This window comes from Nitrosomonas sp. GH22 (assembly GCF_009833115.1).
Classification (GTDB): Bacteria; Pseudomonadota; Gammaproteobacteria; order Burkholderiales; family Nitrosomonadaceae; genus Nitrosomonas; species Nitrosomonas eutropha.
Genome location: NZ_QRCA01000010.1, coordinates 1 through 198,757, shown reverse-complemented (window position 1 = coordinate 198,757; position 198,757 = coordinate 1). Strand labels below are relative to the sequence as shown.

At 47.4% G+C, this 198,757-nt stretch carries 174 protein-coding genes, 4 tRNA genes and 6 pseudogenes; 84 read left to right on the top strand and 100 right to left on the bottom strand.

Annotated elements, in window-relative coordinates; genetic code table 11:
• Positions 1–193, top strand: a pseudogene (locus ABF86_RS04500) (IS5/IS1182 family transposase); the annotation flags it as partial.
• 8 nt (positions 194–201) lie between these two features.
• Here ABF86_RS04500 and ubiB read toward each other — a convergent pair.
• From ubiB to ABF86_RS04485, 3 genes are all read right to left on the bottom strand, one after another.
• Complete coding sequence (ubiB, locus tag ABF86_RS04495) at positions 202–1,716, bottom strand: ubiquinone biosynthesis regulatory protein kinase UbiB (protein WP_074455597.1); 1,515 nt, start codon at positions 1,714–1,716, stop codon at positions 202–204.
• Positions 1,717–1,805: 89 nt separating this feature from the next.
• On the bottom strand, positions 1,806–2,438 hold the full coding sequence (locus ABF86_RS04490) for a hypothetical protein (protein WP_074684501.1): 633 nt from the start codon (positions 2,436–2,438) through the stop codon (positions 1,806–1,808).
• A gap of 88 nt (positions 2,439–2,526) precedes the next feature.
• Positions 2,527–2,958, bottom strand: coding sequence for a hypothetical protein (locus ABF86_RS04485; RefSeq protein WP_074455595.1), 432 nt, complete (start codon positions 2,956–2,958; stop codon positions 2,527–2,529).
• Between the two features lie 225 nt (positions 2,959–3,183).
• Here ABF86_RS04485 and cheA point away from each other — a divergent pair, with 225 nt between their 5' ends.
• From cheA to ABF86_RS04445, 8 genes are all read left to right on the top strand, one after another.
• Positions 3,184–5,322: a chemotaxis protein CheA gene (cheA, locus tag ABF86_RS04480; RefSeq protein ID WP_074684502.1), complete on the top strand. Its 2,139-nt coding sequence runs from the start codon at positions 3,184–3,186 to the stop codon at positions 5,320–5,322.
• Between the two features lie 71 nt (positions 5,323–5,393).
• The gene (locus tag ABF86_RS04475) at positions 5,394–5,915 is read left to right on the top strand and encodes a chemotaxis protein CheW (RefSeq protein WP_074455593.1); all 522 of its coding nucleotides are present in this window, start codon (positions 5,394–5,396) and stop codon (positions 5,913–5,915) included.
• Positions 5,916–6,001: 86 nt separating this feature from the next.
• Positions 6,002–8,257, top strand: a complete 2,256-nt coding sequence (locus ABF86_RS04470; RefSeq protein ID WP_160803470.1) for a methyl-accepting chemotaxis protein — start codon at positions 6,002–6,004, stop codon at positions 8,255–8,257.
• A 214-nt stretch (positions 8,258–8,471) separates the two neighbouring features.
• Positions 8,472–10,817 (top strand): methyl-accepting chemotaxis protein, encoded by a 2,346-nt coding sequence (locus ABF86_RS13075; protein WP_074684504.1) that lies wholly within the window; start codon positions 8,472–8,474, stop codon positions 10,815–10,817.
• Between the two features lie 187 nt (positions 10,818–11,004).
• Positions 11,005–11,880, top strand: a complete 876-nt coding sequence (locus ABF86_RS04460; protein WP_074684505.1) for a CheR family methyltransferase — start codon at positions 11,005–11,007, stop codon at positions 11,878–11,880.
• Between the two features lie 79 nt (positions 11,881–11,959).
• Positions 11,960–12,544 carry a chemoreceptor glutamine deamidase CheD gene (gene cheD / locus ABF86_RS04455; RefSeq protein WP_011634247.1) on the top strand — a complete coding sequence of 195 codons (585 nt, stop codon included), beginning with the start codon at positions 11,960–11,962 and terminating at the stop codon, positions 12,542–12,544.
• Between the two features lie 30 nt (positions 12,545–12,574).
• Positions 12,575–13,642 (top strand): chemotaxis response regulator protein-glutamate methylesterase, encoded by a 1,068-nt coding sequence (locus tag ABF86_RS04450; protein WP_074684506.1) that lies wholly within the window; start codon positions 12,575–12,577, stop codon positions 13,640–13,642.
• A gap of 165 nt (positions 13,643–13,807) precedes the next feature.
• Positions 13,808–14,218 carry an MAPEG family protein gene (locus ABF86_RS04445; protein WP_074684507.1) on the top strand — a complete coding sequence of 137 codons (411 nt, stop codon included), beginning with the start codon at positions 13,808–13,810 and terminating at the stop codon, positions 14,216–14,218.
• Between the two features lie 190 nt (positions 14,219–14,408).
• On the opposite strand, the gene ABF86_RS04440 is transcribed toward ABF86_RS04445, so the two are convergent.
• The gene (locus ABF86_RS04440) at positions 14,409–15,929 is read right to left on the bottom strand and encodes an FAD-dependent oxidoreductase (RefSeq protein ID WP_074684508.1); all 1,521 of its coding nucleotides are present in this window, start codon (positions 15,927–15,929) and stop codon (positions 14,409–14,411) included.
• 261 nt (positions 15,930–16,190) lie between these two features.
• Between ABF86_RS04440 and ABF86_RS04435 the strand changes: the two genes are divergently transcribed.
• Positions 16,191–17,195, top strand: coding sequence for a class 1 fructose-bisphosphatase (locus ABF86_RS04435; RefSeq protein WP_011634251.1), 1,005 nt, complete (start codon positions 16,191–16,193; stop codon positions 17,193–17,195).
• Between the two features lie 37 nt (positions 17,196–17,232).
• On the opposite strand, the gene ABF86_RS04430 is transcribed toward ABF86_RS04435, so the two are convergent.
• From ABF86_RS04430 to ABF86_RS04405, 6 genes are all read right to left on the bottom strand, one after another.
• Complete coding sequence (locus ABF86_RS04430; protein ID WP_074684509.1) at positions 17,233–18,192, bottom strand: glutathione S-transferase family protein; 960 nt, start codon at positions 18,190–18,192, stop codon at positions 17,233–17,235.
• A 3-nt stretch (positions 18,193–18,195) separates the two neighbouring features.
• On the bottom strand, positions 18,196–18,654 hold the full coding sequence (locus ABF86_RS04425) for a DoxX family protein (RefSeq protein WP_074455589.1): 459 nt from the start codon (positions 18,652–18,654) through the stop codon (positions 18,196–18,198).
• Positions 18,655–19,186: 532 nt separating this feature from the next.
• Positions 19,187–20,137 (bottom strand): polysaccharide deacetylase family protein, encoded by a 951-nt coding sequence (locus ABF86_RS04420; RefSeq protein ID WP_011634254.1) that lies wholly within the window; start codon positions 20,135–20,137, stop codon positions 19,187–19,189.
• A gap of 123 nt (positions 20,138–20,260) precedes the next feature.
• Positions 20,261–20,713 carry a histidine phosphatase family protein gene (locus ABF86_RS04415; RefSeq protein ID WP_011634255.1) on the bottom strand — a complete coding sequence of 151 codons (453 nt, stop codon included), beginning with the start codon at positions 20,711–20,713 and terminating at the stop codon, positions 20,261–20,263.
• Positions 20,714–20,801: 88 nt separating this feature from the next.
• A complete protein-coding gene (locus ABF86_RS04410) occupies positions 20,802–21,491 on the bottom strand; it encodes a VIT family protein (protein ID WP_074455587.1) in 690 nt (229 codons plus the stop codon).
• A gap of 2 nt (positions 21,492–21,493) precedes the next feature.
• Complete coding sequence (locus ABF86_RS04405; RefSeq protein ID WP_011634257.1) at positions 21,494–22,198, bottom strand: alpha/beta hydrolase; 705 nt, start codon at positions 22,196–22,198, stop codon at positions 21,494–21,496.
• A 78-nt stretch (positions 22,199–22,276) separates the two neighbouring features.
• Between ABF86_RS04405 and ABF86_RS04400 the strand changes: the two genes are divergently transcribed.
• Positions 22,277–23,383, top strand: a complete 1,107-nt coding sequence (locus ABF86_RS04400) for a transglutaminase domain-containing protein (protein WP_011634258.1) — start codon at positions 22,277–22,279, stop codon at positions 23,381–23,383.
• Positions 23,384–23,589: 206 nt separating this feature from the next.
• Here ABF86_RS04400 and ABF86_RS04395 read toward each other — a convergent pair whose 3' ends face one another.
• The 3 genes from ABF86_RS04395 to cysB all read right to left on the bottom strand — a co-directional run bounded on the left by ABF86_RS04395 (position 23,590) and on the right by cysB (position 28,629).
• Positions 23,590–25,311 carry an NADPH-dependent assimilatory sulfite reductase hemoprotein subunit gene (locus tag ABF86_RS04395; protein ID WP_074684511.1) on the bottom strand — a complete coding sequence of 574 codons (1,722 nt, stop codon included), beginning with the start codon at positions 25,309–25,311 and terminating at the stop codon, positions 23,590–23,592.
• 8 nt (positions 25,312–25,319) lie between these two features.
• The gene (locus ABF86_RS04390) at positions 25,320–27,155 is read right to left on the bottom strand and encodes an assimilatory sulfite reductase (NADPH) flavoprotein subunit (RefSeq protein WP_074684512.1); all 1,836 of its coding nucleotides are present in this window, start codon (positions 27,153–27,155) and stop codon (positions 25,320–25,322) included.
• Positions 27,156–27,699: 544 nt separating this feature from the next.
• Positions 27,700–28,629, bottom strand: coding sequence for an HTH-type transcriptional regulator CysB (cysB, locus tag ABF86_RS04385; protein ID WP_011634261.1), 930 nt, complete (start codon positions 28,627–28,629; stop codon positions 27,700–27,702).
• Between the two features lie 232 nt (positions 28,630–28,861).
• On the opposite strand from cysB, the gene ABF86_RS04380 reads away from it, so the two are divergent.
• The 7 genes from ABF86_RS04380 (at position 28,862) to ABF86_RS04350 (ending at position 38,513) form a co-directional block, all read left to right on the top strand.
• Positions 28,862–29,560, top strand: a complete 699-nt coding sequence (locus ABF86_RS04380; RefSeq protein ID WP_074455582.1) for a phosphoadenylyl-sulfate reductase — start codon at positions 28,862–28,864, stop codon at positions 29,558–29,560.
• Positions 29,561–29,585: 25 nt separating this feature from the next.
• Positions 29,586–30,494, top strand: coding sequence for a sulfate adenylyltransferase subunit CysD (gene cysD / locus ABF86_RS04375; RefSeq protein ID WP_074455625.1), 909 nt, complete (start codon positions 29,586–29,588; stop codon positions 30,492–30,494).
• 60 nt (positions 30,495–30,554) lie between these two features.
• Complete coding sequence (gene cysN, locus ABF86_RS04370) at positions 30,555–31,838, top strand: sulfate adenylyltransferase subunit CysN (protein ID WP_074455581.1); 1,284 nt, start codon at positions 30,555–30,557, stop codon at positions 31,836–31,838.
• Between the two features lie 103 nt (positions 31,839–31,941).
• The gene (locus tag ABF86_RS04365) at positions 31,942–35,493 is read left to right on the top strand and encodes an FAD-dependent oxidoreductase (protein ID WP_074455580.1); all 3,552 of its coding nucleotides are present in this window, start codon (positions 31,942–31,944) and stop codon (positions 35,491–35,493) included.
• A 149-nt stretch (positions 35,494–35,642) separates the two neighbouring features.
• Positions 35,643–36,770: a Re/Si-specific NAD(P)(+) transhydrogenase subunit alpha gene (locus ABF86_RS04360; RefSeq protein ID WP_074684513.1), complete on the top strand. Its 1,128-nt coding sequence runs from the start codon at positions 35,643–35,645 to the stop codon at positions 36,768–36,770.
• A gap of 54 nt (positions 36,771–36,824) precedes the next feature.
• A complete protein-coding gene (locus tag ABF86_RS04355; protein ID WP_011634267.1) occupies positions 36,825–37,133 on the top strand; it encodes an NAD(P) transhydrogenase subunit alpha in 309 nt (102 codons plus the stop codon).
• Positions 37,134–38,513 carry an NAD(P)(+) transhydrogenase (Re/Si-specific) subunit beta gene (locus ABF86_RS04350; protein WP_011634268.1) on the top strand — a complete coding sequence of 460 codons (1,380 nt, stop codon included), beginning with the start codon at positions 37,134–37,136 and terminating at the stop codon, positions 38,511–38,513.
• 21 nt (positions 38,514–38,534) lie between these two features.
• Here ABF86_RS04350 and ABF86_RS04345 read toward each other — a convergent pair whose 3' ends face one another.
• The 3 genes from ABF86_RS04345 to ABF86_RS04335 form a co-directional block, all read right to left on the bottom strand.
• Entirely contained in the window at positions 38,535–39,164 is a 630-nt protein-coding gene (locus tag ABF86_RS04345; protein WP_240142217.1) for a tetratricopeptide repeat protein, read from the bottom strand.
• Positions 39,165–39,626: 462 nt separating this feature from the next.
• Complete coding sequence (gene bfr, locus ABF86_RS04340; RefSeq protein ID WP_011634270.1) at positions 39,627–40,091, bottom strand: bacterioferritin; 465 nt, start codon at positions 40,089–40,091, stop codon at positions 39,627–39,629.
• Positions 40,092–40,144: 53 nt separating this feature from the next.
• Positions 40,145–40,345 (bottom strand): (2Fe-2S)-binding protein, encoded by a 201-nt coding sequence (locus tag ABF86_RS04335; protein WP_011634271.1) that lies wholly within the window; start codon positions 40,343–40,345, stop codon positions 40,145–40,147.
• A 734-nt stretch (positions 40,346–41,079) separates the two neighbouring features.
• On the opposite strand from ABF86_RS04335, the pseudogene ABF86_RS12755 reads away from it, so the two are divergent.
• Positions 41,080–41,280, top strand: a pseudogene (locus ABF86_RS12755) (transposase); the annotation flags it as partial.
• Between the two features lie 28 nt (positions 41,281–41,308).
• Here ABF86_RS12755 and ABF86_RS12750 read toward each other — a convergent pair.
• Positions 41,309–41,464: a hypothetical protein gene (locus ABF86_RS12750; protein ID WP_240142223.1), complete on the bottom strand. Its 156-nt coding sequence runs from the start codon at positions 41,462–41,464 to the stop codon at positions 41,309–41,311.
• Here ABF86_RS12750 and ABF86_RS04325 point away from each other — a divergent pair.
• The 3 genes from ABF86_RS04325 (at position 41,399) to ABF86_RS04315 (ending at position 44,476) form a co-directional block, all read left to right on the top strand.
• Positions 41,399–41,563, top strand: coding sequence for a hypothetical protein (locus tag ABF86_RS04325; protein WP_305728536.1), 165 nt, complete (start codon positions 41,399–41,401; stop codon positions 41,561–41,563). The two genes, ABF86_RS12750 and ABF86_RS04325, sit on opposite strands and share 66 nt — an antisense overlap.
• A gap of 304 nt (positions 41,564–41,867) precedes the next feature.
• Complete coding sequence (locus ABF86_RS04320; RefSeq protein WP_074684514.1) at positions 41,868–42,899, top strand: hypothetical protein; 1,032 nt, start codon at positions 41,868–41,870, stop codon at positions 42,897–42,899.
• 53 nt (positions 42,900–42,952) lie between these two features.
• Positions 42,953–44,476, top strand: coding sequence for an EAL domain-containing protein (locus ABF86_RS04315; RefSeq protein WP_074684515.1), 1,524 nt, complete (start codon positions 42,953–42,955; stop codon positions 44,474–44,476).
• A 16-nt stretch (positions 44,477–44,492) separates the two neighbouring features.
• On the opposite strand, the gene ABF86_RS04310 is transcribed toward ABF86_RS04315, so the two are convergent.
• The 3 genes from ABF86_RS04310 to purE are packed head-to-tail and all read right to left on the bottom strand — an operon-like array spanning position 44,493 to position 47,039.
• On the bottom strand, positions 44,493–45,383 hold the full coding sequence (locus ABF86_RS04310; RefSeq protein ID WP_074684516.1) for a phosphoribosylaminoimidazolesuccinocarboxamide synthase: 891 nt from the start codon (positions 45,381–45,383) through the stop codon (positions 44,493–44,495).
• 37 nt (positions 45,384–45,420) lie between these two features.
• Positions 45,421–46,551: a 5-(carboxyamino)imidazole ribonucleotide synthase gene (locus ABF86_RS04305; protein WP_083341395.1), complete on the bottom strand. Its 1,131-nt coding sequence runs from the start codon at positions 46,549–46,551 to the stop codon at positions 45,421–45,423.
• Positions 46,542–47,039, bottom strand: a complete 498-nt coding sequence (gene purE, locus ABF86_RS04300) for a 5-(carboxyamino)imidazole ribonucleotide mutase (RefSeq protein WP_218138405.1) — start codon at positions 47,037–47,039, stop codon at positions 46,542–46,544. Before purE ends, ABF86_RS04305 begins: the two co-directional genes overlap by 10 nt.
• Positions 47,040–47,215: 176 nt before the next feature.
• On the opposite strand from purE, the gene ABF86_RS04295 reads away from it, so the two are divergent.
• From ABF86_RS04295 to ABF86_RS04250, 10 genes are all read left to right on the top strand, one after another.
• Positions 47,216–47,650 carry a biopolymer transporter ExbD gene (locus ABF86_RS04295; protein ID WP_074684519.1) on the top strand — a complete coding sequence of 145 codons (435 nt, stop codon included), beginning with the start codon at positions 47,216–47,218 and terminating at the stop codon, positions 47,648–47,650.
• 70 nt (positions 47,651–47,720) lie between these two features.
• Positions 47,721–48,359, top strand: a complete 639-nt coding sequence (locus ABF86_RS04290) for a superoxide dismutase (RefSeq protein WP_074684566.1) — start codon at positions 47,721–47,723, stop codon at positions 48,357–48,359.
• Positions 48,360–48,368: 9 nt separating this feature from the next.
• A complete protein-coding gene (gene hisG, locus ABF86_RS04285) occupies positions 48,369–49,019 on the top strand; it encodes an ATP phosphoribosyltransferase (protein ID WP_074684520.1) in 651 nt (216 codons plus the stop codon).
• 21 nt (positions 49,020–49,040) lie between these two features.
• Complete coding sequence (gene hisD / locus ABF86_RS04280) at positions 49,041–50,339, top strand: histidinol dehydrogenase (protein ID WP_074684521.1); 1,299 nt, start codon at positions 49,041–49,043, stop codon at positions 50,337–50,339.
• A gap of 68 nt (positions 50,340–50,407) precedes the next feature.
• Positions 50,408–51,583, top strand: a complete 1,176-nt coding sequence (locus ABF86_RS04275; protein ID WP_074455574.1) for an FAD-dependent monooxygenase — start codon at positions 50,408–50,410, stop codon at positions 51,581–51,583.
• Positions 51,584–51,746: 163 nt separating this feature from the next.
• Entirely contained in the window at positions 51,747–52,760 is a 1,014-nt protein-coding gene (dusB, locus tag ABF86_RS04270; RefSeq protein WP_074684522.1) for a tRNA dihydrouridine synthase DusB, read from the top strand.
• Positions 52,757–52,999 (top strand): helix-turn-helix domain-containing protein, encoded by a 243-nt coding sequence (locus ABF86_RS04265; RefSeq protein ID WP_011634284.1) that lies wholly within the window; start codon positions 52,757–52,759, stop codon positions 52,997–52,999. Before dusB ends, ABF86_RS04265 begins: the two co-directional genes overlap by 4 nt.
• 9 nt (positions 53,000–53,008) lie before the next feature.
• Complete coding sequence (gene purH / locus ABF86_RS04260; protein ID WP_074684523.1) at positions 53,009–54,571, top strand: bifunctional phosphoribosylaminoimidazolecarboxamide formyltransferase/IMP cyclohydrolase; 1,563 nt, start codon at positions 53,009–53,011, stop codon at positions 54,569–54,571.
• Positions 54,572–54,634: 63 nt separating this feature from the next.
• The gene (gene purD / locus ABF86_RS04255; protein WP_074684524.1) at positions 54,635–55,933 is read left to right on the top strand and encodes a phosphoribosylamine--glycine ligase; all 1,299 of its coding nucleotides are present in this window, start codon (positions 54,635–54,637) and stop codon (positions 55,931–55,933) included.
• On the top strand, positions 55,926–57,200 hold the full coding sequence (locus ABF86_RS04250; RefSeq protein WP_074684525.1) for an esterase: 1,275 nt from the start codon (positions 55,926–55,928) through the stop codon (positions 57,198–57,200). The genes purD and ABF86_RS04250 overlap by 8 nt, the downstream gene beginning before the upstream one ends.
• Positions 57,201–57,284: 84 nt before the next feature.
• On the opposite strand, the gene ABF86_RS04245 is transcribed toward ABF86_RS04250, so the two are convergent.
• Positions 57,285–58,850, bottom strand: coding sequence for a hypothetical protein (locus ABF86_RS04245; protein ID WP_074684526.1), 1,566 nt, complete (start codon positions 58,848–58,850; stop codon positions 57,285–57,287).
• A gap of 58 nt (positions 58,851–58,908) precedes the next feature.
• Entirely contained in the window at positions 58,909–60,843 is a 1,935-nt protein-coding gene (locus ABF86_RS04240) for an ATP-dependent DNA helicase (RefSeq protein ID WP_074684567.1), read from the bottom strand.
• A gap of 231 nt (positions 60,844–61,074) precedes the next feature.
• Between ABF86_RS04240 and ABF86_RS04235 the strand changes: the two genes are divergently transcribed.
• The 4 genes from ABF86_RS04235 (at position 61,075) to rsmA (ending at position 66,471) form a co-directional block, all read left to right on the top strand.
• Positions 61,075–63,252, top strand: coding sequence for an LPS-assembly protein LptD (locus ABF86_RS04235; RefSeq protein WP_074684527.1), 2,178 nt, complete (start codon positions 61,075–61,077; stop codon positions 63,250–63,252).
• Positions 63,249–64,592, top strand: a complete 1,344-nt coding sequence (locus ABF86_RS04230) for a peptidylprolyl isomerase (protein ID WP_074684528.1) — start codon at positions 63,249–63,251, stop codon at positions 64,590–64,592. Before ABF86_RS04235 ends, ABF86_RS04230 begins: the two co-directional genes overlap by 4 nt.
• Before the next feature lie 69 nt (positions 64,593–64,661).
• Positions 64,662–65,684: a 4-hydroxythreonine-4-phosphate dehydrogenase PdxA gene (gene pdxA / locus ABF86_RS04225; protein ID WP_074684529.1), complete on the top strand. Its 1,023-nt coding sequence runs from the start codon at positions 64,662–64,664 to the stop codon at positions 65,682–65,684.
• Positions 65,685–65,700: 16 nt separating this feature from the next.
• On the top strand, positions 65,701–66,471 hold the full coding sequence (gene rsmA / locus ABF86_RS04220) for a 16S rRNA (adenine(1518)-N(6)/adenine(1519)-N(6))-dimethyltransferase RsmA (protein WP_074684530.1): 771 nt from the start codon (positions 65,701–65,703) through the stop codon (positions 66,469–66,471).
• Here rsmA and ABF86_RS04215 read toward each other — a convergent pair.
• The 3 genes from ABF86_RS04215 to ABF86_RS12525 form a co-directional block, all read right to left on the bottom strand.
• The gene (locus tag ABF86_RS04215) at positions 66,464–66,967 is read right to left on the bottom strand and encodes a methylated-DNA--[protein]-cysteine S-methyltransferase (RefSeq protein WP_011634295.1); all 504 of its coding nucleotides are present in this window, start codon (positions 66,965–66,967) and stop codon (positions 66,464–66,466) included. The two genes, rsmA and ABF86_RS04215, sit on opposite strands and share 8 nt — an antisense overlap.
• Before the next feature lie 59 nt (positions 66,968–67,026).
• On the bottom strand, positions 67,027–68,475 hold the full coding sequence (locus ABF86_RS04210; protein WP_083341396.1) for a DNA-3-methyladenine glycosylase 2: 1,449 nt from the start codon (positions 68,473–68,475) through the stop codon (positions 67,027–67,029).
• 208 nt (positions 68,476–68,683) lie between these two features.
• Positions 68,684–68,965, bottom strand: coding sequence for a hypothetical protein (locus ABF86_RS12525; RefSeq protein WP_204987556.1), 282 nt, complete (start codon positions 68,963–68,965; stop codon positions 68,684–68,686).
• Between the two features lie 120 nt (positions 68,966–69,085).
• Here ABF86_RS12525 and ABF86_RS04200 point away from each other — a divergent pair, with 120 nt between their 5' ends.
• The 3 genes from ABF86_RS04200 to ABF86_RS04190 are packed head-to-tail and all read left to right on the top strand — an operon-like array spanning position 69,086 to position 69,997.
• On the top strand, positions 69,086–69,295 hold the full coding sequence (locus tag ABF86_RS04200; protein WP_074684533.1) for a helix-turn-helix domain-containing protein: 210 nt from the start codon (positions 69,086–69,088) through the stop codon (positions 69,293–69,295).
• Positions 69,292–69,447, top strand: coding sequence for a hypothetical protein (locus ABF86_RS04195; RefSeq protein ID WP_160803469.1), 156 nt, complete (start codon positions 69,292–69,294; stop codon positions 69,445–69,447). Before ABF86_RS04200 ends, ABF86_RS04195 begins: the two co-directional genes overlap by 4 nt.
• A complete protein-coding gene (locus ABF86_RS04190; protein ID WP_074684534.1) occupies positions 69,437–69,997 on the top strand; it encodes a VC1465 family Xer recombination activation factor in 561 nt (186 codons plus the stop codon). The genes ABF86_RS04195 and ABF86_RS04190 overlap by 11 nt, the downstream gene beginning before the upstream one ends.
• A 759-nt stretch (positions 69,998–70,756) precedes the next feature.
• Here ABF86_RS04190 and ABF86_RS04185 read toward each other — a convergent pair.
• The 4 genes from ABF86_RS04185 to ABF86_RS04170 all read right to left on the bottom strand — a co-directional run bounded on the left by ABF86_RS04185 (position 70,757) and on the right by ABF86_RS04170 (position 74,634).
• Positions 70,757–72,316 (bottom strand): amino acid permease, encoded by a 1,560-nt coding sequence (locus ABF86_RS04185; RefSeq protein WP_074684535.1) that lies wholly within the window; start codon positions 72,314–72,316, stop codon positions 70,757–70,759.
• Positions 72,317–72,703: 387 nt separating this feature from the next.
• Complete coding sequence (locus tag ABF86_RS04180; protein WP_074684536.1) at positions 72,704–73,588, bottom strand: recombination-associated protein RdgC; 885 nt, start codon at positions 73,586–73,588, stop codon at positions 72,704–72,706.
• A 91-nt stretch (positions 73,589–73,679) separates the two neighbouring features.
• Positions 73,680–73,755, bottom strand: a tRNA-Arg gene (locus ABF86_RS04175).
• A gap of 75 nt (positions 73,756–73,830) precedes the next feature.
• Positions 73,831–74,634 carry an outer membrane protein assembly factor BamD gene (locus ABF86_RS04170; RefSeq protein ID WP_164502677.1) on the bottom strand — a complete coding sequence of 268 codons (804 nt, stop codon included), beginning with the start codon at positions 74,632–74,634 and terminating at the stop codon, positions 73,831–73,833.
• Position 74,635: 1 nt separating this feature from the next.
• Between ABF86_RS04170 and rluD the strand changes: the two genes are divergently transcribed.
• From rluD to ABF86_RS04145, 5 genes are all read left to right on the top strand, one after another.
• Positions 74,636–75,664, top strand: coding sequence for a 23S rRNA pseudouridine(1911/1915/1917) synthase RluD (rluD, locus tag ABF86_RS04165; RefSeq protein WP_083341397.1), 1,029 nt, complete (start codon positions 74,636–74,638; stop codon positions 75,662–75,664).
• Between the two features lie 244 nt (positions 75,665–75,908).
• Complete coding sequence (gene glnA / locus ABF86_RS04160) at positions 75,909–77,294, top strand: type I glutamate--ammonia ligase (protein ID WP_074684570.1); 1,386 nt, start codon at positions 75,909–75,911, stop codon at positions 77,292–77,294.
• A 154-nt stretch (positions 77,295–77,448) separates the two neighbouring features.
• On the top strand, positions 77,449–77,919 hold the full coding sequence (locus ABF86_RS04155) for a hypothetical protein (protein WP_074684537.1): 471 nt from the start codon (positions 77,449–77,451) through the stop codon (positions 77,917–77,919).
• Positions 77,920–78,352: 433 nt separating this feature from the next.
• A complete protein-coding gene (locus ABF86_RS04150; RefSeq protein WP_160803468.1) occupies positions 78,353–78,508 on the top strand; it encodes a hypothetical protein in 156 nt (51 codons plus the stop codon).
• Positions 78,505–79,284, top strand: coding sequence for a sulfite exporter TauE/SafE family protein (locus ABF86_RS04145; protein WP_074456402.1), 780 nt, complete (start codon positions 78,505–78,507; stop codon positions 79,282–79,284). Before ABF86_RS04150 ends, ABF86_RS04145 begins: the two co-directional genes overlap by 4 nt.
• A gap of 75 nt (positions 79,285–79,359) precedes the next feature.
• Here ABF86_RS04145 and ABF86_RS04140 read toward each other — a convergent pair whose 3' ends face one another.
• The 8 genes from ABF86_RS04140 to ABF86_RS04105 are packed head-to-tail and all read right to left on the bottom strand — an operon-like array spanning position 79,360 to position 86,051.
• Entirely contained in the window at positions 79,360–79,920 is a 561-nt protein-coding gene (locus ABF86_RS04140; protein ID WP_011634308.1) for a NifU family protein, read from the bottom strand.
• A gap of 9 nt (positions 79,921–79,929) precedes the next feature.
• A complete protein-coding gene (sufU, locus tag ABF86_RS04135; RefSeq protein WP_074456401.1) occupies positions 79,930–80,412 on the bottom strand; it encodes a Fe-S cluster assembly sulfur transfer protein SufU in 483 nt (160 codons plus the stop codon).
• Complete coding sequence (locus tag ABF86_RS04130) at positions 80,409–81,677, bottom strand: cysteine desulfurase (protein WP_074456400.1); 1,269 nt, start codon at positions 81,675–81,677, stop codon at positions 80,409–80,411. Before ABF86_RS04130 ends, sufU begins: the two co-directional genes overlap by 4 nt.
• Positions 81,678–81,680: 3 nt before the next feature.
• Entirely contained in the window at positions 81,681–82,988 is a 1,308-nt protein-coding gene (gene sufD, locus ABF86_RS04125; protein WP_074456399.1) for a Fe-S cluster assembly protein SufD, read from the bottom strand.
• Positions 82,985–83,776: a Fe-S cluster assembly ATPase SufC gene (gene sufC, locus ABF86_RS04120; protein WP_011634312.1), complete on the bottom strand. Its 792-nt coding sequence runs from the start codon at positions 83,774–83,776 to the stop codon at positions 82,985–82,987. Before sufC ends, sufD begins: the two co-directional genes overlap by 4 nt.
• Complete coding sequence (sufB, locus tag ABF86_RS04115) at positions 83,773–85,209, bottom strand: Fe-S cluster assembly protein SufB (protein ID WP_011634313.1); 1,437 nt, start codon at positions 85,207–85,209, stop codon at positions 83,773–83,775. The genes sufC and sufB overlap by 4 nt, the downstream gene beginning before the upstream one ends.
• A 19-nt stretch (positions 85,210–85,228) precedes the next feature.
• The gene (locus ABF86_RS04110) at positions 85,229–85,558 is read right to left on the bottom strand and encodes an iron-sulfur cluster assembly accessory protein (protein WP_074456398.1); all 330 of its coding nucleotides are present in this window, start codon (positions 85,556–85,558) and stop codon (positions 85,229–85,231) included.
• A 25-nt stretch (positions 85,559–85,583) separates the two neighbouring features.
• Positions 85,584–86,051: an Rrf2 family transcriptional regulator gene (locus ABF86_RS04105; RefSeq protein WP_011634315.1), complete on the bottom strand. Its 468-nt coding sequence runs from the start codon at positions 86,049–86,051 to the stop codon at positions 85,584–85,586.
• Positions 86,052–86,398: 347 nt separating this feature from the next.
• Here ABF86_RS04105 and ABF86_RS04100 point away from each other — a divergent pair, with 347 nt between their 5' ends.
• Positions 86,399–87,931: a 2-isopropylmalate synthase gene (locus ABF86_RS04100; RefSeq protein WP_074456434.1), complete on the top strand. Its 1,533-nt coding sequence runs from the start codon at positions 86,399–86,401 to the stop codon at positions 87,929–87,931.
• Positions 87,932–88,094: 163 nt separating this feature from the next.
• Positions 88,095–88,559 carry a TlpA disulfide reductase family protein gene (locus tag ABF86_RS04095; protein ID WP_074456435.1) on the top strand — a complete coding sequence of 155 codons (465 nt, stop codon included), beginning with the start codon at positions 88,095–88,097 and terminating at the stop codon, positions 88,557–88,559.
• Between the two features lie 20 nt (positions 88,560–88,579).
• Here ABF86_RS04095 and ABF86_RS04090 read toward each other — a convergent pair whose 3' ends face one another.
• Together ABF86_RS04090 and ABF86_RS04085 are read right to left on the bottom strand one after the other, a co-directional pair.
• Positions 88,580–89,173 (bottom strand): lytic transglycosylase domain-containing protein, encoded by a 594-nt coding sequence (locus ABF86_RS04090; RefSeq protein ID WP_074456436.1) that lies wholly within the window; start codon positions 89,171–89,173, stop codon positions 88,580–88,582.
• A complete protein-coding gene (locus ABF86_RS04085; RefSeq protein ID WP_011634319.1) occupies positions 89,161–90,867 on the bottom strand; it encodes a proline--tRNA ligase in 1,707 nt (568 codons plus the stop codon). The genes ABF86_RS04090 and ABF86_RS04085 overlap by 13 nt, the downstream gene beginning before the upstream one ends.
• Positions 90,868–91,095: 228 nt before the next feature.
• Here ABF86_RS04085 and ABF86_RS04080 point away from each other — a divergent pair, with 228 nt between their 5' ends.
• The 4 genes from ABF86_RS04080 (at position 91,096) to ABF86_RS04065 (ending at position 94,842) form a co-directional block, all read left to right on the top strand.
• Positions 91,096–91,659, top strand: coding sequence for an RNA pyrophosphohydrolase (locus ABF86_RS04080; RefSeq protein ID WP_011634320.1), 564 nt, complete (start codon positions 91,096–91,098; stop codon positions 91,657–91,659).
• Between the two features lie 105 nt (positions 91,660–91,764).
• Positions 91,765–92,769: a cytochrome-c peroxidase gene (locus ABF86_RS04075; protein ID WP_011634321.1), complete on the top strand. Its 1,005-nt coding sequence runs from the start codon at positions 91,765–91,767 to the stop codon at positions 92,767–92,769.
• A 214-nt stretch (positions 92,770–92,983) separates the two neighbouring features.
• Positions 92,984–94,282 (top strand): ATP-binding protein, encoded by a 1,299-nt coding sequence (locus ABF86_RS04070; RefSeq protein WP_011634322.1) that lies wholly within the window; start codon positions 92,984–92,986, stop codon positions 94,280–94,282.
• 26 nt (positions 94,283–94,308) lie between these two features.
• A complete protein-coding gene (locus ABF86_RS04065; RefSeq protein WP_011634323.1) occupies positions 94,309–94,842 on the top strand; it encodes a response regulator transcription factor in 534 nt (177 codons plus the stop codon).
• 102 nt (positions 94,843–94,944) lie between these two features.
• Here the strand turns inward: ABF86_RS04065 and ABF86_RS04060 are convergent, their stop codons facing one another.
• On the bottom strand, positions 94,945–97,104 hold the full coding sequence (locus tag ABF86_RS04060; protein WP_011634324.1) for a TonB-dependent siderophore receptor: 2,160 nt from the start codon (positions 97,102–97,104) through the stop codon (positions 94,945–94,947).
• A gap of 85 nt (positions 97,105–97,189) precedes the next feature.
• Positions 97,190–97,347: pseudogene (locus tag ABF86_RS04055) on the bottom strand (IS5/IS1182 family transposase); the annotation flags it as partial.
• A gap of 90 nt (positions 97,348–97,437) precedes the next feature.
• On the opposite strand from ABF86_RS04055, the gene ABF86_RS12745 reads away from it, so the two are divergent.
• Positions 97,438–97,641: a hypothetical protein gene (locus ABF86_RS12745; RefSeq protein ID WP_240142214.1), complete on the top strand. Its 204-nt coding sequence runs from the start codon at positions 97,438–97,440 to the stop codon at positions 97,639–97,641.
• A gap of 50 nt (positions 97,642–97,691) precedes the next feature.
• On the top strand, positions 97,692–97,859 hold the full coding sequence (locus ABF86_RS04045) for a hypothetical protein (protein WP_160803467.1): 168 nt from the start codon (positions 97,692–97,694) through the stop codon (positions 97,857–97,859).
• Between the two features lie 221 nt (positions 97,860–98,080).
• On the opposite strand, the gene ABF86_RS04040 is transcribed toward ABF86_RS04045, so the two are convergent.
• The 10 genes from ABF86_RS04040 to ABF86_RS03995 form a co-directional block, all read right to left on the bottom strand.
• Positions 98,081–98,227: a hypothetical protein gene (locus ABF86_RS04040; protein ID WP_160803466.1), complete on the bottom strand. Its 147-nt coding sequence runs from the start codon at positions 98,225–98,227 to the stop codon at positions 98,081–98,083.
• 256 nt (positions 98,228–98,483) lie between these two features.
• Positions 98,484–98,897: a hypothetical protein gene (locus ABF86_RS04035; protein WP_011634325.1), complete on the bottom strand. Its 414-nt coding sequence runs from the start codon at positions 98,895–98,897 to the stop codon at positions 98,484–98,486.
• 749 nt (positions 98,898–99,646) lie between these two features.
• Positions 99,647–100,426 carry a CDP-diacylglycerol--serine O-phosphatidyltransferase gene (gene pssA, locus ABF86_RS04030; RefSeq protein WP_011634329.1) on the bottom strand — a complete coding sequence of 260 codons (780 nt, stop codon included), beginning with the start codon at positions 100,424–100,426 and terminating at the stop codon, positions 99,647–99,649.
• Positions 100,427–100,455: 29 nt separating this feature from the next.
• The gene (locus ABF86_RS04025) at positions 100,456–101,106 is read right to left on the bottom strand and encodes a phosphatidylserine decarboxylase (protein WP_011634330.1); all 651 of its coding nucleotides are present in this window, start codon (positions 101,104–101,106) and stop codon (positions 100,456–100,458) included.
• 4 nt (positions 101,107–101,110) lie between these two features.
• A complete protein-coding gene (ilvC, locus tag ABF86_RS04020; RefSeq protein ID WP_074455669.1) occupies positions 101,111–102,127 on the bottom strand; it encodes a ketol-acid reductoisomerase in 1,017 nt (338 codons plus the stop codon).
• 88 nt (positions 102,128–102,215) lie between these two features.
• Positions 102,216–102,707 carry an acetolactate synthase small subunit gene (gene ilvN, locus ABF86_RS04015; RefSeq protein ID WP_011634332.1) on the bottom strand — a complete coding sequence of 164 codons (492 nt, stop codon included), beginning with the start codon at positions 102,705–102,707 and terminating at the stop codon, positions 102,216–102,218.
• Between the two features lie 4 nt (positions 102,708–102,711).
• Positions 102,712–104,415, bottom strand: a complete 1,704-nt coding sequence (locus tag ABF86_RS04010; RefSeq protein ID WP_074684540.1) for an acetolactate synthase 3 catalytic subunit — start codon at positions 104,413–104,415, stop codon at positions 102,712–102,714.
• Between the two features lie 325 nt (positions 104,416–104,740).
• Positions 104,741–106,192 carry a metalloprotease TldD gene (gene tldD / locus ABF86_RS04005; RefSeq protein ID WP_074684541.1) on the bottom strand — a complete coding sequence of 484 codons (1,452 nt, stop codon included), beginning with the start codon at positions 106,190–106,192 and terminating at the stop codon, positions 104,741–104,743.
• 123 nt (positions 106,193–106,315) lie between these two features.
• Entirely contained in the window at positions 106,316–107,179 is an 864-nt protein-coding gene (locus ABF86_RS04000; RefSeq protein WP_074684542.1) for a carbon-nitrogen hydrolase family protein, read from the bottom strand.
• Positions 107,180–107,380: 201 nt separating this feature from the next.
• Positions 107,381–111,271: a YhdP family protein gene (locus ABF86_RS03995; RefSeq protein ID WP_074684543.1), complete on the bottom strand. Its 3,891-nt coding sequence runs from the start codon at positions 111,269–111,271 to the stop codon at positions 107,381–107,383.
• A 227-nt stretch (positions 111,272–111,498) separates the two neighbouring features.
• Between ABF86_RS03995 and glnE the strand changes: the two genes are divergently transcribed.
• Positions 111,499–114,288: a bifunctional [glutamate--ammonia ligase]-adenylyl-L-tyrosine phosphorylase/[glutamate--ammonia-ligase] adenylyltransferase gene (gene glnE, locus ABF86_RS03990; protein ID WP_074684544.1), complete on the top strand. Its 2,790-nt coding sequence runs from the start codon at positions 111,499–111,501 to the stop codon at positions 114,286–114,288.
• Positions 114,289–114,327: 39 nt separating this feature from the next.
• Here the strand turns inward: glnE and ABF86_RS03985 are convergent.
• From ABF86_RS03985 to ABF86_RS03975, 3 genes are all read right to left on the bottom strand, one after another.
• Positions 114,328–114,403 (bottom strand) — tRNA-His (locus ABF86_RS03985).
• Positions 114,404–114,453: 50 nt separating this feature from the next.
• Positions 114,454–114,530, bottom strand: a tRNA-Arg gene (locus ABF86_RS03980).
• A gap of 44 nt (positions 114,531–114,574) precedes the next feature.
• A tRNA-Pro gene (locus ABF86_RS03975) sits at positions 114,575–114,651 on the bottom strand.
• A gap of 102 nt (positions 114,652–114,753) precedes the next feature.
• On the opposite strand from ABF86_RS03975, the gene ABF86_RS03970 reads away from it, so the two are divergent.
• Positions 114,754–115,068, top strand: a complete 315-nt coding sequence (locus ABF86_RS03970) for a hypothetical protein (RefSeq protein ID WP_143032827.1) — start codon at positions 114,754–114,756, stop codon at positions 115,066–115,068.
• A 55-nt stretch (positions 115,069–115,123) separates the two neighbouring features.
• On the opposite strand, the gene ABF86_RS03965 is transcribed toward ABF86_RS03970, so the two are convergent.
• Positions 115,124–115,786 carry a hypothetical protein gene (locus tag ABF86_RS03965; RefSeq protein ID WP_011634339.1) on the bottom strand — a complete coding sequence of 221 codons (663 nt, stop codon included), beginning with the start codon at positions 115,784–115,786 and terminating at the stop codon, positions 115,124–115,126.
• Positions 115,787–115,986: 200 nt separating this feature from the next.
• Here ABF86_RS03965 and argH point away from each other — a divergent pair, with 200 nt between their 5' ends.
• The 4 genes from argH to ABF86_RS12435 all read left to right on the top strand — a co-directional run bounded on the left by argH (position 115,987) and on the right by ABF86_RS12435 (position 120,325).
• The gene (gene argH / locus ABF86_RS03960; protein WP_074684546.1) at positions 115,987–117,372 is read left to right on the top strand and encodes an argininosuccinate lyase; all 1,386 of its coding nucleotides are present in this window, start codon (positions 115,987–115,989) and stop codon (positions 117,370–117,372) included.
• Positions 117,373–117,390: 18 nt separating this feature from the next.
• Positions 117,391–118,296 carry a fructosamine kinase family protein gene (locus tag ABF86_RS03955; protein WP_011634341.1) on the top strand — a complete coding sequence of 302 codons (906 nt, stop codon included), beginning with the start codon at positions 117,391–117,393 and terminating at the stop codon, positions 118,294–118,296.
• Between the two features lie 143 nt (positions 118,297–118,439).
• Entirely contained in the window at positions 118,440–119,930 is a 1,491-nt protein-coding gene (locus tag ABF86_RS03950) for a dynamin family protein (protein WP_074684547.1), read from the top strand.
• 182 nt (positions 119,931–120,112) lie between these two features.
• Entirely contained in the window at positions 120,113–120,325 is a 213-nt protein-coding gene (locus tag ABF86_RS12435; RefSeq protein ID WP_164502676.1) for a hypothetical protein, read from the top strand.
• A 144-nt stretch (positions 120,326–120,469) separates the two neighbouring features.
• On the opposite strand, the gene ABF86_RS03945 is transcribed toward ABF86_RS12435, so the two are convergent.
• From ABF86_RS03945 to ABF86_RS12430, 7 genes and pseudogenes are all read right to left on the bottom strand, one after another.
• Complete coding sequence (locus tag ABF86_RS03945) at positions 120,470–120,901, bottom strand: EamA family transporter (protein ID WP_011634343.1); 432 nt, start codon at positions 120,899–120,901, stop codon at positions 120,470–120,472.
• A 2-nt stretch (positions 120,902–120,903) separates the two neighbouring features.
• Positions 120,904–121,230 carry a DUF190 domain-containing protein gene (locus ABF86_RS03940; RefSeq protein ID WP_011634344.1) on the bottom strand — a complete coding sequence of 109 codons (327 nt, stop codon included), beginning with the start codon at positions 121,228–121,230 and terminating at the stop codon, positions 120,904–120,906.
• A gap of 15 nt (positions 121,231–121,245) precedes the next feature.
• Entirely contained in the window at positions 121,246–121,644 is a 399-nt protein-coding gene (gene crcB / locus ABF86_RS03935) for a fluoride efflux transporter CrcB (RefSeq protein WP_011634345.1), read from the bottom strand.
• Positions 121,645–121,861: 217 nt separating this feature from the next.
• Positions 121,862–122,503, bottom strand: a complete 642-nt coding sequence (locus ABF86_RS03930; protein WP_011634346.1) for a protein phosphatase CheZ — start codon at positions 122,501–122,503, stop codon at positions 121,862–121,864.
• A 48-nt stretch (positions 122,504–122,551) separates the two neighbouring features.
• Complete coding sequence (gene cheY / locus ABF86_RS03925) at positions 122,552–122,947, bottom strand: chemotaxis response regulator CheY (protein ID WP_011634347.1); 396 nt, start codon at positions 122,945–122,947, stop codon at positions 122,552–122,554.
• Positions 122,948–123,178: 231 nt separating this feature from the next.
• Positions 123,179–124,020 (bottom strand): annotated as a pseudogene (locus ABF86_RS03920) (IS1595 family transposase); the annotation flags it as partial.
• A 589-nt stretch (positions 124,021–124,609) separates the two neighbouring features.
• The gene (locus ABF86_RS12430; protein ID WP_074684549.1) at positions 124,610–124,798 is read right to left on the bottom strand and encodes a hypothetical protein; all 189 of its coding nucleotides are present in this window, start codon (positions 124,796–124,798) and stop codon (positions 124,610–124,612) included.
• A 308-nt stretch (positions 124,799–125,106) separates the two neighbouring features.
• Here ABF86_RS12430 and ABF86_RS12740 point away from each other — a divergent pair, with 308 nt between their 5' ends.
• Both ABF86_RS12740 and ABF86_RS03910 read left to right on the top strand, forming a co-directional pair.
• A complete protein-coding gene (locus ABF86_RS12740) occupies positions 125,107–125,376 on the top strand; it encodes an AAA family ATPase (RefSeq protein WP_083341398.1) in 270 nt (89 codons plus the stop codon).
• A 123-nt stretch (positions 125,377–125,499) separates the two neighbouring features.
• On the top strand, positions 125,500–125,772 hold the full coding sequence (locus ABF86_RS03910; protein WP_074684550.1) for a hypothetical protein: 273 nt from the start codon (positions 125,500–125,502) through the stop codon (positions 125,770–125,772).
• On the opposite strand, the gene ABF86_RS03905 is transcribed toward ABF86_RS03910, so the two are convergent.
• Together ABF86_RS03905 and ABF86_RS03900 are read right to left on the bottom strand one after the other, a co-directional pair.
• Entirely contained in the window at positions 125,742–127,667 is a 1,926-nt protein-coding gene (locus tag ABF86_RS03905; RefSeq protein WP_074684551.1) for an FTR1 family protein, read from the bottom strand. The two genes, ABF86_RS03910 and ABF86_RS03905, sit on opposite strands and share 31 nt — an antisense overlap.
• A gap of 346 nt (positions 127,668–128,013) precedes the next feature.
• The gene (locus ABF86_RS03900; RefSeq protein ID WP_160803465.1) at positions 128,014–128,493 is read right to left on the bottom strand and encodes a protein YgfX; all 480 of its coding nucleotides are present in this window, start codon (positions 128,491–128,493) and stop codon (positions 128,014–128,016) included.
• A gap of 20 nt (positions 128,494–128,513) precedes the next feature.
• On the opposite strand from ABF86_RS03900, the gene ABF86_RS03895 reads away from it, so the two are divergent.
• Positions 128,514–129,578 carry a folate-binding protein YgfZ gene (locus ABF86_RS03895; RefSeq protein ID WP_074455655.1) on the top strand — a complete coding sequence of 355 codons (1,065 nt, stop codon included), beginning with the start codon at positions 128,514–128,516 and terminating at the stop codon, positions 129,576–129,578.
• A gap of 22 nt (positions 129,579–129,600) precedes the next feature.
• Here the strand turns inward: ABF86_RS03895 and ABF86_RS03890 are convergent, their stop codons facing one another.
• The 3 genes from ABF86_RS03890 to queD all read right to left on the bottom strand — a co-directional run bounded on the left by ABF86_RS03890 (position 129,601) and on the right by queD (position 131,577).
• Complete coding sequence (locus ABF86_RS03890) at positions 129,601–130,260, bottom strand: ankyrin repeat domain-containing protein (protein ID WP_074684553.1); 660 nt, start codon at positions 130,258–130,260, stop codon at positions 129,601–129,603.
• 1 nt (position 130,261) lies between these two features.
• Positions 130,262–131,026: a TatD family hydrolase gene (locus tag ABF86_RS03885; RefSeq protein WP_074455653.1), complete on the bottom strand. Its 765-nt coding sequence runs from the start codon at positions 131,024–131,026 to the stop codon at positions 130,262–130,264.
• A gap of 68 nt (positions 131,027–131,094) precedes the next feature.
• Positions 131,095–131,577: a 6-carboxytetrahydropterin synthase QueD gene (gene queD / locus ABF86_RS03880; protein WP_074455652.1), complete on the bottom strand. Its 483-nt coding sequence runs from the start codon at positions 131,575–131,577 to the stop codon at positions 131,095–131,097.
• A gap of 16 nt (positions 131,578–131,593) precedes the next feature.
• Here queD and ABF86_RS03875 point away from each other — a divergent pair, with 16 nt between their 5' ends.
• Positions 131,594–132,454 (top strand): radical SAM protein, encoded by an 861-nt coding sequence (locus ABF86_RS03875; RefSeq protein ID WP_074455651.1) that lies wholly within the window; start codon positions 131,594–131,596, stop codon positions 132,452–132,454.
• Between the two features lie 29 nt (positions 132,455–132,483).
• On the opposite strand, the gene ABF86_RS03870 is transcribed toward ABF86_RS03875, so the two are convergent.
• From ABF86_RS03870 to glgB, 4 genes are all read right to left on the bottom strand, one after another.
• Entirely contained in the window at positions 132,484–132,771 is a 288-nt protein-coding gene (locus tag ABF86_RS03870; protein ID WP_011634358.1) for a helix-turn-helix domain-containing protein, read from the bottom strand.
• 412 nt (positions 132,772–133,183) lie between these two features.
• Positions 133,184–134,140 carry a cation diffusion facilitator family transporter gene (locus ABF86_RS03865; protein ID WP_011634359.1) on the bottom strand — a complete coding sequence of 319 codons (957 nt, stop codon included), beginning with the start codon at positions 134,138–134,140 and terminating at the stop codon, positions 133,184–133,186.
• A gap of 24 nt (positions 134,141–134,164) precedes the next feature.
• Entirely contained in the window at positions 134,165–136,654 is a 2,490-nt protein-coding gene (locus ABF86_RS03860) for a heavy metal translocating P-type ATPase (RefSeq protein WP_074684571.1), read from the bottom strand.
• 112 nt (positions 136,655–136,766) lie between these two features.
• The gene (gene glgB / locus ABF86_RS03855; protein ID WP_242500148.1) at positions 136,767–138,812 is read right to left on the bottom strand and encodes a 1,4-alpha-glucan branching protein GlgB; all 2,046 of its coding nucleotides are present in this window, start codon (positions 138,810–138,812) and stop codon (positions 136,767–136,769) included.
• Here glgB and ABF86_RS13170 point away from each other — a divergent pair.
• The 5 genes from ABF86_RS13170 (at position 138,806) to ABF86_RS03835 (ending at position 146,985) form a co-directional block, all read left to right on the top strand.
• Complete coding sequence (locus tag ABF86_RS13170) at positions 138,806–139,024, top strand: hypothetical protein (RefSeq protein ID WP_242500149.1); 219 nt, start codon at positions 138,806–138,808, stop codon at positions 139,022–139,024. The two genes, glgB and ABF86_RS13170, sit on opposite strands and share 7 nt — an antisense overlap.
• A gap of 86 nt (positions 139,025–139,110) precedes the next feature.
• Positions 139,111–140,388 carry a glucose-1-phosphate adenylyltransferase gene (gene glgC / locus ABF86_RS03850; RefSeq protein WP_011634362.1) on the top strand — a complete coding sequence of 426 codons (1,278 nt, stop codon included), beginning with the start codon at positions 139,111–139,113 and terminating at the stop codon, positions 140,386–140,388.
• Positions 140,389–140,453: 65 nt separating this feature from the next.
• On the top strand, positions 140,454–142,172 hold the full coding sequence (locus tag ABF86_RS03845; RefSeq protein ID WP_011634363.1) for a glycoside hydrolase family 57 protein: 1,719 nt from the start codon (positions 140,454–140,456) through the stop codon (positions 142,170–142,172).
• Between the two features lie 66 nt (positions 142,173–142,238).
• Entirely contained in the window at positions 142,239–144,263 is a 2,025-nt protein-coding gene (locus tag ABF86_RS03840; protein ID WP_011634364.1) for an alpha-amylase/4-alpha-glucanotransferase domain-containing protein, read from the top strand.
• A 31-nt stretch (positions 144,264–144,294) separates the two neighbouring features.
• On the top strand, positions 144,295–146,985 hold the full coding sequence (locus ABF86_RS03835) for a glucosidase (RefSeq protein ID WP_074684554.1): 2,691 nt from the start codon (positions 144,295–144,297) through the stop codon (positions 146,983–146,985).
• A 224-nt stretch (positions 146,986–147,209) separates the two neighbouring features.
• Here ABF86_RS03835 and ABF86_RS03830 read toward each other — a convergent pair whose 3' ends face one another.
• The 6 genes and pseudogenes from ABF86_RS03830 to ABF86_RS12735 form a co-directional block, all read right to left on the bottom strand.
• Positions 147,210–147,947, bottom strand: a complete 738-nt coding sequence (locus tag ABF86_RS03830) for a uracil-DNA glycosylase (protein ID WP_011634366.1) — start codon at positions 147,945–147,947, stop codon at positions 147,210–147,212.
• A gap of 58 nt (positions 147,948–148,005) precedes the next feature.
• Complete coding sequence (rimI, locus tag ABF86_RS03825) at positions 148,006–148,494, bottom strand: ribosomal protein S18-alanine N-acetyltransferase (RefSeq protein WP_074455648.1); 489 nt, start codon at positions 148,492–148,494, stop codon at positions 148,006–148,008.
• A 2-nt stretch (positions 148,495–148,496) separates the two neighbouring features.
• The gene (gene tsaB, locus ABF86_RS03820) at positions 148,497–149,168 is read right to left on the bottom strand and encodes a tRNA (adenosine(37)-N6)-threonylcarbamoyltransferase complex dimerization subunit type 1 TsaB (RefSeq protein ID WP_011634368.1); all 672 of its coding nucleotides are present in this window, start codon (positions 149,166–149,168) and stop codon (positions 148,497–148,499) included.
• Positions 149,169–149,182: 14 nt separating this feature from the next.
• Positions 149,183–149,716, bottom strand: coding sequence for an RNA 2',3'-cyclic phosphodiesterase (gene thpR, locus ABF86_RS03815; protein WP_011634369.1), 534 nt, complete (start codon positions 149,714–149,716; stop codon positions 149,183–149,185).
• Positions 149,716–150,219: a 2-C-methyl-D-erythritol 2,4-cyclodiphosphate synthase gene (gene ispF, locus ABF86_RS03810; RefSeq protein ID WP_011634370.1), complete on the bottom strand. Its 504-nt coding sequence runs from the start codon at positions 150,217–150,219 to the stop codon at positions 149,716–149,718. Before ispF ends, thpR begins: the two co-directional genes overlap by 1 nt.
• A 188-nt stretch (positions 150,220–150,407) precedes the next feature.
• Positions 150,408–150,635, bottom strand: a pseudogene (locus tag ABF86_RS12735) (IS5/IS1182 family transposase); the annotation flags it as partial.
• Between ABF86_RS12735 and ABF86_RS03800 the strand changes: the two are divergent.
• Complete coding sequence (locus ABF86_RS03800) at positions 150,552–150,797, top strand: hypothetical protein (protein WP_143000371.1); 246 nt, start codon at positions 150,552–150,554, stop codon at positions 150,795–150,797. The pseudogene ABF86_RS12735 and the gene ABF86_RS03800 sit on opposite strands and share 84 nt — an antisense overlap.
• A gap of 184 nt (positions 150,798–150,981) precedes the next feature.
• Here ABF86_RS03800 and efp read toward each other — a convergent pair whose 3' ends face one another.
• Together efp and earP are read right to left on the bottom strand one after the other, a co-directional pair.
• Complete coding sequence (gene efp, locus ABF86_RS03795) at positions 150,982–151,539, bottom strand: elongation factor P (RefSeq protein ID WP_011634371.1); 558 nt, start codon at positions 151,537–151,539, stop codon at positions 150,982–150,984.
• A 74-nt stretch (positions 151,540–151,613) separates the two neighbouring features.
• Entirely contained in the window at positions 151,614–152,768 is a 1,155-nt protein-coding gene (gene earP / locus ABF86_RS03790) for an elongation factor P maturation arginine rhamnosyltransferase EarP (RefSeq protein WP_074684555.1), read from the bottom strand.
• 132 nt (positions 152,769–152,900) lie between these two features.
• On the opposite strand from earP, the gene ABF86_RS03785 reads away from it, so the two are divergent.
• On the top strand, positions 152,901–153,902 hold the full coding sequence (locus ABF86_RS03785; RefSeq protein ID WP_074684556.1) for a 2-hydroxyacid dehydrogenase: 1,002 nt from the start codon (positions 152,901–152,903) through the stop codon (positions 153,900–153,902).
• Between the two features lie 108 nt (positions 153,903–154,010).
• Here ABF86_RS03785 and ABF86_RS03780 read toward each other — a convergent pair whose 3' ends face one another.
• The 7 genes from ABF86_RS03780 to ABF86_RS03750 all read right to left on the bottom strand — a co-directional run bounded on the left by ABF86_RS03780 (position 154,011) and on the right by ABF86_RS03750 (position 163,012).
• On the bottom strand, positions 154,011–155,267 hold the full coding sequence (locus ABF86_RS03780) for a putative Na+/H+ antiporter (RefSeq protein WP_074684572.1): 1,257 nt from the start codon (positions 155,265–155,267) through the stop codon (positions 154,011–154,013).
• 19 nt (positions 155,268–155,286) lie between these two features.
• Positions 155,287–156,391 (bottom strand): peptide chain release factor 2 gene (prfB, locus tag ABF86_RS03775; RefSeq protein WP_143032828.1). Its coding sequence is split into 2 segments (ribosomal slippage): positions 155,287–156,309 and positions 156,311–156,391, totalling 1,104 coding nucleotides; the frame shifts between segments, so codons are not numbered across the junction.
• A 118-nt stretch (positions 156,392–156,509) separates the two neighbouring features.
• Positions 156,510–158,312 (bottom strand): patatin-like phospholipase family protein, encoded by a 1,803-nt coding sequence (locus tag ABF86_RS03770; RefSeq protein ID WP_074684558.1) that lies wholly within the window; start codon positions 158,310–158,312, stop codon positions 156,510–156,512.
• Between the two features lie 152 nt (positions 158,313–158,464).
• Positions 158,465–159,676, bottom strand: coding sequence for a catalase family protein (locus ABF86_RS03765; protein WP_083341400.1), 1,212 nt, complete (start codon positions 159,674–159,676; stop codon positions 158,465–158,467).
• Positions 159,673–161,202 carry a peroxidase gene (locus ABF86_RS03760; protein WP_074684560.1) on the bottom strand — a complete coding sequence of 510 codons (1,530 nt, stop codon included), beginning with the start codon at positions 161,200–161,202 and terminating at the stop codon, positions 159,673–159,675. The genes ABF86_RS03765 and ABF86_RS03760 overlap by 4 nt, the downstream gene beginning before the upstream one ends.
• A 12-nt stretch (positions 161,203–161,214) precedes the next feature.
• Entirely contained in the window at positions 161,215–162,519 is a 1,305-nt protein-coding gene (locus ABF86_RS03755; protein ID WP_074684561.1) for a hypothetical protein, read from the bottom strand.
• A 37-nt stretch (positions 162,520–162,556) separates the two neighbouring features.
• Entirely contained in the window at positions 162,557–163,012 is a 456-nt protein-coding gene (locus ABF86_RS03750; protein ID WP_074455640.1) for a hypothetical protein, read from the bottom strand.
• Between the two features lie 375 nt (positions 163,013–163,387).
• On the opposite strand from ABF86_RS03750, the gene ABF86_RS03745 reads away from it, so the two are divergent.
• Together ABF86_RS03745 and ABF86_RS03740 are read left to right on the top strand one after the other, a co-directional pair.
• The gene (locus ABF86_RS03745; RefSeq protein WP_074684562.1) at positions 163,388–166,057 is read left to right on the top strand and encodes a hypothetical protein; all 2,670 of its coding nucleotides are present in this window, start codon (positions 163,388–163,390) and stop codon (positions 166,055–166,057) included.
• 100 nt (positions 166,058–166,157) lie between these two features.
• Entirely contained in the window at positions 166,158–168,095 is a 1,938-nt protein-coding gene (locus ABF86_RS03740) for a GMC oxidoreductase (RefSeq protein ID WP_218138406.1), read from the top strand.
• A gap of 108 nt (positions 168,096–168,203) precedes the next feature.
• On the opposite strand, the gene ABF86_RS03735 is transcribed toward ABF86_RS03740, so the two are convergent.
• Together ABF86_RS03735 and ABF86_RS03730 are read right to left on the bottom strand one after the other, a co-directional pair.
• Complete coding sequence (locus ABF86_RS03735) at positions 168,204–169,076, bottom strand: alpha/beta hydrolase (protein WP_240142213.1); 873 nt, start codon at positions 169,074–169,076, stop codon at positions 168,204–168,206.
• A gap of 62 nt (positions 169,077–169,138) precedes the next feature.
• Positions 169,139–169,531, bottom strand: a complete 393-nt coding sequence (locus tag ABF86_RS03730) for a hypothetical protein (RefSeq protein ID WP_074455637.1) — start codon at positions 169,529–169,531, stop codon at positions 169,139–169,141.
• Between the two features lie 413 nt (positions 169,532–169,944).
• Between ABF86_RS03730 and ABF86_RS03725 the strand changes: the two genes are divergently transcribed.
• The 5 genes from ABF86_RS03725 to ABF86_RS03705 are packed head-to-tail and all read left to right on the top strand — an operon-like array spanning position 169,945 to position 174,159.
• On the top strand, positions 169,945–171,036 hold the full coding sequence (locus ABF86_RS03725; protein WP_011634386.1) for an ABC transporter ATP-binding protein: 1,092 nt from the start codon (positions 169,945–169,947) through the stop codon (positions 171,034–171,036).
• On the top strand, positions 171,033–171,935 hold the full coding sequence (locus ABF86_RS03720; RefSeq protein WP_011634387.1) for an ABC transporter permease: 903 nt from the start codon (positions 171,033–171,035) through the stop codon (positions 171,933–171,935). The genes ABF86_RS03725 and ABF86_RS03720 overlap by 4 nt, the downstream gene beginning before the upstream one ends.
• A 19-nt stretch (positions 171,936–171,954) precedes the next feature.
• Entirely contained in the window at positions 171,955–172,740 is a 786-nt protein-coding gene (locus tag ABF86_RS03715; protein WP_011634388.1) for an ABC transporter permease subunit, read from the top strand.
• The gene (locus tag ABF86_RS03710) at positions 172,737–173,846 is read left to right on the top strand and encodes a spermidine/putrescine ABC transporter substrate-binding protein (protein WP_143032829.1); all 1,110 of its coding nucleotides are present in this window, start codon (positions 172,737–172,739) and stop codon (positions 173,844–173,846) included. Before ABF86_RS03715 ends, ABF86_RS03710 begins: the two co-directional genes overlap by 4 nt.
• 4 nt (positions 173,847–173,850) lie before the next feature.
• Complete coding sequence (locus ABF86_RS03705; RefSeq protein WP_074684563.1) at positions 173,851–174,159, top strand: NAD(P)H-dependent oxidoreductase subunit E; 309 nt, start codon at positions 173,851–173,853, stop codon at positions 174,157–174,159.
• A 48-nt stretch (positions 174,160–174,207) separates the two neighbouring features.
• Here ABF86_RS03705 and ABF86_RS03700 read toward each other — a convergent pair whose 3' ends face one another.
• From ABF86_RS03700 to ABF86_RS03665, 8 genes are all read right to left on the bottom strand, one after another.
• A complete protein-coding gene (locus ABF86_RS03700; protein WP_074684564.1) occupies positions 174,208–175,815 on the bottom strand; it encodes a type I restriction-modification system subunit M in 1,608 nt (535 codons plus the stop codon).
• Entirely contained in the window at positions 175,812–176,816 is a 1,005-nt protein-coding gene (locus ABF86_RS03695; protein WP_074684565.1) for a virulence RhuM family protein, read from the bottom strand. Before ABF86_RS03695 ends, ABF86_RS03700 begins: the two co-directional genes overlap by 4 nt.
• Complete coding sequence (locus ABF86_RS03690; protein WP_204987555.1) at positions 176,813–178,057, bottom strand: restriction endonuclease subunit S; 1,245 nt, start codon at positions 178,055–178,057, stop codon at positions 176,813–176,815. The genes ABF86_RS03695 and ABF86_RS03690 overlap by 4 nt, the downstream gene beginning before the upstream one ends.
• 13 nt (positions 178,058–178,070) lie before the next feature.
• Positions 178,071–181,070, bottom strand: a complete 3,000-nt coding sequence (locus tag ABF86_RS03685) for a type I restriction endonuclease subunit R (RefSeq protein WP_160803464.1) — start codon at positions 181,068–181,070, stop codon at positions 178,071–178,073.
• Between the two features lie 308 nt (positions 181,071–181,378).
• On the bottom strand, positions 181,379–185,140 hold the full coding sequence (hrpA, locus tag ABF86_RS03680) for an ATP-dependent RNA helicase HrpA (protein ID WP_074685439.1): 3,762 nt from the start codon (positions 185,138–185,140) through the stop codon (positions 181,379–181,381).
• Positions 185,141–185,146: 6 nt separating this feature from the next.
• Positions 185,147–185,626 (bottom strand): hotdog fold thioesterase, encoded by a 480-nt coding sequence (locus ABF86_RS03675; RefSeq protein WP_011634395.1) that lies wholly within the window; start codon positions 185,624–185,626, stop codon positions 185,147–185,149.
• 30 nt (positions 185,627–185,656) lie between these two features.
• Positions 185,657–186,766, bottom strand: coding sequence for a 3-deoxy-7-phosphoheptulonate synthase (locus ABF86_RS03670; protein WP_011634396.1), 1,110 nt, complete (start codon positions 186,764–186,766; stop codon positions 185,657–185,659).
• Positions 186,767–186,910: 144 nt separating this feature from the next.
• Positions 186,911–188,566 carry a DNA mismatch repair protein MutS gene (locus tag ABF86_RS03665; protein WP_011634397.1) on the bottom strand — a complete coding sequence of 552 codons (1,656 nt, stop codon included), beginning with the start codon at positions 188,564–188,566 and terminating at the stop codon, positions 186,911–186,913.
• A gap of 147 nt (positions 188,567–188,713) precedes the next feature.
• On the opposite strand from ABF86_RS03665, the gene ABF86_RS03660 reads away from it, so the two are divergent.
• The 5 genes from ABF86_RS03660 to ABF86_RS03640 are packed head-to-tail and all read left to right on the top strand — an operon-like array spanning position 188,714 to position 193,531.
• Positions 188,714–189,292, top strand: a complete 579-nt coding sequence (locus tag ABF86_RS03660; RefSeq protein ID WP_011634398.1) for a DUF2062 domain-containing protein — start codon at positions 188,714–188,716, stop codon at positions 189,290–189,292.
• A 12-nt stretch (positions 189,293–189,304) separates the two neighbouring features.
• The gene (locus ABF86_RS03655; RefSeq protein ID WP_074685437.1) at positions 189,305–190,459 is read left to right on the top strand and encodes an efflux RND transporter periplasmic adaptor subunit; all 1,155 of its coding nucleotides are present in this window, start codon (positions 189,305–189,307) and stop codon (positions 190,457–190,459) included.
• Complete coding sequence (locus ABF86_RS03650; protein ID WP_011634400.1) at positions 190,456–191,127, top strand: ABC transporter ATP-binding protein; 672 nt, start codon at positions 190,456–190,458, stop codon at positions 191,125–191,127. The genes ABF86_RS03655 and ABF86_RS03650 overlap by 4 nt, the downstream gene beginning before the upstream one ends.
• Positions 191,124–192,326: an ABC transporter permease gene (locus ABF86_RS03645; protein WP_011634401.1), complete on the top strand. Its 1,203-nt coding sequence runs from the start codon at positions 191,124–191,126 to the stop codon at positions 192,324–192,326. Before ABF86_RS03650 ends, ABF86_RS03645 begins: the two co-directional genes overlap by 4 nt.
• Positions 192,327–192,331: 5 nt before the next feature.
• The gene (locus tag ABF86_RS03640; protein ID WP_074685435.1) at positions 192,332–193,531 is read left to right on the top strand and encodes an ABC transporter permease; all 1,200 of its coding nucleotides are present in this window, start codon (positions 192,332–192,334) and stop codon (positions 193,529–193,531) included.
• A 9-nt stretch (positions 193,532–193,540) separates the two neighbouring features.
• Here the strand turns inward: ABF86_RS03640 and ABF86_RS03635 are convergent, their stop codons facing one another.
• Positions 193,541–194,065 carry a cytochrome P460 family protein gene (locus ABF86_RS03635; protein ID WP_041353488.1) on the bottom strand — a complete coding sequence of 175 codons (525 nt, stop codon included), beginning with the start codon at positions 194,063–194,065 and terminating at the stop codon, positions 193,541–193,543.
• Between the two features lie 595 nt (positions 194,066–194,660).
• Here ABF86_RS03635 and ABF86_RS03630 point away from each other — a divergent pair.
• The 3 genes from ABF86_RS03630 to ABF86_RS03615 all read left to right on the top strand — a co-directional run bounded on the left by ABF86_RS03630 (position 194,661) and on the right by ABF86_RS03615 (position 197,258).
• Positions 194,661–195,506: a methylated-DNA--[protein]-cysteine S-methyltransferase gene (locus ABF86_RS03630; RefSeq protein WP_011634404.1), complete on the top strand. Its 846-nt coding sequence runs from the start codon at positions 194,661–194,663 to the stop codon at positions 195,504–195,506.
• A 2-nt stretch (positions 195,507–195,508) separates the two neighbouring features.
• On the top strand, positions 195,509–196,222 hold the full coding sequence (locus ABF86_RS03625) for a 2OG-Fe(II) oxygenase (RefSeq protein ID WP_011634405.1): 714 nt from the start codon (positions 195,509–195,511) through the stop codon (positions 196,220–196,222).
• A 409-nt stretch (positions 196,223–196,631) separates the two neighbouring features.
• Positions 196,632–197,258 carry an alpha-ketoglutarate-dependent dioxygenase AlkB gene (locus tag ABF86_RS03615; protein WP_011634406.1) on the top strand — a complete coding sequence of 209 codons (627 nt, stop codon included), beginning with the start codon at positions 196,632–196,634 and terminating at the stop codon, positions 197,256–197,258.
• Positions 197,259–197,387: 129 nt separating this feature from the next.
• Here ABF86_RS03615 and ABF86_RS03610 read toward each other — a convergent pair whose 3' ends face one another.
• From ABF86_RS03610 to ABF86_RS12730, 3 genes and pseudogenes are all read right to left on the bottom strand, one after another.
• Complete coding sequence (locus ABF86_RS03610) at positions 197,388–197,975, bottom strand: DUF938 domain-containing protein (protein ID WP_074685433.1); 588 nt, start codon at positions 197,973–197,975, stop codon at positions 197,388–197,390.
• A gap of 20 nt (positions 197,976–197,995) precedes the next feature.
• Entirely contained in the window at positions 197,996–198,415 is a 420-nt protein-coding gene (locus ABF86_RS03605) for a glutathione S-transferase N-terminal domain-containing protein (protein ID WP_242500151.1), read from the bottom strand.
• Between the two features lie 31 nt (positions 198,416–198,446).
• Positions 198,447–198,757: pseudogene (locus ABF86_RS12730) on the bottom strand (transposase); the annotation flags it as partial.

Genomic DNA, 198,757 nt, shown 5'->3' with positions numbered 1-198,757 from the left:
TGCTGAGCGAGACTGTCGCGGTTCAGATCGCCAGGCGCAGTGAGTTGCATACCTTCGCCGTTATCCCCAAGCGTTGGGTGGTGCCTGGCTGGATAAGAATCGGCGGCTGTGGAAAAACTGTGAGCGTAAACTCAATACCAGCTTACAGTTTATTCACTTGGCATTTCTGGTAGTCCTGCTAAAAAGAGTTTGAATAGGTTATTAGAGATATACCCGGGCAAGTAGTAATCCAGCCAGCAGCACTGCAACCAGTGTCAGTATCAGGCTTTGACGTTTTTGCTGCGCGACCAGTTCGGCCAGTCTGTCTTCCAGATTTCGGGCACGTTGCTGATCAAGGTTGTAGTGCATCAGGCGGGGAAACTGCGGTAGCATCACCGCCCAGTTGGTTGCTTCCTTCTGCAGGTGAGTAATAAGTCCGCGCAGCCCGATTTGCTCGGCCATCCAGTTTTCCAGGAATGGCTTGGCAGTTTTCCAGAGATCAAGATCCGGATCCAGATCACGTCCCAGACCTTCAATATTAAGCAGTGTTTTCTGAAGCAGAACCAGTTGTGGCTGAATTTCCACGTTGAACTGACGGGAAGCCTGAAATAGGCGCAGCAGGACACGTCCAAAGTAGATTTCCTTCAAAGGTCGATCAAAAATCGGTTCACACACGGCCCGGATAGCGGCTTCGAAATCATCTACGCGCGTATTTCTCGGCGCCCAGCCGGCCTCGATGTGCGTCTCTGCCACGCGGCGATAGTCCCGGCGAAAGAAAGCCAGGAAGTTTTGCGCCAGATAATTTTTATCCTGTTCACTCAGCGTACCCATAATGCCAAAATCCACGGCGATATAGCGGCCATCGCTCCCGACAAAGATATTGCCGGGATGCATATCAGCATGGAAATAACCATCCCTGAACACCTGGGTAAAAAAGATCTCCACTCCCATGCGGGCAAGTTGTGGAACATCGATTCCCTGTGTACGTAATATCTCTACACGGCTGATGGGAGTACCAATCATCCGCTCCATCACCATGACTTCTGGATGACAGTAATCCCAATACACTTCTGGCACCTGTAGCAAGGGGGAATTGAGGAAATTACGCCGTAACTGGCTACAGTTAGCGGCTTCCCGGATAAGATCAAGTTCATCGTCCAGATGTCGGGCAAACTCCGCCACTACCTCGCGCAATTTTAGTCGCTTGCCATCCGGCCAGATGGATTCAAGCAGCCATGCACCGGTTTCCATCAACGCCACATCATGTGCAATGACAGGGGCGATGGTTGGTCGCAAGATCTTGACAGCCGCTTGTGTGCCATCCTGCAGTACGGCAAAGTGCACCTGGGCAACTGATGCGCTGGCAACTGGCTTGATATCAAATTCGAGAAAGACCTCATTTACCGGCTTTCTATAGACGGTTTCCAGTATTTTTACCGCCTGTTCTGAAGGAAAAGGCGGCACCCGATCCTGGAGAAAAGCCAGTTCATCGGCAAAATCCTGAGCAAGCAAATCCCTGCGGGTGGATAGCATCTGCCCAAACTTGATGGAAATGGGCCCCAGTGCTTCCAGTGCCAGGCGCAATCTGACTGCGCGTGGCTGTTTGAGTTGAGTGCGAAACGGCAATAGCTGTGAAAATACCTTGAGTGCGCGCAGGTGAATCTGCTCGAGTAGGATTTCATCTAGCCCGAAGCGATAAGCAATCAGGATAATTTTAAATAGACGGAAAAAGCGCATGAAGTGATTGGTGGTTCAATAAAGTTACCAGCAAGCAGGGCCGGTGGTATCTGCACGGATTGCAGAGGCGAGTTGTGAGCGGCTTCCGATCATTGGTCGGTCCGGGACGAATTTTCTACAGCCTGTAAGAGCGGTGAAATCAGCGTATCAATTCGTTCTTCAAGTTGCGCAACCCGTTGTTGCAGTAATGCAACCTCGGAGCCGGTCTGGCAAAATCGTGAGTGGCTTGCCGTTATCGGCCGTTCCTCAGTAATGAATTCTCCCAGCGCCCGCGACAGATTACGAATGCTTCCCAGCTGCCAGCGTACCAGTTCCTGTCCGGTCAAAGTCACGCGGCGGGCAAACACATCTCCAATGGCAGAGCTCAGATTTTCCTCAATTTCAGCCTGAAAAATCTTGCCCATGTACAGCAAAATATTTGCCAGCGCCGGATCGCCACAGACAGTAATCTTACGGAACGCATCAATATCACCGGAAGCAAGGCGGGGCGTAAGTTCGACTGGTACGTTGAGGATCACTTTGGCGTGCCCATCTTCGGTTGCCATCCTGAAATGACCATCCTGTGTAATCGTAACATACAGACAAATCAGGGATCCGATACGGAAACATACAGTTTCATTTACATGAGATTGTAATTGCTGCCGTACCTGGTTCGATTTATCAGCCAGGCGATTCAGGCAGATAATCAGGGGGGTGGTCAGTATCGAAGATTGTGTGATCATTACCGGGAACAGGTTGTCAACATGCTAACTGCCCGCGCAAGGTGGGCTCGCATGTCACCGCATGCTCAGGAACGCATCCGGCGATTCGTCAATTACCCAGATTATAGCGTGATTCCGTAGGTGAGCAGTCGGTTGCATGATTATTACCCAACCGGTTGACGATGACCTCGGACAGGGAGAGCTGATCTTGCAGGGCAAGTTCGGAAAGAATCTCCCATGCATGATGCGTCACACTGATGGTTTTATGCGGCTCTGTATATCTCTGTCTTTTTTCTTTGTGATCTTTGTGCATGCTGATCACTTTCCTAATTTCCATCCACTGGGCTTCATTCAACCATTTCTGACACCACGTATTGAAATGGATCGGATCAGCCCTGGCTGCAAGGTATTCCTGTTTTGCTGCGCTGTGCTGAGGTTTTGTTGTGCCGAACCACTCAGAATCTTTACTTAACTGACTGTCAATAAAAGTAGTGGCTACTTTTCTGTCTTGTTGTCGGATTATGTAGGGGTAATCTGCCATTTTTACTTTTGATTATCTTGTTGCGTGAATTTCAGAAATATGAGTAATGCTTTACAGATGAGGATATTACAAGGGAATAAAGCCTGATTCAATGCTGTTGTTGTATGCAATTGCTGCTTATCAATCTGCAGAACAGGTGGAAATGAAAGCAGTTTATACGTTTGTTCAAAACTACTGGCTTGTTTTGCTGCGGTAAGCTGTTGCAAATTTCAGACAGGAGTCCTCATGAGTACTGATCTCGAACAGTTTTATCAGATATTTTTTGAAGAAGCGGGTGAGTTGCTGGCAGAGATGGAAACACGTCTGCTTAAACTGGATATTTTGTCGCCCGATCCGGAAGATTTGAACGCGATATTTCGTGTGGCGCATTCCATCAAGGGCGGAGCGGGAACATTCGGGTTTACCGATATGACAGAACTTACGCATGTGCTTGAATCGCTACTCGACAAATTGCGTAAGGATGAACTCAAGTTACGCGCTGAAATGGTGGATACCTTTCTGCGTGCTGGGGATGTATTAAAAAATCAACTGGATGGGCACCGGGGCACTGGTTCCGCCGATCCGGCAGAAGTGGATGCCGTCAACCGCAAACTGAAAGAGTTAGTAGCAGATACGGTTGGCAATAGCGCAACGTCCACACCCGAATCGGTAGAGGAATCAGCCCCCCATACAGTGAACACTTCCGAACAGGCCCCAGTGTCTACTGAATCAGCATCCGTTGCAGAAAATGTCACCACTTACCGGATTGAATTTGGTTGTGCTGATCTTGGCAAGTCAGTAATGGAGAAGCTGTTAATTGATCTGGCGCGGCAGGGGCAGCTGAAAAACCTGAGCGATCCGGATAACGAAGCAATATGCATATTGCAGCTTGCCACGACTGACAGTGAGGAAGATGTCTGGGAGGCACTGGCGTTTCTGGTTGATCCCGCCAATTTATCTATCAAAATAGATGAAAGTGCATTACCTGCTGCAGATATTCCCGGAGCAACACTGGAATGCCGACAGGAGCAGCAGCAGACGGTTGAGACTATATCAGAACAACAAGATATGCAGCTTAGTGAAGCTGTATCCTCTCCAACTGCTGCTAATTCAGCCACTCAGAAAACCCAACTGCCTGCCAAAAAAGCAGTAGCCCCACCGCAACATAAGCCATCCGCTGATCACGCTGTATCCGCTAGCGGTGAATCTTCTTCCATCCGCGTTGGTGTTGAGAAAGTGGATCAAATGATCAATCTGGTGGGAGAGTTGGTTATCACCCAGGCCATGCTGGCGCAAACTGCGAGCCAGATCGATCCGGTTATTTTTGAAAAACTGCTCAATGGCTTGAATCAGCTCGAACGAAATACCCGTGATCTGCAGGAGGCCGTCATGTCGATTCGCATGATGCCCATCAGTTTTGTATTCAGTCGTTTTCCCCGGGTGGTAAGAGATGTAGCCTCCAAGCTTGGCAAGCAGGTCGATCTCAAAACCTTGGGTGAAGGCACCGAGCTGGATAAAGGATTGATTGAAAAAATCACTGATCCGTTGACCCATCTGATCCGTAACAGCCTGGATCACGGCATCGAAACACCAGAAAAAAGAAAAGCGCTGGGTAAACCTGCTCACGGCACGATCACACTGCGTGCATCGCACCAGGGTGGCAGTGTTGTTATAGAGGTGATGGATGATGGCGCAGGGCTTAACCGGGAAAAAATTCTGGATAAGGCTCGCAGCCGGGGGCTGGCGATCAGTGAGAACATGACCGATCAGGATGTCTGGATGCTGATTTTTGAAGCTGGTTTTTCCACGGCGGAAGTTGTGACGGATGTTTCCGGTCGGGGTGTGGGTATGGATGTCGTCAAACGCAATATCGAGGGGCTTGGTGGCCGGGTTGAAATTGACTCGATAACCGGGCAAAGAACGAAGATTTCAATTCGTTTGCCGCTGACGCTCGCTATCCTGGACGGATTGTCGGTATCGGTAGGGGATCAGCTGTTTATTATCCCGCTGACCTATATCACCGAATCACTCAAACCGGCTGCAGAAGATATTCGCACCATACGAGGCCAGGGTCGGGTGGTGGAGGTGCGCGGCGAGTACCTGCCGGTGATTGCTCTGCATGAAATTTTTGGCCTGGAACCGGAAGTTCATGAGATCCATGAAGGCATTCTGGTCATCCTTGATGCTGAAGGAAACAAGGCCGCCATGTTTGTCGATACGCTGGTTGGGCAACACCAGGTGGTGATCAAAAGTCTGGAAAGCAATTATCGTCGCGTACAGGGCGTTTCAGGCGCAACCATCATGGGTGATGGTAGTGTCGCTCTGATACTGGATGCTGTGGGGCTGGTCAATGTCACGAAGCAGAGAATGATCCATGCAGCGTAATAAATTGATCAAACCTCTGTGGGAGAAGCCGTTAGAGCCGATACCTATTGCACATTACTGAGGAGCAAACCATGTTGTTGACACAAGCCACGGCTACTGCCACTGCTGCAGGCGAATCACCTGACTCGATCCGGGATCTTTCATGCAGTGAATTTCTGATATTCCGGCTGGGAAAAGAGGAATACGGTATCGAGATTCTGAAAGTCCAGGAAATTCGCGGGTATGACGCCATTACCCGTATCGCCAACGCACCCGAATTTATCAAGGGCGTTATCAATCTGCGCGGCGTGATCGTACCGATCGTTGATATGCGCATCAAATTTAATTTGGGTGCAGCCCATTATGACCAGTTCACTGTGGTGATTATCCTGAATTTGTCCGGGCGAATTATCGGCATCGTGGTGGATGGCGTATCCGATGTGATCAACCTGGATACAGAGAATTTGCGCCCTACCCCAGAATTCGGCGGAGTAATCGATACCGAATACATCATCGGACTTGGCACTATGGAAGAGCGCATGTTGATTCTGGTGGATATCGAAAAATTAATGAGCAGTTCGGAAATGGGTCTGCTGGAACCGGCAGGCAAATAGCTTTGTGAATAGTCGCGGGTATTAGTGGCTATGGCGATGAGCACAGTATTTTAAAAGTTAAGTTACTTTATTTATCGGGAGCAAAAATGTTGCAGAACATGACGATTAAATCACGGCTTATTTTTGTGATTGGCCTGCTGTCTCTGTTGCTGATCAGTGTGGGGGCAGTTGGGCTGTATGGCTTAAATCAATCCAAAGCACAGCTGGAAACGATTTATCAGGACCGGGTGGTGGTGCTTGGTCATTTTTCAGAAATCCTGGACAAACTGCAACAAGTACGTATGCATGCGTTACTGGCTGGCAACTCGCGTGATACTGCTGTTGCCAGGCAACGAGCAGGACAGGTGATTGAAGAAGATTCCGGCATCAGTGATCTCTGGCAAAAATTCAGCCAGACCTATCTGATTCCGGAAGAACAATCGCTGGCCAATCGCTTCACCGAGCAATGGAGGGCTTATCAGGCTGCACGCAATCAGACGCTTAATCATGCTGTTAATGGTAATTTTGATGCGGCAATGGAGACTACCCTTCAGGACGCCGGCCCCAAATATGAATCAGTGCACGATACACTGATGCAGTTAATCGAGCTGCAGGAAAATGTCACCGCACAGGAGTATGAACAGCTGCAGGCGAATTCTTCCAAAATGATTATGACCATGTTCCTGCTGGCGGCACTGGGAATCCTGTTAGCCGGCGTAATCGGTTTTGTACTGATTCGTACTATCAGCCGCTCAATCGATCAGGCCGTGCAAGTAGCAGATGGTATTGCCAACGGTCATCTGGATCAGCATATCGAAGTGACCGGCCATGATGAAATTTCCGTGTTGCTGAAATCGATGCGCAAGATGGTGGAAGTACTGAATAGCTTTGTAGCTGCTCAGCAAAAAATGCAACAACAGCATGAAGCTGGTGCAATTAGCTACCGGATTCCTGCCGGTAAATTTCCAGGCAGCTACGGTGAAATCGCCAGTGCAGTCAATGATCTGGCGGCAGCACATATTGCCGTCAAGATGCGAGTGGTGGAAGTTGTTTCACATTACGCGCAGGGTGATCTGTCAGTAGATATGGATCGATTACCTGGTGAAAAAGCAAAAGTGACTGAAGCAGTAGACAAGGTCAAAAACAGCCTGCAGTCGGTCAATACCGAAATCAGGAATCTGGTGGAAGGTGCGGTAGCAGGTGATTTCTCCCGTCGTGGCAATGCAGATAAGTATCAATATGAGTTCCAGAGCATGGTGAACAATCTGAACCGGTTGATGCAGACTTGTGAAACCAGCCTGGAGGACGTTATCCGCATTATGGATGCCCTGGCAGATGGTGATCTGACCCAGAAAATTACCCGTGAATACCAGGGTATGTTCGCTCGCATGAAGGATGATTCGAATGTCACCGTGGGACAGTTGGCAAGCATCGTCAGGCAGATCAAGGAAGCCGCTGGGCTGATCACCACCGCTTCGAAAGAGATTGCTGACGGCAACACGGATCTTTCGCAGCGTACTGAAGAGCAGGCCGCCAATCTGGAAGAAACTGCCGCCAGCATGGAAGAGTTGACCTCAACCGTCAGGCAGAATGCGGACAATGCTCGCCAGGCTAACCAGCTCGCCGCTTCTGCATCTGATGTGGCAATGAAGGGAGGCAAAGTTGTCGGTGAAGTGGTGCAGACCATGAGTGCGATTAACGATAGTTCCAAGAAGATTGTCGACATTATTAGCGTGATTGACGGCATTGCTTTTCAGACTAATATTCTGGCGCTGAATGCAGCGGTGGAAGCCGCCCGTGCCGGCGAACAGGGACGCGGATTTGCGGTAGTCGCGACCGAAGTGCGCACACTGGCACAGCGCTCAGCAGCGGCTGCCAGGGAAATCAAGGATCTGATCAGTAATTCGGTGCACAAGGTTGAGGATGGTACCCAACTGGTGGATCAGGCTGGTAAAACAATGGAAGAAGTGGTGCTGTCAGTTAAGCGTGTAACTGACATCATGGGTGAAATCTCGGCTGCCTCTCAGGAACAGAGCCAGGGGATCGAACAGGTGAATCAGGCGATTACGCAGATGGATGAAATCACCCAGCAAAATGCCGCACTGGTAGAACAGGCGGCAGCGGCTTCCGAATCGATGCGTGAGCAGGCAGAGCAATTGTCACGTGCTGTGGCTGTATTCAAACTGGAACAGGGATTTTCATCCAGTCATGCAGGTAATGCCCCATTGACTGAGCGACGCAGCCCGAACCGGGCAACTAACGTTGAGCGGTTACCACAAGCCAAAAATCAGCGAAAAACGGCTGCTGCAAGTCCTGCCGCCCCAGCTCCAACCGGCACGGATGGTGATTGGGAAGAGTTTTGAAATGGAGAACAAAACACCTGTCTTTGCGAATGTCCCTGCCTCGTCATTGCGACTGCAAGCGCAGTGAAGCAGGAAGCAATTCAGAAGCAAGGTGTTAAGGGCACTGGGTTGCTACGGCCCAGAGGGCCTCACAATGACGATCCTCCATGCAATGGCAGGGGTGATGGATCTGTAATGCCGCATGGATAAAACAAACTTTTAAGGAAGCATGATCATGAGAGTCAATCTGCCGGTTACCAACGTGGAACATGAAATGCGGGATGGTGAATTCCTTGTTTCCAGGACTACACCCAAAGGGGTGATTACCTATATCAATGAACCGTTCGTCAGGATGAGCGGCTTTACTGAGCAGGAGCTGATTGGGCAGGCGCACAATATTATTCGCCATCCGGATATGCCGCCGGAGGCGTTTGTCGATTTCTGGGACATGCTCAAACAGGGCAGGCCATGGAGTGGTATGGTCAAGAACCGGAATCAAGATGGCGGTTATTACTGGGTCTTTGCCAACGCCACGCCTGTCAAAGAGCATGGCAAGGTGACCGGCCATATGTCGGTACGCAGTAAGCCCTCACGTGATCAGATTCAGGCCGCCGAGACAGTGTATCGTCAAATGCGTGAAGGCACAGCAAAAGTACGGATTGTTGCTGGAAAAGTCATTGCCGATACTCCCCTGGGATGGCTACGTGAAAAATTTCGCCATCTCAGCCTGAAGACCCGGATTATCGGAGCCGGTATCGTGCCACTGCTAGTGATGGCAGGATCGGCCTGGTTGATGATGCAAGATCAATTCAGTCTGGCTTTTGCCGGAATGGGGCTGAGCGCCTGCCTGGCGGTCGGGATGGGGATGTGGTTGTATCACTGCATTCGCCAGCCGCTGGATACCATGATTCATCATCTGGAAAAGATGGCGCAGGGGGATTACACCACCCAAATCACGATTGAGCGGGATGATGAAATCGGGAAGCTGACTGAAGCGCTTAAATCCATGCAAATTCGTGCAGGAATCGATTTCACCGAAACCAAGCGGATGAATGTTGAAAATTTGCGCGTACGTAATGCGCTGGATATTGCTACTTCTGCAATCATGATTGCCAATAACAGTGGGATGATCATTTTCATGAACCGGATGGTGCGGGAAATCCTTGCCAAAGAGGAGGATGAAGCGGAAGTGCGCAAATCCCTGCAAAGCCGATTGAAAGCTCTGGCCAGTCAGCAGCAGATTGATAACGTCAGGATCGGAGAGCGGACGTATTCACTGGTATTGATGCCAGTTACCAGTGAATCCGGAGAACGAGTGGGTTCAGTAGTTGAGTGGCGTGATCGTACTCAGGAGTTAACGATTGAAAGGGAGATTATGGATATCGTTCAGGCAGGTGTGGCAGGGGATTTCAGCAAACGCCTGACCTTGATCGGCAAGGAGGGATTCTTCAGGCAACTGGCCGAAGGTATCAACCGGCTGATGGAAAGTACCTCCCAGGGATTGGATGAATTGGCATCTATACTGGAAGCCATGGCGGAAGGCGATTTGACCCAGAAAATTACCCGTGATTATCAGGGAATGCTGGGCAGATTGAAGGATGATTCGAATTCAACCGTCACTCAACTGACCGGCATTGTCGCCCAGATCAAGGAGGCGGTCGGTCTGATTGGCACCGCATCGAAAGAAATTGCCGATGGCAACACGGATCTTTCGCAGCGAACCGAGCAACAAGCCGCCAATCTGGAGAAGACAGCCGCCAGCATGGATGAATTGACTTCAACCGTGAAGCAGAATGCGAGCAATGCACACCAGGCCAACCAGCTTGCTGCCTCTGCTTCCAGTGTGGCGGTGAAGGGAGGACAGGTTGTCAGTGAAGTGGTGCAGACCATGAGCGAGATCAACGACAGTTCGAAGAAGATTGTTGACATCATCAGTGTGATCGATGGTATCGCTTTCCAGACCAATATTCTGGCGCTGAATGCAGCGGTGGAAGCCGCTCGTGCTGGCGAGCAGGGACGGGGGTTTGCGGTAGTTGCGACTGAAGTGCGCACGCTGGCGCAACGTTCAGCGGCTGCAGCCAAGGAAATCAAGGAGCTGATCAATAACTCGGTACTTAAGGTAGAAGATGGTACTCAGCAGGTGGATCAGGCTGGCAAGACGATGGAAGAAATCGTGCAATCGGTCAAACACGTGACTGACATCATGGGCGAGATTTCAGCCGCTTCTCAGGAGCAGAGTCAGGGTATCGAACAAGTGAATCAGGCAATTTCACAGATGGATGAAATCACGCAACAGAATGCGGCGCTGGTGGAACAGGCGGCGGCAGCTTCCGAATCGATGCGTGAGCAGGCGGAACAGTTATCGCGCGCTGTGGCTGTATTCAAACTAGAACAGAGCTCTTTATCCAGTCAGGCAAGTAATCAGCCATTCGTTGAACGACGTGGCCCTAACCGTGCAACCAACGTTGAGCGGCTATCTCGGATCAAAAAACCTCAGGCCGGAAACCAGAAAAAAGTGGCTGCCCAGGGCCATATTGCATCGATACCCACCGGCACGGGCGGGGAATGGGAAGAGTTCTGAAATAGAACACAACGCCCGTCTTGGCGAATATGAAGGTGAGGAAGCAATCTCCCTCCCGCTGTCTTTGCGAGGCGAATGGCTGAAACAATCTAGTAGCAAGGGGATAAGGGCACTGGAACACTACTGGCCGCATTGTATTCGCAGTCGCGATGACAAAATCACTTCGCAATGATAAGGGAAGAAAGAAATGATGCATGAACACAAAGCACCGTCTTTGCGAGCGCCGCAGCCCAGTGAACATAATTCACGCGAATATGCATTCTCTGCACGCGATTTCGAATGTATAAAGAAAATGATTTATGCGCGTGCTGGCATTGCGCTGGCCGAGAATCGTCAGGAGATGGTCTATACCCGTTTGTCGCGACGTTTGCGTGCAACCGGCCTGAAAAACTTCAGTGATTACCTGGAACAACTGGAAAGAGACAGCGAGGACGTGGAATGGGAATCCTTCGTTAATGCGCTGACAACCAATCTGACTGCTTTTTTTCGGGAAACACATCATTTTCCAATATTGGCTGAGCATGTCAAAACGCGGCAACCCGGACAGACCGTAAAGCTCTGGTGCAGTGCAGCTTCCACTGGGGAGGAGGCTTATTCGATGGCCATGACGATGGTGGAAACCTTTGGTTCCCTGAAGCCCCCCGTGCGTATCCTCGCCACCGATATTGATACCGAGGTGCTGGCTGCCGCACGTGAAGGTGTTTATTCTCTGGACAGACTGGAATCCATGTCACCTGAAAGAATCAGGCGGTTCTTTCTCAAAGGCAAGAACCATACTTCTGGATATGCCCGGGTCAGGCAGGAATTGCGCGACATGATTACTTTCAGACAGCTCAATCTGCTGGATGCCAGGTGGCCCATGCGCGGGCCATTCAATGCAATTTTCTGTCGTAATGTCATGATTTATTTCGACAAGCCGACGCAATACCAGATTTTGCAGAAATTTGTGCCTTTACTGAATCGTGATGGATTGCTGTTCATGGGCCATTCGGAGGTATTTCAACACGCTTCTGATCTGATCAAACTCATTGATAGAACTGTCTACAAGCCGGTTATCAAATAACAACAGAGCGGAGCTAGGGGTATGCATATCTTTGCAGCAAAAACAGATCCGATGAATTGCCACGCAACCCTATCCTGCCATGGTTGATCCTCAGTTTGCTTCAAATTTCTATTTTGATCAGCGTTTAAATATTGATGCGGTCAAGCTGTTACCCGGGGAGTACTTTGTAACCACCCGAGAGATGGTGTTGAGTACAGTACTGGGTTCCTGTGTTTCTGCTTGTATCTATGACCAGCAGAGCAGGATAGGTGGCATGAATCATTTTATGCTGCCAAGCAGTGAAAATAGCAGCGGATTCCCAATTGAATGTGCACGTTTTGGCGGTTATGCAATGGGTATCCTGATTCGGGAATTGCTTAAGAATGGTGCGCGCAAACAAAATCTGGTTGCCAAGGTATTTGGGGGTGGCAATGTTCAACCGGCCATGGTTACTTCGGCGATTGGCTCACAAAATGCCAGATTTGTAAAAAAATATCTGGCCGAGTACGAGATTCCCATTCTGGCGGGAGATCTGGAGGGGTTTTATCCACGCAAACTGCATTTTTTTCCCAAAAGTGGCCGGGTATTACTAAAGAAACTGCACGTATCGCATAACGATACCATTGCCAAGCGTGAGAAACATTACAGCCGGTTACTGCTATCCACAGTAAAACCGGGAATATAGACGAATTCTCCTGAATATTGAGGGGTACCCATGAAAAAAATCAGTGTGCTTGTTATCGATGATTCTGCCTTGATTCGTAAATTACTGGCCGAGATCATCAATAGCCAATCGGATATGGAAGTAATCGGGGCAGCACCGGATCCACTGGTAGCGCGTGAAATGATCCGGACATTGAATCCGGATGTGCTGACATTGGATGTGGAAATGCCCAAAATGGACGGGCTGGAATTTCTGGAAAAACTGATGCGGTTGCGGCCCATGCCGGTAGTGATGGTTTCTACGTTGACCGAATGTGGCTCGGAAACGACTTTCCGCGCACTTGAACTAGGCGCAATCGATTTTGTTGCCAAGCCCAAAATGGATATTCGCCATGGCCTCGAAGCTTATGGTAGCGAGATTGCCAGCAAAATTCGCATTGCCAGCACAGCACGTATCCGTCGCCTGGAGCCTGGCGCTGCTGCGAGTGGTAGAGCTTTACAGATTCCGCGCCATCATAGTATCTCAACCGAAAAGCTGATTATTATCGGTGCATCTACGGGCGGTACCGAAGCCATCAAGGATGTGCTGATTCATTTTCCGCCGGATTGTCCAGGTATTCTGATTGCCCAGCACATGCCGGAAGGATTTACCCGTTCTTTCGCTGAACGGCTGGATCGGCTCTGCAGAATCCGGGTAACGGAATCCGAAGGAGGGGAGCGTGTTTTACCGGGCCATGCCTATATTGCGCCGGGCCATTCTCATCTCCTGCTGAAAAAGAGTGGAGCCAATTATATTACCGAGCTGAGTCAGGCAGATCCGGTCAACCGCCATCGCCCATCCGTGGATGTACTGTTTCAGTCTGCTGCACAGTGCGCTGGGAAGAATGCGGTTGGTGTGATTCTGACAGGCATGGGCAAGGATGGTGCAGTAGGGATGCTGGCAATGCATCATGCAGGTGCCTATAACCTGGCACAGGATGAAGCCAGTTGCGTGGTGTTCGGTATGCCCCGGGAAGCAATTGCTGTTGGTGCGGCTGATGAAGTGGTGCCCTTGCAGGATATGGCCTCACACATCCTGGCAAAACTGACTGGTACAGTCAGGCAAGCTGTTCGTATCTGATGTTATTCAAGGTGTTTAGCTAAAAGAAAGTTTTTTATCTGTTTATACTAGCTCACCGAAACGTACATACAAGATAATCAATGGTAAGCCAATTATACTGCGCTCCGGCCCCTTACTAACGAGCGTTAGGCCACTTCTTACAACACGCCGAAACTGGGACCATACATGCTTCAAACCCTGATAGCCCCCATGGCAGCACACGTCGCACTCGCAGCCACCCTCTACTTTCTTCTTACTATTGCGCGGGCTCCGGTCGTATGGGGAATCGGCCGTGGTGCTGATGGCAGCAACCCTTGGGCAGCCTTGGAGCCTCGTATCAGCGCCAATTTGTCCAGCCAGTTTGAGTGGCCTGTTTTCTTTCATGTTGCTTGCTTGATATTTTTTCAAATACAGCCGGACCTTATTGCTGTTGTACTTGCATGGATCTTTGTTGGTGGCAGAGTGCTACACAGTGCTGTCCAAATCTTCACCCGCAATATTCGGCTCAGAGGCATCGTATTTACGGTCAACTTCATTGCCGTTCTCGGCCTCTGGCTCGTTGCCGTTCTGACTGTTGGCAACGGGTCGGTGATCTAACAACTCATTCCAGCCATGATGATCAGCGTAGTATTCCTTATACTTATTTTCAATAAATTCAGTGAACCCTTGCTCCAGTGACCAGTGGGAAAAATGCATCCCCATGACTACCAGCTGAGTAGTGAGCAGAAAAGACAGAAATAATTTAACTCTGACTAACATGGAATGGTACAGTGGCCGAAGTATCTGGCTATGCGTTTGCTGCTGCAAATTCCAGAACCTGTTTATCACGCCCGATACCGGCAACGGCAATGGTTACTCCATTTTTCTGATAACGCACCAGACAGTCACGAGCGGCTATATCACCGTCGATTTCAATCGCATCCCATGATTGGGCATGGCCAGCGTAATTGATAGTCAGGTCGTAATGTACGCTCCAGAAAAATGGCACGTCCTGAAATTTTTTGTTGGCACCCAGTAGATTTTCAGCCGTCACTTGTCCTTGTCGTTCTGCCACCACCCAATGTTCGATACGTAACGCCTGACCGCTTGCTTTATCGCGCCAGCGGGCCACATCACCTGCGGCATAAATTCCCGGCACGTTGGTTTGCAGATACTCGTCCACCAGGATACCTTTGTCAACGTTGAGGCCGGCTGATTCAGCTAGTGTGGTACGTGGTCGCACACCCACACCAAGAATAACGAGATCGGCAGTCAGCTTGTCGCCATTACTTAATGCCACTGATTCAGGTTCAATGGTCGTCAGAGATGTTTCCGTGTGAAATGTCACACCGTGTGCTTCATGCAGGCTGCGGATGAAATTACCCAGCTCGGAACCCAGTACATTTTGCAGCGGACTCTGATCGCGTGACACGACATGCACGGCGAGCCCGCGTGCGCGCAAAGCGGCGGCCACTTCCAGACCAATGAATCCTGAGCCAAGTACTACGACTGTCCTGGCGTTTTTTGCATATTCAATGATGCGACGGCTATCGGAAAAAGAACGCAGGGTAAATACATGTGCGCCGTCCTGACCGGGAATGGGTAGCCGGATGGGCTCCGCTCCGGTGGCCAGGACAAGACGATCGAATGAAATACTGCGATCATCTTTTGTAGTTATCTGATGGTTGGCGGTATCAATATGTTGCACTACGGTACCGAGTTGCAGATCAATGTGATTGTCTTTATAGAAGCCATCAGGTCGCAAAGGCATCCATTCTTCAGGCGCCGTACCGGCCAAATAATCTTTGGACAAATTAGGACGGTCACAAGGTGCATCGGTATCCTCACTTAGTATAGTGAGGTGCCCCTGATAGCCGCGTCGTCGCAACATTTCAGCACAGGCAAATCCTGCTGCACCACCTCCCACAATGACAATGTTTTTAGGTTGATCAGCTGCTGCAATTATCGGTTCGGGTTGTGGTGCAGGAGAGATTATATTACGAACAAAAATACGCTCCCCATCGCGCTCGACTTTCCAGCAAGGCAGTGGATCAAAAGCAGGTGCACCGAGTGCCTCGCCGCTACGCAGTGAAAAACAAGCGTGATGCCAAGGGCAACGTATTGTTGCACCGACAACCAGACCTTCTTCCAAAGGGCCACCGTAATGCGTGCAATGGGCGCCAATTGCCATGATTTCATTACCAGTACGTACCAGTATTATGGATTCATCTCCGACCTGACCGCGCAATAGCTGTTGATCACCAAAATCAGCCAAGGTAATCCCTTGGGTCAGATCGAATCCCATGTTTTCTGTTGTATCTGAAGACATCACAAGCCTCCTTTTAAAAGTGTGGATGTAAAACAACTCAGACAAGTATGGCACATGAGATCTAACAGGTAAAAAGGCGGATCGGAAAAAATCGAAGAGTAGGGCTGAATATTACTGGTAATTTAGGATTCCAGATCCCAGATCTTTACTGGTAGACAGTAATTTTAAAGAACGAGGATTGGTAACCATTTTTTCACACACTCGTCCATGTTGCCAAACCAGTATAATTAATGCTTTTTTAATTGCTCAAGAGGAATTCCGATGCATACCGGTACTACCCTTACCCAATTTATCATTGAAGATCAGCGCCACATTGCGGGTGCAAGCGGTGATTTCACCGCGCTACTGAACGATATCGTGACCGCCATCAAGACCATTTCCAACGCGGTAAACAAAGGTGCACTGATTGGTGTCATGGGGGCGCTGGATACGGAAAATGTCCAGGGTGAAACACAAAAGAAGCTGGATGTGATCACCAACGAAATTATGATTCGCCATAATGAATGGGCCGGTCATCTGGCAGGTATGGCTTCGGAAGAAATGGATGATGTTTATTTGATCCCGAACCGGTATCCACTTGGCAAGTATCTGCTGGTATTCGATCCGTTGGATGGCTCTAGCAACGTTGATATCAATATTTCGGTTGGGACCATTTTCTCGATTCTGCGCGCACCGGTACCCGGACAGGCTGCCAGTATGGAAGATTTTTTACAGCCTGGCACCAAGCAAGTCTGTGCCGGCTATGCCTTGTATGGTTCTTCCACCATGCTGGTGCTGACTACGGGTCATGGTGTCAACGGCTTTACACTGGATCGCGATATCGGTGAATTTGTACTGACCCATCCAGGCATGAAGATTCCTGCTGACACCAGGGAATTTGCTATTAACGCATCTAATCAGCGCTTCTGGGAGGAACCGGTGCAGCGGTACGTATCAGAATGCCTGGCAGGCAGTACTGGCCCGCGCAATCGTGATTTTAATATGCGTTGGGTGGCTTCGATGGTGGCGGAAGTGCATCGTATTCTTACCCGTGGTGGCATTTTTATGTATCCGCGCGACACCAAGGATCCAAGCAAACCTGGCCGATTACGCCTGATGTATGAAGCCAGCCCAATGAGTTTTATCGTTGAGCAGGCAGGTGGTTTGTCTACAACCGGCTACGAACGCATTCTGGATATCTCGCCAGAGAATTTGCACCAGCGCGTGCCCGTGATTCTGGGATCAAAGAACGAAGTTGAGGTGGTGCTGGGATATCACAAAGCCTGACAATACCTGATCGCCCGGGGGAAGCCTATATCTCGTCTTATCCCCGGTTGTGCGGCCGGGTATAATCGATCTCCGGCCCTTTCGGGACGATCCGGGTTGGATTGATCATCGAGTGACTGTAATAGTAGTGAGTTTTGATATGCTCGAAATTTGTGGTACTGGCGATACCTGGCATTTGGTATAACGCACGCAGGTAGTTGGATAAATTCGGATAATCCTCGATTCGCTGTTTGTTGAGTTTAAAATGGCTGTAATACACGCTGTCAAAGCGGATAAGGGTAGTGAATAGCCGCCAGTCGGCTTCGGTCAGCTGATCACCCGCGAGGTAGCGACATTTACTTAGTATGTTATCAATTTTATCCAGTCTGGCGAAAACCTGGTTGTAAGCCTTTTCATAAGCTGACTGCTCGGTGGCAAAACCGGCTCTGTAAACACCATTGTTGAAATCCCGGTACACCACTTCATTAATTGCATCAATTTCATTGCGTAACACCTCAGGATAAAAATCCAGATCATTGCCAGTTATTGCATCAAATGCGCTATTGAACATGCGGATGATTTCAGACGATTCATTGCTGACGATCATGTTGCGTTGCTTGTCCCATAATACCGGTACAGTAACCCGGCCAGTGTAATCCGGTTTGACGTGAATATAGAGCTGGTACAGATATTGAATATTTGCTATGGGATTGTCCTGGGAGACTTCACTGAATGTCCACCCATGTTTCAGCATCTTGGGGTCAACAACGGTAACGCCGATATGTTTTTCCAGATCTTTCAGGAGACGAAAAATCAGGGTGCGGTGCGCCCACGGGCAGGCCAACGATACGAATAAATGATAGCGTCCTGATTCAGCAGCAAAACCACCGTCTCCGGATAGGCCGGGTTGTCCATCTGCCGTGACCCAGTTGCGATATTGAGCATGCTCGCGCACAAATTCTCCATTTTCAGAGGTGTACCACTGGTCATGCCATGTGCCATCAATTAAAAGTCCCACTAATTATTTCTCCGGTTTGTTAGGAAACATTGCTTGCAGAGTGTGATCAAGTGAATACTTGCCTGCACCGTGCAGCAGGATACAAATGCTTATTACCATTAAGATAAGGGAGTATTCGTAGCCACTGTTTGTGATGAAGAAACCGTTTGTCCAATGTACAACAACCATCGCAACCAGCATGATCAGTGCGGTTCCCAACGCTGCCGGGCGAGTCAGCATACCCAGCAACAGTGCCAAGCCTCCAAAAAACTCGCCCGAACCTGCCAGCAATGCCATCAAATAACCCGGGCTGAGGCCGATTGAATCCATCCATTGGCCCGTGGCTTCCAGACCGGAACCACCAAACCAGCCAAACAGTTTCTGCACACCGTGTGCCATAAACGTTCCGCCCGTTGTTACACGCAGCAGCAGTATTGCCAAATCAGTTTTATCATGTGTTTTCAAGATGGCTGAAATCTTCATTTGCGATCTCCTGTTAGTTGTCTTGCTGTTAACTACTTCGATGCATTGCGATGGGCCTTTTGCCATGTGCTGGGAGTATTGTTATCGGGGCTGAGATTTAGCGCAGTGATTTGTAATGATAACAAGATAAGTCTTTTCAAGCGAATTGGTTATTAAGTGGCTGGTATGACTGCAATATAGCCGGTTTATTCATGCATCTTCTGGAAAATGCTGGAACGGTATTCGTTGTAGCATGGGTTTATGGTCATTTTCAGTAGCAGGCTTGATTGGATGTTGAGAATTCAAGATCTAACACAATTCAGCTGTTACCGAACGATTTTGCAGATTCAGCGACGTATACAATAATTTTGTACGCGGATTTTTCTTAACCATAAACTCTAATGGCCAATCTCATCCGGCCGCCCTTCGAGCCTGTACGGAGTTTCCGTACAGGCCTTTTTCATGCGGTACCCTACCGGACACAGCCACTGATTGCGCTGCTATTCATAGTGAGGGGTATTTACCATGGTATTCCTGCGGGTCTAGCTTTGCATCACACGACCTGAATTTCCTGCTTCATGTTGCGAGTCATGCGTAGTACATAGAACAATTCACTTTTATCCCAGGGGGTGAAGCGTGGCAGCTGAAAGAGGTCGCTATTCTGCCGGGCAGCTCCCCATGCTGTTGAAACGGCAGCTTCAAACCCGGCTTCTTTAATCATTTTTATGTGTGCAGGTAGATAGTCTTTTCCCGGCTTGCCATTTGGGTAGGCAAACAGGCGTACTGGCGCGCCAATGATTGCTTCAAGCCTTACCTTGCCTTCCGTTATTTCCATACGAGCAGTCGTATCATCAATGCTCGCAAGTATCGGATGGGTGACGGTGTGGCCGCCTATTTCCATTCCTGCATCGTGTAACCGTTTGACTTGTGCCGAAGTCATCATGAGATTATCTGGTAATTCGGCTGAAATAATGGTGCTAAGTTTTTCTACCTGAGAAGCCCTTGTTTCATGAGACAGATATTTCAGCTTGCCTATCAGAAAAGTTAAAGCTTTCCTCTTTTGTTCAAGCGTGGTAATTACATGAATACCCAGATTGATTGAACTTAGGTCAAGTTTATCCCCTTTGGCAAGGCGTACTGATTCGATGACAGTATCGTTCCACATTCTTCCGCCATCAAGAAAACCAGAAGCAACGAAAAAAGTGGCGGATACTCCATATTGCTGGAGAAGAGGGAGTGCTATTTCAGCATTATCTGCGTAGCCGTCGTCAAATGTGATACAGGCGGCACAACTGGGCAGGGTGCCGCTGCGCAACCTGTTTACTGCCTCGGATAAGGGCAGAACATTGAAGTTATTAACCAGGTAGTTCAAGCCTGTTTCAAACGTCTTTATCCCGCCGCTGCCAAGCAGAAGATCAGGTTCGGGTAAAACACGATGATGAATAACAATAGATAACTTTGCGTTTTTGCCGGCAGGTGAAAACAGTGAGGGCAGTATTTTCATGGGAAACGTATTTGTATTTTGGTCCAACCTCTTTGATAAGGGATCTCGGAATAAGCAAGGATACAGGCAATTCTGCTGTATGAGGTCAGTGTCAGCAGTCATTTTCCATGCTATTTAAGGGATTTACAGTATCTCGGGGGTCATTACGGCTCGCAGGATAATACTTTCTCGCTCATCTTTTTGCTTGCAACTGAACCACCAGACAGAGCCCTTTCGTACACTAAAACCCGTTTCATCCCCTTTTAACAGGAGAGAGGCTATTTCTCCCAGCGTTGGTTGATGCCCCACTACCAGTACAGTGCCTTCTGCCTCAGGCCAGGCAATTGCATTAAGCACTTTGTACGGAGTGGCACCAGTTCCTACTTGATCGCTAGTTTCAAAACGGGTAGTCAGTGCCGAGGCGGTTTGCTGGGTGCGTTTGGCCGGGCTGACTATGATGTGTGTATCTGGTGGCAATTTAGATTTCAGCCATCCAGCCATTTTTTGTGCCTGTTTCAAACCTTTTTCAGTTAATTCACGTGCTGCATCAGGAATACGATCTTCTGCTTCAGCATGGCGCCATAAAATCAGATCCAAGGTTACACTCCTTTTGAATAAACCAGCTCGGGTATTGTGTTGATTGAAATGATGTAAAGCCGACGGTATTGTCGTTATTTAATCGCATTCAGGTGATTTTTTCAAAAAGTGTGCCAGTGAGTGCGGTAAATCCCATGGCAAGTGCCCCCCAGAAAACCACGCGTGTAGCACCTTTCAATATACTTGCTCTTCCAAGATAAGCAGCCAGTGTGCCCAGGGCAGTCAAGGAAAGAAGGGAGGTGGCTGTCACAACAGGGATAATCTGTGATGCAGGAGCAATGATGGTTGCCAGGAGCGGCATGGATGCCCCGAGAGTAAACATGCCTGCCGAGGTGAGAGCGGCGAGAATAGGATTTGCATTGATGTGCTCATGCAGGCCCAATTCATCTCTGAGGTGAGCGCCCAGCGCATCATGTGCCATCAGCTGTCTGGCCACCTCCTTAGCCAGCTCGGGCTTAACACCTCTCCCGATGTAAATATCTGTCAGCTCCTGGATCTCATAATTGATATCCCGGATAAGATGATACTGTTCAAGTGCGATATCTGCTTTTTCTGTGTCTGCCTGGGAGCTTACAGAAACGTATTCTCCTGCAGCCATGGACATGGCGCCGGCAACGAGACCTGCTACGCCTGCCAGCAGAATATCCTCAGTACCCGCATGCGCAGATGCCACACCAATAATCAGGCTAGCTGTGGAAACGATACCATCGTTGGCGCCCAGTACCGCCGCCCGTAGCCAGCCGGTTCGATGCGAGTAGTGAGTGTTATCGTACGTCATAGCTATCTGTTTTGGTGATCTGAAATTAAAGCTTCCTTCAGAATGTTTTTTAGCCAGCGGGAGATATCAATCAGTTCCTGGTCACATACAGCGTGCGCCATCGGATATTCATGCCAGTCAACAGAGTAATGGTAATCGCGCAGCAACTGTAGCGAAGATCGAGCTAATTTAACAGGGACAACAGGATCATAACTGCCATGAGCCATGAATATGGGAGTCAATTGATTGGCTACATGTGCCTCCTGTCTGATCTCGTGAACAAGAGGAAGATATCCTGACAGAACCATAATGCCAGCCAGCTTGTCGGGGTGGCGCAAACCTACGTGCAGCGCCATAGCAGCGCCCTGCGAGAACCCGGCAAGGATAATGTGACTGGACGGAATACCTCTCTGGTTTTCATGTTCGATCAATGCTACGATTGCGCGTTGTGATCTGTACAACCCGGCTTTATCTTCCTGCTTAATAAAATCAGTGTGCTGGATGTCATACCACGCTCTCATTGTATGGCCACCATTGATGGTGACGGGTTGTAGAGGAGCATGCGGGAATAAAAAACGAATTGGGGTCGCTGGTAAATCAAGTGTTTGTACAACAGGTACAAAGTCATTGCCATCGGCCCCCAATCCGTGCATCCACAAGACGGTATATAAAGGATTCGATCCGGTTGCAATATCGATTGCGGAAAGCTGAAGCAGGCTGTCAGACATAGGGGTACGTGAAATTGACGTGGTTGGCTGGTAGCGATAAATTTATCGGGTTCAATATTATCATTGATGAGGAGGCGTATGAAACGCAGAGATTTTTTCAAGTTGGTTGGTACAGGCGCTGCAGCAGCTGTTTTGGCTCCGTCTGTTTCGCGAGCTTCCGCGTTACCGTTGAATCAGGCGAAATGGCGCGGCTATCAATTAACGTACCAGATTACTCTGCCCGCCGCAGGCAAGGTTGCAAAGCTATGGCTGCCGTTGCCGGATACAAATGATACGATTTATCAGTTTACACAAGGAAGTAATTGGAGCGGAAAAGCGACTGCTTCTGCATTTTATATGTTACCCGGTACCTCTTCCCCGGTATTTTTTGCAACCTGGCAAAAGGGTGAAGAACGGGCGGTCAAGGTGAGCAGTATTGTCAAAACAGCCTATCGCACTGCTGATCTGAGCTTTTACCAGGCTCCTGCCAAAGTTTCAATTCCCCAGAATATCAAACGCTATCTGCAGCCTACCAGCCAGATTCCATTGGATAATGCTGTAAAAAAAATGGCACATTCCGTGACTAGCCAGGCTAATGCCCATACTCCTTTGCAACAGGCGCGCGCCATTTATGACTGGATAATTAATAATGTTACCTATGACAACAGTGTGCGCGGGCAGGGCAGAGGGGATATACGGAGCATGCTATCCAGAGCAAGTCTTAGTGGAAAATGCGCGGACATCCATTCACTTTTTGTCGGGCTTGCACGCGCTTCCGGCATTCCAGCGAGAATCCAGTACGGGATCCGCATCGGTGAATCCTCTCTTAACAAAAATCTTGGGAAATCCGGTGATATCAGTACTTCCCAGCATTGTCAGGCAGAGTTTTATCTTTCCGGGTTTGGTTGGGTTCCAGTGGATCCGTCTGATGTGGCGAAAGTCATGGCACTGGAATCTCTACCGAACAACCATGACTCGATCAGTCAGCTAAGAGAAAAATTGTTTGGATCCTGGGAAATGAACTGGGTGGCGTTCAACGATGGTGAAAATGTGGATCTGGGCAAGGCATGTGCAGCCGGCAAGCTGCCATTCTTCCTCTATCCACATGCTGAAATTGACGGGCGACAACAAGATAGCCTGGAGCCGGAATCCTTTTCCTACAAAATTACTTCGGCAACGCTGGTGGGTACCGGCGCCAAACTGTAACTCGGTTATAGCCTGATAATTACCCTGCAAGGAGGGCGTTTATCAGGCATCGGTAAGCAATGGCTGTGCTACTGAACTTGGAAAAAGAACATGGCTGGCAGCTGTTTATACAGCAAGAGTAGCTTCTTCTGAGTCACTGCTGTACGCATAACCTCACTTTTGTGAGATTTTTACGCAATATGTAGAGTATCGCCGCATAGCATCAGTTAGTCATTTGAAAAACGTCCTTCTGTTACTTCACGAATAATTCCTGCGCGAATCGTAAAATCACCAAAATGCTCGTCAGGCAATCGTTCTGTCGCATAGTGACGAAGTACTTCATCAAGCGCTTCAAGAATTGCGGCCTCGCCGATATTTTCACGATAAAGGCGATTGAGGCGCTGGCCGTGAAAACCGCCACCCAGATAAAGATTGTATTTACCCGGTGCGCGGCCGGTAAGTCCAATTTCCGCAATGAAAGGGCGGCTGCACCCGTTAGGACATCCTGTCATTCTGAGCGTAATTGGCTCATCTTGCAGATTGTACCGAGTGAGAATTCCTTCAATCTTCGTAATCAAAGTAGGCAGATAACGTTCACTGTCTGCCATTGCCAAGCCACAGGTTGGAAAAGCGACACACGCCATCGAATTCAGACGCAGCACGCTGTGTTCATTAAAAGCAATCAGTCCCGATCCCACCAGTAATGCATCTATCTTCGGTTTGTCGGCAGTGGCAACGTTGGCAATCATGAGATTTTGATTGGGAGTCAGGCGAAAGTGCCCTTTGTGAACATGTGCAATCCGTGCAATTTTGTCGAGCGTATCGCGGTTGAGCCGGCCGTTCTCAACAAACAACGTGAAATGATGATAGCCATCATCCGATTCTACCCAACCATAGATATCTGCATTGGATGTGAAGTGGTAAGGGCGGGCGGGTTCGAGCAATCCGGCACGATCTTCAATTGCCAGTTTGATCCAGTCCAGTCCTTTATCATCGATTGTGTATTTAAAGCGTGCACGTGACCGGTCAGCGCGATTGCCATAGTCGCGCTGAACTCCCATGACAGCTTCGGTAACAGAAATAAGTCTGTCTGGCGTAATGAAGCCAATAACTGATGCGGTGCGCGGATAGGTATGCGGTACCTTGTCGGTACGCCCCATTCCACCGCCGATTGCTATATTGAATCCCGCTATTTTTCCATCTTTACCCGCGATTGCGATATAACCCAGATCCTGAGCATAAATATCAATATCATTATTGGGCGGGATCACAAATCCAATCTTGAACTTACGGGGCATATAGGTTCGCCCGTAGAATGGTTCTTCCGGTTCAGATGAAGCAATACGTTCTTCACCATACCAGATTTCATGATAGCCCTTGGTCTTGGGAATGACATGATCACTTACTGTTTTTGCCAGTGCTGCCAGTTCTGCCTGCAGAGCCGGAAATTGAGGATTAACCGTAGCCATTACACCGCGTGAATCATCTCCGCATGCAGCAACTGTATCGAGCAATACTTCATGAAGACCACGAATAACCGGAACAATATTGTGCTTGAGCACCCAATGAAACTGGAAAGTCTGTCTGGTGGTCATGCGTAACGTTTCATTACCGTGCGCACAGGCAAGCTCTGAAATCTTCAGCCAGCGTTCGGTTGTGCAGATACCCCCCGGCAAACGCACACGGATCATGAACTGAAAAGCGGGTTCCAGTTTTTGGCGACGGCGTTCATCACGAACATCCCGGTCATCTTGTTGATAAATACCGTGAAACTTCATCAGTTTGATATCGTCGCCTGGTACAGCAGATGTAATACGGTCAAGTAGTCCAAGTGCGATTGTGCCACGCAGGTATTCACTTCCAGCCTTCAGTGCCTCATCCGGGCTTAGGCGCTCAAGTGGTTGGGAAATATCGCAGCTGCGATCAGTGGGAGGGAGTGTGTCTGCCATTTCTATTCTCAATAAACGTCGCGCTGATAGCGCCCATCGCGTTGCAGGTTGCGAAGATACTCTTCTGCTTCTTCGCGCTGAACGCTTGCTTGTTCTTCGATTACGGTGACCAATGTATTGTGGACATCAGGCGCTAGGCGTAACGCATCTCCACATATATAAATATGTGCACCTTCTTCCAACCAGGCATAGACATCGTGTGCATGTTCATGAATGCGGTGCTGAACATAAGTTTTCTCTGCGTTATCTCGTGAGAAAGCGACATCCATTTTTGTCAGAATGCTATTTTTTAACCAGTCCTGCCACTCGGTCTGATAAAGAAAATCCACACGGAAATTGCGTTCTCCAAAAAATAACCATGAACGGCCACCGCCATTTGCTTCGCGTTCTTGCATAAAGGCACGGTAAGGTGCCACACCGGTACCAGCGCCGATCATGATGATGGGTTCGCCATTGGGTGGCAGGCGAAAGTATGGATTGCTCTGAATGTAGACCGGTAATATGGAATCAGCGTTTGCACGATCAGCAAGGTGGCTGGATGCAACACCTGAACGAATTTCTCCATGCAGCTTATAACGTACTGGTGCGACAGTGATATGTGCCTCATCAGGGCAAATCGCCAGGCTGGAGGAAATAGAGTAGAGGCGCGGTTGCAGAGGGCGCAACCCGTCGATAAAACGCTGTGGATCAAGACCTTTGAGCGGAAAAGCGCGAATAATATCAATAATATGATGCTCATGAAGGAATGCCGCACGTTCGACATTATCCATTGCAGTAAAAATATCGGTTGTGCCAGTCAATTCCCCCCAGTGATCAAGAAAACGCAGTGTTGCTGTGGTAATTTCGAATAATTTGCTAAGCGCTTCAAAGAGTGTTGTTACCTGACCCTTTACGGTCAGCGATGTGCCTGGATTCATGTCGAGCGTGGTCAGTAGTGCCTCAACCATCACAGGATCGTTGTTCGCCACGATGCCCAACGCATCGCCCGGCTCATAGGTTAAAGCGGAATCAGCAAGTGATATTTCGATGTGGTGTGTTTCCCGGGTAGAGCCGCGACCCGAGAGAACAATGTTGTCAATGACAGTTGCAGGGAAGGGGTTTCGTTTACCGTAAGCTGAATTATCAGCTTGCTGAGTACTTCCTGTTGTCTCTAGTTGTGATGCGGCGGATGATGTCGCCGCTCTTTTCTCGGCGGTGAGTAGCGCCAGTATATTGCTACTCCATGCAGCAGCCAGTTCTTCATAATCCACATCACAGTCAATGCGTGGCTGCAGCCGTTTTGCGCCCAGTTCCTCGAAACGCTCATCAAGACGTTTGCCGGCGCCACAAAAATGTTCATAGCTCATGTCGCCCAGCGCAAGTATGGCGTAACGTAGTTCAGGTAGTGCTGGCGCCTTGCGGCTTTCGATTAATTCAAAAAACTCCATTCCAGACTGAGGTGGGTCTCCTTCTCCATGGGTGGAGGTGATGATCAGAAGATCCTGCTCTTCTTTGAGTTTGCGAACTTTGTAATCAGCTATGTCAACCAATGTCGGGTTGAGTCCTTGTTCAATAGCCAGTGCTGCCAAACGGATTGCCAGTTCGGTGCTGTTACCGGTTTCACTGATATGAAGGATTGTAAGTGAACGAGCTGCAACTGGTTCTGCTTGTACTACTGCTGCGGAAATACGTGTATCTGGAGATTGAGCCGCAGTAGTACCCTTGTGTAACAAGGCTGACCCAATGCCAGCAAAGTAACCGCTGATCCAATACGCATGTTCAGGTGTAAGAGAAGAGCTTAGTGCTTCGACAAGACGCCACTGTTCTGCAGTCAGAGCGGCTCCTGAGAATTGTGATACCGTCATTTTATTTTATATTTTGGAAGTTTTTCACACGTAGAAATACGTAGAAATGAGATATCCAGCTGGTGGTTGAAATTTTGTAGATATGGCAAATCAATTAAAAACCCGTTTACGCCTGTTTCAGCTTTGCTGTTACAGCACTCTTTAAATAAAGAGTGCAAGCATAGCAACTATTTTTATAATTCAAAAGAATATTAAATTAATTATATATCGTATTTTGTTATATGAAGTATATCTGGATGGCCAAAGAAATTAATAATACTAATTAATTATAAAATAATAGGGAGCGTGAGCTATCCTGGCTCCCGGTCGGAAATTTATTCTTTTATGGTGCTAGTGCTCGCTTATTCAGCTTTATTGTTGCGGGTGTTGCAGGCTGTCAGGCGGAACGTGTATTTCAGCAATATTTATGTTGTGGTGCCGCCTCTAATTTCCGAAGAATATACTGAAATTTTAAGGGGCGGAGTCTACCAGAAAGCGTTCTAGTCATCAATCCGGACAGGGTGGGAGCCTTTTTGTCTATGCCAATTGTTACTACCAATAGCAGTTAGTTTTCAGGATTTCTGAGCAGCCTATTGATCGTTTCTGTATCAAGATGTGTCGCAAACATCTCAATAAAATCGTAAATGTAGTGGCGGATGTAGCTGTTGCGACAGATACCGATGCGAGTAGTACTGGGTTCAAACAGATGTGCGGCATCAATGGCCCGCAACTTTTTATCGCGAGCCGGATCAAAGGCCATCTTTGCCAGAATGCCTACGCCCAAACCGATTTCTACATAGGTTTTGATTACATCCGCGTCAAGTGCTGTCAGTACCACGTTGGGCTTTAGTCCTCTGGATTCAAATGCCTGATTGATTTTGGATCGACCGGTAAAAGCAAAATCGTAGGTAATGATTGTGTATTGAGCGATGGATTCAAGCGTTAACTCCTTAAGTTGGAGTAGTGGATGCCGAGGTGGAACGACGACACAACGATTCCATTCATAACAAGGCAACATAACGAGTTCGTCGAATAATTCGATGGCTTCGGTTGCGATAGCCAAATCGGCTTCACCAGATGAAACCCAGGTGGATATTTCTATAGGGCTTCCCTGTCGCAAGGATAATCTGATTTTTGGGTGGCGTTCGATAAAGCGCTTGATTACAGGAGGGAGCACATACCGTGCTTGTGTGTGAGTAGTCGCAATAACAAATGTACCGCTCTCCTTATCATTAAATTCATTTCCAATTTTTTTCAGGTTATCTGCGTCCTGCAGCATTCGTTGGGCAGTTTCCAGGATCGCAAGCCCTGGCTGAGTGATACTGGTAAGACGTTTACCGTGGCGTGTAAAAATCTCGACCCCCAACTCTTGTTCCAATAGCTGGATTTGTCGACTGACCCCAGGTTGTGAAGTATGCAGAGCATTCGCAGCCTTGGATAAATTCAGCTTTTGTTTTGCAATTTCACGAAGGTATCTCAATTGCTGGAGTTTCATTTATATAACAAACTATAATATATAATTAATTTAATATTCTTTTATATTATAAATATTATTGTTATGCTTGCATATATGTTTAAAGTGCAATGTAAAAATGAGGTCATTTGTGTTGTGTATCATTCGAAGCTATGACAAGTGTAGCGTAGCGTAAGGATTCACATCGGGTTGGCGTGCTTATATAGATTTTTTATGGATATGTATTTGTCAGGTAAAATAACGCTTTATTAATATGGATGAGCAAACATTGCAACAGAAGGTTGAGCAGTTACACAGTTTGTTAGGTAATATCCAGCGGGATTATTCTCCCGCTGTATTTGCCAACAGTTTTGGTGCTGAAGATATGGTATTGACTGATGTAATCGCTCGCCATCATCCGGAAATTGGCATATTTACGCTTGATACCGGACGTCTTCCACAGGAAACTTATGATCTGATACAAAAGACGAAGGAGCGTTATGGTGTTTCCATCCATGCTTATTTTCCTGATTCATCGTCTGTTGAGAACTATGTGACGCAATATGGCCCAAATGGGTTTTATGAAAGTATCGATCTGCGAAAACGTTGTTGCTATATACGAAAAGTTGAACCGCTAAAGCGTGCTTTGGCTGGAAAGCGTGCCTGGATTACAGGAATGCGTCGCGAGCAATCAACCACTCGGGAGGAGCTGAAGTTATCAGTATTTGATAACATTCACGGTATACATAAATTTAATCCCTTGTGCGACTGGACTGAGAAGGATGTATGGAACTATATAAAGCAGCACAATATTCCCTACAATGCGTTGCATGACCAATTTTATCCCAGCATCGGCTGTGCTCCATGTACTCGGGCAATAACTCCCGGGGAAGATATTCGATCCGGGCGTTGGTGGTGGGAAAACCCAGACTCTAAAGAATGTGGTTTACATACTACAAAAGCAGAAACATAAGTTAATGTTCTTAAATCAAAATAAAATGAATCAACAGTCATATTTTACACATTTGGATGCCTTGGAAAGCGAGGCTATCCATATCATGCGAGAAGTTGCGGCAGAGTGTGCCAATCCGGTACTGTTGTTTTCAGGGGGCAAGGATTCGGTTGTTTTGCTGAGACTGGCTGAAAAAGCCTTTCGCCCGAGCCATTTTCCTTTTCCGTTGATGCATATCGATACGGGCCATAATTTTCCGGAAGTAATTGAATTTCGGGATTATCGGGCCAAACAATTGGGAGAACGCCTGATTGTACGCAGCATGGAGGATTCTATTCAGCGTGGCAGGGTCATATTGCGATCCAAAAACCAAAGCCGCAATCCTTTTCAGGCAGTTACTTTACTGGACGCCATTTCAGAATTCGGGTTTGATGCCTGCATTGGCGGTGCTCGCAGAGATGAGGAAAAAGCACGTGCGAAAGAACGTATTTTTTCGTTTCGGGATGAGTTCGGTCAATGGGATCCAAAGAATCAGCGCCCAGAATTATGGAGTCTCTATAATGCGCGAACTCACCCTGGAGAAAACATCAGGGTTTTCCCTATCAGTAACTGGACAGAATTGGATATATGGCAATATATCGGCCGGGAACAGCTGGAAATTCCATCTATCTACTATGCTCATGAGAGAGATGTAATTGTGCGGAATAGTAGTCTGCTGCCGGTGTCGTACCTGGTTCAGCCCGAGGCGGGGGAAAGTGTACAACATATGATGGTGCGATTCCGTACGGTTGGTGATATGAGCTGTACCTGTCCGGTCGCTTCTCAGGCCAGGGGTGTCGAGGAAATCATCGTGGAAACAGCATTAACACGAATTACTGAGCGCGGGGCAACACGTATGGATGATCGCACTTCTGAGGCATCAATGGAGTTGCGTAAACGGGAAGGTTATTTCTAGGACAGTGTTCTGAAATAACACCCGGTTTTAATTTTTTATCTTCATAGGTTTTTCTAGGACATGGCTGCTGTTGAAAATATTGAACCCGATCATGCCGAGCTGCTGCGATTTATTAGTGCAGGCAGTGTAGATGATGGTAAAAGCACGCTGATAGGTCGTTTGCTGCATGATTCAAAATCCATCTTCGAAGATCAGTTGAGTGCTGTTACCAAAACCTCTAACAAACGCGGGATGGAAAAAATTGATCTCTCGCTTTTTACTGACGGATTGCAAGCAGAGCGGGAGCAGGGAATCACTATTGATGTGGCGTATCGTTATTTCAATACACCCAGGCGCAAGTTTATTATTGCGGACACACCAGGCCATGAGCAATATACGCGTAATATGGTAACGGGTGCTTCTACTGCCAATCTTGCAATTGTTCTTATCGATGCGCGCAAGGGAGTTTTGACACAATCCCGGCGGCACGCCTACCTTGCCAGTCTGGTTGGCATTCCTCATCTGGTTGTGGCAATTAATAAAATGGATCTGGTTGGCTATTCCCAGGAAATCTTCAAGCAGATTTGTGCTGAATTTGCTGTGTTTTTACAAGGGCTGGGGTTTCGTTCCATTGAATATATACCAATATCTGCGCTACTTGGAGATATGGTCGTGGAACGTGGTGACAACCTTGACTGGTATTCGGGCAAGCCATTATTGGATTATCTGGAATCCATTAATATAGAACACGATATCAACGTACTGGATTTTCGCTTTCCGGTACAGTGGGTATGTCGTCCGCAAACGGAAGAAATGCATGATTTCCGTGGGTATACGGGTCGAATCGAATCCGGAACAATACGCGTGGGGGATGCAGTAACAGTATTACCATCCGGATTAACATCCCGCATCAAAGAAATTCTTTTATATAACGACAGCTTTGAAACCGCTTTTGCGCCACAATCCGTCATCTTGACCATTGAAGATCATCTGGATATCTCGCGTGGAGATATGCTAATCAATGGTGGAGAGCCGCCTCAAGTTACCAGGGAGTTTGATGCCATGCTCTGCTGGTTATCCGAACAAGCATTTGACCCCGATCGTAAATATATTATCAAGCATACCACTCGTATCGTTAAAGGATTAATCACCCGAATTGACTATCGAGTTGATATAAATACAATGCATCAAGAGCCAGTTAACATTTTGACAATGAATGATATTGCTAGAATTGGAATGAAGGTACAGCAACCACTCGTCATTGATGCATATGCCAAAAATCGGGGAACCGGTTGTTTTATTCTGATTGATGAAGTCAGCAATAATACTGTGGCAGCCGGCATGATTTGTATCCGAGAAAGCTGATTACATTTTCTAAACCGAAAATTATTCCAGTCAATAAATACCTGCCATCTGTTTATTCCTATTTTTGTATTAGAAAAATATCCTGGATATTTGACTAAAATATATGATTGATTCTCAATCAATGCACAATTATTCCTCAATAATATCTGACCCCAGGCTTGTCCTTGAATTTGGCATGTCCTTTCCGGAACTGTATGAACGAGTTGGCCTGGTTAAACTGGATCAGATATTCCTGAGTTTTCTTGGAGAAGGTGATCCCAGATTATGTGATCGGCTGATTCAGGCACGAAAGCATCCAGGGCAACTGTCACCCAAGGATGAATCCGCTTTGCTGATTGAAGTGGCTCCCTGGCTGGAAGACTTTGTTGCGATATTGTTTGGCATTAAAAGTGAGGTTAACACCTTAGCTGCGCGACATCATGAACTGGCCCCCCTTTATTTCTGTAAACGTCAGTTTGTACAGCGGCGTGCCAAAACCAAGGTGAGTGATGAGATATTGCAAACACTGAATGGCCTGGAGCTGGAACGAAAGTTGGTGGAAGAATTTGGCCAGCCTTTTTCGGAGCTTATTTTTGCATCTCATGTTGCTCACTGGATGACGGATGAAGCAAATTATTCGGTACAGCTTGAGCTTGCGTTGCATTATGCCGCTTGGGCGTTGCGTACATCTGCAGGGCAAGTGCATACTCATCAGGGTATTTTATTCAAATCTCCACGTAAACTGGATCCGAAACATCTGCTGTCATTGGAGAGTGATGATTGCAATGGATATATGATGCACCGTCTTGATCATGTTCGGTATCGTGAAGGTTTTTCACTGACAGATCATGGAACCGATTTGACAGGCGCTCTGGATGAGGCGAACTATTGTATCTGGTGTCACGAACAAGGCAAGGATTCCTGTTCAAAAGGATTCTTGCAAAAATCAAAAGAAATTCCAGAAGTAAAAACCTTTAAAAGAAATGATCTGGGGGTGTTACTTGCCGGCTGTCCGCTGGAAGAGCGTATTTCAGAATTTCACAAGCTTAAAACCCAGGGGGTTGCGATTGGCAGTTTGGCCATGATCGTGCTGGACAATCCGATGTGTGCAGGAACCGGGCACCGTATCTGTAACGATTGCATGAAATCATGCATTTATCAGAAACAGGATCCCGTCAATATTCCCCAGGCTGAAACACGCACACTTAAGGATGTACTCGAATTACCTTGGGGATTTGAGATTTACAGCTTGCTAACGCGCTGGAATCCGCTTAATTTGCACAGACCCTATCCCAAAGCGGCAACAGGCAAGAAAGTGCTGGTGGTTGGTATGGGGCCGGCAGGCTACACATTGTCACATCATCTTATGAATGATGGCCATACCGTAGTGGGTGTGGATGGATTAAAAATAGAGCCTTTATCAGCCAATATCTCTGGAATAGATATAAAAGGCGAGCGTAATTCTTTTATGCCGATTTACGATGTCAAGCAGTTAAGCGAAGATCTAGATGAACGATTGCCTGCCGGGTTTGGTGGTGTAGCTGAATATGGTATTACAGTACGTTGGGATAAGAATTTCCTTAAACTGATCCGTTTATTACTGGAACGTCGTTCGGAATTTGCTCTTTTCGGTGGTGTGCGCTTTGGAGGCACGCTGACTGTCGATGATGCATGGCAGCTAGGATTTGATCATATTGCACTAGCAGCAGGCGCTGGACGTCCAACTATTTTGAATATACCCAACGGATTAGCTCGAGGCGTGCGAGCTGCATCTGACTTCCTGATGGCGCTTCAGCTAACGGGAGCTGCCCAGAGCAATTCTATCGCCAACATGCAGTTGCGTTTACCGGTGGTCGTGATAGGGGGTGGATTGACAGCAATCGATGCTGCAACAGAAGCGCTGGCTTATTACCCCATTCAGGTAGAAAAATTCCTGAAGCGCTATGAAATATTGGCAGCAGTACAAGGAGAGGCTGTAATACGCGCTAGTTGGGACATTGAAGAGTGTGAAATTGCTGAAGAATTTATGAGTCACGCACGAGCTATCCGTAATGAGAAAGCTCAGGCGGGACAGGAAAATCGCGAACCTCGTGTTGCGGCATTGCTGCAATCCTGGGGTGGCGCTATAGTTGCTTATCGAAAACGATTGATCGACAGTCCTTCCTATACGCTGAATCATGAAGAAGTAGAGAAAGCGTTGGAGGAGGGTATCTATTTTGCCGAAGGCCTGACTCCATTGAGGATTGATATTGATCAATGGGAGCATGTTCAATCTATCTGTTTTGTTGTTCAGGCAGTGGATGAGGAGGGTAATTGGTATAAAGTGAGGGAGGTAGTTCAACCTGCTCGAACAATATTGGTGGCAGCTGGAACCCAGCCGAATACTGTTCTGGCACGTGAAGACTCACAGTATTTCAAACTGAATGGACACTATTTTGCTTCTTATGATGAACAAGGTCAGCCTGTAGATGTCATTAAAGGTAATCCCAAGCCTGAGACGCCCGCGGTATTATTGAGCCACTCTAGTGATGGACGTTTCATCAGTTTCTTTGGTGACCTGCATCCATCTTATTCAGGTAATGTGGTTAAAGCAATGTCCAGTGCCAAACAAGGTTATCCAGTGGTCAGCCGAGTGCTTGCTCAGATTGATCCCGTATCAGTACAAACCGCTTCTCAATTTTTCATTGAAATTGGAGATGAGTTGCGCGCTACCGTGCATAAGGTGGAACGCCTGACACCAAACATCATAGAAGTTGTCGTTCATGCACCTTTGGCTGCTCGTCATTTTCGCCCTGGGCAATTTTATCGTTTTCAAAATTATGCTTCATTTGCAAGAAGTTCTGAGCACACTCGTTTGGCTATGGAAGGAATTGCCCTTACAGGCGCTTCAGTTGATACCTCGAAAGGTTTGGTATCATTGATCGCACTGGAAATGGGTGGATCTGCAAATTTGTGCTCGTTACTTCAACCTGGTGAGCCGGTTATTTTGATGGGGCCAACCGGAACACCAACGGAAATTGAATCCAATGAAACTGTTATATTGGTTGGTGGCGGGCTAGGTAATGCAGTATTGTTCTCGATTGGTGCTGCTGCCCGGGTTGCTGGTTGTAAAGTATTGTATTTTGCGGGCTACAAAAAATTGGCTGACCGCTACAAAGTGGCAGAAATAGAAGCGGCAGCCGATACCATTGTTTGGTGCAGTGACGAATCACCAGGATTCCAACCTTCTCGTCCAGGCGATTTGAGTTATGTGGGTAATATTGTGCAGGCAATGGTTGCTTATGCCAATGGTGAGCTGGGTCATACACCGATTTCCATGCAGGCTGCCGACCGTATTATAGCAATCGGCTCCGATCGCATGATGGCAGCAGTTGCTGCTGCACGGCATCAGCAACTGGCACCTTATCTTAAAGCCGGACACTTTGCAGTGGGATCGATTAATTCCCCGATGCAGTGCATGATGAAGGAAATCTGCGCGCAATGCCTGCAACCTCAAAAGAATCCCGAGACAGGCGAGATTTCATACGTTTTTTCCTGCTTTAATCAAGATCAGCCATTGGATCTGGTCGATTTCGGTGGATTAGCTTCACGTTTGCGCCTGAATAGTGTGCAGGAAAAACTGACAAGTCACTGGATTGGACATTGTTTGCAACACAGTAATAATCATGCATCTTAGTCAGATATCATGAATGCTGCCAAAATCAATCTGTTTTAAATTGATTTAGAATTTGGTATTAAATTGAATGAGTGTGATGGATTTTGCTGTGGTTGTCAGTACGACAATTTTTGATTAATGAATTAATAAAATAACAAGGGAGAACATCCATGCACATAGGCATACCTGCCGAAACGCGTGCAGGAGAAACACGCGTGGCGGCTACGCCAGAAACCGTCAAGAAATTGGTTGCCAAGGGACTGCATACTGTTCTGGTGCAGGCAGGAGCGGGCATAAACGCCAGCATCCCTGATTCCGCATACCAGGAAGCAGGTGCAGTAATCGTCTCCGGTGCTTCGCAGTTATATGAGCAATCCCAGATCATACTGAAGGTTCGGGGCCCTGAAGCCAGCGAACTGGTTCATATGAAAAAAGATGCGATACTGATTGGTTTGCTTGCACCTCATCTTGCAGAAGAAATTGAGATAGTAGCCCGGCATGGTGTCACTGCATTCGCGATGGAAAAACTACCCCGTATATCACGGGCCCAAAGTATGGATGTGCTGTCTTCTCAGGCCAATATTGGTGGTTACAAAGCAGTTATTCTGGCTGCTAATGTATACCAGAGATTTTTTCCCATGCTGATGACGGCAGCCGGTACGGTTAAAGCCGCACGTATGTTGATTCTAGGAGCTGGTGTGGCTGGGTTGCAGGCGATTGCAACAGCCAAACGCTTGGGTGCAGTGATTGAAGCATTTGATGTGAGGCCAGCAGTCAAAGAGCAGGTAGAAAGCTTGGGAGCTAAGTTTGTGGAAGTTCCATTGACGGATGAGGAAAAAGCTAAAGCAGAGACTGCTGGCGGATACGCGGCTGAAATGTCGGAGGATTACAAGCGTCGGCAGAGCAATCTGATTCATGAACGTGCCGCTGCTGCAGATATTATCATTACAACTGCTTTGATTCCGGGTCGCCCGGCTCCCATCCTGATTAGTGAAGAAACAGTCAAGGCGATGAAGCCCGGCTCGGTAATAGTGGATATGGCCGTTGAAGCAGGTGGAAATTGTTCGTTATCAGAGCTTGGCAAAACTGTAGTTAAACACGGCGTGCATTTGGTTGGCATAGCAAATCTCCCAGGATTGGTGGCGACAGACGCCAGTGCGTTATATGCACGTAATCTGTTAAATTTCCTAAATCTAATATTGGATACACAGACTGGCGAGCTTAAAATAGATCGCGAAGACGAGATTGTCAAAGGAAGCCTGGTCTGTACGGCTGGAGAAATTATAGGTAAATCATAAAAGTCGGTTGTATTGTTTACACATAAAATTTATGAATCTCTATGAGGAAAACACATGATTGGAGAAATTGATCCAACGATCATTAACCTGACAGTATTTGTCCTGGCAGTTTTTGTTGGCTACCATGTGGTGTGGAATGTGACACCTGCTCTTCATACCCCCTTGATGTCAGTAACAAATGCAATTTCCAGTATCATTCTGGTCGGAGCAATGTTGGCAGCGGGCTCAGCTGAAGCGGACTGGGGGGCGTGGTTAGGGGCTGCAGCCGTGGTCTTGGCATCCATCAATGTATTCGGTGGATTTCTCGTTACCCAGCGTATGCTGGAAATGTTTAAGAAAAAAGATAAAAAAGGACAAGCCTAAATGTCTGTTAACTTCATCGCGCTGGCCTATCTGGTAGCGGCTGTATTTTTTATTCTTTCACTCAAGGGATTAAGTTCGCCCACTGCTGCACGTCGTGGCAATCTACTTGGTATGTTGGGGATGGGTATTGCTGTAAGTACAACCCTGACCATTACTGGAAACTGGGTGCTGATTTTAAGCTGTATTGCTGTGGGTGCAATCATCGGTTCAATTGTGGCGCAGCGTATTCAGATGACTGCAATGCCTGAACTCATTGCGTTCATGCATTCGCTTGTTGGACTTGCTGCGGTATTTATTGCAATTGCCGCTGTCAATAATCCGGTTTCATTCGGTTTGCCGGAAATATTACCTGCTGGTAATAAACTTGAGCTTTTTCTGGGGACTTTCATCGGTGCCATGACATGGTCTGGATCCGTTATTGCTTTCCTTAAGTTATCCGGGCGCATGAGTGGCGCACCGATTATCTTTAGTGGCCAGCATATGGTTAATTTGTTGCTGGCAATTGTCATGATCAGTTTTGGCTTATGGTTTTTCTTTAGCGAAACAACGAACTGGACTGCATTTTCTACAATGACAGCGGTTGCCTTCCTGTTGGGTTTTCTCATTATTATTCCAATCGGTGGTGCAGACATGCCGGTTGTGATTTCCATGTTGAACTCATATTCGGGATGGGCTGCAGCAGGAATTGGTTTTTCGCTTGGGAATCCGATGTTGATTATCGCCGGATCTCTGGTAGGTAGCTCTGGCGCAATTCTCTCTTACATTATGTGTAAGGCCATGAACCGACCATTTCTTTCTGTGATTCTTGGTGGTTTTGGCAGTGATGGAGGAAGCCAGAGTACTAGCGATGGGGCACAGAAAACCTACCGTAGCGGTAGTGCAGATGATGCTGCATTTTTGTTGGGGAATTCGGACAGTGTTATTATCATTCCCGGATATGGACTGGCCGTGGCACGTGCTCAGCATGCCGTTAAAGAATTAGCATTGGCACTGCATAAAAAAGGAATCAATATTCGTTTTGCCATTCATCCTGTCGCAGGTCGTATGCCTGGCCATATGAATGTACTGCTTGCAGAGGCTGAGATTCCCTATGAGATGGTTCAGGAAATGGAAGAGATCAACAGTGATTTTCCGAATACCGATGTCGTACTGGTATTAGGCGCAAATGATGTAGTCAATCCGGCAGCAAATGTTCCAGGAAGTCCTATTTACGGAATGCCAATCCTGGAGGCATATAAGGCACGTACAGTAATGGTTGTCAAACGCAGTATGGCTGCTGGCTATGCGGGCTTGGACAATGATCTCTTTTATATGGATAAGACCATGATGGTATTTGGTGATGCCAAGAAAGTCGTGGAAGATATGGTTAAAGCACTTTAATTAAGTCGTAGTGTTATTACTCTAATAGCCCGATAGCTGTTTCTCAGATTTATTTCTGGAATCCAGCCACTCTCGGGCTGTTTTTTGTGCTGATGTAAGTTGTACTCTACTGAGTGAACGCATGGCTTTATCGCGTGCCAATGCTGCCTGCTCTATACCAGCTGCAGCAGCCAGATTGAACCATACATAACTTTTTTCACTATCCATTTCTACGCCTTGGCCAATTTGATAAAGCAGGCCGAGTTCATACTGCGCAAGAGGATGATTTTGTTCGGCAGCCAATATGAACCATTTTGAAGCTTCAGAGAAGTCTTGAAGTGTTCCTTTACCAGTCAGATATAGTAAACCTAGTTGATATTGGGCGTCAGCGCTGCCTTTTCTGGCTTTTTCAAGGAAAAGGCTAATCGTATAGAATCGATTGTCACTGAGGTTTGGTACAGAATGAGATTCTTCACTTCTGATCGATTCAAGATTAATTTTCTCTCCGCGCGCAATTGCCTCAGATAGCGTTGGTTTCGTTGATGCAATAACTGATGGAGATTGAGGAGAACTTCGAAGTAATTCTGCAGAAGACGCTTGTGGTTGAGATTGCAGGTCATTTCTTATGGATTCGTCAGTAGAAAACCCAATCCAGATTAATGTTCCCAGCAAAAATATACTACCGACACTTATTGCAGCCACAAAACAAGTATCATTATTTCGACCCCAGAAGCGTGCCTTGCAGTCACGACAGCGATAGGGAGAAAGTAACAAGTTTGAAGGAGTACGCTCACCTGGCCTGAAACGGGATTTATGCGTCCGGTTACTACCACACTGAGTACAATTAATAGTCATAATACTAAGTACTAAGTTAGAAATACAGATATTAATAAAATAGCAAGTTAGACTTGTATTCTATCAGCACATTTCTAATTTTGATCAGTAATAGACAATATGCAGACGATTGCATACAGAAGCAGCACTGGCTGAATCTAACTGGTTAGATTGGATCCAGCCACATATTCTTACCCTGATACAGGAGGTGTGTTGCTTCCGACTCTCGATGCCTTGTTGTTCTCAGTTATAAAACAACCCTGCAGACGCATATTTGACGGCAGGCCAGATGACAAGCTATTAAATCTGGCTCTGCAGCCAGTTCTGAAGGCCAATATTTTGAATTACGTCTTGCTGTGTTTCCAGCCAGTCGATATGCTCTTCTGTATCTTCCAGAATTTCTTTAAAAATTTCACGTGAGACATAATCCTGTGCTGTTTCACAAGCGGCTATCGCACTTATGAGAGTTTCCCGACCTGCACGCTCCAGCTCAAGATCACAAGTGATACATTCTTGTGCATTTTCACCGATCATTAATTTCCCAAGTTCTTGTAAATTAGGCAAGCCCTCAAGAAAAAGAATGCGCTCAATTAATTGATCTGCATGCTTCATTTCTTCAATAGATTCTTGGTATTCATACTCACCGAGCTTGTTAAATCCCCAGTTTTTATACATGCGAGCATGAAGAAAATATTGATTGATAGCAGTCAATTCGAGCTGTAGCTGACGATTTAACCAGCGAATTATATCGGCATTACCTTTCATGATTTTCTCTCTCCGGATGATTAGCCTGCAAGCTTCAGTAAGTCAGAAGGACTTCAGGAGGGTCTTGCAGTAGTTTGTTGAGAAAGCTCCTGGTTCAATACCTTATCCAAGGTTACCTTGGCGTGGCAAGCACAAATACCACATTGACCGGTAACGCCCAAGCAGCTCCTTAGATCACGCATCCTTACGGCACCTTGTTTTACGGCCTCGTGAATGTCGCGTTCAGTTATTCCCTTACATACGCAAATATACATGAAAGATAACTTTTGTCGAATAATTTTCAGAAAACACGGGGTATACTCAATTGATTACAGCTGCAACAACCCTAATCAGTAATGAGAATAATTCTTAAAATTATATTCATCTTTGAAAATTTTGCAACTGGTAATTTTTAATCCCCCTGCATAACTGTTCCTATTGGTCAAAGAACCCTTAAAATGGAGAGATATAAATATCTGATCAAATTTGCAAGATGTGGATGAGTTTTGAATTGATCGAGTTGGCACGTCGTTTGAAGCAAGATAGAGCATTGATGAAGATTGATAGGTTGGTTGACTGAAAACAGCTACGGTCGGGTTTAGGTGGTTTATATAAATGTAAATGGGATCAATCACCGCCAGTAGCGGGCAAGAATCATTTGATACCCTGATGATGCTTAAATATTAGGCATGAGAAAAAGTTATCCAGGCGCGCACTGTTGATCTTTTCGACTGTGGTGTACATGCTTAAAATGGGCTACCAATGGTGAGTGTTTCCCGGTGACTACCCGAAATAGGAAGCGGTTTACGCGTATTCTCCAAATGGAAAAAACCTGACGTCGATGGCATCTGTGACAACCACGGACATTACCGACCGCAAGGGCGTTATTGCTACATTGACGCCAGGCACACACCGACTGTCCAGCGTATTGAGCATCTTTGCGGATTCTGGCTACACAGCTCAACCACCTATCGAGGTAGTCAGGTTGTGTTTAGGTGAGGTGATCACGGTGCAGATTGCCAGGAGAAGTGAACCGCACACTTTTGTGGTCATTCTCAGGCGCTGGATTGTGGAATAAACTTTTTCATGGCTGGAAAAATACCGGCGATTATGGAAGAACTGCGAGCGCAAACTCAGTACCAGCTTGCAATTTATCCACCTGGCACTTTTAGCACTATTGCCCCAGAAGAGCATAAACAGGTTCTCATGACGTTTCCATAACCACTGGTTGCTCAGGCTTACAAAAACAAATCACTTTCAGCCCGACAAAAGCTGGCGAACAAACGCATCAGCAAAAAATACCAAATATCGTTGAGCGGTGTTTTAGCATCGCCAAACGCTTGTCCGGAATGAAACATGCCAGCTACTTCAGCACGATAAAAATCAACGCCCATATCATCATGAAATGTATTGGTATGAATCTGAAAAAAGTAGCTAACAAAATTTTTATTAATGATCCATCAGCAGGAGAAACCTGTCCTGTTACAGCATAAAGGGGATCCCCTGAAAAATGAGGAAAACTTCTCTTTTCCCCAGAATCAATCGGCAAAAACTACTTCAGCCAAATCTCTTTCCCCGCTCTTCTGTAGAATTTCAGGGGTATGCAGGGATCTTTTATATATTTGTGTAAAAATGTTGGCTATTCTGTAATGGGGATAGTAAAACTGTACTGCCAGGAGTGTGCGAGCAGCAAATAAAACATAGGGCGATGTGATTTTTATGATTTTTCATCGATAAATTGCTTTTGCTCAGTGAGCATAGCTTCAATGATGCTTTTATATTTATTTCTAATTTTGTATGAATCTACATTTATGTATTCCCGCCTTATTCTGGCCAGATAATTCGCAAGTAGATATTTACCGTCACCTGGAATTACCGGCATTGGAAACGATGCTTGCAAAAAGCTTCTGTACTGAAGATCCAGGACACACCGTAGAATCTTGGCTATGTGAGGTTTTTAATGTACAAAAACAGCATGACTGGCCCGTTGCTCCCATAGTGCTGCAGTTGGATAGAGGGTGCGCTGAATTTAGAGATAATTATTGGTTACGCGTTGACCCAGTTCATCTCCGGATTAAAAACAACCATATACTTTTGGGCGATAACCACATTTTGAATATTTCCCTAAAGGAGGCAATTTCATTTACCGATAGTATTAATGAGTTAATTTCAGATGATGGTTTGACCCTGCTGCCCCTTCATTCTGACCGCTGGTATCTGCAGTGTAGTGAAATACCTGAGCTGCAAACATTTCTCTTGAGTGAGGTGGTTGGTCAAAATATAAATAATCTTCTACCTCACGGGAATGATAATTCGATCTGGAACAGCAGAATCAATGAAATACAAATGCTTTTATATGAGCATCCGTTAAATCAGATAAGAGAAGCCCAGGGAGATCTGGTGGTCAATAGTGTATGGGCATGGGGAGGAGGCGTTATGCCCCAAAAAGTGCATACACCCTATACCAGAATTTGGAGCAATCACATCCTTGCTTTTGCTCTGGCAGAAATGGGAAAAATTGCGTGTCATAATTTGCCGGAAGATACCGGCGAGTTACTGCGATACTCTGATGATTCAGGTGAACAATTGGTATTTCTGGATAATCTCCATAAATACGCCAATTACAGGGATGCATTCAATTGGAGAAATGAATTGATGAAAATTGAGCAGAGCTGGTTCGCTCCATTACTTCAGGCATTGAAGAAAAAGCAAATAACACAGTTAAAGCTTACAGCTATCAGTGAACATTCGACCAGAAGTTTCACGTTGACACCTGGTAGCTTTTGGAAATTTTGGGCTTCAGTACGTCCGTTTGGATCTTATAGTTAGTTGTGGTCAGTTTGGGGAAATTAAATTTTTTTAACGAGACTTTCCTCATAGCTATGCATATCCACTCAAAAATCAATACGATTAAACCTTTTTTGCCGACGGCTGTAACAATGGTTGTTGCCGGTTTATTGATCACGCTGGATTATTCCATGCTCTCTATCGAGCCACATATCATTGTAGGGCTATGGGTAATTCTGGTAACAGCAATCCTAATTACAATTATTCAGATTGTGCATGCTGAAAAAATATTTTTAATACAATTTGCACAGTTGACTGCTCAAAAAGAACGTCTTGCCAATGAAATAAAATATCGAATCTGGGCCGAAAAAACTTCTTCGGAGAATAAAGCCAAGCTACAAATTGTAGATGAGAATTTTCCGGTCATGCTAGCTTACTTTAATCCGGAGCAGCAATGCCGCTATCACAATCGGGCTTTTCGTCAATGGTTTGGATTAAGGTCTGAACAAATAGAAAATCGATTTTTGCATGAGTTTCTCAGTGGATCATTTTATACCCATATCAAGCATGAAGTCGGACGCGTATTATCTGGCGAAACAGTACAAAGTCAACAAGTTCAGCTACTTATAAATCAATCTACCTGTTTGGTTACCGCCCATTTAATACCGCATTTCGATTCTGGCGGAAAGGTAATCGGGTTTTATACTCTTTATACACCTCGGTTTATGAAGAAAGATGAGCTGTCTCTGGAGGGTCTTAAAGAAAAATCTGTATCTGAGAATGAGCAATCGTGGAAAAGAAAGCTTACCCTCCACTCAGGTGGAGATGCAACACATCAACCGGCACAAGTATCTATAGACTCATCCAGCCGTATTATCCTGGCTATTGAGCAAGAGGAGTTCCGTCTTTTTTGTCAGAGAATACTGCCGGTTAAACCTAGTCAGAATGCTACAACCTACTACGAAATCCTTATTCGTATGGCAGAGGAAGAGTCTAATCTTATTCCCCCGGGCGCGTTTCTCCCGCTTGTCGAAAAACACAACCTGATGCCGCGTCTGGACGGATGGGTCGTGAAGAAAATTATCCAATACCTTTCAAAAAAGAATGTTAGTACTGAAATTTCATTTTGTATAAATTTATCTAACAGCACACTTAATGATCCGGCGTTTGCTGATCACGTTCAAGATCTCCTGAAGAACGCCAAAGTACCGCCTGATAAATTATGTTTTGAAATAGAAGCATTTGATGTTATAGCTAATTTGCAAAATACAGTATTATTCGTAAAGAAAATGCAGCAATTAGGGTGCCTGGTTTCATTATGCAGCTTCAATCATGACCGTACATCATTTGATTTGCTGAAGTACATCAGGGCAGATTTTTTGAAGATAGATGGCAGCATAGTTTGCAACATTTTACGTGATGCGGAAGATCTGAAAAAAATTGAAAATATCAACAAATTTGCGCGTGCTTTGAAGATCGGGACAATAGGAGAGCTGGTAGAAACACAAGCTATTCTGGAAAAACTCGCAGAAATTGGGATCGATTATGCTCAAGGATTTGCTGTTGGGCAGCCGCATCCGATTGAAACCATCAGTCGCTCCGCTATCAACTTACCATGAGTTGTAAGTATATTAATTACTGTGCCAACACTTGATATGCTTCCTGATATTTTTCTACTGTTTGTATGAGAATTTCAGCCGGGATAGCAGGAGCAGGTGGAGTTTTGTTCCAGCCAGTTTGTTCCAGCCAGTCGCGAATAAACTGTTTGTCATAACTTGGTGGGGTTTTACCAGGTTGATAGCCTTCAGCAGGCCAGAAACGAGAGGAGTCCGGGGTTAGTGCTTCATCGATCAGGTAAAGCTGATCGTTATCATCCAGGCCAAATTCAAACTTGGTATCAGCGATAATGATATTTCGTGTCAATGCATAGTCAGCTGCAGCACTGTAAAGCGCAATTGCATATTTGCTGACAACTGAAGCAAGCGGTGCTCCCAATATTTGTTCACAAGAAGCATATGAAATATTCTCATCATGTGATCCTGCTTCTGCCTTAGTTGATGGTGTAAAAATTGCACCATCAGGAATTTTGTCAGCCTCTCGTAACCCCTCAGGCAGGGTAACGCCACAAATGGTGCCGCTGTGCTGATAATCTCTCCAGCCAGAACCAGAAATATAACCGCGTACAATTGCCTCGACAGGGAGTGGCTTCAATTTTTTAACAACAAAAGCGCGGTCTGTAACCTGATCTCGCTCTCCAGGCAGAATAACGGATTCAGGTGGTATGTCGGTAAGGTGGTTGGGGATAATGTGAGCTAGTTTCTCGAACCAGAAACGGGAAATTTTTGTCAGAATCTTACCTTTTCCCGGGATCGGGGTCGGTAATATTACATCAAAAGCAGAAATGCGATCTGTCTGTATAATCAGTAGGTTATTTTCATCTACCACATAAATATCCCGTACCTTTCCCCGGTGTAGCAGGGGGAGGCTTGTTATATTGGTTTCAAACAGCGTCGCAGTTGTTGTCATAGTTGATTGATGGGGAGCTTATTTCTGGTGTGTTGTATTAGGATTGAAGATTATGCCTGATATGCTGAGCTTGCAGAAAAGCTTCTTCAGTTGAGTCTGCTAGTACAGTGAAATGCCCCATTTTCCTGCCTGGTTTTGCTTCACGTTTACCGTACAAATGCAGCTTGGCTTGTGAGTGACGTAATATCTGGTTCCAGGCAGGTTCATCATTTTGCCATAGGTCCCCGAGTATATTAATCATTACAGCAGCCTGTACCTGTTTTGTGCTGCCGTGTGGAAGCCCACACAATACGCGAACTTGTTGCTCAAATTGTGAGGTGATACAGGCATCAAGCGAATAATGTCCGCTGTTGTGCGGACGTGGTGCAATTTCATTAACCAGAACCTGATCATTATTCAGAACAAAGAATTCTACACACAGAACGCCAATATAATTCAGCCTTATAGCCACTTGTCTGGCAATTTCACAAGCTTCTTCAATAATCTTGTCAGATAACCCGGCTGGTACAATGCTTGTATCAAGGATACCTTTCACATGCCTGTTTTCCGGGACGGGAAAGAAAGTAATGCGATTGTGATTATCGCGAGCAAGGATAACGGAAATTTCATGGGCAAGCGGTAATCGTTTTTCCAGTACGCAGGGCCTGCTTCCCAAATCAGCAAATCGTTCCGGCAAAATATCCGTGTTTTCAATTTGAATTTGTCCCTTACCATCATAACCAAATTGACTGATTTTAAGTATACAGGGGAATAAGGATGCATCAATTTTCCGGGATATATCTTTTTCGCTACGAATAGCGACGAAAGGCACAACTGGAAAACCGTTTTCCATAAGAAATTGTTTCTCAAGGATACGGTTCTGTGCGATTGAGACACTTTCGGCATTAGGGCTGACTATGCAGCGTTGCGCCAGATAGCATAGTGCCTGAGCGGGGACATTTTCAAATTCGATAGTGACCGCGGCACAAGTCGATCCTAATTCATCCAGCGCCCGATAATCCAGATAATCTGCTTGCAGATGGCGTTCGGCAATGTTCGCGGCAGGACTTTCTGCGGCCGGATCAAGTACAGTTACCCGGTAACCCATTTGTTGTGCTGCCATGGTGAACATTCTTCCCAGTTGACCGCCACCCAGCATGCCCAGCATGGTGCCTGGTCTTATATACATGATTCAGGGAGAGTCATTGCAGCAACGGAATCCGCCTGATCCTTGCGAAACTGATCAAGTTTCTCGGCCAACACGGTATCTTTCCCGGCCAGCATGGCAACAGCAAACAGCGCAGCATTCACCGCCCCGGCTTCGCCGATAGCGAAAGTGGCAACCGGTACCCCTTTGGGCATTTGTACAATGGATAGGAGTGAATCAATACCCTGTAAGTGTTTTGAAGTGACTGGAACACCAAGAACGGGCAGCGTGGTTTTGGCAGCAATCATCCCTGGCAGGTGAGCTGCACCACCTGCACCGGCGATAATACATTTGATTCCACGGTCACGAGCCGTCTCGGCATAATCAAACATCCTGTCGGGTGTGCGGTGCGCTGAGACAATTATGGTTTCGTGCGGGATAGAGAATTTCTTCAAAATATTTGCAGCATGCTGCATGATATGCCAATCGCTGCTGCTGCCCATTACTACACTGACTACTGGACGATCCACTTGAAAGACCTTTACAAAAATCCGGAATAACTCGAAATACACCTAGGCATGGTGAAAGTGGCAATAATAAACTAGAATAGCTTGTCAGCCTGCAAGTTTTAAGAGCAAATCCCGTTTGCTGTATAAGCCCAGCAGGGCAGATTCAGCAGTTTTACTGGCCTAATACTCAAAGTCTAATGAATTTTCAGCGAGGACAGAAAAGAGAAGAACCTGAGATCAATCTCGTTCCTATGATTGATGTGCTAGTGGTAATCCTCATTTTTCTGGTAATTACTACTACCTATTCAAAATTTTCGGAGCTGGAAATAACGTTGCCACAAGCGGCTGTTATTGAAGAAGATCACGTATCGGATGCTCCAAGGACGATAGATATATCGGTCAGTGTTGCGGGAGACTATACGATTAACCATAGTCCAATAAAATTTACCAGCATTGAAAGTTTGCGAGATGCTTTGCGATCAGCTGCCCATAACCAGGACAACCCGATCATCGTAATCAGTGCGGATGCAAAAGCTACCCATCAGTCAGTTATCACGATTATGGAGGCTGCAAGAACAGCTGGATACAACCAGGTGACTTTCGCTACAGAGGTTACAGGTGCCAGCCAATAATATTTTTATTAACAATATCAATCGTATGATTTCATTATTCAAATTTTTATTCAGAAATAAAGGAGAGAAAATGAGTACCAGTCTGGATAATTTTTCAAAAGCAGCACAATCGGGTGATACATATGTGTTGCCCCCTCTTCCTTATGCAGATAATGCGCTTGAACCAGTTATTTCTGCACATACATTAAATTTTCATTACGGCAAGCACCATAAAGGCTATGTAGATAATCTGAATAAACTCGTTATGGGCACTCCATTTGCCGGACAATCACTGGAACAGATTATTATGGCCACAGCTGGCCATGCTGATAAAATCGGGATTTTCAATAATGCAGCTCAGGTCTGGAACCACATGTTTTACTGGAACAGTCTCAGCCCTAATGGAGGCGGTGAACCACCGGCGGCATTAAAACAAAAAATTGAAGAAGCGTTTGGCAGTGTGGAAGCCTTTAAACAGGAATTTGCCACTGCCGCAATTACACAATTTGGTAGTGGCTGGGCCTGGCTCGCGCAAGAGGGAACAAAGTTAACTATTATTAAGACAAGTAACGCTGACTCGCCTTTGACGCGTAGCATTCGCCCTCTGTTGACGATTGATGTATGGGAGCATGCTTACTATTTGGATTTCCAGAATCGTCGACCTGATTATGTCAATACAGTAATTGATAAATTGATTAATTGGGAATTTGCTGCGGCGAATCTCGCATAACGACTATTGATGCCGGATATCACCATAGCTCTTTCCAAGGGGCGAATCTTTGAGGATACTATTCCGTTTCTGGAAGCTGCCGGCATTATCCCGCAGGATGATCCGGATACTTCCCGTAAACTGATCATTGAGACCAACCGTCCCGATGTCAGACTCGTTATGGTGCGGGCTACAGATGTGCCAACCTATGTACAGTATGGCGCTGCTGATTTGGGCGTGGCCGGGAAAGATGTGCTGCTGGAGCATGATGGAGTCGGGTTGTATCAGCCCCTGGATCTAAAAATCGCCCGCTGTCATATGATGGTTGCAGTGCGAGACGGCTATGATTATGCTTCGGCAGTTTTTCAGGGCGCGCGCTTGCGTGTGGCTACCAAATATGTAAAAACCGCGCGCAGCCATTTTGCTGCAAAAGGGATGCATGTCGATCTGATCAAATTATATGGTTCAATGGAGCTTGCTCCGCTTGTTGACTTGGCGGATGCAATTGTTGATCTGGTTTCGACTGGTGGAACACTCAAAGCAAATCGTTTGCAAGCCGTCGAGGAAATTATGCCAATCTCAGCTCGCCTGATCGTAAATCAGGCGGCGCTGAAGCTGAAAAATTCCACAATACAACCTTTGTTAGAAGCGTTTAATGCAGCAATCCCTGCAAATGTGTAGTCCTCTCAACTCTTAATTACTATGATTCAAATCAGGCGGCTGTCGTCCTCAGATATTGATTTCCAAGAAGAACTTAGATCACTATTGAGTTTTGAGATATCTCTTGATGACGAGATTGATCGGATAGTGATTCATATCCTGAATCAGATCAGGAAATACGGAGATGAAGCGTTACTTGAGCTGACACGCCGGTTCGATAATCTAGATATAACTCGGATTGATCAGGTTGAATTACCTCGGAATCAATGGAAATCTGCTCTGGAAGCCTTGAGTAGTGATCAACGCGAGGCCCTGGAACAGGCTGCTTCCCGTATACGTCTCTACCATGAAAAACAGCTAGCCCAGTCATGGGATTATGTTGAGCCAGACGGCACACGACTGGGACAGAAAATTACTGCGCTGGATCGTGTCGGGCTCTATGTGCCCGGTGGCAAGGCAGCCTACCCATCATCAGTGCTGATGAATGCAATTCCTGCCCGGGTAGCCGGTGTCAATGAACTGATTATGGTAACCCCAACACCAGGAGGAGAAAAAAATCCGCTGGTACTGGCGGCAGCTGCAATCTGCGAAGTAGATCGTATTTTTACTATTGGGGGGGCACAGGCAATTGCTGCCTTGGCTTATGGCACGGCAACCATTCCGAAAGTAGATAAAATTGTTGGCCCGGGCAATGCCTACGTGGCAACGGCAAAGCGGCATGTATTCGGGGAGGTTGGAATTGATATGCTGGCAGGGCCATCGGAAATTCTGGTTATTTGCGACGGAAAGACCGACCCTGACTGGATTGCGATGGATCTGTTTTCGCAGGCAGAACATGACGAGCAGGCACAATCAATTCTGCTTTGCCCAGATGAAACTTTTTTGGATGCAGTAGCAAAAAGTATGGCCAGATTAATCAATACACTGCCACGCCGGGAGGTTATTCGTACCTCATTGGAAAATCGTGGTGCATTGATCAAAGTGCGTGATCTGGAGGAAGCCTGTCTGATTGCAAACCGGATTGCTCCTGAACATTTGGAGTTATCCGTTGATCAGCCAGAACAATGGGTAGACAGTATTCGGCACGCTGGCGCAATTTTCCTTGGGCGATATACCTGTGAGGCACTGGGAGATTATTGTGCTGGCCCCAACCATGTACTTCCCACTTCCGGTACGGCTCGTTTTTCCTCTCCACTGGGTGTTTATGATTTCCAGAAGCGTACCAGCCTGATTCAAGTTTCGGCCGAGGGAGCATCCAGGTTAGGCAAGATCGCATCTATTCTGGCAAAGGGGGAAGGGCTTGAGGCACACGCCAGATCTGCTGAGTTCCGTTATCGATAGATCACAACACAAGTCCAAATGTCTGTGATCAATCTGTCTGCATGATTCTATTGCTTATATGAACAGTCATGATTGATCAACAATTCGATATTGTCATTGTTGGAGGCGGTCCGGTTGGAATGGCCCTGGCATTAGCATTGCGTGAACACAAGCTCTCGATTTTGCTGCTTGAAGCACGTGAGTTACCAGAAGAAGTGGATGATCCGCGACCGCTAGCTCTTTCATATGGTAGCCGTTTAATCCTGCAACACTTGGGTATTTGGAAAAATCTGACACAACCTACGCCAATTACCACAATTCATATTTCGAATTTCGGTCATTTTGGCCATACCGTGCTTACGCCTGATGATGCAGGAGTTCCAGCACTGGGCTATGTGATCAATTATCATAACCTTTACCATACCATGGGTCGATCCGTGCGAGATTATGGTGTCGTATACCGAACAAATGCGCTGGTTACGACCATACAGACAGGTCAACAACAAGCCCGGATAACATACCGGCAAAATGAGACAGAAAAACAGGTTCAAGCCAAATTACTGGTGCTGGCGGATGGTGGAAAACTTGCGGAGCAGATTGATGGCATCCGTTATCGCGTTCATGATTACCGGCATACGGCGATTGTGGCTAACATCAAAACCGAATCGTCCCGACCAGGAACAGCTTTTGAACGTTTTACCCTGAACGGGCCATTGGCTCTGCTGCCATCTGGCGATAAATATGCGTTGGTATGGACAATGCCGACTGCCGAAGCAAAAAAAATACTGAGGCTTGATGACAGACTGTTTCTGCTGCATTTACACGAACAATTTGGAGATCGTCTGGGTAATTTTATTCACGCAGGTAAGCGATCAAGTTTCCCACTGATACTCAAACATGCGTCAACAATTATCGGCCATCGGTCAGTAATAATAGGCAATGCTGCACAAACACTCCATCCGGTTGCCGGGCAGGGTTTTAATCTTGGATTGAGAGACGCATGGGAGCTGGCCAGTGAAATTAGTCACATCCCTTCTGGTGCGCCTGGTGAGCCAGGATCAAGCAGAATGCTGTCTGTCTATAGCAAACGGCGCCAGCGTGACAAGCATATGGGCAGAGTGTTTACGGATTCCCTGATAAAACTGTTTACAGCCGATTTGCCGCTGATACAAACTTGCAACGGAATAGGATTGACTGTTCTGGATTGTCTGCCGCCCGCAAAACGCCTGGTTGCACGGCAAATGATATTCGGTACAAAAAACTGATTACTAGAATAAGCGAAACACGCTGGTGTGCTATAAAAATCTGATAATCCAGTTCCGGATTAAAATTTGGATCTGATTTTTCAATAATTTTCATTAACAGCCAAAACCAGCTAGCAGCTATGGAATTTTTCTTCTGACGTTTTTAACCTGATTTTACCTGTTTATGCAAATTGGCTCCTATACGCTTAAAAATAAATTGATTGTTGCCCCCATGGCAGGAGTGACAGATCGACCTTTCCGACAATTGTGCAAGCGGATGGGCGCTGCGATGGCGGTGTCTGAAATGATTTCCAGTAACTCCCTGTTATATGGCTCTGAAAAAACCCTGCGCCGTGCTTGTCATGAGGGAGAGATGAAACCTGTTTCGGTACAGATTGCAGGCGCTGATCCAGCCATGATGGCACAAGCTGCGCGCCACAACGCGGATCATGGTGCCGAAATCATTGATATCAACATGGGGTGTCCAGCCAAAAAAATATGCAATGTCATGGCAGGATCAGCTTTGCTGAAAGATGAAGATCTGGTCAGCAAAATTCTTGGGGCAGTCGTGCAGGCTGTGGATATTCCAGTCACCCTGAAAATCAGAACCGGCTGGGATACGCAGCATAAAAATGCAGTTGCAGTTGCCCGAATTGCTGAAAGTGCAGGTATCCAGGCACTGACTATACACGGGCGTACACGTGCTTGTGCCTATCGGGGGCAGGCTGAGTATGACACCATCGCGACCGTCAAAGCAGCCATCAATATTCCTGTGATTGCCAATGGCGATATCAATACACCGGAGAAAGCTAGAGAAGTACTTGAATACACGGGAGTGGATGCTGTCATGATAGGTCGTGCTGCCCAGGGTAGACCTTGGATTTTTCGGGAAATCAATCATTATCTGGCAACAGGCAATTTTTTACCTTTACCTGAAGTAGCTGAAATTCATCGTGTTTTGATTGACCATCTGCAAGAGCTTTATCAGTTCTACGGTGAATATTCAGGCGTGCGAATCGCCCGCAAACATATCTCCTGGTATACCCGTGGGTTGGCAGGTTCTGCTGTTTTTCGCCATGCCATGAACCGGCTTGCATCGGTTGAGGAACAATTGGCAGCCACCCATCAGTTTTTCCATGAGCAGGCTGATCGGAGCCAAACACTTACCTATATTGACGAAGAGATCCTTGAGGCATGACTGTTATTAATGAAAATGAAATTGCACTCTGTGTTCGTAAAGCAGTAGAGGCTTACTTTCGCGATCTGGAGGGTGAAAAACCATGCCCTATTTATGAAATAGTGATACGTAGTGTGGAAAAACCATTAATAGAAGTTGCCATGCATCATGCACAAGGCAATCAAAGTAAGGCGGCTGAACTACTTGGCATCAATCGTAATACTTTGCGTAACCGGCTAACCAAACATCAGATCGGATAATTTTTTCAAATGAGTATTAAACAAGCACTCATCAGTGTTTCAGACAAAACAGGCGTGGTTGAGCTGGCCTCGGCTCTGCATCAACTCGATATTATGATTCTTTCAACCGGCGGGACTGCAAAATTGCTGCAGGAAGCGAGTATTCCCGTCGTAGAAGTGAGCGACTATACTGGCTTCCCCGAAATGCTGGATGGACGGGTTAAGACGCTGCATCCCAAGGTACACGCAGGGATCCTTGCCAGGATGGATTTGCCTGCACATCAGCAGGCAATGGCACAGGCACAAATTCCAGCGATTGATCTGGTAGTGGTTAATCTGTATCCGTTTACCAGTACAATCGCCCGGCAAGACTGTACAGTTGAAGAGGCAATCGAGAACATTGATATCGGTGGGCCTACTATGATCCGGGCAGCTGCCAAGAATTTTCAGCGTGTTACCGTTGTAACCGACCCGCAGGATTATGAACCACTGCTGGAACAAATACGATCAAACAATGGATCAGTTGATCATGATTATCGTTTCAAGTTAGCGCAAAAGGCTTTTTCGCATACTGCACGCTACGATGGGGCAATCAGCAATTATCTGACGGCACTGGAACCCTCAACCGGCCAGTGCAAACCATTTCCGGATCAATTCAATCTCAGTTTCACATTAACTCAGTCTTTGCGTTATGGAGAAAATCCTCATCAGCAGGCAGCGTTTTATCGTGATGCAGCAGATATAACAGGCAGCCTGGCAGACTATAACCAGCTCCAGGGGAAGGCACTGTCCTATAACAATATTGCTGATACCGATGCGGCATTAGCATGTGTCAGAACTTTCGATAAACCCGCCTGCGTTATCATTAAGCATGCCAATCCTTGTGGCGTCGCCATTGCTGATAATCCGCTTGCTGCTTACAAGAAAGCATTTACTACCGACCCGGTATCAGCCTTTGGCGGCATTATCGCGATTAATCGTGCAGTCGAAGCTGATCTGGCTAAAGCAATGTTGCAACAATTTGTGGAAGTGATTATTGCACCGGAATTCAGCATGGAAGCCAGACAACTTCTGGCAGGAAAATCCAATATTCGGGTACTGACCGTTCCATTGGGCGCGCATGGCAATCTGTATGATCTGAAGCGTGTGGATGGTGGTTTACTGGTTCAAACACCGGACGATCTTAATCTCACGGCTAATCAGTTACGAGTGGTGACACAAGTAAAGCCAACGGATGCACAAATTGAGGATTGCCTATTTGCATGGCGAGTGGCAAAGTTTGTCAAATCCAACACCATTGTATTTTGTAGCAATGGCCAAACACTTGGCATTGGTGCCGGACAGATGAGTCGAGTGGACAGTGCCCGTATTGCTTCAATTAAGGCAGAACAGGTTCATCTTGATTTGCATGGATCTGTCGTTGCATCGGATGCATTTTTTCCATTTCGGGATGGCCTGGATGTGCTCGCCCAGGCAGGTGCCAAGGCTGTCATCCAACCAGGTGGCAGTATTCGCGATGAAGAGGTCATTGCTGCCGCCAACGAACAAGGGATAGCCATGATCTTTACTGGTATCAGACATTTCAGACATTAGCAGATTACGTTTCTTTTTTGCTTCCCGTCAACTTGTACCCTTAAATTCTATTCAGATAGTCAGATGAAATTACTTGTGGTCGGCAGTGGCGGCAGAGAGCATGCTCTGGCATGGAAACTGGCTCAATCTCCATTGGTCAAGAAGGTTTTTGTCGCACCTGGCAATGCCGGAACAGCACTGGAAGCCAGATTGGAAAATGTTCCGGTAACTTCTATTTCTGATTTGCTGGCATTTGCCCGGCAGGAAAAAATTGATTTGACTGTAGTAGGTCCGGAAGCGCCATTGACGGATGGTATCGTTGATATCTTTCAGGCTGCGGGGCTGAAAATATTCGGCCCAACCCAAAATACCGCAAAGCTAGAAGGCTCCAAAAGCTTTGCCAAAGCATTCATGCTTGGCCATGGTATTCCAACCGCTGCCGGTGAAACATTTAGCGATGCTGCTGCTGCCCATCACTATCTCGATCAGCATATTTTGCCTGTTGTCATCAAGGCTGACGGGTTGGCAGCCGGCAAGGGTGTGATTGTCGCGCAGACATGGGATGAAGCACATGCAGCTGTCGATTCCATGCTGGTAGATAATAAATTAGGGGCTGCAGGGGCACATATCTTGATCGAAGAATATCTGGAAGGGGAGGAAGCCAGCTTTATTGTCTTGTCGGATGGACAGAATGTTGTGCCTCTGGCTACCAGTCAGGACCACAAACGTTTGTTGGATAATGATAAAGGGCCAAACACGGGTGGCATGGGTGCCTATTCTCCGGCATCGGTTATTACTCCTGGCCTGCATGAAAAAATAATGCGGGAAGTCATTATGCCCGTGATCGAAGGGATGGCACAACAATCACAACCTTATACCGGATTTCTTTATGCGGGATTGATGATTTCATCTCGGGGTGATATCAGGGTGCTAGAATTTAACTGTCGCTTAGGCGATCCGGAAACCCAGGCCATCATGCTGCGACTGAAAACTGATTTATTTTCTTTGCTGGATTATGCGATCAATGGCACACTGGATAAAGTCAATGTTGAGTGGGATCCTAGAGTTGCATTATGTGTCGTGATGGCGGCACAAGGCTATCCTGATAGCCCACGGAAAAATGATGTTATTCACGGCTTGGATGTAATGATGGCGAATCAGGATGCGGATGATAAATTTCATATTTTTCATGCCGGAACTACTGCAAGTAGCGAAAATCCAGAGAAAATCCTGACTGCCGGTGGACGGGTGTTGGGAGTGACTGCTTTAGGTGAAGACATCCAGCAGGCACGGTCGCGCGCTTATGCCATTGCAAAGAGCATTCATTTCGATGGCTGTCAGATGCGCCGGGATATTGGGCATAGGGGATTAAGAAATGAATGATACAACAAAAAAATTGTTGCTGGCCGCATCGTTTGCGTTGCTGCTATCTGCTTGTTCCTCTAATGAAATCTACCACAACAACTTCAGCAGTTGTGTGGTGACAGCTCAAAAATCATGTGAATCTTATTCTATTCAGCAGCACAACAAGGAAACAAATCAGGAATATTTGCTCGGTTTTGTCGAAATTGATGATCAGGGGCAACTTCGTAACCGTGCACAAATGCAGGCACTGCTGAATGTGTTGTACGCACTAGCTTCAAAAGAAAGCCTGTTAATCAATGTTTTTGTTCATGGCTGGCATCATAATGCCAGTCCAGGTGATACCAATGTAGAAAGTTTCAAACACAGTCTGGCCGAGCTAAGTAAGGTTGAGAATCAACTGCAGCATTCTGGCAGAACGCCGCGCAAAGTCGTGGGTGTTTATGTCGGCTGGCGCGGGGAATCAATTGATGTGCCGTTGGCAAAAGATGCTACTTTCTGGGATCGCAAGAATACGGCCCATGAAGTGGGATATCTTGGCATGACTGAACTGTTATTGCGATTGGAAGAGATCCGTAATGTCAAGAATACTCAGGAGCCACCGGTAAAAAGTCGTCTTGTGGTCATAGGCCATAGCCTTGGTGGAGCAGCAGTTTATAGTGCCACCGCCCAGATTCTCGCCGATCGCTTTGTCAACAGCGCTGGCAACAAGAACTATGTCGGTAATGCGGAAGGGTTTGGAGATCTTGTGGTCTTGCTCAATCCAGCCTTTGAAGCGCTCAAATATGCACCTCTTTATGATCTGGCACAGGCACGCTGCAGCTATTTCCAGAATCAACCGCCACGGTTGGTTGTTTTGACTTCTGAAGCTGATTATGCGACCAAATATGCTTTTCCCGCTGGCCGGATTTTCTCAACCCTCTTTGAAACTCACGGCACAATCAATCGTAATGATTGCAACCTGCCACTCTCCTATTATAGCGAAGGCGCTGCAGATCGCCAGACAGTTGGCCATTTCGAACCTCTGCAAAGCCATGAATTACATCCCATCAGCGCAAGCATGGAGCCGGCTTATGATCAAGCCAAAACGATCTGGGAGAGTCAGCTACCAGAAGGATCAATACAATTTGGCAGAACAGAATTGACAAGTCTGAGGCGCACAGTAATTCACAATCCCTACCTGAATGTAAAAGTCGATAAGCAACTGATTGCGGGCCATAACGATGTGTTTCGCCCCGAGATCATGGAATTCATTCGCATGTTGATTGTTGTGTCTACTGCAGAATAAAACGCTCCCCGGAAGCCTGCATGCAGCAAGTATCGTACGCAGCTTTATCCATCAGAATCCAGAAAATATCAGAAAGAGCCTCTGCTACAGTGCCTGAAATTGCTGTTCGTACTGGTCGGCTTTGGATAGATCGCCTGCTTTCCTGGCTGCTTGCGCTGCAAGTGAGATCCCATTACGACGATTGGGTGTGCGTTGCAATGAGGTTTCCAGTTCCTTTAGTGCTGCTTCCGGTTGATTTATTGTCAGCAATAACTCTCCGAGTAACTCACGAGCTGGAATAATAGAGCCGGGTGTGACATTATCTTTTTCAGTTGAATCTTCCAGATCAGCTGACGCACGCATCAGTTGCAATGCTTCTTCAGATCGATTTTTTGCAGCTGCAATCCAGGCAGCAACAGCCAGTCGCTGAATTTCAATTTGACCAGCAGTGTAATCCTGATGTGCTGCATGATCGTGATCACGCAATGTCTCCAATCGTTTCAGGCTTTTTTCTGCCTCAATTATATTGCCAATTCTGGCGGCACCCATTCCTTTAGTAAAGTGGGTAAGCGCTTCACACCAGCCGAATTGCTGCCACGGAAAATCCGTTGGATGAACACTTAGTTTGGTCGCTGCATGCCAATCACCGCGTTCAGCAACAAAACGTGCTGGAATAGCGGCAAAGGCATAGGCGATTGTGGTGTTATGCGGATGCGCCTGATCAGTTGCCAATATCTCCTGCATAATTGCACGTGCTTTTTCTGTTTCACCCAATTGTAAATAAGCGTACAACAGAAAATCCTTAGCGTGAATGTCGTCCCCGTAATTGCCAGACGCGTGTTCCTGTGAAGCTCGGTGCGCTGCCAGATTGGATTGCACCACATCCGACCATAGACCCAGGCGAACAAAGATATGGGATGACATGTGTAGAGCATGCGGTACGGTGGGTGCAATATCCATATATGCCCGCGCAGCATCGAGTCCGAATTCTGCCAGCTCAGGGTAATCGCTACTGTGGATGATGTAGTGAGCGACACCAGGGTGTTGCGGTTCATCCTTCAAGACACGTTGCAGTAACTGTAACGCCTGTTTTTGCCTGACGAAAGTTTTATCGTCTGGCGAGACATTTGAAATCAGTGCTAATGCGTAAAATAATGTAGCTTCATTATCGTCTGGAAATTGTTCAGTAATACGCTTCATGGCCTGCTCATACGCCAGTTTTCGCGAGCTGTAATCACGATCATCATCCTTTGCTGGATAGATGGTAGCAATCGCATCCAGATAGGCTTTTTCCCGATCCGTTTTGATTGGTAATGACTGTGCTTGTGCAAGGGCGTTACGTGCCCGTTGTACTTCTTCTGTTGTGGGGGTGGTCGCCCATAATTGCTGATAAAGACTCATTGCGATACCCCAGTACCCCATGGTGCAGTTTGGGTCAATAGAGATGGCTCTCTGAAAAGCTTTTTCGGCTTCGTCATACCAAAATGAGTGCAGCATCGCTAAAGCTTTATCAAACTGATTTTGTGCAGTAGGTGTGCAGGATACCGGGAAATGTACCTTTCCGAGTTTTTCCTGATCAATGTTATTGGCAGGGTGATGATCACCATCAGCGATCGCTGATCCGATCCACAGCAAAATTGCAAAGGTAAAAACACGCCTAAATGTTGTCATCGCATATCTCCAAAAATAGTGCTGTCCGACAAAGATAAACAATTGGAATGGAATGACATTAAACAGCAGCCAGAAAATGTGTTACTTCATCCAGATCACGAGTGCGTTTCATTGGTGGCAGACTTTGCCAGATTCGTTTGCCATAGGGTTTGGATATCAGACGCGGATCACAAATCATCAATACTCCCCGATCATACTCATCCCGTATCAACCGACCAGCACCCTGTTTTAAATTGATAATAGTATGTGGCAGCTGGTATTCCATAAACGCATTACGACCTTCCTGCGTATATTTTTCGATGCGGGCAGATAATACCGGATCATCTGGTGAGGCAAAAGGTAGCCGGTCAATGATTACCAGTGAAAGTGCGCGGCCGCGTACATCCACACCTTCCCAGAAAGATTGGCTGCCCACCAGGACGGCATTGCCCAGTTTACGAAATTGATTCAGGAGGGCAGAGCGGGTTTCTTCTCCTTGCAGTAATAACGGATATTCGAGTTGCTCCTGCTCGAACGCATCCTGCAGTAACTCATGGATCTGCTGCATGTTGCGCAAACTGGTGCATAAAATGAATGCTCGCCCACGGCTGGCCTTAATCACCGGCAACACTGCCTGGATGATGCTCTCGGTGTAATTCGGTGTATTTGGATCAGGCAACTGAGTCGGCACATAAAGCAGTGCCTGATTAGGGAAATCAAACGGGCTATCCCAGCTGGCGGTTTTGGCTTCAGCCAGCCCCATCATTCGATTGTAATGGGAAAAATCCTTTTTGACTGATAGCGTAGCAGAGGTAAAGATCCATGCACGTGCTGTGGTATTGAGCTGCCTGCTGAATGTTTCTGCGATAGACAAAGGCGTGGTATTGAATTGCAGGCTTTGGCTGTAGGTCTCAATCCAGCTGATAATTTTGCCGGATTCGGATTGCTCGTGCCATTGTCTGATTTTGTTCAGAATAGCTTGCGCTCGCAGCCAGCAGTTTTGTAATTCTTGAGAACGAACAGCCTGGGTTTCAAGCAAATCAGCCAGTTGTACCAGTTTTTCCTGTAGTACTTGCCGCGCCTCACTGAATCCAGGCCGCTGTGCGGCGGTTGCGAAGGAGAGGCGCGCATGCTTTTCAGTGATTGTCGGTAGGATATCCAGTGCAGCTTTTTCTGCCGCAGCCAGCGCATCAAACAATGGTGTAAATTCCCGCGCAACGAGTAGAGCCTCGGTATGGATATCACGCACCAGAGTCACTATCTGGCCAGTGCTGATTGATTCACCAAAAAACAGGCTGGCCACTTCCGGTAACTGATGTGCTTCATCAAATATCACGGTATTACAAGCGGGCAGTAACTCGGACAATCCTTCATCACGCAGCATGACATCCGCAAAGAACAGGTGATGATTAACGACAATCATATCTGCCAACAATGCATGTTTGCGCGCTTCCATAACAAAGCATTGTCGGTAATGCGGACAATCTGATCCCAGACAGTTTTCCCGCGTGGAAGTAACATGCTGCCAGATGGCCGCCTGTTCTGGTACCTTATCCAGCCCGCTTTTATCACCGTGGCTGCTGGTATTGGCATACCGTTTAATCAGATTGAGATATTTTACTTCAGTACGGTTAGCAAAGTGAGCGTGATCCGAATTCAATGTGCGTTCAAGATGATAATGGCAGATATAATTGGCACGTCCCTTTAATAGTGCAACCGTTACCGGGACTTTCAGCGCAGCACGTATAGTTGGGATATCACGCTGGAAAAGCTGATCCTGTAATGTCTTGGTACCGGTGGATAAAATAACTTTTCCTCCCGACAATAACGCCGGCACCAGGTAGGCAAAGGTTTTTCCTGTGCCTGTACCCGCTTCGGCAACCAGAATTTCCTGGTTCTCTATTGCGTGTGCGATAGCTTGTGCCATCTCCAGCTGCTGGGTGCGTGAGCGATAGTCTGGTATATTGCGGGCGAGCAAGCCATTAGATGAAAAAATGGTGCTCAATTCAGGCATCAAATCGGACATTGGAACAATCGAGTTATACAAAGAATTAATCAAAATATGTGGAAATGTCCTTCTTTGACGTATTTCCTGCTTTAAAGTGTAACTGTGTTTTTACCTGGATATATCCAAAATCACCAGCAACCAGACCTTTGTTCCGATTATCCACCCGGGATAATTACCGGATAATGGTGCCTTTATTAAAAGACATCCAGAAAAAATCCATTTAAGTCCTGGTCCTGAATGAGTCTTCTGTCAAAATTACATTTAATACTGTACATCTGCTTGTTGCTGCTGCCGCTTCGATTCGTGAATGCGGAGCAATTATCCGGATCAGGCGAATCTCAACCGGTTCATATTGAAGCAGATCGGATCGATGGGCATTATCAGCAGGAAATTGAGGCAACCGGCAATGTGCGGATGCGTCGTGGTGATCAGACATTATCAGCCGATCACGTTAAATATTATCAGGATACAGAAGATGTAGATGTGAAAGGTAATGCGCTGCTTGAGCGCCCTGACGATACGCTATGGGGTACCTTCCTGCAGATGAATCTACAGACCGATATTGGCGAGTTGCGTGATCCTCGCTACGCTCTCAAGGGTGGAAATGGGCGGGGCAGCGGGAGCCTGCTGCTACTAGAAGGAGAAAATCAGTACAGAATCAAGAAAGCGCGTTATACCACTTGTCCGGAAGATAATCATGACTGGTACATTTTGGCGGATGATCTGGAAATAGATAATGAAAAAAAAGTAGGAACTGCACGCCATGCTTCAATCCGGTTCAAGGATGTGCCGATTCTTTACCTACCGTGGATGAACTTTTCCTTCAGCAAGGAACGAAAAACCGGCTTTCTGTCGCCTATTATGGGTAACACAAGTAGAAGCGGAGTCGAAGTATCAGTTCCTTTTTACTGGAATATTGCACCCAATTATGATGCCACGATTACGCCGCGCCTCATGAGCAGGCGTGGTGTCATGCTGGATAACGAGTTTCGCTACATCGGACAGGGACTCGGTGGCCGTTTACAGTTTGATTATTTGCCGAATGATCTGGTAACCGATACAACGCGCTATGGCTTACAGTTTAATCACTCCCAATTTCTTGGATCTGGGTGGTTTGGGGCGTTGAACTACAACCGGGTATCTGATCACAATTATTTCCGGGATCTGGGTAACAATATTCTGTTTACTTCTCAAGTCAACCTGCTGCAACAGGCAACGGCAAGTTATTTCAGTGAACTGGGCCGCAATGGCATGCTCATATTCAGTACACTTATGCAACAATTTCAGACAGTTCAGGACCCCAGGGCGCCTATTATTTCACCCTTCAAAATCCTGCCACGATTCACACTGAACGCGGTGAAAAGTAATGTCTATGGTCTGGATTTCGACCTTGCCAGCAGTTTTACGCACTTTTCTCACCCGACATTACCGCATGGTTTACGTTTTACAGCATTTCCCAGTGTTGCTTTGCCACTAGAAAACTCCTTTGGTTTCATTCGGCCACGGGTGGGGCTGCACTACACAAAATATGATTTGAATACACCAGCCTTTCCAGGCACAAATGATAAGCATCTTGACCGATCTGTGCCGATATTCAGCCTGGATAGCGGCGTGGTACTGGAGCGTGATATGACATTAGGGGGTGGAAATTTTATTCAAACCCTGGAGCCACGCGTTTTTTATACCTATATTCCATACAGAGAACAGCGGCTGTTACCCAACTTTGATTCGGCAGAAATGGACTTTAGTTTTGCCCAGCTGTTCATGGAAAAAAGGTTTAGTGGTGAAGATCGAATCAATGATGCCAATGAAATTACGCTGGCAATGAGTTCACGCCTGATTCATTCAGCGACCGGTAATGAACGCCTGCGCTTTTCTGTAGGGCAAAGAATTCGTTTCAGCGATCGCCGGGTCTTGCTAACCTCACCCCAGGTCACAAGGGCAGGATCCGATTTTATTGCAGAACTTTCCGGTAGTCTTGCACAGCATGTCAAGACTGACGCAGGGATACAGCTTAACCAGAATAACCTGCTGATAGAAAAAATTCGTACCGGCATCAGCTATAACCCGGCCCCAGGTCAGGTTATAAACGCTGGCTATCGTTTTACCAGGGATGTTCTGGAACAGGTTGACTTGTCTACTCAGTGGCCTTTCCTGAAAAGATGGCAGGGCTTTGCCGCTATCAATTATTCTTTGAAAAATGACAAGCTGCTTGCCGGCCTGCTAGGCCTTGAATATAACGCTTGCTGCTGGTCACTGCGCCTGGTAGCCAGCCGCTTTACGACGGCAACACAAAAAACCTCAACCAATATTTTCGTTCAACTGGAATTGAACGATTTAATGAGAATCGGTACCAATCCGATACGTGTGCTGCAACAGAGTATTCCAGGTTATGTAAGGACAGATTTACAATGATCCGATTAAGCCAGTTTATACAGTCAAAGTTTGGAAAGTTCGCATTGATCGGAGCTTTTACCACTATGTGGGTGGTAAATATTTCTGCACAAAATTTCCATCCCGGGAACGACATCAAGCCAATTGATCGTATTGTGGCTGTGGTTAATGAGGAAGTGATCACCCAGCAGGAAACTAATGAGCTGCTGCAAAATACAATTCAGCAATTGCAGAAACAGAATATACAGTTGCCTAGCATGGAGGTTCTGGAGAAACAGTTATTGGAACGCCTGATCATCAAACGAATACAGCTGCAACGCGCCAAGGAAGTCGGGTTATCTGTCAGTGACAACGATCTTGATCAAACCTTGCGCCGGATTGTTCAAGATAACCACCTCACCATGGATGAGTTCCGGCAAGTGCTTTTGCAGGAAGGAACTAATTTAAGCCTATTCCGGGATGAAATTCGCGATGAAATTTTGATGTCCCGACTGAAAGAACAGGAAATAAACAGCCGTGTCAATGTAACCGAGAGTGAAATCGATAACTTTCTGGAAAATCAGGCTAACTCACCGGCGGCTAACGAAGAGTATCGCATCGCGCATATCTTGGTGCAGACTTCAGAACAGATGGATGAGGCACAGATCGATACACGCCACAAACGTGCCGAGGCAGCCTATGAAGATCTTAGGCAGGGCATCAGTTTTGCACAGGTATCTGCTGAATATTCCGATGCAACGGATGCGATGCAGGGAGGTGAGCTGGGCTGGCGCCCACTTGGCCAGATAGGTTCACCCTTTGCTGAATTGCTGTTGCAAATGCAACCGGGAGAGATTACTCCTGTGGTACGCAGCCCGATTGGGTTTCATATTCTTAAGTTGCTCGAACGCCGACAACAGGAAAAGTCGGTAACAATCATTGAACAGACGCATGCACAGCATATTTTAATCAAGGTCAGTGAAATAATTTCTGAAGAAGATGCGCACCAGCTAATTGATCAAATCATGGAACGCATTCATAACGGGGCGGATTTTATGGAGATGGCCAAGGCGCATTCGGAAGATGCCAGTGCATCTGCCGGGGGAGATCTGGGTTGGGTTTCTCCAGGAGATACCGTGCCCGAATTTGAACAAGCGATGAATGCATTGCTGCCAGGGCAAATCAGCCAACCCGTGCGTACATCTTTTGGCTGGCATCTGATCAAGGTCATTGAGCGGCGCTCACAAGATGTAAGCGAGCAGAAACAGCGTGAAACAGCGCGCAAGACTATCCATGCACGCAAAGCAGATGCCGTTACGCAGGAATGGTTGCAGCAGCTCAGAGATCAGGCCTATGTGGAATATAAAGTTGAAGGCATCTGAGCGAATGTACAACAATGATGAAGTGATCTTTTTTACAGATAGGCTTGATTTACTGGCTGGATCTTCAATATGACAATTGCTTCCATCCCAAGATTGGTGGTAACTGCCGGTGAACCCGCTGGTATCGGCCCGGATTTAAGTGTACAAGTTGCACAACAGGATCTGCCTTATCAACTGACAGTTATCGCTGATCGCAACGTATTGGAACAGCGTGCAGAAAAACTGAGATTACCTTTGCAGGTATTGGAAGTTGATTCAATAGACGATTTTCCTTGCCTGCCGCCACATAAAGCGGGGTGCGTACATGTACTGCATGTACCCGTCAAAAACCCGGTGGTAACAGGTCAGCTGGATGTTGGCAATGCAGCTTATGTACTGACAACGTTACAGTTGGCGGTAGCAGCCTGCAGCACCCACAAGACCGATGCCATAGTCACGGCGCCGGTACATAAAGGTATTATCAGTGAATCAGGCATTCCATTCTCCGGGCATACTGAATATCTGTCAGAGCTGACAAACAGCCATGCCGTTATGATGCTGGCCGGTGGCGGTATGCGCGTTACCCTTGCCACAACCCATTTGCCGCTTAAAGATGTTCCTGCTGCGATTACGCCTGAGCGACTGGAACAAAAGTTGCGTATTATTCATCATGATCTGGTCACACGGTTTGTAATTAAAAATCCGTGCATTGCCGTGGCAGGACTGAATCCTCACGCTGGAGAATCCGGACATCTTGGTCGTGAGGAAATCGACATTATTATTCCAGTACTGACAAAACTGCGTAACGAAGGGATGAATCTGTTGGGTCCGCTACCGGCAGATACTCTGTTTAATCCTCCCAAACTCAAGAAATATGACTGCATCTTTGCCATGTATCACGATCAGGGATTGCCGACACTCAAACATGCCAGTTTTGGCCATGGTGTGAATATCAGCCTTGGAATGCCCATTATTCGCACATCAGTGGATCACGGTACGGCGTTGGAGCTGGCCGGAACTGGACAGGCCGATCCTGGCAGCATACATGCTGCCATTGAAATGGCGTTGACGCTCGTCAGGAACACCAGAAACAACTCTCTGCAGGCAAACTAACAATCTGAGAATTAACATGCGGCATATTCCCCGCAGGCGTTTTGGCCAGCATTTTCTGGTTGATCATCACATCATTGCCGAGATCATTCACATCATTTGTCCACTACCAGGCGACCGAATGATTGAAATCGGGCCCGGATTGGGTGCATTAACCCAGCCTTTGCTGAATAATCTGGACACGCTGCAAGCCATTGAGCTCGACCGGGATATCGTTGATTATCTGTCCCGAAATTATGCTGAGAAGCTGGTCATTCATAATGTCGATGCTCTGAAATTTGATTTTTCTGCGCTGGGAGAGGGGCTGCGAATTGTTGGGAATCTGCCTTACAATATTTCCACGCCACTATTGTTTCATCTGTCCCGATTCAGCAATCTGATTATCGATATGCACTTCATGTTGCAGCTTGAAGTGGTGGAGCGCATGGTGGCACAGCCTTCCACGCCGGATTACGGGCGTTTGTCGCTGATGCTGCAAAACAGGTTCGAAATGGAACAAATGCTAATCGTCCCCGCAGAAGCGTTTAATCCACCTCCGCGAGTCCAGTCTGCCATTGTATGTATGCGCCCAAGAGTGGTACCAGTTATTCCATTTGAGCTGGAAAAACTGTTTAGTGAGATGGTCTTGGCTGCATTTTCTCAACGGCGTAAAACACTGCGTAATACACTGCGTCATTATCTGACTATCAAGGATTTTGACCAGCTGAGGATTGATCCGGGGCTGCGGGCAGAAAATTTATCGCTTGAGCAATATTCAGCAATTATCCGCCACATCCATAAAATCAGATAAGAGTAGTTTGCTTATCTTTATGTTCATGTTCAAGCAGCCACTCCTTGCGGTGGATACCGCCTCCGTACCCCGTTAGTTTGCCGTTGGCGCCAATGACGCGATGACAGGGAATAATAATGGAAATAGGGTTACGACCGTTTGCCATTCCTACCGCACGTGCAGCTCTGGGCAGATGAACGTGCTCGGCAATATCTTTGTAACTAACTGTCTTGCCATAAGGAATAGAGGTTAATGCCTGCCAGACCATTTCCTGAAAAGGGGTGCCAGTTGCTTTGAGTGGCAAATCAAATTCATGCAGTTCCCCGGAAAAATAAGCATTTAACTGGGCAATAGCTTCTTTGAAAGGGATAGCATCTGTATTCTGTAGCCAGCCATCTTTCATGCCGGATAACAGTTTCTGAGCTTCCTTTTCCATATATAACCCAGTAAGAAATTCACCATCACTCGTGAGCAACAACGGATCAATGGGACTTTCCATAATGATGTAATAATTCATTGCTTGCTCTCCTTGTAGGATTATCATGTAATCAGACTATACTTAATAGCGCTATTTTCTCATTCTCCTGCACACTGATGCCATAAGTGAATCGCACCATATGCACGCCAAGGTTGCCATTTTTCAGTACGACGCAACAGTTCGGCCGGTTTTTCCATCCGCAATCCGCGTAACAGACCGAGATCTGAAGCTGGAAATGCATTGGAGTCCCCCAGTGCCCGTATTGCAATGTATTGAGCAGTCCAGGGGCCAATCCCCGGCAGTTCCAGTAGTTGTTCGATTATTTTGTTTCGATCGATTGACTCAGGTTTCAGTGCGCCATTCACGATAGTTTGTGCAAATCGCTGAATAGTCAGAGCTCGCCGCCCAGTCAGACCAATATCGATGAGGGCTTGCAGAGAAGTGTCGGCGATGAGCTCTGCAGGCGGACTAGTACGATCCAGCCCCGGGAAAGGGGTGTCCACTGGCTTACCAAAGGTTGCAACAAAGCGGCCAAACAATGTAGTGGCTGCCTTGACGGTTATCTGTTGCCCCAGTATTGCGCGTAGACCCAGTTCAAAAATATCCAATGTTCCGGGGATACGCAGACCGGGATGATTGGCAATCAGCGGCTTTAATATGTCGTCATTTCCCAGATGAGCTTCGATTATTGCCGGATTAGCGTCCAAATCAAATAGACGGCGTAGATACATTTGCAACCGGATAAGACAAGGTAATAAAGACCGTGAGGCTTGCACATATATCTGATGGCGCTTTGTGTCCTGTTTTGCAGTAACCCAGCCCTGACATCCATCAAGATTTACTGTTTGCAGATAGTTGCCATTCTGTATCTGACTCAAGCGTATATTACTGCGACTACAGAGAAAACGGATTAAGGCATTCCATGCCAGCGGTGGGCGATAACTCAGCCGTAACAAAATAGTAGTTTCCTCGTTGACCGGATATTTCTTGCGTAGGGATAATGGATTTAACCGGTATCTGGATGTAAAGGTATCGCTAAAATGGGGAACACTTGGAAAACCACAGGTGTGCGCTATATCATTTATTTCCAGAGTTGTATCCGTGAGTAATTGTTTAGCCAGCAACAGACGCTGGGTTGTTTCCAGCTCAGTCGCGTTTACGCCATATTCACGTTCAACGATCTGGTGGAATTGATATGACTGCAGCCCAAGCTCATCCATCAATGTTTCGATATTATTGTGCATCAATAATCCCATCCGGATTCGTTCTGCTGTCGACTGAACCTCGTATCCGATTCCACTTGTTCTGAGATTGCCCGGTGCAAGTTCAGGCCGACAACGCAAACAAGGACGGTAACCATCCTGCTCCGCACGTGCTGCGCTAGAATAAAATGTACACCAATCTACTTGTGGCAAACGTGCTCGACAAACGGGACGGCAATAAATCCGTGTAGTGGATACACCTACAAAAAACAAACCATCAGAATTAGTGTCGCGCGCCTGAAGTACCGCATAACAACGTACAGAATCCAAAGGACGAATGTTCACGAGAGGGCTGCCATGAAGAAAGTTGCGGGAGCAAGAAACGTATTATTATTCCCTTTTTCCAGATTTATTTCTTTAATTTAACATAATGCAAATTATACGAAATAAGATGCTCATGCTCGCAGCATGAAAACACACAAGGAAACGCGTTATGTCAAATCAAAAAACCCGCTACGGCGGTCTGTTCTGTGTGCTTATCAACAGTTCCTTTTCAAGCTGGCTCGTCAAGGCTATGGAACGACTTGGTTTCAGCAGTTTTTGGGTCAATTTTTTTCTGTGGTTGCCGTGTCGGCTGGCCATGCTTGAAATCAAACTTGAGTATGGTTCTCTGGAGAATTTCTTCAATCAGGATCGGGATCGATAACAGCGGGTTGATTTTGGGTAATGAGGGCAGACGAGCGACGAGCGCAGCGAGGAACGAGGAATGCCTGAATGGACATAGTAACACTAGTCCATTCATTCCCATTTTGGGAAAGATTGAGTTAACCGGCATTAGTCCATTAATTCACCATTTGGCGCGGGTTTCCGTGGATTTTTTCACCCTTGAAACACCCTTAAAAACTGTTCCGCACACATTCAATGGGTTTGATGCCTTTTTTGAGGGGGAATTCTGATGATTTATTTGACCGTTTCTGAGGTTGCTGATTTTCTCCGGATATCTCCCAGGCGTGTCCGTACCTTACTGCAGCAGGGTCGTATTCGTGGAAGCAAAGATTCCCGGAATATCTGGCGTATTTCGATTCCTTTCTGCTTGTCTGTTAACTTGCGCGGCCCGCGTTCTAAAGCAGCTTATCGGGTTCATCTTGCCGGGAGGCAATCATGATCTCTGATGAAGCACTCGCAAAACGTTACGGCGTAACGCTTGGAGATATTCTTGAATGGTGTGTCGAAGGTCGCTTTGAAGGCGCTTTTTACCATCGCAGGGATCGACGCTGGTATATCCCGCTGCCCGTGAGGTATCACCATGCCCCGTAAACGTCGCTACAAACGCAAGCCGTACAAGCCTGTGAACTATGACACCATCCGTGAAACAAGGCTGCTGGCGGGTCTTACCCGGCAACAGGTTGCCGATATGCTTCGGGTTTCACTGCGTTCTGTTCAGTACTGGGAACGCGGCCTGGTTCACATGCCTTATGCCGCGTTCCGGTTTCTTCGCATCATGACGGGCTATGAGTTGCCCGGTGACTGGAAAGGCTGGATGTTACTGCGTAACAAACTGATTTCTCCTGAAGGCAAAACCTTTACTCCCGGTGATCTCTACCCTCTCAACTGGATGATCGACAAGGCTCGCATGTGGGACAAGGAATACCGTCGTCGTGTCAGTTCTGGATCAACTGCGCTGGTACCGTTTGCGTTACCCGGTAATGCGTGGCGCGGCTGGACGTGTCATGACGGCCGTTTGCTCTCTCCCGATGGTATGGCGTTTACGCCTGTTCACCTCAATTTCCTTGCGTCCATGGTTGACCGGATCTGCGGGGAGATCTCTTCAGTTCCGGTCACGGTCATCCAGGATGACGCACCATGAACGATTTGTGCCGCTGTATGCCGCGAAGAGCGATGAGCGCAGCGATAGAGCGATTGAGCAGTGCCAGAAGGTGTTGGAGTGATGAAAATCGCTTAAATCGCGTTTTAAGCCCTTTCTGTGGCCAGCAGAAAATATCGAGACCTTCGGCGACATCCGAGCTTGCGAGGAAGAGACCGAAGCAGCGTAGATTTTTCGTCGCGGGTTACGCCGTAACGCTTTCGGGATTGCTACCGCTCGCCCCCCATCCACCCCCTTACAAAACAGGGTTTCGGGGTTTGCGTGAAAATCTTTCTACCTCTTTTTATGGATATCTTTTCAACCATCAACTATTCTTTAAATCATGAATGCAAATTTTTCACACGCTATTTTTCCTCTGAATTTTTCTCCCGGAAATTTTGTAATTGTGCAAGCCATTGATTTTATTGCTTGCAAATTATACGAAATTAAATAAGCTTTTTGCGGATAAAGACAATTAGATACGGTTGGGCTTGGCTGAACAATCTAATCAGGAAATCTTTTCCAGCAGGCGGCAATAAGGGCAATCCGATGCAGACCAGATGATCGCCACAGGAGACGTGGATCGTTTTCAATGAGAATAAGGTGATCCAGCGGCACATCTTGCTTAAGCTGCTGTCACAACCAGGAACGTTTCCCCTCAGGGCTATTTTCAGCAGGTGATTGAATCGATCATCCCGGACCGCACGGCATAAGTTTCTCATGCCTTATGTTCCGATTGAGCATCAGAATTATGGCAGGAGGTTACTTTTCCTTGTCTCGTTCTCCTTCTTCGTGATTCACGAGAGACCGGATTGGTTCAATCAAATTTTCGCCACCAGAGGGAGTACTAATACCCAGCAGAACATGACTTCTGCGATAGCCATACAGAAAATAAAAAATCAGCCCAACTCCTGTCCAGATTGGAAATACCAGTTGAGCATCTGTTGGCAGAAACAAAAAAAGTGTTATGCAGCCGCCGATAGCAAGTGGTCCTACCAGCCAGATTACAGGTGCTTTAAAAGGTCTTGCACGATTCTTATCCTTGATCCGAAGAATCATGACGGATAGCGCTACCACTAGAAAAGCAAACAGCGTTCCGGAATTGGAGATATTCGCTAGCTTGCCTACTGGCAGGAAAGCGGCTGATGCCGTAACGACGAGCCCGGTAACCAGTGTTACAATATACGGGGTTTTGAAACGCGGATGAATATGGCTTAATACTTCCGGGAGCAGGCCATCACGCGACATGACGAAGAAAATACGCGTCTGCCCAAACAGCATCATGAGGATGACTGAAGGAAGCGCCAGGAAAGCTGCCAGACCGATCAGGTTGCCAACTTTCTCCCATCCGATCTGGCGTAGCACATGTGCCAGCGCTTCATGCGAACAGACAACCGGTTGTTGTCCCGCTGTTGCGAGCAATTTGCATTGCGCTGCCATTTCCCTGGAACCGGGCATAAGACCTTCCCCTGTGGCATCAATTAATGGCTGCGCACCTACCGCACCGACCACACCAGCGGAAATCAGTAAATAAAATAATGTACAAATCAACAATGAGCTGATCAGGGCAATCGGAAGATTTCGTTGTGGATCTTTGGTTTCTTCCGCCGCAGTCGATACCGCATCGAAACCGACATACGCAAAAAAAATGGATGCCGCTGCAGTGGCAACACCTGATGTTCCTAATGGCAGAAAAGGATCAAAGTGATTCATATCAGCAACCGGCAAAGCAAGTGCTATAAATGCTGTCAGAGCGACAATTTTGACCGCAACAAGAGTAGCATTGAATGTAGCGCTTTCCCGTGTGCCGATGATTAACAAACTGACAACCAGGATGCAAATGATTACTGCAGGCAGATTGATGATTCCCCCGGCAAAGGGGCCATTTACCAGAGCAAAGGGAATTTTAATCCCCAGCGAGGAATTCAATAATCCGACGAAATAGCCTGACCAACCTACGGCCACCGCACCAGCAGCAACAGAATATTCCAGGATCAATGCCCAACCCACCATCCAGGCGATTAATTCACCCAGTACTGCGTAGGAATAGGTATAGGCAGATCCGGATATCGGTACCATCGAAGAGAGCTCAGAATAGCAAAGCGCAGCCACTGCACAGACAAAACCGGCAATGACGAAAGCGATCATCATTCCGGGGCCGGCTTTCTGGGCGGCTTCGGCAGTTAGTACAAAAATACCGGTTCCTATAATTGCGCCGATTCCCAGCAAGGTCAGCTGCCACACGCCCAGGGAACGATGAAGACTTTTCTTGGCAGCCGTGGCCAGCATAGAGTCCAGCGATTTTATACGCCAGAAGATCATGAGCTTCCTCCTTCAATAAAAACAGGTAGTTGCAACATTTCTGAATTCAATGCGAGGTAGTGTACAAGAAATGCCATGACCAAAAACCCGAAATCGAGATACATTTCTATATACTTCTACATTTTTCACAATCTCTGCGAAATATTTGTAAACTGACAAGCTAAGGCGGTCTATGAAGAAACTCATTCCCAATTGAAAGTGACCCTGACACCTAAGAGCCTGTTCAATATCACGAGCTAAAACAGCACCGGCAAGAACAGCGGCGCAAAAAATATCTGGAAAAACAGTAGAATATCACAACAGGAAAAATGCAGGACTCAGCAGCAACAACCCCGCAACACATACTTTATCCGCAACGACGCACCTTTATCAGCCGTTGTAGGCGGTTTATTCGTCGACCATTCCCCCTAATGCATCCATCAATTCGGGCAGTAGCTGCCGCAATTCAGCCGTCATTAGGAAAAAATCGCTATCAAACTGTTCTTCAGCTGTTTCTGTCGATTCCCGGTCGATATCAAGTAAGGTTATTCGCTTTAACTGCAGATTTTCATCGAGAATAAATGAGATCCTGTCTCGCCAGGTTATTGCCAGTTTGATGACTTCCTTGCCAGTCCGGACATGCCGGGTAATTTCCTGTAGATCAGGCAATTGCTGCACATAGCTCACTGAAATCTTTTTATCCTCGCGGCTGCGGAAAATACTGTCGCTGTCAACAGAGAAAATTACAGGTGGTTCATCGCCTGATAGCCAGGCCGTCATGGCGGATATTGGTGCAATATTAGTTCTGACGCGCTTTAGCCCAATACCAGTCGATTTAATGAATGCCTCAATCAGGGTATCTGCTCTGGAAGCGCTCGCACCTTCAACAACAAACCAGCCATCCACTGGGTCGATCCACACATGATTCCGTTGCCGGACAGAAAACGCACGCGCCAGCAGCTCACGATAAGCTGCTTCCTTGATATCTTTCATCTGTTTGCGACCAGGTGGGTATCCCTGGTGTGATTCCATTTCCTGTGCACGAACTTTGGCAAGCTGATTGACAACTGACACAGGTAACAGCTTTTTTTCTACCCCCAGCGAGATCAGCATCTGCTGCCCATAGCTGTAGACCAGGCCAGCTTCCTCGGCTCCCGGGGAAACCCAGCCCTTGCTCTGCGCTTCCAGCCCTAGGCAGCCCTGCAATGTTTGCTTCGCTAACCGCTCTTCCAGCTCGTCAAAAGTAATCACTGCGTCGGCAAGACGGTAAATCTGTAAATTTTTAAACCACATGAATTTGTATTGAGATAGAAATGCGCGATTAACTACAACAAATCTGAGGATTCTAGTAATCCGGATAGGATCTGTTAACAGGTTGGCAAGTTGGCGCCCTGGAGACGAATCGAACGTCCGACCTACCCCTTAGGAGGGGGTTGCTCTATCCCCTGAGCTACCAGGGCGTGGGCTGCATTTTACGCCAAAATTCCGGATGAACGAAATTGGTATGCGCTCCTGATGTAGAAAAATTCAATTTATTACCAGATTTTCCACCAGGGTTTTTCTACCAGCGAACCGGAATCTGTAAGGTAAGCACTTTCCGGGAAATTTTTTTTGATGACTTTTTCTGTATCTTCGCGCAAATCGATCAGGCCCAACTCATTGTAGGCGCTTGCCATGATGTACAGCGCTTCTTCTGTCGCAGGCGTTTGCGGGTATTCTTCCAGTACAAACTGCGCACGCCTGAGAGCTGCTATGTAAGCTTTCCGTTTCATATAATACCGGGCGACATGAATTTCACCTCTTGCCAGCGCATTGACCAGATAAGCCATGCGCTGCAGTGCATCAGGCGTATATTTACTATCCGGATAACGGGTTACCAGCAGCTTGAAATCTTCAAATGATTCTCTTGAAGCCTTTGCATCCCGTTCGCTCAAATCCTGCTTAATGATTTTGGTGGTTATATACCCCAATAGACCTTGATCATCGTTAAAGCTAGCGAGTCCCTTGATATAATAAGCATAATCAATATTATGATGATGTGGGTAGAGCTGGATAAACCGGTCTGCCGCTGCAATGGCTGAGGCCTGTTCCTGATCCTTATAGTAGGCGTAAGCTATTTCAAGCTGTGCCTGTTGAGCAAACCGTCCATAGGGATAACGGGCTTCCAGTGCTTCGAACAATTTGACTGCAGCTGAATAATTACCCTCGTTAAGCTCATTTTTGGCTTCGATATAAAATTTACTCGCAGACCACTGGCTGTTATCAACCGTTTTTTCGGACAGAATGCCACATGCGGCCAACAATACCATCAACCACCCTGCCAAAAATTGTCGCAACATAATGAATAATCTCAATAACGGGCAAGATGGACGCAATTATAGCGCAAAGCCTGATTCATCCACAGCCAGCGGCCAGAAAAATGAAGATATTATCGAATTGATCGCGCCAGATAATCTTGCAGGATTGCGGCTGGATCAAGTGCTGGCTCAGTTGCTTCCTCAATGGTCGCGCAGCCGGTTACAGCGATGGATTGGAGAAGACCGTGTCAGTGTGGATGGCTCAGCAGGATCAACCAGGCAAAAAATATGGGGAGGAGAAATAATCCATGTTACAGCTGGTCTGGTTGAAAGTGATCAAAGCCATCAGGCTGAGGCGATTCCACTCAGTATTATCTACGAAGATGATCATTTGATTGTCATCGATAAACCCGCTGGTCTAGTCGTTCATCCAGGAAACGGTAACTGGCATGGAACATTATTAAATGCTTTGCTTAACCATGCTCCACAACTCAGCCAGGTGCCACGTGCCGGTATCGTTCACCGACTGGATAAAGACACTACAGGCCTACTGGTTGTTGCTAAGACAATCGAGGCACAACTTGATCTGGTCAGGCAATTACAGCAGCGTACTGTCAAACGTCACTATTTCGCGCTCGCGCTGGGTGGGATCGAGAAAGATGGCCTGGTAGACGCACCCATTGGCCGACACCCTGTGCATCGCACCCGCATGGCCGTGGTGAAAAATGGCAAACCTGCCCGCACATATTATCGGGTTCTGGAAAAATTTGTTGCCTGCACATTGCTGCAATGTAGTCTGGAAACTGGACGTACGCACCAGATTCGTGTTCATCTGATGTCTATTGGTCATCCGTTGGCGGGAGATCCAGTGTATGGCAAAATTTCATCTGATCCACCAACAGCTGATGCGATCGTACACCTGCCAAGACAAGCATTGCACGCCCGGCAGCTCGAACTGACGCATCCTAACAGTGGACAGATTATGCACTGGGAATCTTCGCTGCCGGATGATATGAGCAGACTCTTACAGATAATGCGGAAGACCCCACGACCCATCCTGGCATTTTCATGAATCCGTATTTCTGGATGTAATCGGTGTAATTATTTCCGGGTTTCTATCCAAAACACAGATAAGCTATAGTTTTCTACCTGAAATAAAATGACTGACCTATTTATTCGGTGTCTGCCCAACGGTACAATACCGGCCAACGTACCTTCCTTGCATTTTCTCTGCCAAGCTCGTGTACCTTACAAACCGTTTCACAAGTAAATGTTATTTTTCTGGAGAAAAAACTGTGGCAGCTGATGTTTTAAAGATGATTCAGGACCATGAAGTCAAGTTCATTGATCTGCGCTTCACCGATACCAACGGCAAGGAACATCATGTCACAGTTCCCGCACATGTCTTGGATGCCGATAAATTCGAGGATGGTCATCCGTTCGATGGATCCTCAATTGCCGGCTGGAAAAACATTCACGCATCCGATATGTTGCTTATACCTGATCCAGAAACTGCTTCGCTGGATCCTTTTATGGAAGAAACCACATTGCTGCTAACTTGCGATGTGATTGATCCTGCTGATGGGCAGGGATACAACCGCGACCCGCGATCACTGGCCAGACGGGGAGAAACTTATCTGAAATCCACCGGCATTGGTGACGTTGCCTACTTTGGCCCGGAACTGGAATTTTTTATTTTTGACTCGGTACGCTGGCACACCGACATGTCTGGGTGTTTTGTCAAGATTGAATCAGAAGAAGCTTCCTGGAGCTCCAAAAAACGCTATGAAGGCAGTAATAATGGTTATCGTCCCGCAATCAAAGGCGGATATATGCCGGTGCCACCAGTAGATTCTCTGCACGATATTCGCTCAGCCATGTGTATGGTGCTTGATGAACTGGGAATCCCTGTAGAAGTTCATCACCACGAAGTTGCCAATGCCGGACAATGTGAAATTGGTACCCGCTTCAACAGCCTGGTGAAACGCGCCGATTGGAATCAACTGATGAAGTACGTCATTCATAATATTGCTGTTTCCTACGGCAAAACAGCAACATTCATGCCCAAGCCAATTGTTGGTGACAATGGTTCGGGTATGCACGTCCATCAGTCAATCTGGAAGGACGGTAAAAACCTGTTTGCAGGGAACGGTTATGCCGGTATGTCTGAAATCGCGCTGTATTACATCGGGGGCATTATCCGACATGCCAAAGCACTGAATGCTTTTGCCAATCCAGGCACCAATTCGTATAAAAGGCTGGTTGCCGGTTTTGAAGCCCCTGTCAATATTGCTTATTCTTCCAGCAACCGGTCAGCCGCTGTGCGTATCCCCTATGCTAGCAGCCCAAAACAGCGCCGTATTGAAATACGCTTTCCCGATCCCAGTGCCAACCCTTATCTGACCTTTACCGCCCTACTGATGGCAGGGCTAGATGGTATACAAAACAAAATCCATCCAGGCGATCCGATGGATAAAAATCTGTATGATCTGCCCCCGGAAGAAGCCTCGATGGTACCCAATACCTGCACATCACTGGAAGAAGCTCTGGAAAGCCTGGATCAGGATCGTGAATTTTTGACACGCGGTAACGTATTTTCCAACGATATGATTGACGCCTTTATCAAGCTTAAATCGGAAGAGGCAACATTGTTACGTACCACTACACATCCTGTTGAGTTTGCCTTGTACTACAGCCTATAAAAAGACGGTATTAATCAACGCTTATTCACAGATCACCAACAACACCACCCGACTTAAAATCTGATATTTCCCGGGCAGAACTTCGTATTTCGCTAATTCGTTAAATATGGGGTTCCGGTTCAAACTCATCTATTTTAGAAATCGGGGGGTATCCATGAAAAAAACTTACTGCACGATCATACTGTCTGGAGTCATATCACTCGTATTTTCCACTGTTAGTGCAGCTTCCGGTATTCACAAGTTAGTGGATGAGCATGGGCGCATCATCTTTACCAATAATGCAGCCAAAGATTCCATAAGAATTCAACCCGAAAAATCCAGATCAACGATTTCCTCCCGCCAAATAAATGGCGTTGCCGGAAATCATCCCAGAGTCAGCAAACTGCAGCAGGATCAGCGAGATACCAAACGTCGGAGAATTCTTTCTCAGGAACTCGCTAATGAAACCAGGTTACTGGAAGACACCCTGAAAACAATTGATCTGACTCTCCGGAAAACGGAAAATTATTTACCAAATCACCCTTACTTCACGTCAAATTATTTTGATATTCTCCAACTGCGTAACCAGGCAGCTTCACACGAACGTAACATCAAGGCACTTAATGCAGAGCTCAATAATCTCTGAAACAAACCTGATTACGGTTAGAGTCTGCCGTTTGATTGGCTGCCTCAGATTTATTATCTTGAATTTTGCAGCCACCTACAACTATCTGAATAATATTCATCGTTTTTCCTCATTACAAGATAACTAATGTGATATTCCTGAAGGTTGGCAGTCTCCGTTATAATCAAGTTTAACATCTGCATATTCTATATTTGTAGGCGACAAGCAAGGCCACCGGTCAGCTCCGTATTTGAAGAACACGCCCTCTCACTCCACTTGAAAACAATCAGATGTCTTCCGTATCTGATTTGTTGTATCAACCAGTAATCTGGAAAGAAAATTTCATCATGAGAAATAAAATCACGATAAACTGCCATCCTTTTGTGCGTGCGAGATTTATTATCAGCAACTCTCCGGATAAATATTATCAATCCCGGACGAAAACTAAACAAATATGAAACAACCTGAATGTCTTGCCTTGGCAGATCTGATTACAAAAAAAATATCAGCCCTGCTCCATACCCAATTAAGCACCAATCCCGGCATAACAAGCCAGATCTTTGGAACGCCACTTATAGTGGTACAACAGAGTAAGGATATTTTTGCATGATTGACTGGTCCTATACGGCGGCCGGTACCTTCACAGGCTTTATTATCGGATTGACTGGTGTTGGTGGCGGTGCTCTGATGACACCCATCTTGTTACTGTTTTTCGGGATATCGCCAACAACCGCTGTCGCTACTGATTTATGGTTTGCCGCCATCACCAAAATAGCCGGTGCACGAATACATCATACCAATGGCAATGTGGATTGGCAGGTAGTCAAGCGTCTGTGGGCAGGCAGTCTTCCGATGGCTTCACTGATCGTACTACTGATAAGTATGGGGACACATATCGTAAAGGTAGACTGGCTTACAAAATGTATTGGTATAGTAGTGCTGGTTACAGCTATCGGGTTACTGGTAGCTCCCAGACTGATCGCTTTTGCTAAAAGAAAGCAGATTGGACAGCCGGAACGATTTAAGACAATGCAAGCAGTGCTTACAATCTTCGCAGGCGCAATTCTTGGAGTATGCGTTGCACTGACATCAGTAGGTGCCGGAGTCTTGGGAAGCGTAATGCTTCTGTACCTGTATCCACTACGCATAACCCCACATCGCCTAGTTGCTACAGAAATTGTGCACGCTATACCACTAGCGATTATTGCTGGCTTGGGTTATTTGTTCGCAGGTATGGTGGACGGAGAGATGCTTATTAGCCTGTTAGCAGGCTCAATACCGGCGGTCATTGCAGGAAGTAAGCTTGCCAGCAGGATTACAGGACAATGGATCCGGTTCGCTTTAGCAATTGTGCTTGCTGCAGCAGGGTTGAAAGTTCTTTTATAAAGAACCATTTCAATGCGCCGTCTGAAAAACAGTTGACACTTATATTTCAAGGAATATGTTACAGGATAAAATCCTTTAACTAGATACCACCCGAATATCTGGCTCAATCGTTCTCAGAAGCTGCTCAATTCCACGCAATGTTCCAGATATGGAACTTGGGCAAGTTCCACATGCCCCCTGATAATGAATACGCAGAAGGCTGCCTTCCAGAGCCAGTACATGAAGATCACCACCATCATGCTGCAAATAAGGTCTCACCTCTTCTTCCAGTAAAATATTGATTCGCTCCAATCGTTGCTGATCCTCCTCGCTAAGATTTGCCAGCGCCTCACTAGCAGCAGCAACCACGGTGGCTGATTGATCCGTCGCAGCCGGCGCAGCCCGAATTGGATCTGCCACCTCTCGCGCCAGATCCTGCCAATCCGCACCTCCATCCTGTGTAATCGTGATCCAGCGATCCACATAAAAGACATTGATAACATGATCAATATCAAACAACGCGGCAGCAAGCGGATCATCAGCCGCCTGTTCGGCGTTATTGTAAGATTTGGTAACCCCCCAAGTCAGTGGCTCCTTCAGGATGAACTTCAATGCATTAGGGTTTGGAGTTCCCTCAATTTCTGCAATCTTCGGCATGGCTATATATCAGTAATTATTTGCTACGGGATTGTTGTTTAGGTGACTATCTGCTTCAGTTGTGGCATCTCCTGTTGAATTCATGGCCGCATGCAGGGTATGCCACGGCAGAATCGCACACTTGACTCTGGTCGGTAAATCACGTACCCCTGCAAGCACCTTGAGCCGACCAAGATGATCAAAATCCTTGTTTTCTCTACTTACCAGCATATCCCGAAATTCCTGAATCAAAGCTTCTGCTTCCTGACGAGATCTTCCCTTAACGGCATTGGTCATCATTGAAGAGGAAGCCTTACAAATTGCACAGGATTCACCTCGAAATACAATTTCTTCAATACGTTCATTCAGCATATTGACATCCAGGTCAATCCGATCGCCGCACAGCGGATTATGTCCTGTCGCATGGTGGGTAGGATGGCTAAGAGAACCATAGTTACGCGGCTTGCGATTATGATCAAGAATAACTTCTTGATAAATTGATTTCAGACTCATTGTGCGAAAACCTTTTGTACAGACCGAATACCTGCCACCAGAGCATCGATCTCTTTTTTAGTATTATAAAAAGAAAATGAGGCACGCGACGTTGCCGCCACATTAAAACGCTGCATAATCGGTTGTGCACAATGATGCCCTGTGCGCACAGCTATACCTTCCTGGTTCAGTAAAGTACCAACATCATGCGGATGAATACCATCAATAACAAACGATATCACCGCAACCTTATTCGGGCAATCACCTATGATTTTCACGTCTGGGATCATTCTGATTTGCTCAGAAGCATAAAGCAGCAGCTCATGTTCATAATCAGCAATAGCATCAAGGCCGATCTGTTCCAGATAATCAATTGCCGCACCAAAACCTATGGCCGCCGCAATAGGAGGAGTACCTGCCTCAAATTTATATGGTATCTCGTTATATGTTGTTTTTTCAAAGGAAACCGAAGCAATCATGTCCCCTCCTCCCTTGAATGGTTGCATAGATTCAAGCAAATGCGCCTTTCCGTACAAAATACCAATCCCGGTGGGACCGCACATTTTGTGCGCCGAGAAAGCATAAAAATCGCAATCGAGATCCTGCACATCTATTTTCAAATGAGGCGCTGCCTGGGCGCCATCAATCAAAACAGGAACATCATGCTGATGTGCTATGGCAATCATGCGTTTGATCGGATTGATGCTACCAAGTGCATTGGAAACATGCGACAAAGCTACAAATCGGGTCTTGGAATTAAAAAGTTTTTCATATTCCTCCACCAGAAGCTCACCTGCATCATTAATTGGGGCTACCCGGATATGCGCACCTCTTTCCTCGGCCAACATCTGCCAAGGCACAATATTGGAATGATGTTCGAGCTCGGACAAAATAATTTCATCGCCACGCTGAATGAATTTACGTCCATACCCATGCATCACTAGATTGATACTGTCAGTTGTACCACTAGTGAATATCACCTCTCTATCTTCACGCGCACCGATAAAATTTTGCAGTTTGTACCGTGCCGCTTCATATTCCTGTGTAGCCAGGTTGGATAAATAATGTACCGCACGATGAATATTTGCATGCTGAGTTTTCTGGTAACGAACCAGACAATCAATGACTGCCTGCGGCATTTGGCTAGAAGCAGCGTTGTCAAGATAAATCAGCGGTTTGTCATCTACCTTGATATCAAGAATCGGAAAATCTGCACGAAATTTCCCTATTCCAGGTACAGTTGTTTGCGGTGCAGATGAAGTCACTAATGTGTCAACAATTTTCATGATTTAGCTAATGCGTGTTCTTACAAGAATATATTCTTCAAGCCGTTGCCTGAGTGAAGCCACTATAACGCGGTTAATAATTTCGCCTCCGAATGCGTATGTCAGCAGATTGCGGGCTACTTCTTCTGCGAATCCCCTGCTTTGTAGATAAAAAAGGGATTCCTTATCAAGCTGGCCTACCGTGGCGCCATGCGCGCATTTAACATCATCGGCAAATATCTCAAGCTGAGGTTTGGTATCCATACGTGCTTTTTCTGACAGCAACAAATTATGGTTCAACTGCCTGGCATCAGTCTGTTGCGAATGTGGACGAACCATAATTTCTCCACTGAAAACACCATGTGCGCTCTCGTCCACAATGCATTTGTGAAGTTGTCTGCTCCTGCCATGCGGACTGGCATGATCGATGAATGTATGTGTATCTGCGAGCTGACGATCAGCTATCAGCGCTAATCCATCTATTTGACACTCAGCACCCTCACCCGCCAGCGTAATTTTCTGGTCAAAACGTGAAATACGCGCGCCAAGCGCAAGACTGACCGAATCATAATGTGCTGTCTTTGCAACAAACGTAGAGTTATTAGCAATATGAAAAGCTTGCGAAGCTTCGCGTTGTACTCGGATATGATTCACACGGGCTGATTCCCCGACGTATATTTCTGTTACTGCATTTGTCAGGGATACGCCTTCCTGCCACGCCACATATTCTTCGACAATTGTTACTTCAGCTCCGGATTCAGCAACAAGCAAGCAGCGCGGATAGGCAGCCACTTCCTTTCCGGAAGTAATATATAAAATATGAACCGGCACTGTTATGGAAACATTGGCCGGTATAACAATACAAATACCGTCATGCATGAGCGCAGTATTCAGTGCCACAAATACATCATCCTGAAAATCAGCAAGCTGGCCGAGATACTGTTCTGTTTTGGAAGCACATATACCAGTCAATTCGGATAAACTACAAACAATGATAGAACCATCATCTGTCAAGCCGGATAGCCCCGGCATATACTGGCCATCAACAAATACCAGTCTACAAGTAGGCTCATCCAGAAAAGTACTTTTCTGGCTATCCAAGCCTGGTAATGAAGCCGTTGAAGCTCTCGGAAACAGTGTATTCCTGAGTGAGGAAATATCAGTAAAGCGCCATTCCTCATCACGGATCGTAGGTAGCCTGAGTGACTCGATACGACTTAACGCATTTGCCCGAAGCCGATTTAGATAAGATACAGTACGAGAAGGCTCACCTTCTTTCCTCCAGGATTCAATCAATTTCTCAAGATAATCATCCCAGATAACCGTGCTCATGGCAGCGCCCCGGTAATTTGTTCATTTGTATGAATCCAGTCATAACCGTGCGTTTCCAGAGCCTGCGCGAGTTCTTTGCCACTTGTTCTGATGATACGTCCTGCCTCCATTACATGCACATAATCAGGAACAATATAATCCAGCAAACGCTGATAATGTGTTACCAAAATCAGGGCATTATCTTTATTGGATAACTGGTTAACCCCATTGGCAACTATTCTGAGCGCATCAATATCCAATCCTGAATCCGTTTCATCCAGCAAAGCAAGACGGGGTTCAAGTAAAGCCATCTGCAATATTTCGTTGCGTTTCTTTTCGCCTCCTGAGAATCCTTCATTAACGCTGCGATCAAGAAAATCCGGATTCATCTTGAGCAGTTTCATTTTCTCCCGCACGAAATCATCGAACTCAAGAGGATCTAGCTCTTCCTCACCGCGTTGCCCCTGGACAGTGTTATAAGCCAACCGTAGAAATTGGTTATTAGCAACGCCCGGTATTTCTACCGGATATTGAAAAGCGAGAAATATCCCTGCACGCGCACGCTCTTCTGGTGCCAATGCTGACAGATCCTGACCATCAAACAACAGCGTTCCCCGGGTAACTTCATAGCTCGGATGACCAGCCAGCACCTTAGCAAAGGTACTCTTTCCCGAGCCATTTAATCCCATAATGGCATGGATCTCGCCACTCCTTACCGTGATATCCACTCCTTTGAGAATCTCGGCTCCGCTAACTGTTGCATGTAAATCATGGACTTCAAGCAGAATCTTGCTATTTGCATTTATCATCCGACACTCCCTTCCAGTTTGAAGCTGAGTAATTTAGTGGCCTCTACTGCAAATTCCAAAGGTAATTGCTGAAAAACCTCTTTACAAAAACCATTAATAATCATTGAGACCGCTTCTTCCGCATCGATGCCACGTTGTGCGAAATAAAACAGCTGATCTTCTCCAATTTTGGAAGTTGAAGCTTCATGTTCAACTTGTGCACTATTATTTTGTACTTGAATATAAGGGAAAGTATGAGCCCCGCATTGGCTGCCAATCAACATCGAATCACATTGCGAATAGTTGCGGGCATTCCGTGCTGTTGGGGTAATTCTCACCAAACCGCGATAGCTGCTGTTAGATTGGCCTGCCGAAATTCCTTTACTCACGATGGTGCTGCGCGTATTCGGACCGATATGAATCATTTTGGTACCGGTGTCAGCCTGTTGATGGTGATTAGTGACAGCAACGGAATAGAATTCTCCAACAGAGTTTTCTCCACGCAAGATACATGAAGGATATTTCCAGGTAATAGCCGAACCAGTTTCCACCTGTGTCCAGGAAATACGTGAATTCCTGCCTTTGGCCAGTCCACGCTTGGTAACAAAATTATAAATGCCCCCGACGCCATTCTCATCCCCGGCATACCAGTTCTGTACAGTTGAATACTTGATATCCGCATCATCCAGAGCAATCAATTCGACTACGGCCGCATGAAGTTGATTCGTATCAAAACGGGGAGCAGTACATCCTTCCAGATAGGAAACGGACGCGCCCTCCTCTGCAATAATCAGCGTACGTTCAAATTGCCCGGATTCTTCCGTGTTGATACGGAAGTAGGTGGATAAATCCATAGGGCATTTAACCCCTTTCGGAATAAAACAGAAAGAACCATCCGTAAATACAGCGGAATTCAGTGCTGCATAGTAGTTGTCCCCTGGCGGCACAACTGTACCCAGGTACTGTCTGATTAACTCGGGATACCGCTGAACGGCCTCCGAAATCGAACAGAAAATAATACCAACCTCAGCCAGTTTTTCTTTATAAGTTGTTGCAACCGATACGCTGTCAAAAATAACGTCAACAGCAACTCCTGCCAGTGCCGCCCGCTCATGCATGGGGATACCCAGCTTTTCAAATGTACGCAACAGCTCAGGATCAACTTCATCCATGCTGGCAAGCTTTTTCTTTGGCTTGGGCGCCGAATAATAGCTGATATTCTGAAAATTAATTTTGGGATATTTAACATTTTGCCAAGTGGGCTCAATCATATTGAGCCACCTCCGATAAGCCTCCAATCTGAACGTAAGCAGCCATTCAGGTTCATTTTTCTTGGAAGAAATCAGCCGGATAATATCCTCATTGAGCCCTTTAGGCGCAATATCGGATTCTATATTCGTAACGAAGCCGTGCTTATATGGTTGATTCACCAAATTTTGTAATGCAGCACTCATTTTTATAATTCCTGAATTTCTAAGTTTTAAGGCTGAAACTCTCTCCACAGCCACAAGTATTGTCTATATTTGGATTGCTAAATTTAAAAGAGCTGTTTAGACCTTCCTGGACAAAATCAATCTCAGAACCATCAATAAAAGACAATTGATCGCGTTTAACGATAACCTTGGCATCATTTGATTCAAACAATTGATCATCTTCCAGCACATCGTCAGCATAATCAAAACTGTACGCGAATCCCGAACAACCTGATTTCTTGATTCCAAGTCGTAACGCCACCCCTCTACCTCGCTTGCCCAGTTGATGCTGAATCTGTCTGGCCGCACGCTCAGTTAATGTAATCGCCATAATTCACTCTATTGCAAACAAATAATCAGAATGCAGCTTCCCGCATGTCATATAATTTAACTACTGCCTGTTCACGCTGTAGTTCGCGCTGACTCTGCTCCTCCACCAGCCGTTCCAGGGTGACATTGCCAAGATAATCAAATATGATCTCATTCAGCTTTGTCCATAAATCATGGGTCATGCATTTACTGTCGCCCAGACAGTTTTCCTTACCACCACATTGCGTGCTATCGATGGGCTCATCCACAGCCAAAATAATGTCGGCCACCGATACCTCATCCAATCCTTTAGCCAGACAATACCCTCCGCCGGGCCCGCGCACGCTGTCAACTAACTTCCGCTGACGCAACTTGGAAAACAGCTGTTCCAGATAAGACAGCGAAATTCTTTGTCGTTCACTGATATCTGCCAATGCAACTGGTCCACCCCCATGCCGTATCGCGATATCCAGAAGTGCTGTTACCGCAAACCGCCCCTTTGTTGTTAATCTCATTTCAACCTCTTAGCATGTAATTTTAAAGCGATTAGAACCACTTACCGCTGATTTTCCCCAAAAACGAAACTATATAATACCTGACTATATTAGTCAACTATAGTCGGAGGTAAATATCTGTTGTTGCGAAACGTAAGTAAACTCTTTATATTTGCCAACATGATACAGCCCGTCAGAATCAACTTCTTCTATCATCCTTCTTACCCGACGACTCTGTTATGTCTGCTCGGACGACTGCTGCGCCTTGGGCGCTAATTATTCCAACCATTTTCCCATCTGTTTGAAGTGTAAAGGCTGGCATACCAGCCAACCGTCCGGTTTGAGCCAGAATAATATGGAGTAGAACAATGAAAGAGCGTTTGGTTATTTTTGATACAACGTTGCGTGATGGTGAACAAAGTCCCGGTGCATCCATGACCATGGAAGAGAAAGTGCGTATCGCTAGACAGTTGGAGCGCATGGGTGTGGATGTAATCGAAGCAGGTTTTCCAGCAGCATCAAAAGGTGACTTTGAGGCTGTCAAGGCAGTTGCGGAGGCCGTGAGCAACAGCACGGTATGCGGTCTTTCCCGTGCGATAGAAGCTGATATCAATCGTGCCGGTGAAGCTCTGCAGGCAAATCAGAATATGCGCATCCACACCTTCATCGCCACCTCACCAATTCACATGAAGAACAAACTGCGCATGTCGCCTGATCGGGTCATCGAACAAGCGATCAAGGCAGTAAAGTGGGCTCGCCAATATACGGATAACGTTGAATTTTCTCCTGAAGATGCCGGACGATCCGAAATAGATTTTCTTTGCCGGATTCTGGAAGCTGTAATTGATGCAGGTGCCCGGACGTTGAATATTCCGGATACAGTGGGATACACCATGCCGGATCAGTTTGGCGGTCTAATCCGCACGTTACGTGAACGAATTCCGAATTCTGACAAAGCTGTTTTCTCCGTTCATTGTCATAATGATCTCGGCCTGGCGGTAGCCAACTCGCTGTCTGCAGTCATGAATGGCGCGCGCCAGGTTGAATGCACCATCAATGGCTTGGGTGAACGCGCTGGCAATGCTGCTCTTGAAGAAGTAGTGATGGCCGTGCGTACACGGCAAGATTACTTTCCATGCGACACACGCATTGATACAACCCAGATCGTATCTACTAGCAAGCTGGTTTCTGGAATTACCGGATTTCCGGTGCAACCCAACAAAGCTATTGTCGGTGCTAATGCTTTTGCCCATGAATCAGGTATTCATCAGGATGGTGTACTCAAACATCGTGAGACCTATGAAATCATGCGCGCAGAAGATGTCGGCTGGGGAGCGAACAAATTGTTGTTGGGCAAGCATTCCGGTCGTAATGCGTTTCGCAGTCGCTTGAAAGAACTGGGAATCGAATTGGAATCAGAAGAGAAACTGAATACCATATTTATCCGTTTCAAGGACCTTGCGGACAAAAAACACGAGATTTTTGATGAAGATCTGCACGCGCTTGTTTCGGATGAAGCACAGATACCCGAAGAGCATTACCGTTTACTCTCACTAGTCGCACACAGTGAAACCGGAGAAATACCTTTTGCACAGGTCGTTATTGCTACAGGAAATAACGAGCAACAGGCCGAATCAGAAGGAAGCGGGCCAGTAGATGCGACGTTTCGTGCTATTGAAAAAATATTGAACAGTAAGGCAGAATTGCAATTGTTTTCTGTAAATAACATCACCAGCGGAACAGATGCCCTGGGTGAAGTAACTGTTCGATTGCAAAAAGTCGGACGAATCGTCAATGGCCATGGAGCAGATACAGACATCATTGCAGCTTCTGCCAAAGCTTACCTGAATGCCTGTAATAAACTGCACACCAGCCTGGAGCGCACACACCCACAGGTTTAGATCCGAAAATAATTAGAAATTGTCTAGCATAAAGTTGATTTTATAAAAATAACCAGGGGAAATTCCAATTCCGGTACAGATACAATTGCTGTATCGGAATTTTACAAAAAGCTCAATAGAGCTTGTGAAACGCATTGTCTTGGTCAGCCTATCGGAATACGTGATGAAACAACAATGGGGAACTATAGCATTACTCACCTTGATTTTATGCCTGTCTGTCAAAGGAGTTGAAGCATACGGCTTCCATTTCGAGGATAGCGCAGGTAAAACTCATACTTTATCGGATTACAAAGGGAAGTGGGTGCTGGTTAATTTCTGGGCAACATGGTGTCCACCTTGCCTAAAAGAAATTCCGGATCTTTCGAGGCTATCACAGGAAAGAAACGATATCGTAATCATCGGAATCGCTATGGAATACGACAATACTAAAGACGTTATGCAATTCGTAAAGAAAATGGCGATTTCCTACCCGATTGTACTGGGTGACAGGGCAGCGGCAGCTCAGATCGGGGATGACATCTCGATGTTGCCGAGCACATATCTGTTTGATCCTGATGGAAAGCCTGCAGCACGTAAAATCGGACTGATTACTCGTGCCGAAATTGAAACCTTCATTGATGCCCGCTAAGAAGGCAATATAAATTCTAGTTATTGTGAAACTGTGGAGTAAGTCCAATGGCGATGCCAGGCATTAAACACAAGATTAGGGTAATCGGCCTTGCCCAGACTGCCGTTATATCTTCCCAGCGCCCTGAAATAATCACCTTTCTCCAGATCGAGGTAGTGGCGCAGGATTGTGCAGCCGTAACGTAGGTTGACACGCAGATGAAACAAGTTGTGTTCCTGGCTGCCTATCAGATCTACCCAGAACGGCATGACCTGCATATACCCGCGCGCTCCGGCAGAAGATACAGCATATTTTCTGAAATTACTCTCAACCTGGATAATGCTAAGTACTAACTCAGGATCAAGACCAGCGCGAGTAGCTTCATAATGAACGGTCATCAGAAATGCTTTGCGCTCTTCAATTTCCGAGATCCGTTTCTCCAGGCGCTTCATCATGCTGTCTAGCCAGTTTCTTGCCTCGAGATCGGAAAGTGTAACAAACATGGGTACAGCCCTGTCACTAACGGTACGCTGTAATACTGTCCGGGTGCTGACCGACAAGGATTCATAAGCCTGAGACCCTGCCATAGCCGTACTTGCAATGAAAAATGATAGAAAATTTATCAGCCGCCACATATTTCCCTGATAACAGGGATAACCTCCTGTAGAGAAAGTAAACGGGATGTTTTATCCAGCCTCCCCTGGTATTCCACCATCCCATCCCGCAAATTTCGCTCACCAATAACAATACGGTGCGGAATCCCAATCAGCTCCTGATCTGCAAACATAACACCTGGTCGCTCCTCCCGGTCATCCAGCAATACTTCGATGCCTGCTGCACGACATGCTCGATACAGTTTTTCCACTTCAGCCTGGATCTGAAGGTTTTTATGATAACCAATCGGGATAATCGACAACTGAAACGGAGCAATTGCTACTGGAAATATGATGCCGCGCTCATCACAGTTTTGCTCAATAGCCGCAGCAACGATGCGTGAAACACCGATACCATAACAACCCATTTCCAGAATTTGAGTCTGGCCAGATTCATCCAGATAGGTTGCTTTCATTTTTTCAGAATATTTGGTGCGCAACTGGAAAATATGACCAACCTCAATACCACGGCAAATTTCGAGCATTCCTTTTCCATCAGGCGAAGGATCACCTGTAACCACATTGCGGATATCGAATACCTGGACTGGCAATGGCAGATCACGTTCAAAATTAACTTGAGTCAGGTGATAGCCTTCTTCATTTGCCCCGCAGACGAAATTGCTCATTTCCAGAACTGCCCGATCAGCGATAATTTCAGTTTTCACACCGATCGGACCAAGATATCCTGGAAGGCAACCAGTTTTAGCAATAATTCTGCTTTCATCAGCAAACTCGAAGTTACTCAGAAACGGGATTTTTCTGGTTTTTGTTTCATTGAGCTGATGATCGCCTCGCAGCAGCAGTAGATAAAATCGGCCATCGGCTATCACTGCCAGTGTTTTAAGAGTCTGTTCTATTGGAACGCTCAGAAATTCAGCAACATCCGAACAGGATTTACGATCAGGGGTAGCAATTTTTTTCATCACACCCGCCGGATCCTTACGCAGAATTCCATGTGATATTGCTTCAGCAAGTTCAATATTGGCGGCATAATCGGAATCAGGGCAAAATGCGATAGCATCCTCACCTGAATCAGCCAGCACGTGAAATTCATGTGATCCGCTACCCCCTATCGCCCCAGTATCAGCAGCCACTGCGCGAAATTTCAATCCGATCCGGGTAAAAATTCTGCTGTATGTTTCATGCATAAGCTGGTAGGTTTGTTCCAGACTGCCCAGATCAGCATGAAAGGAGTAGGCATCCTTCATGATAAATTCCCTGGCGCGCATCACACCAAAACGTGGGCGGATTTCATCACGAAACTTGGTCTGAATCTGATAGAAATTAATAGGCAGTTGCCGATAGCTTTTAATTTCACGACGAGCAATATCAACAATAACTTCTTCATGTGTCGGCCCAAAGCAGAAATCATGCTGATGCCTATCTTGAATTTTCAGCATTTGCGGACCAAATACATCCCAGCGACCTGATTCCTGCCAAAGTTCAGCTGGATGAACAGCGGGCATCAGAAGCTCTAGCGCACCACTGCTGTTCATTTCCTCACGGATGATATGTTCAATCTTGTGTAGAATTCTCAGACCAAGCGGCATCCAGGTATACAATCCGCTGCCCAGACGCTTAATCAGCCCGGCCCGCAACATCAACCGGTGACTGGCCAGCTCGGCTTCAGCAGGAGCTTCTTTGAGCGTCGAAAGGAAGAATTGGGAAACACGCATGATGAGGTTCCATTTATCATAGTAGGTAATAAGATAATTTTACCTTGAAACTGTTTTGATCCGGTACGCTTTAGCGGGAATTGACTACAGCATTGCAAGTCAAATTTAGCATGCTGTAAAGATGTTGATGATGCTCCTACTGAGAGTAGCAGCTGTAAATCACACTCAAAATATGGAAAAATTATCGGAAATTCACTGTAAATCAAGCTAAATTGACAGATAAATTGTATGATCGACCGTAATGGATATAGAGCAAATGTCGGTATTATCCTTCTGAACTCAAAAAGCCAGGTGTTCTGGGGAAAACGTGCCCGACAGAATTCATGGCAATTTCCGCAAGGCGGAATTAAATCAGGCGAAACACCAACGCAGGCAATGTACCGGGAACTGGCTGAAGAAACAGGCTTGCAGCCTGTTCATGTGGAAATTTTGGGCCGGACACGAGAATGGTTACGTTACGATGTACCCGCCTGCTGGACTCGCCGCGACTGGCGCAAGAACTATCGTGGCCAGAAACAAATCTGGTTTCTGTTGCGTATGCTGGGAAGAGATTGTGATGTATCACTCAAAACTTGTGCGCATCCCGAATTTGATGCCTGGCGCTGGAACCAGTATTGGGTTGAACTGGAATCTGTGGTTGAATTCAAGCGACAGGTCTATCGCCTGGCGCTGACAGAACTTTCACGATTACTGGATCATGAGACCTGCCTGGGTAATGATCAAGCCTACAGGGAGCCACTGGAACCAGTTAAAGAACTTGAGGAGAAATCTTCTGATGCCAGACAGGGTTGATTCAGTATCTTGGAGTCCTGACTCCGGTCCGGCAACAAAAAATTCAAGGCGTAAGCGGCTGCGCCACGTTAGCCGTTACTATTTTCAAACCTTAAGGAGAATGCAATGATCAAGCGTACATTGACTGTTTCGCTGTTATCGTTAAGTCTGGGAGCGATATTTGGATCTGTTAGCGCAATGGCCGCCAACGAACCAATCCAACCGATTAAGGCAGTCACCCCCGAAAATGCCGAAGTAGCCGAGCTGGGGAAAATGCTTTTTTTTGATCCCAGGCTTTCCAAATCAGGATTTATTTCCTGCAATTCCTGCCACAACCTGAGCATGGGCGGCACTGATAATATTAAAACCTCGATTGGCCACAAATGGCAGCAAGGTCCAATTAATGCGCCAACTGTACTGAATTCCGGTATGAATCTGGCACAATTCTGGGATGGCAGAGCTAAAGATTTGAAAGAGCAGGCTGCAGGCCCGATTGCCAACCCGAAGGAAATGGCCTTTACTCACGAAATGGCAGAAAAGGTTATTGCTTCGATACCACAATACCGCGAATATTTCAAAAAAGCCTTTGGATCCGATGAAGTGACGATTGATCGCATCACAACGGCAATTGCCCAGTTTGAAGAAACACTGGTAACACCGGGCTCAAAATTTGATCAATGGCTGGAAGGTGATAAAAACGCCCTGAGCCAGAATGAGTTGGAAGGTTACAACCTGTTCAAGAGCAATGGGTGTGTTCAGTGTCACAATGGACCGGCAGTAGGAGGAACCTCCTACCAGAAAATGGGAGTTTTCAAACCCTACGAGACCAAAAACCCTGCTACAGGACGGATGGGGGTAACAGGCAAGGAAGAGGATCGCAACGTATTTAAAGTACCGGTCTTGCGAAATATTGAACTGACCTACCCCTACTTCCACGATGGAGAGGCAGCAACACTTGAACAGGCTGTAGAAACCATGGGAAGAATTCAGTTGAATCACGAATTTAACAAGGATGAAATCTCCAAGATTGTCGCTTTTCTGAAAACATTGACTGGTAATCAGCCAGACTTCAAAATACCAGTTCTGCCACCTTCCAACAACGATACTCCACATCCTCAGCCATTTGAGTGATGTTGAAAAGAAAATTCTGATTCTATCCGGATTTTCATGAACTGCTCAGCCACTTCATGTTAAATGAGGGCGGTTGGGCAGTATCAATCAAGATTAACACTACAAAAATATGCTTTAATCTACCCGGCAAAAATCGACAATCTGTTATTTAACAGACTAATCCTGATACCTGCCATAGCAAACCAGTAGACTTAACAGAGCAAACCAACGGGTCATGGGTATTTTCAGTATTCTGAACCAGTCACCTTCTGGCAAAAATCTACAGCGTTTATTCCAGCTCAGGATTATTGCCATCGTTTTCCAAATCATTGTTTTTGGGGCTGTCCACAGTCTTATCGAACTTGAACTGCCATGGACAGCAATTATTCTGACTGTTTTCATGCTTGCGGTTCTAAATTTCTTCACCTGGGTTCGTCTGCGTTATCCTTGGCCAGTAACTTACCCCGAATTTTTCACTCAGTTGCTGATTGATGTTGCCGGATTGACTGCATTACTATATTTTAGCGGTGGATCAACCAATCCTTTTATCTCACTCTATCTGCTTCCGCTTACAATCGCTGCGACTGTGCTGCCATGGCACTATACCTGGGGTATGGCAGTGATCACAATTTCCTGCTATACTCTCCTGTTATTTAAATACATCCCCTTCCCGCATGATCATCTCGATGATCACAGCCGGCATATGTTTGAATTCAATTTGCACGTCTCAGGAATGTGGCTGACATTTGTATTGAGCACCTTACTCATTACCTCGTTTGTTGTCAGAATGAATGCTTCTATTCGTGACCGAGACAAGGAGTTGTCCAGATCGCGTGAACGAGCACTACAAAATGAGCAGATTATTGCCCTGGGCACCCTTGCCGCCGGAGCAGCACATGAGCTGAGCACCCCTTTATCAACCATGGCTATTATTACGGGTGAATTACAGCAGGAATCTCTCGAAAATACTGAATTTCAGCATAATATTCGCATCCTGCGCGACCAGATTTCTCATTGCAAACAAACGCTGACTCATCTGCTGGCAGATGCCGGACAAACCAGAGTAGAAGAAGGCAATGGACAACCTGTCGATCTTTTTTTACAACAGGTAATTGATAAATGGCAGCTGATCCGTCCATCTGTCAAATTCACCCATCAATGTGAAGGCACAAAGCCAGCACCGATTATCATGAATACTCGCCTGCTGAGCCAATCTATCCTGAACTTGTTGAACAACGCAGCGGATGCCTCAACCAGACTGGTAACCATCACCAGTCGCTGGGATGAAAAACAGTTGCACCTCGAAATACTCGATGATGGGACAGGGTTAAACACAGAAGCTGTCGAACATGCAGGGGAGCCTTTTTTTACCAGTAAGGGGCCAGGACAAGGTTTTGGTATCGGATTATTTCTCGCCAATACTAATATTGAACGCTTTGGCGGGAATGTACGTTTATTTAATCGACCCGAAGGAGGGGCATGTACTCATGTCACCATTCCGGTTTCGCACAGAACAACCAGTACTTCACTATGAAAGGAGAATGCCCTGTGAATGATTCCATGGATCGCCCAAGCCTGTTAATTGTAGATGATGATGAAGTTTTTTGTGATGTACTGGCAAGGGCGATGACAAAGCGCGGGTTTGACACCACTTGTACACATAACATTAAAACTGCGATCGAACAGGCGGAATCACTCATACCGGAATATGCCATCATTGACCTCAAATTGAATAATGAATCCGGTTTATCACTTGTTGAAAAAATCAGGGAACTGGATCCTGGAACCCGCATTATCGTCCTAACCGGCTACGCCAGTATTGCGACTGCAGTCGAAGCCATCAAATTGGGAGCAACCCATTATCTGGCAAAACCGGTAGACGCGGATGATATCATGGCAGCGTTTGAGCGCACGGCAGGAAATACTGATATACCGATTAGCCCTCACCCTCTATCAGTAGAGCGCTTGGAATGGGAATATATTCATCGTATTCTTGCAGAGAACGATGATAATATTTCTGCCACCGCCAAGGCACTAAACATGCATCGCAGAACCTTGCAGCGTAAACTCTCAAAAAAACCGGTGCAGCTTTAGTTTCTGCTCCGCTTAACAGATATACACCCGCGCGTTGCGAGTGTATATCTGTCAGCAACTGATTCTGATCAAATGCAAGTTAGAGTTCTGGCCATCGGGAACCTAGAAATTAACCATTGCCGTCAAACGGAAAATACGCGGAGCGCCCGGCATAATGTTGTTATTGTTATGTGCGGAGGTAGCGTATTCGATATTAGCCAAATTTTCGACATTCGCCTGAATGCGAATATTTTTATGCGGTTGTACAAATACTGCCGCATCAAGACGTGTATAGCTTGGCAGTAATACCGTATTATCAACCGCAGCATAGATGCTGCCACGGTGAATCACTCCCAGTCCCAAACCAAGGTAAGACGTAAAATCATACCGGTTCCACACGGCTACCGTATGTTTTGGAACTTGTGCCACAGCTGCCCCTTTATCTGCGCCTGCAATATTCTTGGTAATTTCGGCATCAGTATAACCATACCCCCCCATCACACTCCAATGCGGAGTGATTCTCCCCATCAACCCAATTTCCGCTCCGCGCGTACGTTGACCATCGACCAGTATCGTTCTAGAGAGGTCATTTGGGTCTGCTGCAATAACGTTACTGCGATCAAGCTGATACAGTGCTGCAGTTAGTGCTAGATCTGGGCGGATATCCCACTTGGCGCCAAGTTCCAGATTCATAAACTTTTCAGGCTTTAATGCTTCATTGGTCACCGAAAGTGAGCTTAACTGATCACCAGCACGCGGCACATAGGCTAAACTATAATTGCCGTAAATGGAAAGAGGCTCTATCGGTTTATAGATCAACCCTACCCGTGGCGAGATCAGCCCATCATTGGAATGAACCTTATCACCATTGCGATTATTATGAACAGTCGTATCAAAATTATCGTAGCGTATTCCTAGTACTGCTTTTAGCTGAGGAATAATAGTAATCTGATCTTGCGCATATACACCTACCGCTTCGACCACACCGTGGTTATCTGCATCAGTAACACTTTGCTCGAAAGTGACAGGCACAAATGACATTGGATTGAGAAAAGATACTTTAGAAACGTTATTGAAGAGTCCGGTATTACGGAAATTATCTGTTACTTGATGGCCATATTCCACACCTGTCATGAACTCATGATCCACCCCCCAAGTATTCAGCTTGAATAGCAAGTCTGTCTGGGTAAACAGATTTTTGCGCCGAGTTGCATTGTTATAGGCAGATAAATTTACCGTTCCAGTTGCGTCTTCAGCCGTTGCCTGACCACCAGCATATACGTTCTGATAAAATTTATCGTAGTCAGCATAACGAGTGCGATTGCGTAACTTGATATTGTTATTAAAGGAATGTTCAATCAGTGAGTTGAATGACCAGGCATCGACTCTTGCATGGCTATCATCCGGATTTCCAAAAAAAGTGGAACGGTCGATATCTGCCGGTCGGCCGGAATTGATAACATTGGCCATGGTTCCGAATGAGGGAATGCCGCGATCAACAACCCGGCGATCATAAAAATACTCTCCGCTCAGGACGATTTTGGTCTTATCGGTTGGTAACAATGTAACCGTTGGATTTATTCCCCAGCGCTTCAGATCAACGTTATCACGAAAGCTGTCTGAATGCTCAAATACGCCATTGAGCCGGGCTGCAGCAATTTCATTGATCGGTTGACCTATATCCGCAGTAAAACGCTTGTGGTTGTAAGAACCAAATTCTGCGGTAGCTGCCCTGACCGGTTGCCAGTCAGCTTCCTTAGTGACGCGATTGATGACCCCCCCTGCCCCGCCACGGCCAAATATCATTCCATTGGAGCCTTTCAAGACTTCAACACGGTCAATATTATAAAGATCACGATAATATTGAACATCATCACGCAATCCATCAACAAAGAAATCTCCGGTAGTACTGCTGCCACGTATGATTACGGCATCCCGGTGGCCTTCTCCTTGAGACGGGACAATCCCCGGAACATACCGTACAGCCTCGGTAATGCTTTGTATGGATTGATCACGAATCATATCCTGGGTGATAACTGTAATAGACTGAGGTACATCACGCAAAGGTGTATCGGTTCTGGTTGCGCTGAAACTTTCTTTGGTCACATATCCATCAGTCGGTTTGATCGAGTCCGTGGAAACGTTGATGGCGGGCAGCACCGCCGAATTATCGCTGGCTGACTGGCCTGTTGATGATTGTGCCCATACTGTTTGCATCCCGCTTGAGATTGCAAGAATAGTAACCGCAATGTATACGCCACCCGTCCCGGCTATAAACTTCATTCAAAAATCCCTCATGTATATATTATTGATAAGCATTCTCGTTTTTATATTATATTATATTAATAAATGAGAAAAGAGCAGAAATCTAATATTTGCCCAGGGCAATGCATCTAATTTGCGCGGCTGCGAGAAAAGAAGAGGCGTTTTTAGCATGTCTGTGGTAATTCCATGCCATCTTCTGAGATAAAGGAAAGCATTTTCGACAAGCTGCCTCAATTCATACAGCGCTTTATCATAAAATCTTTCCTGATTAGAAAGATTGTTCAGCTAGGCCCGATTTTTTCTATGATAAGGCCATACTGGTCCAGACAAACCCATTAAAGAGGAACTGTCATGGCCATGAACCGTATCCAATTTCAAGAAGGCTTGTCTTTACCTGCATTTCTTGGGATGAGTAATGTGCGGATGCATTGGAAACGTCACGTTGGCCGCAAGGATTCAGCTGCCCGGGCTGCGGCAACGCAAATTACTACTTACTTCAGGCAGGAAAATACAAGAACTTCCAATGTAAGTGCTACCAGCTACAGACATCTCTGATTGCAGGCACCTTGTTCTAAAGCATCCACTTGTCGCTAAGCATCTGGTTCTTGGCAATTTATCTGATCAGCCAAGCCAAAATCGGCCTGTCGGCGCTCGACCTCAAACGGCAGCTGGACGTGAACCCCACGGCCTGGCTGATTCAGCAGAAGCTGATACAGGCGATGGTCGAACGGGATACCAAATACAATGCTATGTGGCAATGTCCAGGCGGATGATGCTTACCTTGGGGGGAATTGGGGGAATTGGGGGAATTGGCTGGCAGCAAGGCAAACCAGGTATCCGAGAACAAAGTGCCTTTTGTGGCGGCCATTTTGCTCAATGCTGAAGGCCGTCCCCTATATATTGGAATGGTACTACTCCCTGGTTTTACGTGCAAAGCGGTTTTTAACTGGGCTACTGCGGGAACAGTAACTGATCTTGCCATCTAGGGTGTCACCTACGGTGTCAGGGTAATCCCCCAGGGCAGAGCATCCGCGCACATCGGGTAGATCGTACCGAACAGGCGACTCAGCTTGTCGTGAGAGGGGATAACATGGGCATAGCGGGAAATTGCCATGATAATATCTGATCTGATTTTATGCATCTATCAGAGCTTCGTGTGATTGCTCCGCTCACAAAGCCGACTACTGTTGTAGATAATCTGGTAAAAATAGATACACACTCTTGTTACGATGTGTAATGGTCTGCAAATAGCTATGCACAGGGCGAGGTAATTGAGTTTTATAGAGCCCATCAAGAAATTCTTGATCGTGAGCAGCCAAACAGACGAAAAGGAATTTCAAGATGGATTAATTTTTAACTTTGAACTTTGAACTATTTGAAGTGAGAGCACAAATAATTTATTTCAGTATCTCGATGGCTAATCGATGGTATCCGTGTGCAAATTCAAATGGAACACGCCTAACAACGTTCATTGCGCGATCAGATGAAAGTTTGTCTGGCGCATAGATTACGAGGAAGGAGCTACCCTCTTGTGCCGAGTCCAGGTGAATCTGGATAGCTTCATCAGCCCAGCCGTACCGCGCAAGAAATCCCTGGTTCTGATCGAGATTCTCCTGAGCAGCCATCTTTACTTCCTTACTTGAGAAAAATACGCAATCGTCGCGCTCATATCCGCCCGCTATCAGATCCTGTTGTACACGTAGGGCATCTTCCTTATTTGAAAATGCAACCACCACATAGCCGATAGGATAAAAAAGACCGAAACTTGTGGGATATTTTTGTTTTTCTATCGCTTTATCTTTATCTACCATAAAACACCTCCTGATTGTTAGAATACTCTGCCTATTGCGTGACAAGCTTGGCGGCTATTGCGAATATAAAAATATGTTTAGCACCATCTGATCCGATTTGAAGGGCTGTTGCTGGCCACGGACCAGGAAATAGCAAGACAATTTACCCGAAAACTGGAGCCTTCGCTACTAATTCGATCTGCGAGTCCCGCTAGTGAGATCTGGAAACGTTACCCGTGCCGTAGTTCATGTAGCTGCATACAAAGAACCCGGAGCTCAAGTGCCGCGGATAAAAGTGTTGCTACTCTCGTATGCGGATGCACAATTAAAATAGTCATTCGCCATCCGCACAACTACTCTCGTAGCATAGCACGATTTCTAGCGAATGTTCGCGTAATATCTCTTTCTTCAGCGATTGCGCTTAAGGTGTGGACGAGTCGAGGTTTTTCGAGACGTCCAAAAGAAGAATAGCTCATACTAAAAACACTAGAATCAAGTTAATTTATCTGAACAAAGCTTGAAAATAAGCTCCCAAACGTTGTCACCAGATTATTTTGAGCAAAAAAGAAAAGTGTAGGGAAGGTTGATGCAAGGATCGAAAATATATTAGCTTTAGCAGAGAACCAGCAGTCAGGAATACGAGAATAATCCGGGATGCAACTTTACCAACTCCCAAACTGGCTAAATATGCTTCATTCGCACACAGCAAGGACTGATCTGGATGGTAGATTGTGCAGAATGTTGGTCGATATGAAACAGGGCTGGATCACTTAGGTATCCTTACGTAACTCGCTGCGTCTCCTGTTTTTGTATAACCGCCAAAGCTTCATGCCATATCCGGATAATGCATAAGCCAGGAACAATCCAAATAATACAAGCGGCGGATGACTTGGAATCAAGACGAAGAAGAACAGGAGCAGCAGCAATACTACGAAAAATGAAACTTTTCTGTGCAGATTAATTTCTTTACCACTGTAGTAAGGAATATTAGTTACCATGGTTAACCCTGCAAATAGAGTCATGGCCCAGGCTAACCATTTGATATCATCTGCAGCGATCTGAAAGCCCAGTGCTACCCACATCATGCCGGCAATCAATGCAGCAGCGGCCGGGCTTGGTAATCCCTGAAAGAATTTCTTATCTACAATTTCGATTGACACATTAAATCGGGCGAGACGCAACGCTGCACAGGCACAATAGATAAAGGCAGCAATCCAGCCCAGCTTTCCCATGTCTTTCAGGGCCCATTCATACACAATCAATGCGGGAGCAGCACCAAACGAAACCATATCAGATAGGCTATCGTACTCTGCACCAAATTCACTTTGTGTATGCGTCAGGCGTGCCACCCGGCCATCCAGTCCATCAAACACCATGGCCACGAATATAGCCACAGCAGAATGCTCATAATGGCCATTCATTGCTTGCACAATCGCATAAAAACCGGAAAACAACGCTGCCGTTGTGAAGAGGTTAGGTAACAGGTAAATACCCCTCCTTCGCCACCGGACGCTTGCAACAGGCAATTTTTCCGAATCAGATTCCTGCATAAATAGATATGGATATCAGTCGGAAATAATCAGCGAAATTCAGCCAGCACTGTTTGGGTAGCTTGAACCTTATCGCCAATTCCAACATTGACTTTCATTCCTGGTGGAAGATAGACGTCAACACGCGAGCCAAAGCGAATAAAGCCAAAACGTTGTCCACGAGCAAGATGCTCTCCGGGATGTACATGACAGACAATTCGTTTTGCGATCAGGCCGGCTATCTGTACGCAAGTTACATCTCGCCCTTCTTTGGTTCTAATCCACAAGGCATTACGCTCATTTTCCAAAGAGGCCTTAGGTAGACTTGCATTCAGAAAACTTCCGGGAAAATACCATTGATCACGTATTTCACCATCTACCGGACTACGATTCGAATGCACATTGAAAACATTCATGAAAACACTGATTTTTAGCGCTTCGCGCGAAAGATAAGGATCTTGAACCTTATCCACCGCAACAATTCTCCCATCTGCCGGGGCGAGTACTGCTCCGGCAAGAGTAGGTATAACCCGTGGAGGATCACGGAAGAATTGTAAAACGAGCAGAGCAACCAGCCACAATGGTAGCGCCCATACCCAACCAGCAAAAAATTGTACTACTAATGCAACAACAAATGCTCCAGCGATAAAAGGCCAGCCTTCGCGTGCAATAATCGGGTGTGGATAGTAAGAAGTCGACATATACTCAGTTCTTCGCCTGGTCAACCAGTTTGTTTTTCTTGATCCATGGCATCATGTCACGCAATCTGGAACCGACTGTTTCAATCGGGTGTTCGGAAGCAAGGCGACGACTCGATTTAAGTACAGGTGCACCAGCACGGTGTTCCAGAATAAATTCACGAGCATATTCACCCGTCTGAATTTCGCGCAGAATCTTGCGCATTTCATTGCGGGTTGCTTCAGTGATAATACGGGGGCCTCTGGATACATCACCATATTCTGCATTATTTGATACGGAATAACGCATATTGGCGATACCGCCTTCATAGATCAAATCCACTATCAGCTTGACTTCATGCAGACATTCAAAATAGGCCATTTCTGGTGCGTAACCGGCTTCCACCAGGGTTTCAAACCCCGCCTGAATCAGTGACGTTAATCCACCGCACAGCACCACCTGTTCACCAAATAGGTCCGTTTCTGTCTCTTCCTTGAAAGTGGTTTCAATCACGCCACCACGGGTACCACCATTTGCGGCAGCATAAGAAAGTGCTAAATCACGCGCCCTGCCAGACTTATCCTGATGAACAGCGATGAGAGATGGAACCCCTCCCCCCTGGGTATAAGTAGAACGTACCAGATGGCCAGGCCCCTTGGGCGCAATCATGATGATATCCAAATCTTCACGGGGGATGATCTGTCCATAATGAATGTTGAAACCATGAGCAAAAGCCAGTGTAGCGTTTTTCTTCAGCGCCGGCTCAACTTCAGTCTGATAGATCGATGCCATCTGCTCATCCGGTAACAACAGCATGACAACGTCGGCATCCTTGACCGCTTCACTTACTTCCTTTACAGTCAAACCAGCTTTCTTTGCTTTATCCCATGACGCTCCATCTTTACGCAGACCAATGATAACTTCGACTCCCGAATCATTTAGATTGTTAGCGTGCGCATGTCCTTGTGAGCCATAACCGATGATGGCAATTTTCTTTTTCTTGATAAGGGACAGATCCGCATCTTTATCGTAATAGACTTTCATTATTTTCCTTCCTGAGTGTTTATGCAGCCACATCGACAGATGAGCTATCGATGAAATCAGAATCTACCGACAGATCCCGGTAAAAAATTTATAGTTCTAAAATCCGTTCTCCACGGCCGAGACCGGACACACCTGTTCTGGCTATCTCCAGAATCAGATTGCGATCTATTGCCTGCAAGAAACCATCCAGTTTTGCTCTGGTACCCGTAAGTTCTATGGTGTAGATTTTATTTGTAACATCAATGATATTACCCCGAAATATATCAACGAGTCGCTTCATCTCCTCACGATCCTTATCCACCGCCCTTACCTTTATCAACATGAGTTCTCGCTCAACATAACCTTCATCGCTCAAATCAATCAGCTTGACAACTTCAATCAACTTATTGAGCTGCTTAGTAATCTGTTCGACAATTTCTTCAGGGCCATTCGTGACCAGAGTCATACGAGACAACGTCGGATCCTCAGTAGGAGCAACAGATAGGGATTCAATATTGTAACCACGAGCAGAAAACAAACCGGCTACTCGCGATAGTGCGCCAGCCTCATTTTCCATTAACAAAGAAATAATATGTCGCATACTGTTATACCAAAATCATTTCGGATAGACCTTTTCCACCAGGCACCATAGGAAAAACGTTCTCGGTCTGGTCTGTAATAAAGTCTATGAATACAAGCTGCTCATCCAGCTTGAAGGCTTCTTTGAGCGCACCTTCAATATCTTCCGGTTTATCAATTCGCATGCCGACATGCCCATAACTTTCAGCAAGCTTAACAAAATCAGGTAATGCATCCACATAGGATTCAGCATAGCGGTTGCCGTGGAAAAACTCCTGCCACTGCCGCACCATTCCCATGTAGCGATTGTTAAGGTTGATGATTTTGATGGGCAGATGATATTGTTTACAAGTGGATAATTCTTGTATACACATCTGAATACTTGCTTCCCCGGTAATACAGGCCACCTTGCTTCCCGGGTTGGCCATTTGCACACCCATTGCAGCAGGCAAGCCAAATCCCATCGTACCCAGACCTCCTGAATTGATCCAGCGGCGTGGCTTATCAAATTTATAAAACTGTGCTGCCCACATTTGATGTTGCCCAACATCGGATGTAATAAAGGCATCCCCACTGGTTATTTCATATAACTTTTCAACCACCATTTGAGGTTTAATAATATTAGCCGTCCTATCATATTTCAGACAGTCACGTGCACGCCACAGCTCAATCTGTTCCCACCATTTAAGTAGCGCATTAATATCCGTTGTTTCCCTGCCAGCCTTGAGCAACATGTTCAGCTCTTTTAATACTGCCGATACGCCGCCCACAATAGGAACATCTACTTTGACACGTTTGGAAATTGATGATGGGTCGATATCAATATGGATAATTTTCCTTTCTTCATTACAGAAATGTTTGGGATTTCCGATAACCCGATCATCAAAGCGGGCACCTACCGCGATCAGCACATCGCAATATTGCATAGCCATGTTCGCCTCGTAGGTACCATGCATACCCAGCATTCCGACAAACTGCTGATCAGTTGATGGATAACCACCCAGCCCCATGAGTGTACCAGTACACGGAAAATTCAGCATCCGTACGAATTCCGTTAATTCTACTGCAGCATTATCCAGAATCACACCACCCCCAAAATAGACCATGGGGCGTTTTGCTTCCAAAATCATCTGGATGGCTCTTTTAATCTGCTGAACATCTCCGGTAACTACTGGAGTGTAGGAGCGCAGTGAAATACTGGCAGGATAATTAAATTCGGCCTTTTGCTGCGTAACATCCTTGGGTATATCCACTAAAACGGGCCCAGGACGTCCTGTTGATGCAATATAAAAAGCTTTTTTGATCGTTGTGGCCAGCTCTGCCACGTCTTTCACCAGAAAGTTATGTTTAACGCAAGGGCGCGTAATCCCTACTGTGTCCACTTCCTGGAACGCATCCTGACCAATGGCAGCCGTTGGCACCTGTCCGCTGATAATCACCATTGGAATCGAATCCATGAAGGCGGTAGCAATGCCCGTTACAGCATTCGTAACACCCGGGCCAGATGTAACCAAAGCCACGCCTACTTTATTGCTGGAACGTGCATAGCCATCCGCTGCGTGGAGCGCAGCCTGCTCATGGCGAACCAGAATATGCTTGATTTTATCTTGTTTGAACAATTCATCGTACAGGAACAACACGGCACCACCAGGATAACCAAAAATATGACTTACCCCTTCCTCCTGCAGACAGCGTATTGTGATCTCAGCACCTGTCAATTCAGTACTCATACCAGGAAATTCCCAGATTTAAAATAATTTTTTTCATCTTGTAATTAAAACCAATGCCAATTCTTTCTTTATATCGTTTGCTGCTTACATAGCAATAAAGCATTATTGAATAATCCGCGCTCAAGGCTCGAAATTAAACAGTAATGCAGGAAAAAGCGCCGTTGCCCTTATCGATCAGAGATAACAAGCTTTCCAGATTTCCCTTGTCGGCTGCAAAATACACAAGACGTGAGATAAACAATATCCGAGCTATATTACTTGGATTATATATTTACTTCTCGTAAATATCCCCAGTAAAACATGCAGATAATACCAGCACGTATAACTATCCGTTTGTTCCCCCAACTGTTAAGCCATCTACCCTCAAAGTTGGCTGCCCAACACCGACCGGAACACTTTGCCCTTCCTTGCCACACGTGCCGACTCCAGGGTCCAGAGCCATATCATTGCCAATCATGGAAACGCGAGTTAGTACATCAGGGCCGTTGCCAATCAGAGTAGCTCCTTTCACCGGATAGGTGATTTTACCATTTTCAATCATGTAGGCTTCCGCAGCGGAAAATACAAACTTGCCACTGGTGATATCAACCTGCCCACCTCCAAAATTAGCGGCGTACAAACCATGTTTGACAGAAGCAATGATCTCTTCCGGCTCTTTGTCTCCATTCAACATGCAGGTGTTAGTCATGCGCGGCATAGGGATATGAGCGAATGATTCACGCCGGCCGTTGCCGGTAACGGGCTGATTCATCAACCTGGCATTTAAATTATCCTGAAGGTAGCCTTTGAGAATACCATCTTCGATTAAGACAGTGCATTGTGTCGGATTGCCTTCATCATCAATATTCAGCGACCCGCGACGATCACGTATCGTGCCATCATCGACCACCGTCACTCCCGGCGCAGCAACTCGTTCCCCGATACGCCCGGAGAAAGCCGAACTTCCTTTGCGGTTAAAATCTGCCTCAAGACCATGGCCAATTGCTTCATGCAGCAAAATACCCGGCCACCCATTACCTAGCACCACCGTCATACTTCCTGCCGGCGCCGGTTTTGAAACCAGATTTGTTATCGCCTGATGAACAGCCTTGTGCGCATAATCCTGTAACACTGTATCGGTAAAATAACCATAGTCAAAACGTCCACCACCTCCAGCAACACCCTGCTCCCGCTGACCGCTTTCTTCGACTATAACCTGTAAGGATACCCTCACCAGAGGCCGTACATCAGCAGCGAGCAAACCATCGCTGCGTGCAACCATGATTACTTCGTACTCTCCTGCCAGCGATGCCATGACCTGAATAACCCGTTTATCCAATGCGCGCGCAAATTCTTCCAAGCGTTCGAGTAACCTGATTTTGTCAGCATCCTGACAAAGTGCGATGGGATCCAGAGACGGATAATACAACGCCTGTCGAGTAATATTTCCTGACAAACCCATTATACGTGTCTGTTTTTCACTGCCTTGAGCAGCAATTGCGCGTGTTGCACGAGCTGCAGAAATCAGAGCCTGACCGCTGATATCGTCCGAATAGGCGAAAGCAGTCTTCTCGCCACTAATTGCTCGCACCCCTACTCCTTGGTCGATGCTAAAGCTGCCTGATTTGACGATGCCCTCTTCCAGCACCCAGCCCTCCGACCGGCTATACTGAAAATAAATGTCAGCATAATCAATTCGATGGGAAAGAATCTGACCAAATACATCCTGCAACCTGGTTGGATTCAACTCATACGGGGCCAGCAGGTACTGATCAGCTATCGCAAATGAATCCATCATTCCAGAAATAAATTCTCTTTAGTAAAGTGGGCAAATAAATAAACTGTGGCTATGAGGCATGCAATGAAGGCAGCCTGTAGAAAAATTAGGGTAACGTATAAGTCAGATCAAATCTATATTTTCTCAGCAGGCAAGCAAGCACCGATGTTCCAGTGCAGGCAGGCTCGCTCGTACACTTGACTGATATACGCGATCGATTTCTGCGAGCACTACTCCGGCCCCGCGCGGAAGACGATCAATGATTACTCCCCATGGATCAACAATCATACTGTCACCATTGGTTTCACGTCCGTTCACATGGAATCCTCCCTGCGCTGGCGCGATCAGATAAGCCTGGTTCTCAATCGCACGAGCTCGAATAAGCGTCTCCCAGTGAGCTTTTCCGGTAATGGCGGTAAACGCAGCAGGCGCCAAAATGATATCCACTTTACCCATCATGCGGTATAGCTCGGGAAAACGCAGATCGTAGCAAATAGACAGCCCCATACGGCCAAAGGGCGAATCAATTGCAACTACCCGATTACCTGCGTCGATCGTTCTTTCCTCAGCGAAATTCTCGTTACCCAGTGACAGTCCAAACAAGTGGATCTTATCGTATCGTGCCACCTGCCGACCTTGTTCATCGTATACCAGACAGCTGTTGTATACTTTATTGGAAAGAGGTGAAACTAAAGGTACTGACCCCCCCGCCAACCAGATACCAAACCGCTTGGCAGTTTCACTCAGAAAATTCTGGACTTCCCCTTCTCCAGGATTCTCACGTACCGCCAGCTTGTCGGTATCCTTCATTCCCATGATACAGAAATATTCCGGTAATGCCACTAGTTGCGCACCCTTTGTAGCAGCCTCTTCAATCAGACGAAAAGCTTCCTCAAGATTGGCTGTTACACTGGGACCAGAGGCCATCTGTACGGCTGCCACCCGTACTTTGGAATCAATACCTGAACTGGGAGAAGTAGTCAATTCAACATTTATACTAGTCGACATAGTTCTTCCCTCTCTTGTATTCAATCAATATTGTCAAGCTGCCTATACTCAGCTTTCCTTTCCCTTCAAGTTTATTTTGCCCCGGATTTATATTTTCAATTTAATGACAAGAGCGTAAATATCAGGTCTCTTCGTAATTGTTATTGTACCTGACCTGCTTAAATCCGAATAATCGTACTTTGTTTCAGATTGAAAATAACATTATGGCTTATGATTACGCTGCCTAACCTGATTCTCTTCCTCATCCAGCCTGATTACAACCGGGTCATTCCAGCTTCCGGTTATGGCATATTCATTCAGCAGCACCCGGCTAAAAGGATCTTGTAGCGTTCCCGAAGCGATCATGGCAGCAATTCCAGCAATAGGGGTTACTAATCCAAATGAGGGAAATACTTTCAAATTCAAGGCCTGAGTCTCATTTACCAGATCCCATTCTCCGCTCAGAACAAGTTCGGCTGAACTCCCCATAATATATAAACCATCAGTCGAAGCGATACCGTTCTGGATAGCAACATGGCCGCCAAGTTTATCAAAGCCAAATCCTTTACCAAATACATCATAAAAGTCCAACGTCAATCGGCGAGGTAAAGATTTCAGGTCAAAAACCCCCAATAATCTGCCGATACCAGGCTTCAATTCTGTGAATTGCCCGTGCCGGGCATCAAATTGCAGTTTACCGGATAGTGTTGGAAAATTGATAGAGAATGGCTTGCCTGCCCATTCCAGATCGCCTGTCATCGCCCCTTCCCCACGAGCGATACGGCCTGGATAGCCATGGCGCTTCAGAAATTTACCGATATTACCTGATTGCAACTGAATATGGCTAAACACCCGGTAAGGTGACCTGTGATTTTCCCACAATCCACTGGCCTGCAATGTACTATCTGGATGTCTGATATCCAGATTCTCCACCTGCCAGCCATTCTGCTTTTGTACAGCACTCAATTTCATCTGACCTAGCAACACACCATCCACGATCAGTTCATCGGCCTCAATATCCACATTCGGCCAATCTCCAGGGATATCAAGACTGTGCTGTAACAATGCGGGTTCAGGTGCGTCCTTCGGCATAATTAATCTGCTCAGACGCGCTGCCACTTTCTGTGGGGATGTTGCATGCCAGTCTATTTTACCGGCGACCTCACGACTGGAAACCTGCATTTGCCAAACATCATCCTGCCTGTCGATAACAAGGTGGGCATCATTGAAATAGCTGGACAGAAATTCAAGCTGCCCAATTCGCACATCAAACTGTACCGGCCCGGTTAAAATATTATCCAGTCCACGTGCTGTATGATCAATCGAAACATCCGCTTCTGCATGTCTTCGGAACAACTCTCGCCACTGATCCCATTCCAATTTGGCAACAGCGCCTTCAATCCGGGTAATCTGATTCTGTGGCAGCACACCTCTTCCACCAAAGCGGATGATGCCGCGTACCGGGTGGTAATGATGCACAGCCTCATGAACACGCTGAAATTCCGCAGTAATAATATCTCCGTAGCGCAAGCGGGTATGATCGTCATGTGGCCAGGTAAAATATTTTTCCAGACGCAACGGAACAACCTCCGCAGCTGTTTTAGACAAAGGAGCCGGCAACGTGAGTCCCACGCCCTTCAGGGAGGATTCGATCACAATACTGGCTTTATTGTGCTCGATATCCATTCCAAACCGCCAATCGGTACTACCTCGCATAAATTGTGTCCACAAATGTGACAAATTCACGGGTTCAGTTGTGATCCTGTCCGACTGAAAGCGATCAAAATCAGCTCGTCCGCTTGCAGTAATATGCATACCTCCTTCAGGAGTAGAGACAGAGGATATTTCGACTGGCCCACCTAGTACTTTGGCACGAACCCCCTCCAACGCCATGCTAGCTTCAGTAAAAACCAGTGATCCATTAACCTGATAAAAATCAGGAATATAGCGGTCAAAGTTGATCTGGTTATCCATAAACTGATAACGCCCTTGCATTCTGGCAATGGAAAATTCTTTCTGGGTAACTGACAAAGAAACATCTGCCTGCAATCGTCCTTTTCCAGAAAATTCAGCCTGATTTAATAACTCACCAATATGCTGATTTACATCTGCCTTACGCAACAAAGCGGCTATTTCACCACTTTCACCCTCCGCCAGACCTTTTATCCTGATCTTTGGTTGTTCTGCATGCAGATCACCGGATTGCAGCGTGAATTTTTGCAACTTGATACCAGAAATGTTGGCAGAAGAAAGTGACATATCCAAAACGCTATCCTGTAGCGAGACATATCCTGCCATGCCAGAAATTTCCGGCCAGTCACCGGGAGTTTTGATAGCAGCATTGCCAATATCTGTTTCTGCACGAATGGATAACCTGTTCTTTTTATCAGCTGATTGGCTATTCAATATACCCTTAACATGAAACCTTGTATCATGCAGCTGCCCTGAGATGATAGCTTTGTTGATCTCGTTCACCACAGTTTCATCGGTCACCCAGGCGATATATTGACCCAAAAGAGGTATATCGGCCTGTGACAAATGCCCGGCCAAATCTATCTGTCCGGGTAAATTGCCATTAAAAGCATAACTCCCCTGAAGTGCTCCATTCCCCGCATCGCTCGTGAAAACAATATTATTGAATTTCAGCTGGGCCGTTTCATGACCATGCGCAATTTTCCAATCTACTCGCCCGATCAAAGTATCCAATCGTAATTTTTCTTCGGGCTGCTGCGTCTTACGGAGTTCCATATTCCTTGAGGACAGAAACAGGGAGCCATCTGTTTCTGTCATGTTGACGATCCCACTAGCACCGCTGAATGCAGGGTATTTATCAAGTGACTGCACGGCAAGATCACTGAAGACAGCATTTGCTTTGAAGGATGATTTTTCAGACCAATTGCCCTGCCATTCGAGATTTACATGTTTTACTGTGCCGCGAGGAGACACTTCAGACAAGAATTTATATAACCTATTTTCTAGTGGCAGGTTGGCGGCAAGTCTGGTCAGTACATTCAAGTCAAACTTTTCCACCTGCAATCTGTATTCAGGCGGACCACCATCCTTATGATTGCGCACATGCCATAACGCTGCAACTGGCTCAGCAAGGGGAAAATCCTTCAATTCAACACTTAAATCACGTACAAACCACTGTTCATTTGTAGCCTGTGCATCTTCTGTCTTACTCCACCCGCTACGACCATACAAGTGATCGATTTCCAACAGGGATAAATGCTGCGCAAAACGAATAGCTGCTTTTCGCAGATTGATATCAGCCACCCAACGTGAGAGATTGCCAGCACCAACATCCATCCAGGCACGCACACTGCCTTGCCCGCGCTTAAGCGTCAGATCAGCCGGCAATGTCATCCATTCTTGCCAGTTTTCCAGATCAAAATCCTGTAACTGGACGAACAGACGCCCTTGCCACGCTGATAGCATCTGTACAGAATCACCAATCAGATCTCCACGAATATCCACCTTGGAAAACAGTGGGCCAGATGATTGTGCCCGTAACCCGAATTGATGACGCTTTCCCCCTTGCCTGTTCTGCAGAAGCAGATTGACAGATTCAAAATAATGTACAGTGCCCAATCGCAAATCATCCTGCCAGTAGATGATCGCCTGCTTAACCACCAAGCGCCGCTGACGCAGCAGCCAGTCAAAGAACCCACTTTCCTGCCGATCTCCTCCCAAGGTGATGCCTGCAATATGTAATAAGCCCTCTGTATCCCGGCGTGTTACCAAAGCAGGTCGATCAATTACAATTTCGTGAAAATTAAGCTCGCCACGCAGCATTGATCGCCATGAAACTGTACCTTCAATTCCTGGAAAAATTAATACCAGATGACCCTGCTGATCGTGCACACTGACGCCTTGCATCGATAAATGCGGGCGCAGCCCATCCCAATTAGCCTGGATGACATCAATCCGCACTGGCTGCCCGGCGACACGGGTGATTGCTGCGGCAATATCAGAACGGTAATTGCCGATATCTGGCAAAATCCAGTAACGTAATGCAAGCAGCGCCAGGCAAAGAAATAGTACGCCGACCAGAAGACATCTGCCCGCCCAGCTCAAGCAGACCACACAATAGCGCAAGAAGTAACGCGACATAAACCGACTCAATACAAAGCTGGCTCCCGGAATATCTCATCCGTTACCTGAAATTTAGTTTCCATTTAAGAAATAACAGTCTTTACACCCTTCAACGGGATATCATTTCCGTAGAATCATGCACTACAGTAAAAACAAAGCATTTTATGCGAAGCTATCACTAAATCCGTAATACATCGAAGCAATAAAATCAGCAGCAATAACTTGTCGCGTAACTACTATCTTATATGACGACACCGATCAGCACATCCCGTGCAGCTTCCATTGTCAGCAGTATTCTGCCTTACAGTCGGTACTTGAAACGGGTACTAGAAAATGAATCCGAGCTTCAACAAGAACTTCTGGAGCAATTACACAGTCCCTTTACGCGGGAAGAAATGCTTGGTTTTCTCCAAGATTCCACGGCGCACCTGATAGATGAGGCAGATTTACACCGTTTATTGCGTCAACTACGCAAGCGCGTCATTCTTCGGCTGGCTGCACGCGATCTGGCCGGGCTGGCTGATCTGAACGAAGTCATGGCAACCATGACAGCTCTAGCCGATGTAACGATCCAGTTTTCACTCGAATTTCTCCATACAGCAATGGTGCAACCCGGGCACTTTGGTAAACCAAAAGGAGAAAAAACTGGTACAGAGCAACAATTGCTGATTGTAGCTATGGGAAAACTGGGCGGGGGCGAACTCAATGTATCCTCTGATGTGGATTTAGTTTTTATCTATCCCGAAGATGGCGAAACAGATGGCAGTAAATCCATTACCAATCATGAATTTTTTCTCAGACTCGGGCGAAAGTTGATTGCCAGCCTCAATGATTATACCGTGGACGGTTATGTATTTCGTGTCGATATGCGATTGCGCCCGTACGGCGAAAACAGCCCGCTCGCCATCAGCCTGCCCATGCTTGAAGACTATTTTGTTACACAAGGCCGTGAATGGGAGCGCCACGCCTGGATCAAAAGTCGCGTAATCACCGGCTCATCAATCGCTGAAGCAGCGTTGATGGAACTGATCGTACGCCCCTTTGTATTTCGCAAATATCTGGATTTTGAGGCCTATGAGGCGATGCGTAGTCTGCACACTCAACTGCGCAAAGAAGTAGATCGGCGCGAGTTGCACGATAATATCAAGCTGGGCCCCGGTGGTATCCGTGAGATTGAATTTATCACCCAGGTGTTTCAGCTAATCCGAGGAGGACGGGATGCCGATTTGTGTATTCGCCCTACACTTGGCGTCTTGCAGCGATTAAAGCAGAAACAGCCTCTCCCCGAACAGACAGTAGAAGAGCTGATTGAAGCCTATTACTTTCTGCGCAAACTTGAACACCGCCTGCAATATCTGGATGATCAACAAACTCAGAATCTGCCACAACATTCGGATGATCAGATATTGATAGCAAAAAGTATGGGATTTACCGACTATACCGGTTTTCTCAAACACCTTGATCTACATCGCCAGAATGTTACCCGTCATTTTGAGCAAATTTTTGCAGTACGCCGCAAAGCCATAAAGCTTGGTACATTCGCCCGGATCAGGCCAGAACAAACCAACGACAACGAAATAGTTAAGGTCTTCAGTAATCAACTAAAAACACTAGGATATATTGACCCTGACAAAATTACTGCACGCGTTCAGCAATTTTACGATGGCACTACGTTTCGGCAGCTAAGCCACCCTAATCAGGAACGTATCCTGGAATTAATGCCCACATTAATGGAAGTGGTAACTCGATTTCCTCCTGTGGAAATTACGCTGGAACGTATGCTGCGACTACTCGAAAAAATCGGACAATATTCAGCCTACCTTGCTTTATTACAGGAGTATCCACAAACCCTGCCACGAGTAGCCAAATTGGTCAGTATCAGCCAATGGGCCAGTGATTATCTTGGCAGCCACCCGATTCTGCTGGATGAATTACTTGCCCCATCCGGCCTGCACACCCTGCCAGACTGGCCAACGCTTAAAACAGAGCTTATCCATCAGCTGCATCACGGCAATATACCCAAGGCACAGATAATAGAATGGCAAATGGATGTACTACGACATTTTCAGCATGCACAGGTGTTTCGTTTGCTTGCTGTTGATCTTGAAGGAAATTTGTTGCTGGAAACACTCAGCGACCATTTAACCGCACTTGCTGATCTTATTCTTGACAATGTTTTACAACTCGCCTGGCAGGGATTAAAAAAGAAACACCGGAAATCTCCTGCTTTTGCCATTATAGGCTACGGCAAACTGGGGGGGAAAGAATTGGGTTACGTATCCGATCTCGATATCGTCTATCTCTACCAGGACAATCACCCTGATGCCATGGAGATTTATACTAAACTTGCCCAGAATATTAATCTATGGCTAACCAGCCATACCTCCGCCGGCGTACTTTACGAGACAGATCTAAGATTACGCCCTAATGGCACCAGCGGATTGCTGGTCAATTCCATTGAGGCTTTTTCCCTGTATCAGCATGAGCAGGCCTGGGTGTGGGAACATCAGGCATTGACACGTGCGCGCTTTGTCATTGGTGATAGTGAAGTGGGCGAAAAATTTGAACAGATACGTAAAAATATCCTTTGCCAACCGCGTGATATGGAAAATCTCAAACGGGAAATTCTGATGATGCGTACAAAAATGCTGGAAGCGCACCCAAATTCCACACCGTTATTCGATGTCAAGCATGATCACGGTGGCATTATTGACGTGGAATTTATTGTGCAATATCTGGTTCTGGGTTACGCCCACCGCTATCCACAATTAACCGGCAACATTGGTAACATTGCTTTACTCAAGCTTGCCGGAGAACTTGGGCTGACATCCGCTGAGAAAGCAAATGCAGCGTTTATCGCCTATCGTGAACTTCGGCGTACACAACATCAACTCCGGCTGAGCGGCATACCTGAAGCCACCGGTACTGCTTTACCAAAAGATGTATCCCAGAAATTTGCTCGTGTAACGAGCGATTACTTAAGTAGTGCCAGACGGGCAGTCTTTCAACTGTGGGAAGATGTTTTCGGAACGTAAGAAAACATTGAAATTGCGGGCAACAAAAGCAGGTTTTTTTGGGGTGGCTGATGGGACTCGAACCCACGACAACCGGAATCACAATCCGGGACTCTACCAACTGAGCTACAGCCACCATGGATCTGAAAACCAATTTATCTGATCAAGACAAGATCAGATCTAACTTGGCGTGCCCGACAGGAATCGAACCTGTAACCCCCAGCTTAGAAGGCTGGTGCTCTATCCGGTTGAGCTACGGGCACCTTTACTCAAGCCGGGCTCTGGCCCGTATCAACGACACGAAAATTGGTCGGGGTGGAGAGATTTGAACTCCCGACATCCTGGTCCCAAACCAGGCGCGCTACCAGGCTACGCTACACCCCGGAAAAGTCGGTCACTATACCGATTAACCGGGCAAGCGTCAATCGCCCCTGGCATTTATGTAAAAATAAACTGTCTGAATAGCTCACCAGATCAAATCTGGCATTGCGCGTAGATCAATATAAAACAGACAATTCTTCAAAACACGCTATTGCGGCTTCCACTTGTCGGCACATTGTTATCATAGCCGGAAATCACGATTCACCTTCCTTCCTGAGTGTGCCGGGGGAATTACTGAAAATGCTGGATATGCATGTCGTCGGCAACATATCGGGCAATCCTGCCAATGAAGTGCTTGTTCTCCGTGGTACCGAAGGTAATACAGAACTCAGTTTGTGCCGTTCCCCATTTGCGGGATCAGGATGCGACAGTCGTACGGTACTGGAGCATGAACACCTTGCGGCCAACCGGGGTGGGTAATCTTACATAAAAAACCCCCGTATAACGGGGGGTTGCAGGCAGCAGTCTGTGTGTATCAGTTCAACAAGGGGGGGGGGTTGTAGCTGATGATGATGGTGGCCATGCGTTTGTTCAACCCCATGACGGGTACAACCAGCAGTTTTTTACCGGCCACATCTGATTTGACGGTAATGGTTTGCAAATCAAGAATTTCTTTCGGATAAAGATTCGATGCGTCTTCAGTGATCAGCCTTTTATCAGTAGATACCAGCAATTTTCCTTCGTCACTGATCAGCACGACACGTTCCGTATCTTTTGTTCTGACGAGTTCAGACAGATACTGGTCAATCTGGTCAAGGTTATTACGGATCAATTCACCACGCACTGCCCATGCCAGTACCTGGCCGAAGCGTTCTTCTTCCTTGTTATATTGGCTGTCCGCATATTCGCGTGCCTTTTTGACCAGTGCTGTGCTTTCCTGTTCGAGCTTCAGGGCCAATTCAGCCTGACCTTTTTCCAGCCGTGATTCCGCTTGGTTGACAGCAATCTGCTTCCAGACGAATACCAGCAGCAGTACACCCAGAAAAACCAGTATTGACCACGAAGGCAGCTGTTTATGCTGGAGATCGGAAATCGGCGCAAATTTTTTGCACAAAATATTGAATAATGAAGCGGGTTTGGTCCATTCAACCTTATCTTTGGACTGATCGCCCCCGTTCTGCGTGTTTTGATCCGACATGAATTGCTCCTTCGTTAATAAGTGACTCAAATGAAAGGTGCTAATTATCCACCATTCCCTTTCTCAGGGAAAGCAGCGCTGCCAACAACTTGCGCATATTATGCATATGTGTTGTGAAATCTGCCAGTCTTGTACAGATTCTTTCCGGGTTACGGGTAAAATGCAGGCTTTCAACCAACAAACAGTAAGTAGATATTCCCGTGGAAAAAGATAAAAAGACCTGGTCAGGTCGTTTCAGTGAACCTGTTGCACTACTGGTACAACGCTATACCGCATCAGTCGGATTCGATTATCGACTGGCCGAGTACGATATTCAGGGATCGCTTGCGCATGCACGTATGCTGGCAGCCACAAATATCATCCCGCAAACTGATCTGGAAGCTATTGAAAAAGGGCTGACGCAGATCTGGGAAGAAATCAAAAATGGCCAGTTTGAGTGGCAGCTTGAGCAGGAAGATGTACATCTGAACATTGAACGGCGTTTGACGGCGCTGACAGGGGATGCCGGAAAAAGACTGCATACCGCCCGCTCACGCAATGACCAGGTGGCCACCGATATTCGGCTCTACCTGCGCGCTGCCATAGATGAGATTATCGACCTCATCTATGGCCTGCAATATGTATTACTGGATCTGGCGGAACAGCACGCTGCCACCATCATGCCTGGCTTTACCCATTTGCAGGTGGCGCAACCAGTTTCATTCGGGCATCATCTGCTCGCCTACTATGAAATGCTGCTGCGCGATGGACAACGTCTGCAGGATTGCAGAAAACGTGTCAATCAGCTACCGCTGGGAGCTGCCGCGCTGGCGGGCACCAGTTATCCGATCGATCGCGAACAGGTGGCACGCGAACTGGGGTTTGATGATATCTGTCATAACTCATTGGATGCTGTATCTGATCGTGATTTTGCGATTGAATTCTGTGCCAGTGCCGCGCTTATCATGATGCACCTCTCCCGCCTGTCAGAAGAGCTGATCCTATGGATGAGTCCGGCATTTGGCTTCATCCGCATTGCAGACCGGTTCTGCACAGGTTCATCCATCATGCCACAAAAGAAAAATCCTGATGTGCCTGAGCTGGTGCGTGGAAAAACCGGCCGCATCAACGGCCATCTGGTTGCACTGTTAACACTGATGAAATCACAGCCTCTGGCCTATAACAAGGACAACCAGGAAGACAAAGAGCCCTTGTTTGATACTGTGGATACCTTGAAAGATACGCTGACTATCTACGCCGACATGCTGGCCGGGCTGCAAGTTAATCCACAAGCCATGCGCCAGGCGGCATTGCGCGGCTACGCCACGGCGACTGATCTGGCTGATTATCTGGTCAAAAAAGGAACTCCCTTTCGTGATGCGCACGAAACAGTTGCCCAGGCAGTCCGTTTCGCAGAAAACAAAAGATGTGACCTGGGTGAGCTCTCGCTTGCGGATCTGCAGCAATTCTCCGCAATTATCGAACAGGACGTATTTGAGGTGCTGACACTGGAAGGTTCGCTGCAAAGCCGAAATCACCCCGGCGGCACCGCACCGGAGCAGGTACGCGCGGCTATCTGCCGGGCACGTTCTCAATTGCCGGACTGAAGTAGAAATGAAGCAGCAATGAAACGGAATATACAACAAGCTACTTCCCTTCCATGGACAGCCATTGCTGCGCAAATCTCACAGCTTACCCGGCAGGCGTTCACCCTGGAAAACCTCACCTCGATTGGAGGAGGCTGCATCAATCAGACCTTCTGCATTCGCAATCAGGATCAGCAATTCTTTATCAAACTGAATAAGGCCGAGTATCTGGCCATGTTTGAAGCCGAAACAGCCGGGTTGGAGGAAATCCTCGATTCCGCCAGCCTGCGTGCTCCACGGCCGTTTTGCAGTGGTAGCGGGCATGGCTATGCCTGGCTGGTGCTGGAATACATTGACTTGCAGAATCAGGGTAATGCAGCCACACTGGGTATCGGGCTGGCTAATATGCATCGGCATACTGCTGAAAAATTTGGTTGGATACGTGACAACACGATTGGCTCAACGCCACAAAGAAATACAGTCGATAGTGACTGGATTGCATTCTGGCGCCAGCAGCGATTGGGTTATCAACTGAATCTCGCCAGGGAAAACGGTTACACCGGTTCGCTGCAATCGCTCGGTGAACGCCTGCTATCCGGTTTTCAATATTTTTTTATGGGCTACACACCGCAGCCATCGCTGTTGCATGGCGATCTGTGGGGAGGAAATTACGCTTTCGATACAGATGGACAACCCGTTATCTTCGATCCAGCCGTCTATTACGGCGACAGAGAAGCTGATCTGGCCATGACGGAACTGTTTGGCAGGTTTCCACCAGACTTTTATGCTGCCTACCGCGATATCTGGCCGGCGGATACCGGGTATGCCACCCGCAAGCAGCTCTATAAGCTTTACCACATCCTTAATCATCTCAATCTATTCGGATCACAATACTGGAATCAGGCGGAAACGATTATGAAAAAACTACTGTCCGAATTTGATTAACATGAACAGATACAGATGTGCCAGTGTATCCATTTGTAAAGCGACTGCTACCACAATAAAATTGACCCGGATAATAAAAAAGCCCTCTACAAACCTATATTTTTCAACGCCAACATTCACTAATTAAACAAGGATCATCAAATATGAGTACGACCAATATCCTCAAGCACCTCGCCAATCTGGAAAAACATCTCGCAGAAGAACACCCGGATAACCCGGTTCTGACCAAAGCTGTACACAGTTTCAGAAAACTGGACAGCGTCGCCCAGGCACTCGGGTTGCTGGAGCGGAACGAGTCATATGCCACCTATGTCACTTGGTGGCCAATGATTGCGGTGCTGGGCACTTTTTCATCAGGCAAGTCAACGTTCATCAATTCCTACCTGAATCTACCCCTGCAGCGCACCGGCAATCAGGCGGTCGATGACAAATTCACAGTCATCTGTTACAGCCGTCACGATGAAGTCAAGACGCTGCCAGGCGTGGCGCTTGATGCTGATCCGCGTTTCCCGTTCTACCAGATCAGCCATAACATCGAGGAAATTGCAGAAACCGGACCGCAACGCATTGATGCCTATGTTCAACTTAAAACCTGTCCATCAGAAAAAATCCGTGGCAAGATCCTGATTGACTCTCCCGGATTTGATGCAGACAGCCAGCGTACCTCCACCCTGCGCCTTACCCAGCACATCATTGATCTGTCCGACCTGGTACTGGTTTTTTTCGACGCGCGCCACCCGGAACCCGGCGCCATGAAAGATACCCTTGAATATCTGGTTGCCGCTACTATTAACCGCCCGGATGCCAATAAGTTTCTGTACATCCTCAATCAGATTGATGTGACCGCAAAGGAAGATAATCCCGAGGAAGTTATTTCCGCCTGGCAGCGTTCACTGGCACAGGCCGGATTGCTGGCCGGGCGTTTCTATCGGATTTATGACAAGGATGCCGCTGTCCCCATTCACGATCCACAAGTTCGGGAACGTTTTGAACAAAAGCGTGAAGAAGATTTGGCAGACATCAGTGCACGCATGCAGCAGATCGAAATCGAACGCTCCTACCGGATTGCCGCCATGCTCGAACAAACGGCCAACACCATTGAAACACAGGTTATCAGCAAACTTGAAGCCGCGCTGGATCAATGGAGAAGCCGGGTATTTACGCTGGATAGCATCTTGCTCGGTTTGCTGGTGGTATTGACGGGTGCGGCGCTGACTGCCACCGAAAGCTGGCACCTAGTTGAGCGTTGTATCGCCGGCATTTCTGCCGGAGGCGTATTGCCGATTCTTTTGGGTGCTTTTTTAGTGGGCGCACTTGGCTACGTCCATCTTACCGTTCGCAAAAGTGTCTCCCACAGTATTCTGAAACAGCTTGCGACTGAATACAGCCACGATCACACTGCCTCCAAGCAAATCATTCGCGCTTTCAGTAAAAGTACTGCTGGTTACCGCCCCATGTTCCTGAAAAGCCCGGCTGGCTGGAATACAACAAATCAGCGCATCCTGGCTGAAGTCAAGGAAGATGCTAATGATTACATCCAGATGCTGAATGATCAATTCACCGATCCATCCGGTCATCAGGAACCGAAACAGCAATCGGAACATACCGAACAACCGGCAGCAGAACAGACTTAAATAGAATCAACTAATAGCTACCTGTTTGTAGTAATACAGCAGGTGGCATTTTTATTTCAGGATGGCTCCAGCATCGCACTTCGCTGGGCTACGCCATAGCTCTATACAGTACATTTATCAAAATCTTAGATATGTCGGTACTTTCTGAAACTTGACCAGACTTCCCTTGTTCCCAGCTTCCTGTGCAAGACTACGCCGGCCGGTCGCAAGGTATTCATGCTTCCAGTATCGAACGAACTCTGGCGAGCGATGAATCTCTGCTGGAGCAACTGCGCGGAGACGCCGTCGAACAGCGCCTTCGCCCCTGCTTCACCGATCCGGTTCTAGAAGGTCCATACAGTGGCGTGGTCGGGCACTCTTGCGATGGTGTTCGTCGGCGAACAGGTCGGGCTTGAAGGCGCTATGTGGTTTCATCGGCAGGAGAAGAACGGGTTTCAGGACCGCGTAATTTTACCAAGTCTACCAGGAGGGGCGAGTCAAGCTTTTTCGAGGCGCCCATTGGTGATTTCTGGGTATTCGACGATTTTTGTCTGTATGTATTACCGCTTGAGTGCAAGGAGAAGCACACCGCCTGCAATCATCGTGATTCCAAACCATTCCTGAGATGATGGACGCTCCTCCAGAAAAGTGAAAGCAAATACAGCCGCCAAGACAAGACTGAATTTATCCACGGGGGCAACCTTGGAAACATCACCGATTTTAAGGGCTCGGAAGTAGCACACCCAGGAAGCCCCTGTGGCCAAACCAGATAGACCAAGAAATAGCCATGTCTTGGGTAATAGCTTGAAGGGGTTGGCCCATTTACCAGTGGAGATCACAAACACAGATAGAACGACGATGATGATAGCTGTCCGGATTAAGGTGGCCAAATCAGCATCCACATCCTGAACACCTACCTTAACAAAGATAGCGGTTAATGCCGCAAAAATAGCGGATAACAATGCCCAATAAAACCAGTCGTTTGAAGTCATCTTCAATCTCCCTGTGGATCGTCGGTCATCCCAAATTCAATCGGTGTCTTGATATAGAACACACTGATCTTTTCATCGCGCAGCCGCTGGAACAGACGTTTATTGTCCGCTTCGCTGAGTGCCATCGTTACCTCGATAGGCTGATCAGCCAGTTCAAAGAAACATGCAGCGTGTAACTTGCGATCGCGCCCGAAACCTTTGGTTGCTGCGATCAAAGTTGCGCCACCTACTCCAAGTTTACGCGCTTCTTCAATCAACCAGTTGCCCAAGGGCTGATATCCGTGCTTGCGGTCTTGCTGGGTGAAAAATGTCAATTGATAGCCTTGCATGGTGCCTCCCCTATATCAAAGGTGCTTGCAAATATTATAGGTGGCCAACCCCAAAAACGTCATCAATAATGAGCCAATCACATGCGCTGATATCGCCATACCAGCCCACAATATGCGTTCCTGTTGAATCAGCGTGGTGACCTCTGCTGAAAATGTCGAGAAAGTTGTCAGCCCACCCAAAAACCCGGTGATGATGAATAACCGCCATTCGGGAGCTAAATATGCGTGCTGACTGAAGTAGGCAAGTGCTACCCCCATTAGATAACCACCGAACATATTAGCCAGCCACGTTCCCGGTGGGATCGTCGAAAACAGTGCGTTGAGAGTCATGCCGAGGATCCAGCGCAGGATGGCTCCCAATGATGCTCCCAGCGCTATCGCTAGCAGGGAGCGAATTAAGACGCTGGTTTCCATGTTTTATGAAGCAGGTTCACGCCAGAACAAAATGGAGAAAATAATACAGCAGTGCAGCTGTTTAAATCAAAATCATCTTAAAAACCTCTGCGCAATCCGGCCATCACAAGGCCATATGCAAGGAAGTTTCAGATTGACAGAGTTTCACAAAGATTCCCTCAGCCATCAGATTTGAGAAAATTCTATGACTAGGTAGCACATGCAATTTAGTGCTCTTTCAGAAACCCAGCTTGGTCAACAGGTTGTCAACCTGTTCTTGATCGACGTATACGTCGTCTTGCTTTAGCGGATCAATGACAGGCCCATTCATCAAGCTGTTCTTTTTTTCAATCGAAATTTCTTTTTTCGTCGAGTCTTCTTCTGTTAGCAATTGCCGTATTTCCTGTTCGATTGTTTCGATCATGCGAGTAATTTTCTGAATGACCTGGCTGGTCAGGTCATGAAAATTCTGAGCCACCATGATTTCCGTAAGATAGGCTTGTGTGGAGCTTGTCTGCTCAGGAATGTCGCTCAGGAAATCAAGGGTTTGCTTGAGTGTATTGTTTAGAACAGGATGATCTGCAATAGTGGTGACTGTTATTTCTGGCATCTGATGCCATAACTTGTGCAAATTAGTGGCATTTACTGCCAGATTTTCCAGGATGGGCTTGGCGTTTTCTATCGCTAACAGTGAGCATTCGGCGGCCTGCGTTGTTTTATTGACAACATAGGCCAGCCCATCCTTGCTGCTGGATACCCCGATACTTGCTTGCTGTAAACGCTGGCTATGACCGAGCTCAGACAGACAATTGTGCAACATCTGGGTAAGCTGTTCGAGGTGATCGATGACATTTTTATTAGTATCCAGGCTGCTATTCATCTTTTGGATTAATATCTGTTTGTCGGTAGATAGGCAAGAAAAAGCAGTTCAGGCGTGTACAGCCATATTCTGGAGAATCTTGTTTAATTTCTCATCCAGTGTGGCGGCTGTAAAGGGTTTGACGATATACCCGTTTGCTCCAGCCTGGGCTGCGGCAATAATATTTTCTTTTTTTGCTTCGGCGGTGACCATTAGCACAGGAATATCTTTCAATGCGTTATCCGCACGGATATTTTGCAGCATGGTTAATCCATCCATATTGGGCATATTCCAGTCCGAAACAATGAAATCGAAGCTACCATCACGTAGTTTTTTCAGAGCCATGGCTCCGTCTTCAGCTTCTTCGACGTTATTAAAACCGAGATCCTTGAGCAGGTTGCGAATAATCCTGCGCATTGTCGAGAAATCATCCACTACCAGAAATCTGAGATTTTTATCTGTCATTACGTTATCTCCTTAAGTAACTTGGCCTTATGCTCAGGTATTTGTAGTTGTTTGCTGTAAAAAAATCGAAGAATTATTTTACCTTGTTGGAGTAGATAACTTGACTCTCACAGATTAAACATGCACTTTTCTGTTTTATTTGCCGAGTCAGAATCTTGTTTTCAGTAAACGGTCTGGCAGGAAAATACTTAAGTAAATTTTTAATAGCACCATCACAGAATTTATTCCTGATTAGCAACGAACGTCAGCCATTCGAATAAAGTGCAAGGGCTGCGGAGTGGTCGAAGCAGCGGCGATCAGCAATTTTTCGTGCAGTGAGCAAAGATCAAAACGCCGGTTGAATCGGTAACTGAAGGTGGCAAGATAGCGAGCGGCATACTTGCGGAAGTTGAAAGCATGGTAACAACCCGACAAGCTGGTCTTGAGATTGCCGAGGATAGTGTTGATCCACCAGAACTCGGGAGTCTCCTTTGGTTTGCGTCCGGCGATAACTGTAAAATGGTGGTTACAGCCCATTTTGGTAACGGCACCAGCAGGCCGAGGCATCCGAGAACACCGTGCTGCCGGGTGCCAGACAATCCTTTACCCAGGTTGAGACTGGGGTAAGCCTCATGCGCAAAGGGCGATCATCCTCAGTCAGAGACACAGCGGCAACAATAGGCACCTTATTCTCTGAGCCTCTGCCCGTTTTTCCTCCCGCACGTTCTCCACCAAGATAAACATCATCGACCTGGATTCTGCCATCAAGGACATAACGCTCCTCACGATTAGCCATCGCCTGCATCAGTTTGTGGTGTATCACACCATGCCGTAGGATAGCTCACTCCCAGCTAGTGCTTGAGCGCCAGGGATGACAAACCGGTCTTGGCCTGACTAATCAGATAAATTGCCAAAAACCAGACGGTCAACGGTAGTTTAGTGCCCTGAAAAACTGTCCCGGCAATCAATAAGGTCTAATGTCGGCAGGCGCTGCATTGAAAAACCTTGCGTATACCATCACGTATGACATAGTAAGCAGTACCGTTACAGCGTAGACAGTGAAACCCATCCGACCAATGGGCAACTTCCAGCGCTTGTCGCATCCTGAACGATTACTTACAAAATTGTGGGCTTGAAAAATGAAAATGGCTCATGTGAGCAGAGCAGGCATGCTTCAAAAATTTGGGCTCCTTAGTCAGTGAATAGGAAATTGATTTCGCTATCATGCCGCCTTTGTACCAGATGAAACTTTTTCGATTACCGACTTGATTGGTGCTGATAAATAACTGTGTTTGATGCTATTTATCTGGCGCTGTACAGGCACTAGCCCCGTCTTGGCAAAGTTATCAAGGCAGATTTTAAAGTACAATCCAGGCATTTCCGGCACCACTGGAGTCTGTATCAGGCACGCACAAAACCCAGCGGATAATTATAGAATCTTCGGCATAAGCTCACCGAAACCGATTCGGGAAAAACTCAGGAAACCCGCCGCACTGTGGAGCCAGCAGACAGATCGATTACTGGACGTAAACAAAACTGTGGACAAGATTGCAGACGTAGATAAATCCGTATACAGATATTTATAAAACCACTCTCTCAGTTTCAGGCATAAAAACAAACGATGCCCAATGAAAAACCGCCCGGGAGGGGCGGTTATATTTGTTCTCTCATATTTTTCCTTTTTTATTTCGTGATTGCCTGTTCTGTTTTCTGATCGGCTCTTTGATCTGTTTTTTGATCCACTTGGTCTGGCATTGAATCACGTTCCATCATCAGGCTCGGCGGATAGTTGCCGGGTTTATCCGTATCAAGACACCCGGTCAAGATAGTTGAAGCTACTAACAGGGTGGCGACAGTAAGTATGAGTTTCATTTTTTAGTCTCCTATAAGAAAAATATATTGACAATATAACTCTTCTAGCTGTTTTGACTTATTGCCTCCCTTCTCAGGAGACAGTTATTTAATAACAGATATTTTATTTATTGTCAATATTTTTTAATTGCCTTACTAAATAAAATTATAAAATAATCTTTATGTTATAAATAAATGATTTTTAATGTCTTTAATGAAAAAAAACATACCTTGCTCACCAAGCTCTGAAATTCGGGAGTAAAAATAACCTATGTAGATTATTGCAAGCGCGCTTCAAAAATCTGAATTCTCTGATCGGCAAATAGGAAATTGACTTCACTCATCCCGCCTTTGTATCAGATGGAATTTTTTCGATTACCGGCCCAGCCGGTGGTGGTAAAACAACTGTGCTTGATGTTATCTGCCTGGCACTGTACGGCCGCACTCCTCGCCTCAATAAAGTTACTAAGTGTGAAAATGAAATCATGTCGCGACAGACGGGTGAATGTTTTACTGAAGTACTCTTCGCCACCCAGTCCGGGCACTTCCGCTGTCATTTGAGCCAGCACCAGGCGCGCAAAAAACTGATCTGCACTTGAACAATTTGAATTTGAACGGAAAAAACAGCAGAAAGCTATCCCGCTGATCCACAGTTTCATCGTCATTCTGGCATTGGCGCTCGGCCTTTCCCGCATGGTCAGTTGCAAACCCGGATTGATTCCTTGTCTCTGGATGAAGGTTCTGGCACGTTGGATGAAGAAGCACTTGATGCCGCGCTGAAAACCCTCGCCAACTTGCAGCAGGAAGGCATGCTGATTGGAATCATCTCATGTTGCCGGGTTGCAGACACTTTAAATAATCTAAAAATCGCCCCTATCACCATTTTGATAAGGATCCTTGCAGTAAAGAGGCCGTTATTGTGCACGCCTGAATATCAATCCAGGCGATTGTCGCAACGAATACTTCAGGCTAACGTAGCTTTGCGTTTATTGTAAAAATAGCCAATTACCAGCAACGCAATGACCGCCAATTGCGACAGGGAAGTCTGCCAGGTTGGAAAAACACCCAGCAGATCAATATGTGGTACCGGTGCCAGCGACACCTCAATCCAACCAGCCTTTTGCAAGGCAGACACCCCTTTCCCGGTAAGCGCAACGGCGAGAACAGCAATCAGCACTGAGCTGGCTGCAAAAAATGTGGAGATAGGCAGACGACGACTGGTTCGCAACAACCCCCAGGCAATCAGTGCCAGCACCAGTACCGCTGCGCCAATACCCCCCAGCAACCAGATTTTCTGATCTTCCTGCCACAAAGTCGCATAAAACAGGATGGTCTCGAATACCTCACGGTAGACCGATATAAAGGTAAGAACAAACAAAAACCAGGCAGATTTTTTATTCAGCGCATTGCTCATTTTTTCCTTGAGATAAGCCTGCCAGCGATCTCCGGTACTTTTCTGGTGCATCCACAATCCCACTGCCAGCAAAATCAGTGCAGCAAATAATGCCGACAATCCTTCGGTAAGTTCACGACTGGCACCACTGATATCAATCAGATAGTGTGCCACTGCCCAGGTTCCTCCCCCTGCCACCAGTGCAGCTATCCAGCCAGCATGAACATAGCGAAGAGTTTCACGTTTACCAGCCTTATCCAGAAAAGCCAGCAAGGCAACAATAATCAACAACGCTTCCAAGCCTTCGCGAACCAGAATGGTAAAAGCCCCAAAGAAAGTGGTTGTGGCATTACCTGCGCTGCTGGTAAGTTTCTGAGCGCTTACCAGAAGCTCATCAAGCTCTGCCGCCTGCTTTGCAATACTGTCAATACCAATATCTTTGGAAAGACCAGAACGGAAAGTACCCATACCCAGTTCTATACGAGCACGCAGCGCACTATCAGTAGCACTGAGCTGTAGCTCCACAGGCTCGATACCGTCCAGATAGGCAGATCGTGCAAGCTGGATGGCCTCTTTGCTGTTACCCGCCCGATAAGCATCCACACTGGCAGCCATCCGCCCGCGAGCAAGCGCGATACCGGTCAGTGCCTGTTCTAGTGCATCAGGTTGTGCACGCAAATAGCCTATCAAAGCATGGGCCTGATCCTTACCCAGCACAGCACTGATCTGATCGGCACGAGTACGTGATAGCTCATCCAGATTGCTGATGTGCGCACGTGCACCAATATCCCGCTGCCAGAGAGCCTGCCCTCTTTTAATATCATCTGTATAAGCAAGCGTGCCCGCGTAATAAGCCAGTGCCCAGCGATCAACCTTGCTCAATTGCTCGCTATAGCTGATCATGGAAGTACCCTCCACCCCCTGAGAAATGGTCTGGAAGAGCGACAGAGGGCTACGCTGATCGGCACGTTCCACATCAGTAAAGGCAATAACAGGCGGATCCAATCCGACTGCAGCCGGGCCATCTCCGCCCCCCTTTACACCATGACAGCTTGCGCAGTGGCTTTGATAAAGCGTAGCACCCCGGGCAAGATCGGGTGCTGTAGCAGGTGAAGTTGGAATAGGATAAGCTGTCAGCAAGGCATCCGCCAGTTGGTGAGCCTGCAATGCAACTTCAGCAGCATCGGCCTTATTCTCTACCAGGATTGTCAGACTATCGGCCTGTGTCAGCAAAGAAGCTTTGTCAGCATGCTCCGGAAGTGCAGCAATTTGCGTGCGTACTGCTGCTGAAAATTCTCGCATTTCGGCAAACTCAGGATCATTTATGACTGTTCCCTTATCCACGGCTCCGGCGTAGTCGGTCCCCAGATAGTCGAGCATCTGCCAAGTCTGAGGCACCAGTGAAATAACGTTATCTGCCCGGATACCAAAAGTTAAAGCCAGCAACAAGAAGAAAACGAAGAAACAGGCTGAAGGATGTCGATTGATTGAGATCATGAAGCCTCACACTTGGTCGATTGATCTGTAAGAAAATATTGGGAAAGTAAGCAATATAACACGAACGACTGCAAATGCGTGTCATTATCATTACAGATTGTAGTAATCTACTATGCTTGGAATGATAAAACTTGGACAAGACTCAAAAATATTGATGAGACTGAAACATCAGCAATAACGATATTTTATTCTAAAATCCACTAGAGCAGTCTTTGATAACCGGATCTTGCAGGTAATCACCCTTGAAAAATTCTTGCTGCTGATTGCTGTTTTTCGGAACGAATCAAGTTTCCCTGTCATTTACGCACACATAACGTGAAAAATAGAAATTCCCCGACTGGGAAAATTAGTGTCGCTTTTCTCTGTTTGAAAATTTATCCTGCCATCTCCATTTTAGCCAGACACGCAGTCGCCTGAAGCTGTCTGCATCGATGTTGTCCGGCAAGATGACCACTGTGCGATACCGGTATGTTTGTTCCATCTTCAGGCAGAGTACAGTCATATAGGGGGCGACAAAGGTACTAGCGTCGATGACGGTATTAATGGATTTCCCTACGCAAGTCTCTATTTTGCAGCGATTTCTTCCAGTCAGATGCAGTGTCATGATGGATTGTGGAAAGGCAAGCCAGGCGTAGCGCCGCAGGTAGTAATAGAGACTACCTGCCAACAGCAAGGTGATCATAATCTTCACCACCACGGGCAATGCCAATGGCCAGAACACACCGGCTGCCGTACAATGCGCAAGGCTCAGCAACACTGCCAACTGTCTGGAAGGTTGCAGCTGAATTGACAGCGCACTCTCCGATTGATTATTGATATCACCCAACGTAATTTTCCTTTCTTTCCATGAACCCTGACTGGTTTACATTTTTGACAAGCCGCAATGCCCATATCGAACAAAATCGGGTGTTGCATTTTGGTCAACCCGACGTTGAATTGGCACAAGTAGAATCAGCACCAGTGCTGATTGATCTCTCCCACCTCGGTCTGATCCGCTTTTCTGGCGAAGAGACACAAAAATTTTTGCAGGGGCAGTTAAGCTGTGATGTTCACACCACCGATTCCGGCAAAGCCACTTATGGCGGCTACTGTACGCCTAAAGGTCGTCTGTTGAGCAGCTTTTTGCTATGGCAGAACATTTCCGACTACAGCTACCTGATGCAGCTCCCGGCAGAACTGACGGAAACCATTGCCAAACGACTGAAAATGTTTGTACTGCGAGCGAAGGTGATCATTCAGGATCATACCGAGGATTGTATTCGTATTGGTGTTGCCGGCAAGAATGCTCACACATTGCTGCAAAATACGTTGGCAGGAACGGTTCTCCCCACCAAGCCCTTGGCTATAATAGCCATTCCAGACGGGCAGGTAATTTGTCACAGTGAAAACCGGTTTGAAATTCTGATTTCCCCGGCCCACGCACTTTCATTATGGGAGCGACTAAGCAGTCAGGCACGTTGCGCGGGTGCCGCCGCCTGGGACTGGCTGGAAATTCAGGAAGGAGTCCCGGCAATTTTCAAAGCCACCCAGGAGCAGTTCATCCCGCAAATGATCAACCTGGATGCAATTGGCGGGGTCAATTTCAAAAAAGGGTGTTATCCCGGTCAGGAAATCGTTGCCCGTACGCAATATCTTGGCAAGGTGAAGCGCCGCATGTACCGGGCTCATCTGGATTCAGATTCACCCCTGGAGATTGCGGCAGGTGACAACCTGTTCAGTGCAGATACTGGTGGTCAGGCATGTGGAATGATCGTTAATGCTGCCCCTGCTCCTGCTAAAGGCGTTGATGTATTGGCAGTGATTCAGGTTAGCAGCATAAAAGCCAATCCCATTCACTGCAAAACACCGGATGGTCCGCAGTTGACTATCCAGTCGCTTCCTTATTTAATGCCTGATCAGCACTCCCATTAAGCAGAAGACAACAGCAATTTAATCAGTCTTGCCGTTGTTTATGCGTCAGTAACTGCACGATATCAGTATGTCCGCGTTTCTGGGCCCAAGCCAATGCTGTACCATTGGCTTCGTTTCTGACTGAAACATCTGCGCCATGTTTCAGTAGCAGGTCAACGGTATCGTAATGATTACCACGTGCGGCCATCATCAGAGCTGTTGTGCCGTTATCCGTGGTGGCGTTAATTCTTGCGCCATAATCTAGCAAAAATTCGACGATCTGCTTATAGCCTTTACTGGCTGCATAAATCAGCGGGTTCCAGCCATCATGATCAATTTTGGCACCCTTTGCATAAAGTCGCTTGATCAGATCCAGCTGCCCGTAATAGCTCGCCAGCATAGTGGCTGTTTCACCATATTTGTTTTGCAGATTAGGATTCGCGCCTGCCTCCAGCAGCAACCTGCCCATCTCCGAATTTTTGTTGCGGGCAGCCAGCATCAGCGCTGTTTCACCATGCAGATCGCGTACATCCGGGCTCGCACCTTCCTCCAGCAAGTTTTTAATGCGATGGGTTTTATTGTTCTCTACCGCCGAGATCAAATCCTCATCTACACCGGCGTAAGCAGGCAAGTATAGGCAGAAGGCACACAACAGGGTGATGACTGATGCAATACTCCATTGATTCCACAAAGATTTGTTCATTTCAGGCCACCTTGAACAAGTTGAAGAAGTTATTGGTTGTTACCGCAGCAATTTCAGCAACATCCGTTTCACGCAACCGGGCGATTTCCTCGGCAACATGCCGGACAAATGCGGGTTGATTAGTTTCGCCTCGATGAGGGACGGGCGCAAGGTAAGGAGAATCCGTCTCGATCAGCATCCTGCCAGCTGGCACTTTCTTTGCCACCTCTTTAATGATTGCCGCATTCTTGAATGTCACAATCCCGGAGAACGAGATATAAAAATTTAAATCGAGCGCACGCTGGGCGATTTCCCAGGATTCAGTAAAGCAATGCATCACACCACCGACCTGATCTGCCCCCTCTTCTTTCATAATACGCAATGTATCTTCAGCCGCTGCGCGAGTATGGATGATCAGCGGTTTGTCGCATTGCCTGGCAGCGCGAATATGCCGCCGGAACCTTTCGCGCTGCCATTCAAGATCACCTTTCAGCCGAAAATAATCCAGTCCGGTTTCTCCCAGCGCAACCACCTTGTCGTGATTTGCCAGCTCCAGCAACTGTTCAACTTCAGGTTCTGCCGTGTCTTCGTAGTCGGGATGCACCCCCACCGAGGCAAACAGATTCGGATGTGATTCAGCCAGTGCGCGCACGCGCGGAAAATTTTCCAGATTAACTGCAACGCATAAAGCATGTGTGACCTGACTGATTTGCATATTCGTCAGCAACTCATTCAGGTTACTGGCCAGATCAGGAAAATCAAGGTGACAATGAGAATCAACAAACATAAGGTTTACGCATCAGTTTGATTTTTATATTTAAGTAACCAGATTGGAAAAGCCTAAATAACTTCCGCTCAGGATCCAGGAGCCTCTCCCACCAAATCAAATTTGAAATCCACTTTGTTCACATCAGCCCAACAGTTAGGAGTTTCAAACAAACGGATATGTTCCAGCTCCAATCTGCCCGCATATTTGTTCCGTAATGTGCGATGCAAGCTGTCAAAAGCGATTAAGGCAAGATTTTCTGCGGTGGGCTGTACTTCCAGCACAACCGTTTTGTGACCATCTATTGATTGCAGAAATTCCAGCACGCGGGTATCACCGGCATATACCAGAAAGGCATGATCCCACTGATCCACCAGGGTTTCCCGAATAATGCGTTTGACATCTGAAAAATCCATAACCATGCCTTGCTCTGGCGCTCCGGCATCAGTGATAATACCCCCCGAAATCGTAACTTCCAGCACATAGCGGTGCCCGTGCAGATTGCGGCATTGGCTCCGGTGGGTGGAGATGCGGTGTCCCGCATCAAACTCGAATTTTCGTGTAATCAACATCCCGGGAATTATAACATTGCCACCTACTGCTGGACGATTAAGCCAAGATAATCACAGCCGTGACAGCGCCGGTTTGACCTATGTCTACCCGGTCATTTCTCGTCGTGCTGGCGGAATATCCATCGGTATCAATCTCAACCCTAACAATGCTTGCAACTGGCGCTGCATTTACTGCCAGGTACCCGATCTCAAGCGTGGCGTAGCCCCTGCCATTGATTTGATCAAGCTGGAGCAGGAATTGCGTGCTTTTCTGTATGAACTGTTATTTGGAAACTTTATGCTGGAGAGCGTTCCGCTGGAAGCCAGAGTAATCAAAGATATCGCTTTATCTGGTAATGGCGAGCCGACCAGTGCGCGGGAATTTGAACAGATCATTGAGATCATTGGCAGGACAAAAGCTGATTTCCCCCTGCCGGAAAAACTTAAGCTGGTACTCATCACTAACGGCAGTTTGATTAACCGGGTTGCAGTACAAAAGGGCCTGCGCCGGATGGCAGAGCTCAATGGCGAAGTCTGGTTCAAGCTGGACAGTGTTACGCAAGCCGGGCACTTGCACATCAATAACACCCGAGCAAGTTTACAGCGTATGCGCGACAATCTGCGAACTGCAGCCTCGCTCTGCCCGATCTGGCTCCAAACCTGTGTATTCAAACTGAATGGCGCACATCCTAACAAAGCAGAAACCGATGCTTATATCTGCTTTGTTCGTACGTTGTTATTGGAAGGAACCCGAATCCAGGGGGTATTGCTTTATACCCTGGCGCGCCCTGCCTTGCAGCCGGAAGCGACAATCCTCTCAAAAGCAGATCCGGATTGGATAGAAGCCTTCGCTGACAAAATCAGGGCGCTTGGTATACAGGTAAAAACAACTGCTTGAGAACAGAAACAGTTCGAAGAAAACCAAACTTACTTTAGTTGTTTAGCTGATTTTTTAAGGTTTTTATATAGATCAGGGTGTTGGGTCTTCAGCATTGCTGCGATAAGGAGGTCATCTCTTTTTATTCTGGTCAGATCAACATGTTCAATGTGGACCAGCCTCAATAACTCCCTCACTGCTTTCGGCATTTCCCGGCCACTTTCATAACGCGAACCACCACTCTGGGTCACGCCTACCTTGCTCCAGAATTCCTGCTGATTCAATCCCAATTTCTGACGTATTTCTTTCGGGTTGGGTATGCTCTTAAAAAGTTTCATTTTATTTTCTTTCTGGATATCAAAAATATAAGTAGTGATTTAGTGCAATATCATATTTTTGTTATCGTCATAAAAAGGTCTGACTTAAGCTCATCCATGCATTCATTAAGAATATTTTTACCCGTCTTTTTTATCCTTTTAAGCATGGTTTCGGACAAAATACTTATTCCACAAGGATAAAATCATCAATCTAAAATTAATCTTGTGGAGTAAGACAGCTTGAAGGAATACCGTTACATCACGATTCTTGCTCACATCCAAATATGAGAGTGGAATATTACGGTAGAAGTTCGCTGGAGCTGTATGTGTTACACAATTATTCCTGAAAAATCAGAAAACGATTTCCCAGAAAAATAAATTGGGCTTCTTTATTACCAATAACATGGCATGAAAGCCCTGATCGAGCGGAATTTTATCGATGCTCATGTTCAAGCTGTCCGGGCGGATCAATCTGTACAGTAACATGATCAATGGCATAACGTTCCCGCAACCAGGACGATACCAAAGGAGGTAGAGAAAGTGGATCAACACCACGAGCAGGACTGACATGAACAGTTGCAATAGTGGTTTCATCCGCCAGAATCCAGGCATGGAAATGCCCAGCTTCTTCAATTTCTGGTAGTTGTGTCAGGCCGTTCTCTACCACTCGTGTATCCATGCCACGAGGAACAACCTGCAGCAGCACATGTACTGAATCCTTGACCAGCACCCAGGCAGAACGGATGATCAGTAAGGCAACAAGCACCGACAGAATCGGGTCAAGAATCGTCCAGCCAGTAAACATGATGCCAACAGCCGCTGCAACTGCACCCACTGACCCGAGCAAATCGCCGATTATGTGCAGTAGGGCGCCGCGCAGATTGCCATCTTCCTTGTTACCTGACCACAAAACCCATGCCCCGACCAGATTTATAACCAGGCCAATCACAGCCACGATCAACATGGGCCCAGCCAGAATCTCCGTCGGTGTGTGCATCCGCCCGATCGCTTCCAGGATGATCCAGACTACCAGAAGCAACAAAGTCACGCCATTGGCCAAAGCTGCCAGTACACGCACGCGGTGAAAACCATAAGTTCTCGTACTATCAGCCGGTTTCCTGGCAATGCGATAAGCCACCAGCGCCAATAACAGTGCAGCCGCATCCGAGATCATGTGACCTGAATCAGCGATCAGCGCCAGCGATCCGGACAGCCACCCACCGATTGCCTGTATCAGCGCATAACCAGCAGTAAAAAAGAAGACAAACCGAATGCGGCGCTCGTTACCGGCTGTGATGACCTGCTTATGGTTATGATCATGGTTGCGGTCCCGGTCATCATGACCATTCTTGCCATGCTCAGGGTGCGGGTGAGGTTGTGGAACAGTCACAGGTTATTTTTCCAACCGAAAATCTTACGAAGCTATCAGCGAAGGCGGCTGGAACCGGCGCAAGCGCAGCGCGTTGCCCAACACAAACACACTTGACATTGCCATGGCGCCTGCCGCAAAGATCGGGGACAACAATAAACCCAGAGTGGGATACAGCGCACCAGCCGCCAGGGGAATCAGAGCAGTGTTATAGGCAAATGCCCAGAACAGATTCTGGCGGATATTGGTAATGGTTGCTTTCGACAGCGCAATCGCATTGGGTACAGCTTGCAGATTACCGGACATCAGCACCACATCAGCCGATTCCATCGCGATATCGGTACCGGTACCGATCGCCAGACCAACATCAGCCTCGGCCAGCGCCGGCGCATCATTAATCCCGTCACCGATGAACGCTACTCGCCCGTAGGTGGCTTTCAGACGACGCACCACCTCAACCTTTCCTTCGGGCAGCACCTCGGCCACCACGTCATCAATACCCAGTTGTCTGGCAATTGCCTGCGCAGTGCGTGCATTGTCACCGGTGATCATCGCTACCTTGAGGCCTAATTGATGCAGTGCCGAAATCGCTGCAGGTGTGCTGGATTTGATTGGATCTGCAACCGCCACAATGCTGGCCAGTTGACCATCGACAGCGGTATAAAGCGGTGTCTTACCTTCATTTCCCAGACGTTCAGCTGTTTTGGCAAAACCCGTCACATCTATTCCCAGTTCACGCATATAACGATCAGAACCAACTTTTACACTGATACCCTCCACCGTGGCGCACACACCTTTGCCAGTGACGGATTCAAATTCAGTCACTGCCGGTAGCGTGATGCCCTCCTGTGCCGCTGCTTCGACGATGGCGCGAGCAATTGGATGTTCCGAGCGCGACTCCACCGCCGCAACCTGTGTCAATACCTGATTGCGATCAAAGCCGGGCGCAACTTCCAGATCAGTCAATGCAGGCCGGCCTTCGGTCAGAGTACCAGTCTTGTCCACCGCCACGACCCGGGCATCCTTGAGCAATTGCAGCGCTTCACCCTTACGAAACAGAATACCCATCTCGGCACCGCGACCAATGCCAACCATGATGGAAGTCGGCGTGGCCAAACCCATCGCACAAGGGCAGGCAATAATAAGTACTGCCACTGCATTGACCAGTGCAAACGTCAGTGCCGGTGCAGGACCAAAAATCAGCCAGATCAGAAAGGTAATTACCGCAGCCAGCATAACGGCTGGTACAAACCACAGTGTCACCTTGTCCACCATTGCCTGAATGGGCAGCTTGGAGCCTTGCGCCTGCTCAACCAGGCGGATGATCTGCGCCAGCATGGTTTGTCCGCCCACGGCAGTTGCACGTAATATAAAAGCGCCCCGTTGATTGACGGTCCCGCCTACCACTTCGCTACCAACCGTTTTTTCGACAGGAACAGGTTCACCGGTAATCATTGATTCATCCACAAAACTGCGACCTTCCACTACTTCGCCATCTACCGGTATGCGCTCGCCGGGACGGACTTCAACACTATCGTCCAGAGTAACTTCACCGATCGGGATATCAACAATATTGCCATCGCGCAATACATGCGCCACCTTCACCTGCAAACCAACCAGTCGCCTGATCGCTTCAGAAGTACGTCCCTTGGCGCGTGCTTCAAGAAAACGACCCAGCAAAATCAATGTAACGATGACGACTGCTGCTTCGTAATAAACGTTTACAGCGCCAGCGGGCAAAAGATCAGGAGCAAAGGTAGCAATCACGGAATAACCGAATGCAGCAACCGTCCCCACTGCTACCAGTGAATTCATATCCGGTGCCAGCCGCAGCAGTGCTGGAAAACCTTTTTCATAGAAACGGCGCCCAGGGAAGATCATCACCAGCACGGTCAATGCAAACTGCAGATACCAACTCTGCTGTATACCAATAGTAGCCATCACCCAATCATGCACAGCGGGAATCAGGTGTGATCCCATCTCAATTACAAATACAGGCAATGTTAATGCACTAGCCAAGATCAAATCCCGCTTGAGTAGCGCGCGTTCTACGTCCTTCTTTTCTGTCGCTTCATCGCTGGCCTGTGCCGTGGTATCCATGGCTTTGGCGGTAAAACCCGTGTTCACAATGGCATTGATTAGCGTGTCAGCATCGGCCACCCCATGCACTGTGGCATGTTCCGTCGCCAGATTCACGGTTGCTTCCTGCACTCCGGGCACAGCTTTGAGCGCCCGTTCGATACGCCCCACACATGAAGCGCATGTCATACCTTCCACTACCAGTTCAATGATAGTTGCAGGAACATCAAATCCTACTTTCTCAACTGCTTGAATCAGTGCCATGCGATCAACCGAATTCGCAAGATGGATATCTGCGCGCTCGGTAGCCAGATTAACCGATACATCACTCACCCCCTCAACCTTGGCCAGTGCCGCCTCCACTCGACCAACACAACTTGCACACGTCATGCCCTCGATAGGCAGACTGATCATTGTGGCGCCAGCTTGAGCTTGATTATCATTTGATGCGCCCATATTTTGCTTCCCCAAATCAATTTTCGATATACAGACTGGCTCTTTTGCCACTCTTATATGAAGACAAACCTTAATCTGAATAAATTCCTGCTTTTACAAGCACAATCTGCTGTCAAATCAGAATGATACCCGCCAGCGGCGGTAAGGTAATGATGATGGAATCAACTTGACCTGACCACTGCTGCCCGGTCGGAACAATATCCCCAGGGTTACCGATATTGCTGCCACCATAGTAAGTTGAATCGCTGTTGAATACTTCTTGGTATGTTCGGGATTCCGGTACGCCTACTCGGTAGCCGGTACGTGGCACTGGTGTGAAATTCAGGATCACCAGCATGAATGATCCATCTCTGGCACGGCGCTGGTAACTGATAACTGACTGTTCCGAATCATGACAATCAATCCAGGAAAATCCTTCAGTAAAAAAATCCAGCTCATGCAACGCTGGTGTATCCAGGTAGAGGTGATTCAGATTCCGCAATAACATTTGTATACCACGATGCGGATCACGCTCCAGCAGATACCAGTCAAGTTCATGATTAACCCGCCATTCACGTCCTTGAGCAAATTCATTGCCCATAAAGTTGATTTTTTTGCCTGGGCAGGTCATCTGGTAGGTAAACAGCAAACGCAGGTTGGCAAACATTTGCCAGACATCTCCCGACATCTTGTCCAGCAGGGATTTTTTGCCATGTACCACTTCATCATGCGAAAGCGGCAAAATGAAGTTTTCGGTATAGGCGTAAAGCTGATTGAACGTTAGTTCATTGTGATGGTAATGCCGGTGAATTGGATCCAGTTGCATGTAATTCAGCGTATCGTTCATCCATCCCATGTTCCATTTCATGGAAAAACCCAGCCCGCCCAGATAGGTCGGACGAGATACTGCTGGCCAGGAGGTGGATTCCTCGGCAAAAGTAAGCGCACCGGAAAATTCACCATGCACCATCGTGTTCAATTCACGCAAGAAATCAATTGCATCAAGATTTTCACGCCCACCAAAACGATTGGGCAGCCATTCTCCTTCTTTGCGCGAATAATCCAGATAGAGCATCGAGGCCACCGCATCCACACGCAGCCCGTCAATATGGAAAACAGACAACCAGTAATGGGCGCTGGAAAGCAGAAAGGATTTCACCTCACTGCGCCCGTAATTGAAAATATACGTCCCCCAATCCTGGTGATAACCCAGGCGCGGATCTTCATGTTCATAGAGCGCTGTACCGTCAAACCGTGCCAATGAAAAACTGTCTTGTGGAAAATGTGCCGGCACCCAGTCGAGAATCACACCAATTCCAGCCTGATGACATTTATCCACAAAATACATGAATGCTTCTGGATTACCATAGCGGCTGGTTGCTGCAAAATAACCTGTTACCTGATATCCCCAGGATTCATCCAGCGGGTGCTCGGAAATTGGCAACAGCTCAACATGGGAATAACCCATCTCTTGTAGATAAGGAATCAGGTGATCGGCTAATTCCTGATATGAATAGAAGCTGCCATCCGGATGGCGTTTCCACGAACCTACATGCAGCTCATAAATATTGACTGGCGCATGTAGCCAGTCCCATCCTGCGCGTTGCACCATCCAGTCGTTATCCTGCCATTCATACCGGCTTTCAACTGGCGTCAATGCGGCATTATTGGGACGCAATTCATACCTGGTTGCATAAGGATCGGTCTTGAGCAGGATTTCTCCAGTTGAATGATTTCTGATCTCATATTTATATAACGTACCTCCGGGCAGATCCGGAATAAACAATTCCCATACCCCGCTGTGATCACGCGCCATCATAGGGCACACCCTGCCATCCCAGTGATTGAAATCCCCAACGACACTTACCCGTTCGGCATTGGGTGCCCATACGGCAAAACGTGTGCCCGTAACGCCTTGATTTTTGACCTGATGGGTACCCAGCATGTGGTATGCCTGGAGCAGGCGCCCTTCATTGAACAGATACAGATCATGTCCTGAAATCTGTACTGGAAAAGCATAAGGATCATAGCGCTCCTCAATTACCCCGGTTTCTGCATGTTCCAGACGCAGTAAATAAGGACGCGTAACAGCCTCCCCCTTCCACTCGAAAATACCTGCATCGTGCGTGCACTCCATCACCTGGAAACCGGATGAAGTCTGCAGCCATACCCGTGACATATACGGTTGAAACACTCGAACCAGCTCACCGCCCGGAACAGAATGTATCCCCAGATAAGAGCCGGGGGCATGCAGCCTTGCGGCCAATAACAATGATTGCGCAGAATCACCTGCTAAATCTCGGGATGGGGATGGGAAAGGCAAAGATTTCATCGGTATGGGCTCGCTATTACCTGCAGTGTCGGCTGGTAATGGTTATTCGGATCAAGTAAGATAAACATGGAAACACAGGGTATGCGGTTTTTTTAAACACTGCAAATCAGTGAGGTAACCATGAACGTTCAAACAGGCTGTCCAGATGAATAACAACCCGCGCTTTGTCAGCACACTTACTCGCAACACACTGGCGCTGATCCTGGCAGGCGGACGCGGGACGCGCCTTAAGAACCTGACAGACTGGCGCGCTAAACCGGCGGTTCCCTTCGGTGGCAAATTCCGCATTATCGATTTCACGCTGTCCAATTGCGTCAACTCGGGTGTACGTCGTATCGGCGTCGTCACACAATATAAGGCGCAAAGTTTGATCCGCCATATTCAACGTGGCTGGAGTTTTTTGGATGGCCGGTTCCATGAATTTATCGAGCTGTTACCTGCACAGCAACGTACCGAAGAGGGAACTTGGTACCAAGGTACCGCTGATGCTGTTTTTCAGAATCTCGACATTATCCGCACGCATAACCCCAGCTATGTACTGGTCCTAGGTGGTGATCACATCTACAAAATGGATTATGGGCAAATACTGGCTGAACACGTCGAAAAACAGGCCGATTTGACAATCGCCTGCCTGGAAGTTCCGATCGAAGATGCCAGCGCATTCGGCGTTATGGCGGTTGATAACGACTCGCGTATCACCAACTTTACCGAGAAACCCGCTCACCCCGCCCCGATCCCAGGCAAACCCGGGCACGCTCTCATCAGTATGGGTATTTATGTTTTTAACGCGAAATTTCTGTATGAACAACTGATTCTGGATCACGACATGAATCAATCATCACACGATTTCGGTAAAGACGTGATACCCCGCCTGGTAGCGAGCAATATTCAGGTTTATGCACATCGCTTTCAGAATAGCTGCGTCAACATGGATTCAGGTGTACCTTACTGGCGTGATGTCGGTACAGTAGATGCATACTGGGAGGCAAATATTGATCTCACCACTATCACGCCGGATTTGAATCTGTACGATGAAGACTGGCCAATATGGACATATCAGGAACAACTGCCTCCTGCCAAATTTGTGTTTGATGACAATGATCGCCGTGGCCAGGCACTGGATTCAATGGTATCAGGCGGATGTATTATCAGCGGGGCAACAGTACGCCGTTCTCTGTTGTTTTCTAATGTTCAAGTACGCTGCTTCAGTACCATTGAAGACTCGGTCATTCTGCCTGACGTCAGTATCGGCCGATATGTTCATCTCAGACAAGTGGTGGTGGAAAAGGAATGCCAGATCCCGGAAGGCCTTGAAATTGGTTTTGATCCTGTTGCAGATAAAAAACATTTTTATGTCACGGACAATGGGATTACTTTGATTACACCGGAAATGTTGAGACAGCAAATTCACTATACTCGCTGAAATTTCCAATCCAGCTTTCCGGCCGATTGATCTCTATCAACTTTCTTTACACGATTTGATATGCCATGACCAGCCATTCTTCTAAACTCGATCTTGTGTTGCTCTGGCACATGCACCAGCCAGACTACCGGGATTATAAAACCGGTGAATTCATGTTGCCGTGGGTATATTTGCATACTATCAAGGACTATACCGATATGGCGCACCACCTTGAAAATCACCCGGGTATCCGGCTGGTGGTGAACTTTGTTCCTGTCCTGCTGGATCAGCTGGAAGATTACGCTGATCAATTTGCTGGCGGCACGATTCGTGATCCATTACTGCGCTTGCTCTCCGCGCCAGATCTTGATCATATTTCTCCCAATGAGCGCTTGCTGATTCTGAACAGCTGCTTCCTGAATAATCACGAAACCATGCTCAAACCTTATCCGGCTTATCAGCATCTACGTGATCTGTATGATCATCTGCAAAAGACGAATGACAAGGAACTGATGTATGTCTCCGGCCAATACCTGGCCGACCTGCTGGTGTGGTACCACCTCGCCTGGATGGGCGAAAGCGTGCGCCGGGAAAATGAATGCATTGTACACCTCATGTCTCAGGAAAAACTGTTCAGCCATGGTGATCGTATCCTGCTGTTTAACCTTATTGGCGAACTCATCCAAGGTATTATTCCGCGTTATCGTAAACTGGCAGAATCCGGCCAGATCGAGCTTTCCACCACACCGCACTATCACCCGCTAGCTCCCTTGCTGATTGATTTCACTTCTGCCCGGGACAGCCTTCCTGAAACGCAACTGCCAGCCAATCCGGTCTACCCTGGTGGGCGCAACCGGGTAGCGTTTCATCTGCAATCAGCTATTGACAGCCACCGGCAGCGTTTTGGCAGCGAACCTTCCGGTGTATGGCCAGCCGAGGGCGCAGTATCAGAACCGCTACTGGATATCCTGGCCGGACACGGTCGTCAGTGGTGTGCCAGCGGTGAAGGCGTGTTGGCCAACAGCCTGCACAAATCTTATCCTGACCAGCCCTTGCCTGCCCGCAGCGAATATCTTTATCGCCCTTATCGGTTTGAATCCGGTAATAACAGTATTCTGTGTTTCTACCGGGATGATCAGCTATCCGATCTGATCGGATTTGAATATTCAAGATGGTTTGGGCGTGATGCTGCAGAAAATCTTGTCCAGCGGCTTGAACATATCCGTAGTGAAACAAACGGCAATCCCGCTCCAGTCGTCAGTATTATTCTTGATGGAGAAAATGCCTGGGAAACTTATCCCTACAACGGCTACTATTTTCTGGATGATTTGTATGAAATACTTGAAAAAAATGCTGATATCCGTACGACAACCTTCCATGAATACATCGCCGGGTTATCCGAAAACAACATTGAAATTACCCGATTGCCGTCGCTGACGGCCGGCAGTTGGGTATATGGCAGTTTCTCCACCTGGATTGGAGATCATGACAAAAATCTGGCATGGGATTTATTGTGTGCCGCCAAACAAAGTTACGATCTTGTCATGCAAGGATCACGCTTGACGGATGAAGAAAAATTGGCTGCCGGACAGCAGCTCGCTTCCTGTGAGAGTTCCGACTGGTTCTGGTGGTTTGGTGATTACAACTCGCCACACTCAGTAGAAAGCTTTGATCTGGCTTTCCGCAAAAATCTTGCCAACCTTTACCGCCTGCTGAACATACCCGTTCCGGTGACCATTCTCGAACCCATCAGTTATGGCAGTGCATCCACAGGCAAAGGTGGCGCGATGCGGCATGCCTCTTAGAGGGCTCACAAAAAATGTAATACTGGCAAATATGAAACAACCGATAAATATTTAAGGATATCCCAGATGACCTCATCCGTATCATTGCTGTTTGGTGTCCACGCCCACCAACCGATTGGCAATTTCCCCGAGGTCGTTATTGATGCGCATGAACGCTGTTACAAGCCCTTCCTGCAAACTTTATACCGCTATCCGGAATTTCGTTTTGCCATCCACTTTTCCGGCTGGTTGCTGGATTTTCTATTTGAGCACTACCCGAAAGATATGGCGTTATTACGTGAGATGGTCACACGCGGGCAGATCGAAATATTTGGTGCAGGCGATACCGAGCCGGTACTGGCGGCCATTCCCGAGCGGGATCGCATCGGCCAGCTCAAGACCTTTTCGGCTAAACTCAAGAAAAAGCTGGGGCAGTCGCCACAAGGCGCCTGGCTAACTGAGCGTGTATGGGAATCCACTATCGTGCCTGCTTTGGTTAATTGCGGTATCCATTATGTAATAGTGGACGATTACCACTTCATTTGTACCGGAAAAAATAAAATAGAACTTGATGGTTACTTCAGTACTGAAGAAGATCATCACAAGCTTGATCTTTTTCCCATCTCCGAAGCATTGCGTTACCGGCTCCCCTTTTCTCCTGCGCTGGAAGCCATTGCCTATATTGAATCCCTGATTGATCAGTCCACAACCGAGCATCAACCTGCAGCAGTCTATTTTGACGACATTGAGAAATTCGGCATCTGGCCAGAAACTTATCAGTGGGTTTACGAACACGGCTGGCTGGAGAAATTTATCCAGGGTGTACTGGCTTCTCCTCATATCCAGCTGCAGCACTACCGGGATTATCATGCCAGCGAAAAAACCCGTGGCATCGTTTACCTCCCCACCACCTCCTACATCGAGATGAATGAATGGACGCTGCCCGCTGAACCTGCTCATATTTATGATGATCTGGTGCAGCAAGCCAAATCCACAGGTCAGTACGAACAAACCAGATCTTTCCTGCGCGGAGGAATGTGGAAAAACTTTTTTTCACGCTACCCTGAATCCAACTGGATGCACAAGCGCATGCTCGGCCTGTCCGCACGTTACGCCAGCCTGCCGGCCAGGCAGCGGACCTCTGCCATGCAACGATGCCTGTACGCTTCCCAGGCCAATGATGCCTACTGGCATGGTCTATTTGGCGGTCTGTATCTGCCGCATTTGCGGCGCACCGTCTACAACAATCTGATTGAACTGGAAGCGCAACTCGATCAGTGTGAATCGCGCAATATCTACTATCATGAGGATACTGATCTGGATGGCACGGAGGAAATCTATCTGCAAAACGGGACTGTGCAGGCAGTTTTGAAACTCAACAGCAGCGCCAGCATCTGCGAACTGGACAGCTATCCACTGAAACACAACTTTGCCGATACCCTCGCCCGCCAGACTGAGCATTACTACCGAAAGATCCAACCGGGTCTACAGGGAGCTTCATCTCATCAGCAATCAGGAATAGCTTCAGCACATGATCGAGTCAATTTCAAACATGCTATTAGCCAGGCAGATATGGAACCGGATCTGTATGCACAACACCTGTTTATTGATCGTTTAAACGGTGAGCTGCTGGATTATCAACTGCACCCCTCAGATAAGGCAGATGAAGTTATTTTTCAGGCGATAACAGATTTCGGGTCAATCAGTAAATGCTTTCGGATTATCAGCAACCAGCTACTTGTCATCTATGTATGCAGCGGGGAAGCCAGTGGATACATGCAGACAGAAATCAATCTGGCCATGCCCAGTTGCGACGGACCGGGCGGACGTTACATCCGGAATCACACTGTGCTGTCCGGCTTCGGACAACCCATCGAACTGGATAATCTGACAGCCATTACACTGGAAGACGACACGCTGGGCGGCAGTCTGTCACTTGATATTTCACCTGTAACAAAATTTTATGCCTGCCCGCACTTCACCGTTTCTCAATCGGAAGGCGGATTTGAAAAAATCATGCAGGCAGTCAAACTAATACTTACCTGGAAGATAACGGATGACCAGCAGCAACATATTACCCTTCGTTTTGATGAAATGAACACTACTGTTTGATCCGGCCCAGATAAAGAATAATGGAGCTACCATGATAGAAGAATCCGGTCGTCTCAAACTATGTGATGAAGAGCAGATTCCCTGGAAAAAATGGGGTCCGTATCTAAGTGAGCGGCAATGGGGCACGGTGCGCGAGGATTACAGCGATAACGGCGATGCCTGGAATTACTTTCCGCATTACCAGTCTGGCGCTCGCGCTTACCGCTGGGGAGAAGATGGCCTGGCCGGTATTAGCGATGACCGGCAGTTGCTTTGTTTTGCATTGGCGCTGTGGAACGGACGCGATCCGGTACTAAAAGAACGCCTGTTTGGTCTGACCAATCCACAAGGCAACCATGGCGAAGACGTCAAGGAATATTATTTCTACCTGGACGCCACGCCCACTCACAGTTATCTGAGATATCTCTACAAATATCCGCAAACAGCCTATCCTTATGAAGATCTGGTCACCACTAACGGGCGACGCTCCCGGCAGGAATCGGAATATGAACTGCTGGACACCGGTATCTTTGATGAGAACCGGTATTTTGATATTTTTGTGGAATACGCTCAAACTGTGCCGGAAGATATCCTGATCCGCATCAGCGTTATCAATCGTGGCCCTGAAACAGCAGACTTACGACTACTGCCGACACTCTGGTTCCGCAATACCTGGTCATGGGAACCCGGTTCAGCTAAACCGCAGCTATCCCAGGAGGGTAATCAGAACGAATGCCGGATCATTCGCGCCAAGCATAACGAACTGGGAGATTACCAACTGTATTGTGCAGATAAACCAACCCTGCTCTTTTGCGAAAACGAAACCAACGCCTGGCGGCTGTTTCGCAACAACAATAAAGGCCTCTACACCAAGGATGGAATTAACGACTATATCATTCATGACAGAACAGACGCCATTAACCCTGCCAACAGCGGTACCAAAGCAGCGGCAGACTATGCTCTGAGTATCCCTTCCGGAGAAACTCACATAATCAGGTTGCGGCTGTGCAAGGCTGATTCTGTCAAGGCAGATATATTTTTTACCGGTTTCGACGAACTCATCGACCAGAGAAAGCAGGAAGCCGATCATTTCTATGAATCACTGTCCGGTGACCGGTTGAATAAGGAACAGCAACGTGTCCTGCGGCAGGCATTGGCTGGCATGATATGGACCAAGCAATATTATGAGTTTGATGTAGCACGCTGGCTGAATGAGCACCCCCGGCACAGCACACGCAATGCTGACTGGCAACACATGCAATGCCGGGACATCATTTCCATGCCGGATAAATGGGAATATCCGTGGTTTGCCGCATGGGATTCAGCCTTTCATGTTCTACCCCTGGCCATGATAGATCCCACCTTTGCCAAACAGCAGCTCAACCTATTTCTGGAAAACCGCTACCAGCACCCAAATGGACAGATTCCAGCTTATGAATGGAACTTCAATGCTGTCAACCCGCCCGTTCACGCCTGGTCCGTCTATGTGGTTTATCAAATCTGCCAGGATTACCATAGCCAGAACGATCTGACATTCCTGAAATCCGCCTTTGCCAGCCTGGAACACAATTTCTCCTGGTGGGAATCCCACCGCGAGCCGGATAAAAACGTGTATGAAGGCGGGTTTCTAGGGTTGGATAATATCGGGGTATTTGATCGCAGTGCCGCACTGCCAACCGGCGGCCATCTGGAGCAATCGGATGCCACCGCCTGGATGACATTGTTCTCGCAAAGTATGTTGCAGATCGCATTGGAGCTCAGCCTGCACGATCCGGATTACGAGCAAAGAGTGCTCTCCTACCTGAATAAATTCATGGCCACTGCCGCTGCCATGCAGGATATCAGCGATGAACACCGCGACATGTGGGATGAAGAGGATGGCTTTTTCTATAATGTCCTGCGTTTTCCGGACGGCCACTCCACTCGCATCAAGGTACGTTCACTGGTCGGGCTGCTACCGTTATGTGCCGTGATTGTAGTAGAGGAATCCACGCTAAACAAGCTACCGCAGGTTGCAAAATATTTTGAAAACCTGGTCAAACGCAGGAGTCATCTAACCGCCCATATCTTTTGTCCAATTAAACCTGGCGTGGAAAATCGCCGTCTGCTGGCAATTATGGATGAAAAGAAATTGCGGCAAATATTGACAAAAATGCTCGATGAACAGGAGTTCCTGAGCCCTCACGGTATTCGATCATTATCGAAATATCACCAGGAACATCCCTACGAATTTTACTGGAACGGGCAGACTTTCTCTGCAAATTACCAGCCAGGTGAATCCGATTCAGCCGTGTTCGGAGGGAATTCCAACTGGCGCGGTCCTGTCTGGGCACCGATCAACATCCTGATTATTCACGCATTGCTGGCGCTGTATGCCTACTATGGAGAAAATTTCCGGATTGAATGCCCCACCGGATCTGGTAGGCAGTGCAACCTGTTCCAGGTTGCAAGAATGATTGCCGTAAGGCTACTCCATATCTTTCTGCCGGATGAATATGGCCGACGGCCGGTGTTTGGCGGCACTGAAAAATTCCAGACCGATCCCCACTGGCGGGATTGCCTGCTGTTTTATGAATACTTCCACGGCGAAGATGGCTCCGGGCTGGGTGCCAGCCACCAAACCGGCTGGACAGGCGTAATGGCCGCCCTGCTGAGTATCTTCGGCTCTCTGGAAGAAGAGGAACTAGCAGAACTGGGCATGCAGGAAATACCGGCGATCCTTGCAGGAAATAACAATGTATAAACCCATCCCCTGACAAACCTCTGGCTACCACTATCCGGGGTAAAAATACGAGAGACAGCCACCACACCTAAAAGAAATCAACCAATTTGCATCAAACATCTTGTCTGCCAGACAGCAACCTTCATAATTCACACTACTCATTCAATATTCATGAGTGGATTAAGCTCAGATAATCTATTAAAGATTGGATCCAATGCAAATCAATCTTACCCTGATGAATGACATTACTTATCACGCAAAGCCTGCATGGTTCTGCGGGCAAAGCACAAGTCTTCCCATGCCTTGGCCTTGTCCGTCAGCGAACGCAACAGATAGGCCGGATGGTAGGTCGCAATCAGGGGAATGCCTGCAAATTCATGCAATCTACCACGCAGGCTGGCAATGCTGTCGCCTGTCGCCAGCAGATTCTGGGCAGCCACCTTACCCAAGGTTATGATCAACCTAGGCTGAATCAATGCAATCTGGCGCAGTAGATAGGGACGGCACTGCTGTGCTTCCATTTCCAGCGGGTTGCGATTATCCGGTGGGCGGCATTTAACGATATTGGCAATGTAAACACCCTGTTCGCGCCCGAGATCAATCGCCTGCAGCATACTGTCGAGCAGCTTCCCGGCCTGGCCGACAAACGGTTCACCCAGCAGGTCTTCCCGGGCCCCCGGGCCTTCTCCAATAAACAGCCAGTCTGCCTGTTCATCACCCACACCAAATACCGTTTGCTTACGCGTCTGGCAAAGTGGACAAGCGGTACAGCTGCTAACCATCTGCCGCAGCTGCTCCCAGTTTGCACGCGCAATTAAAGCCGATCGGTCATCAACTATAGAAGATTCCACAGCGGTTTCTGTGTGCGCAGCCGGATTCTCTTTTGAATCAGACGATTGAACAGATGGCTGTCCGAGAATAGCATTCGACCTGACACGCCACACGGGTAATAAGCCTAATTCTTTGAGACGATTGGGATCCATGGTTGAATCTTTCCTGATCAGACAGGATGAGAAATCAGGGTATCCGGGGTTCTTGGCATCATAGCTCCCGCCTCATGATCAGCGCATCCTCGCGTCCGCACATCGCCGGATAGTAATCCTTGCGCACGGCAATTTGCTGGAATCCCAGTCGCCGATACAAATTTGCCGCACCGGTATTGGACTCACGCACATCCAGTAATATAAATTCTGCTCTATGTTTTCTGGAAAGTTCAATCAGATAACGCAACATCGCTCCACCCAGACCCTGATTTTGCCAGGCGTAACCCACACCCAGTGTCAGCACATGCGCTTCACCTGGCCCGATCATGAGAATACTGTAACCCATCACCAAATCAGTATCCGGCTCGGCACCCTGCTGTTGCACCATCACCTGGCAATGATGACCCGCCTTGATTGAATCACTAAAATTGCCGATTGACCATGGAAAAAGAAAAATTTCGTGCTCAATACAAATAACCTGTTCGAGGTCACTCAAACGCATTTCACGAATTTTGATCTGAAAAGGGCGTGCCCTGATCTGTGCCATCGTTACCGTTCGCTTTCCTTCAGTGCCACCTTGTTGCGGATATACACTGGCAGCGCCTCTTCTGCTGCCCTACCCTCACCATTAGCAAATTTAATCGCTGCCAGTTGCACAATTTCACGCGCATGCGGATAACAATCGGGAATAATCTGCTGCAAATTTTCGCTGTAAACGTTTGACAAAACAGATTGATACAGATCAAAACCACTACCACATCCCGTCCATCCGTCTCCGATTACCCCTGGAGCTGTTTCCGGCCGACATAGTAGCGGAGCATGAACAGGAAACCAGCCGATTTCTCTTTTTTCATAAGCTGCAAAATAAAGTTCACCCATACGCGCATCCAGCGCCGCCAGCACCTGAGACGCATCTACCTGTTGTGCCAGGGCTTCCAGTGTACTCACCCCAACCACCGGAATATCCCGTGCAAAAGCCAATCCCTGGGCAATGCCGCAGGCAATGCGCAACCCGGTAAAGGAACCCGGGCCAGCTCCGAAAGCGATGCCCTCAATCTGACTCAAGGCAACACCGGCTTCAGTCAGCATGGTTTGCAGCATTGGCAATAACAATTCGGAATGGCGCTGGCCCGCCAACTCTTCCCTGCTAATAATGTTTCCATTCAGCCACAGAGCCAGGGAACAGTATTCGGTAGAAGTATCAAACGCAATGATGTTCATCGGAATCCTGTGGTTCACAGTGCCCAGTCTGCAAGAGATTGATAGACTGATTCGTATGGTGTCTGCCGGGATTGTGCCAACGACCATTGAGTCACTGGCCAATCAATCGCTTGGATTGAATCAGGCAAGCTGCAGTGCCTTACATTTCTTACCAGCGTGACGTGTGGTGTAAATGGATATGTGTCGTCATACCGGATTCTCAAGGCAGAAAGCAAGTGCTGCAGATCCTGCACAAGAGTAGTTAATTCTGCTGGACATTGGCTTGTTCCGGCCACCACGACTCCGGCTTTTTTCCAGAAGCAAACCTTATCCAGAGTCAAATTGAATGGAGATTGCCGGATAGCCGGGGCTGCCTGACACAATCGTGGAATATTACCTTGATCGATTTCGCCCATGAATGCCAATGTCAGATGTAGATTTTTCGGTTGAATGCAACGACCTGAACAATCATCCGCCAGCTGCCGCGCCAGTTTGGCCAATTGATCTCTTGCGATATCCTGTGGCCACAATGCAAGGAACAGCCTGACAGGATGAGCAGCGCCGGACATTATGGCTGTGCTTCGCCTTCGTCACTGTTAGCGATCAGGCAGACCACTTCCGCTACGATACCTTCACCACGCCCGACAGCACCGAGTTTCTCGGCAGTTTTTGCCTTGATATTAATATTTCCAGCAGGCATGGCGAGATCCTGTGCAATGTTGGCTATCATTCCGGAAATATGGGGGGCCATTTTAGGTGCTTGGGCAATGATCGTCGCATCGATATTCACAACACGATAACCCGTTTCAGCCAGCAACCGGTGAACTTTACACACCAGCTTGCGACTATCAATATCTTTATAACGTGCATCGGTATCGGAAAAATGCTTGCCAATATCCCCCAAGGCGGCAGCACCCAGCAGCGCATCACACAAGGCATGCAGCAGCACATCCGCATCCGAGTGGCCCAGCAGGCCCTTCTCATACGGAATAGTCACGCCACCAATGACAAGCTCACGCCCGGCAGCTAACTGGTGAATATCAAACCCTTGTCCGATTCTGATTTTTTTCATGATAACTGGGTAATATGTTCTGAAGTGAGCAAGCTACTCAAGTTCTGAGGAAACAGCAGAAATCATCTGATTGCCCCACCTGCACACTCCTGTACGGATAGAATCTGCGATTATCGCATGGCCAAGCAAGCCCTGGTAACACCGGCATCACCCAGGACAAGCGTTTCTTCGCTACACAGCAGGTTGGCACCAAAGTGCCATGAGTTGCCTTTCTTGCTTGAGTGCATTTCAGGCTTGCGTTTACCCTCAGTATTCCTGGTAGAAGGTGGTGCGGCAATCAGGCTGGCATCGACGATCATACCTTGTTTGAGAAACAGATTTTAGGCTGCTAGTTGGCGATTGACAGTGGCAAAACCTTGTTGAGCCAGGTTATGTTGGTCCAGCAGGTGACGAAAACGCAGTATAGCGCTTTCGTCAAGCATGCGATTCAGTTCAAAATGGCAGATCTGGCGCAATCTCATCAAGGGTATCTTCCATGCCCGGATCAGAGCAGCTGTAGGCAATATGCACGCGCAACATATTTTTCAGTGGTAGTGGTTGCTCGCCATGGCATCCATTTGTCGGGTAGTACGGTTTGATCAGGACAATAAACTCTGATCAAGGAGGCAAACGCTCAATCTGAGTAAAAAAATCACTCTTTATGAAAGGATTCGTGCAGAGATTCCTTAAATCCAAATTGATTGTTGTTTTCTTGATTTTTAGCTGCTCTGAACAGAACAGGATTATTCGGAGCAGCTTGAAAAACATTTGATTATTCTGGGTTTATTTGACACGGCTGCGATATTCGCGTGTGCGAGTATCAATTTCGATCTTGTCACCGATTTCACAAAACAACGGTACCGGCAACTCGAAGCCAGTAACAATTTTGGCTGATTTCATTACCTTGCCTGATGTATCGCCTTTGACTGCAGGTTCAGTGTAAATAATTTCGCGCACGACAGAATTCGGCATTTCAACTGAAATAGGTTTGTCATTATAAAACACAACTTCGCACGGCATGCCATCTTCCAGAAAACTGAGTACATCACTCATGGTTTCTTCTTCAACTTCATACTGATTGAATTCGGCATCCATAAATACATACATGGGGCTGGCATAATACGAGTAGCTCACCTCTTTTTTCTCCAGCACGACTATATCGAATTTATCATCTGCCTTATACACTGCCTCGCCAGGTGATTCTGTCAGCAGATTCTTGTATTTCATTTTTACAACCGAGGAATTACGCCCGGATTTGGTGAATTCGGTCTTCAGCACAACCATAGGGTCTCTGCCGAGCATAAACACATTACCTACACGAAGTTCTTGAGCTGTTTTCATCTATTCTAATCAATATAAGTCAAGGAAAAAAAAGGATATTATACTTTGACTTCCCCAGTGTAATGAAGAAATAACTACTGGTTTCTGCAAAAATTCACCAGATTGGAAGCCAAATCAGGAGCCTGAGCAAGCTGTTCAGCCCATGCTATGGCATGTTGTTTCAACGCCTTGTGGTATCGCCAGTAATTATCCCAGTCCAGCTGTTTATTGTTATTCCAGCCTCGATGCAGTGCTCGCAGCACATCAGCTGCTTCTTGGACCAATCCCTGGCAATAAAGATTCAGAAAGGCCTCAAGTTTGGGAAGATGCGCATCTTCCTGCTGTGGATAAATTTGCCAGATTACTGGCCGCGCTGCCCACTGCGCACGCACGAAGGAATCTTCGCCCCGCACAAAATTACAATCGCACACCCACAATAAACGGTCATAATTTTCTTGTGGCACAAAGGGAAGCACCTGCAACACCAAATTACCGCGCTGCACGCTATCCTCTGCCACCAGGCGTGATTGTCCTGCCCATGCAGCTGCTTGTCGCGAGGCCACACCTTCCGGCAACAAACATCGCACGGGTGAAGTTGAAATGGCCCATGCTTCCAACAAATGATCAACTGGCGCATGGTCATAGCAAAACAGGGAAACGATAGTTTCGTCAGAAGCAGGAACAGGAATACTCAGTTCGTGCCACAGTTTTGCCGGATCAGATTGCAGGGAATCGCGTTGTGCGAACAACCCCGCCTCCTGTATCACTCCCCCAGTTGCCGCAGTAAAACCAGGAAAAAAGAAATATTTGGTTAATGGCAGGCGTGGATGCGGTGAAGCTAGCCTATGGTAACCTTCCACCCATGATTCAGTAGATAAATACTCCAGATTGATCCACATGCACCCTTCCTTCTCTTTCATATCCACAGAATCTGCCGTCTGGGATGAAGCCACAGCCATTGCCATTACATAATTGGCTGGTAATTCACAGCCGAACGCCTCAATCACCACATCTGCCGGCACAAGATTTGGAAACGGCTCAATCCAATGTAGAATTTGTATGTTCCGAATATACTGAGCTGTCAGATTGCTATCAATTTCCGGACAAATTCGCTGTAATGACCCTAAATCATCCACCAGCAAACGCACCGTCATGCCAAATTCCGTAGCCAGCTGACGTGCCAGGCGCCAGCAAACACCAACATCGCCATAATTATCAACGACATGACAGAAAATATCCCAGCGTATCATTTTTTTCTTTAATCAGATAAGCCGCAGCATTACCCTGTTTGACATTCCGGGCATTTCCCGATACGTTATTTTCATCGAAAGAATCACCCCTTGCCCTCCATTTATCTTGCTGTTCCTGCCGGAAATATGCCAATGAAAATCACCTTTTTCAGCACTCAACCGTATGACCGTGAATCATTCCTCAAACATCAAGCCGATTCGCGCCTTGAGCTTATTTTTCTGGAAGAAAAACTGACTGAGCACACTGTATCCCTTGCCAGAGGAAGTGAGGTAGTTTGTGTTTTCGTCAACGATACACTTAATGAAAATATTATCCGCCAGCTGTCTCAATTGAATATTCAGCTCATCGCCCTACGCTGCGCCGGCTTTAATAACGTGGATCTCAAAGCAGCTCAGGCGTGTAATATCAAAGTAGTACGGGTACCAGCCTACTCCCCTCACGCCGTGGCAGAACATACGCTGGCGATGATCATGACACTCAACCGCAAAACGCATAAGGCATATAACCGTGTCCGCGAACAGAATTTTTCGCTGAACGGCTTGCTTGGTTTCGATCTCTACAAGAAAACAGTGGGCGTCATTGGTACCGGCCATATCGGGGAAGTATTCTGCCGCATCCTGCATGGCCTGGGCTGCAACATTTTGGCCTGTGATCCGATAAAAAAACCAACTGTGGAAGCAATGGGCATTCCGTATGTCCCCATGAGCGAGCTCTTCCCCCAATGCGATATTCTTTCGCTGCACTGCCCACTCAATGAAGAAACACGCTACCTCATCAACAACGAAACGATTGCACAAATGAAAGCGGGCATCATGCTGATCAACACCAGCCGTGGCGGATTAATCGACACCAAGGCCGTAATCACCGGGTTAAAAACAGGAAAAATCAGTTATCTGGGTATTGATGTCTACGAACAGGAAGCCGATCTGTTTTTCCAAAACCTCTCTGAACAGATCCTCCATGATGACACTATTGCCCGGCTCATGACCTTTCCCAATGTCCTGATTACTGCGCACCAGGGGTTTTTTACCCAGGAAGCACTCAGTCAGATTGCCCTTACAACACTGGATAACGTAAGGCAGTTTATAGATGGAGAGGTGCTGATTAATGCAGTCAGTAAGGACAATGGATAATCTTCCAATATCCACCTATGAGTTGTATGGGAGCCAATATGTTGCAAGGCTCCGAATGCCGCCGGCCTGCAACTTGATTAGAAATTATGCTACCAAAAAATTTCCAAATTACAACAATCGGAAAGACAGTGCAGCAATGAAGGTAGGCAGCAGTGCAAACAGCAGCAATCTGAATGGATGCACTGCTTCATCATCGAAGTGGTTGCGCAGAATGGTTACTCCTGCCGGGTTCGGGGCATTGGCAATAACAGTTAAACCACCTCCTGTCACTGCTCCGCTAGCCAGGGCATATTTATGGCTATCGGATAATCCTTCAACCAGCGAACCCAGATAGGTCAGCGCAGCGTTATCAGTAAAAGCGGTCAGAATGGTTGCACCCAGAAACATCTGATCACTGGTCATACTCATCAATACTGGCTGCAGCCACCATTGCTGCTGGCCACCCAGTACCACCAGCCCAGCCAGAAAAAAAGCCACCAGCAATCCTTCACGCAAGATTAAACGATCCTGATAATGCTGATAGGCATGAGCAATTCCCAGAAAAAAGAGGAACAGCCCCATAAACATCGCGGGATGGTGAGAAAAAATCACGATACCTACGAGAAAAGCCAGATGGATACATGTCAGGGCAAACGGAACAGTATCACTACGGTTACTTTCTGTTTCTGGCAGCAATCGCAGTTCTTCGCGGAATAGCAGTGTCGTACATAAGGCATTTATAACAACGGCAACAACTGCTTTCCAGCCGAATGTTGACAGCATGAACATGGTATCCCAGCCCCATTTTCCGGCTACCATCAGAATCGGAGGAGCGGCAAAGTGTGTGAGTGTGCCACCAATAGAAATATTCACAAATAGCACGGCCAGCGTGGCGTACTTCATATGTGTGGTAATACCCTTCACGAAGATACGTTCTGCCAGGATCAGCGCAGCCAGTGTCATGGCCGCCGGCTCGGTAATGAATGAGCCGAGCAAAGGAACCAGTGTTAACACGGTAAAGTAAAATCCCATGCTACCCGGCAAGGGTATGATACGGGCGAAAAAATCCACAGCAATCGTTGCTGTCCGCAGGATTGGGCGAGTTCCAGCGACCACCATAATGGCAAACACGAACATCGGCTCAGTGAAATTGCGTGAATCAATGTAATGTATTGCTGCTTTTTCACTATCGGCAATAAACAGCATGACAACCAGTACCATCGCCCAGAAGCCAAACACCACCTCCACTTCGCCCAGCAAATGCCACAGCCCGGCGTGAGTCGGCTGGATAGAGGCCAATCGCTTGAAAAAACCGGTAGTAAACGTGTGCAAAATAGCCAGAACAAACAATATCGTACCCATCAACTCCACAGCAGTCGGCGTCATCATTTTCGTATCATGGGCGCTATACGCCTTGCTTTAAACTGGCTTCGATAAACACATCTAAATCCCCATCCAGCACTGCCTGGGTATTGCCAATCTCGATATTGGTGCGCAAATCCTTGATGCGGGATTGATCCAGAACATAGGAGCGAATTTGGTGCCCCCAGGCAATGTCCGTCTTGGAATCTTCGATCGCTTGTTTGGTTTCATTGCGCTTTCTCAATTCCGCTTCATATAGGCGGGATTTCAGCACTGTCATAGCATCGGCACGATTCCGATGCTGGGAACGTCCGCTTTGGCATTGAACAACAATCCCGGTTGGAATATGCGTGATTCTGACAGCTGAATCAGTTTTGTTAATGTGCTGCCCACCCGCTCCGGAAGCACGATAAGTATCCACTCGCAGATCCGCCGGGTTGATATCGATTTCTATACTGTCATCTACTTCCGGATAGACAAATACGCTGGCAAAGGAAGTATGCCGGCGATTTCCTGAATCAAAGGGAGATTTACGCACCAGCCGGTGGACACCGGTTTCCGTGCGCAAGTAACCATAGGCATATTCACCGCTTACCTTGATTGTTGCACTCTTGATACCAGCCACATCGCCGGGAGATTCTTCCAGTAACTCCACTGCCAGGCCACGTCGTTCACAATAATGCAAATACATTCTTTCCAACATCGAAGCCCAGTCTTGTGCTTCCGTTCCACCAGAGCCAGATTGGATATCGATGAAACAGTTATTGGGATCCATCGGGTCCGAAAACATTCGGTGAAACTCCATTTCTTCCACCGTTTTGGCAAGTCCCGCTACATCCTCGGAAATACTGTGCAAAGTTTCATCATCGCTTTCTTCCTGAGCGATCTGCAGCAATTCTTGCGCGTCCTGCAATTGGCGATCAATCGATCGCAGGGTGAATACGATATTTTCCAGAGATTTTTTTTCGCGCCCTAATTCCTGAGCACGCGCCGGGTCATTCCAGATGGCAGGATCCTCAGATTGACGCTCAAGCTCTGTCAGCCGTACTTGTTTGGCATCAAAGTCAAAGATACCTCCGTAAAATTTCACCCCTGTGCTTTAAATCATCCAGTTGTTCGGTCAAAGTATTAATATGTTCAGCTTCCATGGCAGTATCTCATCCAAAACCATTGATTATACTGTAAGTCGAATTGGTACATAATCTGGCAAAACGAATGCGAGTATAATAATCAGTTGAAGACAACTACCACATGGATGATCTTTTTCTATTTTCCCATTACTTTAATAAAGTATCGGTCAATCGTATAGAGATAGATATTGATCGGTATCGTAAATATCACAGGCAAGATAAGACGGGTGATCGCATTGGTAATCAGCCACATAGGCCCCTTCGATACAATGTACAGCCGGTTGACCCATTTACCACTGCCTTTGAACAGTGCATCAGCTATTTTCGATAGAACAAACGACAGAGTAAATATCACCAGGAACCAATAAATTCGAGGAACCAAATCCAATGCGAATTTTTGAAAACTTTCCTGGTCACTGACGATTTTCCAAGTACTGACGCCAAACCCCCACTCTATACAAAAATAAATCAGGAAGAAGATGATAGCGAGGCTCAGGATAACCGGCACGCTTACCATCAACAGGCCAAGTGATTGTTTGGTGCCTGCAATCCCTTGCAGTACGTAGATGATCGGCTTGAAAAATTTGTGATGACCTTGCTCCAGCCGCTTCAATACTCTGGAGTCACCTGCTTTCAGTCCGGGTTGATACTGGCTGAATCGCCAGTTTCCATGCAAGTGTGAAGATGATACATAAGGCTTCAACTTTAAAAGCGCTGATTGGGACATTTGATAACCATCTGCCTGCAAGCAATCTGCTTCTACCTCAGTAAAAGAATCCAGATCGGTACGAATGCGTGATAACGCATATTGCGCTTCCTCCGATACTTCAAATTGAGAAGATGAAGAATCGGTCTCAATCTCTATTTTCTCACCAGGTAGCCAACTGATCTTGCTGGCGGATAGCCCGTGTGTTAAATGAAAATAGGCAACATGCTTATCCTGGATTTGTATCAGATTGTTCACTACCTCTTCCCGTACCCGCCTCATCAAAATTGAGCTGCTTGAGGCAAGAACCGATAATAAATCAGTTCGGGGGTTATTCGTTGCAGCAACTTGGCCAGAAGCATCGCTTACAACGAAATCAGTACACATATAATCAGGATCCAGCAAGCTCGCAATACCCTGATTATCATAGGCACCACCGTCAATGAGTTGCACGCGACGATCCTTATATAAGTTGGAAATAGCCATGGGAGGGAATATGCCAGGCACCGCCGCTGATGCGGCCACAGCGTTTCCTAACAGAAAATAAGGTTCTCTGGAGGTAATCTCCTCATAACGCATACGGCGATAACGATCTCTTTTGTCGATATCGCGAAAAATTGGATTTCTGGGAGGCACTTCACCCATACTCATGGCGGTAAAATACCAGCTATGCGCAGAATTCAGACTGACAGCATTAATCATGAGTATGGGTACTTTATGCTTGCGTCCAGGATTGCCGCTTACAGTACATGGATGGAAAGGTTGTTCTACTCCCTGTGGCTGAATCAGCAGATCACTCATTCGTATGGGGCGATCACCAACATTTATCAACGGCCGGTAAATATAACGCTCGTATAATTCACCGATCGAATCTGATCGGGAATAATTGGGAAGCGCCATGCGCATATTTTTGAAGGGATTGGCAAAAGTTCGCAGTCGTAAATTTTTCTGTACTGCGTTTAGAAAATGCTCTTCCAGTTTTTGTACCAGCTCAACATAATCCGAATCGGTAATATCACAATCGGCTTTGGATTCCAGCAAAATCTTCAGTAACAGGTAATAGGCTGCGCCCACTATTGAACCACCCGATACAGTTGAAATGGATTCCACATGCTTTAGCATTCCCAGTTCCGCCATGCGCGCGAGCACACCAATATGATAGAACGATGCCCTGAATCCCCCTCCCGATAAAGCAAGCCCCAAGCGTTGATTACATTCCGTTGCTTCTATCATTTTCTTTCCCCTTTATGGTGAAATTCCACTAAAGCTGTCTCTTTGGAAAAATCTTTTTGAAGCAAGCCGGATCTGGCCAACATAAACCAGAACTGATTCACATATCAGTCATTATTTGTTCCGCCTAAACAGTTTGGTGATGGAATATAGAATCAATCAAATACTTCATCTCCTGTCGGTTCAAGGTGAGTGGTTTCATTCATTTCCTGGCGGAATCTGGATAATTCGTAATACATTCTAAAGCGTGCCCGGTTTATATTGCCCAGGGGCTTGTGTTCAGGAAGGCAATGCCAGGGATTCATTTTTAGCCGTTTGGCAAACTCGAACTGCGCATCCGAATCAAATTTCTGTTTAGGAATATGGATGGTGGCGGCAGGAATGAATGAAGAAAGTTTTTCCGGCCAGCGAACCGAACTGTCCTCAATGGGCATTAAATGAGGATCCGTCTGTACCTGGATCATCAGATCAAACTCAACTTCTTTTTCATCGAGCGTCTTGATCATGTTCTCCCGCAAATAATTGAACGGCGGTGTACCAAAAGGCAAGCCGGGAATATGTCTTTCAACATCTTTTGTTTTTGGCACGAATGAATACATCATCGCCTGGCCCTCACCCAGCAGATAAGGCGTGCAGCTCCAGTAGCGTTGTCCCAGCGGATTATACTGAGTGGCAGTCCACAGACTCTGCATGAAAAAATCGAGTAAGTGAGAATCTTTCGGATTGAGAAAATAATAAAGCGTCATATCCACCAGACTCCAGTATTGCAGCTTGGCGTTTTCTCGCGTATTAGGTGTAACAAACGTCGCCCCTCCGCTGGTTGCAATGAAGTCTTGCGTCAGTTTTTCTTCACTCATCAGTTTCTCGCCCGGGACCCCCATAATTTTCACCGCCATGCTCATAAACCCGACATCATCAATATCAGCAGGTACATTCGGGCCAGGTCCGGAATAGCGAATATAGGCCGGATAACTGCGCGGATGAGCAAAAATACCCTTACGGCAATGTTCCGGCAGATCATCCCGGATGGTTACGGTGGCACGTACAATACCGTGTGTTTTGGTATTGCCTCCCCGTTCATAGCCGCCTGGTTTAAAGCGCCCGCGCATTTGATCCATCATCAGATCGATAATTTTATTTAAGCTTTCTTCTTCGTCAGGATCAAAACTTTCCTCCGCCAGCTTTAAATTTTCATTCTTGTGCCGTCGCCGGTTAACAAAGAACTGAATAATTCTCGAACCTGGTTCGCGAAAAAGATAGTCCCACTGCGGTCGAAACCAAGGTTCCAATCGACGCTCAATGCGTAACAGCTGAATCAAAAAATTGTGAATCGCCTTGAGTACCCGGTTCTTGATCGTCATTATCATGATGAGCCACCATTTCCATTAGGAGGTAAAGCTGAAATGTACTTGAGTGCACGCAGTCCGGGCATAAAAAAATATCCACCTCCCAGTACAGTTGTAAATTGTGGCAAATGACAAGTTCTTTGCACTGGTCCGGATGGAGTGGGACGATTAAAATGATCGGTACTATCGCCATTCATTAGGGATTCACGATTTCCCAACAAAGGATCCGGTTCCTCTTGCAAACCATCAAATTTACTATTCACGATCCAGGCATTTTGGACAAATTCGAATTGCCGGCCTATGTTGGCGACCAAACAAATAAACTGCAGACCGCGTTCAGCAGCAGGTGCATCCGGTTTGATAGCGTCTTCCGGTGCAAGAACAGGGCCATAACCGCGACCTCGCCGCAACAAACGGTGAAAACGAGAAGAGGCAACAAGATCTTCCTCCGGTTTTTGCCCAAACCCCAGGATTCTAACCAACCGACCTATAAAAGCGATTACGCTGAAACCCGTTGCACCCGGCGGTAGATCGCCTGTACGGGGATTGGCTCTGCGTACATGGGCACTAACCGGACAATGGTTGCCTTTCGGATCCAGGTCATAGGTAAAATGGTTGCCGTGATTCTTGCGCGAAATCCCCGGAATGTGCTCTGCAACCAAAGGTGTACCATTTCGTTCCCTACCCACCATTGATGCGGCAAGCTGCTCACGTTTTTCCGGTATGGAATCTGATACTTTATTGAGAAATCGCCAGAAACCGGGAACATCCTGCCCCAGCTGCCGAAGCACCAGATACGTTCCATTGCGGCCAAAATCCTTCAGTGCAGGATTGTCTTCTGCATCCGGCAAATTGGCTGCCAATTTATCATTCTGAGGATCGATCAGTGGTCGTGCGGTGTATTGTCCATATTCATTGGGATAGCCAAGCGCCATCTCCCCGGCAGCCAGTAAATTGGTATAACGATCATTTGCATGCGAATCCGTGCTGTGCCGATCTGCCCAGTCAATTTCGGGCTGACTGATACCATCCTCAAACCCAAAAGGCTCAATCCGCCCCATATCCGAAGTGGGTAAATGTTTCAATAATTGAAATGCCTGTGAAAAATACTCGCCTTCCACTGTTGCTCTCCAGGTATCAAGCTCCCCCTCTCTAGCATAAAGCAGCAATAGGACGTGCGGCACCTCTGCCACATCACTCCCCCATTTCCAATACCTTGGTGCATTGCGTCCGATATCACCCAGCCGGCGAGAACAATTTTCATTTCGGGTCATGCCATAAATAAACTCATCGGAGAAATCATCAATGATTGATTCATTTACTCCCAATGCACGTAAACCTTGCACAGAAAAAGCAATCTGCAATGCCGTATCAGGCGATGGATGGTTTGCAATGGCACTGCTGATCGGCGCTATGCTCAGCCATTGTTTGGCTGCGTTCGCATCTACAATTTTCAGCAGCATAAAACAGGTATCGGTCAGTTTCCCGTACCCAAAACGCAGCAATCCCTGCAGATCATCAAATTCAAAATCACTTGATTTTTTCATCTCCATCCTCCCTCAGATCAGACTGAGCCATTCACGGATTTCCGCATCATTGGATTGACGAATTTCCACACCTTGCCGAATACGGCTGTTGCGCGCCAGATCAACGGCTGTCAGTCCCGGATAAGCCTTGTACCAGACCTCTGTCGGTATTTGATGCCGCCGTTGCGTATATTTGAATGCGTGCTCACGCTGTGCACCTTCCTTAATCATCCATTTTGTCGTCGGGTAGCCAACCGCATTACTAAAGGTAAGATTTAATCCCCAGCCAACTTTGTTGATAAAATCATCCATATAGCTTTCGTGGCTGCCATCGTAATTACTGGCAAAAAAAACCCGATGATTATTGTCCATGAATACCCAGCGGGCGAAATGGATCGTTTTGATGCGTGCGAGAAAACCACGGTTGTAAATGTGCCTGGCAAACCAGTCGGTCAGCAGGAGTATGAATTTGAAGGTTAACAGGCGGAACAACCCCGGCTTTACATCACCAAATACACTGTATTGATTGCTGACATCCCAATCTTCCTGCTCTGAAAGTGCTTTGATATGGTCATAAGTTGGCCGGATAAAGAGTTCAGGGTCAAAGCGTTCCCGCTTTCTTAACCATAGCGCAAAGAAAGGAGCGATAACCAATAACAGCGGGGAAAAGAGTATCAAGATCAGCGGCACTCCGATTTTATGCAGCAGATTGCGAGTTTTCCATTCACTTGGTGTCAGTTCTGGCGAAGAGAGTACAAGCCTGCCTTTATATTTTTCCATTTCAATATGCGACAAAAGTTTCTGCCGTAGCGCACGAATATTTTCCTGTCCAACCTCCGCAACAATTTTCTGTAAACAAGCAGAAAGGCTGTGATGTAGCGCTGCATCTTCATGTATTTGCCTGACAGTCCGACCCACCCAATTAACATAATTAGCCCTGGGGTGAATGTTATACGTTTCCATCCATCCCAACAGGTTCTGATCTTCCTCGGAAAAATCGTCACAGTGGGAGAAAATTTTTGTCAGCCCCAATCCTGCGTGTTCCACCAGCTCCGCCAGGAAAGTATGCATATCCCCATCAATATCACCAAGAAAAGCAAGAGTGGGCCGCCACGGCCGTGGTTTTACACCAAACTCCTTAATTTCTTGAAGCGTTTTTGCTTCTATGATCACAAACCGCGCAAAATGCAAACGATCAAATTTCCCGAATGGAACCAGGTTGTTATCGGGATCAGCGTGTCCCGGAATTTTATTCATCGAAGCCAGCAAGGCGCGCAGATTCTGCAACTCACCAACGCGCACCGTTGCGGTAATCATGAAGGTAGATTGAGGTGTCATGGTTTTTTCTGTCCCGAATAAACAGTTGGCTGGCTGGTTACTGAGTATCGCTTCGTGTCAGGGCAAAATCCAGGACACGTGTTTTACCCCACCATACTTTTCCAAGATAAATACCGGGCTCAACCTCGCGAATTTCATCGCGAATCACTTTGGCAACAAATGAAGTTTTGGAATAATCGATAACGATGGTGTCTTTGCCGTCGAGCCAGCTTTTGTCGCGATAGACCTTGGCAACAATAAATGTCAAACCAAAGGGGGTAATCTTGTTGACAAGAACACCTGCCTGACCACCCGGGCAAAATAAATCAAACACCTTGCCTTGCCACGCAAGAAGACGTGCAAAGGCTGCTACTGTTTTTGAAAAGATGGACCCTGCCAGAATTGCTGTACCACGTGCATCACCTGCCGGAATATTTCCCGGCGTGGCATGGCGATAAATTTCATCCAGCTCTTCACGTGATTTACCCAACCAAATCTTGACCGTGTTATTCATTTTAGTTACTCCTCGTGGTTATCCCGAAAATAAATAAATCGAACATTTGGCAACACGCGATCCGAGACAAGTGCATGTGCCCACCACATCAGATAAATCAGGTGGAAAGCTCTTTGTGGAAAGAAACCTACCTGTATCGAACTCAAAAACCTTACTTTGAATAAGCTTATTCCTGGTTTATCCAATATTCAACTGTTTAATATTCTCAGGATAAAATAATGTCAAATAACTATCTGTCATCTGATTTTCATTAAAATTAATTCCAAATACTGCAATACCTTCAATAAAAAAAGGAATATATTATTAATAAGCATACTGTAAGTAAGGGCTTGGAACTTTAGCTCGTCCTGATCAATAATTTAACGGGAGATCATCATGAAAACATGTAGAAATATCCTTTATTTCACTGGGATCAGCTTGGTTTTATTGCTTGCAGGATGCTCAGATGACTTATCCCTGAAAATTGCCGCCGACTGTATCAAGGGCAATCATGCCCAGTCTGGAACGGTTCTGGATGAAGCACAGTGTGTAAACAGATCTGCAGAGAGTTTTCCGGGAGCGGATGAAGATTATTTCAAGGATATGGATTATGGAATCAGTCAGATTCCTGATAAGGTAGTCGCTGCACTTGAGCCTTTCGTGCCCGGTATCTCCCGGAATCCAGATCAAGCTGTCCAATCTATCGTTAAAGGCCGCAACAACTGGATCGTCTGGACAGGTGGTAACGATAAGTTCTGGGATTACATGAACGCGAAGAGCTTTGGTAGCTTCGATCTGTTAAAGGTGCTGTCAAACCATCCCGGGCTTGTGAAAAAACCCGGGTACAGTCGCGATAACCGTTGGAACTGGTTTGGTCTGGTCAATGAACCGTGCTTCATGAAAAACACTGATGCACAAGGTAAGCTGATTGGGCGAGAAGATCGTTTTGGCTTGTATCTGGATGTACGAGATTCTAACTGCCCTGCTGATCCTTTTGAAAATGAGGAAAAATATCCAGGTGTTAAGATTGGTGCGCGCGGAAAAACCGTACCGGTAGGATCTTATTACGGCTACGCGACCGGCATTGTCGGTCTGCGTTTATTCCCCAATCCCGACTTCGATGAAGCTGCAAAGAAACATTGGAATGCCGAGAAATATTATTCTGATCCCGATTACTACAATGATCCAAAACTGGTTAAACCGTACCGGGTCGGAATGGCCTGTGGTTTCTGTCACGTAGGGCCCAACCCGACCAATCCGCCTAAAGATCCGGAAAATCCGCAGTGGGCCAATCTTAATTCCAATCCCGGAGCACAATATTTCTGGTTTGACCGAGTGTTTGCGTATGAGGCCGATAAAACCAGTTTCGCTTACCAGCATCTCCATACCAACCGCCCGGGTGCGTTGGATACCTCACTCATCTCTACTGACTATATTAACAATCCACGCACCATGAATGCTGTTTATAGCCTTCCTGCACGGATGCTGAATGCTTTGCGCTGGGGCGAGGAAAAACTGAACAGCGGCGAGCGGAATAATAAGCAATTCAATCATTTTAAGGAGATTCCAGCTGATAGTCCGCTTAGGGCTTTTTTCAAAGATCCTGACACGGTACTAACGCCGCGTGTGCTCAAAGATGGTGCAGATTCAGTTGGCGCGCTGGGTGCTTTGAACCGCGTATTTGTTAATATCGGCCTGTTCAGCGAGGAATGGCTGCAGCATATTAATCCTTTGGTAGGCGGTAAGCCGTTCACGCCTTTTCCAATTAAAATTGCCGAGCAAAATTCCAGCTATTGGCGAGCAACCGAGCAGCAGACTCTCGATGGCGCCTTGTTCTTCCTGGCTGCAACTCCACCGGATCATTTGAAGGATGTCCCTGGAGATGGGCATTACCTGATTGATGACGAAAAAACCCTGGAGCGTGGTAAACAGGTGTTTGCCGAGAATTGTGCCGCTTGTCATTCGAGCAAACTACCGGAACAAGCATCTGAATTTTTCCCGGATAACGGCTGCGTCGGCCCCAACTATCTGAACTGCTGGAATGAATATTGGCACTGGACTAACTCATCCGAATTCAAAGAGCAAATGACAAAGCTGGTAATGGAAGAAGATTTTCTCAAGGAAAATTTCCTGTCCACAGAGTTGCGCATCCCGGTTACATTACTGGAAACCAATATCTGCGCGTCGATAGCGACCAACGCCATCAAGGGAGATACCTGGGACAATTTTTCCTCAACCACCTATAAACAACTACCTTCGGTAGGAGAAGTATTGATCCACCATCCGGTTACACGCGAACCTGTGGTCTATGCCATGCCAGACGGAGGGCGTGGTTATATCCGGCCACCTTCTCTCACAAGCATCTGGTCTACCGCCCCCTTCTTACTGAATAACACGGTAGGGAAGTTTTATCCATCAGGTTCAGTAGAAGATCGTATGAAATCCTTCCAGATCAGCATAGAGCAGCTGCTCTGGCCCGAGAAACGCTATTGTGATCAAAAAGATTTGTATTACTACGAGCATAGTGAAAAAGAGAAAGACTCCTATGCATATGACTCGGAAACAACAAACAGTTGTGAGGGGAAAACCTACCTCACTCAGTCCGGCAAGGAAATACCAGGAATTATTGATCGAACGACTGAAAGGAGTGAGCTGAAGATACCAAAAGGTTATCTGCCCTGGTATGTCAGTATCTTTCCCATAGGAGATGGATTGGAGCTTGGTCCGTTTCCTGCAGGCATTCCGGTCAATCTGATTTCCAATACCAATATGGAAATGAACTGGGGGCAACGACTTTCCCTTTCATGGGATCTTGTAAGCGCCATCGGGTGGAATATCTTTGATTTATGGAAAGCACAGGAAAATCCTGAAAGTATTACCGATGAAGAGTTGCGCAAAATGTTGAGCGGTATAGTAGATCCTTTATTGGCAGTGAATAAATGCCCAGACTTTGTTGTTAACCGGGGGCATTATTTCGGCACGGACTACCTGCCGGCAGAAGAAGGCAGAACAGCGCTTGATGACAGTGACAAACATGCTTTGATCGAGTTTCTTAAAACCATGTAATTCTGTACGACAGGTATTTCAGGATGCAGCGAAATACCTGTCGTGCTTCTCAGTTTACAGGCCATGATGCTCAATCCGGTTTTGCTTCAGGAGATGATTTGTGATTAAGCCTGCCCACCCGGAAAATAATCAGATTAATAGTGGCGATGACGAAAAGTTTGACTATATCGTCATCGGTTCTGGTGCAGGAGGCGGGCCGCTTGCCTGCAAACTGGCTCTGGAAGGGTTTCGTGTGCTGTTGCTGGAAGCTGGGGGAGATGACGAGCCATGTGATTACAGGGTTCCTGCATTTCATGCGCGCGCTTCTGAAAATGAAGCGCTTCGCTGGGACTACTTTGTGCATCATTATGGTGACAAAGCTCGGCAAGAGCAGGATTGTAAGTTCAGCAAAGAAAAGAATGGCGTACTTTACCCTCGCTCAGGCACGCTTGGCGGGTGTACTGCCCATAATGCCATGGTTCTGATGTATCCCCACAATAGTGACTGGGATGACATTGCGGAACTGATGAATGATCCAAGCTGGCATAGTAAAAATATGCACAAGTACTTCCAGCGCCTGGAACGCTGCGAATATGTGCCAAGATGGAAAATTTGGAGTCGCCATGGGTTTGAAGGCTGGCTGCCCACCAACCAGGCCAGCCCATGGATGCTGTGGAAAGATGAAGTACTAACAAAACTGACACTCTCTGCGGTGGAAGAATCCAGAAGCATGATGCATCCACTCAAACGTTTTTTCCTGGGAATTCTGAAATTCATTATTCGTTTCGATCCCAATGACTGGCGCTTGATTCGCAGAATCCCCGAAGGGCTATGCAAAATTCCAATCACGACACACCGCGGCAAGCGGGCGGGTACCAGAGAGTACATCCTGCAAGTCCGTGAACAATGTCCTGACAAACTGGTAATAAGAACGCACGCACTGGTCCAGCGTATTCTGCTCAATGAACATAATCAGGCCTACGGTGTGGAATATTGTGTGGGTGCCCATCAATATCGGGCTGATCCCCGGCACGAAGAAACAGTTGTCTCCGAAATAAGAATAGCATGCGCAGAGCACGAAATCATTGTAGCTGCTGGTGCTTTCAATACTCCCCAACTGCTCATGCTATCCGGAATTGGTCCACGAGAAGAACTGGAAAAATATGGAATTGAAGTAAAAGTAGCGCTGCCTGGTGTAGGGAAAAATTTGCAGGATCGTTATGAAATCGGGATGGTAACAAGACTTAAAGAAAATATCCCTCTGATCAAAGGAATGAAACTGCGCCCGCCTGAACCTGGAGAAGAGCCTGATCCGCAATACACTCTGTGGCTTCAGGGGAAAGGACCGTACACCACGAACGGTGCAACGGTCGCTCTCATCAAGCGTTCTTCTTTCAAACAATGGGATGATGATCCGGATCTGTTAATTTTCGGATTACTCGGAAATTTTAGCGGATACTACCCTGGCTATGCTCATGACATTACCAGGGATAACAGCCGCTACCCCAATGCACGGTGTCATAAAAATGATGATCGCTCCAATATCTGCCAGGAAAATATCTTTACCTGGGCCATACTCAAGGCGCACGCAAGCAATACAGGTCATGTCACCTTGCGGTCTAGCGATCCACGCGATGTGCCGGATATTAATTTCAACTATTTCCCTGAAGATTCGGACAGCGGTGATAGCGAGAAGGATTTGGATTCAGTAGTAGAGGGTGTGGAAGCTGTTCGCAATATCCTCGAATATTGCGGAGATCTGATTGAGGAAGAGATCCTGCCAGGAGCAAACGTCAGCAGTCGCGATGAAATCAGGCAATTTATCAAAGATCAGGCCTGGGGGCATCATGCTTCCTGCACCTGCAAAATGGGGCCACAGAGCGATAAAATGGCAGTTGTTGACAGCCGATTCCGCGTGTATGGAACCACTAATTTACGCATCGTTGATGCCTCAATCTTCCCCAAAATACCCGGCTTTTTTATCGTATCTGCTATTTACATGATCAGCGAGAAAGCCAGTGAAATCATTATTGAAGATGCAAGAATGAACGCTACGTAACGCTTTTTTATGTGTACAGCAGCAGGACCGAGTAAAGCAGAGAGTATTACCAGCCACGTCTGGTGACGATCAGGGCTATTGTTCACGAGGATAAAACTTTACTTAACTCTATTTTCTGTCCTGTGATTCGGCCGCAAGAAAATGAAATAGATAAGGTAACAGTAGTGATGGTTTCTCTTCCTGAACGGCGTGACCAACATTATTCAGGATAACGAGTTTTGAATTAGGCAGATTTTCATGCAGACGTTTGCCGATGGCCAACGGCACAATCTCATCTTCTTTGCCCCAGACAATCAAGGTAGAGACAGTCAGGCCAGCATAGTTGTTCGCGAATTGTTGCAAGTCAGGGGGCAATATTTGCCGCGCAGTCGTAAGTAAAGCATATTTTGCGCCCGGCTTGCCAAGGTCAGTGGCATAGTAGTTAATAGCAGCCTGTGGAATCAGCGCATCATCGAAATATACTTTCTGCAGAAGATCCTTCACCTGAAAGGTATTGGGAAGGCCATACGTGACCAGTGGGCCAAGCACCGGGGTTGCGAGTATTTTTATAAAGCTGGGTAGTTCCTGTGGATAAGCAATGCTATCGATCAGTACCAGGCTTTTTTGCAGACCGGGACTGGACGCAGATAAATAAACTGATGTAACCAGTGCGACCCCGCCTCCATAGGAATGCCCAATAATATGCAGATGCTTCAGATCATTTTCGAGGATGAAATTTCTGACCAGCCTGGCCTGCTCATAAACGGAATAGGCATCATCGTGTGGCTTGGGTGAATCACCAAAACCTTTCAAATCAATAGTAATGACCCGGTATTTTTGTGCCAGCGGTTCAATAATATGCCGCCAGCTATAGCTGCTTGCACCGAAACCATGAATAAGCAATACCGGATCGCCGGAGCCGATGCTTCGGGATGCCAGCTGAAATTCATGCGTTTTATCCGGATCACGGTACTGCGCCCAACCGGGAATATTCTTATCCATAACAACACAACCGCTGAAGTTAAAAATCATCAGTAATTGTGCAAGTTTTGAAAAAAAATCTCTCATCCCAGCGCACGAATAAGCATGACCAGATCAAATACACCACCAGCAAAAAATGTAAGCGCACCAAAAACAGGCAGTATCGCAATTACGTTACACGCTGTTTTCAAGCGTTTGGCCTCTTCTTCATTTTCAAGCTTCATGTGATCCGGAATGGACAAGATGACATAACTGATCAAGCTGAGAAAGATAATGTTTCCGATGCTCAGCGGCAGCAGGTTAGTCAGGTAGATTTCTACCGGACCTAACGTTTGTTGCAGGCAGTAACCACATTTGTCAATCAGCTCAAAGATTATGTCGCGCCTGGCGTTGATAACTTGAAAGAAACTTAACGTAGTATTGACAGCACCCCATAAAGCTACCAGTAGAACAAAAGGCCCCCCCAATTTTTCCATATTGACTCTCTCCTCTCTCAGCAAAAAATTCTACCTGTAGTGGTCAAGTAATTTCAGACACTGCGATAGTGTAGTGGTCTAATTTAAATAGACACCTCGATAGATGAAAAACCACCTGCGTTGGGAGCTGGTCCCAATGCTCATTTATTTTCACCTTGCTCTGACAACTTCGCCAACATTTTTTACTCACCCTGCCAGAATAGTATTATCTTTGCGAGGTCGTGCTCTTTAGCCGCAAGTGGAACATGGTAGGTGCGATACAAACCAATGGGTATAAAATACTGGACCATCACGCTGCCATGCGACTTATGCTGACAGCAAAAGGGTAAAGAAAGTGCGCACCGTTACTTCTCAGCGTTCTTTTAACCCGACAGAACCAAATTTGTTAAAATTCGCCTTTTTGGAATAAAGTCATGGCGTTACTTGAATTGCGCAATGTTATTCGGCGCTTTGGCGATTTCACGGCAGTGGATAACGTTAGCCTGTCGATTCAAGCAGGTGAATTCTTCACACTGCTGGGCCCTTCCGGTTGCGGAAAAACAACACTGCTGCGCATGATTGCCGGATTCGATGTCCCTGATTCCGGGCAGATTTTGCTCGATGGCCAGGATATTGCTAATACACCGCCCGAAAAGCGCCCTATTCATACCGTCTTTCAGAGCTATGCCCTGTTTCCACACATGACGGTGGCAGATAATGTGGCTTTCCCGCTGAAAATGTCCAAGGTGGCGCCAGCAGAAATCAAAAAACGGATGGAGAAAGCACTGGAAGAGGTACAGCTCTCCCGGTTCACCCACCGCTTTCCGCATGAACTCTCCGGTGGACAAAAACAACGTGTAGCCTTTGCGCGCGGCTTGATCAACCGGCCGCGCCTGCTGCTGATGGATGAGCCGCTTGGCGCGCTGGACGCAAAGCTACGGGAAGATATGCAGCGGGAGTTAATCAATTTGCAAAAAGAAGTCGGCATCACCTTCATTTTTGTTACCCATTCCCAGGATGAGGCGCTGGCGCTGTCACAACGGATTGCAGTGATGAATCTGGGAAACATCGAACAGATTGGCACACCTTCAGCCATTTACGGAACCCCGGCAAACCGCTTCATTGCTGATTTCATCGGCAAGATCAACCTGATGGAAGCCCGGGTAACGCAAATTTCCAACACGGCCATGACGCTGGAAATTAACGGACTGGGAACAACCGTCCTCCCACCCAAAAAAGAGATACAAGCAGGAGATCAGGGCGTGATCGCTATTCGCCCGGAACAGGTAGCAGTACACGCACTGGCGAAACAGGCAGAAATACCCCATGCCCATACTGGCAAAGTGCTCGACTTTCTCTATGTAGGCGACGTCACCACCTATGTCATCGAGTTGGACAGCGGCATTCAAATCGAAGCGCTGCTGGCAAATTCTTCACCCGGACGCGCACGCTTCTTTGAAGTGGATGATCCAGTTATTGTCAGCTGGCCACAGGAAGCTGCACAGTTTCTGGTGGATCGGCCATGAACAAATTCCGCCTGACACGCTGGTTGATCAGCCTGCCACCGACACTGTTTCTGCTGATATTCTTTGCGGTGCCCAGCCTGATCATGATTGTGACTTCGTTCCGCTTCCCTGGAGAATATGGCGGGCTGGCACCGTTGACTGCGCCGGAGACAACTGCCGCAGAAGGGGATTCTGGTTTGTATGGTATGACGCTCGAAGCCTACCACTTCTTTTTTAGCGATATCCTGTACGCAGAAATTTTCCTGAAATCCTTTGTGGTTGCGACAACTTCCACCCTGATCTGTCTGATTATGGCCTATCCGGTTGCCATGCTGATTGCCCAAAGCGCTAAAAAATACCGCAACCTGATGATATTGCTGGTCGTCCTGCCATTTGCCAGCAATTTTTTGATCCGCATCTATGCCTGGATGATTATTCTCGGGCCGGAATCAGCATTCAGCCATTTCATCAATAGTGTACTCCAGGCCTTTGGCTTTGAGCCGGTCATGATGTTGTTTTCTCCGTTCGCAGTATTGGTCGGAACCGTTTACGTGCACCTACCCTTCATGATTTTGCCGCTCTACACCAATCTGGAAAAACATGATCCGGTGCTGCTCGATGCTGCACAGGATCTAGGCGCAAACCGCTGGCAGCGCTTCTGGCTGGTCACCTGGCCACAGTCGCTGCCGGGTGTCTTCTCCGGCTCCGCACTGGTATTCATCCCGGTGCTGGGTATGTTCGCTATACCGGATATTCTGGGCGGCACCGGTGACATTCTGATCGGCAACCTGATCAAGGATCAGTTCCTGGGAACACGCGACTGGCCATTCGGCTCCACATTGTCCATCATGCTCATGCTGGCCGTGCTGTGTGTGACTGGATTATTCACTCTACTGGCTCGCCCTCGTGTACCCAGGTAAATAAATCTCCTGTTCTGATATGAAACACACCAATCTCACCCTGTGGCTTGCTGCCAGTCTGGTTTATATTTTTCTTTATATTCCACTGGTTATTGTCGTTGTTTACTCGTTCAATGATTCCCGCCTGAATGCGGAATGGGTCGGCTTTACGCTGGACTGGTACTACAAGCTATTTAATAACCAGGAAATGCTGCTGGCCGCGCGTAATTCATTGATTATCGCTGTCAGCGCCAGTCTGCTTGCAACCATACTGGGAACCATGGCGGGATTAGCCATTCATCGCTACCGGATCAAGGTATTGCCGTTTCTTGCATTTGCACCAATTGCCATGCCGGAAATCCTGCTGGGAGTTTCGCTGCTGCTGTTCTTTCTACAAGTACTGAATCTGACGTTAGGTCTGGTTTCGATCATCATCGCCCACACAACATTTTGTGTTGGTTTCGTCGCCATTATTGTGCGTGCTCGGCTGCAAGGTATGGATGACAGTATTTTTGAAGCAGCCCGCGATCTGGGCGCAACACCCTGGCAAACCTTCAGGCTGATTACTCTGCCGCTGATCATGCCCGCAGTCATCGCCGGGGCGCTCATGTCGTTTACGCTGTCAATTGATGATTTTGTTATTACTTTCTTCACCAAAGGCATTGGTGAACCGATTCTGCCGATTCAGATCTACACCATGATCAAAATTGCTGTTACGCCCGAAGTTAACGCCATTTCTACATTATTCATGTTGTTGACACTGGTATTGATCATCATCGCTAATCGTCTGGATTCCGGCATCTTGCAGGGGGAAAAGAAATCGTGAAACTCGGCTACACCCTGATGGGTCTCTTTTGCCTGCTGATCATCGCGCTGACCGGCTGCACATCCGAAGATCAGGTTGCGGGTGATTTGTCCGGCAAAAATGGCAATATTCTGAGACTGTTCAACTGGAATAACTACATCAGCCAGCAAACAATCGAGCGTTTTGAGCAGACCTGTCAATGCCGGGTGACACAGGACTATTACTCAGATAACGAGGAATTGCTCGCCAAACTGGCAGCTGGTGCAACCGGCTATGACTTGCTCGTTCCAACCGGTGATGCCATGGACACCCTGATTCACCAAGGGGCACTAAACGCGCTGGACAAATCACAAATTCCCAATCTGAAGAATATTGATCCAAGCTATCTGGGAACTGTGTTCGATCCGGATAACCGCTACTCTGTCCCCTATGCCTACACCACGACATTAATAGGATTTAACCGTGAAAAACTGGCCGAACTAAACCTGCCTGCCGATAGCTGGGCGATCATCTTCGAGCCTGAGTATTTGAAAAAAATCAAGGGACGTATCACCGTACTCGACAGCCAGCGCGAACTGATGGCAGCCGCACTCAAATATCTGGGCTATTCCGCTAGTGATACTGATGAAAATCACTGGCAGCAGGCAAAGGCACTGATTATCCGGGCAAAACCTTACTGGGCCGCTTTCAGCAACACTAGCTATATCCGCGAACTGGCAATTGGTAACCTGTGGGTGGCTCACGGCTATTCAAACGATATGTATCAGGCTGCACTGGATGCAAAAAAAACCGGACGCCGCTTTAGCGTGGATTTTGTCATTCCCCGTGAAGGCGCAGTGCTGTCACTCGACAGCATGGTGCTCCATTACAGTGGCCATCGTCCTGATCTGGCCCACCGCTTCATCAATTTCATGCTGGAAGGTAAAAACTCCGCCGAACTGACCAACCTGACCGGTTCCGGCAACCCCAATCTGGCTGCTCGGCCCTATATCCATCCTGAAATTATCGCCAATCATGCTATTTTCCCAGATACAGCACAACTGTCCCGACTGGAAATGCTGCATGATATCAATCACACACAACGCCGGCTGCTCAGCCGAATCTGGACAGAAATCAAACTGAGGTGAAAGCATGAGCTATTATCAACATCACGTTTTCTTTTGCGTTAACCAACGTGGCAACTGTGAAGGCTGCTGTAATGATTATCACGCCCAGGCAATGCGCGATTACGCCAAGGCGCGCATCAAGGAACTCAAATTAAGTGGCAAAGGGAAAATACGCATCAACAATGCGGGTTGTCTCGATCGTTGCAGCGAAGGCCCGGTTATGGTCGTCTACCCGGAAGAAGTCTGGTATACCTACGTCGATCAGGAAGATATTGATGAAATTATCGAATCCCATTTGAAAAATGGGCAAATCGTCGAACGCCTGAAAATCTGATCACTCCTTATCCGAAAATAACGAAAACCTGCAAAAATCACTCCGCTATCACGGTAACAACGGCAAACCCAGTTCCTTGAGGAACTCGTTGTGTCGCTTGGTGGCTGCGTCGATCTTCTGGTCAAGCGAAACCAGTTCCGAATGCACCGCGCCAAGGTCAACTTCCTCCTCGGCCTCCGCTGTACTCACGTAGCGCGAGATGTTCAGGTTGTAGCCTTCCTTCTCGATGCGTTCCATCGACACACGCATCGAGTAGCGGTCTTCCTCACGGCGGTGCTGGTAGGTATCGAGAATCTTGTCGATGTGCTCGGGCATCAACTTGTTCTGCCGCTTGCCTTTCTCGAAGTGCTGGGCAGCATTGATGAACAGCACGTCATCGGGCTTTTTGCATTTCTTCAGCACCAAAATGCACACCGGGATGCCGGTGGAGAAGAACAGGTTGGCGGGCAGGCCGATCACCGTGTCGATATGGCCATCTTTCAGCAACTTGGTGCGGATGCGTTCTTCTGCGCCACCACGGAACAGCACGCCGTGGGGCAGGATGATGGCCATCACGCCGTCTTGCTTCAGGTAGTGGAATCCGTGCAGCAAAAAGGCAAAATCGGCGGCAGACTTCGGAGCCAAGCCGTAATTCTTGAAGCGCATATCCTCGCCTAGCGCTTCGGTCGGCTCCCAGCGATAGCTGAACGGTGGGTTGGCCACAACCGCGTCAAACCGGGGCTGCTTGGCCGGGTTCATTTCGCGCAGCGCGTCCCATTCGTTGGTGAGCGTATCGCCGTGGTAAATCTCGAACTCGGAATCCTTCACCCCGTGCAGCAGCATGTTCATGCGCGCCAGGTTGTAGGTGGTGATGTTTTTCTCCTGCCCGACGATCTTGCCGATGCCGTGCGGGCCCATCCGGTGGCGCACATTGAGCAGCAAGGAGCCTGAACCGCAGGCGAAGTCGAACACACTTTCCAGATGCTTGCGTTTACCGGTGGCTGGCTCCTGACTGTCCAGCGTGACGATGCCCGAGAGGATGCTGGAAATCTGCTGCGGCGTATAAAACTCACCGGCCTTCTTGCCACTGCCTGCTGCAAACTGGCCGATCAGGTATTCATAGGCATCGCCCAGCGTATCCTTGTCGGTAGAGAATTTCTCCAGCCCATCGGCAATCGCCTTAATCACGGTGCAAAGCGTGGCATTGCGCGCGGTGTAGTCTTTTCCCAGCTTTTCTGAGTTCAGATTGATTTCAGAGAACAAGCCGCCAAAGGTGCTGGCAAAAGATTCGTTCTCGATGTAATCAAAGCCTTTTTGCAACGTGTGCAGCATCTCGCCGTTTTGCGTGCGCGCCATTTCGGCGATGCTGCTCCACAGGTAAGCGGGCTGAATCACGTAGTGCGTCTTGCGGCGCATCTGCTTTTCGAACTCGGCTGCGTCATCCGGGTTCTGTGCGTACCACAGCGCCAGCGGTGCACGACGGTCGCCCGCGTCCAGCCTGGGGTAATCCGAGCCCAGTTCCTTTTGCGCCGCCGCCTCGTAGTTGTCAGACAGATAGCGCAGGAACAGGAAGGACAGCATGTAGTCGCGGAAGTCGTCCGCGTTCATCGCCCCGCGCAAGGTGTCGGCAATGCACCAGAGGGTGGTGCCCAGTTGTTTTTGATCTTGTTCGGTCATGGTGTGTTTTTTCTGTTTTTGAGTTGCTGTTCCAGCGCTTGCAAATCGGCCTGGTCTTGGGCATCGGCGGCGGTGGCTTCACGAGTTTTGCGTTGCTGGTCGTAATTCAGATAGCGCTGGCTGACTTGTTGCTCCATGTGGGCGTGACTGACAGAGCCGGCGTTCTCCAGCAGCGCAAAGCCGTTGGACTCGATAATCTGCGCCACGTTTTGCTGCCAGAACGCCATCTGAATCGGCTGGCGATTTTTGGCACGCAGTTCGGCGGTTTCCAGAAAGATCACCACCAGCCGGTTGAGCGTGTCGATCTCATCTTCGCTCAGGTAATTCTTGGCCACCACGATGTCTTGCTTGCGAACCTGTGCGCTTTTCCATGTCAGCAAACCAAAATGGGGATCGGCAGGGTTGGCGCGGGCGAGGATGATTTCGGCGGCGGTGTGCCCCGTCACCGCATACAGCAACAGGTTTTGCACTGTGGCAAAAAATTGCTGGGTGGCAGCATCGGTTTTGTCATAATCGGCGGCCAGGGCAAACAGATCACGCACTTTTTGGTAGAAGCGTTTTTCGGAGGCGCGGATATCGCGGATGCGCGCCAGCATCTCGTCAAAATAATCCGGGCGGCCATCGGGGTTTTTCAGGCGCTCGTCGTCCATGGCAAAGCCCTTGAGCAGGTACTCTTTGAGCACCGTATTTGCCCAGCGGCGAAACTGCACGCCACGGGGCGAGCGCACGCGATAGCCCACGGCCAAAATGGCGTCGAGATTATAGAGCTTGGTGCGGTAGTTTTTCCCGTCTGCGGCAGTTACCGAGGATTCCTCGGTAACTGAAGTGGCATCCAATTCGCCATCCGCAAAGATATTTTTCAGGTGCAGGCCGATGTTATCGGTGCTGACCGCAAACAACTCGGCCATTTCGCGCTGGGTGAGCCATACGGTTTGCCCATTGGCGCGCAGTTGAATGCGGCTCTGACCGTCGTCGCTGGTGTAAAGAATCAGCTCGCTCATGCGCGCGCCTCATCCAGCACGGGGAAAAGCTGCTGCATCAGGCCTTTTTTGTGGGCTTTGAGGGCGTCGATTTTCTCGGCTTGGGCGGTGATTTGGGTGTCGAGGGCAGAGAGGCAGTCGGCGATTTTTTGTTGTTCGGCTAGCCCAGGATAATAAAGTTGAAATTTTTTAATTTCTGTCACAGTTAACTGTTGTTGAGCATTCCCAAAGGCTATGTTTGTAATGTAAGCACCCAGAAGCGCTGATTTGCAAAAGGCGTATAAGTAATCAGAGCTAACTTTTTTTGTTTTCATCCTTAAAACAACCATACCAGAGTTTATTCGTATATTGTCGTAAGGCACTTCCTCAGAAAAATATGCAAATTGACCAACAGACCCTCTTGTTGTTAGGACAATATCCGCACGTTGCAATTTTCCTTTTCTTAAAGCATCGTCTTTTTTCTTTGTGATAAATTGCATTGCTTCAAACTTGAAGCCATTCTTAGTTACATTTTTTGCATTCAAAAAGAGACAATACCCAGAACTACTAAACTCCTCTGCTTTAGGATAATTTATCCCTCTATCACCATCGATTACTTCTACAACCACATCAAAAGCACCAACACCCCACTCCCCCGCCTCCCGAAACTCAGGAAAGCGCAGTTTGGGCAGGGTTTCGCCTTCAGCGGGGAAAAGCTTCTGCATCATTCCCTTTTTATGGGCCGTGATCGCTTCCAGCTTTTGAGTCTCCAGAGTGATCAGCTCGTCGATGGAAGTGAGACAGTCGGCGATTTTTTGTTGTTCTTCTGGATTAGGAACAAAGATCGACATCGGCGCAAATTTAGAAATCCAATGCCGCTCGTGTGCGCCAACTTCGTATGAGACCATTTGCAAAGCCTCATACATAAACTTAATGTTTGTTTTGTTTTTTGCCTGCAATATTTTCATTGCAGAAGATTTTGCCTTAAATGGGAAATCTACGAATTGCGTAGCGGTTGTGAAGTCATCAAAAATTATGACCGGCAAACCTTCGTTGAAAACCCCATGCGACTCGTTCGTATAACCAAGAATAAACGTTTTCCCAGCCGTTAGTACTGGCGTCTTATATGCATCGTTGTAGTTTGTGCCTGAAACTAGGTAATCAGTAGGCTGCTGATAATCCAACAAACTACCAAGGCTCTTCTCCTCCCACGCCGCCGCACTCCGAAACCCAGGGAAGCGCAGCCTAGGCACCAGTTCTCGATTGCTTTCTGTTTTAGTCATGGCGTCGTCCTTATTATTGCTCATACGCACCCAACCCTGAAATCTCCCGCCCTTGGGCGAGTTTCTTGAGCAGCGGAATCAGGTCTTCCATCAACGCTAGCTCCGCCTTGGTGCGTGCTTTCCAGCCCAATTCTTGCGGGGCGAACAGCTCGCTTAATTGCTCGCCATCAAACACCATGCGGCGCAAGGTGGTGTCCACAAAGGTTTGCAGGGTTGTGACTTCCAGGCTGTGTTTGGCTGCGATGCTGGCCAGCGCCTTGACGTGCTTGTCGGCTTTGAAACGCTCGAAGCCTTCACGGATGGCTTTCTCGTCCAGCGCCTTGCCTGCTTCCAGTGTGCTGATGTATTCGGCGATGTCGTCGCGCTCGTCGATGAACTTGGCGTCGGACTGAATTAAGCTAATCAACTGATCGCGGCTCATTTTCTGCTTGCCCGGCGCTTCGCTGGCGTAGCGAGCAATCAGCGCCATGATGTAGTCGTAATCAATGATGCTGCTTGCAAACAGCACAAACTCGAAATCAAGCTGCTGCACGGCGGCGGGGGCCTGGTTACCTTGTTTGTCCTGAATTTCTTTCAGGCGTTTGGCCGTTTCCAGATAGGTGCTGCGGAAGCTTAAAAGCTGGTCTTTGGGCAAGAGCGCTTCGATTTTGGTTTTTTGCTCGGGCTCCAGATCGGTGTATTGGTCGAGCTGGGTTTTCAGGCGCTGCACTTCCTTGAAGCGATTGACGAATTCGATGCGGGCGGTATCGCCCTTGAGGTTGTAAACGGCTTCGGGTTCGCAGACGAGGTTTTTGGTTGCCATGAATTTTTCCATGGCTTTGATGGCGTGTTCGTATTTGTGGATGACCTCGGCGGCAGGCTCCACCAGCCAGATTTCTTTGGCGGGTTTGCTGGCTTGGCCGGAGAACAGGCCAATGGCGGTATCGACGGCTTCCGTTTGCTGGCGGAAATCGAGGATGTTGCCGTAGGGCTTGGTGTCGTTGAGCACGCGGTTGGTGCGTGAAAACGCCTGAATCAGGCCGTGGTACTTGAGGTTCTTGTCCACGTAGAGCGTGTTCAGGAACTTGGAATCGAAGCCGGTGAGCAGCATGTCCACGACGATGGTGATGTCGATCTTCTGCGCGTGCGGCAGGTCGGCATTGGGCCATTGCTGATCTTTGATGCGCTTTTGCACGTCCTGGTAATAAAGATCGAACTCGCCAACGCTGTGATTGCTGCCGTACTGGGCGTTGTAGTCGGCAATGATGGCTTTCAGCGCGGCCTTTTTTTCATCAGGCGCTTCTTCGTTATCGGCCTTTTCCTGCGGCAGGTCTTCCTGAATCTGCTGCACGTCTTTATTGCCCTCGGCGGGCGGGGAAAACACGCAGGCAATGTTCAGCGGCTGAAAGTCGGCGCCATTTTCTAATTTTTGTTGGGCCTGCTTTTCCGCCTGCAAGGTTTTGAATAGCGCGTGGTACTCGATGGCATCGTTGATGCTGGCGGTGGCCAGCACGGCATTGAACTTGCGCCCGGCGGTGGCGGCGTCGTGCTTGGCAAGGATGGCTTCAACGATGGCCTTTTTGGCCAGTGCTTCGCCAGGTTTGGCTGCCTTTTTGCCGTCGGTCTTGCCATCCGGCTTGTAGTAGTCGACATGGAAGCGCAGCACGTTGCGGTCTTCGATGGCGTGGGTGATGGTGTAGGCATGCAGTTGCTGCTGGAAGATGTCTGCCGTGGTCTTGTAGCTGGCTTGCTGGCCCTCGATCTGTTGATAGCTGGCGTTTTGATCGAAGATGGGCGTACCAGTGAAGCCGAACAATTGGGCGTTGGGGAAAAACTCCTTGATCGCCTTGTGGTTCTCGCCAAATTGCGAGCGATGGCATTCGTCGAAAATGAACACCATGCGCTGGTTGCGCAATGGCTCCAGGCGCTCCTTGTAGTTGCGCTTGTTGCTACCGTCGAGTGCCAGACCGAGCTTCTGGATGGTGGTGACGATCACCTTATCGGCGTAGTCATCGGAGAGCAGGCGGCGCACCAGCGTTTCGGTGTTGGTGTTTTCCTCAACGCAGCCTTCCTGAAACTTGTTGAATTCCTCGCGGGTCTGCCGGTCGAGGTCTTTGCGATCCACCACGAACAGACATTTGTCGATGTCGGGGTTGTCTTTCAGCAAGGTCGAGGCTTTGAACGAGGTCAGCGTTTTGCCGCTGCCGGTGGTGTGCCAGATGTAGCCATTGCCGCAGCGCTGGTGGATGCATTCGACAATCGCCTTGACCGCATAGATCTGATACGGGCGCATCATCAATAACTTTTGCTCACTGGCCACCAGCACCATGTAGCGGCTAATCATCTGGCCCAGCGTGCATTTGACGAGGAAGGCGTCAGCAAAGCTGTCCAGATGGGTGATCTTGCTGTTGTCTTCGCCGGCAAACTGATACAGCGGCAGGAAACGCTCGTCGGCGTTGAAACTGAAGTGGCGGCTGTTGTTGTTGGCGAAATACCAGGTGTCCGAGCGGTTGCTGACGATAAACAACTGCAAGAAACACAGCAGAGTCTTGGTGTAGCCGTTGCCGGGGTCGTTCTTATAATCGACGATCTGCTGCATCGCCCGGCGCGGGCTGATGGCCAGCGTCTTCAGTTCGATCTGCACCACGGGCACGCCGTTGATGAGCAGGATCACATCAAAGCGATGGTGGCTGTAGTCCGTGCTGATGCGTAGCTGGTTGACCACCTCGAAGTTGTTCTTGCACCAGTCCTTGATGTTGACCAGCGTGTAATAGAGCGGCGTGCCGTCGTCGCGCTCAAAGCTGTTGCGCTCACGCAGGTGCTTGGCTGCGGAGAAAACGTCGGGGGTGACGACAGACTCGAGCAGGCGTGCGAATTCGCTATCGGTCAGATGAACGCGGTTGAGCGCCTCGAAGTGCTGGCGAAAGTTCTTTTCCAGTGCGGCGCGGTCACGGATATCCGTGCGATAGGTGTACTTGAGATCCTCCAGCTTCAAGATCAGATCATGCTCAATCTGGTTTTCTGTTGTTGCCATTGGTTATAGTTTTTTATAGGTATTTCTAAAAATACCGGTTATGCGGGATGTAAGGTGCATGGAGTATAACAACAAGATATACCAAATAGATAAACGTGGCAGTGAGTATCACTCAATGCTGCGGTTCACCTGAAAAGCCAATTTTTTGAATTGCTGGCACAGCGTATCGCAATTACGCTGGTTAAAAGATAAGGTTAATCAATGTCCCTCTTTTTAACTGACAAATCCTCAAACAGGTATTTTTGACGTGACTGCTGGTTCAACTAATTTTTCTTCAAGGCCAACGGGATTCAGCAGCAAAACCACAGTTACTCATGCACGCTTTCCCACAGTTTTTGTAGGCGTTTGACTGATACAGGCATGGGGGTTTTCAGTTCCTGGCTGAACAGGGAAATACGCAGTTCTTCAATTTGCCAGCGGAATATTTCCAGATTCGGGTCGGTTACGCTGGCCTGGCGGTGTTTATACAGGCGTTGTTCGTACTGTTCCCACAGTGTGGTGACGATTTCGGTTTGTTCCTGGTCGCGTTCCGGATTTTTGTTGTATTTGTCGAGGCGTAGAATCATGCCTCTGAGATAACGCGGGAGGTGTTGCAGGTATTGCCAGCGAGTAGCACTCAGAAATCCAGGGTAAATCAGGTGGTGCAGCTGTGTTTCCAGATCTTTTTTCAGGGAAGCCACTGATTTTTCCAGAGTGGCTAGTCGCTTTTTCAGTTCCTGGCAAGGCTGGGCAATCGCATGGATCAGCTCAGCCATTTCCTGCGAAACAGTTCCCAGCCGTGTGCGTGCACGTGTAGATTGTGCGGTAAATTCATGTTCGTTACGCGGTAGCGGATCATCTCCGATCAAGGCCAGATCAATAATGGCCGAATGGATGTCTTCCCTGAGCCTACCAATCTCGATCAGATTGCTCATGAGTAATACTGCTTTCTGATCGACGGGTAAATTTTTTTCCAGTTGCCTGATTCTGTCCTTAAGTGCAAGGCATAACAAACGCCGTACACCTTCCCGCATACTGTGCTGCGCACCTTCCTGTGTATCAAATATACGAATGGCAACACTCTGCTCCTGATCAACCAGTGCCGGATAGCCGGTCAGTTGCTGACTGCCCCGGTTAAAACGAGTCTCCTGCGGCAATTCTCCAAAATCCCATTGGGTAATGCCGTCACGTTCGATTGAATTGGGTTCTGCCCCGGCGCCATGCGTAAATAATTGCTGTGCTGTCTGACCAAATTGTGCTTTTAATTCAGTCAGATTATGTCCCATGCCCAGTGTGGTGCCGGTATCGTCAATTACTTTGACATTCATTTGCAAATGCACGGGTAACGGTTTGTCATCCCAACTATCCAGCGGCACCTTGATTCCGGTTTCGTTGCGGATGAATGTGGACAGGGATTCAACAAGCAGCACGGCCTGATCCGGGCAGGTGTCCAGCCATTCCAGAAAGCGGGTAACGAATTGCGGCACCGGAATGGCATGACGGCGGATCGGCTTGGGTAGCATTTTCACATACCAGGTCACTTTTTCCCGGATTAACCCCGGTACCAGCCGATCGAAATGAAACGGCATAAATTGATTGAGCAACGGCAGCGGGATGGTAACTGTTACTCCATCCAGAGGATGACCGGGATCAAAGCGGTAGCTCAAGGGCAGATCATGGCCAGCTACTACCAGTGTTTCAGGAAATTGCTCGATGGTTGCTGCATCTGCAGCTTGCCGCATCAGCATTTCCCGCGTCAGGTACAACAGCCTGGGGTCAATCTGTTCTACCTGCTTGCGCCATTTTTCAAAGGTATTGCCACTACTAATATCTGCAGGAATACGCGCAGCATAAAACTCGAATATCTGCTGATCATCCACCAGAATATCCTGTCTTCGCACCTTGCTTTCCAGTTCGCAGATTTCATCAATCAACTGCTGATTGTGCTGCAGGAAAGGTGCATTGCTTTTATATGCTCTTGCGACCAATGCTTCACGGATAAAAATTTCGCGTGCATGGGCTGGGTCAATCGGGCCATAAGCCACGCATCGTTTGGGTACGATGGTCAGGCCATACAGGGTGACACGCTCAAACACGACAGCTTGTGCGCGCTGTTTTTCCCAGTGCGGATCAAAGTAGTGTTTTTTACACAGTTTGCCAGCGATTTTTTCTAGCCAGATTGGATCGATGGCGGCTACACAACGTGCATAAAGTTTGGTGGTTTCTGCCAGCTCGGCCGCAACTACCCATTTCGGCTGTTTTTTTCTCAGGGATGATCCAGGGAAAATTGAAAACTTGATTGCACGCGCACCTTCGTATATCCCCTTCTCATCCGATTTGAAGCCGATATTACCTAGCAGGCCGGACAGCAGCGCCCGGTGAATTTCATCATAACTGGCAGGAACCTGGTTGGGACGTAACCCCATTTCCTGAATCTGCGTATGCAACTGGCCGTGAATCTCGCGCCATTCCCGCATTCTGCGATGGGAAATAAAATTTTTCTGACATTGTTCAATCAGCTTTTTATTGGATTTTTTGTGTTTGAGCAGATCGTTATAGAAATCCCACAATTTGAGATAACCAATGAAATCGGAGCGATCATCGCGGAATAGCTGGTGCGCTTGATCAGCCGCCTGTTGATGTTCAAATGGTCGATCACGCGGATCCTGCAGACTGAGGGCGGAAGCGATGATCAGCACTTCGGTCAGACAGTTTTCTTGCCTGGCGGCAATAATCATGCGGGCAATTTTAGGATCGATGGGAAACCTTGCCAGTTGATGCCCGGTTTGTGTCAGCCCTTTTTGCTCATTCAGCGCACCAAGTTCCGATAAAAGCTGGTAACCATCGGCAATCATGCGCGCAGCAGGCGGCTGAATAAATGGAAACTGTTCCACATCTCCAATTTTCAGCGATTTCATGCGCAAAATAACCGCCGCTAACGAGGAACGCAGAATCTCCGGATCGGTATATTGCGGGCGGGCAGCAAAATCTTCTTCTGAATACAGGCGAAAACATACGCCGTTCATCACCCTGCCGCATCGTCCAGCACGCTGATTGGCCGAAGCCTGGGAAATTTTCTCGATCAGCAGCTGCTCCACCTTGTTGCGATAGCTGTAACGATTAATGCGTGCCAACCCGGTATCAATCACATAGCGAATACCGGGAACCGTGAGTGAAGTTTCGGCAACGTTGGTGGCCAGCACAATGCGTCGCCGTTGGCCAGGCATAAAAATACGCGCCTGTTCTGTGTGGGACAATCGGGCAAACAGGGGCAAGATCTCTGTGCCAGCCCTGCTACCGGGGCCGGAAAAGGTGTGTTTACGCAAGATTTCTGCGGTTTCCCGTATTTCCCGTTCTCCGGGCAGGAATACCAGCATATCTCCCTCCCCCATGTGCATGGCTTCATCAACCACATTCAGAATGACTCGGGACAGATCACGCTCCTCACCATCTGCCTGATCGTTGAACGACCGATAATGGATCTCTACCGGGAATAATCTGCCAGATACCTCAATGACAGGTGCATTATTAAAATGGGAAGCAAAGCGCTGGGCATCAATGGTGGCAGATGTAATAATCAGCTTCAGATCCGGACGGCGCGGCAGTAATTGCTTGAGATAGCCGAGCAGGAAATCGATATTCAGGCTGCGCTCATGCGCTTCATCGATGATGATGGTTTGATAGGCACGCAGCATGGGATCTTGCTGTGTTTCAGCCAGCAAGATCCCATCGGTCATCAACTTGATACGTGTATCAGGATGCGTCTGATCAGAGAAGCGGACTTTATAGCCGACCAGTTGTCCAAGCGGGCTGTTCAGTTCCGTGGCAATACGTGCAGCAACGGTTCTGGCAGCAATACGCCGGGGCTGGGTATGACCAATCAGTTTTTTGGCACCCCGCTGCTCTCCAATACTATGTTCCAGTTCCAGGCATATTTTTGGTAACTGCGTGGTTTTGCCGGAACCGGTTTCACCACAGATAATAACGGCTTGATGCTGCGCGATCGTGCGCGCGATTTCTTCACGTCGCGCGACGACCGGCAGTTCTTCCGGATAGGTGATGCGGGTAATTGATTCGGAGGGAGGTGCCAATAAATGTTACTTGCCGACGATGATGGTCTCTTTTTGGTTGCTGAGTGTGCCCTGCTCAATAATGGCAACGGTTAGCTTGGAAACAGCAACACGCTTGCCAGTGGCCTCCTCGGTAATGTCCGTTTGCCAGACCTGGATGCGTCTGCCGACATGCAACGGCGTACATACACCAATGACATTTCCTTCAGCCACTGCCCGGATATGGTTGGCATTTATTTCAATGCCAACAGCCCGGTAAATTTCAGGGTTGATCGTCATCCACGCGGATACGCTGCCCAGGGTTTCGGATAGCACGCAGCTGGCACCCCCGTGCAAAATACCAAAAGGCTGGGTGGTGCGATGATCTACCGGCATGCTGGCCTTAAGGAAATTCGGGCCAACTTCCAGGAAGCGTATACCAATATGCACACCCATATTGGCATTACGCAACCCTTCCAGATAATCAATAGTGTAGTTTTTAAACCAGATCGCTTGATCAGAACTCATATTGTCTCCACATACTTAACAGGTCGGGGCTCAGGAATTTGCAGCAGAATGGATTGGGATCAATACCGGTTCGGCGCGATGTTTACCTCTGCGCTTTTCCACTGCTTCGGCCAGATCGGAAAGTACCTGTTGTGTTGTCTCGAAATCAATACAGCCGTCTGTAATACTCTGTCCGTAAACCAGCTCTTTCAATTGTTTGCCTTCCACATTCTGCCGACCTGCCACCAGGTGGCTTTCAAGCATGACACCACTGATTGAGCGATTACCTTCCGTAATTTGTCGTGCAACATCAGCAGCCACTTCCGGCTGACGCCGATAATCCTTGTGGCTGTTCGCATGGCTGCAGTCGATCATCAGATAAGGAGGCAGTTTAGCTTTTGTTAACGCCTCAACTGCAGAAGCAACATTTCCTACATCATAATTAGGTGATCTTCCGCCACGCAGGATGATATGACAATCCTCATTTCCCCTGGTTGTGAAAGTGGCCACCCGTCCTTCTTTGGTGACTGACAGGAAATTATGCGGGTGGGAGGCTGCACTAATTGCATCAATTGCAATATTCAGATTACCGTAGGTGCCATTCTTGAACCCTACCGGACACGAAACACCGGAGGCCAGTTCGCGATGTCCCTGGCTTTCAGTTGTCCGGGCACCGATAGCTGCCCAGCTAATCAGGTCGGCCACATACTGCGGGCTGATCAGATCAAGAAATTCAGTAGCAGCCGGCATATCTGTATTGCCCAGTTTCAGCAATAAATTGCGAGCCAGTCGTAACCCTTTGTCAATATTGAAACTGTTATCCAGATCCGGATCATTGATCAGGCCTTTCCAGCCAACGGTTGTGCGGGGTTTCTCGAAATAAACCCGCATAATGATATGTAACTGACCTTTCAGCTCCTGACGCAGACGACTCAGCCGGGAAGCATATTCTACGGCTGCATCTACATCATGAATTGAACACGGGCCGCAAATGACAAGCAACCGATCATCCTCTCCCCGCAATATGTCATGGCACTCCTGCCTGGCAGTGACCACTGTTTCCGTTGCACGCTCGGTCAGAGGGTGCTCACGAAGCAGTTGCACTGGCGTGATCAGCTCATCTCCTCTGATAATGCGCCGATCGTCAGTTTTATGTTCCACTGATAATTCCTCGATGATTATTTCTCTCCATTTGTCCTCGCTACTCCACAAAAACGTACTATCCACTGTTCACTGTTACATTATGTGGTTCAGCTCTGCCTTAACAAGTAGGTCTATTTTACTGCGATGTCTCGCTAATCTCCATCATTCCTGTAACGAAGCCAGATGACTGGCCACATCTTCCTTGCTGAAACCGATTGCACTGGCAATACGGTCTGCATGGCTGATGCGCGAGACACCCGGAACAAGCCGGTGTGTCGGCTTCTCTGAAACGAATTCAACTTGCAGATAGTCTCCGATTTCTTCCTGCTGCAAACGTTCGCACAATTCGTGATTATGGGTCACCAGCAGCGTGGTGGCACCCAGCTGATGAAATCCTTTCAGCACATACTCCGAAAGTGTCATTTTTTCTTCAAAGGTGGTGCCTTCCGCCAGTTCATCCAGTATCACCAGAGAACGTGGTGTCGAATTGAAGAAGATTTCGCGGGTTTGTTTCAGCTCATGTGCAAAACGCCCCATTCCTTCCTCCAGTTGGCCGGGAGCAGGAATCTGATAAAAAATATGCTCTGCAGGCACTATTCGTGCTTGCGTTGCTGGGATATACGCTCCGGCTTGCGCCAGCAGCTGAATCTGAGCAACCGTTTTGCAGTAGGCGGTTTTTCCACCGCTGTTTGGCCCCGTCACGATCAGCAAGCGTTTATTGTTATCCAGCGTAATATCGTTGGGAACATAATCCGGATGCGTCCGTACCAGCAATGGGTTTTTGGCGGCAGAAGCAACCAGTGTGTGACGTTCGTTCCTATAGATTTCCGGCAGAACGGAATCTCCTGGTATGGAATGCGCATGCCGACGCAATGCCAGCAATTCATCAATCATCCCCAGTGCTTCAATTGCTCTAGCCAATTCCGGACTACTCCGAAACAGTTTCTGCAGCGGGTAGATGACCGAATCCCGGTCGGATGCACTGACTGCTTGTAAAATGATCGGAATGATCGGCACAAGCAGGATCAAAACCCCATAGCCAATGTAGCTGGCACCCAGCTCGCTCAGTGTACTCTGAAAGAAAAAAAGCAGACCGGCCATAAAAACCAGAAAGAAACCAATAAACGGCCACTTGAACACAGAGGGGCGAAATCGCGGAATAGGTAAGCGAGATTTTTCTTCTCTTGTCAGAAATTTTCTTTCCGAGACATAGATGGGTCCATGCATGAGTGAATAAGTACGTGTCCGGGCAAAATCACGCAACGCTTGCACCAGCGTGCGCAGGTAATCACTATTGGGAGTGGGAAGCGCTTCTGCCTGATCTACCATATCTACGGCAAAACCAGTGCCATCAACAAACTGACGATAGCCGTATCCACCAAATTCCAGTCTTTCCTTACCGGTTTTATCTTTGGGATCATCGGTCGTCAGTCCGCCTGCAAACTCGCCGTAAAGCAGATGGTATAGTGAGGTTTCATCGAACGCCATTCGTTTGATGTACTTTTCCAGGGCGTCCAACAGCTCAGGATTGGATTCAAGTTCACGCAACGCTTCCTGCTTGCTTTGTAATAATGCAGCATCGGTCACCGGGCGCGCAATTGAGCGGTACAATACGGATTGCCCTACCCGGGTCTGTGCATGGTTGATTTCATCAAACAGGGCATCAGCCTCCACCGCAACAAAAGTCTTGGCATCCAGTGCCCCGTAATTATCTGCAGTGGGTTTTGTATCCCGTATCTGCGTCTGATGTTTGCCGGATGACAAAATGAAACTTTCGCGCCAGACAGAAGCAGTAACAGCTTGTGATGTATCATTCATATTTTTATATATTGATGGATTGCAATTGAACTTAGCTCGTACAACTTTAGACGATTTTACTACCTCATGCAGGGATTAATGGTGATAAAACCTCCCTCATCGCCTTACTATTAATTACTAAGTAATTAATTTTTTTGGGCAAGAATCATGCTGCGTAAAATTTTTAAAAAATATCTGCCTTCTCACGAAAGTATCCAGCAGAGCCGCTTTGTGAAATTTTTTGGCACGCTGCTGTATCATCATAACCTTTGGCATTTACACCGTCGCTCTGTTGCCGGAGGAGTAGCTGCCGGTCTGTTCGCCGGTCTGGTTCCGGGCAGCAATCCGGTGCAGTTCTTTTTTGCCACTCTGTTTTCCGTGATTTTCAAGGTCAATCTGCCCATCGCTGTATTTACGACGCTTTACTCCAATCCTTTTACTATCGTACCGCTTTATATAGCAGCGTATTTTTTGGGTAGCTGGGCGACCGGCAGCAAGATAAGTAGCATGGATGACCTGCCTCCACTGGAATTGCATTTGCTGGACAAACATCTTTCTGAATGGGCTCCCGTACTGACGGACTATCTGGCAACCCTCGGGAAACCACTGATTGTCGGGCTATTTTTACTAGCCTCCCTGCTATCTGTCACCGGCTATTTCGCGGTACGCATGTTCTGGCGTTACTACGTTATCCATACATGGCATAAACGAGCCAAGCGTAAGCGTCACTCCAATAATAACCCCTAACCTTTCATCTTCATGCCTGGAACACGTTTACTGCTTCGCATAGCAGGCATTGCGCTACTGATTACCGCAGCAGGGTACATCACTTGGCATTTAACCAGAAGCCAGCCTCTGGAAGTGGAACTGGCGACCGTTAGTCGCGGTGCCGTTGAAGCCACGGTGGTCAATACGCGCGCTGGCACGATCAAGGCATGCCGACGAGCCAAATTATCTCCACAAGCAGGTGGCCAGATCATCCGTATGGAAATCAGAGAAGGAGATCGGATCAAGAAAGATCAGGTGCTACTTGAATTATGGAATACCGATCTGCAAGCACAACATGATCTGGCAAAGCAGCAATTGGCTACAGCAGAAAGCCGGCGACAGGAATCCTGCATCCTGGCTGACAACGCACAACGTGAATATATCCGCACCCAACAACTGGTTGAGAAAGGATTTGTTAGCGTACAGCGTGCCGATGATGCAAGCGCTACTGCCAAAGCCAACCGGGCAGCCTGTGCCGCCACGGGTGCAGAAGTCAGGCGAGCGCGTGCACAGATTGCAGTCAGCCAGGCCAACCTGGATCGAACACAGCTTATTGCTCCTTTTGCTGGAGTCATTGCTCAGATCACAGGAGAACTGGGCGAATATGTCACCCCTTCCCCGCCGGGAATTCCCACCCCGCCAGCAGTTGATCTGATTGATGACTCCTGCCTGTATGTCAGTGCGCCGATGGATGAAGTCGATGCACCCAAAATCCGGGTGGGACAAGTTGCACGCATCACGCTGGATGCCCTCCCTGGCCAGATTTTTGAGGGGAAAGTACGTCGTATTGCCCCTTATGTGACTGAAGTCGAGAAACAGGCGCGCACGGTGGATGTGGAAGCCGAATTTGCCAATCCTGATCAGGCTGTTTTGCTGGTGGGTTATAGCGCAGATATCGAAGCAATTATTGATCATCGTGAAAATGTGCTGCGCGTTCCCACCCAGGTGATCCGTCAGGGCAACAAGGTTTGGGTGCTGGATCAAGATAGCAGGCTTGAGGAGCAAACGCTGAAAACAGGCCTGGCAAACTGGGCCTATACCGAAGTGCTTGAAGGGTTGTCTGAAGGGGATCAGGTACTGCTGTCCGGCGATAGTGGAGAAATCAAAACGGGCACACAAGTGACCCCCAAATCTCCTCAGCCATGATACAGCTCCAGGGTATCACCCGGATTTTTCATATGGGGGATCAAGCTATCCATGCACTTGACCATATTGATCTGACAATCGACTCTGGTGAATATGTTTCCATCATGGGGCCTTCCGGATCGGGTAAATCAACCCTGCTGAACGTTATCGGTTTACTCGACCGGCCGGATAGCGGGCATTATCTACTGGATGGCAGAGACGTCACCGCACTGTCGGAAACCGAGCAAGCACAAGTTCGCCGGGAAAAAATTGGTTTTGTTTTCCAATCTTTCCATCTGATCCCGCGTTTGACGGCTGCAGAAAACATTGAAATTCCTCTGATACTGACTGGCATGCCTTCAATAGAGCGTAAGGAGCGCATCGCAGAAACCTTGCAGGCATTCAATTTGAGTGATCGTGCACACCACCGACCGGCTGAACTATCTGGCGGGCAGCGCCAGCGGGTGGCCATTGCCCGCGCAACGATCTTGCGTCCTACTGCATTGCTGGCGGATGAACCCACCGGCAATCTTGATCACCGTATCGGCTCAGAAGTAGCAACGTTGCTGGAAGCATTGAATCAAACAGGTACCACGCTTATCGTCGTAACGCATGATCGCGAACTGGCATTACGCGCCCGGCGCCGGGTTGCCATGCACGATGGTCGGATCGAAACCGACGAACAATGAGACTACAGGATCTCCTGCGTTTTTCCCTTAAAACTATTACCAGCTACCCTGCTCGCTCGTTTTTGATCATACTGGCCATGGCATTGGGTGTGGCTGCAGTGATCATTCTGACTGCATTGGGCGATGGGGCGCGCCAGTATGTCGTCAATGAATTTTCTTCGATCGGCACCAACCTGATTATTGTCCTGCCTGGTCGTTCCGAAACAGCAGGGAGTTTTCCAGGCGCAGTCATGGGCCAGACGTCAAGAGATCTGACGCTGGATGATGCTCATTGGGTAGGAAGGCTGCCACAAGTCAGGCGTTACGCTCCCCTGAATGTCGGTGTGGCTGAACTTTCTGCTGCAGGCAAGCTGCGGGAAGTCACGCTGATGGGCACCACCGCGGATATTTTCCCAATCCGTCACATGAAGCTTTCACAGGGAAAATTTCTTTCAAGCGCGGATGAAAGCAGTGCCCAGATTGTATTGGGTGCCAAGATTGCACAGGAATTTTTCCCGGATGGAAATGTACTGGGGCAGCGCGTTCGCCTGAGTGATCGGCGTTTTCTGGTCACCGGCGTGATGGCGGAACAAGGCGAATCCATGGGATACAACTCGGATGAACTGGTCATTATTCCTATCCAGCATGCCCAGACATTACTCAACACTAATTCGCTGTTCCGGTTGCTGATTGAAATCCGCCATCATGGCGAAATCGATAATGCCAGGGAAGCAATTCGTCAAACGCTCATTCGACGTCATGACGGGGAAGATGATGTCACCGTAATCGCCCATGATGCTGTACTGGCTACATTTGAACGTATCCTGCGTGCATTGACACTGGGGGTTGCCGGTATCGCCGTCATCAGCCTTGCTGTTGCCGGCATTTTGGTGATGAATGTTATGCTGGTATCGGTCAGTCAGCGCACGGCAGAAATTGGGCTACTCAAGGCAATTGGCACGCCGGCTGCTGTCATTCGCTATATTTTTCTGGCTGAAGCCGTCTGGCTATCCCTGGCGGGAGCCCTGGCCGGATTCATACTGGGACAGGCAGGCAGCTGGGCACTACGTCTGGCATATCCGCTGTTGCCCGCCTGGCCACCACTCTGGGCCAATTTTGCCGGAGTAGGAGTCGCAGTATTGGCCGGCGTTCTGGCGGGATTATTACCGGCAATCCGTGCGGCGAAACTGGATCCGGTTGATGCACTTGGCAAGCGATAAAGTCGATGAATCTTGTTGAATCCCTGAAATTTGCACTCCGCGCATTGACCGCCCACCGAACGCGCACATTTCTGTCTGCATCCGGTATTGCCATCGGCATTGCCGCCGTGATCCTGTTAACATCAATCGGTGCAGGTATCCAGCGTTTTGTGTTATCCGAATTTACCCAGTTTGGAACCAACATTGTGAATATCACACCCGGCAAGACTCGTACGCGAGGTGCTTCGACCGGATCAATTAGCAGTGTGCGCCTGTTGACAATTGAGGATTCGCTCGCGCTGAAATCCTCTCGCCATGCGGTCTATACCAATGCAACCGTCACCGGGAACGCGGAAGTACGCGGTAACGGCCACAGCCGACGAGTTACTGTATATGGCCAGGGGCCGGATTTCGATCGGGCATTTAATATGCACACTGCGATCGGGCAATTCCTACCAGCGGACGATCCGCGTAATCCACGCGCCTTTGCTGTGCTCGGTGCAAAAGTACACAAGGAGCTGTACGGCAGTACCAATCCGCTTGGCTCGGTACTGCAGGTCGGTGGTTCACGTTTTCGTATCATTGGTGTCATGGCCTCCAAGGGCCAGGTACTGGGTTTTGATCTGGATGATACGGTTTACATTCCCACAGCACGGGCATTGGAAGTTTTCAACCGGGAAGGTGTGATGGAAATTCAGGTAGTCTATCCGCCAGCCACACCACTGGATGAAGTCACGCAAGATATCAAACGTATCATGCTTAAACGGCACGGGCGTGAAGATTTTACGATAACACCACAGCAGCAGATGCTCAGTACACTCTCTACCGTACTGAATGTACTGACTTTTGCCGTCGCGGTATTGGGAGGAATTTCATTGCTGGTCGGAGCGGTGGGGATGATCACACTGATGCACATCACTGTAACAGAACGGATGGCCGAGATCGGCTTGCTGAATGCATTGGGTGCAACCCCCATGCGTATCCGTATCTTGTTCCTGCTGGAATCCACCGCGCTTTCGACGCTGGGGGGGATTGTCGGATTAATCACAGGATCAGGGATTGCCGGACTACTGGGAATACTGGTCAGCGATTTGCCCATCAGCATCCCGTGGCGCTATGTCATCGCGGCATTGCTCCTGTCAGGGGTAATCGGGCTGGCAGCGGGCATTGTTCCCGCCATACGCGCAGCCCGTCTTAATCCGGTGGATGCCCTACGCGCTGAGTAAAGCCTGGCTTCAGTGATTTTTTACGTAATCCACTAACTTCTGGAAGGAAAATAGATTGTCCTGTTTCTGTAACGGGTTATGACATTGTGCACAATTCAGATCGTTATCCTTTACTTTGCCATTTGGTTCATACAAGGCAAACCCCCAGTTACCGGAGCGATCTTCTGCTTTAAAAGTGCCATCCCAGTCACTTCTTTTTTCCATAACACCTACAGCAGCCAGTTTGTCGATGACAAACAAGCCATCCTCACCCGATTGGATTTTGCCCTCGGCATCTTTCTTGGGTATATATATTTCCATAACCACAACTGAACCGGGAGCAGCCTCCTCACCTTTTTTGTAGCTATCCACGGCAATCTTATTTGCATAGAATTTTGCTAACTGTGTTTGATTAGCACGGTTAGCGGTGCCATATTGCGAAAATATCTCAGTATAATTTTCCGGAAACTTAACAAACTCCGGGTTTCCTCCCCCAAAGGCAGGGAATGACAACGTTAAACCGATCAGTGCAGACAAACCTAAACTTGATTTCATTTTTTCTCTCCTTTTAAAAATCATTCTGCGGGCAAATCACCAGCAAACATGATTTACTTTGTTTTTGAGCGGAAAACGAAACATACGTGTAAAACACGCAAATTCCACTGACATTATAGACGCTCCCCATACAAATCATGAAACCTATCATCTGGATGATGATACTCATCACAGAAATTCCTGCAGAGTCAGAAAATACCCATCCTTAATCATCTTGCAGACTGACCGGAATATCTCTCCGGACATGCAAAACGTCAATGTAAACGGCGGAAATCGAACCACAACGCTGATAATGACATTCAAACTTATGAAAACAGCTCAGAAAAAATGGTTTTGATTAAGCGGCTGAAAATTGTTAGCAGATGTCGTTTTCGGCGTTAAATTTGTGACGCGATTAAACAAAATAGAGATCAAAAGCAGATGGCTACTTGATCCTCCATACATTCAATTTGACTATCGCTCATCGCAAACACAATCAGCCCTTGCTTAATCTGCGCTACAAATTTGATAGTCAGCAAGTTTCGGGTCGTGTTTATGAAAATTCGCTTTTATTCTATGGGGATAGGAAGGATAGAATATAACGCGAAGGATAAAAATGATGATCGATCAAGCGCAAACTCATTACGACCGTATTGTCAAAGCAATCGAATATATTCAAGAAAATTTTAAACAGCAGCCTGCTTTAGAGGATATTGCGGCGGCAGTACATTTAAGTCCGTTTTATTTTCAACGACTGTTTTCTGAATGGGCGGGAGTGAGTCCCAAGAAATTTGTCCAGTATCTTAGTTTGGAATACGCTAAAAGTTTGTTAAAAAACAGGAATTCCAGCTTGATGGAAGCAGCGTATGAGACAGGGCTATCGGGAGCCAGCCGATTGCACGATCTCTTTGTGAATATAGAATGCATGACGCCGGGTGAATTTAAAAATGGTGGCAAAGCCTTGCGTATCGATTACTGTTTTGCTGACAGTCCGTTTGGGAAAGTGATGATCGCATCTACCTCCAAGGGAGTTTGCCGGATCGCTTTTGAAGAGGATGAAGTCTTGGCTTTCAGCAATCTTAACAAGAGCTTTCCCAATGCTTCCTATACACAAAGGGTTAATCAATCTCACCAGGCTGCCCTGTTTATTTTTCAAAAAGATTGGTCACGGCTGGATGAAATCAAGCTACATTTAAACGGCACGCCGTTCCAACTCAAAGTTTGGGAATGCTTGCTCAAAATTCCGATGGGCGATCTAACCACCTACGGCCATATTGCAAAAACAATCGGCAACCCTAAAGCCTCCAGAGCTGTCGGTACGGCAATCAGCCGTAATCCCGTCGCATTTCTCATCCCATGCCACAGAGTCATCCAATCCAGTGGGCAGATCGGCGGTTATATGTGGGGGGCCACCCGAAAATCCGCGATGATTAGTTGGGAAGCCGCGAGAACGGGAGCATGAACATGCAAGACACTCTGAAAAAGATAGCTGCGGCGAATTGGCAACATGTGGCTGATGACATGCACGAAAAAGGCTATGCGATCGTGCCCGGTATTTTGTCGGCTGTGCAGTGCCGTCATTTCATTGAGCTTTACGACTGCCCTGACAGCTATCGCAAAACGGTAACCATGGCGCGTTATAGGTTTGGCCTGGGGGAGTATAAATATTTTGCCTACCCGTTGCCGGATATTATTCAGGCCTTACGGGAAAAGCTCTATGCCAAACTCGTTCCTGTTGCTAATCGATGGATGAACGCTTTGAATATCGAAACGCAGTTTCCAGAAAAACTGGCAGACTTGCATAAGCAGTGCCGCGACCATCATCAATGTCAGCCAACCCCCTTGATTTTGAAATACGGCAAAGGCGGGTTTAACACCTTGCATCAGGATTTGTACGGGGATATTTATTTCCCAATTCAAACCGTATTTTTTTTAACGGAACCTGATGAAGATTTTACCGGGGGCGAATTTGTCTTAACGCAGCAAACATCGCGAGCACAGTCCAAGGCAATCGTGTTAAAACCCAGGAAAGGCGACATGTTGATGATGACGACTCACTTTCGCCCTGTGAAGGGAAGCAGAGGTTATTACCGCGCGAATATGAAACATGGTGTCAGTGAAGTGCATAGCGGGCAACGCTATACGATGGGTATTATCTTTCACGATGCAGTAAGTTAAAGATCAAATAAACTCAGGCAGGGAGAGTGACGAATCCTGGCTGATGGTACTTGGGGTAGATGATTTACTAAAATCAATCACATTTTACGAAAATGGGTTTGTACCCCCATATTTTGAACACCTAATGGAAAATGTCACACTCCCTAAATTTACCCCTAACTCTGTTAAGTGGATAGACCCAGAAAATGATTCGGCATAGTGAAATTAGTGATCAGGATGTAAGGCGAGGGATAAAAGCCCTGCACATTCAATTTGGCGGCAACAGTCAACTGCAAATCTATGGCACTTTGGGATGTCAATCTGGCAAAAGAATGCGGCGCAAAAATCGGGTATTTTTTGCCAGTGCTCAAGCAGCCATCGAGGCAGGTTATCGCCCTTGCGGCAATTGTATGAAGGAAGCGTATAAGAAATGGACCGGATCACGCATACTTTAGATGCCCCTGAAAATCTGTTACCCCAAGCGGGGGAAGTCAATTATTACGGGCCAATTTTATCGCTGGAAGAATCTGATCGTTATTTAGCGATACTTCTGAAAGATATCGCGTGGCAACCGGATGAAGCGATTATTATGAGCAAACATATTTTGACCAAACGTCATGTCGCCTGGTACGCGAATTCACCCTTTCAATACACGTATTCGAAAATCACCAAACAGGCTCTGCCATGGACGCAGGATTTATTGGAGTTAAAAACGATTACTGAGCAGGTAAGTGGGGAGACATTCAATTCATGCCTGCTGAATCTTTATCATGATGGCTCCGAAGGCATGGCGTGGCACAGCGATGCAGAAAAAGATCTGAAAAGAGACGGGGCGATCGGCTCCTTAAGCTTGGGTGCAGAACGGAAGTTTGCATTTAAGCATAAGCGCAGCAAGGAAACCGTTTACATCCTGCTGGAACATGGTAGCCTGTTAGTGATGAAAGGAACCACCCAAACCCATTGGCTTCACCGGTTGCCCCCAACCAAAACCATCCATACCCCCCGCGTTAATTTAACATTCCGCATGATTGTGAATCAGGGTATTGAGGTGACGTAATAGAATTTTTCAAAACAATGGAATATCTAGCCAAAGATTCCACACTGAAAACACTGCCTACCTACCCATTTCTGTGAATAGGGTGAACAGGCTCGCAGGCGCAGCAACAGTTACCTGTTACAGCTTAGCTTAGCGTTTAAAGTGCAATAATCGGTTATTAGCGGGCATGTCGTAATCTTGCTGCAAGTTGAAGCCAGCCTTAGCGGCAAGGGCAATCACATCTTCAATATTACGAATGCCCATTAACAGATCGCGTTGTTGTAAATGCTGATTAAAACTAGCATTACTGGCACTGGTAAATTGGCCATTGTAGTTAAAAGGGCCGTAAATACACAGCTGTGCTTCAGGTAAGCAAAACTCATTTAAGTGTTGAAACAGTTGTTCAACTATCTGCCACGGCATGATATGCAAGGTATTAGCAGTAAACAGCGCATCCACTTTTTCAGCACTAAACACCGAGCTAGTAATATCCAAAGCTAGCGGGGCAGATAAATTTGCCAAGTTAGCTTGTTGGATCCGGGCGCTAAGGTCGGATAAATAAGCCGGTTGATCGCTACTTTGCCAGTTTAAGTGTGGTAAGTGCTTAGCAAAGTGGACGGCATGTTGGCCGGTGCCACTGCCTATTTCTAACACCCGCTTGCTATGCTGAAATACCTGCGTCAACACCTGCAGAATAGGCGCTTTGTTATTTTCACAAGCTTGAGAAAATGCTAGCACTATCTTTTTACCTACTTAGGTTATTCTGCCGCAAAGCGTTGCTGCAGGTAGGCAATAATATCGTTAGATTCATACAACCATTGCACCTCTCCGTTATCATGGCTAATACGTAAGCAAGGGACTTTAATCCGGCCTCCACCCGCTTTGAGAGCTTGGCGATGGGTTGGATTATCCAGGGCGTCGTACTTAACAACATTCAGGCTTAACCGGGCCATTTCTTTACGTACCCTAATACAAAATGGACAAGCCTTAAACTCATACAAAGCTAACTGACTGCAGTCTGCATCAACTTGGGCTTGCGCTTCACTATCACGATTTATGCCTTTAGGTGTGGTTAGCTTTTCGGCGATTAGCATAAAAGGGGTTAAAATAATTCGAATAAGTTTAAATACCAAACGCATATATTGACCACCTAAAAATTCAAATAAAAATTGTTGCACATTATGTCATAACCACTGCTATATAATGTAGTCACAAGATATCCACCCAGAGGGCGAGACATCTAATTTGTACGGCGGCAAGGAAAGAAGAGGTATTTTTGGTGTGTCTGTAGCAACGCTACCTTTTGAAAAGAAGGAAAGTATTTTCGGCGAAATACCTCAGTTTATACAGCGCTTGATCATAATGTCTTTGCGTCTTCCGGTTCTTCTTTGGAGGAATAACAACCTCCACTCCCCGTTTTTCTGCCTGTTCAATAATGGCATTACTGTCATGCCACGATCTGCCAGCAGATGATCTGCATCCATCCCTTCGATCAGGCGGCCAACTTGCGTGCAATCAGC

Excerpts from the sequence above, each read along its gene's own strand:
- ubiB (WP_074455597.1), bottom strand. The coding sequence starts at position 1,716 with ATGCGCTTTTTCCGTCTATTTAAAATTATCCTGATTGCTTATCGCTTC.
- ABF86_RS04490 (WP_074684501.1), bottom strand. The coding sequence starts at position 2,438 with ATGATCACACAATCTTCGATACTGACCACCCCCCTGATTATCTGCCTG.
- ABF86_RS04485 (WP_074455595.1), bottom strand. The coding sequence starts at position 2,958 with ATGGCAGATTACCCCTACATAATCCGACAACAAGACAGAAAAGTAGCC.
- cheA (WP_074684502.1), top strand. The coding sequence starts at position 3,184 with ATGAGTACTGATCTCGAACAGTTTTATCAGATATTTTTTGAAGAAGCG.
- ABF86_RS04475 (WP_074455593.1), top strand. The coding sequence starts at position 5,394 with ATGTTGTTGACACAAGCCACGGCTACTGCCACTGCTGCAGGCGAATCA.
- ABF86_RS04470 (WP_160803470.1), top strand. The coding sequence starts at position 6,002 with ATGTTGCAGAACATGACGATTAAATCACGGCTTATTTTTGTGATTGGC.
- ABF86_RS13075 (WP_074684504.1), top strand. The coding sequence starts at position 8,472 with ATGAGAGTCAATCTGCCGGTTACCAACGTGGAACATGAAATGCGGGAT.
- ABF86_RS04460 (WP_074684505.1), top strand. The coding sequence starts at position 11,005 with ATGATGCATGAACACAAAGCACCGTCTTTGCGAGCGCCGCAGCCCAGT.
- cheD (WP_011634247.1), top strand. The coding sequence starts at position 11,960 with ATGGTTGATCCTCAGTTTGCTTCAAATTTCTATTTTGATCAGCGTTTA.
- ABF86_RS04450 (WP_074684506.1), top strand. The coding sequence starts at position 12,575 with ATGAAAAAAATCAGTGTGCTTGTTATCGATGATTCTGCCTTGATTCGT.
- ABF86_RS04445 (WP_074684507.1), top strand. The coding sequence starts at position 13,808 with ATGCTTCAAACCCTGATAGCCCCCATGGCAGCACACGTCGCACTCGCA.
- ABF86_RS04440 (WP_074684508.1), bottom strand. The coding sequence starts at position 15,929 with ATGTCTTCAGATACAACAGAAAACATGGGATTCGATCTGACCCAAGGG.
- ABF86_RS04435 (WP_011634251.1), top strand. The coding sequence starts at position 16,191 with ATGCATACCGGTACTACCCTTACCCAATTTATCATTGAAGATCAGCGC.
- ABF86_RS04425 (WP_074455589.1), bottom strand. The coding sequence starts at position 18,654 with ATGAAGATTTCAGCCATCTTGAAAACACATGATAAAACTGATTTGGCA.
- ABF86_RS04420 (WP_011634254.1), bottom strand. The coding sequence starts at position 20,137 with ATGAAAATACTGCCCTCACTGTTTTCACCTGCCGGCAAAAACGCAAAG.
- ABF86_RS04410 (WP_074455587.1), bottom strand. The coding sequence starts at position 21,491 with ATGACGTACGATAACACTCACTACTCGCATCGAACCGGCTGGCTACGG.
- ABF86_RS04405 (WP_011634257.1), bottom strand. The coding sequence starts at position 22,198 with ATGTCTGACAGCCTGCTTCAGCTTTCCGCAATCGATATTGCAACCGGA.
- ABF86_RS04400 (WP_011634258.1), top strand. The coding sequence starts at position 22,277 with ATGAAACGCAGAGATTTTTTCAAGTTGGTTGGTACAGGCGCTGCAGCA.
- ABF86_RS04395 (WP_074684511.1), bottom strand. The coding sequence starts at position 25,311 with ATGGCAGACACACTCCCTCCCACTGATCGCAGCTGCGATATTTCCCAA.
- ABF86_RS04390 (WP_074684512.1), bottom strand. The coding sequence starts at position 27,155 with ATGACGGTATCACAATTCTCAGGAGCCGCTCTGACTGCAGAACAGTGG.
- cysB (WP_011634261.1), bottom strand. The coding sequence starts at position 28,629 with ATGAAACTCCAGCAATTGAGATACCTTCGTGAAATTGCAAAACAAAAG.
- ABF86_RS04380 (WP_074455582.1), top strand. The coding sequence starts at position 28,862 with ATGGATGAGCAAACATTGCAACAGAAGGTTGAGCAGTTACACAGTTTG.
- cysD (WP_074455625.1), top strand. The coding sequence starts at position 29,586 with ATGAATCAACAGTCATATTTTACACATTTGGATGCCTTGGAAAGCGAG.
- cysN (WP_074455581.1), top strand. The coding sequence starts at position 30,555 with ATGGCTGCTGTTGAAAATATTGAACCCGATCATGCCGAGCTGCTGCGA.
- ABF86_RS04365 (WP_074455580.1), top strand. The coding sequence starts at position 31,942 with ATGATTGATTCTCAATCAATGCACAATTATTCCTCAATAATATCTGAC.
- ABF86_RS04360 (WP_074684513.1), top strand. The coding sequence starts at position 35,643 with ATGCACATAGGCATACCTGCCGAAACGCGTGCAGGAGAAACACGCGTG.
- ABF86_RS04355 (WP_011634267.1), top strand. The coding sequence starts at position 36,825 with ATGATTGGAGAAATTGATCCAACGATCATTAACCTGACAGTATTTGTC.
- ABF86_RS04350 (WP_011634268.1), top strand. The coding sequence starts at position 37,134 with ATGTCTGTTAACTTCATCGCGCTGGCCTATCTGGTAGCGGCTGTATTT.
- bfr (WP_011634270.1), bottom strand. The coding sequence starts at position 40,091 with ATGAAAGGTAATGCCGATATAATTCGCTGGTTAAATCGTCAGCTACAG.
- ABF86_RS04335 (WP_011634271.1), bottom strand. The coding sequence starts at position 40,345 with ATGTATATTTGCGTATGTAAGGGAATAACTGAACGCGACATTCACGAG.
- ABF86_RS12750 (WP_240142223.1), bottom strand. The coding sequence starts at position 41,464 with ATGGGCGTTGATTTTTATCGTGCTGAAGTAGCTGGCATGTTTCATTCC.
- ABF86_RS04320 (WP_074684514.1), top strand. The coding sequence starts at position 41,868 with ATGAATCTACATTTATGTATTCCCGCCTTATTCTGGCCAGATAATTCG.
- ABF86_RS04315 (WP_074684515.1), top strand. The coding sequence starts at position 42,953 with ATGCATATCCACTCAAAAATCAATACGATTAAACCTTTTTTGCCGACG.
- ABF86_RS04310 (WP_074684516.1), bottom strand. The coding sequence starts at position 45,383 with ATGACAACAACTGCGACGCTGTTTGAAACCAATATAACAAGCCTCCCC.
- ABF86_RS04305 (WP_083341395.1), bottom strand. The coding sequence starts at position 46,551 with ATGTATATAAGACCAGGCACCATGCTGGGCATGCTGGGTGGCGGTCAA.
- ABF86_RS04295 (WP_074684519.1), top strand. The coding sequence starts at position 47,216 with ATGAATTTTCAGCGAGGACAGAAAAGAGAAGAACCTGAGATCAATCTC.
- ABF86_RS04290 (WP_074684566.1), top strand. The coding sequence starts at position 47,721 with ATGAGTACCAGTCTGGATAATTTTTCAAAAGCAGCACAATCGGGTGAT.
- hisG (WP_074684520.1), top strand. The coding sequence starts at position 48,369 with ATGCCGGATATCACCATAGCTCTTTCCAAGGGGCGAATCTTTGAGGAT.
- hisD (WP_074684521.1), top strand. The coding sequence starts at position 49,041 with ATGATTCAAATCAGGCGGCTGTCGTCCTCAGATATTGATTTCCAAGAA.
- ABF86_RS04275 (WP_074455574.1), top strand. The coding sequence starts at position 50,408 with ATGATTGATCAACAATTCGATATTGTCATTGTTGGAGGCGGTCCGGTT.
- dusB (WP_074684522.1), top strand. The coding sequence starts at position 51,747 with ATGCAAATTGGCTCCTATACGCTTAAAAATAAATTGATTGTTGCCCCC.
- ABF86_RS04265 (WP_011634284.1), top strand. The coding sequence starts at position 52,757 with ATGACTGTTATTAATGAAAATGAAATTGCACTCTGTGTTCGTAAAGCA.
- purH (WP_074684523.1), top strand. The coding sequence starts at position 53,009 with ATGAGTATTAAACAAGCACTCATCAGTGTTTCAGACAAAACAGGCGTG.
- purD (WP_074684524.1), top strand. The coding sequence starts at position 54,635 with ATGAAATTACTTGTGGTCGGCAGTGGCGGCAGAGAGCATGCTCTGGCA.
- ABF86_RS04250 (WP_074684525.1), top strand. The coding sequence starts at position 55,926 with ATGAATGATACAACAAAAAAATTGTTGCTGGCCGCATCGTTTGCGTTG.
- ABF86_RS04245 (WP_074684526.1), bottom strand. The coding sequence starts at position 58,850 with ATGACAACATTTAGGCGTGTTTTTACCTTTGCAATTTTGCTGTGGATC.
- ABF86_RS04240 (WP_074684567.1), bottom strand. The coding sequence starts at position 60,843 with ATGCCTGAATTGAGCACCATTTTTTCATCTAATGGCTTGCTCGCCCGC.
- ABF86_RS04235 (WP_074684527.1), top strand. The coding sequence starts at position 61,075 with ATGAGTCTTCTGTCAAAATTACATTTAATACTGTACATCTGCTTGTTG.
- ABF86_RS04230 (WP_074684528.1), top strand. The coding sequence starts at position 63,249 with ATGATCCGATTAAGCCAGTTTATACAGTCAAAGTTTGGAAAGTTCGCA.
- pdxA (WP_074684529.1), top strand. The coding sequence starts at position 64,662 with ATGACAATTGCTTCCATCCCAAGATTGGTGGTAACTGCCGGTGAACCC.
- rsmA (WP_074684530.1), top strand. The coding sequence starts at position 65,701 with ATGCGGCATATTCCCCGCAGGCGTTTTGGCCAGCATTTTCTGGTTGAT.
- ABF86_RS04215 (WP_011634295.1), bottom strand. The coding sequence starts at position 66,967 with ATGAATTATTACATCATTATGGAAAGTCCCATTGATCCGTTGTTGCTC.
- ABF86_RS12525 (WP_204987556.1), bottom strand. The coding sequence starts at position 68,965 with ATGCCGGTTAACTCAATCTTTCCCAAAATGGGAATGAATGGACTAGTG.
- ABF86_RS04200 (WP_074684533.1), top strand. The coding sequence starts at position 69,086 with ATGATTTATTTGACCGTTTCTGAGGTTGCTGATTTTCTCCGGATATCT.
- ABF86_RS04195 (WP_160803469.1), top strand. The coding sequence starts at position 69,292 with ATGATCTCTGATGAAGCACTCGCAAAACGTTACGGCGTAACGCTTGGA.
- ABF86_RS04190 (WP_074684534.1), top strand. The coding sequence starts at position 69,437 with ATGCCCCGTAAACGTCGCTACAAACGCAAGCCGTACAAGCCTGTGAAC.
- ABF86_RS04185 (WP_074684535.1), bottom strand. The coding sequence starts at position 72,316 with ATGATCTTCTGGCGTATAAAATCGCTGGACTCTATGCTGGCCACGGCT.
- ABF86_RS04180 (WP_074684536.1), bottom strand. The coding sequence starts at position 73,588 with ATGTGGTTTAAAAATTTACAGATTTACCGTCTTGCCGACGCAGTGATT.
- ABF86_RS04170 (WP_164502677.1), bottom strand. The coding sequence starts at position 74,634 with ATGTTGCGACAATTTTTGGCAGGGTGGTTGATGGTATTGTTGGCCGCA.
- rluD (WP_083341397.1), top strand. The coding sequence starts at position 74,636 with ATGAATAATCTCAATAACGGGCAAGATGGACGCAATTATAGCGCAAAG.
- glnA (WP_074684570.1), top strand. The coding sequence starts at position 75,909 with ATGATTCAGGACCATGAAGTCAAGTTCATTGATCTGCGCTTCACCGAT.
- ABF86_RS04155 (WP_074684537.1), top strand. The coding sequence starts at position 77,449 with ATGAAAAAAACTTACTGCACGATCATACTGTCTGGAGTCATATCACTC.
- ABF86_RS04150 (WP_160803468.1), top strand. The coding sequence starts at position 78,353 with ATGAAACAACCTGAATGTCTTGCCTTGGCAGATCTGATTACAAAAAAA.
- ABF86_RS04145 (WP_074456402.1), top strand. The coding sequence starts at position 78,505 with ATGATTGACTGGTCCTATACGGCGGCCGGTACCTTCACAGGCTTTATT.
- ABF86_RS04140 (WP_011634308.1), bottom strand. The coding sequence starts at position 79,920 with ATGCCGAAGATTGCAGAAATTGAGGGAACTCCAAACCCTAATGCATTG.
- sufU (WP_074456401.1), bottom strand. The coding sequence starts at position 80,412 with ATGAGTCTGAAATCAATTTATCAAGAAGTTATTCTTGATCATAATCGC.
- ABF86_RS04130 (WP_074456400.1), bottom strand. The coding sequence starts at position 81,677 with ATGAAAATTGTTGACACATTAGTGACTTCATCTGCACCGCAAACAACT.
- sufD (WP_074456399.1), bottom strand. The coding sequence starts at position 82,988 with ATGAGCACGGTTATCTGGGATGATTATCTTGAGAAATTGATTGAATCC.
- sufC (WP_011634312.1), bottom strand. The coding sequence starts at position 83,776 with ATGATAAATGCAAATAGCAAGATTCTGCTTGAAGTCCATGATTTACAT.
- sufB (WP_011634313.1), bottom strand. The coding sequence starts at position 85,209 with ATGAGTGCTGCATTACAAAATTTGGTGAATCAACCATATAAGCACGGC.
- ABF86_RS04110 (WP_074456398.1), bottom strand. The coding sequence starts at position 85,558 with ATGGCGATTACATTAACTGAGCGTGCGGCCAGACAGATTCAGCATCAA.
- ABF86_RS04105 (WP_011634315.1), bottom strand. The coding sequence starts at position 86,051 with ATGAGATTAACAACAAAGGGGCGGTTTGCGGTAACAGCACTTCTGGAT.
- ABF86_RS04100 (WP_074456434.1), top strand. The coding sequence starts at position 86,399 with ATGAAAGAGCGTTTGGTTATTTTTGATACAACGTTGCGTGATGGTGAA.
- ABF86_RS04095 (WP_074456435.1), top strand. The coding sequence starts at position 88,095 with ATGAAACAACAATGGGGAACTATAGCATTACTCACCTTGATTTTATGC.
- ABF86_RS04090 (WP_074456436.1), bottom strand. The coding sequence starts at position 89,173 with ATGTGGCGGCTGATAAATTTTCTATCATTTTTCATTGCAAGTACGGCT.
- ABF86_RS04085 (WP_011634319.1), bottom strand. The coding sequence starts at position 90,867 with ATGCGTGTTTCCCAATTCTTCCTTTCGACGCTCAAAGAAGCTCCTGCT.
- ABF86_RS04080 (WP_011634320.1), top strand. The coding sequence starts at position 91,096 with ATGATCGACCGTAATGGATATAGAGCAAATGTCGGTATTATCCTTCTG.
- ABF86_RS04075 (WP_011634321.1), top strand. The coding sequence starts at position 91,765 with ATGATCAAGCGTACATTGACTGTTTCGCTGTTATCGTTAAGTCTGGGA.
- ABF86_RS04070 (WP_011634322.1), top strand. The coding sequence starts at position 92,984 with ATGGGTATTTTCAGTATTCTGAACCAGTCACCTTCTGGCAAAAATCTA.
- ABF86_RS04065 (WP_011634323.1), top strand. The coding sequence starts at position 94,309 with ATGGATCGCCCAAGCCTGTTAATTGTAGATGATGATGAAGTTTTTTGT.
- ABF86_RS04060 (WP_011634324.1), bottom strand. The coding sequence starts at position 97,104 with ATGAAGTTTATAGCCGGGACGGGTGGCGTATACATTGCGGTTACTATT.
- ABF86_RS12745 (WP_240142214.1), top strand. The coding sequence starts at position 97,438 with ATGGCCATGAACCGTATCCAATTTCAAGAAGGCTTGTCTTTACCTGCA.
- ABF86_RS04040 (WP_160803466.1), bottom strand. The coding sequence starts at position 98,227 with ATGCATAAAATCAGATCAGATATTATCATGGCAATTTCCCGCTATGCC.
- ABF86_RS04035 (WP_011634325.1), bottom strand. The coding sequence starts at position 98,897 with ATGGTAGATAAAGATAAAGCGATAGAAAAACAAAAATATCCCACAAGT.
- pssA (WP_011634329.1), bottom strand. The coding sequence starts at position 100,426 with ATGCAGGAATCTGATTCGGAAAAATTGCCTGTTGCAAGCGTCCGGTGG.
- ABF86_RS04025 (WP_011634330.1), bottom strand. The coding sequence starts at position 101,106 with ATGTCGACTTCTTACTATCCACACCCGATTATTGCACGCGAAGGCTGG.
- ilvC (WP_074455669.1), bottom strand. The coding sequence starts at position 102,127 with ATGAAAGTCTATTACGATAAAGATGCGGATCTGTCCCTTATCAAGAAA.
- ilvN (WP_011634332.1), bottom strand. The coding sequence starts at position 102,707 with ATGCGACATATTATTTCTTTGTTAATGGAAAATGAGGCTGGCGCACTA.
- ABF86_RS04010 (WP_074684540.1), bottom strand. The coding sequence starts at position 104,415 with ATGAGTACTGAATTGACAGGTGCTGAGATCACAATACGCTGTCTGCAG.
- tldD (WP_074684541.1), bottom strand. The coding sequence starts at position 106,192 with ATGATGGATTCATTTGCGATAGCTGATCAGTACCTGCTGGCCCCGTAT.
- ABF86_RS04000 (WP_074684542.1), bottom strand. The coding sequence starts at position 107,179 with ATGTCGACTAGTATAAATGTTGAATTGACTACTTCTCCCAGTTCAGGT.
- ABF86_RS03995 (WP_074684543.1), bottom strand. The coding sequence starts at position 111,271 with ATGTCGCGTTACTTCTTGCGCTATTGTGTGGTCTGCTTGAGCTGGGCG.
- glnE (WP_074684544.1), top strand. The coding sequence starts at position 111,499 with ATGACGACACCGATCAGCACATCCCGTGCAGCTTCCATTGTCAGCAGT.
- ABF86_RS03965 (WP_011634339.1), bottom strand. The coding sequence starts at position 115,786 with ATGTCGGATCAAAACACGCAGAACGGGGGCGATCAGTCCAAAGATAAG.
- ABF86_RS03955 (WP_011634341.1), top strand. The coding sequence starts at position 117,391 with ATGAAACGGAATATACAACAAGCTACTTCCCTTCCATGGACAGCCATT.
- ABF86_RS03950 (WP_074684547.1), top strand. The coding sequence starts at position 118,440 with ATGAGTACGACCAATATCCTCAAGCACCTCGCCAATCTGGAAAAACAT.
- ABF86_RS03945 (WP_011634343.1), bottom strand. The coding sequence starts at position 120,901 with ATGACTTCAAACGACTGGTTTTATTGGGCATTGTTATCCGCTATTTTT.
- ABF86_RS03940 (WP_011634344.1), bottom strand. The coding sequence starts at position 121,230 with ATGCAAGGCTATCAATTGACATTTTTCACCCAGCAAGACCGCAAGCAC.
- crcB (WP_011634345.1), bottom strand. The coding sequence starts at position 121,644 with ATGGAAACCAGCGTCTTAATTCGCTCCCTGCTAGCGATAGCGCTGGGA.
- ABF86_RS03930 (WP_011634346.1), bottom strand. The coding sequence starts at position 122,503 with ATGAATAGCAGCCTGGATACTAATAAAAATGTCATCGATCACCTCGAA.
- cheY (WP_011634347.1), bottom strand. The coding sequence starts at position 122,947 with ATGACAGATAAAAATCTCAGATTTCTGGTAGTGGATGATTTCTCGACA.
- ABF86_RS12430 (WP_074684549.1), bottom strand. The coding sequence starts at position 124,798 with ATGAAACTCATACTTACTGTCGCCACCCTGTTAGTAGCTTCAACTATC.
- ABF86_RS03905 (WP_074684551.1), bottom strand. The coding sequence starts at position 127,667 with ATGATCTCAATCAATCGACATCCTTCAGCCTGTTTCTTCGTTTTCTTC.
- ABF86_RS03895 (WP_074455655.1), top strand. The coding sequence starts at position 128,514 with ATGAACCCTGACTGGTTTACATTTTTGACAAGCCGCAATGCCCATATC.
- ABF86_RS03890 (WP_074684553.1), bottom strand. The coding sequence starts at position 130,260 with ATGAACAAATCTTTGTGGAATCAATGGAGTATTGCATCAGTCATCACC.
- ABF86_RS03885 (WP_074455653.1), bottom strand. The coding sequence starts at position 131,026 with ATGTTTGTTGATTCTCATTGTCACCTTGATTTTCCTGATCTGGCCAGT.
- queD (WP_074455652.1), bottom strand. The coding sequence starts at position 131,577 with ATGTTGATTACACGAAAATTCGAGTTTGATGCGGGACACCGCATCTCC.
- ABF86_RS03870 (WP_011634358.1), bottom strand. The coding sequence starts at position 132,771 with ATGAAACTTTTTAAGAGCATACCCAACCCGAAAGAAATACGTCAGAAA.
- ABF86_RS03860 (WP_074684571.1), bottom strand. The coding sequence starts at position 136,654 with ATGGGCGCATCAAATGATAATCAAGCTCAAGCTGGCGCCACAATGATC.
- glgB (WP_242500148.1), bottom strand. The coding sequence starts at position 138,812 with ATGTCACGGGTATGGCTGCAGACTTCATCCGGTTTCCAGGTGATGGAG.
- glgC (WP_011634362.1), top strand. The coding sequence starts at position 139,111 with ATGAATAACAACCCGCGCTTTGTCAGCACACTTACTCGCAACACACTG.
- ABF86_RS03845 (WP_011634363.1), top strand. The coding sequence starts at position 140,454 with ATGACCAGCCATTCTTCTAAACTCGATCTTGTGTTGCTCTGGCACATG.
- ABF86_RS03840 (WP_011634364.1), top strand. The coding sequence starts at position 142,239 with ATGACCTCATCCGTATCATTGCTGTTTGGTGTCCACGCCCACCAACCG.
- ABF86_RS03835 (WP_074684554.1), top strand. The coding sequence starts at position 144,295 with ATGATAGAAGAATCCGGTCGTCTCAAACTATGTGATGAAGAGCAGATT.
- ABF86_RS03830 (WP_011634366.1), bottom strand. The coding sequence starts at position 147,947 with ATGGATCCCAATCGTCTCAAAGAATTAGGCTTATTACCCGTGTGGCGT.
- rimI (WP_074455648.1), bottom strand. The coding sequence starts at position 148,494 with ATGGCACAGATCAGGGCACGCCCTTTTCAGATCAAAATTCGTGAAATG.
- tsaB (WP_011634368.1), bottom strand. The coding sequence starts at position 149,168 with ATGAACATCATTGCGTTTGATACTTCTACCGAATACTGTTCCCTGGCT.
- thpR (WP_011634369.1), bottom strand. The coding sequence starts at position 149,716 with ATGTCCGGCGCTGCTCATCCTGTCAGGCTGTTCCTTGCATTGTGGCCA.
- ispF (WP_011634370.1), bottom strand. The coding sequence starts at position 150,219 with ATGAAAAAAATCAGAATCGGACAAGGGTTTGATATTCACCAGTTAGCT.
- efp (WP_011634371.1), bottom strand. The coding sequence starts at position 151,539 with ATGAAAACAGCTCAAGAACTTCGTGTAGGTAATGTGTTTATGCTCGGC.
- earP (WP_074684555.1), bottom strand. The coding sequence starts at position 152,768 with ATGATACGCTGGGATATTTTCTGTCATGTCGTTGATAATTATGGCGAT.
- ABF86_RS03785 (WP_074684556.1), top strand. The coding sequence starts at position 152,901 with ATGAAAATCACCTTTTTCAGCACTCAACCGTATGACCGTGAATCATTC.
- ABF86_RS03780 (WP_074684572.1), bottom strand. The coding sequence starts at position 155,267 with ATGACGCCGACTGCTGTGGAGTTGATGGGTACGATATTGTTTGTTCTG.
- ABF86_RS03770 (WP_074684558.1), bottom strand. The coding sequence starts at position 158,312 with ATGATAGAAGCAACGGAATGTAATCAACGCTTGGGGCTTGCTTTATCG.
- ABF86_RS03765 (WP_083341400.1), bottom strand. The coding sequence starts at position 159,676 with ATGATAATGACGATCAAGAACCGGGTACTCAAGGCGATTCACAATTTT.
- ABF86_RS03760 (WP_074684560.1), bottom strand. The coding sequence starts at position 161,202 with ATGAAAAAATCAAGTGATTTTGAATTTGATGATCTGCAGGGATTGCTG.
- ABF86_RS03755 (WP_074684561.1), bottom strand. The coding sequence starts at position 162,519 with ATGACACCTCAATCTACCTTCATGATTACCGCAACGGTGCGCGTTGGT.
- ABF86_RS03750 (WP_074455640.1), bottom strand. The coding sequence starts at position 163,012 with ATGAATAACACGGTCAAGATTTGGTTGGGTAAATCACGTGAAGAGCTG.
- ABF86_RS03745 (WP_074684562.1), top strand. The coding sequence starts at position 163,388 with ATGAAAACATGTAGAAATATCCTTTATTTCACTGGGATCAGCTTGGTT.
- ABF86_RS03735 (WP_240142213.1), bottom strand. The coding sequence starts at position 169,076 with ATGGATAAGAATATTCCCGGTTGGGCGCAGTACCGTGATCCGGATAAA.
- ABF86_RS03730 (WP_074455637.1), bottom strand. The coding sequence starts at position 169,531 with ATGGAAAAATTGGGGGGGCCTTTTGTTCTACTGGTAGCTTTATGGGGT.
- ABF86_RS03725 (WP_011634386.1), top strand. The coding sequence starts at position 169,945 with ATGGCGTTACTTGAATTGCGCAATGTTATTCGGCGCTTTGGCGATTTC.
- ABF86_RS03720 (WP_011634387.1), top strand. The coding sequence starts at position 171,033 with ATGAACAAATTCCGCCTGACACGCTGGTTGATCAGCCTGCCACCGACA.
- ABF86_RS03715 (WP_011634388.1), top strand. The coding sequence starts at position 171,955 with ATGAAACACACCAATCTCACCCTGTGGCTTGCTGCCAGTCTGGTTTAT.
- ABF86_RS03705 (WP_074684563.1), top strand. The coding sequence starts at position 173,851 with ATGAGCTATTATCAACATCACGTTTTCTTTTGCGTTAACCAACGTGGC.
- ABF86_RS03700 (WP_074684564.1), bottom strand. The coding sequence starts at position 175,815 with ATGACCGAACAAGATCAAAAACAACTGGGCACCACCCTCTGGTGCATT.
- ABF86_RS03695 (WP_074684565.1), bottom strand. The coding sequence starts at position 176,816 with ATGAGCGAGCTGATTCTTTACACCAGCGACGACGGTCAGAGCCGCATT.
- ABF86_RS03690 (WP_204987555.1), bottom strand. The coding sequence starts at position 178,057 with ATGACTAAAACAGAAAGCAATCGAGAACTGGTGCCTAGGCTGCGCTTC.
- ABF86_RS03685 (WP_160803464.1), bottom strand. The coding sequence starts at position 181,070 with ATGGCAACAACAGAAAACCAGATTGAGCATGATCTGATCTTGAAGCTG.
- ABF86_RS03675 (WP_011634395.1), bottom strand. The coding sequence starts at position 185,626 with ATGAGTTCTGATCAAGCGATCTGGTTTAAAAACTACACTATTGATTAT.
- ABF86_RS03665 (WP_011634397.1), bottom strand. The coding sequence starts at position 188,566 with ATGAATGATACATCACAAGCTGTTACTGCTTCTGTCTGGCGCGAAAGT.
- ABF86_RS03660 (WP_011634398.1), top strand. The coding sequence starts at position 188,714 with ATGCTGCGTAAAATTTTTAAAAAATATCTGCCTTCTCACGAAAGTATC.
- ABF86_RS03655 (WP_074685437.1), top strand. The coding sequence starts at position 189,305 with ATGCCTGGAACACGTTTACTGCTTCGCATAGCAGGCATTGCGCTACTG.
- ABF86_RS03650 (WP_011634400.1), top strand. The coding sequence starts at position 190,456 with ATGATACAGCTCCAGGGTATCACCCGGATTTTTCATATGGGGGATCAA.
- ABF86_RS03645 (WP_011634401.1), top strand. The coding sequence starts at position 191,124 with ATGAGACTACAGGATCTCCTGCGTTTTTCCCTTAAAACTATTACCAGC.
- ABF86_RS03640 (WP_074685435.1), top strand. The coding sequence starts at position 192,332 with ATGAATCTTGTTGAATCCCTGAAATTTGCACTCCGCGCATTGACCGCC.
- ABF86_RS03635 (WP_041353488.1), bottom strand. The coding sequence starts at position 194,065 with ATGAAATCAAGTTTAGGTTTGTCTGCACTGATCGGTTTAACGTTGTCA.
- ABF86_RS03630 (WP_011634404.1), top strand. The coding sequence starts at position 194,661 with ATGATGATCGATCAAGCGCAAACTCATTACGACCGTATTGTCAAAGCA.
- ABF86_RS03625 (WP_011634405.1), top strand. The coding sequence starts at position 195,509 with ATGCAAGACACTCTGAAAAAGATAGCTGCGGCGAATTGGCAACATGTG.
- ABF86_RS03615 (WP_011634406.1), top strand. The coding sequence starts at position 196,632 with ATGGACCGGATCACGCATACTTTAGATGCCCCTGAAAATCTGTTACCC.